This is a genomic window from Klebsiella sp. Q11, assembly GCF_964241505.1.
Classification (GTDB): Bacteria; Pseudomonadota; Gammaproteobacteria; order Enterobacterales; family Enterobacteriaceae; genus Klebsiella; species Klebsiella michiganensis.
The window spans coordinates 1-227010 of record NZ_CAXSXW010000004.1 but is presented as its reverse complement, the minus strand read 5'-3'; the positions used below and the strand labels follow the sequence as shown (position 1 = coordinate 227010).

Here is a 227010-nt window from a genome sequence, read left to right as displayed (position 1 = left end):
ACGCGCGCAGGCGCTGAGCCTGATTGCCACCGGTACCGCGCTGGCAATGGTCTTCGGTATCCCGATTGGCCGTATCGTCGGGCAATACTTTGGCTGGCGCACCACGTTCCTGGTCATCGGCCTCGGTGCGCTGGTTACCATGGTGTGCCTGATCAAGCTGCTGCCTAAGCTGCCGAGCGAGCACTCAGGGTCGCTGAAAAGCCTGCCGGTGCTGTTCCGTCGCCCTGCGCTGCTGAGCATCTATTTACTGACGGTGATTGTGGTGACCGCGCACTATACCGCCTACAGCTACATTGAACCGTTCGTTCAGACGGTCGCCGGCCTGAGCGGCAACTTCGCTACCGTGCTGCTGCTGACCCTGGGCGGCGCGGGCATCGTCGGCAGCATCCTCTTTGGTAAGCTCGGCAACCTGCATGCGTCCGGGTTAATTAACGCGGCGATTGGCCTGCTGCTGGCGTGCCTGCTGCTGCTGCTGCCCGCCTCGCACAACGCCAACCACCTGATGCTGCTGAGCGTCTTCTGGGGCGTGGCGATCATGATTATCGGTCTCGGTATGCAGGTCAAAGTGCTGGCGCTGGCGCCGGACGCGACCGACGTGGCGATGTCGTTATTTTCGGGGATCTTTAATATCGGCATCGGCGCGGGCGCGCTGGTGGGCAGCCAGGTCAGTACCCATCTGTCAATGGCGTCCATTGGCTATGTCGGGGCGATCCCTGCGGTCGTCGCGTTAGTGTGGGCGGTGATGATTTTCCGCCGCTGGCCGGTGTCGCTGGAAGATCAGCAGCCGCATCACTCCTGATCGTGCTGCTAAAAAAACCTGCCGGTCGTGAGATCGGCAGGTTTTTTTACGTCTGGTATCAGGACGGCGATGACCGTCAGGCGTGATAAGTGGAAATAATCTCCAGCACGCCGTTAATAATAAACTGCACGCCCATACAGACCAGCAGGAAGCCCATCAGGCGGGAAATTGCCTCAATGCCGCCCTTCCCGACCAGACGCATGATTGCCCCGGAGCTGCGGAGACAGCCCCACAGGATAATCCCGACCAGGGCAAAAATAATCGGCGGCGCGACCAGTACAACCCAGTCCGGGAAGCTCGCCCCGTGCTTTACCGCAGACGCTGAGCTGATAATCATCGCGATTGTCCCTGGCCCTGCGGTGCTTGGCATCGCCAGCGGAACGAAGGCGATATTCGCCGTCGGTTCATCCTCGAGCTCTTCCGATTTCAGCTTAGCTTCCATCGAGTCATGGGCTTTTTGCTGGGGAAAGAGCATGCGGAAGCCGATAAAGGCGACGATCAGGCCGCCGGCAATACGCAGACCGGGAATCGATATTCCGAAGGTGTTCATCACCACCTGGCCGGCATACCAGGCGACCATCAGGATGGCGAACACATAAACCGAGGCCATCAGCGACTGACGGTTACGCTCGGCGTTGTTCATATTCCCGGCCAGGCCAAGGAACAGCGCCACGGTAGTCAGCGGGTTCGCCAGCGGTAGAATCACTACCAGTCCCAGGCCTATCGCTTTAAAAAGATCCATCATAGTGAATTAAGGTCCTGTCAATATTGGATTATCAAAAAAATGACGCGTGCTGAGTATATCGTCTGTTGCCAGATTGTACCCGTTCTCCTCAGGACGCATTCACCCTTCCTTCAAATCATAAGATAACAACGTGAAATAGAGTGACCTGCCTCACAACAATTCGTTTTAGCAAATCGTGGCATCGGCTAATTCATCAGGTTGACTTATATTTGCCTAGGCAATAATATCTCCCGCAACTAAGTCATTGCCTGGGCAACCATTGTGAAAAGTACAAGCGACCTGTTTAACGAAATGATCCCTCTTGGCCGCTTGATCCAGATGGTTAACCAGAAAAAAGATCGCCTGCTCAACGACTATCTCTCGCCGATGGATATTACTTCCACCCAGTTCCGGGTGCTCTGTTCCATTCGTTGCGAAGTGTGTATTACCCCCGTTGAGCTGAAAACCGTGCTTTCGGTCGACCCAGGCGCAATGACGCGCATGCTCGACCGCCTGGTCTGTAAAGGCTGGATTGAACGGTTACCCAACCCGACTGACAAGCGTGGCGTGCTGGTACAGTTAACGCCAGACGGCGCAGCCCTTTGTGAGCAATGTCATCAGGTTGTGGGTCAGAAATTGCACCAGGAACTAACAAAAAATCTGTCGACGGATGAAGTGGCCACTCTTGAGTGTTTACTCAAAAAAGTTCTGTCGTAATAAGAAGAGGTAAGATGATGTCCAGACGCAATAACGACGCCATCACTATCCATAGTATTTTGTCGTGGATCGAGGATAACCTGGAATCGCCCCTGTCGCTGGAGAAGGTTTCAGAGCGCTCAGGTTACTCCAAGTGGCACCTGCAAAGAATGTTCAAGAAAGAGACCGGTCACTCGCTGGGACAGTATATCCGCAGCCGTAAGCTGACCGAGATCGCGCAGAAGCTGAAGCAGAGCAACGAGCCTATCTTATACCTGGCCGAACGCTATGGTTTTGAATCGCAGCAAACGCTGACGCGAACTTTTAAGAACTATTTCGATGTTCCGCCGCACCAGTATCGTATTACCAACGTGCCGGGCGAGTCGCGCTACCTGCTCCCATTAAATAACTGTTGTTAACCGCCTGCAAAAAGACGTATTGAGGAAATCATGAAACTATTCGCTTCCGCCGCCATCGTGCTATTGGCGCTGGTCTCGAGCCAAAGTTATGCGGAGCAAACCAGCACCCCGGTTCGCCACAACAACCGGGATGCGATGATTATTCCTTCCGAACATAATGATTCGCCTTTTGATTTCAATCACATGGCCTCTGGCAGTGATAAATCAGATGAACTGGGCGTGCCCTATTACAACCAGCAAAGCCTGTAAAATCCCTTTAGCCCCGTGACCGGGGCTTTTTTTTACCCCCGCGCCATGCCCGGACGCACGATCCGCAGGCCAAATACGTTGATATACAGCCCGGCCATAATCAGTACCGCACCCAGCAGCTGCAGGCTATTCAGCGTCTCGCCGAGTAATAGGGCCGCGCTGGCCATCCCGACCACCGGCACCAGCAGCGACAGCGGCGCCACGCGCCAGGTTTCATAGCGGCCGAGCAGCGCCCCCCAAATACCATAGCCGACGATAGTGGCAACAAACGCCAGATAGAGCAGCGACAGGATCGTCAGCAGGTCGATATGCAGCAGGCTTTCCGCCATGACCTGCGGGCCGTCGAGGAACCACGACGCCAGCATAAACGGCAGCACCGGGATCAGCGCGCTCCATACCACCAAAGACATAATCGGCGGCCGGCTCGCATGCGACATGATTTTCTTGTTGAAGATATTACCGCAGGCCCAGCTCAGCGCCGCGGCCAGCGTCAGCATAAAGCCCACCAGCGGGACATGCTGGCCGCCGAGGCTGGCTTCGACCAGCACCAGTACGCCGAAAATCGCCAGCGCGATCCCCGCCAGCTGTTTCCCCTGTAAACGTTCGCCGAAAATAAACGCCCCGAGAATGATGGTGAAAAAGGCCTGCGCCTGCAGCACCAGCGATGCCAGTCCGGCAGGCATGCCGAGGCTAATCGCGCAGAACAAAAACGCAAACTGACCGAAGCTAATCGTCAGGCCGTAGCCCAGCAGCAGGCTCAGCGGAATTTTTGGCCGCGCGACGAAGAGCAGCGCCGGGAAAGCCACCAGCAAAAAGCGCAGTCCGGCGAGCATCAGCGGCGGCATATGATGCAGCCCCACCTTGATCACCACGAAATTCAGCCCCCATACCACCACCACCAGCAATGCCAGCAGCCCGTCTTTACGCGTCATACCCGCCTCGGTTGTTATTGGAATTTTTGCGAACAAAATCAAACTACCGAATAATTCGTCCGCCGCATAGATCATTATTTTCGGTAGGGCGCTGGCGTGCTTTTCATCACCTCCGGGAACTATACAAGCCCCGGTTAGCGTGCTATTTGTGATCGTGACAACAAAAATAACATCACATCAGGCAAGGAAAAAATGATACCGACTCTCAGGCGCTCAACCGCAGCGCTGCTGGCTTCGTCGTTGCTGTTAACCATTGGCCGCGGCGCAACGTTACCTTTTATGACGATCTACCTCACCCGCCAGTACCAGCTGGAGGTGGATAAAATCGGCTATGCGCTGTCGAGCGCGCTGATCGTCGGGGTGCTGTTCAGCATGGGGTTTGGCATTCTCGCCGATAAGTTCGACAAAAAGCGCTATATGACGCTCGCCGTGCTGGCGTTTATTGGCGGCTTTATCGCTATTCCTCTGATCAATAGCGTCGCGCTGGTGGTGTTTTTCTTCGCGCTGATTAACTGCGCTTACTCCGTCTTCTCTACCGTGCTGAAAGCGTGGTTTGCCGACGTGCTGTCGCCGGAAAAGAAGGCGCAGATTTTTTCCCTTAACTACACCTTTCTCAATATTGGCTGGACCGTTGGACCGCCTATCGGCACTCTGCTGGTCATGCACAGTATTAACCTGCCGTTCTGGCTGGCGGCCGGCTGCGCCGCCCTTCCGCTGGTATTTATTCAGCTGTTTGTGCAGCGCACCAGCGCCGCGATTGCTCAGGATAACGCGGTCCAGTGGTCGCCGTCGGTGCTGCTGCGCGATCGCGCTCTGCTGTGGTTTACCCTTTCCGGCCTGCTGGCCTCCTTTGTCGGCGGCTCTTTCGCTTCCTGCATTTCCCAGTATGTGCTGGTGGTAGCGGACAGCGATTTTGCCGAAAAAGTGGTTGCGGTGGTACTGCCGGTTAACGCGGCCGTGGTGGTGGCGCTGCAGTATGCGGTTGGTCGTCGCCTTACCGCCCGCAATATTCGCCCGCTGATGACCTTTGGGACGGTTTGTTTTGTGCTCGGGCTGGGCGGTTTTGTTATTTCCGATAACAGCCTGCTGTTGTGGGGCCTCTCCGCCGCCATTTTTACACTCGGAGAGGTTATCTACGCGCCGGGGGAATATATGCTGATCGATAACATTGCGCCGCCGGGCATGAAAGCCAGCTACTTTTCCGCCCAGTCGCTGGGCTGGCTGGGGGCGGCGTTTAACCCGATGCTGACCGGAACGATTCTGACCCATCTGCCGCACTGGTCGCTGTTTGTGATATTGATGCTGGCGATTATCGCCGCATGGCTGATGATTTTCCGCGGCATGAACGTTCGTCCGTGGAACGGTAGCGCGGTCGCCCGCGCCTGATGCCAGGCGCCGTGCGGCTGTCAGGTTGCTGTCGCGTCCCTGTCGGGTTTCGATCGTGGTGCCCGACAGCCCGCTCGATGATACTCCATCTCAGGTTTTCACCCGGAGATAGAAACAATGAACAGTAGTCATCAGGTTAAACAATTACGTTTGCAGCGCGCCTGGTCGCAGGAGCAGCTTGCCGAACTGGCCGGCGTCAGCGTGCGCACCATTCAGCGCATCGAGAACGGCGACCGCCCCGGCCTCGAGACGCTCAGCGCGCTTGCGGCGGTATTTGAAGTTAACGTCGCCGAGATAAGCGGCGAATCACCGGCGGGCCACGAAGCGTCGCTGGATTTACGTATTGAGGAAGCCAAAGCGCGCGTCGAACGCGAGAGCCGTTTTTACCGTTCATTGACGGTGGCCGTCGTCGTTTGCGTTCTGCTGGCGCTGCTGAACTGGCTGAGCGGCGCAGAGAGCTACTGGTCCGCATGGGTGGCGATCGTCTGGGGAGCGCTGCTGGTGGTTAAAGGGTTGCGTCTGTTTGTTTTTGGCGAATGGATTAATCGCTGGCGTCAGGCGCGCCTGCAGCGGCTGCTGCGCAAATAGCCCTCTGCGCGCTTTTCCCGGGGGCGGCGCAAAGCGCCTTGCCCGGGCTACAGGTCCATAGCCGTCTGCGAGCGGTAGCGCGGACAGATGCGCAGCATCGCCTCCGGGAAACCATATCTAGTGCGGACTATGGCGATCTCCCCGGGGGCGGCGCAAGCGCCTTGCCCGGGCTACGGGTCCATCGCCGTCTGCGAGCGGTAGCCTGGACAGATGCGCAGCATCGCCTCCGGGAGCCATATCCAATGCGGCCTGTGGCGATCTCCCCGGAGGCGGCGCAAAGCGCCTTGCCCGGGCTACGGGCCAGCAGACTGCTGTATACCTGTAGCCCGGCTAAGCGCAGCGCGAGCCGGGGGGAGGCCGCCATCCGGGGCGAGTTAAATGGTGACCATCCCCCGGACGCCTTCGGCTTCCATATCGCCGCCGTTGCCCTGCTGGATAATCGCGCCGCGCGACATCACCAGATAGCGATCCGCCAGACCGGCGGCAAAATCATAAAACTGCTCGACCAGCAGAATCGCCATATCCCCGCGGTTCGCCAGCTGACGAATCACCTCGCCAATCTCCTTAATCACCGACGGCTGAATGCCCTCCGTCGGTTCATCAAGAATCAACAGCTGCGGACGGCTGGCCAGCGCGCGGCCAATGGCCAGCTGCTGCTGTTGCCCGCCGGAAAGATCGCCCCCGCGCCGCTGCTTCATGGTTTTCAGTACCGGAAACAGCTGATAAATCTCTTCCGGTACCGCGCGCGCGTCGCGGGCGGGAAAGCGGGACAGCCCCATCAGCAGATTCTCCTCAACCGTCAGGCGCGGAAAAATCTCCCGCCCCTGGGGCACGTAGGCGATCCCCGACTGCACCCGCTGGTGCGGTTTACGGTGGGTGATATTCTTCTCCTGCCACAGCACCTCGCCGCTGCGCGCCGGGATCAGCCCCATCAGGCACTTCAGCAAGGTGGTTTTCCCCACCCCGTTGCGCCCGAGCAGGCAGGTGATCTCGCCCTGGCGAGCGGCAAAATCCACTCCACGCAGGATATGGCTGCCGCCATAATATTGATGTAGTTGATTAACCTGTAACATCCGCGCTCCTTAGCGTCCGAGATAAACTTCAATCACCTGTTCGTTGGCCTGCACCTCGCGCAGCGACCCCTCCGCCAGCACCTGTCCCTGATGCAGCACCGTCACTCTGTCGGCGATGGTCTCGACAAAGCCCATATCATGTTCGACCACCATCAGCGAATGCTGCCCGGCAAGGGTACGGAACAGCTCGGCGGTATATTCTGTCTCCGCATCGGTCATCCCGGCGGCGGGTTCGTCCAGCAGCAGCAGATGCGGCTCCTGCACCAGCAGCATGCCGATTTCCAGAAACTGCTTTTGCCCGTGCGACAGCAGCCCCGCCGGCCGATAGCGTTCGCCCTCCAGCCGCAGCAGGCGGAGGGTTTCGCTGATTCGGTCGGCCTGCTCGCTGTTCAGGCGCGCCCGCAGGCTGGCCCACACCGATTTATCACCTTTCATTGCCAGTTCGAGATTCTCTGCCACCGTCAGCGCCTCAAAGACGGTCGGTTTCTGAAACTTGCGCCCGATGCCCTGGCGGGCGATGGCGATGGGATCGAGGGTTGTTAAGTCCACCGACTGATCGTAAAGCGCCCTGCCGCTCTGCGGCCGGGTTTTGCCGGTGATGACGTCCATCAGGGTGGTTTTACCGGCGCCGTTCGGCCCAATCACGCAGCGTAGCTCGCCCACGCCAATCTGCAGCGACAGGTTGGTCAACGCCTGAAAACCGTCAAAGTTGACGTTAATCTCTTCCAGCTGCAGTACCGGATCGGTCTGCTCGCGAAAGCGGTCCGTCGGCAGCTGGCGGGTAAATAGCTCTTCATCCAATGGCATCAGCGATCTCCTTTACGCAGCAGGCCGATAACGCCACGCGGTAAAAACAGCGTCACGATAATAAAAATCAGCCCCAGAAAGAGCTGCCAGTACTCCGGCATCGCCACGGTAAAGTAGCTTTTCGCGCCGTTGACCAGCCCCGCGCCGAGCACCGGGCCGATTAAGGTTCCGCGACCGCCGAGCGCCACCCAGATGGCCGCTTCGATAGAGTTGGTCGGCGACATTTCGCTGGGGTTGATGATCCCGACCTGCGGCACGTACAGCGCCCCCGCCAGGCCGCACAGTACGGCTGAAAGGGTCCATACCAGCAGCTTAAAGCCGCGCGGGTCGTAGCCGCAGAACATCAGGCGGTTTTCAGCATCGCGCACCGCCGTCAGCACGCGGCCAAATTTGCTTTGCGCCAGCAAATAGCCAATCCACAGGGTGAGCAACAGCAGCAGTACCGTGGCCATAAACAGCGCCGCCCGCGTGCTGATGGCGGTGACGGAGAAACCGAGCAGCGTGGTAAAGCCGGTAAAACCGTTGTTACCGCCAAAGCCGGTTTCGTTACGGAAAAACAGCAGCATCCCGGCGTAGGTGAGCGCCTGGGTCATAATCGAAAAATAGACGCCTTTGATTTTCGAGCGGAAGGCAAACCAGCCGAAAACCAGCGCCAGCAGGCCGGGCACCAGCACCACCAGTAGCATAGCCCAGGCGAAATGCTGGGTGCCCCACCAGAACCACGGCAGCTCGCTCCACGACAAAAACGACATAAAGGCCGGCAATCCGTCGCCCGCCGCCTGGCGCATCAGGTACATGCCCATGGCGTAGCCGCCGAGGGCAAAAAAGATCCCATGGCCAAGCGAGAGCATCCCGGCATAGCCCCAGACCAAATCCAGCGCCACGGCGACAATGGCGTAGCAGAGGATCTTGCCGGTCAGCGTCAGCAGCCAGGTGGAGACCGCCAGCGGATGCGTGGCGGGCAGCAGCGCCAGAAACGGCATACTCAGCAGGCCCAGCAGTAGCAGCACGCCGAACCAGCGCAGCGGGCGCGGCGCTTTGCGCGCCAGCGTTAAGGTAATAGGTTGGCTCATCAGTCAATAACCCTCCCTTTGAGGGCGAACAGTCCCTGGGGACGTTTCTGGATAAACAGGATAATCAAGACCAGAATCAGGATCTTACCCAGCACGGCTCCCATCTGCGGTTCAAGGATTTTGTTAAAGATGCCAAGACCAAACGCCGCCGCCACGCTGCCCGCCAGCTGACCAACGCCGCCGAGCACCACCACGAGGAAGGAGTCGATAATGTAGCCCTGGCCCAGCTCCGGCCCGACGTTACCGAGCTGCGACAGCGCGACGCCGCCCAGCCCCGCGATCCCCGAACCGAGGCCAAACGCCAGCATATCGACCCGTCCGGTCGGCACGCCGCAGCAGGCCGCCATCGCGCGGTTTTGCGTTACCGCCCGCACGTTCATCCCTAGCCGGGTCTTGTTCAGCGTCAGCCAGGTAAACAGCAGCACCAGCAGCACGAAAACCAGTACCGCCAGACGGTTCCACGGCAGGATGAGATTCGGCAGAACCTGCACGCCGCCGGAGAGCCATGCCGGATTGGCGACCTCAACGTTCTGCGCGCCAAATAGCATCCGTACCAGCTGGATCAGCATCAGGCTGATCCCCCATGTGGCGAGCAGCGTCTCAAGCGGGCGCCCGTACAGATGACGGATCACGGTGCGTTCCAGCGCCATACCGATACCGCCGGTGATCAGGAACGCCACCGGCAGCGCAATCAGCGGATAGAAGGCCAGCCACTGCGGCGCCAGCTGCGCCAGCGCCTGCTGAACCAGCCAGCAGCTGTAGGCGCCAATCATCAGCATCTCGCCGTGGGCCATATTGATCACCCCGAGCAGACCGTAGGTGATGGCCAGACCGAGCGCGGCGAGCAGCAGGACAGAACCGAGGGAGAGGCCCATAAAAGCCTGGCCGAGAAGATCGCCCAGCAGCAGGCGGTGCTGGATTTTACTCAGGCTCTCCTGGGCCGCCGCGCGAATCGCCGGGTCCGGCTCATGCCGGGCATCGGTATACGGCGTCAGCAGCGCCTGAGTTTCCGGGTCACCGGAGTGGCCGAGCAGCTCAATGGCCGCCAGCCGCTGTGCGGGCTGAGGACTGACAAGCTGTAAACGGGCCAGCGCAATTTCCAGCTGCGACTTCACCGCGCCGTCGGTTTCCGCCGTCAGACGCTGCTGTAGCAACCCCGCCATCTCAGGCGTCGCTTCGCGCTGCAGGGTTTTCGCCGCCGCGGCCCTTTCCGTGACGTTGTCACTAACCAGGAGATGCGTCGCCAGCGCGCCTGCCGCCAGGTTACGCAGGCGGTTGGTCAGGCGCACCGGTTTTGTTGGGCCGACGGGCGCCGGAACCGCGCCCAGCGCCAGCAGGCTGTCGCCCTGTTTGCTGAACGCATGACCGCCGCTATCGGATTGCAATGTTTCACTTTTCAGCGCCCGCAGCAGCGGTAAACGCGGCGCTTCGGGCGCGGCGGCCCACTGTTCCAGCAGCTGAGCCTGCTGGCTGCGATTGGCCGCCACAAAATCGTCGGCGTCCGCTGCCTGCGCCCGCCACGGTATCAAGACCATCAGCAGCGCGAAGTAACACATGAGGCGTAATGCGTTCATGGTCGTTCTCCTTTTCGGGGAAATCCGGGCTTCGGGCCCGGAAGACTGAATCATTCACCCCGGCGCGGCGCCGGGGTCTAACGCTTAGTTGCTGACGGTTTTAACCGGGTGATCCGGTTTTTTATCATTCCCGGCAATCCACGGGCTCCACGGCTGGGCGCGTACCGGCTCTTCGGTCTGCCAGACCACGTTAAACTGGCCGTTGCTTTCGATTTCGCCAATCATTACCGGCTTGTGCAGGTGATGGTTGGTGGCATCCATGGTCAGGGTAAAGCCTGACGGCGCCTTGAAGGTTTGGCCGGCCATGGCATCACGCACCTTGTCGACATCGGTCGATCCTGCTTTCGTCACCGCCTGCGCCCACATGTGCAGGCCAACCCAGGTCGCTTCCATCGGGTCATTGGTTACCACGGTATCGGCGTTTGGCAGCTTGTGGGCTTTGGCGTAAGCGCGATAGTCGGCAACAAACTGTTTATTGGTTGGGTTATCGACGGACTCGAAGTAGTTCCACGCCGCGAGGTTGCCCACCAGCGGTTTAGTATCAATCCCGCGCAGCTCCTCCTCGCCCACGGAAAAGGCCACCACCGGCACGTCCGTCGCTTTCAGCCCCTGATTAGCCAGCTCTTTATAGAACGGAACGTTGGAATCACCGTTGATGGTAGAGACCACCGCGGTTTTACCGCCGGCGGAGAACTTCTTGATATTGGCGACGATAGTCTGATAGTCGCTATAGCCGAACGGGGTATAGACCTCTTCGATGTCTTTATCCTGAATGCCTTTGGCGTGCAGGAAAGCGCGGAGAATTTTGTTGGTGGTGCGCGGGTAGACGTAGTCGGTACCGAGCAGGAAGAAGCGTTTCGCCCCGCCGCCGTCTTCGCTCAGCAGGTATTCCACCGCCGGAATCGCCTGCTGGTTTGGCGCCGCGCCGGTGTAGAAGACGTTCGGCGACATCTCTTCGCCTTCATACTGTACCGGGTAGAAGAGCAAACCGTTCAGCTCTTCAAATACCGGCAGAACCGATTTGCGCGATACGGAGGTCCAGCAGCCGAACACCGCCGCCACCTTATCCTGCGTCAGCAGTTGACGCGCTTTTTCGGCGAACAGCGGCCAGTTTGATGCCGGATCCACCACTACCGGTTCCAGTTTTTTACCCAGTACGCCGCCTTTGGCGTTGATGTCATCGATAGCCATCAGGGCGACATCTTTCAGCGGGGTTTCAGAAATCGCCATCGTCCCGGAAAGCGAGTGCATAATGCCGACTTTAATGGTGTCGGCGGCATAAACCTGTAAGGAGAAGCCCATGCTAATAACAGAGGCGGAGAGAGCAAAAGCTTTTAATAGTGTTCGACGCTGCATGTGTGTCACTCCTGAATAGCGCAAAAACAAAAAAATGAATTAACGACTCACCGGAAGTGATAAGGCAAAAACGATGCCAGGTTGTGAAAGCGTCTGAAAGCGCGGCAGAATACGGGGAAAATAAAGGCGGGTGCACAGCGTTGCCTTAAAATAGTGCAACGCTGCGCTATGGAGAGATTACCAGACCTGCGCGGCGATGCCGGTGACCAGGCGGACTTTATCCCACTGCTGGGCTTCGGTCAGAGAGTTACCCTCTTCGGTGGAAGCAAAACCGCACTGCGGGCTGAGGCAAATTTGCGCCAGCGGGACGTACTGCGCCGCCTCCTGCAGACGAGCCTTCACCCCTTCCGGGTTTTCCAGCTCCCCGTTTTTAGTGGTGATCAGGCCCAGTACCACCTGCTGATGGCCGGGGCGAACGTAGCGCAGCGGCGCGAAGTCGCCGGAACGGTCATTGTCATATTCGAGGAAGAACGCGTCGATGTTAACGCCGCCGAACAGCACTTCCGCAACCGGCTCGTAGCCGCCCTCGGAGATCCAGGTCGAGCGGAAGTTACCGCGACACACGTGCAGGCCAACGGTCAGATCCTCAGGCTTCCCTTCCAGGGCCTTATTCAGAACGCGGGCATAAATGCGCGCCAGCTCATCCGGGTCTTCGCCGCGCTCGCGCACCTGCTGTCGCTGCTCATCGGAGCAGAGGTAGGCCCAGACGGTGTCATCAAGCTGTAAATAGCGGCAGCCCGCATCGTAGAAGGCGCGAATGGCATCGCGCCAGGTGGTTGCCAGGTCATCGAAATAGTCGGCGAGATCCGGATACACCGTCGCGTCGATATCTTTCCGGCCGCCGCGGAAGTGCAGCACGCTCGGGCTGGGAATGGTCATCTTCGGCTGAGCGCTGCCGCTGATGCTCTTCAGATAGCGAAAATCTTCCAGCATCGGGTGATCGCCAAAGGCCAGTTTACCGGTGACGCGAACGCCGTGCGCTTTGGTCTGTACCCCGTTGAACTGAATGCCCTTTTCTGAATCGTAGCGCTCAACGCCCTGTAGTCCGTCAAAGAAATCAAAGTGCCACCACGCGCGGCGGAACTCACCGTCGGTGACCACATGCAGCCCGCACTCGCACTGCTGCTGCACCAGATCGCGAATCGCCTCATTTTCTATCTGCCGCAGCTGCTGCGCGTCGATGGTGCCGGCGGCCAGCTGCTGACGGGCCTGTTTGATGGCGTCCGGACGTAAAAAGCTGCCGACAATATCTGCGCGGAACGGGGCCTGATGACGTTGCATGGTGTCTCCTTAGCGGCGGGCAAAGTTAATTACCCACCGTGATAGTTCATTATTTGAATTTATAGACTTCTGGATGGCTATATGTCCAGATACTGGCATGCAGAGGTTTCATCGGCAAACGACAATATTTCATGGCACATGAAATAAATTCACTTTGCGAAAGGCAACCCTTCATCTTCCCAGCCGGTCAGGCCGCCGAGCATCATTTTTACCGGGCGCCCCAGCAGAGCCAGCTTCATGGCGGCGACGTCCGCCCCGTTGCAGTGCGGCCCGGCGCAGTAGACCACAAACAGCGTGTCATCAGGCCACTGCGCCATTCTGGTTTCATCAATTTGTCGGTGCGGTAAATGCAGGGCGCCCGGGAGATGACGACGGGCAAAGGTTTCCTCACTGCCGACGACGTGCAGCAGAACAAAATCCACTTCTCCTTCGCGCATCGCGCTGTAGACATCGGCGCAGTCGGTCTCGAGGCTTAGCTTATGACGAAACCAGGCGGCGGCGTCGGTAGAACTGGCGGGGGCAATAGCGGTTACAACACTCATGGCATCTTCTCCTTGTCTGTGATACCACTACTTTAATTAACCGCCTGCGCGACATCTGCCGAGAACCATGACTGAAAACGCTGAAATCCTGACAATTCCATCCGTGACGTTGTCACGCCACCGGGTTGTTGCCCTCGCCTACGATGGCCTGTGTACCTTTGAATTTGGCGTCGCCGTTGAGATCTTCGGCCTGCCGCGCCCGGAGATGGGCGAACGATGGTATCGCTTTGCCGTGGCCGCCGTCGACGACGGTGAGCTGCGGGCAACCGGCGGAATTCGGCTCATGACCGACGGCGGTATGGCGCTGTTAGGCGAAGCGGACACCATCGTGGTGCCCGGCTGGCGCGGTATTGACTCCCCCGTGCCGCCAGCGCTGTGCGAGGCGCTGGTCGCCGCCCATGCGCGAGGCTGCCGGATAATTTCTATCTGCTCCGGGGTTTTCGTTCTGGCCGCGGCCGGGCTGCTGAACGGCCGCCAGGCGACCACCCACTGGCGCTATACCGACCAGCTGCGGGCGCGGTTTCCGCGCATTGAGGTGATCGATGACGTGCTGTACGTCGGCGCCGAAGGCGTCATGACCTCCGCAGGCAGCGCCGCGGGTATCGATTTATGTTTGCACCTGGTGCGCGAGGACTTTGGCGTCGAAGCGGCGAATCTTGTCGCCCGACGGTTAGTGGTTTCCCCCCATCGCGACGGCGGGCAGGCGCAGCAGATTGTTCGCCCGGTGGCCAAAGCGCGGGAGAGCCAGCGGCTGGGGCAATTATTTGATTTCCTGCACCAGAATCTCGCCGCTGGCCACACCGTGGCCTCGCTGGCGGAAAGAACCGGCATGGGGCAGCGCACGTTTTTACGCCGTTTCGAAGACGCTACCGGCAAAACCCCCGCCCGCTGGCTGCTTGACGAGCGCCTTCAGCGCGCCACGCAGCACTTAGCCCACAGCCGGCTGAGCGTTGAGCAGATTGCCGAGCTTTGCGGTTTCTCAAATGCCAGCACCCTGCGCCATCACTTCCGCCAGCAGTTTGCCCTTAGCCCGTTGCAGTACAGGAAAAGCGCGCTGGCGGGTAAAAAGGGAGAGTGATTCACATGGATAATAGTCACGCCGGGCAATTTGTTAAGCGTTTGTTTAGACTAGTCGGGTTAAGATGTATCCAACAACCGTAAACCCGTTCAATGAGGACAACATAGCGCATAGCAAAACTAATGGAGGTTAATCATGCTGGGAAATATGCATGTATTTATGGCAGTTCTGGGAACCATTCTGTTCTTTGGATTTCTTGCCGCATACCTGAGCCACAAATGGGATGACTGATGAACGACGATAATCCCCATCCGTAAACGCCCCCTGCTGCCGATGCACCAGGGGGCGTTCTGCTTTTGGCTTGCCGATCGATGAACCACCTTATACACGAGAATTTATCGTATCAGTCACCAGGAGAAACTCCGTCCGAACATCCCTCAACAGCCCACTCGATGCCGATCGTTGATAGGCTATGTTATGCTTTGTCATCACGGGCAAGGAGGCAGAATATGCACATCAATACCAAAATGAGGATTGCGGCGCTTTTATACCTTATGGCGGCGTACGCGGTTGCTCTGCCGGGGCTTGCGCTGTTTACAGACCTGGTGATAAACGGTGGCATTATTGATATGTGGAAAGGCGCGTATTCATTTATGGACCTGCTTGCCCGACGTAAAATACTTTATCTGCAGTTTGCCGGGCTGGGCGCTATTCTGGGTTGTGTCTACTGGCTGTTTTTCTTCCGAAAATACCGCCATCACGATCCCCTCGATAAATATTTTAAGTAGCGCCCGAGCGCCCGGCACGACGTACTGATTATGCCCGGTCAGCGAATGATGAAATCTGAGCCAGAAGCATTTCGCATACCTTACATACCATTCGCTGGACATCCGTCAGCTGCGGCGAGGCTTCCAGCCCTTTGCCAGGGTTCTATTTAGCCTGCAGCTCCCGGCGGATAATTTCCGCCCCGGCGCTTAGCGCATTGAGCTTGCCGCTCGCCACTGGACGCGATAGCGGCGCCATGCCGCAGTTGGTTGAAGGATAAAGCTTATCGGCATCCACAAACTGCAGCGCTTTACGTAAGGTCGCGGCGACTTCCTCCGGCGTTTCGATCGCATTGGTCGCCACGTCGATGGCTCCAACCATCACTTTTTTTCCGCGAATCAGTTCAAGCAGATCCATGGGAACACGTGAGTTATGACATTCCAGCGAGATTATATCGATGCTGGATGTTTGCAGCTTAGGAAACGCTTCTTCATATTGTCGCCACTCTGTTCCCAGGGTCTTTTTCCAGTCGGTATTCGCTTTGATGCCGTATCCATAGCAGATATGTACCGCAGTTTCGCATTTTAGCCCTTCAACGGCTCTTTCTAAGGCCGCGATGCCCCAATCATTAACCTCATCAAAAAACACATTAAAGGCTGGCTCATCAAACTGAATAATGTCGACGCCGGCGGCCTCCAGCTCCCTGGCTTCCTGATTAAGTATCTTCGCAAATTCCCAGGCCAGTTTTTCGCGGCTCTTATAGTGATTGTCATAGAGCGTATCAATCATGGTCATGGGACCCGGCAGCGCCCACTTAATCGGCTGGCTGGTGAGCTGACGTAAAAAACGCGCATCTTCGACAAAAACGGGTTTTTGACGCTCGACGGCGCCCACGACGGTCGGAACGCTCGCATCGTAGCGATTACGGATTTTAACGACTTCTCGTTTTTCAAAATCGACGCCGCTGAGGTGCTCAATAAACGTAGTAACAAAGTGCTGACGGGTTTGCTCGCCATCGCTGACGATGTCGATGCCGGCGCGCAGTTGGTCAAATAAGGACAGGCTCAGCGCGTCTTTTTTCCCGGCAATTAACTCTTCATTCTGCAGTTTCCATGGGGACCACAGTTTCTCAGGCTCTGCAAGCCAGGACGGTTTCGGTAAGCTGCCGGCTGTTGAAGTGGGTAATAATTTTGTCATTATCGATAGCCTTATATATGCGATGTCTTAAAGAGCGTAATGAGCAGACCATTGCTGCAGAATATTTTTATACGGTTTAATAAAGTGCTCTTCGGTAAACTTCCCCTGCTCTACCGCCAGCTGGCTGCGCTCTTCACGATCGTAAACAATTTTGGTTAATGAATGGTCCTGATGATGCAGATCGGGCTGATAGCAGAGTCCTGCGGCAGAGTTGGCGTTGTAGATCTCCGGGCGGTATATCTTCTGGAACGTCTCCATCGTGCTGATGGTGCTAATCAGCTCAAGGCTCGTGTAATCGCTCAGCAAATCCCCTGAGAAATAAAAGGCCAAAGGCGCAACGCTGTTTTTCGGCATAAAGTAGCGAACCTTCAGGCCCATTTTGCCAAAATATTGCTCAGTCAACGATGAACCCTCTGGGCGGTATTCGAGCCCCAGGACAGGATGTTGATTTCCGGTCTGGTGATAGGTGTCTTTGCTGGAGACGCTAAGGCAAATAACCGGTGATTTTTTGAAATTGGCCTTGTACTCCGCTGAATTGACGAAATGTTTAAATATGTTGCCGTGCAAATCGCCGAATCCTTCCGGAAGGCTAAAACCTGCGCGTCCTTTATTATGGTCTAACAGCAATACGCTAAAGTCGTAGTCGCGAACGTACGAAGAGAAATTATTGCCAACGATACCCTCAATACGTTCATCGGTCTTTTTATCAATAATGCTGGTTTGCAATATTTCAATCACCGGAAAGGTATCGCCGGTGGCGCTGATATTCATTTCGGCTGAAATAATTTCCAGCACAACGGCATAGCGATCGCCTTTGGGGTTATCCCAGTGCGCCAGCGTATTGAAACGATTGTCAATCATGACTAAGGTATTGCGCAGATTCTCCTGGCGATTTTCCCCTCTTGCTAAATTAGCAAAGTTGGTTGTAATACGCGTATTTTCTGAGGGGTTATAGTTTTCATCAAAGAGAGTGCGTTTAATAGTAAAGGTAAATTGTTGATTCATTGCAGATGTGCATCCTAAGTTCTGAGATAAAAACTGCAGTCCTTTCTGATGGTTGCAGGCTGGCGCAGGCTTCCATAAGCAGTCTTCATCTTCATATTATCTATATCGAATACAGCATGTTATGCCAGAGCCATTAGATGAGTGAAAGCGAGTTAATTTCATTACAACATGAGCCATATTCATGGTCTGGCGTCAGCCCATGCTGTATCTCGTTGAACAGAGCCAGCCGCTCTTGCCAACGAGCTTGTCCTGCCGGTTAAACATCCGCACATTTTTTCCTGTTCGCCTGTATGAGTTGATGCTGAAGCAAGAAACATCAGAGGTCGGCCAGGCTAAACACGACCTCAAGCCTGGCGTCTTTCTTTTCAACAACCGCACTCTTCATGCTCCTTTGCGCTCTGTCGGGCGCGATCGTTGGAGGAAAATGGAAGTGGGACCGGCGCGTTTTCATGCTTTACTTTGGTGATGTCCAAAACCTGACTAACGCTACCGATATTTTTTCTGGCATATTTATGTTCTATGGTTCATTCGGATTATCAACAGCGAATATAGCCATCAACAACCCGCTCTAACTTATTGATTTGAGGGATACAATGAATAATGTCATTCTCAGCATAATTGCTAAAATTTCCGCCATGGATGCCGAAAGTAAGCAGCTTGCTGCCCAGGTCGAGGCGCAGTCTTTGCTCATTAGCGCGCTGATGCTCGCTATCGGCAAAGAAGGCGGGGTCGCGGAATTAGTTAGCAGCGTAACGAAAGCGATAAATTCGGTACTGGAATCATCTGAAGACGTTCTGAAGACGGACGCAGAACTGCTTTTGACCAAGTTTCAGGAACAAATAGCGCTCACGCAGTTGATAAGCACCCACGAAGATGAAATCAGTCATGACAGGCTCGATGATTAACAAGGGTCAGTCTGTTATAGATTGGGAATATGCAGGACTTGCGTTTAGTCATGAGCTTACCGGCCATCAGCAACTATTGGCCGGTTCAGCTTCAGAAAATAGGGATACTCCAGGCGGAATACGCAATGTCTACTCGCCTGCGCTGCTGTTGGAGGCAAACCGCTCGGTACATTAAGGCAAATCAGGCTTCACTTTTCCCCAGGCCAGCGTATGTCACCGACGCCGTTGACTTTCGGCATGGCAAATAAAAAGCCCTGGAAACGTTTAATACCCGCAGATTCGAGCCAACACCACTCCTCTATCCGCTCTATGCCTTCAGCAACCACCGCAATCTCAAGTTCACGGCAGCAGTTGATAATCGATCTTACCACCGCTTGTTTAGGGCCGCTCTGATGGATATCGGTAATAATCTCGCGGTCGATTTTAACTTTATCAGGCTGAATTTTTGTCAACAACGAGAGTCCAGCATAACCGGCGCCAAAGTCATCAATTGCCAGCCCCATACCAGAGACGCGCAGTTTTTTTATCGCGCTGCTGAACTGGCTAAAACCGGAGATCATTTCATCTTCCGTCACCTCCACGATCACCTGTTCAGGTTCAAGACCCTGTTTTTTTATTTCCTGCAACAGGTATTCAATGGCATCAGGAATAACAACCAGAGACATCGGAAGGATATTAATGGATATTTTATGGTCGCCAATATTGATTTCTTTCGCCAGGGCAAAGGCAACTGATTTCGCTTTGAGATCAACTTCATAACGTTGCTCTGGCGGAATCGAGGCAAAGAAATTGGCGGGACTACCGCCGTCTTTATCACGAATAAGCGCTTCAAGCGAAGTGATATTCCCGGCCAACGGTTCGATAATGGGCTGGAAAGCAAACTGACAACATTGACCGGCAAAAAACGATTCTTGCGGCGCATGAAATGCATGTTTACGCGAATGAAGCGACCATTTGTCAGGCCGTAAAAAGGGTGACGGCGCGGCAGCGCTTTTTTGACTGATAAAAGTATGGATAAATTTATAGACGCGCTCTTCGGTGGAAAGATAACCTTTCAGTTGGCTAAGCTGGCGAACCTTTGTCAGGACGTCAGCGGTTTGCAGTTTATTCAGGTCAAAAAACATCATCCCTACGTTTTCAAAGCGCCGGCGCGGCGCGTAATCACGCATCAGCTCGACAACCTGATGGTGGCGATCGTCTTGCTTGATCGTGCTGAATAGCTGCTCAAGCACGCACTCATCCCCCTCAATTATCTGAAGGTAAACATTATCTTTTAAAAGAAGTATGCCCGTAATCCCGCGTGCTGCGTTCTCAGCATTCGCTTTTTCAACCAGCAGTATGAGATCGGTTTCTTGTGTTAAATGCATCTGACTTCTGTAAATCAGAGTTGTCAGCATAATCCCATCCAGATGTTTGCCAGGAGAATGGGACTGTGTAACACAGTTTACCCTTTTAACCCAGCTATCTGTCATAATTAACTGGACCGGCTGTAGCCGACTAAGTTTATCCGATTATTTACGGCAGCAACCGGCAAGGGCCAGCGAAATAATCCTCAGCGGCGCGGGTAATGGCAGTGATTCATTCAGCAGCCATTTAAACCGTTTGGTAAATGCGTTTTTTTAAGCGGTATTTACTAGCCAACAAATCCCTGCTCGCGCATGCGCGCTATCGCCTCTTCGCTGGCGCAGACCATGCCCGTGGTCAGCGTTTCAAAACCAAAGCGGCGATAAAAGCCGACTTTATCCACCACCGAGTAGATGAAGGTTTTGCCGAACGGCCGCAGCCGCTCGCTGACCGATTGCATCAGCTGCTGCCCGTACCCCTTTCCCTGACAGCGCGGGTGCACCGCGACATCCGCCAGATAGCTGCACCAGGTCAGGTCGCTAATCGCCCGGGCAACGGCAATAAGCTGCCCGTTTTCATAGCCAAACCAGCAAAAGGTACTATGGCGAAACGCGCGCTCCACCAGCGCGACGTCCCGCTGATTGAGACCTGCGGCGGCGATAATCTCCGCCACCGTCTGCCAGTCAACCGAGTCCACGTGCTCTTTATCTTTTAATATCATCATGACGTTGCCTTTCACTCGCCTGCTTTGGCTTTCAGCATAGCCGAATGGCGCTAAAAAAAGCGCGCCCTGCCGCCCCCGGTCAACAGCATTTTATGCTGGATAAAAAAGTATAAGCCGGGGAAATTTTCTGACACCGCGGCGTGAAAACAGCGCATTTATGCTTAACAGCGGCGAGTAATCGACCAGGAGGCAGAATTAAATAAAATAACGCCATATTCCAACGGCCGAAAACGGGCAAAAAAAAACCGCCATGTGACTGGCGGTGAATGAATGCTTGCATGGATAGATTGTGTTTTGCATTTTTACGTTCAGGGCATAACCCCCTGAGTACGCTTGTCCGATAAGCTATCACGCGCAACATCAATGAAAGCTAAACGGACCGTTGCTTACAGCTTTTCCACCAGCGCTTTGATCTGCGCGACAAGACCCTCTTTCTCCTCCTGCGTGGCGCCCGCGCAGGGCCAGGTGGATTGGCGGATAATCAGGCGCGTCGGCAGCAGCTCGCGGATCTTCATCTGCGGGGCAGCCATTAGCTGGATGAGCAGCTCAACCGCCCTTTTTCCCAGAACGTTAAAATCCTGGGCGACGGTGGTCAGCGGCGGCTGGAAGTAGAGGCTGTCCGCGGTATCGTCATAACCGGTGACCGAGATCGCCTGGCTGCCGGTGCGATTCAACTGCGCCAGCGCGCTCAGTACCCCGAGCGCCATCTGATCGTTAGCCACCACGATGGCGCTAATGCGCGGATGATGATGCAGGAGCTCAAACGTTTTGTTCCAGCCGCTGGCGGCGCTCCAGTCGCCAAACACCGTCACCGCATTACTGACGCCCAGCCGATGCAGCGCCTCGCGCCAGCTGCTCAATCGCATGCGTGCGGAGACCGAGCTCTCGGGCCCGGCCAGCAGGCCGAACTCCCGGTGCCCGGCGTCCCAGAGATGCCGCACGCACGCGCCGCAGCCGTCGCGATGATCGAAACGCACGCAGCACACGTCGGTCTCCGGCGAAACATCAAGAAACATGCAGGCGATATCGGGGTTTTCCACCACCAGCCGCTCCGCGAGGCTGCTTTCGAGCGGCAAGCTGATAATCGCGCCGCGAATATGCTGGGCGCGAAACTCATTAAGCCGCGCCTGCAGCGACGGATAGTCAACCTGCACCGGCATCGCAATCGAGACCTCAAGCTGATGCAGACCGGCGTAGCTTTTCACCGCCGCGGCGATTTGTGAAGGCGCGTGCAGCGTCAGCGAAGCGGTGATCAGCCCAATCGACGGCGCGGATTTCCCCGCCAGCAGCTGAGCGGAACGGTTCGGTACGTAGCGCAGCGCCTGCATCGCGCGGATGACCTTATCGCGGGTTCGTTCAGACACCACGTCCGGATTATTCAGCACCCGGGAGACCGTCTGCTGAGACACGCCGGCCTCGCGGGCCACATCGTCAAGCGTTGCCAGGCGACGCTGCATAGTACACTCCTTCTGAATTAAAACCTCAATGTCGTCCGCTAACATTTTATGTTTAAAAGACGACAAAAATCAGCTGTTTTTCCAGCTTTTCGTGATCGCCAGTGGGTTTCATTTTCGCCAATATTGCGGCTATAGCGAAAATAACTGATAACAAAATTATATTGTCTAGCGAATGACATTTTTATCACTTATCCGTCAGGAATACGTATGCAACAACACGACTCTCATTCCGCCGCAGCAGCAACGTTCCATCAGATTCTCGCCCGCGAAGACTGGCAGAACCAGACCATTACCCATCTCAACCGTTTACCGGCCCACCCGACTTTCGCCAGCTGGCGCGATACCGACGCGGCGCGGAAAAACCAGCCCTCGGCGTTCCGCCGCCGGCTTGATGGCCAGTGGCAGTTCTCCTGGGCCCGCAGCCCGTTTGACGTGGATGCCCGCTGGCTGGAAGACGATCTGCCGGACAGCCGCAGTACGCCGGTGCCGTCAAACTGGCAAATGGAAGGCTACGACGCTCCGATCTATACCAACGTCCGCTACCCGATCGACACTACGCCGCCGCGCGTACCTGAGGAGAATCCGACCGGCTGCTACTCGCTGACGTTCAGCGTCGATGAGAGCTGGCGAGCCGACGGCCAGACGCAGATTATCTTCGACGGCGTTAATTCGGCTTTTCATCTGTGGTGCAACGGCGAATGGGTCGGTTATTCGCAGGACAGTCGCCTGCCCGCGGCCTTCGATCTCTCACCCTACCTTCAGCCGGGTGATAACCGCATCTGCGTGATGGTGATGCGCTGGAGCGCGGGTACCTGGCTTGAAGACCAGGATATGTGGCGCATGAGCGGCATCTTCCGTTCGGTCTGGCTGCTGAACAAACCGACCCTGCACCTCTGCGACGTTCAGCTCACGCCGCAGCTCGATGCGCTCTATCGGGATGCCGAGCTGCTGGTGAACTTAAGCGTCGCCGCGCCGGTCGCGCTGCTGGAGGCGCTGACGGTGAAGATCGAACTGTGGGATGACGATCGTCTGGTCGCCAGTCACCAGCAGTCGCCGGGTTCGCCGATTATCGATGAGCGCGGAAGCTATGCCGAACGCGCGGCGATTCGTCTGCCGGTAGAGCGACCGGCGCTGTGGAGCGCGGAAACGCCAAACTGCTATCGGGCGGTGGTGTCCCTGTGCCGCGGCGATGAAACGATCGAGGCTGAAGCCTGGGATATCGGCTTTCGCCGGGTTGAAATCAAAAATGGCCTGCTGCTGTTAAACGGCAAACCGCTGCTGATCCGCGGCGTCAACCGTCACGAGCACCATCACCAGCGCGGCCAGGTGGTGACCGAAGAGGATATGGTGCAGGACATCCTGCTGATGAAGCAGAACAACTTTAACGCCGTGCGCTGCTCGCATTATCCAAACACCCCGCGCTGGTATGAGCTGTGCAATCGCTATGGCCTGTACGTCGTTGACGAAGCCAATATTGAAACCCACGGCATGGTGCCGATGAATCGTCTTTCCGACGATCCGGCCTGGCTGCCGGCCTTCAGCGCCCGCGTCAGCCGGATGTTGCAAAGCAATCGCAACCACCCGTCGATTATTATCTGGTCGCTGGGGAACGAATCCGGCGGCGGCGGCAACCATGAAGCGATGTATCACTGGCTGAAGCGCAACGATCCCTCCCGCCCGGTGCAGTACGAGGGTGGAGGCGCCGACAGCACCACCACCGATATTATCTGCCCGATGTACGCCCGCGTTGAGCGCGATCAGCGGATTCCGACGGTGCCGAAATGGGGGATCAAAAAGTGGATCAGTCTGCCGGGCGAGCAGCGCCCGCTGATCCTCTGCGAATACGCCCACGCGATGGGCAACAGCCTCGGCAACTTTGCTGATTACTGGCAGGCCTTCCGCGACTATCCGCGCCTGCAGGGCGGGTTTATCTGGGACTGGGCCGATCAGGCCATCAGCAAAACCTTCGACGACGGCAGCGTCGGCTGGGCCTACGGCGGTGATTTTGGCGATACGCCGAACGATCGCCAGTTCTGTATGAACGGCCTGGTCTTCCCCGACCGCCGCCCGCACCCTTCATTAATTGAAGCGAAACACGCGCAGCAGTACTTCCAGTTTACCCTGCTTGCGCAATCCCCGCTGCGTATCAGCATCAGCAGCGAATATCTGTTCCGCGCCACCGATAACGAAGCGCTGCGCTGGCAGGTCCAGGCCGCCGGAGAAACCTTTGCTGAGGGTCAAGTGAAGCTTGAGCTGAGCCCTGAAGGCCAGGGCGAGCTGACGCTGTGCGATGCCCTGACGCTGCCCGTGGGCGCCGAAGCGGTGTGGCTGACGCTGGAGGTTGTCCAGCCGCAGGCCACCGCCTGGTCCGACGCCGGGCATCGCGTCGCCTGGCAGCAGTTCCCGCTCGCCGCCCCGCTGGCGCTGCGCCGGCCTTCCCCCGTCGGCACGGCGCCAGCGCTGGAGAGCAGCGACGCGGCCTGGACCGTACGCAGCGGCTCGCAGCAATGGACTATCGACCGGGAGAGCGGCCTGCTGACCCACTGGCAGGTAGAGGGTGTGGAACAGCTGCTGACGCCGCTGCGCGACCAGTTTGTGCGCGCCCCGCTGGATAACGATATCGGCGTCAGCGAAGTGGAGCGCATCGACCCCAACGCCTGGGTTGAACGCTGGAAGAGCGCCGGGCTCTACGGCCTCAGCGCCCGCTGCGTACAGTGCGACGCCCAGCGCCTGGCCCATGAAGTGGTTATCGATAGCCGCTGGCACTATCTGCGCGGCGACGAAGTGGTGATTGTCAGCCACTGGCGGGTGACGTTTGATGGCGAAGGCAAGCTGCATCTGGCGGTCAATGGCGAACGCGCCGGCACCCTGCCGCCGCTGCCGCGCATCGGGCTGAATTTCCAGGTTCCGGACCAGCATCAACCGGTTTCCTGGCTCGGCTACGGCCCGCATGAAAACTATCCGGACCGCCGCACCAGCGCCTGTTTCTCCCGCTGGCAGCTGCCGCTGGAAGAGATGACCACACCGTACATTTTCCCGACGGAAAACGGCCTGCGCTGCGATAACAAAGCGCTGGACTGGGGGCGCTGGCACGTCGCGGGCGATTTCCACTTCTCCGTACAGCCCTACAGCACCGAGCAGTTAATGGAGACCGATCACTGGCACAGGATGAAGCCGGAAAACGGCGTCTGGATCGCGCTCGATGCTCAACACATGGGCATCGGCGGCGATGACTCCTGGACACCCAGCGTACTACAGCAATGGCTGCTGCTTGAGACACAATGGCAATATCAGTTAACGATTCATTTCCAATAATAATCGGGGGCGCCAGCCCCCAACCTTACAGGCATAATAATATGGAATATTCACAATGAAACTCTCTGAACTCGCGCCACGAGAACGGCATAATTTTATATATTTCATGCTGTTCTTTTTCTTCTACTATTTCATTATGTCAGCCTACTTCCCCTTTTTCCCAGTGTGGCTGGCGGAAGTAAACCATTTAACCAAAACCGAAACGGGGATTGTCTTCTCCTCCATTTCGCTATTCGCGATAATTTTCCAGCCGGTGTTTGGCCTGATTTCCGATAAGCTCGGCCTGCGCAAACATCTGCTGTGGACGATTACGATTTTATTAATCCTGTTTGCCCCCTTCTTTATTTTTGTTTTCTCTCCGCTGCTGCAGATGAATATCATCGCGGGCGCGCTGGTGGGCGGGATCTATCTGGGGATCGTCTTCTCCAGCGGCTCCGGGGCGGTAGAAGCCTATATTGAACGCGTCAGCCGCGCCAACCGTTTTGAATACGGTAAAGTGCGCGTCTCCGGCTGCGTCGGCTGGGCGCTGTGCGCCTCGATCACCGGCATTCTGTTTAGTATCGACCCCAATATCACCTTCTGGATCGCCTCCGGCTTCGCGCTGATCCTCGGCGTGCTGCTGTGGGTCTCGAAGCCGGAAAGCAGCAATAGCGCCGAGGTTATCGACGCCCTGGGCGTCAACCGTCAGGCTTTCTCCATGCGCACCGCCGCCGAGCTCTTGCGGATGCCGCGCTTCTGGGGCTTTATTATTTATGTCGTTGGCGTCGCCAGCGTCTATGACGTTTTCGACCAGCAGTTCGCCAACTTTTTTAAAGGCTTCTTCGCCAGCCCGCAGCGCGGCACCGAAGTGTTTGGCTTCGTGACCACCGGTGGGGAATTACTCAATGCGCTGATCATGTTCTGCGCGCCGGCAATTATTAACCGAATTGGCGCCAAGAATGCCCTGTTAATTGCCGGGGTAATTATGTCAGTCCGAATTTTAGGCTCCTCTTTCGCGACCTCGGCGGTGGAAGTGATTATATTAAAAATGCTGCATATGTTTGAGATCCCCTTCCTGCTGGTTGGCACCTTTAAATATATCTCGTCGGCATTTAACCCAAAACTTTCGGCGACGCTGTTCCTGATCGGCTTTAATTTATCGAAACAGCTGTCGGGCGTTGTGCTCTCGGCTTGGGTAGGACGGATGTATGATACCGTCGGCTTCCATCAGGCTTATCTGATCCTGGGCTGTATTACCCTGAGCTTTACCGTCATTTCGCTGTTTACCCTGAAAGGCAGCAAAACCCTGCTCCCGGCGGCAGCATAACGCCAGGCCGCCGGAAACCCTCCGGCGGCGCGTCGGCAATACACCGTTAAGACGCCGGGTAAGGCAGTTGCCGCTAGCCGGCGATCCGCGTTTCCCCGTCGCTATTTTCCAGCCCGTAAAGACGCGCTTCCGCCATCGATGAAATCAGCTCAGCCAGCTCGGCGGAGTGGCTGGTTAACCAGATTTGGCTATAGCGGGACGCTTCGACAATCAGCCGGGCCAGCGCCGGGAACATCTGACGATGCAGGCTGTTTTCCGGCTCGTTAATGGCCAGAAATGCCGGAGGGCGCGGGCTTAATAGCGCCACCGCCAGGCACAGGAAGCGCAGCGTGCCGTCGGACATTTCCGCCGCCAGTAAAGGCCGCCAGACGCCGTTACGGCGCATCTTCATCGAGAAACGCGAGTTTTCGTTTTCACAATAAAAGGTACACGCCGGGAACGCTTCGCCGAGGATCTCATGCAGCAGCTCTTCGGCGCCGATTTCCACGATGGTCTGAAAGGCGGCGGCGAGGTTATGCCCATCGCTGTCGAGCACCGGCGAGCGGTAGCCTACCGTCGGGTGTCGCAGCGGTGAGAGTCTGCCAATATTGAATTCGTGATAAAAGCGCCAGTGGCGCATGGTTTCCCTGACCCGCGAGACCTCCGGAAAACGGTGCGGCTCGCCCAGTTGGCCAAAAATCGATTCATTCTCGTAAATGGCGTCGGTAAAGGTACTCTTTTCGCCATTCACATCCACCAGGAACGCCGCCTGGTTTTTACGCTCCAGCACCCGCGATGAAGGACGTCGGGAAAATCCCGCCAGCCAGATCGACTCCTCTTTAACGATCGGATCCAGCTGAAACTGGGTAGGGTAAGGCAGCTTTTCCGGAAAACCCACCTGCAGCTGGTAGTCAAACTCGTCGGTCAGACAGCCAATCTGCAGCCGCCGCGGAAAGCGGTCGGTCGGCGCACCTGGCCCGGACCACATAATGTTTTCCAGCCCGCCCTCATCGCTGATATAGCCGGAAAACTTCCCGTCGGCGCAGGCGGTTAACAGGTGGATGGCTTTATAGATATTGGATTTACCGCAGCCGTTGGGGCCAAAGACGATATTCAGCGCACCGAGTTCCAGCTCAATATCCCTGACCGATCTGAAATTTTTTATCCGGATATGGTTAATCATAGATTCCCGAAACTGATAAAAGCGTTTGGCGCTACTGTATCGGAGGCGAAAGGAAAACAAAACAGGCGCGGACCGGACGACGGCTTGCCGCCCGGCTCCGGCTTAGCTGAAGAGTTTTTTCATGCCGCGGGTCAGCGCGACTCTTTTGAGTTTGTCCGTATCCTCATGGCTCTCGTTGAAAACGCCGAAAAAATAGCGTTCATCGTCAATGGTCTGCGATACGATTCTGTAGCTCAGCGGCTGGCCGGATTTCGCGCCGTACTGCGCAGGCGTCACGGAAATCTCCGTCGCGTTATCGGCAACGCTAACCATCAGGCCGTCGCCCTTCCCTCCAACCAGCATCACCTTAATTAACGGGTGCACCATGTCCCTCCCGGGTTGAGGTCAATGATTAATTTTCGATGGCCGCAGGCTGACAGTTGGCCGTTGCGCCGCCGTGGCCGGACTTGTCTTTGGCGGAGGCCGGCTGCGCGCCCTCTTTACCAACAACGGGCGGTAACGGCACGCCTTCTTTGTCCACCGCAGGCGACGCCTTCTGGCAGGTCGCCGTTTTCGTGGCCTCTGCGCCCCAGACAGGGGTTTGCAGACTCAGGATCGCCACGGGAGCAAGCAGCAACGTGTTCTTCAGTACTTTCTTATAGTTCATACCGGCCTTGAGTAAAAAAATTTCTTTCTTATGCTGAGCTAAGCGCTGATTATTAGGAGTAAAAGCTGACAAATGATGAAGGAAAAAAGAGGAATTGTGAACATCAATAGTTCTTATTTATGAATTGCCGCCTTTCCTGCCCCCGCGCCCGACGGATCTTATATCCAGGAATTACCTTAATCAATTGAAATGACGGCAATCCCCCCATTCTGGCGACGTTTCTTTTCGCCAGAGTGTAGCGCTTTTGTGGCAGAAACAGCGACCTGGTTTATATCCCGGACGTTGTGGAAAATTCCTGGAGTGAGGCTCACCGACGGCTGAGCATTTGTACTTCGCTTGTTAGCCACTAGACTTAAATAAGTCAAACGAAAGGAGACTCCCATGTCATCACAAGAGTATGAAAACGACGCGCAGAATCTGGCGGACAAAGTGAGCAACAAAGTCAATGAATTCGCCGGGGAAGCCCAGCAGCAATTTGGTGATGCGGTTGATTCGCCTAAACATCAGCTAAAAGGCGCGGCCCGTAAGTACGCCGCTCAGGCGTCGGATGCCGTTTCAGAGGTCTCCGAGCGCGTAAGGGAAAATCCGCTGACCGGACTGCTGGCGGCCGGCGCTATCGGGCTGGTGATTGGTTTACTGGCGGGACGGAAATAACCCATTCTAAGGCCCTTCGGGCCTTAATTTTTTGCCTCCGGCGCGCTTATGCTAACGCTGACTCAAATCGCCACGACTTCAGCTACGTCAAACTGAAAAACGTACGGGTCGGACAACAGGTGGAATTGCTCATCATCCGCATAGGTCACTGCGACATGATACGCTTCACCGGCAAAGGCGATGACCGCATCCAGATTGTGCCAGTACGTTGCCAGGAAGAAGTGTTCCCACTCCCCCTGCGTTTCCCGTCTGACAAACGCCCCCGCGTTGCCGCTGATGCCCTGGGAATGCTGTACGCCTGTCGCCTGCAAATGAACCGCAAACGCATCGCCAAACTCAATGGGAACACAACCATGCCAGGTTCTGACAATCATCTCCACACCTCATAAAAAAGCAATAAAGATGCATTTATAGCAAATAAATGGCGATAATAGTGATTTTTTATGCAATTGCTTTATGCGAATCATACCGCCTGGTACATCCCGGACATTTGCAGGTATAATCTCACTCATTATTCAGCGGATTCAGACACGAAGATGACAAAACTCACCTTACAAGAACAAATGCTTAAAGCCGGGTTAGTGACCAGCAAAAAAATGGCCAAAGTTCAGAGAACGGCGAAAAAGTCCCGCGTTCAGGCTCGTGAAGCCAGAGAAGCAGTGGAAGAGAATAAAAAAGCGCAGCTTGAGCGAGATAAGCAGCTTAGCGAGCAGCAAAAGCAGGCGGCGCTCTCGAAAGAGTATAAAGCGCAGGTTAAGCAGCTTATTGAAATGAATAAAATCGATATTTCAAAAGGCAATATTGATTTTAACTTCACGGATAACAACTTCATTAAAAAAATCGCCGTGGATAAACTCACCCAGGCACAGCTGATTAGCGGCCGTCTCGCCATTGCGCGTCTGGCCGGCGATAACGACGGCGAGAGCAAATACGCGATTATCCCGGCGAGCGTCGCCGATAAAATCGCCCAGCGCGACGCCAGCAGCATTGTCTTAAACAGCGCGCTAAGTGCGGAAGAGCAGGACGAAGACGATCCGTATGCTGATTTTAAAGTTCCCGATGATTTGATGTGGTAAGCAATGCGGGCCTGCGCAGACCGGCGATTCAGACCTGGTCTGCGCAGGCGTTGTGCTTTACACTGCGCGCGGCAAAAATTGAGTAGATAAACGATTAACCAGGCGGTAACGGCGATGAACGGAACGATCACAACGTGGTTTAAAGATAAAGGTTTTGGATTTATCAAAGATGAAAACGGCGATAATCGCTATTTTCATGTGATTAAGGTTGCCAACCCTGAACTCATTAAAAAAGATGCAGCAGTCACTTTCGAACCCACCACCAATAGCAAGGGTTTGTCAGCCTATGCGGTAAAAGTCCTGCCGGAAAGCAAATATATCTATATTGCAGGCGAGCGGATTAAGCTTACATCGATCAAATCTTTCCTGGTGTACAGCGAGGAAGAGCCCGCCGATGCCCGCATCGACAAAGAGAATGCGGTCCTTTCCGTAGGCCTGTTGATGGGAAATATCAGGCCAAAATCCGCCGCTAAGCCTGGCGAAATGCGCTCGGTGAAAAAGCTGGCCATTACCACCTTCCAGGGAACCACCCTCATCTTCTCGGAAGATGAGATAGACATTGAGGCCACGGTAAAGCTGCTTAAGGTGTGAAAGCGTATGGCTCAACAAACCGGGCTCTGCGCCCGGTTTAGGAGTGATGACAAATCTGTTTAAACATCTTCCCCGGTTCTTCACCGGGTGGCGGTTGACGCCTTACCCGGCCTGCCAATATCAGAGTCACAACCTGCCGCGCAATTTCTTCGGACTCGTGCAAGCGAAGCGCCGTTAGGTAATTCCAGCCGTTCTGTTCTTTATCCGCAATGGGACGCCGGGCTCTGCGTCCTTTATTAACCAGATAATTTTTCTCCTCCCTCAGCCAATATCCGCCTGCCTCTCGGTTATTCCAGTCGCGCGCGCGTTATGCCCGTAAAAACATGACGCAAAATACGCTAATCCGCATTAGCTGTTAAAAAAGATTATTACTACCCTAAATAATTCGAGTTGCAGGACAAGGCACTCCTGCCTTGAACAGCGCTTACGCTGGCCGCGAAGGGGCGAGGCCGCAGGCAGACATCATATTGAGCCCTGCTGATACCCTATTTTCATTTGCCTTGCGCACGGTGATGAGTAAGGTAAGTCCTAAAATGTTCCCGGCGGTAAACGGTTTGTTGGTTTTGCCCGCAGCGCGAGGCTAAAATTTTGCCGCTATGGTACTGCCTCCATAGCACATTGCTCACCTGCAGCTCTTGCATACGGTTTGCAGGTGAGCAGCCTTATCCGCAGCAAAATTTACTTATTCACATTTTATCCGCTGATTTCTTGATATATCGGCGATCCGTTCCATAATGAAGTCTACGCACATCGCGCCCTTCTTTAGGGGAGGACATAACCGCTTCTGCAGCTAGCCCCCATCCGGCTTGATCATCGACATCTCTCAGTAACAGAGTTTTTGGATGTTATTCAATAGCTTATTCCTGTGAAGTCAGAAACGCGTTTTCTCAAAAAAATCTTGAAATGAGGATTTAAGCCCATGAAATATGTATAGTTACCTTGATATAGAAAAAATCAAAGCCAATCTTGAGTGGATTGTTAATCAATCTTCAGCAAACTCTGAGATGCCCTCAGTTTCCGATCGCAAAACAATCTACAGCCTTCTGGAGCTCATACAGACCTATGACGGACTGCTGGAGTTAATTGTCCAATACGGAATTACCGTAGTCGATAAGGAAATCATCGAAGGCTTGTCGCTTACAGAAGAGTTTATCGCTAAGGTCAAATCGAATGCGAATGCATTTTAACCATGCCCTGGCACCGCGGTTTTCCAGCATCAGTTCACTCTTAACAGCGCGCTCGCGCCACTGGCGATAAAGCGCAGTTAAATCAAAACCCGTGCCGCGAGACAAAATGGCCTCGCGGAAGCGCTGGCCCTGTTCGTGGGTTAAACCGCCCTGCTCAACGCGTCCCGGATAGCTACGCGGTGGAAGTATCAAATCAACGGCATGCATGCCGTTAAATGACGAATAGCGTCTCGCCCTATGATTCAATGGACGCCGCTAAAGATTAGCTTTGGATGCTATATTCATAATGATTTTCTGAATGATTGCCATTAATTAATAAAAACCGTGAATGCAAATTAATAGTGGCATAACAAATCTTGGCATTTAGTGCGATTAAAAATGCTGAAAAACAAACAAATCACCTACACAAAGTACTGATTTGGCTGCGAATTTTTATTAAAAAGTAAATCTGTTCTATCTTTAAACCTATTGCCATTATATTAAATAAGAAATATCCTAATCTCATCAGGCGTTACTTAAATAAAACATCATACGGCGGTCGAAATTTTTCCCGCCGTCTTTTTAAAAATAAGAAAATCATGCTAAAAATCGCCATCATTACCAAAAACATTTATTTAGAAAAGGCCATAGAGGAACTTACCCAAGAAATTTCCAGCACCAAAGGCATAAGCGACCTTTGTTTCCAAAGAAACAACATACAAGATCACCTCACAAAACCAGACATAATTTTTACTGAGATGGAGGTTGGCGAGTATTTATTATGTCAGGAAATGAAAAAATACAAATCAGAGTGTCCAGCGGTGGTAATTTTCACCAAAAAAGAAATAACATTTAATCCTTGCCTGCTGCCTTTATGCGTTCAAAATGCTGTCATTTTATTTCATAAAAACAGCCTTGAAACAATCAAAAAAAACCTGTCTATTCTCTTTGATGAATTTATCGCGGGCGATAAGAAACGTATAACGATAGAGAAGAATCGCTGTTTAAAATGCCCGCATCAATCATTGAGTCGTTCGCAACTAAAAATCATTAATGCCATAAATCTTGGCCTTAACAATAATGAAACAGCAGAAAATCTGGGCATCGATCACAGAACCGTATACTCCCATAAATTGCGAATAATGAAGAAATTCCAGTTAGAAAACAATCAGGAGCTTATCAGATTCTCTTCCATCGTTATGAGAAGAACATCTCTCTATTTTAATTAGAATTTCATACGCTTGCTTTTAAAACTCAACTTTTGCTTTTTTCTGTCTTGAAAATACGAAAACCCAGAAATCAGTGAAACCAGCAATAAAAAAACCGCGAATACCAGAATCAATATATTAGCCATACTCAATCCGTTCAATAAAAGATATGCAAGAGATAAGACAGATGATAGAGTGAAGAACATTCACAGAGCAAGTTCGCTTATTAAATTTAAGAAATCCATGCAACAATGTAAGTAAACTCCTAATATTGCAAGGAAGCTATATTTAATATATTAATATTATTTTTCGCTAAAAAACACTTCATGCCGGGCTTCATGTTTTTAAGCAAAAGTGGCCAGCGCGTCGATGCACGGGATTACCATAACAGGACAAACCATTCCGAGGGCGCTAAATTGGGCGGAGACGTTTTGCAGAGATTTTGGAGAAGGAAAAATTGGATAAAAAACCGGGCGCTGCGCCCGGTCTTCTTCTACTCGTCAAAACGCGCGACTAGCTCAGCCCGCGGTTTTCCAGCATCGGTTCAATCTGCGGATCGTGTCCGCGCCACTGGCGATAAAGTTCAGCTAAATCAGTGCTATTGCCGCGAGACAAAATCGCTTCGCGGAAGCGCTGGCCGTTTTCACGGGTTAAACCACCCTGCTCAACGAACCACTGGTAGCCGTCGTCCGCCAGCATCTGCGTCCACAGATAAGCGTAATAACCCGCGGCGTAGCCGCCGCCGAAAATATGCGAAAAGTAGCTGCTGCGATAGCGCGGCGGCACGGCGGCCAGATCCATATTCTCCGCACGCAGGGACGCGGCTTCAAACGCATCGACATCGTCCGGGAGTTTATCCTCCCTCACGCTATGCCAGTGCATATCCAGCAGCGCCGCTGCGAGCAGTTCGCTCATGTCGTAGCCTTTATTAAACTTCGCCGCGCGGAACATGCTGTCGCGCAGCGCGGCCGGCATGTTTTCCCCGGTTTGATGATGCCGCGCATAGTGGGCAAATACCTGCGGCTCGCTGGCCCAGTGTTCATAAATCTGTGAAGGAAACTCAACAAAATCGCGCGGCGTATTAGTTCCCGACAGACTGGCATACTTCTGGCTGGCAAACAGGCCGTGCAGGGTATGCCCAAATTCGTGAAATAAGGTGATGACCTCATCCCAGGAAAGAAGCGCGCTATGTCCGGCTTTGGGTTTCTGGTAGTTACAGACGTTATAAATTACCGGATGCTGCGCACGCAGGGTGGATTGTTCAACAAATACGCCCATCCACGCCCCGCCGCTTTTGCTGTCCCGCGAGAAGTAGTCGCCGTAGAACAGCGCAATTCCCTCTCCGTTAGCGTCGATAATTTCCCATACCTGCACGTCCGGATGATAAACCGGAATGTCGAATCGCTCGACAAAGCGAATACCGAACAGCTGTGTCGCCGTCCAGAACACGCCGTCGCGCAGGACGCGGTCGAGGGCAAAATAGGGCTTGAGCTGCGCTTCATCGATGGCAAATTTCGCCCTGCGCACCTGCTCGGCGTAATAGAGCCAGTCCCACGCCGCCGCGCGGAAATCACCGCCTTCATTATCAATAACTTGCTGAATATCCGCCAGCTCCTGCTCGGCCCGCGCCTTCGCCGCCGGAGCGATTCGCCGCATAAAGGCAAACGCCTCTGCCGGATCGCCCGCCATCTGATCGGCCATTGACCAGCTGGCGAAGTCATCAGCGCCCAGCAGCTGCGCTTTGCGCGCGCGGAGCTCCGCTAGCCGCAGTACCAGCTCGCGAGTGTCATTCGCATCGCTCTTCTGATTTCGCGTCCAGCCTGCTGCAAACAAATTCTCTCGCGTCTGCCGGTCCTGCAGCGAAAGCAGCGCGGGCTGCTGGGTCGTATTGAGTAAAGGCAGCAGCCAGCGACCACCTAATCCCTTCTCCTGCGCGGCTTCTGCCGCTGCGCTTATTTCATCGTCGCTAAGCCCCGCGAGCTGATGAGCGTAATCCACCACCAGACCGCCAGATTTTACCGCCGCCAGCAGGCGCTGCTGAAACTGGCTTTGCAGCGCTGCCGCTTCGGTATTCAACGCGCGAAGCGCCGCTTTTTGATCGTCCGCAAGCGTGGCTCCCGCAAGGGTAAAGCGTTGCCAGGTCACCTCCAGCAGACGTCGGGATTCGGCGTCAAGGGAGAGCAACTCTCGCCGCTCCCACACCTGCTTCACGCGCTGAAAAAGGGCATCGTTGAGCCAGATATCATTCGCCAGTTCCGCCAGCTCAGCGGAAAACTGCTCATCAAGCGCCTGAATGGCCGGATTGGTCTCCGCGCCCGCCATCGCGAAGAAGACGTTGGTTACCCGAGCCAGCAGCTGGCCGCTCTGCTCCAGGGCTTCCAGCGTGTTGGCAAAATCAGCCGGCTGCGGGTTATTCACGATAGCGGCAATCTCTGCGCGCTGGCGACGAACGCCCTCGTCGAAGGCCGGACGGTAATGACTCACGTCAATCAAATCGAAACGCGGCGCCTGATAAGGCAGCAGACTGACGCTAAAAAAAGGATTGTTCTCCGACATCTTCATCTCCTGAACACGATTATTCTGTAAGATTAGGCAACTCATTGATTGACCGCAATGATTACTCTGTTCACCGCCGCGTTCGGCGGGGAGGTCTGGTGATTTCCATTACCCGTCGCCGGGATCGCGTGCTATGGTATGAAGACACAAAAATCGTTGAGGAACAGTAAGATGATTATCCTGGTTACCGGAGCAACAGCGGGTTTTGGTGAAAGCATAACTCGCCGTTTTATCGCTAACGGTCACAAAGTAATTGCCACCGGGCGTCGCGAAGAACGCCTGAAAACGCTTAAAGATGAGCTGGGCGAGAACCTTTATACCGCCCAGCTGGACGTGCGCAACCGTGCAGCCATTGAAGAGCTGATCGCCGGACTGCCGGCAGACTGGCAGGCGATTGATGTTCTCGTCAATAATGCCGGGCTGGCGCTGGGACTGGAGCCGGCGCATAAAGCCAACATTGAAGACTGGGAAGACATGATTGACACCAATAACAAAGGGCTGGTGTATATGACCCGCGCCGTTCTGCCGGGTATGGTTGAGCGTAATCGCGGCCACGTAATCAATATCGGTTCGGTCGCCGGCGCCTGGCCTTATGCTGGCGGTAACGTCTACGGCGCGACCAAAGCGTTTGTGCGTCAGTTCAGCCTCAATCTTCGTACCGACCTTCACGGTACCGCCCTTCGCGTGACCGATATTGAGCCCGGCCTGGTCGGCGGCACCGAATTCTCTAACGTGCGCTTTAAAGGTGATGACGCTAAAGCCGGGAAAGCTTACGAAAATACTCAGGCTCTGACTCCGGAAGACGTCACCGAAGCGGTCTGGTGGGTCGCAACCCTGCCAAAACACGTCAACATTAATACCCTGGAAATCATGCCGATCAGCCAAAGTTTTGCCGGACTGAACGTGCACCGCCAGGGCTAAGCTCTGTAACCCGGCCCGCGGGCCGGGTCTGGGCTGGAAGACAAAAAACGCGTAAAATAGCGCAAATACCTCATATAAAAGTAATCATCCATGGCCGCAGAAGCACAACTGAATCCGACACAGCCCGTTAATCAGCAAATTTATCGTATCCTGCGTCGGGATATCGTCCATTGTCTGATCCCGCCGGGCACCCCTCTTTCGGAAAAAGAAGTCTCCGTGCGCTTTGACGTTTCCCGGCAACCGGTACGCGAAGCTTTTATAAAACTGGCTGAAAATGGCTTAATTCAGATCCGTCCGCAGCGCGGCAGCTACGTGAATAAAATCTCGCTCTCACAGGTGCGTAACGGCTGTTTTGTCCGCCAGGCCATCGAATGCGCCGTGGTGCGACGCGCCGCCGGAATGGTGAATGATGAACAGCTCTACCAGCTTGAGCAAAATCTCAATCAGCAGCGTACGGCGGTGGAGCGGCAGCAGTTAACGGATTTTTTCCAGCTGGATGACGAATTTCACCAGAAACTCTCGCAAATCGCCGACTGCCAGCTCGCCTGGGATACCGTCGAGAATATTAAAGCCACCATTGACCGGGTGCGCTATATGAGCCTCGATCATGTGACCCCGCCCGATATGATGCTGCGTCAGCACTATGATATTTTCCAGCCGCTGGTCGCCCGCAATCCGGATGCGGTTGAAAAAGCCATGCGCCTGCATCTGCAAGAAATTAGCGAGTCCGTGCTGCTTGTTCGTCAGGAAAACAGCGACTGGTTCAGCGAGGAATAAAACGAGTTGCGGCAGAACAGGTTATCTGCCGCGAGAGATTGACTTACCTGACAACCAGAACCGGTATTTTAGCGTGACGTAAAATCGACTCAGCGTTTGAACCAAGAAGATGAGTGGATATACCCGGCTTGCGGGAACCAATAACGATAACGTCAAAATCCTCATTGCCGCTCACCGCCAGAATTTCATCGCGCACGTTGCCAAAGACCACTCTGGAATGAATCCGCCCGGCGGGAATGGAGAACAGACGGGATATCGTCTTCATCTTTTTCTCCGATTCCTCACGCATATAGGCCTCAAACTTACGTATATCGGCCGCAAAACCGCGTAAAATTGAGCTGCTGCTGTTCGGCAGAACGTTGAGCAGCGTAATCTCCCCTTCATCCGCTGATGCTAAAAACTCAGCATGGCGAACCGCTTTGTCACTTAAATCCATTTCAAAAACGTCTACGGGCAGCAAAATTTTTTTGTACATAGTCCGTTCTCCTTTTTTCTGAGGAAACTTAGTAAGTTAACTCATCATGCCATATTTACTTCACCAGGAGAATGAATAATCATCCAGATAAATATTTAATTCATTAAAATAAACACCAGTTATTTATACTTAACTTTTGTTAGATAAAGTTATGTATATTCAACGATCTGGATCAAAGATTGCGCCTGACGGGAAATATATTTCTGGCGGGAAAAGCGTTCAGGGATAAAGCGTGAGGGCAATGCCGCCGGGACTGGCGGCATGCGGGTGAAATAAATTAGTTTGCCTGAGCCCAGGCCGCTACGGTCGCTTTTGCGCCGTGCTGCTGCAGGGATAAATAAGCGCGAACCACCGCGTTCACGAAACGGCTCTCCTGGGGCAGACTGGCACCGAAAATAGCCTCAATACCCAGCAGCGAGCGCACGCGTTCTTCGCCGTCTGCGCTATTCTGTACGGTTTGCGCAATCACCGGCAGTAAAGGATCGGAGATTTCAATCGCCTGCCCCTGGTCATCCACCCCGCTGACATAGCGCATCCAGGCCGCGACGCCCATTGCCAACAGCGTAAAGTCGCCGCCATGCGCCAGGTGCCAGCGAATCGAATCCAGCATCCGCTGCGGCAGTTTCTGACTGCCGTCCATCGCTATCTGCCAGGTGCGGTGCTTCAGCGCCGGGTTGCTATAGCGCTCGATCAGCAGACCGGCATAGCGTGCCAGATCCACACCCTGCACGTTCAGCGTCGGCGCCTGCTCCTCCAGCATCAGCGCACGCGCGGCGCGACGGTAGTTTTCGTCCTGCATACAGTCATTAATATGCTGGTATCCCGCCAGATAGCCCAGCCAGGCAAGAAACGAGTGGCTGCCGTTCAGCATGCGCAGCTTCATCTCTTCAAAGGGCAGCACGTCCGACACCAGCTCAGCGCCGGCTTTTTCCCACTGCGGACGACCGGCGACAAAGTTGTCTTCAATGACCCACTGACGAAACGGTTCGCAGGCGACGCCGGCCGGGTCGCGAACGCCGGTGAGCTGTTCAATTTTCTCCAGCGTTTCGGCAGTCACCGCCGGTACGATGCGGTCAACCATGGTAGAAGGGAAAGTGACACTGCGCGCAATCCACTCGGCTAATTCGGCATCGACGGCGCGGGCATAGGCGCAGACGACATTACGCATGACGTGACCGTTTTCCGGCATATTGTCGCAGGACATCACGCTGAAGGCCGGCAGACCTGCCGCCTTGCGGCGTGCCAGCGCTTCTACCACCACGCCCGGCGCGGATTTCGGTTGATGCGGGTTTTGCAAATCGGCAACAATCAACGGATGATCTAACTGCAATTCACCGCTGGCCGGCGAGTGGCAGTAGCCTTTTTCGGTAATGGTCAATGACACAATAGCGACCTGAGGCTCGCACATTTTTGCCAGCACGCTTTCCAGACCATCGACCTGGGCATGCATCGCCTCTTTGACCACGCCAACAATGCGGGCGGTCCAGGCATCCGCCGACATTTCGGCGACGGTGTAAAGTAAATCCTGCTGTTGCAGATCGGCGATTTGTTGCTCGCCACCGATCAGGTTCACTTCGGTATAGCCCCAGTCGCTGCCGTGTTCTGTCGCCAGAATATCGGCATATACCGCCTGGTGAGCGCGATGAAATGCGCCAAAGCCCAAATGAACGATGCGTGGAATAAGACGGTTGCGATCGTAAGCTGGCAGCGTGGCGTTCGCTGTTAATAGCATATGTTCCATGGTGGCTCTCATACTTATGATTTCTGGATCCCCACGGTAAGTGGGAACCGGCTGGTGAAATAAACCATCTCATGCAATTGGTATGATATCTTTGACTTTTATCAACTACCATACAAGAAGACGGCGGGTTATACTTTCAGTATTTCTGAGAATAAAAGAGTGAAAATGCCGGGCTAATGGCCCGGCAGAATGTTATTTACGGCGATCATCATTCGGTGCGGAGTTTGTGTTTTTTAAATATATTGCCCGTTCCCCACCGCTTTATTCTGCGGCGCGCAGTCTGCGGCGTCATTCAGCAAGCTCAGATCGCGGTCACGCACTTCAGGCATCAGAATGGCGGAAATTAAGCCAATGATGGAGTAGCACACCAGCATCACAACGATGGGCATCCAGGAACCGGTCATATTGCAGAAAATACCGGCCAGCACCGGGCCAAAGCCTACGGCGACTAATCCCCCCGCCTCTTTTGAAATTGCCATGCGGGTAAAGCGGTTACGTGAGCCGAACATTTCCGCCATGGTGATATTTTCCAACGCAAACAGACCCAATACCGCGATATTATGAATGACGATCAGTGACGCCATGATGGTGCCCGCGCTATAGCTCTTATCCACAATAATCGACAGCATGGGATACGCCAGAATAATGGCTGAAATATTAATGATAATATAGGGTAAGCGACGTCCCACTTTATCTGACAGCCACCCAAGTAATGGGATGGTAATAAAGCCGATAACAGAGCTAATCATTAACGCATCGGTAGGGATAGCTTTATCAAACAGTAATGTTTGAACCAGATAGCCCGCAAGGAAAGTTTGCAACAATCCTGAATTTCCCGCCTGTCCGAAGCGCAGACCCGTCGCCAGCCAGAAGGACTTACTTTTCAGCATGGCGCTAAAGGTACCTTCCTGGGTTGCTATCTCTTTCTGCAGGACGCTGTCTTCGCTCACTTTCTCAAAAACCGGGCTCTCTTTCAGATTGAGACGCAGCCAGATGGCAAAGATCATCACCACTACGCTTGCCAGGAACGGCACACGCCATCCCCACGCGACGAGCTGTTCACGGTCCAGCACGAAGAACATCACCGCCCAGATAGCCGTGGCGCTTAACGTACCGCAGTTGGTGCCCATAGCCACCAGCGAAGAGATAATTCCACGCTTACCTTTCGGCGCATATTCCGCCAGCATGGTACCCGCGCCTGATATTTCAGCCCCGGCACCCAACCCCTGAATAATACGTAAAGTCACAAGCAACACCGGCGCTAAAATACCGACCTGGGCATAGGTTGGCAGCACGCCAATAAGCGTGGTACAGATCCCCATCATGGTGATGGTAATAAACAGAACCTTCTTGCGCCCAATACTGTCGCCCATTTTACCAAAAATAAAGGCGCCGACGATCCGCGCAATATAGCCCGCGCCGTAGGTTCCCATTGCCAGAATCAGCGCCATGGCGGCGGATTGCTCCGGGAAAAAAATCTCATGGAAAACCAGCGCTGCGCCAAGGGAATAGAGTTGGAAATCCATAAACTCCAGTGCCGTGCCTAACCAACCAGATACGGCTGCACGAATGAGATCGGAAGTGGTTCTCTCATTTTTTACGGTAGTCATAATGATTATCTCTAATTGTAGAATACAGAGTCCGCACCTGTTGTTATTGGCTGAAGGTTAATAAAACCTTACAGCAACGTTTCCTGTCATTTTCAAAAAGCTCCAGTGCATCGATAACATGTTGATAAGCAAATTGATGAGTAATCAGCTCCTCCGGGTTAATTAAACCTTGTTCCAGCCACTTTATGACCACCGGGAATTTATTGGCGTTAAGACGCGACGAGAAAATAGAGAGCTCCTTGCCGGTAATACCCTGCTGTGCAACCTGAGAAGGCTCCGTCGAGAATCCCATCAAAACAATTCTCGCCGCCGGAGAAGCCAGGGTGACCGCCTCTTGTAGAATCGAGGGATGACAGGCCGCATCGATAATCAGCGTCGGTAGTACCCCTTCCGCCTTCAGCGTATCCGCCAGAGGCACGACGCTGTTATTAATCACCCAATCCGCGCCGTTACGCTGGGCCATCTCCAGGCGTTCATCAATGCGATCGACCACGATGACCTGCTTAACGCGATACACCCGCTTCAGCACCTGAATGGTCGTCAGGCCCATTGGCCCGGCGCCGTAGACCAGCGCGATATCCTGGTCGGTTGGCGAAACGTGCCCGGTAACGTTGGCCGCGATAGTGAAGGGCTCAATCATCACCGCATGTCTGTCCGTCACGTTGTCCGGAACCTGCCAGGCATTTTTCGCCGGCACCACCGCGTACTCGCTAAAGCCGCCATCCCGATGCACGCCGAGCACCACCAAAGAGGTGCAGACGTTTGGTTTGCCCACCGAGCAAGGATAGCAATGGCCGCAGCTGATGACCGGATCAACGCTGACCCGCTGGCCGATGGCTTTGTCGGTAACCCCTTCTCCGATGGCGTCGATAACGCCAAAAAATTCATGACCAATAACGCGCGGGTATTTGGCAAACGGATTGTGGCCGCGATAAATATGGCTATCGGAACCGCATATCCCCGCCAGCTTAATTTTTACCCGCACCTCGCCCGCGGCAGGCTGCGGGATCGGACGCTCTTCAATCACCAGTTCGTTGGGCTGGCGAATCACGATACTTTTCATTTTGACTTCCTTCTTTACCAGTTCCACAACGTGCCGTCTTCCAGACGCGCTACAGGCAAATAGGCCGGTTCATAGGGGTATTTCGCGGCCAGTTTTTCATCGAACTCAATTCCCAGCCCCGGTTTTTCACCCGGATGCATATAGCCGTTATCAAACGTCCAGCTGTGCGGGAAGACTTCCAGCATCTGTTCGGAATAGCCCATATATTCCTGGACGCCAAAATTCGGCACCCACAGGTCGAAGTGCAGCGCGGCCGCCATGCAGACCGGAGAAAGATCGGACGGCCCGTGTGAACCGGTGCGTACCTGATAAAGCGAGGCAAAATCGGCGATCCGACGCATCCCCGTAATCCCGCCTGCGTGGGTAATGGTGGTGCGGATATAGTCAATCAGCTGCTCTTCGATCAGCTGTTTACAATCCCAGATGCTGTTGAAGACTTCTCCGACGGCAATCGGCGTGACGGTATGCTGACGAATTAAACGGAAACACGCCTGATTCTCCGCCGGTGTCGGATCCTCCATCCAGAACAGGCGGTAATCTTCAATACTCTTGCCAAAACGCGCCGCTTCAATCGGCGTCAGGCGATGATGCATGTCGTGCAGTAGATGCTCGTTAAAGCCAAATTTTTCGCGTACCGCGGCAAACAGCTGTGGCGTAAAATCGAGATACTTCTCGGTAGACCACAGCTGCTCTTCCGGCCACTGGCCTTTGGTTGCCGGCTCGTAGGCCTGCCCTTTACCTTTCGCCATCCCGTAGGTGGTTTTCATCCCCGGCACGCCGCACTGCACGCGAATCGCTTTAAACCCCATCTCTTTGTGGCGCGCGTAGTCATCCAGCACTTCATCGATGGAGTGACCCGTAGTGTGGCAGTAGACCATCACGCCTTCGCGCGAAGCTCCGCCCAGCAGCTGGTAGAGCGGCATGCCTGCGGCTTTCGCCTTGATATCCCAGAGCGCCATATCGATAGCGGAAATCGCCGACATCGTGACCGGACCACGACGCCAGTAGGCACCCTTGTAGAAAAACTGCCAGATATCTTCGATGCGATGCGCGTCGCGGCCAATCAGCTGCGGACAGAGATGATCCCGCAGATAGGACGCAACGGACAGCTCGCGACCGTTTAGCGTCGCGTCACCTAATCCGACGATCCCGTCATCAGTGGTGACTTTAAGGGTGACGAAGTTGCGTCCCGGACAGGTGACGAAAACTTCAGCGGCAACGATCTTCATTTCTCATTCCTTACTTCTGTGCGGTTAGTGGGTAAAAGTAAACCATCAGACCTACTACCATACAAGTATAACGATCGAAAAAGACGCGGCAGATCACAGTATCTCATCGGGGATAAAAGCGGCGTGAACAGAGAAAGCGAGCGAAAAGGCAGGAAGAGATGGGCCGGGACAGCATCACCTGGCCCGGCTCACTCAGTAAAAGAAGGCTATGCGCGTCCCCAGCCGGCCACAATAATCAGCATGCCGCACAGCGCAACCAGCGCGCCGGCCCAATCATAGTGGCTGAGTTTGACGCCATCGATAAAGCGCAGCCACAGCAGCGCAGTACACACGTACACCCCACCGTAAGCGGCATAAACCCGTCCGCTTGCCTCGGGGTGCAGCGTCAGAAGCCAGACAAAAAGCGCCAGCGCCAGGGCCGTCGGCATCAGCAGCCAGGGCGTCGCCCCGCGTTTTAACCAGAGCCAGGGTAAATAGCAGCCAATGATTTCGCACAGGGCGGTAGCAAAGAAAAGCAGCGTGGTTTTTAACATGCAAAGCGTCGTAAGTTGAACAAGCGTTAACGCATTCTACGCAATAATGGCCGTCGTATACTCTGTTTTGTCGGGTATGCCGTCGAAAGGAGATGTAGTAAACTTAATCCAAGGGAATCGCTTAAAGGAAATCGTGATGAACACAACTCTGAACAAACGCTGGTGCCTGACTGCCCTGCTGGCGCTGAGCGCGGTGGTCTTTACCGCATCGTCATTCGCCAAAACGGACACGCTGGTCATCGAATCCGGCGACAGCGCCCAGAGCCGCCAGCAGGCCGCCATGGAAAAAGAGCAGTGGAATGACACCCGCACTTTACGCCAGAAGGTCAACAAGCGCGCCGAAAAAGAGTGGGATAAAGCCGACGTGGCTTTTGACGCCCAGGACAACTGCCAGAAGAGCGCGAACGTCAACGCGTACTGGGAGCCTAACACCCTGCGCTGCCTTGACCGCCGCACCGGTCGCACCATTACCCCGTAATGAATGGCGCCCGCACGGGCGCCACAATCAGCAAAACTTCGCTATAACACACAGGTACTCCCATGACTGACGCTTATCACGTCAAACTCCGCCCGCTTGAACGCGAAGATCTTCGCTTTGTCCACCAGCTCGACAACAACGCCAGCGTTATGCGCTACTGGTTTGAAGAGCCCTATGAAGCCTTTGTTGAGCTTTCCGACCTGTACGACAAACACATTCACGATCAGAGCGAACGCCGCTTTGTCATTGAATGCGATGGCGAAAAGGCCGGACTGGTTGAGCTGGTTGAAATCAACCACGTGCACCGCCGCGCCGAGTTTCAAATCATTATCTCTCCCGATTATCAGGGAAAAGGTCTGGCCACCCGCGCCGCTAAGCTCGCGATGGACTACGGCTTTATGGTGCTCAACCTGTATAAGCTCTATCTCATCGTCGATAAAGAAAATGAAAAAGCGATCCACATCTACCGCAAGCTCGGATTTATGGTGGAAGGCGAGCTGATTCATGAATTCTTTATTAACGGCGAATACCGCAATACCATCCGCATGTGCCTGTTCCAGCACCAGTATCTGGCCGAGCATAAACCGCAGGGCCAGACGCTGCTGAAACCGACGGCTCAGTAATAGTCAATAGTGCTTTTGATGGTGTAGTGGCGGGTTAACGCAGGCTGCACGCTGTCGTCGACAACCTTAAGCTCGCAGCTTACCGGGTTGTCGTGACTGTCGTAATCGCAGGTCTGGCTTACGTTGCCCAGCGCGCGGTCATTGAAGGTGCTCACTGCGGTGTAGTCCATTTTTTTGCGCGGATCGGATGACGGCGTTGAGGCCACCGTAAATTGTTCACCTTTGGCTATGGTGGTTTTGCCCAGCGGATAGCCTTCTCTATCGTAGCGGTACGTCGCTGTACTCTCCTTGCCGCGAGCGGTGACGACAAACCCGTTATCATCGGTTTCCCAGGAGACCCCAGCCGAGGGCATTTCCGCCAGCTGACATTTGCCTTGTAAACGCAGGCGCTTTTCGTGGCTTTGCGCATCCAGGTAGTAGTTAGCGTCCAGTACCAACGCTGCGCCGGTTTTATTCTCCCGATCCTCAAATGCCAGCAGGTCAAAGCACCCTTCGCTGGATAAACGCCCTTTAACCCACTTCACCACCTGATCGTGTTCGTCATACAGCGTCTGGCTAAACGCTTTCACCGGCCCGCGCAGCGGATCGAACTCAAATTCGTTAGAAAAGCTGGCCATTTCCGGGGTGAAGGCCTGCGGCGCGCCCTTTTCATCGCAGGCGCTAAGCGCCCCGACAGCCAGTAACAGCAACAACCGTTTTTTCACGCGCGATTCCTTTTGTGCATAGTACAATCATATTAGCAAATACAATTGTTTACACCACTTCTGCTATGCTTAAGTCTGGATAACGTTAATAAGGAGTTTATGATGAAACTATCACCCTGGCTATGTGCGGCTCTGCTGCTGGGTTCGACAGCTGCTTTCGCGGCGCCGGATTCCTGCGAGCGGGTAAAAAGCGATATTCAGCAGAAAATCATCAACAACGGCGTCCCGGAATCGGGCTTCAGCCTGACGATAGTCCCGAACGACCAGCCCGATCGGCCCGGCGCACAGGTTGTCGGCCACTGCGCCAACGACACCTTTAAAATCATCTATACCCGCGACAGCGGTGCGCAGTAACCTCGCCGAATGTCTGGAGAAGTCTTATCCCTCGGTTGACCAGGGATAAGATCTCTCTACTCCATTTTAAGTATCATTCCTCACTCTCCACGCCGACCTTACGAAGGCGTTGGCATTACGCCATTATAACAAAATCATGGAGTGAGCAATGTCTAACCAGGAACATACCGACGGCCTTACCCGTCGAACGCTAATCAAATCAACCGCCCTTGGCTCGCTGGCTCTCGCCGCCGGCGGTTTATCGCTGCCTTTCAGCCTGAGTCACGCCGCTGCCGCGGTGCAAGACGCCGCTCACGGCGAGGAGCGTATCGTCTGGGGCGCCTGTTCGGTCAACTGCGGCAGCCGCTGCGCCCTGCGTTCACACGTGCGTGACGATGAAGTCGTCTGGGTCGAAACCGACAATACCGGCGCGGATATTTATGGCGATCACCAGGTGCGCGCCTGCCTGCGCGGCCGATCCATCCGCCGCCGCATTAATCATCCCGACCGCCTTAACTATCCCATGAAGCGCGTCGGCAAACGCGGCGAAGGCAAGTTTGTCCGCATTAGCTGGGAGGAGGCGCTGGATACGATCGCCGACAATCTCAAACGCATCGTCAAAGAGTATGGCAACGAAGCGGTTTATATTAACTACTCCTCCGGGATTGTCGGCGGCAATATCACCCGCTCCTCCCCTTACGCCTCGCTGGTCGCGCGTCTGATGAACTGCTACGGCGGTTTTTAAGCCACTACGGTACCTACAGTACCGCGCAGATTTCCTGCGCGATGCCGTATACCTACGGCAGCAACGACGGCAACAGCACCTCCGATATCGAAAACAGCAAGCTGGTGGTGATGTTCGGCAATAACCCGGCGGAAACCCGCATGAGCGGCGGCGGGATCACTTACTATTTAGAACAGGCGCGAGAGCGCTCTAACGCGCGAATGATCGTTATCGACCCGCGCTACACGGACACCGCCGCCGGGCGGGAGGATGAGTGGATCCCGATTCGCCCCGGCACTGACGCCGCGCTGGTGGCGGGCATCGCCTGGGTGCTGATTAATGAAAATCTGGTCGATCAGGCGTTCCTCGATACGTACTGCGTCGGCTACGATGAAAAAACGCTGCCGGCAGATGCCCCGAAGAACGGGCATTACAAAGCGTATATTCTTGGACAGGGCGATGACGGCGTGGCGAAAACGCCGCAATGGGCCTCGCGGATCACCGGCATTCCCGTCGACCGCATCATCAAGCTGGCCAGGGAAATCGGCAGCACCAGGCCGGCTTACATTTGCCAGGGATGGGGTCCGCAGCGCCAGGCTAACGGTGAGCTGACCTCCCGGGCGATCGCCATGCTGCCTATTTTGACCGGCAACGTCGGCATCAACGGCGGCAACAGCGGCGCGCGCGAGTCAACTTACACTATCACCATCGAACGCATGCCGCTGCCGGAAAACCCGGTGAAAACCCAGATCTCCTGCTTTAGCTGGACCGACGCCATCGATCGCGGCGCGGAAATGACCGCCACCCGCGACGGCGTGCGTGGCAAAGAGAAGCTGGACGTACCGATTAAATTCATCTGGAACTACGCCGGCAATACCATCATTAACCAGCACTCCGATATCAATAAGACCCACGAGATCCTGCAGGACGAAAGCAAGTGCGAGACGATCGTGGTTATCGAAAACTTTATGACCTCCTCGGCCAAATACGCCGATATCCTGCTGCCGGATCTGATGACCGTCGAGCAGGAAGACATTATTCCCAACGACTACGCCGGCAATATGGGCTATCTCATCTTTATTCAGCCGGTCACCTCCGCTAAATTCGAGCGCAAACCTATCTACTGGATCCTCAGCGAAGTGGCAAAACGGCTTGGCGAGGATGTCCACCAGAAGTTTACCGAAGGCCGTACCCAGGAGCAGTGGCTGCAGCATTTGTACGCGAAAATGCTGGCGAAAGACCCGGCGCTCCCGAGCTACGATGAACTGAAAAAGATGGGGATTTACAAGCGTAAAGACCCCAACGGTCACTTTGTGGCCTACCGCGACTTCCGCAAAGACCCGGTCGCCAACCCGCTAAAAACCCCGTCGGGTAAAATCGAGATCTACTCCAGCCGTCTGGCGGATATCGCCGCCAAATGGCAGCTGGAAAAAGACGAAACCATCAGTCCATTACCGGTATATGCTTCTACTTTCGAAGGCTGGGACGATCCTCTGCGCGAGAAATTCCCGCTGCAAATGTTCGGCTTCCACTATAAAGCGCGTACCCACTCCAGCTACGGCAACGTGGATGTCCTGCAGGCGGCCTGTCGTCAGGAGGTGTGGCTAAATCCGCTGGACGCCGAAAAGCGCGGGATTAAGAACGGCGATATGGTGCGCGTATTCAACGCCCGCGGCGAGCTGCGCATTCCGGCTAAGGTGACCCCGCGCATCATGCCCGGCGTGTCGGCGATGGGCCAGGGCGCCTGGCATGACGCCAACATGAATGGCGATCGTATCGATCGCGGATCCTGTATTAATACGCTGACGACGCACCGCCCTTCGCCGCTGGCTAAAGGCAATCCGCAGCACACCAATCTGGTCGAAATCGAGAAGGTTTAAGGAGTAAACCATGAGCGCTCAGTATGGATTTTTTATCGACTCCGCCCGCTGCACCGGCTGTAAAACCTGCGAGCTGGCCTGCAAGGATTATAAAAACCTCACGCCTGACGTGAGCTTTCGCCGCATCTACGAATACGCGGGCGGCGACTGGCAGGAGGACAACGGCGTGTGGCAGCAAAACGTCTTCGCCTATTACCTGTCCATCGCCTGCAACCACTGCGAAGACCCGGCCTGCACGAAAGTGTGCCCCAGCGGCGCCATGCACAAGCGCGATGACGGCTTTGTGGTGGTGAACGAAGCGGTGTGCATCGGCTGTCGTTACTGCCACATGGCCTGCCCGTACGGCGCGCCGCAGTACAACGCGGCAAAGGGCCATATGACCAAATGCGACGGCTGCTATGACCGGGTCGCCGAGGGTAAGAAGCCGATTTGCGTCGAGTCCTGCCCGCTGCGGGCGCTCGACTTTGGCCCCATCGAAGAACTGCGCGAAAAGCACGGTCAGCTGGCCGCCGTCGCCCCGCTGCCGTCCGCGCACTTCACCAGGCCGAGTATCGCGATCAAACCGAACGCCAACGCGCGTCCGTGCGGCGATACCACCGGCTATCTGGCCAATCCGAAGGAGGTGTAAAATGGGAAATGGATGGCATGAATGGCCGCTGGTGCTGTTTACGGTGCTGGGGCAAAGCGTTGCAGGGGCGATAATCGTCAGCGGGCTCGGCTGGCTTTCGCTGAATAATAACTCCGAAGCCCGGCAGCGCCTGGTACGCTGCATGTTTTTTATCTGGCTGGTCATGGGGATTGGCTTTCTGGCGTCGATTATCCACCTCGGCTCGCCGCTGCGGGCATTTAACTCTCTTACCCGGGTCGGCGCATCGGCGTTAAGTAATGAAATCGCCAGCGGCGCGCTGTTTTTCGCCGTCGGAGGAGTCTGGTGGCTGCTGATGTTTCTCGGCAAAATGCCGGCAATCCTGGCCAAGGCCTGGCTTCTGCTCACCATGCTGCTCGGCTGCCTGTTCGTCCTGGAGATGACCCTGGTCTATCAAATTAATACCGTGCCGACCTGGTATAATGCCTACACCACCGCCGCCTTCTTCCTGACGATGGTGCTGTGCGGGCCGCTTTTCGCCGCCCTGCTGCTGCGGGTAGCCAACGTGCCTTTTAACGGCACGGTCTTCGCGTCGATGAGCGTCCTCGCGCTGCTGGCAAGCCTGGCCGTGGTCATTTTGCAGAACAGCGAACTGGCGGAGATCCGCAGTTCCGTGCAGCAGGCCAGCGCCCTGCTGCCAAACTACGGCTGGCTACAAATCCTGCGTTTAGCATTTTTGACGCTGGGCCTTGGCTGCTGGATCTGCCCGCTGGCAAGAAAGAAAAACCCGCGCATCGCCAGCCTGCTGCTCGGACTGATACTGGTATTACTCGGCGAGTTTATCGGTCGCGGCCTGTTTTATGGCCTACATATGACCGTCGGTACGGCGATTGCCGGTTAATGAATGGGTGCCGCGGCACCCTCTGCAGTAAGGAATAGATATGATGCAATCGCAAGACCGCGATGCCGTCGTACTCAGCGCCCGTACGCTGGGGGCGTTGTTCTCTTATGCTCCGGGCAGCGAGCAGGCTGCTCCGCTGGTTGCCGCCCTGCGCGAAGGCAGCTGGCAAAGTCAGTGGCCCTGGCCGGTCGCGAACGGCCTGGCGGCGCAGTTCGCTCTCGAAGACGATGAACCGCTGGCGGACGCCTGGCAGCGGCTGTTCATCGGCCCGTGGGCGCTGCCTGCGCCGCCGTGGGGCTCCGTCTGGCTGGATAAAGAAAGCGTGCTGTTTGGCGACTCTACGCTGGCGCTGCGCGAGTGGATGCGGGCTAACGGCATCGGTTTGTCTGAGCAACGCGCTGAACCGGAAGACCACTTCGGTACGCTGCTGCTGCTGGCGGCCTGGCTTTGTGAATCCGGTCAGGATGAGGCATTTAACCAGCTTCTGGCCTGGCATCTTCTCCCGTGGTCGGGCCGTTTTCTGAGCGTGTTTATTGCCGGGGCGGGAAACCCTTTTTATCAGGCTCTTGGTCAGCTGGCGCAAGAAACGCTGGCGCGATGGCAGGCGCGGCTGCCCTGCGCGGTCGCGGATAAGCCGCTCTACCGCTAATGCCCTGACGTTATGCCCGCCCGCCGGGCATAACGCATTTCGTGACAACGTCACCTTTAGTCTCTTTCGCACTTATCGCTTTTGCGTCTATGCTTATTCCCGGTAAAAATAAGCCCCATTTCCCGTTAACCGAATTCGCTGATGCATCGTCTTCACGCTTATCCTGATGTTCAGGTTATGTTTCGCCGCATGGTTATCGCCATGCTGGTCGGCGTCCTCGCCGCGCTCGCGGTTGCCCTGTTTCGCCATGCGATGACCGGTCTGGAAAGCCTGTTTCTGAGCAATGACAGCGGAAGCCTGGTGAACGCCGCCGAGTCGTTGCCACCATGGCGTCGGTTGCTGACGCCCGCGCTTGGCGGCCTTGCGGCTGGCGCCCTGCTCTGGCTCTGGCAGCGCCGCACCCTTGCGCGGCCCCGTGCGCCAACCGACTATATGGAAGCGCTCGAGACCGGCGACGGCGTGTTTGATACGCCAGCCAGCCTGGTAAAATCGCTGGCCTCTCTGCTGGTGGTGACGACCGGCAGCGCCATCGGTCGCGAGGGGGCGATGATCCTGCTGGCGGCGCTGGCCGCATCGCTGTTCGCCCGCCGCTTTACGCCAAAAGAAGAGTGGAAGCTATGGGTAGCCTGCGGCGCCGCCGCCGGGATGGCCAGCGCTTACCACGCTCCGCTGGCCGGGAGCCTGTTTATCGCCGAGATCTTATTCGGTACCCTGATGCTGGCGTCGCTTGGCCCGGTGGTGATTGCCGCGGTGGTGGCCCTGCTGCTGACCAATCTGCTGAACGGCGATTCGGCTCCGCTGTATCACGTTGAATTCCACGAAACCCTGAGCGCGACGCACTATGCGCTGATGCTGGCGACGGCGCTGCTGGCCGGGCTTTGCGGGCCGCTGTTTATCTGGCTGATGAGCTATAGTCACCGGTGCTTTGTCCGGCTGCACCTGTCGCCCCCGTGGCAGCTGGCGCTGGGCGGCCTTATCGTCGGTCTGCTGTCGCTGCTCGCGCCGGCCGTCTGGGGAAATGGCTATAGCGTTGTGCAAAGCTATCTTCTTTCGCCGCCGCTCTTCAGCGCCATGATTGTGGTGTTTGTCTGCAAGCTGCTCGCCGTGCTGGCCAGCAGCGGTTCCGGCGCGCCGGGCGGCGTTTTTACCCCAACGCTGTTTGTTGGGCTGGGGATCGGCATGCTGTTCGCCAGCCTGACCGGGCTATGGCTACCTGATTACCAGGCTATCGCGATAGTGGTTGGCTTAACCGGCATGGCGGCGTTTCTGGCAGCCACCACCCACGCGCCGATTATGTCCACGCTGATGATTTGTGAAATGACCGGACAATACGTTTTACTGCCCGGTTTACTGATTGCCAGCGTACTGGCGTCGGTGCTGTCGCGGACGTTACGCCGGGATTCTATCTACCGCCATCACCTCGCCGAGTATCGATAAGTCGATATACTGGCTCAGTTCACGCTGCTCCGCGCGCGGTAAGTAAGGCAGTTCGCCGATCAGCGGCGCCGGCAGCTTTTTGCTCAGCACCTCGATGATTTCAGCATAATGCGCCAGGCCTGGGTTAATCCGGTTGGCCACCCAGCCGATCAGCGGCAGGCCGTCGTTGGCAATCGCCTGCGCGGTCAGCAGAGCATGATTGATACAGCCTTCCTGAATGCCGACGACCATTAACACCGGCAGCTGTTCCTGCACCACCCATTCCGAAAGCGGACGCAGATCGTTCATCAGGCTGCGCCAGCCGCCGGTACCTTCAACCACCACATGTTCAACCTGGCCGCTGAGGCGCTGGAGACCATCCGACAGCAGCCCGTAGTTGATCGGGCAACTGTGCGCCACGCTGCTTTCATCTTCGCTTAACGCGATGGGATTGACAGCTTCATACGGTAACACCAGCGATGACACGCTCTGTAAGACCAGCGCATCTTTGTTCCGCAGTCCGTCCGGCGTCTCTTTACTGCCCTTCGCCACAGGCTTGTACCCGGCGACGCTTTTGCCGCTGGCAGCCAGTGCCTGCAACAGCGCACGGGAAACCACCGTCTTGCCGACAGCGGTGTCAGTACCTGTTATGAAGAAACGCTTAAACATCACTAACCCCACAGTTATGTTGATGAAATATACGGGAGAGAAATAATCAACTGTGGAAAAAGTCTACGCGATGCTGCCGGAAGCCAGCTTGAGATAGCGCAATTTTTGGTGTGAATATGAAAAAATGTTAACCCTGTAACAGTCGTATCAGCAGCGATCCGTTATAGAGGGCATCCTTTACCAGGGCCGCGCCAGCCATCGTTCCCCGGTTAGAAAACTGGGTGCTTTCCACGGCAATATGTCGGCTATAGGCTGGTAACGATTGTTGTCGAATACAATCAGATATTGCCGGAAACAGAATATCCGCGGCGAGATTGAAGGGAGAGCCGATAAGGATTTTCTGCGGGTTAAAGAGGTTAACCATAATCGCCAGAATCCGTCCAACGTGGTTCCCGACGCCGCTGATAATGTCCCGCGCCAGTAAATCCCCCTGCAGCGCGGCCTGACATAGCCATTCAACGCTCAGCGGCTGCTGATGCAGCATTGAGCTCATCGACTTCGCCATGCGGATCTGCGCCAGTTCCAGCACACTCTCCACGCTGGCAATGGTTTCCAGACAGCCATGGTTACCGCAATAGCAGCGTTTACCATACGGATCGACCTGGGTGTGGCCGATTTCGACCAGACTGCTGCTGCCCGCGTGCAGCAGACGACCGTCGGTGATCACGCCCGCGCCAACGTTATGGTCGATCACCACCTGAATCACATCTCGCGCTCCCCGGGAGGCGCCAAACAGCGATTCGGCCATGGTCCAGGCGCTGATATCGTGCTGAATATAAACCGATACGCCGGTATGATTGGCTAAGATTTCGCCCAGCGGCATGTCTTTAACGTCTTCATAAAACGGCATCCGGTGGATGATACCGTGCTCGGTATCGATGATCCCCGGCATGGTGACGGCGATGGCGGTTAAACGCTCCAGCTTCTTTTGGTGACGAATAAAGAACTGATCAACCTGATCGAGCAGCCGGCTCGCGAAGGGCTGAACGTGCTGTAACGCCAGTTCCAGCTGCTCTTCCACCACCAGCGCGCTGCTTAAATCCCGTAGCGCGAGGTGGATCTCGCCGCGGCTGATGCGGATAGAGAGGTAGTGCCAGGCTTCGGTTTCCACCATCAAGCCAACGGCAGGCCTTCCCCGGCTCCCTGGCTCCTGGATCTCCGTCTCCTGGACCAGATGCGCTTCCAGCATTTCGCGGACGATTTTGGTGATGCTGGCAGGGGCCAGCTGCGCGAAGCGCGAGAGGTCGATGCGCGACACCGGGCCAAGCTGATCAATCAGGCGATAAACCGCGCCCGCGTTGGTCTGCTTAATTTGATCGATATGGCCTGGCTGACTGTCCGCTACCACCGTTGACTCCCTTTATTTTCGCGCTTCGAAATAAACTGATGGCTATGGTGAAGCACTTCAACGGTACTCGTCAAATTTTTGCTTAGCCTTGTGATTTACCGCACATTTTTAGCCGTTATTTGTCCTAAATGTCTCATGTGGCGCTGGCAAGCAGCGATTCACGAAAACGCCGGGCCGCTTGCCCCTGTTCGTGATGCTTCGACCACACCAGCCACATTTCCGACACCGCGTCCTGCTCTTCGATCGGCAGCCAGCACATTTCCAACAGCTGGACCCGCCTGAAGGACGCCGGTAAAATCGACACGCCAAGACCGGCGGCCACCAGGCCGATAATCGTCATTGCCTCCCCCACCTCCTGGGTGATGGCTGGCGTCAGGTCGTAGCGGCGCATCAAGCCCAGAATGTCGTCATACAGCCCGGTACCCACATGGGGATCGAAAAACACGAACGGCTCCCGCGCCAGTTCCCGCAGGCTTACGCGCGGCTGGCTGGCCAGAGGATGATCGCGGGGCACCATCGCCAGCAGCGGTTCGCGCAGCACTCTTTCCCAGGCCAGGGTATCCGGCAGCTGGGTATTACGCATCAGTCCCAGATCCAGCGCGCCCTCGTTCAGCGGCACAATCTGCTCGCGCGTGTTGGTTTCCCGCGTCTGAATATGCACATCGGGATAGCGGCGGCGAAAGGTCGACAGCGTGTCGGAAACCGCCTTGATAAAGGGGGCCGATGAGGTAAAGCCAATGCGCAGCTCGCCGGTTTCGCCGTGGTGAAGCCGAGCCGCGCGCGCGGCAGCATCATCGACCTGCGAAAGGATCTGCCGGCTATCGGCGAGAAACTGCCTCCCGGCTTCGGTCAGGCTGACGCTGCGATTAGTACGAGCAAACAGACGCGCGCCAATTTGCTGTTCAAGGATTTGAATCTGCTGGCTAAGCGGCGGCTGAGAGATATTTAACCGCGCCGCCGCATGGCCAAAATGGAGCTCTTCCGCCACGGCAATAAAATAGCGCAGATGGCGCAGTTCAATATTCATATTTAAAACGTCTTATTTGAGATTATTAATATATTAGACAGAATATTTACATTTTCATACCCTGAATAAGTGGCCATTGCGGTCACTTAACTCTCTGTATATCAGCAAGGATTTTTCCGTGAGTCGTACAACTACCGTTGACACCGCCCCGGCAAACGACGTCAGCGACATCATCGCTCCTCAGCCAAACCAGTTTATCAAACGCGGTACTCCGCAATTTATTCGCGTCACTCTCGCCCTCTTTTCTGCCGGACTGGCGACGTTCGCGCTGCTTTATTGCGTCCAGCCGATCCTCCCGGTGCTCTCCAGTGAATTCGGCGTCTCGCCGGCCAGCAGCAGTATCTCGCTGTCGATTTCCACGGCGATGCTGGCGGTCGGCCTGCTGTTTACCGGTCCGCTGTCCGACGCTATTGGCCGCAAACAGGTGATGGTTACCGCGCTGGTGCTGGCCTCCTGCTGCTCACTGCTGTCGACGATGATGTCCAGCTGGCATGGGATCCTGATGATGCGCGCCCTGATCGGCCTGTCGCTGAGCGGCGTGGCGGCGGTCGGCATGACCTATCTGAGCGAAGAGATTCACCCCAGCGTGGTGGCGTTCTCAATGGGTCTTTATATCAGCGGAAACTCCATTGGCGGCATGAGCGGCCGTCTGCTGACGGGGGTATTTACCGATTTCTTCGGCTGGCGGATAGCGCTGGCGGTCATTAGCGGCTTCGCGCTGGCGGCCGCGCTGATGTTCTGGCGCATCCTGCCGGAATCGCGCCACTTCCGTCCAACCTCGCTGCGGCCAAAATCGCTGCTGATCAACTTCCGCCTGCACTGGCGCGATCGCGGGCTGCCGCTGCTGTTTCTTGAGGGTTTCTTGTTAATGGGGTCATTCGTGACGCTGTTTAACTATATCGGCTACCGCCTGATGCTTTCGCCGTGGTCCCTCAGCCAGGCGGTCGTTGGCCTGCTATCGGTGGCCTATTTGACCGGTACCTGGAGTTCGCCGAAAGCCGGGGCCATGACCGTTCGCTATGGTCGAGGCCCGGTGCTGCTGTTCTCGACTGCGGTGATGCTCGGTGGCCTGCTGCTGACCCTGTTCTCGTCGCTGTGGCTGATTTTTATCGGTATGCTGCTGTTTTCCGCGGGTTTCTTCGCGGCCCACTCGGTGGCCAGCAGCTGGATTGGCCCGCGCGCGCGTCGTGCCCGCGGCCAGGCGTCATCGCTCTATTTATTCAGCTACTATCTGGGTTCCAGCATGGCGGGGACGTTAGGCGGCGTATTCTGGCATAACTACGGCTGGAACGGCGTAGGTGGGTTTATCGCGCTGATGCTGCTGGCGGCGCTGCTCACCGGCGCGTGTTTGCACAAGCGACTGAAATAACGCAGATTAACGTGGCCTGAAACGGGCCACGCTCTTCACCACATCCCCAGTACCGACGACATTCCCAACAGCTCTCTAACGGCATCGACGGAAAGCAGTGCTATAAACAGCCAGGTAAACGGATTCATAATCCACCTCGCATCGGCGGCCTGTGCCTGCATTAAGTTTAGCCGTAGTTCAGAGAAAGCGTCTGCTACTTTACGCACATCTGGATTATTTCGAGCCAAACATAAAATACGCAATCGATTAATCACTACATTATGCTGATGCTTGCGTCCAGCGGGCAAGCCGACGCTGTGGGCAATTTCCCATTAACGTCGGGGTGATTTATGTCGAAAGCGCCCGCATCCCTCGACCCCACCGGCGGATCGCGATAGTGTAGGCCCACGAAAAAGCTTTTGTTCACTTGCCACCGTCAGAGTGTAAACATGACCGAAAATAAAAATTATCATCAGCTTACCCGCACCTTCCAGCGACTCTCCCGCTTCTCGCATCTTTCCGCCATCGCCGGCTGGGATATGTTCGCCATGATGCCGCCCGGGGGCAGCGCGGCCCGCGGCGAAGCGCTGGCCGAGCTTGGCGTTTTGCAGCATCAGATCCTGACCGATAAAAAAGTGGGTGAATGGCTGCAGAATGCGCTTCAGGAAGAGCTAAATGATGTGGAACAGGCCAACCTGCGCGAAATGACCCGCCAGTACGAACAGGCGGCGCTGCTGCCGGAAAGCCTGGTGGAAGCGAAATCGCTGGCAGGTAGCCGCTGCGAGCATGCCTGGCGCAGCCAGCGTCCGGCGAACGACTGGCAGGGTTTTGCCGAGAACCTGCGTGACGTCGTCAAACTGAGTCGCGAAGAGGCGCAGATTCGGGCTGCGGCAAAAGGCGGTTCCCGCTACGACGCGCTGCTGGATATTTTTGAACCCGATATGACCAGCGCCCGTCTTGACGTGCTGTTCGCGGACCTGAAATCCTGGCTTCCTTCGCTACTGGAGAAGGTGGTTGAGAAGCAGGCGCAAACGCCGCTCATCGAACCTCAAGGGCCGTTTCCGATTGCCGACCAGCGCGAGCTGGGGCTGGAAGCGATGCGCGTGCTGGGATTTGATTTTGACGGCGGACGCCTGGATATCAGCGCCCACCCGTTCTGTGGCGGCGTGCCCCAGGACGTCCGTATCACCACGCGCTACAACGAAAACGACCTGCTCAGCGCGCTGTTTGGCGTCATTCACGAAACCGGCCACGCGCGCTATGAACAAAACCTGCCGCGCAACTGGCTCGATCAGCCCATTGCCCTCGCCCGCTCCACGGCGATCCATGAATCGCAAAGCCTGTTTTTCGAGATGCAGCTTGGCCGTAGCGACGCCTTCCTGCAGCGCCTGCTGCCAACGGTACGCCAGTACTTTGGTGAACAGCCGGCCTTTAGCCGCGAAAACTTCATCGCATGGAATCAGCGCGTCAAGCCGGGCTTTATCCGCGTCGACGCTGACGAAGTGAGCTACCCGGCACACGTTATTCTGCGCTACGAAATTGAACGCGCGCTGATTGATGGCGAGATTGAAGTCGAGGATATTCCGGCGCTGTGGGATGAAAAAATGCAGCACTGGCTGGGACTTTCCACCCTCGGCAACTATCGCGACGGCTGTATGCAGGATATCCACTGGACCGACGGCGGTTTTGGCTATTTCCCTTCCTACACGCTTGGCGCGATGTACGCCGCTCAGCTGATGGCCTCCGCCAGACGGGCGCTACCGCAGCTGGAAAGCGATATCGCCAACGGTAACTTCAGCGCCCTGTTTGACTGGCTGCGGCAAAATATCTGGCAGCACGGTAGCCGTTTTACCACCTCGCAGCTGATTCAGCATGCAACCGGAGAAGACCTTAACAGCGACTATTTCCGCCAGCACCTTACCTCGCGTTATCTGTAAATCACCGGCGTCGGGCCGCGTCCGACGCCGTGTCCCATCGTTGTAGCAGCGCGTTGTACATATGGTTACACGCCGATACCAAACACTCACGGAAACCTCGATAAGACAGGCATATAGTTCTTTCAACGGCCCCGCAGTGGGGTTGAAACAAGAAACCTTTTCGAGGATATCAGAATGAAAAAAGTATTAGCTCTGGTCGTTGCCGCTGCAATGGGTCTGTCTTCTGTTGCTTTCGCTGCCGATGCTGCCACCACCACGACTCCGGCGCCGGCTGCTGCAACTCACAGCACCACCGCTAAAGCGACCCACCATAAGAAACACCATACCGCCGCTGCGAAACCAGCTGCTGAGCAGAAAGCGCAGGCTGCGAAAAAGCACAAAAAAGCAGCCGCTAAACCCGCTGCCACCCAGAAAGCGCAGGCCGCTAAAAAGCACAAAAAAGCAGAAGCTAAACCGGCTGCCACCCAGAAAGCTCAGGCCGCTAAGAAACACAAAAAAGCCGCTGCTAAACCGGTAGCTCAGAAAGCACAGGCAGCGAAAAAACACCACAAAACCACCAAACATCATACCGCTAAACCAGCTGCACAACCGGCTGCTTAATCTCCCGGGTTAAGCGATGTGATATGATATCGGCGCTGGCTTCAGCGCCGTTTTTTTCTGGAGAGCACCATGCTGCGGCGCTATCGTTTTGAGCTCATCCTGATCTTGCTGATTATCTGCGCGCTGGTCGCCAGCCGTTTTTTTCTTTACTAAACCTATTGCTGCCACAGGTTGTCGCCGAGACCGTCGTCAAACGTTTGACGTAACGCGCCGTTAGCCAACGACGAACCGCCAGAATATCAAGCGAAAGCACGCTCCGGTCGATACGCACCCACACCGCCGTCAACAGCCCCAGACAGCAGCCGATACCGTCGGCGATATGAATACACTGCGGAAAAAAGAGAATATCGTTGGGGTCGCTTAATGCGGTCGCCAAACCTGCCATCACCCCGCTACGCTTTGTTGCCACCTGCTGCGCAACGGCACCTTCACGCAATATTGCCGGCAGCGTTAGCGCCCGGAAGAGAAAAAGTAAGGGATGAAGATTTTGCTGACGAGAACACCGGCGGCCTGCCCGGGGATTTATCTATCAATCAAACGCCGGAACGGGCGGCGCTGGCCGCAAAACGCGCTCAGCCCGCCGCTTAAACCTGCCTGGTTCCGCCACGATGAGGCCGCGGATTAAAGAACGTGAACCGCCGTCACCAGCAGATAGCCCGTCGCGCCCCAAATCATTGCTGATACCAGCGAAACGTAAACCAATGCGCGAATACCTTGTTTAGACATAAATCCTCCCGTACATCGGGTGTTTGACATTGCAGATATCATCGCCGGGATAACATCTCTGTTTGCTCAACAAGGTGATAGCAATAACAACGTTTTCGGTGAGAAAATGTTTCGCTTTGAAAGTAAGTGATAAACAGGTAAAGAAGTCCGATTTTCCTGTGAAGATATCTCTTTTTTTGCGTGATATTGGCCGTTTTCGCCATTAACTGCCTTGAGAAAAAGCTGAACAGCAAATCCTTTATTCGGCACCCGCCGGTTGTACGTTCGGATACACGATTTATGTTGCTTCCGCTGCCCTTTTCTGCGGAAATAACGCCGCAGGAAAATGGCGTTAACATATTGAATTCACGCCATTCATCCGTAAGCGACTGGCGTTTTTTGCTGATTTCGCCTGCCGCCTGGCTTAATTAAAATTATTCTTAACTTTCATAAACTTAAATCTGCTGCTACTTTCAATATACATAATTATCTCCCCAGAGAGTGATATGCGTAGAGACGTCCTGTTATTACTGTGTTCAATTTCCCTGTTTCCAGCGCTGGTCCAGGCTGACGATGATGGCATGAGTGCAAAAGATATTAAGACGCTGTTTTTTGGTCACGACGACCGAAAACCGGTCAGCAACCCCACGGACGATCCCTGGGATGCGATTGGGCAACTGGAAACCGCCAGCGGTAATCTCTGTACCGCCACGCTTATCGCCCCCAATCTGGCGCTCACCGCCGGGCACTGCCTGCTCACGCCGCCCAAAGGCAAGCCGGATAAACCCGTCGCGCTGCGTTTTATCTCGCGTAAAGGCGGCTGGGTGTACGAAATTCACGGTATTGAAGGCCGCGTAGATCCTTCGCTGGGGAAACGGCTTAAGGCGGACGGCGATGGCTGGATAGTTCCCAGCGCCGCGGCGCCGTGGGATTTTGGCCTTATCGTGCTGCGCTACGCCCCTTCCGGCATTACGCCGGTGCCGATTTTTAGCGGCAGCAAAGCCGATCTGACCGCCGCGCTAAAAACCGCAGAACGAAAAGTGACTCAGTCTGGCTATCCGGAAGATCATCTGGATAATCTCTATACCCACCAGGATTGCGTAGTCACCGGCTGGGCGCAGACATCGGTGCTCTCTCATCAGTGCGATACGCTGCCGGGGGATAGCGGCTCGCCGCTGCTGCTGAAAACCGACGACGGCTGGCAGGTGATTGCGGTGCAGAGTTCGGCGCCTGGACCAAAAGATCGCTGGCGGGCGGACAACCGCGCCATCTCCGTCACCGGCTTTCGCGATAAGCTTGAAGCGCTGGCTGCCCAGTAAGCGGTCAGCCTTGCTGCTGGCGCAGCTGCAATAACGACGCGACGGGCATCGGCTCGCTGAAGAAGAAACCCTGCAATCTGTCGCATCCCGCCCGCCGCAGCAGCGCCAGCTGTTGCTGATTCTCAACGCCCTCCGCCACCACCGTGATGCCTAACGCTCCGGCAATACGGACGGTCCCGCGAACCAGCTCCGCCGCCTGGGTATCCACATCCACCAGCCCGGCCAGGGACTTGTCGATTTTAAGACTGTCGAAGCTGAAGCTGCGTAAATAGCCGATGCTGGAATAGCCGGTGCCAAAATCATCGAGCGCCACCGCGATGCCAAGCGCCCTTAAATTCTCAATAGCCGACTTCGCCCGCTCGGGATTCTCCAGAACGTAGCTCTCCGTGACTTCGAGCTGTAGCCGACGGGCCGGGAAATGACAGCGGCCCAGCACCTGCACCACCCGCGACTCAAACTCCGGATCGCGGAACTGCGCCGGGGAGATATTCACCGACAGCAGCAGATCGTCCAGTGGCTGCAGTTCGCTACAGGCGCGTTCAAGCACAAACTGGCCAAGCGCGTAGATCAAACCGCTACTTTCGGCGATACCGATAAACGCATCCGGCGGCAGCGCCCCCTGAGGACGCCGCGGCCAGCGCAGCAGCGCTTCCACGCCTTCCATAACCAGCGTATCGGCGTTGACGATCGGCTGATACCAGACATCAAACTCTTCGTTCTCCAGTCCCTGACGAATGCCATTTTCGATATTCAGCTGATACTGCCGCGCGTCGCTGAGCGCTTCGTCATACCAGGTCGTGCGCCCTTTGCCGGTTTTTTTCGAGTGGTACATGGCAATATCGGCGCGGCGAAAAAGCTCGGTGCTGGAGCAGCTTGCCGGGAGGCCGCTGGCGATACCGATACTGGCGCTGATATAAATTTTTCGCTCGTTGAGGATAACGGGCGCTTTTAACAGTTCCAGTACCGCCCAGGCAAAAGCCAGCGCCTGATTTACCGCCTGTTCGCCGCTTACCGTCATCGCGAACTCATCGCCGCCCATACGCGCCAGCATCCCTTCAGGCGGAACGCGCTCCCGAAGTTCTTTCGCAACATGAATAATCAGCGCATCGCCAACATCATGGCCGTAGTTATCATTAACATCCTTAAAGCCGTCGAGATCGATAAATACCACGCTTTGCATTTGGTGTTGGGAGGTTTCGCACACCTGGTTAAGGCGTTCGATCAGCGCCCGCCGGTTTGGCAGGCGGCTCAGCCAGTCGGTCATGGCACTGTCGCGCGCCAGCTTTTCGCCGCGCGCCAGCTTGTAAAGCCCGAGGTAGCTGAAGAGAATAAACAGCAGGATCAGCCCAGCCGCCACGGCGGCAATCAGCCGCATACTGTCGGAGGCCGCCCGCGCGGCTTCCGCGCCGGGAAGCCCCGGCTGCCAGCTCAGGTACCCCACGATCTCCCCGCCCTGGGTGCGCAGCGGAATACTGTATTCACCGCCGCCTGGCGTGACGTGCAGGTTGCGAATCTGAAACGTGTCGCCCAGGCGCTCAAGCATTTGCGAGTTGATATGGCGGGTGATCACCAGATAGCGACGCGTATCATCATGCACCTGTAGCCGCCCTGCCGTCGGGCGAATCAGGCCAATACCAATAAACGCAATACCGGCTCGGGTTCGCGTGATACCGGCATAAGCGCTTTTACCGCTGCGCAGCCCGGCGGCATGCTGCGAGATAAGCGAACGAAAACCGTTGCCGAGGAATTGGGTATCCTGCTCGGTAAAGCTCTCACTGCGAAACGATCCCCACAGCACCCGATAGTGCTGGTCGAGTACGAAAGTGCCGTCATAGAGATTATTGATTTTAAAACCCGATCCCCATGAGTTGTAGAGCCATTGCGGATCGAGCCTGTCGGTATAGGTCTGATGCACCGCATCATCCCAGATAGCGTTATCCATCACCAGCGACAGCACGCGGTTCACCGAGGTCTGCACCGCCCCGTCCACCGATAGCACGGAACGATGTTTATCAATTTCGTTTGCTTTCAGGCCGATCAGGTGTTGGGTGAGATAAAGGAGCGAAACAATGGACACGATTAAGCCGATCCCGGCGAGGACAATCATGATGGACAGCGTTCTGGCGGAGGGAATATTGCGCCAGCCTGGCAAATGAATCATGTTCTGCCCTCATATCGGCCGGCAGCAAAATACGCCGAACTGGCTCTTTTTTAAGCGTAATACAGAGAGCAGAATTTGCCGCCCGCATTCACAGGCGGCATCATATCAGGCGAGTTTAATTAACACCATGCCGACCACCAGCAGAAGCAGACCGGCCCAGCCTTTATGATTCAGCCGCTGGCCAAACAGCACCCAGCCGGCGGCAATGGTCGCCGCGATACCGAAACCGCCCCACAGCGCATAGGCCACCGACAGGTCAATTCCTTTGACCGCCTGTGAAAGCGCGCTAAAGGCGCCCAGGACCGCCGCCAGCGACATAATGCCGTAGAATTTACGTCGAAAGCCGTCGGAAAATTTCAGAAAAACGTTGGCCAAAATTTCCAGCGCAATCGCCAGCGCCAGCCAGGCGGCGTGGACCCACTCAAACTGTTGCATGCGCTTTCTCCTTGCCCGGCTTCACCGCTTTCTGCGTCCCCGATTTAATCAAGACAATCCCGGCGACCAGGGTCACCAGACCGGCGATTTTTATCGTCGACAGCGTCTCATCAAACAGCAGGACGCTGAAGATAGTGATCAGTAAAATGCCGATCCCCTCCCAGAGGGCATAGGCCACGCCGAGGGCGATTTTTTTCACCGCGAAAGCCAGAAAAATATAAGAAAGCGCGATCATGACCAGCATTAAAATAAAACCAGTATGGCCGCCGCTTACGCTTGCCCATTTCATCGACAACGTGCCGGTAATTTCAGCAACGATAGCTAAAGCTAATAAAATCCAATAAAACATGATCCCTTCTCCTGCTTGAGAATATAATCCATGGCGGCTTACAGAGAAGTAAACCGGAAAAATTCTGACGTTAAATTAGCCGTGCGCAGCGCGCCAGCTCAGGCAGAGAGAAGAAGACTAAAGCGCCGAGCGCCAGTGCTGCTCGCCGAGAAAGCGGGAGTGAGAGAGGGATACTGCAGGGTGAAAAGAAATATACATCCTGAACTGATTGTCCATAAAATTACAATTATCCGCGGTATTGCTTCTCGTCATTTGCGGATCAAAATTGTCCTCTGTAGTTATACACACGCAAATTTGTACCATAACGCCACATTTAACTCAAAGTCTTTGCAGTTCTTTACCTCTGGTATTTGATTTGGATTAGTTTTTTCCGATCGCAATCACCATTATGATATCGTTCCGGCCATTATTGATTAATTGGTCGTTTTTTTTCATTTTAGCGGACGCGACGCGCTGAGACGCCGACTTTGCCAACGTCTACAATGACTCACATTAGACCCCATTTTTTCTCTCGCAGGGAGCGGTATGGCCAAACCCATCATCACGCTTAACGGCTTAAAAATAGTCATCATGCTCGGCATGCTGGTTATCATCCTGACAGGCATTCGCTTCGCGGCGGATATTATCGTTCCTTTTGTTCTGGCGATCTTTCTGGCGGTGGTGATAAACCCGCTGGTTCAGCTCATGGTGCGCTGCCGGGTACCGCGGGTGCTGGCTATTTCGCTCCTGGTCGGCGTGATTGTCCTGCTGGCCGTTGTGCTGCTGGCCTCGCTCGGCACGTCGCTTAACGAGCTTGCGCGCACCCTGCCGCAGTACCGTAATTATCTCTATGAACCGATGCAGGCCGTTGCGCCCTGGCTACAGCGCCTGGGCTTTACCGTGTCGGTGGTGGAACTGAATAAGTATATTGACCCCAACGCGGTGATGACGCTGGTGACCGGCCTGCTCACCCAGCTTTCCAACGCGATGTCCTCTATCTTCCTGCTGCTGCTGACGGTGGTCTTTATGCTGCTGGAAGTGCCGCAGCTTCCCGCGAAGCTGCAGCAGCTGATGTCGCGGCCGGTGGAGGGAATGGGCGCGATTCAGCGCGCGCTGGATAGCGTCTCCCACTACCTGGTGTTAAAAACCGCCATCAGCCTGGTGACCGGCCTGGTGGTCTGGGGAATGCTGGTGCTGCTGGACGTCCGCTTTGCTTTTATGTGGGGACTGCTGGCCTTTGCGCTCAACTACATTCCCAACATTGGTTCGGTGCTCGCGGCGATCCCGCCGATCCTGCAGGTGCTGGTGTTTGGCGGTCTGTACGAAGCGCTGGTGGTCCTGGCAGGCTATCTGGTGATTAACCTGGTGTTCGGCAATATTCTTGAACCGCGCATTATGGGCCGCGGGCTGGGGCTGTCGACGCTGGTGGTCTTCCTGTCATTGATCTTCTGGGGCTGGCTGCTGGGCCCGGTGGGTATGCTACTCTCGGTACCGTTGACGATTATCGTCAAAATCGCCCTCGAACAGACGGTGGCCGGGCAAAGTATTGCCTTTCTGCTGAGTGATTTGAGTAAAAACTAACGCCATTGCGCACGCTTCCCCGGAGGCGATGCTGACGCATCTGTCCGGGCTACCGGCCCGCAGACGACTCTTAACCTGTAGCCCGGGCAGGCGCTTTGCGCCGCCCCCGGGAGCAGCAGAGCGCGGAGCCGCTGAACTTCCCCGGAGGCGATGCGGCGCATCTGTCCGGGCTACCGGCCCGCAGACGCCCTTAACCCGTAGCCCGGCTAAACGCAGTGCGAGCCGGGAAGCCGCGCCAATGCCTCAACCCGGTACGTCCCCTGCTCGTAGACCAATCATTCGCAATCATTATTGATCGTCATCACATCTCTGCCCCGCCAATCATTACTCTTACGCTAACGATTCGCCATCGGCCTTAATTGATGCCCGCCACCTCGCGACGCACACTTACTTCCACACCAGGACAATCAAAACGATTCGTCGAATCAGGAGGTTAATAATGAGTGCCGAACAAACGACGGGACGCGTCTGGAACCGTCGCCGTACGGAAAAACAGCGGCGACTGACCGAGGCGAAGGTCTCGGGCAAAGTGATCCTCACCGACCAGCTGGTCGCCGTTCTTGAGCAGCTGCTGGCCCCCGGCGACCGGGTGGTGCTGGAAGGCAACAACCAGAAACAGGCTGATTTCCTCTCGCGGATGCTGGCGGAAGTTAACCCGCAAAAAATTCACGACCTGCATATGATTATGCCGAGCGTCGGGCGCAGCGAGCACCTGGACCTCTTCGAAAAAGGTATCGCCCGCAAGCTTGATTTCTCCTTCTCCGGTACCCAAAGCCTGCGTATTTCGCAGCTGCTGGAAGATGGCCTGCTGGAAATCGGCGCTATCCACACCTACATCGAGCTTTACTCTCGCCTGTACGTCGACCTGTCGCCAAACGTCGCGCTGATCGCCGGTTACAAAGCCGACCGCAAGGGCAACCTGTACACCGGGCCGAGCACCGAAGATACCCCGGCGCTGGTGGAAGCCGCCGCGTTCCATGACGGCATCGTTATTGCGCAGGTTAACGAACTGGTCGATGACGAGTGCGATCTGCCGCGCGTGGATATCCCCGGTTCGTGGATTGACTACGTGGTCGTCGCGGATAAACCGTTCTTTATCGAGCCGCTGTTTACCCGCGATCCGCGCCTGATTAAGCAGGAGCATATCCTGATGGCGATGATGGCGATTAAAGGCATCTACGCCGAGCATCAGGTGCAATCCCTGAACCACGGGATCGGCTTTAACACCGCCGCCATCGAACTGCTGCTGCCGACCTACGGCGAACAGCTCGGCCTGAAGGGTAAAATCTGTAAGCACTGGACGCTGAACCCGCACCCCACCCTTATTCCGGCAATTGAAAGCGGTTGGGTCGAGAGCGTGCACTGCTTCGGCGGCGAGCTGGGAATGGAAGAGTACATTCGCGCGCGTCCGGATATCTTCTTCACCGGCGCCGACGGCTCCATGCGCTCCAACCGCGCGTTCTGCCAGCTGGCGGGACAGTATGCGGTGGATATGTTTATCGGCTCGACCTTACAGGTTGACGGCTACGCCAACTCCTCGACGGTGACCCGCGGCCGCCTCTCCGGCTTCGGCGGCGCGCCGAATATGGGCCACGACCCGCACGGTCGCCGCCACGCTACGCCGGCATGGCTCAACATGATTACCGAACCGGATCCGATGCAGCGCGGTAAAAAGCTGGTCGTTCAGATGGTGGAAACCTTCCAGGCGGGCGTGAAGCCGACCTTCGTGGAAAAACTCGACGCCGTTGAGGTTGCCAAAACCTCCGGAATGCCGCTGGCGCCGGTGATGATTTACGGCGATGACGTCACCCACGTGCTGACCGAAGAAGGCATCGCCTATCTCTATCGGGCGGAAAGCCTGGAAGAGCGCCGGGCAATGGTGGCGGCCGTGGCCGGGATCACCGATATCGGGCTCGGCGTTGACGCCAAACGCGTGGCCGCACTGCGCCAAAGCGGCAAAGTCGTCTATCCGGAAGATATCGGTATCCGCCGCAGCGACGCCACCCGCTCTCTGCTCGCCGCCGGCAGCGTAGCCGATCTGGTGGAGTGGTCCGACGGTCTGTACAACCCACCGGCAAAATTCCGGAGCTGGTAATGAAAAAACTCTCTCCCCACGTTGCTGAAACCCGGGCCCGCTGGCTGGCCCAGACCGCCAGCGCCTGCCTGGTTGACGAAGCGCGACTCAGCCCCAAGCCGGGCCTGGTGGATAGCCGCGGCAACGGCGCGCATCAGGACCTGAACCTGGCCCTGATGGAGCGTTCGGCCCACAGCCTGCAGCCGACGTTTCACGCGCTGGCTCAGCAGAGCTGGCGGCGTCCGGCCGACGTTGCCCTGCGCGAAACCGTTGGTCGGCTTGGCCGCGAAGGCGAAGCGCGGATGATGCAGGCGACCGCCGGGGTCAATACCCATCGCGGCGCTATCTGGGCGCTGGGCCTGCTGGTCAGCGCGACGGCGATGCTCGGGGGGGAGGGTCAGGCACAGAGAATTACGGAAACCGCCGCCGCCCTGGCCCGTCTGCCGGACGCCTGCGCGCCAAAGACCTTCAGTAAAGGTCTGCGCGCCAGCCGCCGCTGGCAGGTTCCCGGCGCGCGGGAAGAAGCGCAGCGCGCTTTTCCGCACATCACCACCCTGGCGCTGCCGCAGCTATTGCGCAGCCGGGCCGCGGGGGCCAGCGAGGATCAGGCCCGGCTTGACGCGCTGATGGCGATTATGACCTCGCTTAGCGATACCTGCGTGCTCTCCCGCGCCGGAATGGCGGGCCTTGAGGCGATGCGGCAAGGCGCAGGCGAGGTGCTGGCGGCAGGAGGATGTGCGACAGCCAGGGGGCGCGCCGCGCTGGCGCGTCTCGACGTGCAGATGCTGGCGCAGAACGCCTCGCCGGGTGGCGCGGCGGATCTTCTTGCCGCCACCCTGTTTCTCGACCGGGTTTCCGCTTAACGCATTCAGAGGATGTTATGGAACAGATTAAATTGTCATTCCCTGCCAACCGCGCCCTCAGCGGCAAAGCGCTGGCAGGCGTTGTCGGCTCCGGCGATATGGAAGTGCTCTATACCGCCGGACAGAGCGATACGCTCAACGTCGAAATCACCACCTCCGTGGACAACAGCCAGGCGCGCTGGAACGCGCTGTTCGAACGACTGAGCCTGATTAACGGCCTGCCCGGCGGACAGCTGATCATCCACGATTTCGGCGCCACGCCCGGCGTCGCGCGGATCCGTATTGAACAGGTTTTTGAGGAGGTGGCTCATGCGTAACGATCGCAGCTTTATTGAACTCCGCGCCCGTGAACGCGCCCGCACCCTGCTGGATGACGGCAGCTATCGCGAACTGCTGGATCCCTTTGACGGCATTATGTCCCCGTGGCTCGGCGCGCAGGGCATCGTCCCGCAGTCCGACGACGGTATGGTCGTCGCAAAAGGCACCATTAACGGCCAGCCGGCGGTAGTCATTGCCATCGAAGGTACCTTCCAGGGCGGCAGCATGGGCGAAGTCTCCGGCGCGAAAATGGCCGCCGCCCTTGAGCTGGCGGCGGAAGATAACCGCAACGGCATTCCTACCCAGGCGGTGCTGTGCCTGGAAACCGGCGGCGTGCGCCTGCAGGAAGCCAATCTGGGCCTTGCCGCCATCGCCGATATTCATGCCGCAATAGTAGACCTGCGCCGCTACACCCCGGTAATCGGCATTGTCGCCGGTACCGTCGGCTGCTTCGGCGGGATGTCCATCGCCGCGGCGCTGTGCAGCTACCTGATTGTCACCCGTGAAGCGCGTCTGGGCCTCAACGGACCGCAGGTTATTGAACAGGAAGCGGGGATTGAAGAGTACGACTCCCGCGACCGTCCGTTTATCTGGAGCATGACCGGCGGCGAAATTCGCTACGCCAGCGGGCTGGTGGATGCCCTGGTGGGCGATGGCATCAACGCGGTGAAAAGCGCGATGAACGAAGCCATTGCCAAAGGCGTGCCCGCGCAGCATCGCAGCGACAAATATGAAGATTTCCTGACCCGTTTGACCCATTTCGATACCCGCCAGCAGGCGGATACCGCTCAGATCAAACAGCTATTCGCCCGGGAGGAGAAATAATGAGCCAGTTCACAAACCGCGCCGCGCTGTGGCTAAACCAGCTGGCGCCGAACGCCCCGCTAATGACCGGTCTGTGCCCCTCGGTGCAGGTTGCCGATGCCGATTTTAACGGTGAAACCGCCCGTTTTATCGCCGTGGTACCGGATGCTAATAACCATTATCCACGCGCCGCTCAGGGTGAAGTCGGCCTGCTCGAAGGCTGGACGCTGGCTAAAGTGGTCAACGAAACCATCGACGCCGATGCCAATAACGCGGTGAAGCGCCCGATTATCGCGGTTATCGATGTCCCCAGCCAGGCCTATGGCCGTCGCGAAGAAGCGTTCGGTATTCATCAGGCGCTGGCGGGCGCCGCGGGCGCCTACGCCAAGGCTCGGCTTGCCGGACATCCGGTGATTGGTCTGATCGTCGGCAAAGCGATGTCCGGGGCGTTTCTCGCCCACGGCTATCAGGCCAATCGTCTGATCGCCTTTAACGACGCCGGGGTACTGGTGCATGCGATGGGTAAAGAGTCCGCCGCGCGGATCACCCTGCGCACCGTTGAGGCGCTGGAGAAACTGGCGGCAACCATTCCGCCGATGGCCTATGACGTCAGCAACTACGCGACCCTCGGCCTGCTCTCCGCCCTGCTGGATATCAGTAATCCTGATGCGCCGAGCGCCCATGACCTGACGCTGGTCACCGACACCCTGCGCGACGCCATCGCTGACGCCCGCCGGGATGTCTCGCTGAAGTGCCGCCTTGGCGCGGAGAACCGCCGTAGTTCCCAACAGGTGCGCGATCGCATGCGCGCCAGCTGGTAGTCAGTCCCTAAGTAGAAGAAAACCTGCCGGAAGCGGCCGCCCGGGGCGCCATCGCGCGCCCCGGAAAGAAACCGCTTTTAGAAATTATAACAATCGCGCCAGTACTCTATTTTCATTTACAGGTGATTTATGACTTATGTGATTATTCATGCCCTCGCGCCGATTTTTGTCATCATGCTGCTGGGCTTCTGGGCCGGCAAGGCCAAAATGGTCGATAACAAAAACGTCTCTTTACTCAACATCTTCGTGATGGACTTCGCCCTGCCCGCCACGCTGTTCAGCGCCACGGTGCAAACGCCGTGGAGCGGTATTGTCGCGCAATCGCCGCTGGTGCTGGTGCTGACCGGGGCGATGTGGATTACCTATGCGGCCATCTACTTCCTCGCGACCCGCGTCTTCAAGCGCTCGCCGCAGGATGCCGCCGTGCTGACCCTGACCGTCGCGCTGCCTAACTACGCCGCGCTTGGCCTGCCGATTCTGGGCAGCGTGCTCGGCGAAGGCGCCTCCACCTCCCTCTCCGTCGCCGTTTCCATCGCCTGCGGATCGGTACTGATGACGCCGTTCTGCCTGCTGATTCTGGAACGTGAAAAAGCGCTCGCCGCCGGAGAGAACAGCGGCTCGACGCTGGCAATGCTGCCGGTTCTGATGTGGCGTTCGGTGAAAAAACCGATTGTCTGGGGTCCGCTGCTGGGGGTCGTGCTTTCAGCCATCGGTATCAAAATGCCGGATCTGCTGCTCGCCTCTATCAAACCGCTGGGCCTGGCGGCGACCGCCGCCGCGCTGTTCCTGACCGGGGTGATTCTGTCGGCGCGTAAGCTGCAGCTCAATGCGCTGATTGCCACTTCCACTATTGTCAAACTGCTGGTGCAGCCGTTTATCGCCTGGGGTCTGGTGATGCTGCTGGGGCTGCACGGCTCTATCGCCATTACCGCCATTCTGATGATTGCGCTGGCGGCCGGTTTCTTTGGCGTGGTCTTCGGCAACCGCTTTGGCGTGCAGTCGCCGGATGCGGAAGCGGTGCTGCTGTTAAGCTCGGTTCTGTGTATTCTGTCGCTGCCGCTGTTTATCACCTTAACGTCAGGAATCTAACGATGTCATCAACGCCGCGTCCTCATGATTTAGTCTGGTTGAATAATGCCGCCGCGCTGGAGGCGATTGAGGAGTCCTGGGTCGCGCAGCACTGGCGTATTAGCCTGCCGGTGGTGGTACGACGCGACGTTGATGCTAACGCCCGCATTCCGGTGGGCGTACGGGGTATGAAGCGCGAGCAGCGGGCCGCAGGCTGGGTACAGAGGGAAAATATCGTCCGTACCGTCAGCCCGGAAACCCTCGCCGATCGCCAACAGCTCCTGCGCTCGCCGTTTGTCTCCCAGCCGCCGGTGCAGGCGGCGATATCACTGACCTTACACCCCTGGCCGTGGCGCTGGGGCATTACCGGCAGCACCGGCTACGCGCTGGCCACCGAGATTCCGGTACTTCACGCCGCCAGCGATCTCGATCTGCTGATCCGCGCGCCGCAGCCGATCGCTCGCGAAGCGCTGCTCGCCTGGCAGTCCCGCGTCGCGCAGCTGCCCTGCCGGGCGGATACCCAGGTCGAAACGCCCGCAGGGGCTTTCGCGCTAAATGAGTGGCTGCGCGATGGCCGCGTCCTGCTGAAAACGTCCCGCGGCGCGCGCCTGACCGCTGCGCCGTGGAACAGGGAGGAAGCATGAAAATTCTCTTTACCTTTCCCGGTCAGGGAAACCAGCGGCCGGATATGCTCGCCGCGCTTCCCGACCGCCAGAATATCCTCGCTGAAGCGCGAACCGTGCTCGGCGATGAAGTAGACCATATAGATACCGCCGCCGCGTTAAAACATACCCGTGCGGTGCAGCTGTGCCTGCTGATCGCAGGCACAGCCTGGGCGCGGGAGCTGCAGCGTCAGGGAGTAAATCCGGACATGGTCAGCGGCCTGTCGATAGGGGCTTTCCCGGCGGCGGTGATGGCCGGCGCGCTGGATTTCACCGACGCCCTGCGGCTGGTGGCGCTGCGCGGCGATTTAATGGAGCAGGCGTATCCTCACGGTTACGGGCTGACGGCGATTATGGGCCTGACGCTCGACCGCGTGGAAAAGCTGATTGCCGACAGCGACCTCTATATTGCCAACCTGAACGCGGAAACGCAGATTGTCATTGCCGGACGCGACGACGAGATGGCCCGCGTGGCCCGGCTGGCGCTGGCGGCTGGCGCCGGTAAAGCACAGCGGCTGGCGGTCAGCGTACCTTCCCACTGCGCGCTGCTGGATGAACCGGCGGCTAAGCTGGCAAAAGCGTTCTCTAACGTCACGCTGCAGCGCCCGCGCTGCGCCTATCTGAGCGGTTCCACGGCGCGCGTTTTATGGGACCCGTTAAGCATTGCCGACGATTTGGCGCGGAATATGGCGCGAACCGTGCGCTGGCAGGAAGTGATGATCGCCGCTGACGAACGGGACGCGCGGCTGGCGATCGAGATGCCGCCCGGCGGCGTGCTGACCTGTCTCACCCGCCAGGCGGGCTGGCAGGGGGAGTGTATTGCGCTGGAGCGCAGCGGTATCGACGTTGCCCGTCACCTGGCGAACCGGCTTAACGGCTGAGGCTGCGGGCGTACATCCGCCCTTCTGCCGCCAGCGCCAGCAGGTCGGCGTCGCGCTCGCGATGGTGTGAGTAGACAATGGAGATCAGCTGGCGCATCTGATACGGCTCCGCCAGCTTCAGCAGCTGTACGTCGTTTTCATACACCTTTTTCATTCGTCCTGGCAGCAGCGCAAAGCCTACGCCCGCCTGCACCAGGCTAATCATCGAAAAGATATCGTTAACCCGGGTGACGATTTCAGGCTCGAATCCGGCCACCTGGAAGGCGTCCTGAAATCCGGCATAGGTGGCAAACCCTTCCGCCAGCGAAACAAACTTGCGCCTGGCGTAATCGCGCAGCTCGGCGGGAGCGGTGGTATCCAGCTGTTCCGTCGCCGGGGCGGCGAGGAAGATATCGTCCTCAAACAGCGGGACCACATCAAAAGCCGAATTATTGAATTCACCTTCGTTAGTGGCGATTAGGATCGCATCAAGCGCGTCATCTTCCAGCATATCCAGCAGCATCTGATTGGAGCCCATGGTGAGATCCAGCTCCAGTTCCGGCCGACGCAGCTTCATGCCCATAATAATGCGCGGCACGGTTTCAAGGGTCAGGGAGTAAAGCGTGCCGATGCGCAGCCGGCCCTGCCCGACGCCGGCTACTTTACGCGTCGCTTCCAGGCCGCGGGTCATCAGGCTCATGACGTCCTGGCAGTACTCCAGCAGCGTCCACGCCGCCGGGAGCGGCAGCAGGTTGCGCCCTTTATGAATAAACAGCGGGCAGCCGACGCCCTCTTCCAGCGTATGCAGCGCCCGGTGGACGCTGACGCCGCTCAGCTGCATGGCCTCAGCGGTTCTGGCGATGTTCCCTTTCGCCATAAACATCATAAATACCGACAGCTTGCGGAAGGTGATGTCCTGATTAATATCGTCTTTCATTGCCCTGGGCTCCGCGTTTCGGTCTTCATTAGCATTTTCTTTCGTGATTTCAAGACAGTATAACCACAATTAACGAATGAAGGATTAGCCGGAAGGGGGATATCAGCGCGGGGGAGAGATTAAAGTAATGTCTCGTTTTCGCCGGGGCAGCGAAGAGAGGCCAGTAGGCCCGGTGAGGCGTCAGCCGCCACCGGGCAATGTCAACGACGTGGGCTTACAGCGCCATATCGTGCTGCGGCGACGTTTCCGCCTTAGGCTCTGCCGGTTTGGCGGTCATCACCGGCGCGGTGGCGTTCATCTCAATCACCGGCGGTTTGGTCAGCTGCAGCGCCGCCGCGGTATCATCCCAAACCTGCTGGGTCAGCGCGACGTTGCCGTTCAGCTTCTGGCCGTAGCTCGGGACGATATCGTGAATACGGCGCTGCCATTCCGCTGAATGGAACTGCTCAGGGAACATCTGCTTAAGAACGTTCAGGGTAATCGGCGCGGCGGTAGAAGCACCCGGCGAAGCGCCCAGCAGCGCGGAGAGGGTTTTCTGCTGGTCGACTACCACTTCGGTACCCAGCTTCAGTATGCCGCCCTTCTCTGCATCTTTTTTGATGATCTGCACGCGCTGACCGGCCTGGATCAGCTTCCAGTCCTCTTTACGCGCGCCAGGGTAATACTCTTTCAGCGCCGCAAAACGGTCGTCGTCGCTCAGCATCACCTGGCTGATGAGGTATTTCACCAGATCGAAGTTGTCCAGACCTACGTGGGTCATCGGCAGGACGTTATCGGTGGTGGTGGTGCTCAGCAGGTCGAAGAACGAACCGTTTTTCAGGAATTTCGTCGAGAAGGTGGCGAATGGCCCAAACAGCACCACGCGCTTGCCGTCGAGGAAACGGGCATCAAGATGCGGGACCGACATCGGCGGTGCGCCTACAGAGGCCTGACCGTAAACTTTTTGCTGGTGCGCATTGGTCACCGCCGGGTTTTCGGTCATCAGGAAAGAGCCGCCTACCGGGAAACCCGCATAGTTATCCGCTTCCGGAATACCGGTTTTTTGCAGTAATTTCAGCGCGCCGCCGCCGGCGCCGATAAATACGTATTTCGCATCGATCGCCTGCTCTTCACCGCTATTAACGTTTTTAATCGTCACGTGCCAGGAATTATCGGCATTGCGTTTAAAATCGGTGACTTCAGAAGAGGTCTGCAGCGTGAAGTTATTATTTTTCTTCAGGCTACCGATCAGCTGGCGGGTTATTTCCCCATAGTTAACGTCGGTACCCACCGGTGTCCAGGTTGCCGCAACGCGCTGCTGCGGATCGCGCCCTTCCATCACCAGCGGCGCCCACTGTTTTATTTGCGCGTGATCGGTAGAGAATTTCATCCCCTGGAATAAGGTCGTTTGCTGCAGCGCGGCGTAGCGTTTTTGCAGATAATCAACGTTATCTCCCCAGACGAAACTCATGTGCGGCGTGGAGTTAATAAAAGAGTGCGGATCGTGCAAAATGCCGCGTTTGACCTGCGCCGTCCAGAACTGGCGGGAGATCATAAACTGTTCGTTAATATCCAGCGCTTTGCTGACGTCGATGGTGCCGTCCGGGCGTTCCGGCGTATAGTTCAGCTCCATATTCGCGGAGTGCCCGGTACCGGCGTTGTTCCAGCCGTTAGAGGACTCCAGCGCGACGCCATCCAGCTTCTCAACCATCACCTGTTTCCAGTCCGGCTGTAATTCCTGCAGCCAGGTCCCCAGCGACGCGCTCATAATACCGCCGCCAATCAGCAGGAAATCGGTTTTTTTCGAGGTATCGTCATTTGCGAAGGTCGCCGAGCTGACGAACATCGCTAATGCGGTCATAGATATAATCGTATTTTTAATTGCAGGCATAATAGAAATATCACATAGCACAAGTGTAATAAGAGCGTGCATATTAACGCACTTTTACTTTATTTTAAAATATCATTTACACATCCGCACACATAGCTAATTATTGTTAACCTGGTTTTTTAACTTAAAAAAGTAAAAGCCTCGCCAGCAGCAATAAATACGCCTTGCGATGGCCATTTTCAAACGGGGAATTAAACCCGGGTAAGCGGATGAAGAGTATGGAATAACGATGCTGTTGATGACCAGATTATTTTGCGTTATCCGGCGCGTATTGTGGAAATACGCGCCGTCGGGTTAAGTTCAGGCAACCGTCTGCGCCGCGCGTAGCGCAATCCGCAGATGATCGTTATGCTCTGCCAGCAGCTCGCGCGCCTGCCAGGCATCGAGCCCGCTGAGGAGCATGAGTATTGCCGTCCGGCAGTGCTGATTGCAGCTGGCCAGCGCGGCTTTGGCCTCGCTGCGCGAGCACCCCGTCGCCGCCATCACGATCGCTATCTGCCGCTCGGCCTCGTGCGGCGTATTGGCCTGCAGATCGACGCGCAGGTTTTCATAGACCCGTCCTTCGCGAATCGCCAGCCCGGTGGTCAGCATCGTCAGGATCTGCCGCTGCACGATGCGCGCTTTCGGATTCCCGAAACCCGCCACCGCTTCCGGCCCGGTTTGCGGGGCGATAATGATATCCGCCAGCTGCGCGGCTTCACTGGCGGGCTGCTGCGTCACAACCGCAATCGGCGCCCCCAGCGACCAGGCGTGGCGCATCGCGCCCCAGACCCACGGCGTTTTGCCGCTAACCGTCAGCGCCAGCAGCATATCCTGGTTGCTGAATCGCAGAGCCTCAAGTTCGAAAGCTCCAAGATCGTAATGACTCGCGGCGGTTTCCATCTCCTGCCGCGCGGCGGTCGCTCCTCCGGCGATAAGGGCGACCAGCGAATGTTTTCCCTCCGGGGTAAATTCATTCACCGCCTGTGCGGCGGCTTGACCCGATGCCCCGGCCCCCACAATCACCAGCCGCCCTCCCCGGCTGAGCGTCGCCGTCGCGTTATCCATCAGGCGCGCGATCGCCGGCAAACAGGCCTCAACGGCATCGGCAATCCGCTTATCATCCTTATGCAGCAGCGTCAGCATATCGAGGGTGGCAAGACTATCAATATGGGTGGTTTCAGGGTGGCGTCGTTCCATCATTGAAGCGGTTGGCTTACTGCTCATAAAAACCTCCATTTAAACGCGAAAGAACCTTCCGGGACGAAAGCGCAGGCCTGAGGCAAACCCTTTCATTGACCATGGCTATTAATGGCAGTGTAAGGCTTAAGCGACGCGCTTTACCGCCACCGGAGTCACAGTTTTCATCCCCCTGAAGCCATTCAGCTGCCGATTGGTCGTTATCCAACCAGCGGCGCGTTCGGCGCGCCGCTGGTTGCGAGGCGAGGCCAATGCGCTATTAGCGCAACGTCAGCCCGCCATCCACAACATACTGGCTACCGCTCACGAAGGACGCCGCGTCGGAAAGCAAAAACAGCGCCACATCAGCCGCTTCAGCCGCCGTCCCCTGGCGGCGAAGCGCCAGGCGACTCACCACCGAGGCTTCAAATTCGCGGCGCACCTCGTCGCGCATAAAATGGCGAAATGGGGTGTCAATCGGGCCGGGAACCAGCGCGTTAACGCGGATATTTTTTTCGCCTAACGCCGAGGCCCAGCAGCGGGTTAACGAAATCAGCGCGCCTTTAGTCGCCGAATAGAGGCTCGCCGCCGCGGCCCCCTCATAAGCGGAGGTGGACGCCGTCACCACCACCGAGGCTCCCGCATTAAGCTTCCCGGCGAGCGCCGCCATCTGGAGAACCGGCCCGCGCACGTTGGTCGCCATCATGCGATCAAAGGCCGCGGCATCCACCTGCGACAGCTCCCCAACCGCTGCGTATCCGGCGTTGAGCCAGAGGCCATCAAGCCCGCCGGATGAATCGATCGCCTCGGCCAGCGCCGCGCCGGTCAGCGGATCGCTGGCATCATTGTCAATGACCCGCGCCCGATCCGAGAGCTGCCGGCGAAGAGACGCCAGCCGTCCGGGATCGCGCCCGGTGGCGATCACCCAACCGCCTTCGCTATCGATGCGCTTTGCCCCGGCAAGCCCGATTCCGCTTGTCGCACCGGTGATGAGAACTCTTTTTGCGCTAAATCTCGCCATGGTCATTGCCCCTCTCTGCGTAATCACATTTATCAGGATGGTAACCAGCGAAGAACTGCTTGATAATACCAGTATTATCAATAAGACTGTTTGGGATAATAGCCATAATGCGCGGAAGTGATTTTGCGGAATTAAGAGCCTTCGCGATGGTCGTTGAGCAAGGCAGTTTTACCCGGGCGGCGGCGCATCTCGGCGTCACGACCTCCACCTTAAGCGCAACCATCCGTCGTCTCGAGGAGCGCATCGGCGTACGTTTATTACACCGGACAACGCGCAGCGTCGCGCCGAGCGAGGCCGGCAAGCGTATGATGCAGCGGCTGGCTCCTGCGCTGGCGGCGCTGGAAGACGCGGTTACCGATGCCCGGACGGCCAGCGCGCCCGCGGGCCGCCTGCGCCTCAATGTGTCGCGCATCGCCGCGATTCATTATCTGGCGCCGCTGCTGGGCGGATTTATGCAACGCTATCCCAACGTTGAGCTGGATATTGTTACCGACGATGCTTTAGTCGATATCGTTTCTTCCGGTTTTGACGCCGGAATTCGTCTCGGTGAAAAGCTCCATCAGGATATGGTTGCCGTCAGGCTGAGCGGCGACCTTGAAATGAAAGTCGTCGCCTCGCCGCACTATCTGGCGCAAGCGCCGCAGCCGCGAAAGCCGCAGGATTTGCTGCAGCACCCCTGTCTGACTTATCGCAGGCCCAGCGACGGCAGCGTTTATCGTTGGGAGTTTCAGCGCGACGGCGAACGCTACGAGATTGCGGTCAAAGGGCCGATCGTCGTCGATGAACCGGCCATGCTGACGCCGTTAGCCCTCAAGGGCACCGGTATCGCCTATCAGTTTGCCCATCAGGTCGATCCCTGGCTGGAGACAGGCCAGCTAGTCCAGCTATTGAAAGAGTGGACCCCGGCTTTTCCCGGGTTTTACGTTTACTACCCCAGCCGTAAGCAGATGGCATCGCCGCTGCGGGCGTTTATTGACTATCTGCTGGCCGTCGGCGGCAAATCGCGTCCGCCAGAATTGCCGTCTGGCTGATTTTGCTTTTATTACGCGGCTTTATGTAAACCGCGCATTCAGCGATAATACGCCTCTATCCGTTTTCTCCTGGGGTCGGTATGAATGAATTCGCGCAGCAGCCCGCGCGTAAACGCGCAATGAGCATGAAGCTGAGCACCGCCGTGACCTTAATGATCGGCAGCGTCATCGGTTCAGTACTGATTCTGGTCTATGCCCTGTGGTTTATGCAGATTAGCGGCGCCACCCGCGACGGCGTGAAAGATACGGCGCTGGCGGTGGCGCGGACGCTGGCCGATACCCCGGAAGTCAAGCGCGGCCTGACGCTGCCGCCGGACAGCGGCATTATTCAGCCGCTGGCGCTGGCCGTCACCCGGCGCAATGGCCTGCTGTTTGCCGTCGTCACCAATATGGACGGCATTCGCTACTCGCATCCCAATAGCCAGATTATCGGCAAACCTTTTATCGGCGATGACATCCGGCCCACGCTGGCGGGCAAAGAGAACGTTGCCGTCAACCACGGCGTGCTGGCTCCGGCGCTGCGCGTCTTCACCCCGGTGTTTGACGATAGCCGCCGGCAAATCGGCGTGGTGGCGATTGGCATTTCGCTGAGCAAAGTCGATACGCAGATCGCCGCCAGCCGCTGGGATGTGATTCTGACCGTGCTGTTCAGCGCGCTCGTGTGCGCCGTCGGTACATGGAGCCTGGTTCGCGGCCTGAAGCGCGTCCTGCTGGGCCTTGAGCCGCAGGAGATCTCAACGCAGTTCCAGCAGCGCCAGGCGATGCTGCACTCATTAAAAGAGGGCGTGGTGGCGGTGGATACGGACGGCAAGGTGACGCTGATTAACCCCGCCGCGCGCGACATTCTGTTTAACGGCCCCGGGAACGATATCGCGCAAACGCCGCTGCTGGCGGATTTGCAGGAAGTGCTGCAAACCGGCGAGCCGATTTACGATCGGGAGCTGGGCTGTAACGGTCTGCTGCTGATCAGCAACACGGTCCCCGTCCGCGACGAGGATGACGTGGTCGGCGCCATCAGCACCTTCCGTGACAAAACCGAAGTCAGCCAGCTGCTGCAGCGGCTTGACGGGATGGTGAACTATGTGGACGCCCTGCGTACCACATCCCATGAATTTATGAATAAGCTGCACGTGATCCTCGGCCTGTTGAATATGAAAAGCTACGATAAGCTGGAAGAGTACGTGCTGCAGACCGCCCACACCTATCAGGCGGATATCGGCGAAATCCAGCACCGGATTAAATCACCGGTAGTGGCAGGCTTTTTGATCGGTAAAATTCAGCGCGCTAAGGAGCGGGGTTTTACCCTCACTCTCGCCGAAGAGAGCCTGGTGCCGGACTGCCCGAATGAAAAACAGGTCACCGTACTGGTTACGGTGCTGGGTAATTTAATCGAGAACGCGCTGGATGCCATGAGCGGCCAGGCCGAAGGCGAAGTCGGCCTGCTGCTGCATTACCAGAACGGCTGGTTAAGCGGCGAAGTCAGCGATGATGGTCCCGGTATCCCGGAAGCGTTTATCGATGATATTTTTAATAAAGGCTTCTCCACCAAAGGCGAAAACCGCGGCGTCGGGCTGTTTCTCGCCAGTCAGCAGCTTCGCGAACTGGGCGGATCGCTGGCCGTGGAATCCGAACCCGGCGTATTTACTCAATTTTTTGTTCATCTCCCGTGGGACAGTAAAAGGAAAAGTGCGTGATAAATGTATTAATTGTTGACGATGATGCCATGGTTGCCGAACTGAACCGCCTGTACGTGGGACGGGTCAGCGGCTTCCGCTGCAGCGGCACGGCGTCTACGTTGAGTAAAGCCAGGGAGATGATTAACGACAAGGATCTGGAGATAGACCTGGTGCTGCTGGATGTCTATATGCAGCAGGATAGCGGTCTGGATCTGCTGCCCGCCATTCGCGCGTCCGGACGGGCCATCGACGTGATTATGATTACTTCCGCCGCGGATGCCGCGACGGTTCAAGCCTCGATGCGCTACGGCGTGGTGGACTATCTGATCAAACCCTTCCAGTTTCCACGGTTTGAAGAGGCGCTCACCGCCTGGCGCGAAAAGCGTAAGCTGATGACCGGTCAACCCTATTATGAACAAGCAGATGTCGACCGGCTGCTGCACGGCGGCGTACCGGAAGCCGCTGACGCCCGAAAGTTGCCAAAAGGCCTGACGCCCCAGACGCTGCGCACCCTCTGTCAGTGGATCGATGCCCATCCGGACGTGGAGTTCTCCACCGACGAGCTGGCGGCAGCGGTAAATATATCCCGGGTTTCGTGCCGCAAATACCTGATTTGGCTGGCGCAAATTAATATTTTGTACACCAGTATCCACTACGGCGCCACGGGACGTCCGGTGTACCGCTACCACCTGATAGCGGAGCAGTACGGCCTGCTTAAGCAGTACAGTCAGTAAGCCGGTAGCCGTCATCCAGCAGCTGAAAGCGGAAACGACGCTGTGAAGAGAGGATAACGTCGCGATTTTTAGTGACGAAAATCGCTTCGATATCCTCGCGCTGGCGCAGCGCCGCGCAGCCTTTCTCTACGCCAAGACCGTAGATCAGGGTGGTCCAGATATCGCCGTCCAGCGAGTCGGCGGAAATAATCGTTACGCTCTCCAGCTCGTTATCCAGCGGGTAGCCGCTGCGCGGGTCGAGAATATGGTGCCAGCGTTTGCCGTCCTGCTCGAAGTAGCGTTCGTAAATGCCCGAGGTCACCACCGATTGCCCCGCCACCGCAATGCTGCCAATCAGCGCATCCGCCGCTGAGTACGGTTTTTTCAGCCCGATAGACCATTCGCCCAGGGTATGGACATTGCCGCCGAGATTAATCAGCGCGGCATTCACGCCCTGCTGCCGCAAATAGTCGCGCACCCGGTCGGCGATATAGCCTTTCGCGATGGCCCCAAGATCGATCTCCATTCCCGTCCGCGCAAGGTAGACGCTGCTGGCGGCGTCGTCGAGGATCACATCCTGCGCACGCGTTAACGTCAGGCGAGCGGCAATATCCTGCGGGGCGGGCACGCTCTGGCCCTGAAAACCAACGCGCCACAGCTTCACCAGCGGGCCGATCGCCAGGTTAAACGCGCTGTCCCGCACCATGCTGGCGGCTTTGGCGCATTTAATCAGCGCATACACCGGGCGGCTCACCGCCACCGGATGCCGCCCGGCGGCATGGTTGATATCCATCACCTGGGAGTGCGCGCGGTTAACGGTGAAAAGATCTTCATAGCCTTTAATCAGCTGAAAGACGCGGGAGGCGAGCGGTTCATCGTGAACGTAGAGCTTGAGGAGAATGGGCGAACCCATCAGTACGGCGGAGTAGCTGTAGACGCGGTTGTCGGACATATCGCACTCCTCAGAGAGATAAGAAGCCGGGCCGTCTATTTGCCAGCCCGGCGGGTGTCGCTGACGTTTAACCTCTGGCGCGTTTCGCCGCCTGATGGCCCGCGAGGGTCCCGAAGATAATAATATCGGCCACCGCGTTACCGCCGATGCGGTTACCGCCGTGAATGCCGCCAACCACTTCGCCCGCGGCAAAAGCGCCCGCAATCACCTGATGACCGGCATTCAGCACCGCGGTATCGGTGTTAATGGTCACGCCGCCCATCGTGTGGTGAACCCCCGGAGCGATAAGAATCGCATGGTAAGGGCCTTCATTGATCGGCGCACGCAGCGCGGTGGTACGACCAAAGTCATCGTCATGCTGTTTTTCAACAAAGCCGTTGTAGCGTTCCAGCGTATTGAGAAAAGCATGGTAATCCATCCCCAGTTTCTCCGCCAGCTGACGCGGCGAGCTGGCGCTGGTGACGAAACCTTTAGCGATGTACTCATCGGCGGCTTTGTTTTTCGCCCGGACGTGCTCGTCAAAGACGATATAGGCGAAGTGCTCAGGCAGCGCGATAATCGCGGCGGAAACCTTATCGCGGGTCTCCATTTCGTTGAAGAAGCGGTTGCCCTGCGGGTTCACCAGTATCGCCCCGCCGCCGCGAATCGACTCGGAAATCAGGTACGAGGTTTGCTGCTCGACGGTCGGGTGAATCTGAATTTCACCCATATCCACGGTGCCCGCGCCGATGCGTTCAAGCAGCGCGATACCGCCGCCGGTCGCCCCTTTATGGTTGGTGGTCACAAAGCCCGCCAGATCCGGGCGGTATTTCACCACCATCGCGCTGTTGGCGCTGAAGCCGCCGGTAGCCACCACAATGCTCTTCGTCTGTACCACTACGGATTCGTTTTCATCGGTGAGCAGGCGCACGCCGCTCACCTCATCGTCGGTCATCAGGATCTCTTCCACCGACGTATCCAGCAGGACATCGATACCGCGTTTGGTGATGTTACGCACCAGGCCGCTGATCAGGTAGCCGCCGACCGCCGACCCGTCGCGCGGACGGTGGGTGCGGTCGATGCTCATCCCGCCGGTAGTGGTGATATCGTTAAGCATAATGCCGCGACGCGCCAGCCACTCAATGGCCTCCGGCGCATTCTCCACGAAGCGGCGCAGCAGCTGCGGGTCGTTTTTGTTCTTACCGCCTTTCAGCGTTTCCTGGTAAAACAGCTCTTTGCTGTCTTCAATACCTTTCACGCGCTGGAAGCGGGTCTCTGCGGCGTTCATCCCGGCAGAAGCTTTAATGGTGTTACCGCCGATGGTCGGCATTTTTTCAACGATCAGAACGCTCGCGCCTTCATCGTGCGCCTGAATCGCGGCCGCCAGACCGGCTCCGCCGCTGCCGACCACCACCACATCGTAGCTTTTCGGCGCCGCATCGCCCGCGCCCTCTTCGGCGGCCAGCGCTTTACTGGACTTCAGCATCGCTTTGGAAACCGCCTTTTTCACCGCTTCGCTCTGGCTGGTTGCGCCGGAAATCGCATCCACGTGCGGGGTGTTGGCGCTGAGGATCCGCTCGCGGATCTCTTCAAAGCTGGTGGTGAACTCGACGGTCTGTACCGGGCTTGCCGCCAGTGCGATATCGGCAATGCGGTCGTTTTCCAGGCTGACGTTGATCACCAGCTCGTTAGCGTCGTCCTGAACGGTTTCGACGAACATCCCCGGTTTGAATTTGGCGTCGCCCATGCTCATATCGCGGATCATCGCCTCCACCAGCGAGAAGCGCCACAGCGGTTCCGGGATGTTCAGCGCTTCGCGCTGGGTGCTGTCAATAAACAGCTCCAGATCTTCGCCAGCGGCAATGCGCGCCGTCCAGTCAGGATACGCGATACAGGCGCGGCCCACCGCCATCAGGTCGTAGCCGTGATCCAGACCCTGCTCGGCATCGGCCGCGTTCACTACCCCGCCCACGCCCATCACCGGCACCTGAGCCAGGGTTTCAGAGCGCATGGCGCAATATTTTTCAATCAGCGGCGTGGGATCGGTGGTATCGACAATCGAGGGTCGCAGCGTGGCGCCAACCGAGAAGTGGAGATAGTCGACGCCGCGGGCGGCCAGCTTTTCCAGCAGATACATGGTGTCAGCAAAACGGATTCCGGGGACTTCCATCTCTTCCGGGGAGAACCGGTAGCCGATAATAAAGGCATCGTCGGCGTACTGGCGGGCCATTTTGTGGGTGATGTCCAGTACCGCCAGCGGGAATTTCGCGCGATTATCGCGGCTGCCGCCCCATTCATCGTCGCGCTGGTTAGAGTTTGGCGAATAAAACTGCTGGATCAGATAGGTGTTCGCGCCGTGAATCTCGACACCGTCAAAACCGGCCTGAATGGCGCGACGTACGCCTTCGCCAAACTTCGCGATCATGCCCTCGACTTCAGCGCCGCTCAGCGCGCGGGGGGTTGCTGCGCCATCGCGCGGCGCGGCAATCGCGCTCGGGGCCACCGGCTGGCGTCCGCCGATAAGCTGCGGGTCGACCATCCGGCCGCCGTGGTAGATCTGCAGAATCGCTTTTGACCCTTCCGCCTTGATGGCGGCGGCAATTTTCGCCAGGCCAGCCACTTTTTCATCATTATCGATACCGATGGCGCCGGGGAACGCCAGACCGTAGTCATCAATAAAGCAGCATTCAACGATAATGGTGCCGATACTGCCTGCGCGAGCGCGGTAGTACTCAACCAGTTCGCTGGTCACGGTACCGTCAAAATAACCGGTGCAGGTGGTCATCGGCGCCATTAACAGGCGGTTTTTAAGCTCAGTACCGTTCGGTAAAGTAAAAGGACGCAAAATTCGTGGATGACTGGTCATAATGACGCTCCAGATTTTAAATATTGAAAATTGAGAATTGGGTGACGGAATTGTTTTTGTTTGTATTTGGTAATCCCTTAAGTCATGCCAATAATATAGCGCTTTTTTTAGTTACCAAAATAATTACGTTAATTAAAAAACTATTTAATACCAACAATAACATCGATACCTCCTTTGTATTATTAATTAAATATAATTCGTTCACATAGTGGATATAACCAATAACAAATCTGAAACCATTTTTAACATGCATCGCCAGGAAGATATCAAAATAAAATGATATAATTCAATAAGATAAATACATTATCAGTTCATGAAATCATTCGTGATTTAACATTAAGCCAAATTTCAGACAAATAAACACCTCACTAAACAGGGTTATTCGTAATAATAAAAAAGTGGCTAACAACCCGCTTTTTTTGATCTAAATCAATTGCAACGGCGCATGAAAGCGCAATATATAAATAACCCAATATTTTAATTTAACGCCCAACGAAGCGCGTTAAATAACAGTCAGCGCAATAACCAAAATCGACAATTAATAATTAAAGAAAGTTTTGCAACTAAAGAAATCGAACGGTTAAGCGATGACCAAACCCTATTTTTAACTACTTGCAGATACTCATTATGAAAGAGAAAAAGACAACCATACCGCCTGCCGGTGCAGCAACAAATGCTGCTTATAAACGTCTGCTGATGATGGCGATGCCCATTATCGTTGCCGTCTTACTCTTATTCGTCCCGGTGCCCGACGGCCTTCCCCCTTACGCCTGGCACTACTTTGCCATTTTTGTCGGCGTGATCGTCGGTCTGATCTTCGAACCGCTGCCCGGCGCGGTCATCGGTATTACCGGCGTGGTGGTGATTGCGCTGTGCAGCCAGTGGCTGCTGTTCAGCCCTGAACAGCTGGCCGCGCCAGGGTTCAAGCTTGCCGGCGCCTCCTTTAAATGGGCGGTGAGCGGTTTCGGTAACTCCACCGTCTGGCTTATCTTCGGCGCCTTTATGTTTGCCGCCGGCTACGATAAGACCCAGTTTGGCCGCCGTCTGGCGCTTATTCTGGTGAAGTACCTCGGCCGCCGCAGCCTGACGCTGGGCTACGCCATCACCTTCGCCGACCTGCTGCTGGCGCCGTTTACCCCCTCCAACACCGCGCGCAGCGGGGGGACTATCTACCCGATTATCGCTAACCTGCCGCCGCTGTACGGCTCTAAGCCCAACGACCCGAGCGCGCGCCGTATCGGCTCCTACCTGATGTGGGTGGCCATTACCGCCGCCTGTATCACCAGCTCGATGTTTCTCTCCGCACTGGCGCCGAACCTGCTGGCGCTGGCGCTGGTGAAAAGCATCGTCGGCATTAATATCTCCTGGGGCACCTGGTTTATCGCCTTCCTGCCGCTGGGTATCCTGCTGATTCTGGCAATGCCGCTGCTGGCCTACTGGTTCTACCCGCCGGAAGTGAAAGTCAACGATGAAGTGCCGCTGTGGGCCGCCCGCGAGCTGGAAAAACTAGGCCGCCTGTCGCGCAATGAAATTCTGCTGCTGGTCTTCGTCTGCTTTGCGCTGATGATGTGGATCTTCGCCGCCGAATGGATTGAACCGGCGCTGGCCGCCCTGCTGGTTATCGTGCTGATGCTGTGGACCGGCGTACTTTCGTGGAACGATATCACCAGCAACAAAGCGGCGTGGAATACCTTTGCCTGGTTCGCGACCCTGGTGGCGCTGGCCGACGGCCTCTCCTCCACCGGTTTTATCGCCTGGCTGGGTAAAGAAGGCGGCGCGCTGATGAGCGGCATCTCCCCGGGCGTCGCGACCGTCGTCCTGCTGCTGGCGTTCTATCTGCTGCACTACTTGTTCGCCAGCACCACCGCGCACACCACCGCGCTGCTGCCGGCCATGCTGACTATCGCCTCCACCATTCCGGGGATGAATATGCAGGTGTTCGTACTGCTGATGGTGACCTCGCTCGGCGTGATGGGGATTATCACCCCCTACGGTACCGGCCCCAGCCCAATCTACTACGGCAGCGGCTATCTGCCGACCAAAGACTACTGGCGTCTCGGCACGATTTTCGGCGCCATCTTCCTGGCCGCCCTGCTGCTGATTGGCTATCCGTGGATGTCCATGATGTTCTGATTCATAACCGTCGGGCCGAACCCCGGCGGTTTTACTCTTAGGGAGCAAAGCAATGTCGACTAAACCATTTGTCTATCAGGAAGCCTTTCCGCTAGCAAAAGATAAGACTGAATACTATCTGCTGAGCAAAGAGCACGTGTCCGTGGCTGAATTTGAAGGCCAGGAGATCCTCAAAGTAGACCCTCAGGCCCTCACCCTTCTGGCACAGCAGGCCTTTCACGATGCGGCGTTTATGCTGCGCGTTTCCCACCAAAAACAGGTCGCGCAGATCCTTCTCGACCCTGAAGCCAGCGATAACGATAAGTACGTGGCGCTGCAGTTCCTGCGCAACTCTGAAATCGCGGCTAAAGGCGTGCTGCCCACCTGCCAGGATACCGGCACGGCGATTATTATGGGTAAGAAAGGCCAGCGCGTGTGGACCGGCGGCGGTGATGAAGCGGCCCTCGCCCGCGGCGTCTATAACACCTATACCGAGGATAACCTGCGCTATTCGCAGAACGCCGCGCTGGATATGTACAAAGAGGTCAATACCGGGACTAACCTGCCTGCGCAAATCGACCTCTACAGCGTCGACGGCGACGAATATAAATTTCTCTGTATGGCCAAAGGGGGCGGCTCGGCCAACAAAACCTATCTGTATCAGGAAACCAAAGCGTTAATCACTCCGGCGAAGTTGAAAAACTATCTCGTTGAGAAGATGCGCACGCTCGGTACCGCCGCCTGCCCGCCGTACCATATCGCCTTTGTGATTGGCGGTACCTCGGCAGAAGCGACGCTAAAAACGGTGAAGCTGGCCTCTACCCACTATTACGACGAACTGCCGACCGAAGGCAACGAACACGGCCAGGCCTTCCGCGATATTCAGCTGGAGCAGGAACTGCTGGTGGAGGCGCAAAACCTCGGTCTCGGCGCGCAGTTCGGCGGCAAATACTTCGCCCACGATATCCGCGTCATCCGCCTGCCGCGCCACGGCGCCTCCTGCCCGGTGGGAATGGGCGTCTCCTGCTCGGCGGATCGCAATATCAAAGCCAAGATCAACCGCCAGGGGATCTGGATTGAGAAACTGGAGAGCAACCCGGGTCAGTATATTCCCGAACATCTGCGCCAGCAGGGCGAAGGCAAGGTCGTCAGCATCGATCTTAATCAGCCAATGAGCGAGATTCTGGCCCAGCTTTCCGCCCATCCGGTCTCGACGCGTCTGACGCTCAACGGCACCATTATTGTGGCCCGCGATATCGCCCACGCGAAGCTGAAAGAGCTTATCGATAACGGTGAAGAACTGCCGCAGTACGTCAAAGATCATCCGATCTACTACGCGGGCCCGGCGAAAACCCCGGAAGGCTATGCGTCCGGCTCCCTTGGCCCGACCACCGCAGGCCGCATGGACTCTTACGTCGACCTGCTGCAATCCCACGGCGCAAGCATGGTGATGCTGGCCAAAGGCAACCGCAGCCAGCAGGTCACCGATGCCTGTCACAAGCACGGCGGTTTTTACCTCGGCAGCATCGGCGGCCCGGCGGCGGTGCTGGCGCAGCAGAGCATCAAGAGCCTGGAGTGCGTGGCCTGGCCTGAACTGGGGATGGAAGCCATCTGGAAAATCGAAGTGGAAAACTTCCCGGCGTTTATTCTGGTGGATGACAAAGGCAATGACTTCTTCCAGCAGATCCAGAATAAGCAGTGCGCAGGCTGTTCGCAGCAAAGAGGATGATATTACCCGCCCCTGTCGGCGGGTAACCGTCGAAGGCCGTCGCATGACGGCCTGAGATGTGCGACAAACCTGCCGGGTGGCGGCTAAACAGCATCCAGCTCGTCAAATACCTGCTGCGCCAGATGCATCGTGGCGTTGGCGGCGGGCAGGCCGCAGTAGAGCGCGGAGTGCATAATCAGCTCTTTCAGCTCATCGCGGGTGACGCCGTTATTAAACGCCGCGCGCAGATGCATTTTCAGCTCAGCTTCGCGGTTCAGGGCAATCAGCATGGCGATAGTGATCATGCTGCGGGTATGATGATCGAGCCCCGGCCGGGTCCAGGTCTCTCCCCAGGCGTAGCGGGTAATAAAATCCTGGAACTCTTCATTCAGCGGCGTCAGCTTTTCCAGCGTCTTATCGACGTGAGCATCGCCGAGCACCTTCCGCCGGACCTCCATTCCCCGCTGATACCGCTGTTTATCGTCCATGCTTTTCCCCCTGAACAAAACCCAGCAGCGCCGAGCTGAACGCCCCCGGCGCTTCGATATTCGATAAATGCGAAGCCGCCAGCACGACGACTTCTGAGACCGGGATCTGCTGATGCAGGAAGTTGGCGTCCGCCACCGTTGTGACAGGGTCACTTTCTCCGGCGACGATCAGCACCGGAATCGCGATCTGCGCGACCTCTCCACGCAGATCGGCGGCGGCCAGCGCTTCGCAGCAGGCCTCATAGCCTTCAGCATCGATATGGGTCAGCTGGTGACACAGTGCTTCCACCACTTCCGGCGTCTTCTGGCGAAATGCGTGGGTAAACCAGCGGTCCGCGGCGCCTGCGGCGACCACTTCCATCCCTTCCTGACGCACCGTGCGGGCGCGCGACAGCCAGCCGGCCTGGTCGCCAATACGCGCAGCGGTGTTGGCAACGACCAGCCCCTGAAAACGTTCAGGGGCAAAGCGCCCCAGCCACAGACCGGTCAGGCCACCCATTGAAATCCCGCAGAACCAGGCTTTAGCGATATTAAGATGATCGAGCAGCGCAATCACATCTTCGCCGAGCTGCGCCAGCGTCACTTTACCGTTTTTACGGGTGGCGCCATGGCCGTGGGTATCGTAGCGCAGCACGCGAAAATGCTGCGTTAACGCCTCAAGCTGCGGCTGCCACATCGCCCGGGTAGTGCCCAGCGAGTTAGAGAGAACGATGACCGGCGCGTCTTGCGGCCCGTCTATCTGATAATCAACATTCATAACGTTGCTCCTTATAGCGCGCCACAACCTGGCGCACGAAGAGTGCTGAGCTGCCGGTCGCCGTTGTCGGGTCCAGCAGTTGGGTTAAGCGGCTGGCGGAGAGATGCTCGCTGACCAGCGGATCGGTTTCCAGCACGCTTAACAGCGAACGTGACTCATCCAGCGCCTGCCGACACAGCGCCTCAACCCGGTGATGAGCCTCGGCTTTGCCGACAAACTCCGCCAGCGCCAGGGTGACGGCCTCGGCCATAATCAGGCCATGGGTGATATCGAGGTCGGCGCGCATCTTATGCGGGAAGACCTGCATGTCGCGGACCAGCGCTTCGCTCTGCGCCAGCGCGCCGCCGACGAGGGTTATCAGCTCCGGCAGCGTTTCCCACTCCGCCTGCCAGCCGCCCAGCGCCCGCTCGTGCTGCTGGATCTGCCCGGCATAGAGCGTTGCCACCAGTCCGGGCATACGCTGGGCTGCGGTCAAAATAGCGGCGCAGGAGATGGGATTGCGTTTGTGCGGCATGGTAGACGATCCGCCGCGTCCTTCGGCGACCGGTTCACCCACCTCTGCAACCTCGGTTTGCATCAGCAGAGAAAAATCATTGGCGAATTTACCCAGCGTGCCGCAGACGCCCGCGTACCATGCCCCCACCTCCAGCAGCCGGTCGCGCTGGCTGTGCCACGGCGCGTCCGGAAGCTGCAGGTCGAGAGTTTTCGCCAGCGCGCCGGCGATCCGCGGCGCCTGCGTTTTAAGGGAATCGAGGGTGCCCGCCGCGCCGCCAAACTGCAGCGCCAGCACCCTTGAGCGCATCTCTCGCAGACGCACCTGCCAGCGCAGCAGCGCATCCAGCGTCCCGGCCAGTTTCAGACCGAAGGTGACCGGCAGCGCATGCTGCATCCAGGTACGCCCGGGCATCACCGTATCCTGATAGCGCGCCGCCTGATGGGCTAACGCGTCGAGCAGTTGCTGCAGCAGGGAGTCCGTTTCCGCCAGCGCGCCGCGCAGTTGCAGGATAAAGCCGGTGTCGATAGCATCCTGGCTGGTCGCCCCCCAGTGTACGTAGCGCGCCGCCGCGTCATCCCGTTGTTTAACCCGCGCGGTCAGCTGTTTGACCAGCGGGATCGCCAGATTTCCGGCGCTGGCGGCGGCCTGCCCCAGCGCGGAGAAGTCGATGTGTTCGTGCCGGCAACTCTCAATAATGGGATTAAGCGCCGCCTGCGGCACGAGGCCGCATTCGACCTGAGCGCGAGCCAGCGCGGCTTCAAAATCCAGCATCCCCTGTACCCGCTGCGCATCGCTGAACCAGGCGGTCAGCGGACTGGTGCGCATCATCGGGGTCAACAAACTCATTATGGCTCCTTAAACGCGTTCTATAATCAGCGCGATCCCCTGACCGACGCCGATACACATGGTGCACAGCGCATAGCGCCCGCCGGTACGGCGCAGCTGGTACGCCGCGGTCATTGCCAGACGGCCGCCGGAGGCGCCCAGCGGATGTCCGAGGGCTATCGCGCCGCCGTTAGGGTTGACGTGCGCCGCATCGTCGGGCAGACCCAGATCGCGCGTGACCGCCAGCGCCTGAGCGGCAAAGGCCTCATTCAGTTCAATGACGTCCATCTGCCCAAGCGTTAGCCCGGTTTGCGCCAGCACCTTACGTACCGCCGGCGCCGGGCCAAATCCCATAATACGCGGCGCCACCCCAGCCGTCGCGACGCCCACCACGCGGGCGAGCGGCTGTAAATCATTGGCGGCCAGCGCCTGCTCGCTGGCAAGCAGCAGCGCGCAGGCGCCGTCGTTGACTCCGGAAGCATTACCTGCCGTCACCGTACCGTCGGCGCGCACCACGCCGCGCAGCCTGGCCAGCGCCTCCGCCGTGGTGCTGCGCGGGTGCTCATCGCGGCTAAAGAGTAGCGGTTCGCCCTTACGCTGCGGCACCGAGACGGCAATCAGCTCGTCGGCAAAGCGTCCGGCCTCCTGCGCCGCCGCCGTACGCAGCTGGCTGCGAAGCGCAAACGCATCCTGGTCCTCCCGCGAAATGGCGAAATCGTCCGCCACGTTTTCCGCCGTTTCCGGCATCGAATCCACGCCGTACAGCGCTTTCATCTGCGGGTTAATGAAGCGCCAGCCGATGGTGGTATCTTCCATCCGCATCGTGCGGCTAAAGGCGCTTTCGGCCTTGCCCATCACAAAAGGCGCGCGCGACATGCTCTCCACGCCGCCGGCGATCATCAGCTGAGTTTCGCCGCTTTTAATCGCGCGCGCTGCGATACCGATCGCATCAAGGCTGGAACCGCACAGGCGGTTTACGGTACTGCCCGGTACGCTTTCCGGCAGACCGGCCAGCAGCAGCGCCATGCGCGCAACGTTGCGGTTATCTTCCCCCGCCTGGTTAGCGCAGCCGTAAATCACATCGTCAATACGCGCCGGATCGAGTCCCGGGTTGCGCTCCAGCAACGCTTTCAGCGGCAGCGCCGCCAGATCGTCGGCGCGCAGGGTGGCCAGGGTACCGCCAAAGCGGCCGAACGGCGTCCGCACCGCATCACAGATAAATGCCTGATTCATCATAGGTTCCTTACGCGCTTTCCGCCAGTTGTGCAAAAGTCAGCGCCACCGGCGTGATGCGCTGCAGTTCCTCAAAAGAGAGGCCGTTAAAGATTTCCCGCACCACCGGGCCGCTTTCGCTGATATCGATGACCGCCAGGTCGGTGTAGATACGGCTGACGCAGCCGACGCCGGTCAGCGGATAGGTGCAGTGCTCTACCAGCTTGCACTCCCCGTCGCGGGTCAGGTGATCCATCATCACGAAGACCTGACGAGCGCCAATGGCCAGATCCATCGCTCCGCCGACGGCAGGAATGGCGTCGGGCGCGCCGGTACTCCAGTTCGCCAGATCGCCGCTGGCGGAAACCTGGTAAGCGCCAAGCACGCAGATATCGAGGTGCCCGCCGCGCATCATGGCGAAGGAGTCGCCGTGGTGAAAGTAGCAGCCGCCGTTGAGCAGAGTCACATACTCTTTCCCGGCGTTAATCAGCTCCGGATCCTCTTCCCCCGGCAGCGGTTTCGGCCCCATCCCCAGCAGGCCGTTTTCGCTGTGCAGGAAGATTTCTTTATCGGCAGGAAGATAGTTGGCGATGCGGGTGGGCAAGCCGATCCCCAGATTGACGTAAGCGCCTTCGGGAATATCGCGGGCCACGCGCTGGGCCATCTCATCGCGAGTCAGTTTTTGCATTAAGAGTTCCTCAGGCGCTTTTAGCGGCAATCAGGTTTTCCAGGGAGTAGACGCGCTGCACAAAAATGCCCGGGGTAATGATGCTTTCCGGGTCGAGATCGCCCAAGGGCACCAGCTGCGAAACTTCTACAATGGTGGTTTTCGCGGCGGTCGCCATAATCGGGCCGAAGTTGCGCGCCGCTTTGCGATAAACCAGGTTTCCCCAGCGGTCGCCCTGGTGGGCTTTGATCAACGCGAAGTCGGCCCTGATGGGGTATTCGAGTACGTAATGACGCCCGTCGATTTCGCGGGTCTCTTTCCCCTCCGCCAGCGGCGTACCGTAGCCGGTGGGGGTAAACACCGCGCCGAGGCCAGCGCCTGCCGCCTGGATCCGCGCCGCGAGGTTGCCCTGCGGTACCAGCTCCAGCTCAATTTTGCCGCGGCGATAAAGGTCATCGAAAATCTGCGAATCAACCTGACGTGGGAACGAACAGATCATTTTTCGCACCCGACCGGCCTTCAGCAGCGCCGCCAGTCCGACTTCGCCGTTGCCCGCATTGTTGTTGATAATGGTTAAATCACGGGCCCCCTGTTCTATCAGAGCATCTATCAGGTACGTCGGCTGCCCGGCGGGACCAAAACCGCCAATCATTATGGTCGCCCCGTCGTGGATCCCGGCGATGGCATCACGTAGCGTCGACACGCTTTTATCAATCATCAGGTCGCTCCTGTATGTGCGGTAATCGCACTTTTATTCGTTGTTCGCACAAAATGTGACCCGCTTAACGATGCTGGTCAAGGGCGATAATCGAAATATGGTGCGATAATCGAACATCGTGTATGTTTAACGAAAGAATGTGATCGACGGCAAATACGGAGAAGAAAATGGAGAAGCATCCAGATGATTTACTGACGGGCGATAGCGATCCGTTTAAGGGCGATCCGAACTTTATGGCTTCGCTGGCGCGCGGGCTGGAGGTGATCCAGGCGTTTACTCCGCAGCGCCCGCTGCTCTCAATTTCGCAGATCAGCCAAAAGACCGGTATTCCGCGCGCGGCGGTGCGCCGCTGCCTGTATACGCTGAGCAAACTGGGCTTTGTTTACGCCGAAGATGGTAAAAATTTCCAGCTGCGACCGAAAATTCTGGCGCTGGGCCACGCCTGGCTTGCCTCCACGCCGCTGGCGCGTTCGGCGCAGCCGGTGCTGAAGCATTTAAGCGAAATGCTCAATGAGTCCTGCTCCATCGCCACTCTCGACGGCGACGACATTCTTTATATCGCTCGCGCGTCGAGTTCGCGCATTATGACCATCGATCTCGACATCGGCAGCCGCCTGCCCGCCTGGGCGACCTCCATGGGACGCGTGCTGCTGAGCTATCAGCCGGAGGAGAAGCTGAACGATATGCTGGGCCGGGTCACGATGATTCGCTATACCCCGCAAACCGTTGATTCGGTTGCAAAGCTGCGTACCGAACTTAAGCGCGTGCACCAGCAGGGCTACGCGCTTAACGATCAGGAGCTCGAGATGGGGTTGCGCTCGCTGGCGGTGCCGCTCTTTAACCCTCAGGGGCAGATTCAGGCGGCGCTGAACGTCGGCGTACACGCCGGGCAGGTCTCCACGCACGAGATGCTGGAGCGGGTGTTACCCGAGCTACAGAAAGCAGCCCGGGAACTGACGCTGTTGATGCGCTAGCGGCTATGCTTGGCGTGGCGCTCCCAGTTTTCCTGCTTTGCCTCCGCCGATTTCCGCAGGGCCACGTAGCAGGCGCCGCTGCCGCCGTGGTGCGGTAACGCCGCGCAGAACGCCTGGACTTCCGGGAGTTCCACCAGCCAGCGCGCCAGGTAGCTGCGGATAATATTGGCGTGCGCGTTATCGTCGCGCCCTTTGCCATGCACGATCAGCACATTACGCAGCCCCTCTTTTTGCGCCTGGACCACAAAAGCAAACAGATTCTGTCGGCACTTCTCCACCGGCTGGCGCAGCAGATTGAGGCTTGCCTGCTGGCCGTATTTGCCGCGCCGGAGCTTCTCCAGTACGCCGCTTTGCAGACCTTCCCGCTTAAACTCAAGGGCGGTTGCCAGCGGCACAATATCGAGATAGCCGGTGGTCAGAAAGTTATCCAGCTGCAGGGGATCAATCCGCTGCGCGGCGCGAGTATTGCGCGCGGGGTGCCAGTGAACGTCGTGATTATGTTTCAGAGGCTGAACGTCCTCCATGGCGCCAAGAAATAGGGATTTGTCGTCAAGGTTCATGCGCGCTCCTCCAGCTACTACCGGGTGGTTACTATAGCCGTCTCGCGGCGCCTCCTCAACGCGTTTAGCCACCTCTGCGCGATTATGGAAATAGTTGTCGGCTCTGACGACGAAACAGCGTGATTAATGACGCGGTTAAGGGCGTTTGCCGCGTATCGCGGCGCTGAATCAGAAAATAGGTGGCTTTGGGTAACGCTTCTCGAATGGGGATCATCACCAGCTTATCCGCCATCATCGGGTCGTTGCCAAGTTCGACCGGCAGAATGCTGAGAAAATCGCTTTTCACCACCAGGCTAATGCACGAAGAGAAGGTCTCACAAACGATATCCACCTTTGGCGCCAGTCCGGCCTGGTTAAACATCTCCTGCAGCTGTTTGAAGTAGCTGCCGCGCGGCGTCGGCATCGTCCAGTGGTGATCGAGCAGCTCGGTCAATGAAGTGACGTGTGCCGCCGGGTGACCGGCGCGGGCGAATACCGCGAAGGGTTTCTCAAATAGCTTCTCAAAGCTGAATTCATGATCGTAGGGGCCGGGATAGTAAGTATTGATGGTGAAATCCAGCTCACCCTGGCGCAGTTCATTAATCATCGCCAGCAGCTGTCCTTCCATAATCCGCACCTTCACCAGCGGATGCTGCTGATGAAAGCGGCAAATAACCGAAGGCATCAGCGAACGCGCTACGCTGGCGCCAAGGCCGATATTAATCTGCCCGGCCTGCTCGCCCTGACGTTGCAGCAATTCATCCTGCGCCACCCGCAGCTCTTCCAGGATCAGGCTCGCATGTTGATAAAAGCTTTCGCCATTTTCGGTCAGCGCCACCCCCTGGCTACGACGGACAAACAGCTGCGCGGAGAGCCCCTCTTCCAGCTCTTTAATCGCTTTGGTCAACGCCGGCTGCGAAATCGCCAACGCCCGGCTGGCGCCGCGAATACTTCCTTCGCGCGCGACCTCAACGAAGGCGCGAATGTGGTGAAATTTAATCTGAAATGACATGTTGTGAGCGATAACCAGTGTTTATCAGACAGAAGAAAATGACATCTACTGTAATCGATCGTGCTGTGGCAGGTTAAGGATGAGAGTGCATGAAAGTGATGAGTGATAAGTAAAGGCTATCACTTCGTGAACACCATCACAGTTTTTGCTTATAACGGGAAAGGTTATGCCGCAACTTTATGATTTCATCAACCAGCTGGCGCCAAAAATGACCGAATGGCGTCGCGATTTTCACCTGCATGCGGAATCCGGCTGGCTGGAGTTCCGCACCGCCAGCAAAGTGGCGGAAGTATTAGACGGTCTGGGTTATCAGCTGGCGCTGGGGCGCGACGTTATCGATGCCGATAGCCGTATGGGCCTGCCTGATGAAGAGACCCTGGCACAGGCGTTCCAGCGCGCCCGCGCGCAGGGTGCGCCTGAACGCTGGCTACCGGCGTTTGAGGGCGGCTTCGCCGGAGTGGTGGCGACCCTCGATACCGGGCGGCCGGGGCCGACGCTGGCGTTTCGCGTCGACATGGATGCGCTCGATCTCAACGAGCAGCATGACGATAGTCACCGCCCGCATCGCGATCGTTTTGCCTCCTGCAACGACGGTATGATGCATGCCTGCGGCCACGACGGTCACACCGCAATCGGGCTGGGTCTGGCGCACGTGCTGAAGGAGTATGCCGCGCAGCTCAACGGGACGATCAAGCTGATTTTCCAGCCGGCGGAAGAAGGTACCCGCGGCGCGCGCGCCATGGTCGCGGCGGGCGTACTTGATGAGGTGGATTACTTTACCGCCATTCATATCGGTACCGGCGTCCCTGTCGGCACCGTCGTCTGCGGCGGCGATAACTTTATGGCCACCACCAAATTTGATGTGCAGTTCAGCGGCGTCGCCGCCCACGCTGGCGGTAAACCGGAAGATGGCCGTAACGCGCTACTGGCGGCGGCCCAGGCCGCCCTTGCCCTGCACGCCATCGCGCCGCACAGCGCCGGGGCATCAAGGGTTAACGTCGGCGTCATGCAGGCCGGTACCGGGCGTAACGTGGTTCCCTCCTCCGCGCTATTAAAAGTCGAAACCCGTGGCGAAACGGATGCCATTAACCAGTACGTCTTTGAGCGGGCTAAACAGGCGATCGCCGGCGCGGCGACCATGTATGAAGCCAGTTACCAGCTGCAGCTGATGGGCGCGGCCACCTCCAGCGCCCCGTCGCCGGCGTGGGTGGACTATCTGCGCCAGCAGACGGCCCAGGTCCCCGGCGTTAAACAGGCTGTCGATCGTATCGCTGCCCCGGCGGGTTCAGAGGATGCCACTCTGATGATGGCCCGGGTCCAGGAGCGCGGCGGTCTCGCCTCATACATGATATTCGGCACGGAATTGAGCGCCGGTCATCACAATGAAAAATTCGATTTCGACGAGAACGTGATGACCCTGGCCGTCGAAACGTTAGCACGCGTCGCCCTGAACTTTCCCTGGCAGCGAGGTGTGTAATGGAACACGTTTATCAATTTGTCGATGACGTTATTGAGGGGCGGCGCAACGATTTTTGCGCCATTGCCGATGATATCTGGGACCATCCGGAAACCCGCTTTCAGGAGTTCTGGTCCGCTGCGCGTTTGGCCGATGCGCTGGAAGCGGAAGGCTTTCAATTGACCCGCAATGCCGGCGGGATCCCTAACGCCTTTATCGCCAGCTTCGGCGTGGGCCAACCGGTGATTGCCCTCCTCGGCGAATTTGACGCCCTGGCGGGGCTCAGCCAGCAGGCCCACTGCGCGGAACCCGCGTCTCCGACGCCGGGAGAAAACGGCCACGGGTGCGGGCATAATCTGCTTGGTACGGCGGCGTTCGCCGCCGCGCTCGCCGCCAGGAACTGGCTGGAGCAACAGGGCGGCGCCGGCACGCTTCGCTTCTATGGCTGCCCCGGCGAGGAAGGCGGCTCGGGGAAAACCTTCATGGTCCGCGAGGGGTTATTCGATGACATCGATGCCGCCCTGACCTGGCATCCGGAAGCCTGGGCCGGGATGTTCAGCACCCGCACCCTTGCCAACATTCAGGCGGCGTGGCGGTTTACCGGCACCGCGGCGCACGCGGCAAACTCGCCGCATTTGGGCCGCAGCGCGCTGGATGCCGTGACGCTGATGACCACCGGCAGCAACTTCCTTAACGAACATATTATCGAAAAGGCGCGGGTGCACTACGCCATCACCGATACCGGCGGCGTCTCTCCCAACGTTGTCCAGGCGCAGGCGGAGGTGCTGTATCTCATTCGCGCGCCGGAAATGGCCGACGCGCAGCAAATCTTCGCCCGGATCGAGAAAATCGCCCAGGGCGCGGCGTTGATGACCGAGACCCGCGTCAGCTGTCGCTTCGAAAAAGCCTGTTCCAGCTATCTGCCCAACCGCACGCTGGAAGCGGCGATGTATCAGGCGGTTTGCCATTACGGCACGCCGCCCTGGAGCGCGGAAGAGCGCGCATTCGCCGCCGAAATTCGCGCAACCTTGAGCGCGAACGATATCAATAACAGCCTGAAAAACATTGCCGACACCGGCGGCGAGGACGGGAAAGCGTTCGCCCGCCGCCACCGCGAAACGCGCCTGATCGATGAAGTGGCGCCGTGGGCGGCAACGGACAACATCCTTGCGGGCTCTACCGACGTCGGCGACGTGAGCTGGAAAGCCCCCGTGGCCCAGTGCTTCAGCCCCTGTTTTGCCGTCGGGACGCCGCTGCACTCCTGGCAACTGGTGAGCCAGGGCAGAACCTCCATCGCCCACAAAGGGATGCTGCTGGCGGGGAAAGTGCTGGGCGCGACGGCCATTCGTCTGTTCAGCGACAGGGCGCTACTGACCGCCAGCCAGCAGGAACTGGCGCAGGTCTTAGCCGAAAGGCCCTACCGGTGCCCCATTCCACAGGAGGTCAAGCCTTCGATTTTAAAATAATAAAAGCCCCGTGGATGGAGTACGGCAACGCGGTAATCGCCAAAAAACAACGGCTGACACGCCCAGGGGTAAAGAGACAACCAACACAACAACGACAACTGAGGAACGCCCATGAGTATGTCATCCATACCGTCGCCTTCCCCCACCGGTAAGCTTTATGGCTGGGTTGAAAAAATAGGTAACAAGGTCCCGCATCCGTTTTTACTGTTTATCTATCTGATTGTGGCGTTAATGGTCGCCACCGCCATCCTGTCGGCGCTGAACGTCGGGGTACAGAACCCCACCGACGGCTCGCGAGTGGTGGTGAAAAATTTGCTTAGCATTGAAGGATTGCACTGGTTTTTACCGAACGTCATTAAGAACTTCAGCGGTTTCGCGCCGCTGGGGGCCATTCTGGCTCTGGTGCTGGGGGCCGGTTTTGCGGAACGAGTGGGCCTGCTGCCTTCGCTGATGGTGAAAATGTCATCCCACGTTAGCGCCCGTTACGCCAGCTATATGGTGCTATTTATCGCCTTCTTTAGCCACATCTCTTCCGATGCCGCGCTGGTGATTATGCCGCCGCTGGGCGCCCTGATGTTCCTCGCCGTCGGCCGCCACCCGGTGGCCGGGCTGCTGGCGGCCATCGCCGGCGTCGGCTGCGGCTTCACGGCAAATCTGCTCATCGTCACCACCGACGTCCTGCTCTCTGGCATCAGCACCGAAGCGGCAAAAACCCTTGACGCCTCGCTCCACGTCAGCGTGATTGATAACTGGTATTTTATGGCAACCTCAGTGATCGTTCTCACGCTGGTTGGCGGATTGATTACCGATAAACTGGTGGAACCGCGGTTAGGGCAATGGCAAGGCAACAGCGATGAAACGCTGCAGACGTTGACGACGGAACAGCGCTTCGGCCTGCGCGTGGCCGGCGTGGCCGCGCTGTTATTCGTGGCGGCGATCGCGCTGATGGTCGTGCCGGAAAACGGTATCCTGCGCGATCCCATCAAGCATACCGTGATGCCTTCGCCGTTTATAAAAGGGATCGTCCCGCTCATTATCTTTTTCTTCTTCGTCGTTTCACTGGCCTACGGCATCGCCACCGGCAAAATTCGCCGCCAGGCCGACTTGCCTCAGCTGATGATTGAGCCGATGAAAGAGATGGCAGGTTTTATCGTGATGGTCTTCCCGCTGGCCCAGTTCGTCGCCATGTTCAACTGGAGCAATATGGGGAAATTTATGGCCGTCGGCTTGACGGATCTGCTGGAGAGCGCGGGAATGAACGGCGTACCGGCGTTTGTCGGCCTGGCGCTGCTATCCGCCTTTTTGTGTATGTTTATCGCCAGCGGTTCGGCAATCTGGTCGATTCTGGCGCCGATTTTCGTGCCGATGTTTATGCTGCTGGGCTTTCACCCGGCATTCGCGCAGATTCTGTTTCGCATCGCCGACTCATCGGTGCTGCCGCTGGCGCCGGTATCGCCGTTTGTGCCGCTATTTCTCGGCTTCTTACAGCGCTACCGGCCCGACGCTAAGCTGGGAACCTACTACTCGCTGGTCTTGCCTTATCCATTAATATTCCTTGCCGTCTGGCTACTGCTGCTGGTTGGCTGGTACCTCGTGGGGCTGCCCATCGGACCGGGTATTTATCCGCGATTACCTTAACGTCGCGACAGGCCAGGGAAGGCCACAAAAACGTTAACGCCAGGTCGTGCGGTTACTGATGACTTTATACAGTCCTTCAATCGCCAAAGCGATCAGATGAATTACTAAGCCGCTGATAATCACAATTACAACGCCAGTCATCATATATTGCATATCACCACCTTTGTTGGTAAAAACCCGCGCAGAAACGCCGGGAAATCATGGACTCTAGGAAAGCCAGTCTGTTTATCTGCCGCGCCGGATGGTTGCCGGTGAATTCGCCGCCGGATAAAGGTAGCAAAATCGCCTTGCCAACGCGTCTGCGAGTGAATGTAAAAATAAACATCGCTTTCCTCACCTCATAATTAATAGTCCATGCTGACCCTGTTTGTTGACCTTTTCGGAGTATGGTTTGCCCACATCGCGTCGTGCTATGGTGATGCCCTGCCAAAATAACCTCGCTGAAGGAGGACCGATGCTAACGCTGTTGCAAGATAAAATTGACACCCCGCTGGGGCCGCTGTGGGTGATTTGCGATGAGCAGTTTAACCTGCGGGCCGTTGAGTGGGATCAGCACCGCGACCGCATGGAACAACTGCTGGATGTGCATTATCGCCGTGAAGGCTACCAACGCGTTGATTCGCGTAATCCCGGTAACCTGAGCCGTAAGCTTAGCGATTACTTCGCGGGCGATCTCGCCGTTATCGACACCTTACCTACCGCCACCGGCGGGACGCCGTTTCAGCGGGAAGTCTGGCAAACGCTGCGCACCATCCCCTGCGGCCAGGTCATGCACTACGGTCAGCTCGCGGAGGCGCTGGGACGTCCGGGCGCGGCGCGCGCCGTGGGTGCCGCCAACGGTTCAAATCCTGTCAGTATTGTGGTGCCCTGCCACCGGGTGATCGGGCGTAACGGCACCATGACGGGTTACGCCGGCGGCGTGCAGCGAAAAGAGTGGCTATTGCGTCACGAAGGCTATCTGCTCCTTTGACCGTAAGTGCCTTTTCTGGAATCTTCCGGTAATTTTACAATCCAATATCGCCAGATAACTTATTCATAATCAATGAGATAAAATGGGTAACTGATTTACCCTTTTAATATTACGTGTTTCAGGGGTTCGAGACTTACCTGCTCACCAAAAAGATGTTAAAATTGACCAATATCAATTAAAGCCTGAGCAGACTTATGATCCCGGAAAAGCGAATTATACGACGCATTCAGTCTGGCGGTTGTGCAATCCATTGCCAGGATTGCAGCATTAGCCAGCTTTGCATCCCTTTTACTCTGAACGAGCATGAGCTTGACCAGCTTGATAACATCATCGAGCGGAAAAAGCCTATCCAGAAAGGACAGACCTTGTTCAAAGCCGGTGATGAGCTGAAATCGCTGTATGCAATTCGTTCTGGCACCATTAAAAGCTACACCATCACCGAACAGGGCGATGAGCAGATCACCGGTTTTCATCTGGCCGGCGATTTGGTCGGCTTTGACGCTATCGGCACCGCCCACCACCCGAGCTTTGCCCAGGCGCTGGAAACCTCAATGGTCTGCGAGATTCCGTTTGAAACGCTGGACGACCTCTCCGGTAAGATGCCGAACCTGCGTCAGCAGATGATGCGTCTGATGAGCGGCGAGATCAAAGGCGATCAGGATATGATCCTGCTGCTTTCCAAAAAGAACGCAGAGGAGCGCCTGGCGGCCTTTATCTACAATCTGTCCCGCCGTTTCGCGCAGCGCGGCTTCTCGCCGCGTGAGTTCCGCCTCACCATGACCCGTGGCGATATCGGCAACTATCTGGGCCTGACGGTAGAAACCATCAGCCGCCTGCTGGGACGTTTCCAGAAAAGCGGTATGCTGGCGGTTAAAGGCAAATATATCACCATCGAAAACAGCGACCTGCTGGCGCAGCTTGCTGGCCAGGCCCGCAACGTCGCCTGATAGTCCTCCCGTATCCGGCCGGATCGCGAATTTTTTTCTAATTTGTTGATCTGGCCAGGCTCATCCCCTGTTTCATTTCATCCATATAGGTTATCTTTTTAATACAGACTGTAGTTACAGTTGTAAGGAGACCCTGTATGGCGAAGTATCAGAACATGCTGGTAGTAATCGACCCCAATCAGGACGACCAGCCTGCATTGCGGCGCGCGGTGTATCTGCACCAACGGATTGGTGGCCGCATCAAAGCCTTTTTGCCGATCTATGATTTTTCTTATGAGATGACCACCCTGCTCTCCCCCGACGAACGCACGGCCATGCGCCAGGGCGTCATCGGCCAGCGTACCGCCTGGATCCGCGAGCAGGCAAAATTCTATATAGAGTCCGGCGTGCCCATTGATATTAAAGTGGTGTGGCACAATCGTCCCTTCGAAGCCATTATTCAGGAAATCATCAGCGACAAGCATGATTTAGTGCTGAAGATGGCGCACCAGCACGACAAGCTGGAAGCGGTGATTTTCACCCCAACGGACTGGCACCTGCTGCGTAAATGCCCATGCCCGGTCTGGATGGTCAAAGATCAGCCGTGGCCGGAAGGCGGTAAAGCGCTGGTGGCGGTCAATCTCGCCAGTGAAGAGAACTACCACAACGCGCTCAATGAAAAACTGGTCAGAGAAACCATTGAGCTGGCGGAACAGGTTAACCATACAGAGGTTCACCTGGTGGGCGCCTATCCCGTCACGCCCATCAATATCGCGATTGAGCTCCCTGATTTTGACCCCAGCGTCTATAACGACGCCATTCGCGGTCAGCATCTGCTGGCCATGAAAGCGCTGCGGCAAAAATTCGGTATCGATGAAGGCCGCACCCACGTTGAAAAAGGGTTACCTGAGGAGGTCATTCCCGACCTTTCAGAGCATCTTCAGGCGGGAATCGTGGTACTGGGTACGATTGGTCGAACCGGACTCTCGGCAGCCTTCCTCGGCAATACCGCTGAACAGGTTATTGACCACCTGCGCTGCGACCTGCTGGCTCTGAAGCCGGACCAGTACCAGACGCCGGTTGAGCTGGACGACGAAGAAGACGATTAGTCCGTTGACTTCATTCGTGGTAATAAGACGTCATCCCCCGCCCGCGCGGGGGATTTTTTTGCATCCCATTAACAAAAATAAAGGGCCATTTGGCCCCGATTTCAACAGCTTTGTGGGTAACGAAAACGTTAGTGGATACCTAAGCGCCAGGCGTGATCGATCTCTTCTTTAAGCTCCATGGACGAAAGCGCCATTAAATCGGCGAACTCAAGTTCCAGCAATTTCAGCTTTTTCAGATACTGCGCGGGGGTTAAAGCAGCGGGGTCACGGCGCAGAAATTCGATGGCCAGTTGCGTGGGGGTTAACTCGGTATCCATAACATCCTCAGTTTGGGTGAAAAACAGCCTATTGTAACACCTTCGCCTGATTATTTTATGAGCAAATAACCCCTTCGTTGCCTATATAAAAAAGCCGTCTCAGAAGAGACGGCTTAAGAAGCACAGGTTTTAAACGAGCAGGCCTTACAATGCTTTCAGAATCGCATCGACGCTGGCTTTGGCATCGCCAAACAGCATGTGGGTGTTCTCTTTAAAGAACAGCGGGTTTTGTACGCCAGCGTAGCCGGTGTTCATTGAACGTTTAAATACAATGACGTTCTGCGCTTTCCACACTTCCAGCACCGGCATACCGGCGATCGGGCTGCCCGGATCGTCCTGCGCGGCCGGGTTCACCGTGTCGTTAGCGCCGATGACCAGTACGGTGTCGGTATCGGAGAAATCATCGTTGATCTCATCCATTTCCAGCACGATGTCATACGGGACTTTCGCTTCCGCCAGCAGGACGTTCATATGGCCCGGCAGACGCCCGGCAACCGGATGAATACCGAAACGCACTTTGATTCCGCGCGCGCGCAGTCTCTCAGTGATTTCCGCGACCGGATACTGGGCCTGCGCAACCGCCATGCCGTAGCCCGGGGTGATGATGACCGACTGAGAACCTTTCAGCATCTCAGCGGTTTCTTCGGCGCTGATTTCACGGTGCTCGCCCACTTCTTCATCACCTGTGGACGCCGTGCCGTCAGAACCAAAACCGCCGGCAATCACGCTGAAGAACGAACGGTTCATCGCCTTACACATGATGTAGGACAGAATTGCACCGGAAGAACCTACCAGCGCACCGGTTACGATCAGCAGGTCGTTGCTGAGCATAAAGCCCGCCGCCGCCGCCGCCCAGCCGGAGTAGGAGTTCAGCATTGATACCACGACCGGCATATCCGCGCCGCCGATGGAGGCCACCAGGTGCCAGCCAAACGCCAGGGCAATCACGGTCATCACCAGCAGGCACAGTACCTGCATGCCAATGCTGTCGGTACGCACGAAAACGATCAGCAGCAGGAAAGAAATGACCAGCGCCGCCAGGTTTAGCTTATGACGGTTCGGCAGCATCAGCGGCTTAGAAGACATCTTGCCGCACAGCTTGCCAAACGCCACAACGGAACCCGTAAAGGTCACCGCGCCGATGAAGATACCGAGGAACACTTCGGTCAAATGAATATTGACCAGAATCTGTTCCATACCGGTTTCATGCTGCAGATAGCTGTTAAAGCCAACCAGTACCGCCGCCAGGCCCACGAAGCTGTGCAGAATCGCCACCAGCTCCGGCATCTCGGTCATTTCAACTTTCTTCGCCAGACGAATACCGATCGCGCCGCCGATAACCATCGCCAGCAGGATCCACGCGACGTTGCTGCTATCCGGCCCCAGAATGGTCGCCACCAGCGCAATCGCCATCCCGGCAATGCCGTAGTAGTTCCCCTGTTGGGAGGTTTCGTGTTTGGAAAGCCCCGCCAGGCTAAAAATAAACAGAATCGCGGCAACAATGTATGCAGCTGTAACTAATCCACCAGACATTTGTTACCCCTTATCCTTTGCGGAACATTTTCAGCATGCGCTGAGTGACGGTGAAACCACCAAAAATATTAATGCTGGCGATCAGCACCGCGATAAAGCTCAGGAAGCTGACCCAGCCGCCGTGGCCTATCTGTAACAATGCCCCTACCACGATAATGCCGGAAATCGCGTTAGTGACCGACATCAGCGGCGTATGCAGCGCATGGGAGACGTTCCATACGACGTAGTAACCGACCACGCAGGAGAGCGCGAAAACGGTAAAGTGGCCGAGGAACTCTTTCGGCGCCACGCTTGCCAGCCAGCCAAACAGAATAATCGCCAGCGCCATCAGCGCATACTTGCGCAGCGGCGAGCTCGGTTTCGCCTCTGCTTTTGGCGCTTCAACCTTTTTCGCTGCCGCCTGCGGCTGAGCAGATACCTGAATGGGTGGAGCGGGCCAGGTGATTTCACCCTCGCGAACCACGGTAACGCCGCGGATAACGACATCATCAAAATCGATAACGACATTGCCGTCTTTCTCTTTGCACAGCAGCTTAAGCAGGTTAACCAGGTTGGTGCCATACAGCTGTGAGGACTGCGTCGGCAGACGACCTGGGAGATCGATATAACCAATAATCTTCACGCCGTTGGCGGTGGTAACCACCTGACCCGGCACGGTGTATTCACAGTTGCCGCCGTTTTGCGACGCCAGGTCAACCACCACGCTGCCGGACTTCATGGAGTCAACCATCTCGCGGGTAATCAGCTTGGGCGCCGGTTTACCCGGAATCAGAGCGGTGGTAACGATGATGTCGACATCTTTGGCCTGCGCGGCAAAGAGCGCCATCTCGGCTTTGATAAAGGCTTCAGACATGACTTTGGCATAGCCGTCGCCGCTGCCCGCTTCCTCTTTAAAATCCAGCTCAAGGAACTCGGCGCCCATACTCTGCACCTGTTCTTTCACTTCCGGACGGGTATCAAACGCGCGGACAATTGCGCCGAGGCTGTTAGCCGCACCGATGGCCGCCAGACCGGCAACCCCGGCTCCGATAACCATCACCTTCGCTGGAGGAACCTTACCTGCCGCGGTGATCTGCCCGGTGAAGAAGCGGCCAAACTCGTGGGCGGCTTCAACGATCGCGCGATAGCCGGCGATGTTAGCCATCGAACTTAACGCATCCAGCGACTGAGCGCGCGAAATACGCGGTACTGAATCCATCGCCATCACGTTGATATTACGCGCCGCCAGTTTTTCCATCAGCTGCGGGTTTTGCGCCGGCCAGATGAAGCTGATGAGCGTCGTGCCGGGATTAAGCAGCAGGATCTCTTCGTCATCGGGCGCGTTCACTTTCAGAATGACGTCGGACTGCCAGACGTCATCGCCGCTAACGATCTCCGCTCCAGCCTGAACGAAGGCCTCGTCGTCGAAACTGGCCAGCTTACCTGCGCCGCTTTCTACCGCGACGCTGAACCCGAGTTTCAGCAGCTGCTCCACCGTTTTCGGCGTGGCGGCGGCCCGGGTTTCCAGGGCTAGTCTCTCTTTTGGTACACCAATACGCATAGTTTTCCCTTCCATCGGTTTTTGATGATGGTTTACTTTTCTTACAAACGACCGTCGCGAAGGCGGATGAACGTGCCTTCCAACATATGTCTGAAAAAATAAAACAGTAACAAACTTTTTATAACCTACTGAAAATACCGATTGTGATCTACAGCAATAAAACAGAAATTTTGATTTTATTGGTAAAACGCACGGCTAACCGTGCCAGGCAGCAATATTTACCTTATTTTTATGCCAGCGCCTGATAATCCGCTTGGCAGAGGGGTTAATTCACCATTTATCGCCGTCTTGATCATCGCATTAACATTACGTTAACTTATGAAAGTGATATCGATTATCGATTTTGCTGGTCAAGCGGCTGTTTTTTCAACATATCGAAAAATGTTATATTTCTGCAGTATACGTTTAGGGCGACAACTGAAAATTGACGCAGACAGTCACTCACGATAAATGCAATAATCAAATGTTTTCAGTCAACAACAATACCAGTACATGGTTTGCGCAAGGCAAAGGATTATTTTTATGAAGCTTAAGAACTCACTCCTGGCGTCTGCTCTTCTGGCTACAACCGCGTTGTCTGCCCATGCAGCGACCGAGCTGACTCCGGAGCAGGCGGCAGCGCTGAAGCCCTACGATCGCGTAGTGGTTACCGGCCGTTTTAACGCCATTGGCGACGCAGTGCAGGCCGTTTCCCGTAAAGCGGACAAAGAAGGCGCAGCATCCTTTTATGTTGTCGACACGTCTGATTTTGGCAGCGGCGGCAACCTGCGCGTAACGGCCGATTTTTATAAAGAAAATGCCCCGCAGGCCGACGCGCCGAAAAATCGTGTGATTAACGGCGTAATGGAATTACCGAAGGACCAGGCCGTCGAGCTGGAGCCGTTTGATACCGTCACCGTACAGGGCTTCTACCGCAGCCAGCCGGAAGTTAACGACGCCATCACCAAAGCCGCTAAGGCCAAGGGCGCCGCCTCCTTCTTTATCGTGCGCCAGGTTGATGCCAACCAGGGCGGCAACCAGCGCATCACCGCCTATATCTACAAAGCCGATGCCAAAAAACGCGTTCTGCAAAGCCCGGACGCTATCCCGGCAGATTCAGAAGCCGGTCGCGCTGCGCTGGCTGAAGGCGGAGAAGCCGCGAAGAAAGTGGAGATCCCGGGCGTAGCGACCACCGCAGCGGTCGGTTCCGGCACCGGCGTAGGCCGCTTCTTTGAAACGCAATCATCTAAAGGCGGGCGTTACACCGTCACTCTGCCGGACGGTACCAAAGTCGAGGAAGTGAACAAAATCACCGCCGCGCAGATGGTGCCATACGACAGCATCAAGTTCACCGGTAACTACGGTAACATGACGGAAATCTCCTACCAGACGGCTAAGCGCGCGGCTAAGAAAGGCGCGAAGTACTACCACATTACCCGCCAGTGGCAGGAGCGCGGTGGCAACATCACCATCAGCGCCGACCTGTATAAATAACGGCGTCTGAGCTGAACAAAAAGGCGGCGATCTGCCGCCTTTTTTCTTTTTTTCATTTCTCGCCATTGCATGCATACAAAACACTCCGTAAAATCCCGCGCCTTAGCGCAATCCTCCATTTTTATGCGATTTCGCCAAATAAATATTCTTAGTTTGATGATTGTCACCTCGGGAATGCAATGGAAAAGAAACTGGGCCTTAGCGCCCTGACCGCGCTGGTTCTCAGCTCAATGCTGGGTGCAGGCGTATTCAGCCTGCCGCAAAATATGGCAGCCGTCGCCAGCCCTTCCGCACTGCTTATCGGCTGGGGTATCACCGGCGTGGGGATCCTGTTCCTCGCCTTTGCCATGCTGCTGCTCACCCGCATTCGCCCCGAACTCGACGGCGGTATTTTTACCTACGCCCGGGAAGGCTTTGGCGAGTTGATAGGCTTCTGCTCCGCCTGGGGCTACTGGCTGTGCGCGGTTGTTGCCAATGTCTCTTATCTGGTTATCGTCTTCTCTGCGCTAAGCTTCTTTACCGATACCCCCGAGCTGCGCCTGTTTGGCGACGGCAACACCTGGCAATCCATCGTCGGCGCCTCCGTCCTGCTGTGGATTGTCCATTTCCTGGTGCTGCGCGGTGTACAAACGGCCGCGGGTATCAACCTGGCCGCGACGCTGGCCAAACTGCTGCCCCTCGGCGCGTTTATCGCGCTGGCCGCCATCGCGTTTCGTATGGAGACATTCCGCCTGGATTTCAGCGGCCTGGCGCTGGGCGTACCGGTATGGGAGCAGGTGAAAAACACCATGCTGATCACCCTGTGGGTTTTTATCGGCGTCGAAGGCGCGGTGGTTGTTTCCGCACGCGCGCGTAATAAACAGGATGTTGGCCGCGCGACGCTGCTGGCAGTACTCTCCGCGCTGGCGGTCTATCTGCTGGTGACGCTTCTCTCGTTAGGCGTCGTGCCGCGTAGCGAGCTGGCGGAAATACGCAACCCCTCAATGGCCGGGCTGATGGTCAACATGATGGGCTCATGGGGGGAGATTGTTATTGCCGCCGGGCTGATTATTTCCGTCTGCGGCGCGTATCTGAGCTGGACCATTATGGCGGCGGAGGTGCCCTATCTGGCAGCAACGCATAAAGCCTTCCCGCGCCTGTTTGCCCGGACCAATAAAAACAATGCCCCGTCGGCTTCGCTGTGGCTCACCAACGTCAGCGTACAGGCTTCGCTGGTATTGATTTGGCTTACCGGCTCAGATTACAACACGCTGCTGACCATCGCCTCTGAGATGATCCTGGTGCCCTACTTTCTCGTCGGCGCATTTTTGCTGAAGATTGCTGAGCGCCCGCTACACAAGGCCGTCGGTGTCGGTGCCTGTATTTATGGCTTATGGTTATTATATGCGTCCGGCCCTGTGCATTTATTGTTGTCAGTGATACTTTACGCTCCGGGTCTTCTGGTTTTCCTGTATGCCCGTCGTACACACCAGCACGATCGCCCGCTCAAACGCCGTGACCTGGCATTAATTGGTTTTTTGCTGGTTGCCGCCGTACCGGCAACGTGGATGTTGGTAGGGTAAGCGGTTACCCTGCCGCTGAACTCAAAGGAGATACCCATGGCTGATATCCAGCCTCGTCCAATCCTGATTACCGGCGGGGGCCGTCGTATCGGCCTCGCCCTGGCCCGCCATTTTCTGGCCCGGCAGCAGCCCGTTATTATCAGCTACCGCACCTGGTATCCCGCCATCGACGCGCTGCGTGAAGCGGGCGCCGTTTGTCTGCACGCGGATTTCAGCACTGACGATAGCATTCTGGCGTTCGCCGAAGAGGTGAAGGCGCACGCCGGCAGCGGTCTGCGCGCCATCATCCATAACGCCAGCGGCTGGATGGCGGAAAAGCCCGGGGTGCCGTTAACCACGGTGCTCGCCAGCATGATGCAAATTCACGTCAACGCCCCCTACTTGCTCAACCATGCCCTGGAGAGCCTGCTGCGCGGCCACGGCCATGCGGCCAGCGACATTATCCATATCACCGACTACGTTGTGGAGCGCGGCAGCGACAAACACATTGCCTACGCCGCCAGCAAAGCGGCGCTGGATAATATGAGCCGCTCGTTCGCCCGCAAGCTGGCGCCGGAAATTAAGGTCAATGCTATCGCCCCTTCGCTGATTTTATTTAACGAAGGCGATGACGCGGAATACCGCAAGCAGGCGCTTGATAAATCGCTGATGAAAATCGCGCCGGGTGAAAAAGAGATCAGCGACCTGATCGAATACCTGTTCAGCAGCCGCTACGTGACCGGTCGCTCATTTGCCGTCGACGGCGGCCGCCATCTACGCTAGTGGAAACGGCTCCAGCCGATAATTAACAGCCACGCGCAGAGGCTCCAGCACCCCACTGCGCCTGCCAGAGCGAACGGCAGGCGCATAACGCCGGTGAAATACCATAGCGAGAGCAAATAGATAAAGTACGGAATGATCGACCACATCCCGAATACGATGGTGGTTCGCAGCGCTTCGATCCCCCGCTCACTGGCAACGATATAGTTCGCGATCAGGGCGAAAGTCGGAAAGAGCGGAATCAACCCGGCGATATAGTAGTTCTTCGTTTTAGACAGCACGCCAATCAGGACAACGACCAGCGCGCCGAGCAGCGCTTTTATCAACAACCCCATACCTTTTGCCTTAACATTTAAACAACAAGACCCCGCAGCATAACGGAAGCGCCGACAATTATAAACGCGCAAGAGCGGCCGATACCGTGTAGAAGCAAAAGACCTATTTTTTAGCGGTCTCATCACTGACGCCAGCCCCTATGCCGAATATCCGCAGCTGGTATTAAACGTACGCAAGGATGATATCCCTGGCAAGCGAGCACGTTATTCGAAGACCGTTTTCGCTGCCTTAAAAACCCTTCGGCTAAATACACACATTAAACCGAAAAGAGAATATTTTTTCTGATTGTTGAGTTATACGTATAACATATTATTTTTCGTATTTTTAGATACAAATCAAATTAGCCTATTTTCGGCTCATCTCCCCCTCACGTATTTACACAGATTTTAAAACCTGAAGCGCTTTACTGACGGGCATTTACAAAAAATCCAACTCAATAACTGCACCGCTTCAGTGCAGCTAGTGATCTGCACTAAATGATTCAAATCAATACTAGCGAAATAGCTTAAAAGTTGTTAATTGATATGGTTGATTTTTATCATAAGGGGTTATTTTGAAATTATTCTTTTTGCGCAAATCCTGAATAAGCGCACATAGCCATTTTTTAGCAAAATGGTTAAATAAAACCAATTATTTTGATTTACATCAATATAAAACCGATTTCACAAGGAAGCATACTTTGCCGTTAATAACAGGCACGGTAGTAGATATGATCGTAATTATATGATTTTACAATCTTTCGATCTGTTCCTGATATCCGCAACAGAATTTTATTCTGTTCACAATCCTCAACGCAGCCATTTAGTTCAGCTCATGCCAGTTTTTCGAATCTTTTACTTGTTGCTATTATCATTACTAGTATTAGACACTCATCTGATTGTTATTATTTTATATTAATCAGCATCAGAACCAGTTAAAGGAATCTCCATGTTCGGACCTGCTTCACGCAAAGTAAAAATGGCCATGAACTTCATCAAAATATATTCATCAACGCGAAAATGCTCGTAAATTACCGGAGAGCGTCAAGCATGCAGTGGAATATTGAAAATAGCCTTGTATGTCCTGTAACAGGAACAGGTTTTTCAGTTGCGGCAAGTGCCAAAAATCTGAAATTAATTATTTGGTATAGTGGAGATTATTTTTTGAGCATTGGTTCGGTTATTAACATCACACAAAATGAAGTTTTCATTAATGGTGTACCCGGCGATTTGCAGGTTATTCATGCTTTCCCCTATACGGAAAATTTGTGGTCAACATTTTCAAAGAATATTGAATGCCCCGGTAATCAGAACCCGATGCTGCTCATCTGCAATCGAAGAAGCCTCTGCAAATTCGCCTTGTGCCCCTACGGCGCCAGGCAAAAGAGGCCGCAATAAGGCTTCCCCATCATTCGCGCTAGCGTACCGGTACTTATTTTCCCGGCGGGCATAGGCTGTCCTGACAGTCCGTGCCCACATTGTGCCGCACCCTGTTCCCTGAATGCGCAAAGCTTCTGCTCGTATCTGAATCATTGTCTGGCTCCGCAAAGAATAGTCCTGAACCGCAGCTCCGGGAATCATAGCGAATTTCATGGCTAATATATAGCTCATATTAATGTCCGGATGGTTTACAATGGCGGTAGCGAATGAATAGGCACCTGACTTCAGATGCGGAATGCGCCACCTCAGCCGCGATGCAGGTAAAAAGATTCAAGCGATTAAAAGATGAGTGCAAGCATACACAATATGAATAAAATTGTTTTCGTTGAGGATGATGCCGAGGTCGGCGCACTGATTGCGGCCTACCTTGGCAAACACGATATGGACGTGGTGGTAGAACCGCGCGGCGATCGGGCGGAAGAGGTTATCGCGCGCGAAAAGCCGGACCTGGTGCTGCTGGATATCATGCTGCCGGGTAAAGACGGTATGACGCTGTGCCGCGATTTACGCGGCCAGTGGCAGGGGCCGATCGTATTGCTCACTTCACTGGACAGCGATATGAACCATATTCTCTCACTCGAAATGGGCGCCAGCGATTATATCCTGAAAACCACGCCGCCCGCGGTGCTGTTAGCTCGCCTGCGCCTGCATTTGCGCCAGCATATCGCCGTGCCGGACGGCAGCGTCCCCTCCTCGCTCACCCCGCATAAAGCGATCGCTTTTGGCTCCCTGAGTATCGACCCGGTGAATAGACAGGTGATGCTCGGCGGCGAAAGCGTCGCCTTATCCACAGCGGATTTCGATCTCCTGTGGGAGTTAGCGACCCATGCTGGACAAATTATGGATCGGGACGCGTTATTAAAAAATCTGCGCGGCGTCAGCTACGATGGTATGGACCGCAGCGTCGATGTCGCCATCTCGCGGCTGCGTAAAAAGCTTCTCGATAATGCGACTGAGCCATATCGTATCAAAACGGTACGCAATAAAGGTTACCTGTTCGCCCCGCACGCCTGGGACAATTAATTCAGGCATATGGCGATGGAATAGCTGTTTGTGCGGAGTTAGCCGTCAGAGCCAATTCAACCTCCTGTTGATTATTTTTAAAACAGGTGGGTGAAATTGCTTTTCCCACGCAAAACCCGCGCTTCACCGCGCGGCGCGCCTCACGACTTGCCGGGCGGGTGATACTCTTTTGCAGACAATCAACGGAAAACATTCTACTGTGGAGTGATAGCGCTGGCGCCTGGCCAGTATCGACACCCGTCGTGAGTATAGAGATTCACACCTTCAGTGGGTTGGGATAACCGGAATATCTACTGCACGGGAGCATCTATATGTTGAACGATCTCAGCAGCGATGAAAGCAAAAGACGCGCGGCTATTGACCTGTTAAAAAACGCGGACGAAGGGCGAGACGAAGCGTTAAAAAAATACACTCATCTGGTCTGCCAGTTGCTAAAAATGCCAATGAGTTTTGTGTCAATCCTTGACGATGAAAAGCAGTACATCAAATCCGCTCAGAATATCGCCCCCACGGACACCAGCCTGGGCGGAGCATTTTGCGAACAGACCCTGAAACAGGGTGAGACTTTCCTTTGTCCTGATACGCATCAGCACCCGATCTTTCATCGCGATCGGGCGGTCACAGAAGCGCCATTCATTCGCTTTTATGCAGGATGCCCGCTGAAAACCCGCGATGGAGTGACCGTGGGTACCTTGAGTATCTTAGATACGCAACCCAGGGCACTTTCAGATGAGCAGATCGCTATTTTTAAGGCGCTGGCCGAGCTGATATCGGATTTCTTAGCTTCCTGGCACTCAGTGGGGTATATCGACGTCGTCACGCTTTTACCCAATCGGCAGCGCCTGCTCAAGGACATTGAGGTATCGGCTGAGGGTACTTTCAGGCTGGTCATTATTGACTGCATTGATATGCCATTTGCCTACGAGATGGCCCGCTCATTGGGGATGCTGGCCGTAGAGAATTTGCTTCGTGACATGACCGTCGCGCTGCAGGCACGCCTGCCCATGGCGAGCAAACTTTACGCCGTAGCGGTGGGACGCTTTGCCTTTTTCACCCCGGAACCCATGGCGCTGTCATTGGAGGGTATCGCACTACGTCTTCAGGGAACCCAGGCCAGGATCGGCCCGGACGTTCCCCTGGATTTGAATATTCACATGGGTGATTCCGGTATTTGCGATAGCTCCCTGACGCCAAATGAAATTCTGCGGCGCGCGGTGAGCGCACTGCATGAAGCGATAAGCCAGGGGCACCGTTTTACGACCTATAATGACGCACTGGACATCCGCAAGAAGCGAGATTTCAGCCTGCTGACCGAACTCAGGCAAACGCTGCAGGGAAACCAGGGGTTATATCTGGTCTTTCAGCCAAAAATTTCGCTGACGACGGGAGACGTGACGGGCGCTGAAGCCTTGATAAGATGGAAGCATCCTGTCAATGGCGAAGTGCTGCCGGGTGAATTTATTCCGCTGGTCGAAAAGACTAGCCTGATGCGCGAACTCTCGGCCTGGGTTATCGATCATACTATCGCGCAGCTGAGTGACTGGCGGGATCGGGGGCTTTCTCTTCCCGTCTCAATTAATCTCGCCGCCAGCGATTTTTCTCGACCCGATTTCGCTCGGGAGCTTGAGCAGAAACTGCGGGAGGCGTGTCTTGACCCAGCCCTGCTGGGGGTGGAGTGTCTGGAGACTGAGAAGATGCTTGAAAGTCCGGCCGCGCTGAACGGACTGGACATGCTCAAAAACCGCGGGTTTAAAATTTCTCTGGATGACTTTGGCTCGGGATACAGCAACATTAATTACCTGCGGCAAATCCCGCTGGACATCATCAAACTCGACCGGTCTATTGTGAGGCATATAGTCCATGAGAAAGCCAGCCGCATTATTGTGCACAACGTTATCAGGCTCCTCAAGCAGCTCGATTACGTCGTCCTTGCCGAAGGCGTCGAGGATCTCGAAACGGTTGAGATTTTACGCAGCCTGGGCTGCGATGAGGTTCAGGGATATTTTTTTGCCCGGCCGATGGTCTCCGTTGATTTTGCCGCATGGTATCGCGCCAGAAAGGCAGACCTGGGAAAGCAATCCTGAGACGAACGACTCTTTACAATGTTCTTTCAGTATATGAACCAATCCAGCGATAAAGACGCGCAACGGGCGCTGCACTGAGGAACACGATATGACTATCTTTTACCAATTGACTGCCACCAGCCTGCACGGCCAGCCCATCTCAATGGCTGACTATGCTGGCAAGCTCGTTCTGGTAGTCAATACCGCCAGCCACTGTGGCTTCACGCCACAATATGCAGGGCTGGAAGCGCTCTACGCGAAATACGCTGCTCAGGGGCTGATAGTGCTTGGTTTCCCCTGCAACCAGTTTGGTAAGCAGGAGCCCGGCGGCGTCGATGACATCGAGCAGACCTGTAGGGTCAATTACGGTGTGAGCTTCCCGATGTTCGAGAAAGTGGAGGTCAACGGCGCCGGCGCGCACCCGCTGTTTCGTTACCTGAAAGATGAGTTACCCGGCGTACTGGGCGGGCGGATCAAATGGAACTTCACGAAGTTCTTGATCGGTCGCGACGGCACCCCTCTCACGCGTTTCGCGCCGTTCACTACCCCGGAGAAAATGGAGGCCGCCATCCTTGCCGCACTAAAGATTTAAATCTTTTGCCTCCCTGACCGCTGCCTGTGCGCGAGTGAATGTTCGCTCCGCGCCGGAAGTGCACCTGAAAAATGACGATGGGTTATAAATAAGTCCCGCGCACGCGATACAAATCACTCATTTTTTCAGCCCACCACACGCCAGATATTTCTCTTTTCTGCGAGTTAAGCCATCCATTAAAACAATACCTGCCCGGCAAGATGACCTATTCCCATCGACGAAAGCATCGCCAGGGTGCTCCAGAAAGTAATTCTGCCGATCGCCCTGACAGGAGAGGCTCTGCTGACAATTGAAGATATATAGCCAAGAGCGGCCAGTGAAAAAAGGGAGGAGAGAATAACAAAGAGAAAAACCAGCGTTGCTGGAGAAAGCCATGCAACGACTAAAGGCAACGTTGCGCCAGCGGAAAAACTCAGCGCCGAGAAAACGGCAGCCTGCAGGGGGCGCGCAGAATTGGTCTCCGTCAGTCCCAGTTCCTCGCGGGCATGCGTGTCCAGAGCATCTTTCACCATGAGTTGTTCGGCAACCTTTTGGGCAAGCTCTGGCTCGAGTCCGCGTTGCACATAAAGTAAAGTCAGCTCGCGTACCTCTCCCTGATAATCTGTTTCCAGTTCCCTCTTTTCCTGAGCGAGAGCCGCGTTTTCCGTGTCGGCCTGAGATGAGACGGAAACATATTCCCCCGCTGCCATCGACATCGCCCCCGCGACCAGCCCGGCAATGCCCGCAAGTAAAACCCCGGAAGAGCCCGTATTAGCAGAAGCAACGCCAAGAACAAGACTTGCTGTCGAAACAATACCATCGTTAGCCCCGAGTACAGCAGCCCTCAACCATCCGACGCGTTCAATGCTGTGTCGTTCAAGATGCATGCTTTTATTCTCCTTTAAGTACGCCTGTTCAGCCTGGCGGGATGAGGGTGGAATAAAACGGATTAAAACAGAGAACGCTTCGCACATCGGCGCCGACCGCGGTACATTACATTCTTCTCTGATTTGGCTTCAACCCACACCATCATACTTATGCGTGCCGGATGTTGTCAGCCGCAGCGAACCCTGCTTTCATAGCAAATCAAATGGGCATAAAACGCAACAAGGGTTTTTCACGTAGATTGCGCCTGGATAAATGCCCCCGCAGTGCCCCTGCAGGTAAAAGCAGGAATTTAACCTTTTGATTTTGAGTGAGATTTAATGAAAAAGCTGTTTGTGCAGTTTTACCTCCTGCTGTTCGTCTGCTTCCTGGTCATGACCATGATGGTGGGCCTGGTGTACAAATTCACCGCCGAACGCGCAGGGCGTCAGTCGCTGGACGACCTGATGAAAAGTTCGCTGTATCTGATGCGCAGCGAGCTGCGGGAGATCCCGCCGCGCGACTGGAGCAAAACGCTCAAAGAGCTGGACCTCAATCTCTCTTTCGATCTGCATATCGAGCCCATCAGCAAATTCAAGCTCTCGGAAAACTCGATGCAGCATCTGCGCGCCGGGGATATCGTCGCCCTCGACGATCAGTACACCTTTATCCAGCGGATCCCGCGCAGCCACTACGTGCTCTCCGTCGGTCCTGTGCCGTATCTCTATTTTTTGCATGAGATGCGCCTGCTCGATCTGGCCCTGATGGCTTTTATCGCCATCTCGCTGGCCTTTCCGGTCTTTATCTGGATGCGTCCTCACTGGCAGGAGATGCTGCGTATTGAGACCGCCGCCCAGCGCTTCGGCGACGGACATCTTACTGAACGCATTCATTTCGACAGCATGTCCAGCTTCGCGCGGCTAGGGGTGGCGTTTAATCAGATGGCCGATAACATCAACGCGCTTATCGCCAGCAAAAAACAGCTGATTGATGGCATCGCCCATGAGCTGCGGACCCCGCTGGTGCGCCTGCGCTATCGCCTGGAAATGAGCGAGAACCTCACCGAAGCCGAATCGCAGTCGTTGAACCGCGATATCGGCCAGCTTGAGGCGCTGATTGAAGAACTTCTGACCTACGCCCGGCTTGACCGCCCGCAGAACGAACTGAAGCTAACGACCCCCAATTTCCCGGCGTGGATCCGCGATCACGTTGAAGATATTCAGACGGTTAATCCCCAGCGCGAGATTGCGCTAACCGACGTCGTGGCCGGGAGTTACGGCGCGCTGGATATGCGCTTAATGGAACGGGTGCTGGATAATCTGGTGAATAATGCCCTGCGCTACAGTAACCAGCGTATTCAGATCAGCCTGACGCTGCAGGCTTCGCGCGCGACGCTGCGGGTCGAAGATGATGGCCCCGGAATTGCGCCTGATGAACGTGAGCGAGTGTTCGAGCCTTTCGTACGCCTCGACCCGAGCCGCGATCGCGCGACCGGCGGCTGTGGCCTCGGTTTAGCTATCGTCCACAGCATCGCCCAGGCAATGGCCGGAGAAGTGCATTGCGAAGCGAGTTCGCTGGGCGGGGCCTGTTTTTGCTTTAGCTGGCCGGTCTATCATCAGTTGCCGGATTTTACCTCCGCCTGATACGCCTTTGCGCAAATGCTGAGGCCTGCTATAGTTAAAAAATCGCTAAGTATGTTGTAACTAAGGTGAGGGAATATGGCCAGCTATGACCTTGTTGAACGTCTGAACGACACCTTTCGCCAGCTCGAGCATGAACTACAGGCGCTAAAACACGCCCTGAGCCAGTGCCGCCTGCTGGCCGCCCGCGTCTTTGAGCTGCCGCCGGTGAGTAAAGACGCTGAACACCAGCCGCTGGAGAGCATCAACGTGGTTCAGCACACCGGCAAAACCGCGCTGGAGATGGCGCTCAGGCACTATAGTCATCTGTTTATCCAGCAGCAGTCGGAAACCCGCAGCAGCAAAGCCGCCGTGCGTTTACCCGGCGCGATTTGTCTGCAAACTGACGCCCGGGAACAGGCTGAACTCTTAGACAAAATCACCCATATCAACGCCCTCAAAGCGCGCTTCGAGAAGATTATCACCGTGGATTCCGGCCTGCCTGCCGCCGCGCGGTTTGAGTGGGTCCATCGCCACCTGCCGGGGCTGATTACGCTGAGCGCCTATCGCACGCTAACTCCCCTCCTCGATCCGAGCACCATCCGCTTCGGCTGGGCCAATAAGCACGTGATTAAAAATCTCACCCGCGATCGGGTACTCATGCAGCTGGAAAAAAGCCTTCAGTCGCCCCGGGCGGTTCCGCCGTGGACCCGCGAGCAGTGGCAAAGCAAGCTGGAGCGAGAGTATCAGGATATTGCCGCCCTGCCGCAGCGGGCAAAGCTGAAAATAAAGCGGCCGGTGAAGGTGCAGCCCATCGCCAGGGTCTGGTACAGCGGGGAACAAAAACAGGTGCAATACGCCTGTCCGGGACCGATGATTGCGCTGATATCCGGCACGAAGGGCGTCAGCGTGCCGGACCTCGGTGAACTCCTGAACTATGACGCCGATAACGTGCAGTATCGCTACAAACCGCAGGCGCAGTCGCTCAGGCTACTGATTCCGCGGCTGCACCTGTGGCTGGCTAGCGAGTAGACATACTGCCCACCATCTCTTCCGGGCGCACCCAGCGGTCAAACTCGGCTTCCGTCAGGTAGCCGAGCGCCAGCGCCGACGCTTTCAGGGTTAACCCCTCTTTATGGGCCTTTTTGGCAATTTCCGCCGCTTTGTCATAGCCGATATGGGTATTCAGCGCGGTCACCAGCATCAGCGACTCATTCAACAGTTGGCTGATGCGTTCACGGTTCGGCTCAATGCCTTCCGCGCAGTGCTCGTTAAAGCTCGCCATCCCGTCAGCCAGCAGCCGCACCGATTGCAGGAAGTTGTGGATCACCATCGGGCGATAGACGTTGAGCTCAAAGTTGCCCGATGCGCCGCCGATATTCACCGCGACATCGTTGCCCATCACCTGACAGCACAGCATGGTCAGAGCTTCGCACTGGGTCGGGTTCACCTTACCCGGCATAATCGACGAACCCGGTTCATTTTCCGGGATCGCAATTTCGCCAATCCCGCAGCGCGGGCCGGAGGCCAGCCAGCGCACATCGTTGGCAATTTTCATCAGCGAAGCGGCCAGCCCTTTCAGCGCCCCGTGCGCGTGCACCAGCGCATCAACGGTCGCCAGCGCTTCAAACTTGTTCGGCGCGGTGACAAACGGCTGGCCGCTTAAGGCCGCCAGCTCGGCGGCGACGCGAACCGCATATTCCGGATGGGTATTGAGCCCGGTTCCCACCGCCGTCCCGCCCAGCGCCAGCTCGGCCAGATGCGGCAGGCTATGGTCGAGATGTTTTAAATTGTGCTCCAGCATGGCTACCCAGCCGGAGATCTCCTGACCGAGGGTCAGCGGCGTCGCATCCTGCAGATGGGTGCGGCCAATTTTGACAATATCGCTGAAGGCAACGGCTTTATTGTTCAGGGTCTGCTTCAGCACGTTGAGCTGCGGGATCAGCTTCTCCCGCAGGGCAATCATCGCCGCCACGTGCATCGCCGTCGGGAAGACGTCGTTAGAGCTCTGGCTCTTGTTGACATCATCGTTGGGGTGAATCTTACGCTCCATCCCGCGCGGCCCGCCCAGCAGTTCACTCGCGCGATTGGCCAGTACCTCATTCATATTCATGTTGCTTTGCGTGCCGGAGCCGGTTTGCCAGATAGCCAGCGGAAACTCGTCCGGATGTTTGCCTGCCAGCACTTCGTCCGCGGCCTGAATAATCGCTTGCGCTTTCTCCGCGGCCAGAAGGCCGAGATCGTTATTCACCTTCGCCGCTGCGCGCTTGGTCAGCGCCAGCGCATAAATAAGCTCGGCTGGCATTTTTTCCGTCGAAATACGAAAATGTTCCAGCGAGCGCTGGGTTTGCGCGCCCCATAGCTTGTCGGCAGGCACATCGATGGCGCCCATTGAGTCTTTTTCACTGCGATGCGTTGTCATGACTTTCTCCTTGGATTCAACGTGCTTAATAGCGACAAAGCTCACCTGCTCAAAGGGTAAAGTATGGGTCAGATTTATAAGTTGTTTTGGTGGTTCGTGCCGCTAAGCGGCATAAAAAAACCGCCCCGAAGGGCGGCTGAAATCATTTCACGCAGCGGGCGCACTGCGAGCTCTGGATTTGCTGGAAGAAGTCGTTGCCTTTGTCATCCACGAGGATAAACGCCGGGAAGTCTTCGACTTCAATTTTCCAGATGGCTTCCATCCCCAGTTCAGGATAGGCCACGCACTCGAGGCTGCGGATACTCTGCTGCGCCAGTACCGCCGCCGGGCCGCCGATGCTGCCGAGGTAGAAACCGCCGTGTTTATGACAGGCGTCGGTCACCTGCTGGCTGCGGTTGCCTTTGGCTAACATGATTTTACTCGCCCCGTGCGCCTGCAGCAGGTCGACGTAGGAGTCCATGCGGCCAGCGGTCGTCGGGCCAAGGGAGCCGGACGCGTAGCCGTCGGGCGTTTTTGCCGGGCCCGCGTAGTAGATCGGGTGGTCTTTGACGTACTGCGGCAACGCCTCACCGCTGTCGATAAGCTCTTTCAGCTTCGCGTGGGCGATATCGCGGGCGACGATAATCGTCCCGCTCAGCGACAGGCGGGTCGACACCGGGTACTGCGACAGCAGCGCCAGAATATCGCTCATCGGCTGGTTGAGGTTGACCTTGACCGCCTCGCCCTCGCCGGCCTGACGAAGATGCTCGGGAATATATTTGCCCGGATTGCTCTCCAGTTTCTCAATCCAGATCCCCTGGCGGTTGATCTTGGCTTTGATATTGCGATCCGCCGAGCAGGAGACGCCCATGCCCACCGGGCAGGAGGCGCCGTGGCGCGGCAGGCGCACGACGCGAATATCGTGGGCGAAGTATTTGCCGCCGAACTGCGCGCCGAGACCGAGGTTTTGCGCCTCCACCAGCAGTTCCTGTTCCAGCTGAATATCGCGGAAGGCCTGACCGTGTTCGTTGCCTTCGGTCGGCAGGCCGTCGTAGTACTTGGTTGAGGCCAGCTTAACGGTTTTCAGGGTGGACTCCGCCGAGGTGCCGCCAATGACGAAAGCAATATGGTACGGCGGGCAGGCGGCGGTTCCCAGAGTGCGCATCTTTTCGACGAGATAGTTTTTCAGCTTCGCCGGAGTAATTAACGCTTTGGTTTCCTGGTACAGGTAGGTTTTATTCGCCGAGCCGCCGCCTTTGGCGATGCAGAGGAATTTGTACTCCTCGCCGTCGGTGGCGTAAAGATCGATCTGCGCAGGCAGGTTAGTGCCGGTGTTGACCTCTTTATACATATCCAGCGGCGCGTTCTGCGAATAGCGCAGGTTATCCTGGATATAGGTGTTATAAACGCCCTGCGCCAGCGCGGCTTCATCGCCGCCGCCGGTCCACACGCGCTGGCCTTTTTTGCCGGTAATAATCGCGGTACCGGTATCCTGGCAGGTCGGCAGCACCCCTTTGGCGGCGATATCCGAGTTGCGCAGAAACTGCAGCGCCACGTACTTATCGTTTTCGCTGGCTTCCGGGTCGTTGAGAATATCGGCCACCTGCTGCTGGTGCGCCGGGCGAAGCATAAAGGAGGCGTCGTGGAAAGCGTGTTGTGCCAGTAAAGTTAGCGCCTGAGGTTCAACTTTCAGAACTTCCTGGCCGGCGAATTCGGCGACGGAGACGTAATCACTGCTGAGGAGGTAGTACTCGGTATCGTCCTTTTTCAGTGGAAAAGGATCCTGATATACAAACGGTTTATTCGACATTGTGCTCTCACTTACTGCTTAGCTGATTATATTTCAGGCAGACACTCCATTTGCCCGTGGAAAAGCGAGTCGATCGATTTTACACAATTTTTTAACAAAAACTGAGACAAGGACGACTTTTTCTTCGCGCCGGTTGCTTATCGGTCGATTGCTGGTTTAATAGTGCCATGACTATTAAGTGGAAACAGGGATTGAGAATGCAAAAGCTCATTAACTCAGTGCAAAACTACGCCTGGGGAAGCCATACCGCCTTAACCGAACTTTATGGGATTGCTAACCCGGACAACCTGCCGATGGCGGAGCTGTGGATGGGCGCGCATCCCAAAAGCAGCTCGCAGATTGTGGATAATAGCGGGACGCCGCGCTCTCTGCGCGACGCGATCGAAAGCGATAAAGCAACCCTGCTTGGCGCGAAAGTCGCCGAGCGTTTTGGCGAACTGCCGTTCCTGTTCAAAGTCCTGTGCGCCGCGCAGCCGCTCTCTATCCAGGTGCACCCCAACAAGCAGGCCTCGGAAATCGGTTTTGCCAAAGAGAACGCTGCCGGGATCCCGCTTGATGCCGCCGAACGTAACTACAAAGATCCGAACCACAAGCCGGAGCTGGTTTTCGCCTTAACGCCGTTCCTCGCCATGAACGCCTTCCGCGAGTTTGCCGAAATCGTCACCCTGCTGCAGCCGGTTGCCGATGCGCATCCGGCGATTGCCCAGTTCCTTGCGCAGCCTGACGCCGGGCATCTGAGCCAGCTGTTCGCCAGCCTGCTGAATATGAAAGGCGATGAAAAAGCGCACGCCTTACGGGCGCTGCAGGCGGCGCTGGACAGCGAGCAGGGTGAGCCCTGGCAGACTATCCGCCTGATCGCCGAGTTCTACCCGGACGATAGCGGCCTCTTCTCTCCGCTGCTGCTCAACGTGGTCAAACTGAATCCCGGCGAGGCGATGTTCCTGTTTGCGGAAACCCCGCACGCCTACCTGCAGGGCGTGGCGCTGGAAGTGATGGCCAACTCTGACAACGTGCTTCGCGCGGGCCTGACGCCGAAATATATCGATATTCCGGAACTGGTGGCGAACGTCAAATTTGAGCCAAAACCCGCGGGCCAACTGCTGACCCAGCCGGTAATTCACGGCGCGGAGCTGGACTTCCCCATCCCGGTTGACGATTTTGCCTTCTCGCTGCACGACCTGTCAGCGCAGGCGTCAACCATCGCCCAGCAGAGCGCGGCGATCTTGTTCTGCGTCGAGGGTGAGGCGACGATTGCCAAAGGCGAACAGCGCCTGACGCTGAAGCCGGGTGAATCCGCGTTTATCGGCTGTAATGAATCACCGGTGCAGGTCAGCGGCCGCGGCCGCGTGGCGCGCGTGTTTAATAAGCTCCAGTAAGTTACTGAACTTTTTAGCCACAGTTGCTAGACTTTCACCCATCATGACAACACAACCAGGCGGCCCAATCCGCCTGGTTTCATTTATGGACAAATGCTATGAAAAAATCGCTGGTCGCAGCAGGAGTTATCATTGCGCTGGGCGTCGTCTGGACGGGCGGCGCGTGGTATACGGGGAAGCAGCTGGAAAGCCGCATTGCCGACATGGTGCAGCAGGCTAATGCTCAGCTGCAAAGCAGCGCGCCGCAGGCTGGCGTGGAGCTGACGTATCAGGGCTATCAGCGCGGACTGTTCCGCAGCCATTTACAGCTGGTGCTGAAGCCTGCTGCCGGCAAAGCGCCCCGCTGGCTTGCCGCCGGACAGTCGCTGGTGTTTGATGAAGTCGTCGATCACGGCCCTTTCCCGCTGGCTTCGCTCAAATCCTTTAACCTCGCCCCGGCGATGGCGTCCGTCAAAACCACCCTGACCAATAACGACGCCAGCAAGGCGCTGTTCGACATCGCTAAAGGCGAAACGCCGTTCACCATTGATACCCGTATCGCTTATAGCGGCGACAACACATCCGCTATTGTGCTCAACCCGCTTGATTACGCGAAAGGCGATGAGAAGGTGACCTTCAGCGGCGGACAGTTCCAGCTGGACGCTGACCGCGAAGGGAAAACCCTCAGCCTGAGCGGCGAAGCCGGTAGCGGGCAGATTAACGCGGTTAACGAGTACAACCAGAAAGTTCAGCTCACCTTTAATAACCTGAAAACCGACGGCTCTACCGAAATGGCCAGCTTCAACGAGCGTATCGGTAAACAGGCTATCTCGCTGGACAAGCTGGCGATTGGCGTTGAAGGCAAAGAGCTGGCGCTGTTCGAAGGGATGAAAATTGACGGCAATTCGTCGCTGACTGCCGACGGTAAAGGTATTAACAGCCAGCTGGACTACACGGTCAACAGCCTCAAGCTGCAAAATCAGGATATCGGTAGCGGCCGGCTGACGCTGAAGCTGGACAATATTGATGGCGAAGCCTTCCATCAGTTCAGCCAAAAATACAACGCTGAAGCGCAGGCGCTGATGGCGGATCCGCAGCTGGCGCAGAATCCTGAGCTCTATCAGCAGGCGCTGACGCAGACCTTCTTTAGCGCGCTGCCGATGATGCTGAAAGGCAGCCCGTCTCTGACCATTTCGCCGCTGAGCTGGCGCAATGCGAAGGGGGAAACCACCCTGAATCTTTCGATTCTGCTCAAAGACCCGTCGCTGACCACCACCCCGCCGCAGACGCTGGCGGATGAAGTGGATCGTAGCGTTAAATCGCTCGACGGCAAGCTGGTGATCCCGGTGGATATGGCGACGGCGTTTATGACCCAGATTGCCGGGCTGGAAGGCTATCAGCCCGCCGACGCCGCTAAGCTTGCGGATCAGCAGGTGAAAGGCCTGGCGGCGATGGGGCAGATGTTCCGCATCACCACCATGGAAGATAACGCCATTACCTCAAGTCTGCAGTACGCTGACGGCCAGGTTACGCTGAACGGACAGAAAATGCCGCTGGATGAGTTTGCCGGAATGTTCGGTTTAGCGCTTCCCGCCGTCTCTGAACCCGCAGCGCCGCAGGAAACTCAGCCGCAAGATGACGCGCCGCAAGACGTGGTGCCACCCGCCGCGCCGCAGCAATAAACGGCAAATAGCCCCTGCCCAGGGGCTATTTTCGGGTAATCAGCCGGGGAGAAATAATCTGGTTTCTCGCCGCGCCCTGCCCCTCTTCCATACGCCGTAAAATACACTCCGCGAGGCTTTGTCCCAGCTCCCGGGCGGGCGTCGTCACCCAGGTCAGCGGCAGATCGTCCAGCGCCTCCTCGGGTAACTCCGCAAAGGCCGCCAGCGCGACCCGCTGTTCAAAATAGCTTTCGACGCCAGCTTCGCCGCTCTGGCGCCCGGCGCGCATCAGCCCAAACCACGCCCCGGTGGCAATCACGCTGTTGTAGCACAGCACCGCGCTAATCGTTGGGTTTTGCCGCAGCAGCGCCGCCATCGCCTCTGCCGCCTGCTTCTGGCTCGACTCGCACTCCAACACCCACTCGCTATGAAACGGCAGGCCATACTTCAGCAGGGTGGCGCAGTAGCCGCCTACCCGTTCAGCGCGCGTCAGGGACGAGCTCTGCCCTCCCAGCCAGGCAATGCGCTGATGGCCGCGGCGGATCAGGTGCTCGGTGACAATCTGCGCCGCCTGCATATTATCCGGGCGGATAAGGTCGACATCGTCGAGATAGCTGGCGCGAGAAGCAAACACCAGCGGCATTCCAGCTTGCGCCGCGCGGTCGCGCAGCTCCGCCCCCTGGTCGATCGCCCCGGCAATCACCACGCCATCGACCCCTTGCGCAACTAGCGTATCAAAACGCTGGAGCATTTTTTCACCGCTGTGCCCCCCCTGGGTGAGAAACACCATTCTACCCTGCGACTCAAGCGCGTCGGTCAATCCGGCGGTCATTTCCGCGTAGAAAGGCTTCGATAAGTCGCTGACGATCAGGCCAATAACGCCGCTCTGGCCGCCGCGCAGCGACGCCGCCTGGCGGTTGCGCACGAAGCCCAGCTGTTCAATGGCATGATTGACGCGCTCGCCGGTGGCCGACGAAATACGCCCCTTGCCGCTCAGCACCAGCGATACCGTACTGACCGACACGCCCGCCGCCTGGGCGACATCATTAATGGTGATTTTTTTCGCGATAGCCATAACTGCAGGCCGACTCCCTTTGGCTGTCGATAAAACGTTTTATCAAGATACTCTCTTTATAAACGTTATTATCGCCAGAATATGTGATTTTTATCGCACTAAAATTTGGTAAAACGTTTTATCTTTCCGTGGCGTTACATCCTACCGATAACTTAAAGAACCAGGATTCGTGTTATGACGGCGAAAACAGCAACCAAAATTACCCTGTGGGAGTTTTTCCAGCAGTTAGGGAAAACCTTCATGTTACCCGTGGCGTTGCTCTCCTTTTGCGGGATCATGCTGGGGATCGGCAGCTCTCTGAGCAGCCATGATGTCCTGACGCTCCTGCCGTGGCTGGACGTGCCGCTGCTGCAGGCCGTATTCATCTGGATGGGCAAAGTCGGCTCCTTCGCCTTCAGCTTTCTGCCGGTGATGTTCTGTATCGCCATTCCGCTAGGACTGGCCCGGGAAAACAAAGGCGTCGCCGCGTTTGCCGGTTTTGTCGGCTATGCTGTGATGAATCTGGCGGTTAACTTCTGGCTGACGGCCAAAGGCATTCTGCCGACCACCGATGCCGCCGTCCTCAAAGCGAACAACATCCAGAATATTATCGGCATTCAATCGATCGACACCGGGATCCTCGGCGCGGTGATCGCCGGGATCATCGTCTGGATGCTGCATGAGCGTTTTCACAATATCCGCCTGCCCGACGCGCTGGCCTTTTTTGGCGGCACCCGCTTTGTACCGATTATCACGACCGTGGTTCTCGGCCTGGTCGGTCTGGTCATTCCGCTGATCTGGCCCGTCTTCGCCATGGGGATTAATGCCCTCGGCCACGTCATCAATAGCGCGGGAGATTTCGGACCGATGATTTTCGGTACCGGAGAGCGCCTGCTGCTGCCTTTCGGCCTGCACCATATTCTGGTGGCGCTGATCCGCTTTACCGAGGCGGGGGGAACCATGGACGTTTGCGGCCATAGCGTCAGCGGCGCGCTGACGATTTTCCAGGCCCAGCTCAGTTGCCCAACCACCCACGGCTTCTCCGAAAGCGCGACCCGCTTCCTCTCGCAAGGCAAAATGCCGGCCTTCCTCGGCGGCCTGCCGGGAGCGGCGCTGGCGATGTACCACTGCGCTCGCCCGGAAAACCGCCATAAAATTAAGGGGCTGCTGATTTCCGGCGTTATCGCCTGCGTGGTAGGCGGCACGACCGAGCCGCTGGAATTTTTATTCCTGTTCGTCGCCCCGGTGCTGTACGTTATCCACGCGCTCCTCACCGGACTGGGTTTTACCATGATGGCCATTCTGGGCGTGACTATCGGCAACACCGACGGCAACGTTATCGACTTTGTGGTGTTCGGCATTCTGCACGGTCTGTCAACCAAGTGGTATCTGGTACCGGTGGTCGCGGCCATCTGGTTTGCGGTTTACTACGGTATCTTCCGTTTCGCTATCACCCGCTTTAACCTGAAAACCCCGGGACGCGATATTGAAACCAATAGTGCCTTCGAAAAGGCCGTCACCGGCGTGACCGGAAAATCAGGCTACAACGTCCCGGCGATTCTGGCGGCGCTCGGCGGCGCGGAAAATATCGTTTCGCTCGATAACTGCATTACCCGCCTGCGTCTGTCGGTTAACGACATGAGCAAAGTCGACAGCGCCGCGCTGAAAGCGAATCGCGCCATCGGCGTGGTGCAGCTCAATCAGCACAACCTGCAGGTGGTGATTGGCCCGCAGGTGCAGTCGGTGAAAGATGAAATGGCTGTCCTGATGAATACCGTCGAGGCATAGGCTCCGCCCCCTCCGTGCAGGAGGGGACATGATGAAGGAAGTGCAGATGTTTGATTTTTCAACGCCAGTCGACCGTCACGGCACCTGGTGTACCCAGTGGGATTACGTCGCCGACCGTTTTGGCGCGGCCGACCTGCTGCCCTTTACGATCTCCGACATGGATTTCGCCACCGCTCCCTGCATCATCGATGCCGTCAGCAAACGCCTGGCGCACGGCGTTTTTGGCTACAGCCGCTGGAAAAACGATGAATTCCTCGGCGCGGTGAGCCACTGGTTCGCCAGCCGTTTTCATAGCCCAATCGACCGCGAAGCAATTGTTTACGGGCCGTCGGTTATCTATATGGTGGCGGAGATGATTCGTCAGTGGTCGGCTGTGGGTGACGGTATTGTGGTGCACACTCCGGCCTACGATGCCTTTTATAAAACCATTGAAGGCAACCAGCGGCGCGTTGCGGCGGTTCCGCTCTCCCTCGATAACCATCAGTGGCGCTGCGATATGGCGCAGCTGGAACGGGTACTGGCCGAGCCGCGTAATACCGTGCTGCTGCTGTGCAGTCCGCATAACCCCACCGGCAAGGTATGGACCCGCGAAGAGCTGGAAACCATGGCGCGGCTGTGCGAGAAGCACGGCGTAAAGGTAATTAGCGACGAGATCCACATGGACATGGTGTGGGACGAACACCAGCACACCCCGTGGTGCGAGGTGGCGCGCAGCCCCTGGGCATTGTTCACCTCCGGATCGAAAAGCTTCAACATTCCGGCGTTTACCGGCGCATACGGGCTGATTGACGATCCCGCGGCGCGCGAAAGCTATTTGCACGCGCTTAAGGCCCGCGATGGCCTCTCTTCCCCTTCCGTACCGGCGCTGGTGGCGCATATCGCCGCCTATCGCGAGGGCGCCGCCTGGCTGGATGCCCTGCGCGGCTATCTGCAGGAGAATATGCGCTACATCGCGCGCGAACTGAATCAGGCGTTTCCCGAGCTAAACTGGCAGCCGCCGCAGGCGACTTACCTGGCGTGGATTGACCTGCGCCCGCTGGCGGTGGACGATCGCGCCCTGCAAAAAGCACTTATTGAGGAACAGAAGGTCGCCATTATGCCAGGGGACACCTACGGCGATGAGGGTAAGGGTTTTGTCCGTCTGAATGCCGGCTGCCCACGTGAAAAGCTGGAAAAAGGCGTGCAGGGATTAATTGCCGCCCTGGGCTCGCTGCGCTAACTGTTTTCGCTGGCCACCAACGCGGTAGCGGCCTGTCCGCTACCGCTGACTCTCCGCTCACTCATCCGTCCTCCCGGCACAATAAAACGATATTTTGACGAGACTCAAAAAACGCTATTTCACAAAGGTGTATTTAAATGCCGTTTTTAATTCCCGTCAAAATATTCACCAGGAGGAAAAAATATGAACACCTACGATCGTAACCGTAACGCTATCGCTACCGGCAGCATGGTTATGGTGGCCGACAGCGGCGCGACGGGCGTCATCAAAGCCATCCACGCCGAGGGTAAAACGGCGGAGCAGCTCCGCCGGGCGGACTGCGTGGAAATAGACGGACATCAGGGGTTATATTGCCCGCTAAACCTTATTCGCCTGGGCTTTAATTAATCGCAATACCCGTCATCAATATCTGACCGCGGATCCGCAGGCGTAAAAGGCCACCCAGGCGTGGCCTTTGATATTCTCTTTATCGTTCAATTTGATCCCATCGAGCGTTTTACATTAATAAGCAGCGTATTATCGCCCCTCTTCTACCCGCTACGGGTAATATACCTTCTGAGTTCAGAGGCATCTTCATGACATGGCAACAGTTCAAACAGGCGTGGCTGATTAAATTCTGGTCCCCCGTCCCCGCCGTTATCGCCGCGGGTATTCTCTCAACCTACTACTTCGGCATTACCGGCACCTTCTGGGCCGTCACCGGCGAATTCACCCGCTGGGGTGGGCAATTGCTGCAGCTCGTCGGCGTGCACAGCGAAGAGTGGGGCTACTATAAGCTCATTCATCTCGAGGGCACCCCGCTCACCCGTATCGACGGCATGATGATCATCGGCATGTTTGGCGGCTGTTTCGCCGCCGCGCTGTGGGCGAATAACGTCAAGCTGCGCTTCCCCCGCAGCCGGATCCGCATTCTGCAGGCCGTCGCAGGGGGAATCATCGCCGGTTTCGGCGCCCGTCTGGCTATGGGCTGCAATCTGGCCGCATTTTTTACCGGTATCCCACAGTTTTCCCTGCACGCCTGGTTCTTTGCCATCGCTACCGCTATCGGAACCTGGTTCGGCGCGCGCTTTACCTTACTGCCCATCTTCCGTATTCCGGTAAAAATGCAGAAAGTGTCCCAGGCCTCGCCGCTGACGCAAAAACCTGACCAGGCGCGGCGCCGGTTCCGTCTCGGCATGGTGGTCTTTTTCGCCATGATCGCCTGGGGCCTGCTCACCGCGGCCGATCGGCCGAAGCTCGGCCTGGCGCTGCTGTTTGGCGTCGGATTTGGCCTGCTCATCGAACGGGCGCAGATCTGCTTCACCTCCGCCTTTCGCGATATGTGGATCACCGGACGTACCAATATGGCGAAGGCGATTATTTTCGGCATGGCCGCCAGCGCTATTGGGATCTTCAGCTACGTGCAGCTGGGTATGGAGCCGAAAATCATGTGGGCGGGGCCCAACGCGGTTATCGGCGGCCTGCTGTTTGGCTTTGGCATCGTCCTGGCGGGCGGCTGCGAAACCGGCTGGATGTACCGCGCGGTGGAAGGTCAGGTGCACTACTGGTGGGTCGGGCTGGGCAACGTTATCGGTTCAACGATCCTCGCCTACTACTGGGACGGGCTCTCTCCGGCGCTGGCCACAAGCTGGGATAAAATCAACCTGCTGGCGACCTTCGGGCCATTCGGTGGCCTGCTGGTGACCTATCTCCTGCTGCTGATCGCGCTGATTCTGGTGATTGGCTGGGAAAAACGGTTTTTCCGCCGCCAGTCTCTCGCCCCCTCGACCGTTAAGGAAAGCGCATGAAAACTCTGGTCCCCGATTATCGCCTCGATATGGTTGGCGAACCCTGCCCCTATCCGGCCATCGCCACGCTCGAAGCCATGCCTTCGCTGAAGAAAGGCGAGATTCTGGAAGTGGTCAGCGACTGTCCGCAGTCGATTAACAACATCCCGCTGGATGCCAAAAACCACGGCTATACCGTGCTCGACATTCAGCAGGATGGGCCAACCATCCGCTATTTGATTCAAAAATAGCCAGAAAAAAGCCGGTAGTGGGCTACCGGCTGTCTTCCGCATCACATGCGCTAGCCCGCGCGTCACGGGCCTGAAAACGTCAACGATTACCAGCCCTTAACCGCATCGCCTTTGTAAAGCTGCTCTGCTGCCGCGGCCACCTCATCGCTCTGGTAGGCCTTCACAAGGTTTTTCACCTTTTCGCTGTCTTTATTTTCGATACGACTGGCGAAAATATTCACGTAAGGAGAATCTTTGCTTTCCACGAACAGGCCGTTGCGCGACGGCGACAGCCCGACCTGGCTTGAGAAGGTGGTATTGATAATCGCCATGGTTATCTGCTGGTCGTCCAGCGCGCGGGTGAGCTGCGGCGCTTCAATTTCGACGATTTTCAGCTTTTTCGGGTTGTTAATAATATCCAGCGAGGTGGGCAGCAGACCCACGCCGTCCTTCAGCGTAATCAGCCCCTGCTTTTCTAGCAGCAGCAGAGAGCGGCCGAGGTTAGTTGGATCGTTGGGGACCGCCACCTGCGCGCCATCGGGCAGCTGAGCGATCGACGTGATTTTCTTCGAATAGGCCGCTATCGGATAAACGAACGTGGTGCCAACCTGAACCAGCTTATAGCCGCGCTCCTGGATCTGTTTGTCCAGATAGGGCTTATGCTGGAAAGCGTTAGCATCAAGATCGCCGTTGTTCAGCGCCTCGTTGGGCAGGACGAAATCATTAAACGTCACCACCTCAACGTCGAGATTGTACTTCTCTTTCGCCACTTTTTGCGCCACCGCCCAGACTTCCTGGTCAACGCCTGCGCTTATGCCCACTTTGATGTGGTTGGGGTCCTGCTCGCCAGGTTTGCAGGCGGCCAGCAGCAGCGAGCCTGCGACAACCAGCGGTACCGCGACTTTTTTTAACGTGAAGATCATATTCCCAGAGTCCTTTTTAAAATTGCCTGCCATTCATTGCAGGAAAACCAGCGCCTGAGACTATAGAAAATCTCGGGCGCGAAATTAAATACTGATTGACTATGATTAATAGCGTTTTGCTATGAGCGATTTCGTCATTGCTCCCTTTGAGAGGGCAATCTTTCCTTCCCTCACCGTTTTTCCTTGTATTGTTCGGTAATTTTCTCCGCTTTTAACCATTTATCGTTCTGATGTACAATGACGCGCACTTTAACTAAAAAAAGAGTGCGACCATGATTGATTTAACTTTGCCATTAACCGACATCCATCGCCACCTTGATGGTAATATCCGGGCCCAAACCATTCTCGATCTTGGCCGCCAGTACAACCTCGCCCTTCCGGCAGACACCCTCGACACATTACGTCCTCATGTACAGGTCACCAGCAATGAGCCTGACCTGGTCAGCTTCCTCGCTAAGCTTGACTGGGGCGTAAAGGTGCTGGTCTCGCTGGAAGCCTGCCGCCGCGTCGCTTATGAAAACCTCGAAGATGCCGCTCGCAACGGCCTGCACTACGTTGAACTGCGTTTCTCTCCGCGCTATATGGCGATGACCCACCAGCTGCCGGTCGCGGGCGTGGTCGAAGCGGTGATCGCCGGCGTTAAAGAAGGCAGCCGCGACTTTAACGTTGAGGCCCGCCTGATCGGCATTCTGAGCCGCACCTTTGGCGAAGCGGCCTGCGAAGAGGAGCTTGCGGCCCTGCTCGCCCATCGCGATGGCATCACCGCCCTCGACCTCGCCGGGGATGAGCTCGGCTTCCCGGGAAATCTGTTTATGGATCACTTCAGCCGCGCGCGCGATGCGGGCTGGCGCATCACCGTACATGCGGGCGAAGCCGCTGGCCCGGAAAGCATCTGGCAGGCGATTCGCGAACTGGGCGCCGAGCGTATCGGCCACGGCGTGAAGGCGGTGCAGGATCCGGCGCTGATGGATTATCTCGCCGCGCAGCGAATCGGGATTGAGTCCTGCCTGACCTCTAATATTCAGACCAGCACCGTGCCATCCCTGGCCGAGCATCCGCTGAAAACATTCCTTGAACACGGCGTGCTGGCCTGCATCAATACCGACGACCCTGCCGTTCAGGGCGTCGATATTATCCACGAATACACCGTCGCCGCCCCGGCTGCCGGTTTAAGCCGCGAGCAAATTCGCCAGGCGCAGAGAAACGGTCTGGAGCTCGCCTTTTTAAGCGCCCAGGAAAAAGCGGCGCTGATCCAGCGCGTGCAGCATGCTTGATGTTTCTCCCCCGTGCCAGCACGGGGGGAAGCTCAATCAGCGCCTGGCCAGCGCGTTTCGTCAGGTCGGCCTAATTCAGGCACAGCGTCGCCCGATGCCTGGCCGACTCCAGCCCAAGCTCAATCAGCTCCATAATCTGAATCGCCTGGCTTGCCGGAACCGGGTTAACGCCGATGCCATTAAGCGCATCGCGAATGGCGGCGTAATAGGCCGGATAGTTGCCCGGTAGCGTCAGCCACGACTCCTCGGTGATTTCCTCGCCTTCGGCACGCGTCAGCAGCCCGTCGCGCATATCGTACCCCCAATCCTCCTGCGGCAGGCGCTCGCCGCTTTTCAGCCGTTCTTCCTGCGGATCAAGGCCGTATTTCACATAGCTTCCCCGCGAACCGTGGATGATAAAGCGCGCCGTTTCCGCCGCGGCCACCAGGGTTCCGTGCAGCACCACGCGACGCTGCGGCCAGGCCAACACCGCATGAAAATAGTCTGTGGACTGGGAGCCAGGCCGTAGCTGAGCCAGGTCGACCTGCATACTCACCGGCAGACCGAAGAGATTTACCACCTGGTCCAGCAGATGCGGGGCAAGATCGTACCAGATGCCGCTGCCCGACCCACCTTGCTCGCGCCAGCGTTGCCGTACCTGCGGTCGATAGCGGTCGAAATGCGACTCAAAATAGCCGACTTCACCTAACAGGCCTTCGTTAATCAGCGACTTCACCGTCAGAAAATCGCTGTCCCAGCGGCGGTTATGGAACACGGACAGCAGTCGGCCCTCGCTTTTGGCAATGGCCTCAAGCTCGCGCGCCTGTGACAGTGTCACGGTAAACGGTTTATCCACCACCACATGCTTGCCCGCTTCCAGCGCGGCTTTCGCCAGCGGGAAATGGGTATCGTTGGGCGTGGGGATCACCACCAGATCGATATCGGGGTCGCTAAAGAGCGCCTGCGGCGCGGTCACCACCTTCACCGCAGGCCAGTCGGCCAGCACTTTCGTTTCATCGCTGCTCGAGACCGCGGCCAGCGTCATCCCCGGCGTACCGCTGACCAGCGGCGCATGAAAGGTTTTGCTCGCATAGCCGTACCCGATTAAACCTACCCGGATAGGGTCACTCATTTTTCTGCCCCCTTAACGAAATGTCGCAGCCGCACTAACACCGCGATTCTGAACGCATCTTCGACGCGTTTGCCCCTGCACGGTTGCTCAGCTTTACGCCATTTGCGCAGCTAAGATCATGTAACACTTGCGTTACTTCAGTCGTTGAGTACCATTTCAGTCTGGTTTCACCATTTGCCGTAGAGTTATGGAAAACGTTTTTAACCGTATTGTAGAACTTATTGGCTGGATTGTTTTGGGCGTTTCGGCCCTGCTTTTAGTTATCGCTCATCATATTGATAACTACCAGTCCCCGCCTGCCGTTGATGCTGTTCAGACGAAGCCGCTGTCGAAATAAACAGTGACCCGCTTCGCAACTATGCAACCGGTTTCTGAAACCGGTTGCATAGTTGCATACGCCTTTATTACACTCTCTTTATCAATCGATAAGGAGTTTCTTCATGTCCAAATTCCCGCAACACTTTTTATGGGGCGCCGCGACCGCGGCCTGGCAGGTTGAAGGCGGTCACGATGCCGACGGCAAAGGCCCTTCTATCTGGGATATTTATTCCCACCTTCCGGGCACCACCTATCAGGGGACGACCGGTGACGTCGCCGTTGACCACTACCATCGTTTTCGCGAAGACGTAGCGCTGATGGCGGAAATGGGTTTGCAAAGCTATCGCTTTTCTATTTCCTGGCCCCGCCTGCTGCCTGGCGGCCGCGGTGAAGTGAACGAGGCTGGTGTCCAATTCTACAGCGACCTGATTGACGAACTGCTGGCGCATAACATTGAACCGATGATTACCCTGTACCACTGGGATCTTCCCCAGGCGCTGCAGGATGAAGGCGGCTGGGAGGCGCGCAGTACCGCGGAAGCCTTCGCTGAGTACGCTCGCCTGTGCTATCAACGTTTTGGCTCCCGGGTCAAACTGTGGGCAACCTTTAACGAGACTATCGTCTTTATCGGCCACGGTTACATTAACGGCCTCCATCCTCCTGCGGTGCACGATCCGGCGCGCGCCATTCAGGCCTGCCATCACGTCTTTATCGCCCATGCGCTGGCCGTGAAAGCGTTTCGTGAAATGGGCGTGGCGGGGGAGATAGGGTTTGTCAACGTGCTGCAGCCGCACACCGCATTAACCGACAGTGAGGAAGATAAGCGGGCGACAGAGATGGCGGACGCCATCCATACCCACTGGCTCTACGATCCGGTATTAAAAGGCGGCTATCCCGAAGAGCTACTGCAGCAGACCCGGGCGCTGTGGGGGGTTCCGGTCTTTGAACCGGGAGACGACGCGCTGCTGCGTGACAACCGCTGTGACTTTATCGGCCTGAACTACTATCGCCGTGAAACCGTGTCGGCGCAGCCTCCTGAAGTACCGACCGGCGGCGAGCCGGGCGTGGATGGGCTCTTCCACTTCGTGCGCAACCCGCAAAGCACCTATACCGAATGGGGCTGGGAAATTTGGCCTCAGGGCTTAACCGACGGGATCATGATGATTAAAGCGCGCTACGGTGATATTCCGATCTACATCACCGAAAACGGCCTGGGGGCAATAGACCCGATTATCAATGGCGAAATCGTCGACGACCCGCGGATTGACTATCTCAGTAGCCATATTACCGCGCTGGAAAAAGCGCTGGAACAGGGCGCCGACGTGCGCGGCTACTACCCCTGGTCCTTTATTGATCTTTTGAGCTGGCTGAACGGTTATAAAAAACAATACGGATTCGTTTATGTCGATCACCAGCAAAATCTGGCGCGTAAACGGAAAAAGAGTTTTTTCTGGTACCAAAACGTTATTGCCAGCCGAGGCGAACAGCGTTAATCTTCTCTCCCAGGCGCCTTCCGGCGCCTGATTCAGTTCTGGAATACTCTTAAATTTCTTTTTACCAGGCCGGAAACATCATCTGTTCTTGTCACCGGTATTTACAACCGAAATAATTGCATACAGTTTATCTTAGAAAGGAACTGCCGGTTGAGAACAGGTTTACTCAGTATGGGTATATTCAACTTAATTTATTCCGATTATAAAATGGATACGCAAATGACCGTTCAGGACTACTTATTAAAATTTCGTAAAATCAGTTCGCTGGAAAGTCTGGAAAAACTTTTTGATCACCTTAACTATTCCCTGACCGATAACGAAGAGATCGTCAACATGTATCGCGCGGCCGACCATCGCCGGGCGGAGCTGGTTTCTGGCGGCAAATTGTTCAACATCGGCGAAGTGCCCAAGTCCGTCTGGCGCTACGTGCAATAAAGACTGTCATCATTCACGCCAGTTGCTTATACTTCCGCCCTGCTTTTATTTATAACTGGCGTTGAATTTTGGAGTAATAATGTCTTCTGACTCTGTGGAACGTATTGGCGGATGGCTTCTGGCACCGCTGGCATGGCTCCTGGTAGCCCTGCTTAGCGCCTCATTGTCGCTGCTGTTTTTTGCTGATGCTCTGATGTCTTCCCAGACTTACACATTGCTGAGCGCGATGAGTATCGAACATCTCGCCCTGTGGATCGCCTCCTTAGCGTTTGCGATCGCCATGTGGTACTACACGCTGTGGTTGACCATCGCCTTCTTTAAACGGCGGAAAGGGGTACCGAAGCACTACATTATCTGGCTGCTGATCACGCTTCTACTGGCGGTAAAAGCCTTTGCCTTTTCCCCGATTTCCGACGCGCTCGCGCTGCGCCAGCTGCTTTTCCCTCTCCTCGCCGCAGCGCTGCTTGCGCCCTATTTCAGGCGTTCTCAACGGGTTAAGCGGACCTTTGTGAATCCGTAATAACCACACAGTTAACCTGTTGTCGCCGGTATCGATTTATTCGATAATAGACGGCTTTTTCTATTTCAGGTCGAATGATGGCTGATTATTTACTGCTCTTTGTTGGCACTGTCCTGGTTAACAACTTCGTGCTGGTGAAGTTTCTTGGACTGTGCCCGTTTATGGGGGTTTCCAAAAAGCTGGAAGCCGCTATGGGGATGGGGCTCGCCACCACGTTTGTGATGACGCTGGCCTCTATTTGCGCCTGGTTAATTGATACCTGGATCCTTATCCCGCTGGATCTGGTCTATTTACGTACGCTGGCCTTTATCCTGGTCATCGCCGTGGTGGTGCAGTTTACCGAAATGGTCGTGCGTAAAACCAGCCCGGCGCTGTATCGCCTGCTGGGCATCTTCCTGCCGCTGATCACCACCAACTGCGCGGTGCTCGGCGTGGCGCTGCTCAACATTAACCTTGGGCATAATTTCCTGCAATCGGCGCTGTACGGTTTTGCCGCCGCGGTCGGTTTTTCGCTGGTTATGGTGCTTTTCGCCTCCATTCGCGAGCGACTGGTGGTAGCGGATGTTCCCGCGCCGTTTCGCGGTAACGCGATTGCGCTGGTCACCGCAGGTTTAATGTCCCTTGCTTTTATGGGCTTTAGTGGTTTGGTGAAGTTGTAATGAACGCTGTCTGGATAGCCGTGGTCGCCATTAGCCTGCTGGGGCTAATTTTCGGCTTAATTCTGGGGTACGCCTCCCGCCGCTTTGAGGTGGAAGATGACCCGGTGGTGGAAAAAATTGATGCCCTGCTTCCGCAGAGCCAGTGCGGCCAGTGCGGCTACCCTGGCTGTCGTCCCTACGCTGAAGCGGTGGGGACCCAGGGCGAGAAAATCAACTGCTGCGCCCCCGGCGGCGAAGCGGTGATGCTGAAAATCGCCGAGCTATTGAACGTCGATCCGCAGCCGACAGACGGCGATGCGCAGGAAGCCGAACCGGCGCGAATGCTGGCGGTGATCGACGAGGCGAACTGCATCGGCTGCACAAAATGCATTCAGGCCTGTCCCGTCGATGCCATCGTCGGCGCCACGCGCGCCATGCATACGGTGATGAGCGATCTCTGTACCGGCTGTAATCTTTGCGTCGCGCCCTGTCCGACGCAATGTATTGAACTGCGCCCGGTGGCGCCGACGACAGAAACCTGGAAATGGGATCTTCAGACCATCCCGGTACGCATTATTCCCGTGGAACAACATGTTTAAGTTATTTTCCGCTTTTCGCAAAGATAAAGTCTGGGACTTCAACGGCGGCATCCATCCGCCAGAAATGAAAACCCAGTCCAACGGTACCCCGCTGCGTCAGGTTTCACTGCCGCAGCGTTTTGTCATTCCGCTAAAACAGCATATTGGCGCGGAAGGTGAACTCTGCGTTCAGCCGGGCGATCGCGTCCTGCGCGGCCAGCCGTTAACGCGCGGCTGGGGCAGAATGCTGCCGGTGCACGCCCCGACGTCCGGTACGGTGGCGGCCATTGCCCCCCACTCTACAGCCCACCCTTCCGCGCTGGCGGAAATGAGCGTCATTATTGATGCCGATGGCGAAGACCGCTGGATTGAACGCGATGGCTGGAACGATTACCAGAATAAATCCCGCGAAGCGCTGATTGAGCGTATTCACCAGTTTGGCGTGGCCGGACTGGGCGGCGCGGGTTTCCCGACCGGCACCAAGCTGCGCGGCGGCGGCGACAAAATCGACACACTGATTATCAACGCTGCCGAGTGCGAACCCTATATTACCGCCGACGACCGTCTGATGCAGGATTGCGCGGCGCAGATCGTCGAGGGTATTCGCATCCTTGCCCATATTCTGCAGCCAGCTCAGGTACTGATCGGCATCGAGGATAATAAACCGCAGGCGATTTCGATGCTGCGCGCGGTATTAGCCGACACGCACGGTATTTCCCTGCGCGTGATCCCCACGAAATATCCCTCCGGCGGCGCGAAACAGCTGACGCAGATCCTCACCGGCAAGCAGGTGCCTCACGGCGGACGCTCCTCTGACATCGGCGTGCTGATGCAGAACGTCGGCACCGCCTATGCGGTGAAACGCGCGGTAATCGACGGCGAGCCGCTGACTGAGCGCGTCGTCACCCTGACCGGGGAAGCGATCTCGCGTCCGGGCAACGTCTGGGCGCGCCTCGGCACTCCGGTCAGCCATCTGCTCAACGATGCCGGTTTCTGTCCGAGCGGCGATCCTATGGTAATTATGGGCGGGCCGCTGATGGGCTTCACCCTGCCGTGGCTCGACGTGCCGGTCGTGAAAATCACCAACTGCCTGCTGGCGCCGTCGGCGAGCGAAATGGGCGAGCCGGAAGAGGAAAAAGGCTGCATCCGCTGCAGCGCCTGCGCGGACGCCTGCCCGGCCGATCTTCTGCCGCAGCAGCTTTATTGGTTCAGCAAAGGCCAGCAGCACGACAAAGCCACCAGCCATAACCTGGCGGATTGCATTGAGTGCGGCGCCTGCGCCTGGGTCTGCCCAAGCAATATCCCGCTGGTGCAGTACTTCCGCCAGGAAAAAGCGGAGATTTACGCGCTTGCTCAGGAAGAGAAACGCGCGGCGGAGGCGAAATTACGCTTTGAGGCCCGTCAGGCGCGTCTTGAGCGCGATAAAGCCGCGCGTCTGGAACGGCATAAGCAGGCCGCGGTCCAGCCCGCGGCGAAAGATCAGGACGCGATTAACGCCGCCCTTGCCCGGGTACGGGAAAAGCAGCGTGACGCGGCGCAGCCAATTATCGTGCTCTCCGGCGCCAAACCGGATAACAGCGAAGCCATTGCCGCCCGCGAAGCCCGCAAGGCCGAGGCCCGGGCGCGCAAAGCGCAGCAACAGGCACAAAGCAACGTCGCCGGGCCGTCATCCGACGCCGCCGTTGACCCGCGCAAGGCCGCCGTCGAGGCCGCCATCGCCCGAGCCAAAGCGCGCAAAGTCGAACAGCAGGCGGTTCCTGCGGAAGACGCCGCAGTAGAGCAGCCTGCCGCTGTTGACCCGCGCAAAGCCGCCGTCGAGGCCGCCATCGCCCGGGCCAAAGCGCGTAAAGCCCAACAGCAGGCCGCTCCGGCGGAAGACGCCGCAGCGGAGCAGCCTGCCGCTGTTGACCCGCGCAAAGCCGCCGTTGAGGCCGCCATCGCCCGAGCCAAAGCGCGCAAAGTCGAACAGCAGGCCACTCCGGCAGAAGACGCCCCAGCGGAGCAGCCCGCCGCCGTTGACCCGCGCAAGGCCGCCGTCGAGGCCGCCATCGCCCGGGCTAAAGCGCGTAAAGCAGAACAACAGCAACAAGCAGTTCCCCCGTCGGCAGCCAATGATGACGCCCGCAAAGCGGCAGTCGCTGAAGCAATCGCCCGCGTTCAGGCCCGGAAAGCATCCCGGCAGGCAGTTAACGAGGATTAAATGGTTTTCAGAATCGCAAGTTCCCCTTATACCCACAATCAGCGCCAGACTTCGCGGATTATGCTGCTGGTGCTGCTCGCCGCCGTGCCCGGCATCGCGGTTCAGACCTGGTTTTTCGGCTGGGGTACCGTGCTGCAAATTATCCTTGCCGCCATCACGGCGTGGGGAGCCGAAGCGGCCATCCTTAAACTGCGCAAACAAAATATTCCCGCGATCCTCGCCGATAACTCCGCGCTGCTGACCGGCCTGCTGCTGGCCATTAGTATTCCGCCTTTTGCTCCCTGGTGGATGGTGGTGCTGGGGACCGCGTTCGCGGTGATCATCGCTAAACAGCTCTACGGTGGTCTGGGTCATAATCCTTTTAACCCGGCGATGATCGGCTATGTCGTACTGCTCATCTCCTTCCCGGTCCAGATGACTTCGTGGCTCCCGCCGCATGAGATAGCCGCCAATGTTCCCGGATTTAGCGACGCGCTGCGGATGATTTTCACTGGCCATACGGCGAGCGGTGGAGACATGAACAGCCTGCGAATGGGCATTGACGGTATCAGCCAGGCCACGCCGCTGGATACCTTCAAAACCTCGCTTCATGCCGGTCACGCGGTTGAAGAGATTCTCCAGTATCCTGTCTACGGCGGCGCGCTCGCCGGCCTCGGCTGGCAGTGGGTTAACGTGGCGTATCTGGCGGGTGGTCTGTTCCTGTTATGGCAGAAAGCTATTCGCTGGCATATTCCGGTCAGTTTTCTGCTGAGCCTTGCCGTTTGCGCTACCCTCGGATGGCTGTTCTCCCCGGAAAGCCTCGCCTCGCCGCAGATTCATCTGCTGTCCGGCGCCACCATGCTGGGCGCGTTCTTTATTCTGACGGATCCGGTAACCGCCTCCACCACCAATCGCGGACGCCTGATCTTCGGCGCGCTGGCGGGGTTACTGGTATGGCTAATTCGCAGCTTTGGCGGCTATCCGGATGGCGTGGCCTTTGCCGTTCTGCTGGCCAATATTACCGTTCCCTTGATCGATTACTATACGCGCCCGCGCGCGTACGGCCACCGCTGAGGACCCGAACATGTTACAAAGCATGCGTAAACACGGCATCACGCTGGCCCTCTTTGCGGCGGGGTCTACCGGGCTGACGGCCGCGATTAACGAGCTGACCAAAAGCACCATTGAAGACCAGGCTGCCCAGCAGCAAAAAGCCTTATTTGACCAGGTTATGCCGGCTAATCTTTATAACAACGACTTGCTGAAAAGCTGTTATCAAGTTACCGCCCCGGCGCTGGGAAAAGGCCAGCACAAGGTTTGGATCGCTCAGGATGGCGAAAAACCGGTGGCTGCGGTGATGGAAGCCACCGCTCCGGACGGCTATTCCGGGGCCATTCAGCTGCTGGTGGCCGCCGATTTTAAAGGTACCGTGCTGGGTACCCGCGTCACCGAACATCATGAGACGCCGGGGCTGGGCGATAAAATCGAACTCAGAATTTCCGACTGGATCACCCTCTTTGCCGGTAAAGTGATTCATGGGCAAAACGACAGCCACTGGGCCGTGAAAAAAGACGGCGGCGAGTTCGACCAGTTTACCGGGGCCACCATTACCCCGCGCGCGGTGGTCAATGCCGTGAAGCGCGCCGGCCTGTACGCACAAACGCTGCCCGCGCAGATTTCCGCATTCACTCCCTGTGGAGACTAAATCATGAGCGAAGTAAAAGACGTTATTGTTCAGGGGTTGTGGAAAAACAACTCCGCGCTGGTTCAACTGCTGGGGATGTGTCCCCTACTCGCCGTGACCTCGACCGCCACCAACGCCCTTGGCCTTGGGCTGGCGACGACGCTGGTGCTCACCCTGACGAACCTGACCATTTCCAGCCTGCGCCGCTGGACGCCGGCGGAAATCCGTATTCCGATTTACGTCATGATCATCGCTTCGGTGGTGAGCGTCGTGCAGATGCTGATCAACGCCTACGCGTTCGGCCTCTATCAGTCTCTGGGGATCTTTATCCCGCTGATTGTCACCAACTGTATCGTGGTTGGGCGCGCTGAGGCCTTTGCCGCGAAAAAAGGCCCGGCGCTGTCGGCGCTGGATGGTTTTTCCATCGGCATGGGGGCCACCTGTGCGATGTTTGTGCTCGGCTCAATGCGGGAAATTCTCGGCAACGGTACCCTGTTTGACGGTGCCGATAGCCTGCTCGGCAGCTGGGCTAAAGTTCTGCGCATTGAAGTATTTCATACCGATACGCCGTTTCTGCTGGCGATGCTGCCGCCGGGGGCATTTATTGGCCTCGGCATGATGTTGGCGGTAAAATACCTTATCGATGAACGTAGCAAACAGCGCAAAGCTAAAGCGGTACAAGCCGATGTCGTTGCGCCGTCTGATGTGACGGGAAAAGCCTGGAATGAATAAGAGTAAACGCCTGGAGATCCTCACCAGGCTCAGGGATAACAACCCGCACCCCACCACGGAGCTGAATTTTCACTCGCCGTTTGAATTATTGATCGCCGTCCTGCTCTCGGCGCAGGCCACCGACGTCAGCGTCAACAAAGCGACGGCAAAACTCTACCCGGTCGCCAACACGCCGGCGGCCATGCTGGCGCTGGGCGTTGAGGGCGTGAAGTCGTATATCAAGACTATTGGCCTGTTTAACAGCAAAGCAGAAAACGTCATCAAGACCTGTCGTATCCTGCTTGAGCAGCACAATGGTGAAGTGCCGGAAGATCGGGCGGCCCTTGAGGCGCTTCCCGGCGTGGGACGCAAAACGGCAAACGTGGTGCTGAATACCGCCTTCGGCTGGCCGACAATCGCCGTCGATACGCATATCTTCCGCGTTTGCAATCGGACACAATTCGCGCCCGGTAAGAACGTTGAACAGGTCGAAGAAAAGCTGTTAAAGGTGGTTCCAGCGGAATTTAAAGTCGACTGCCATCACTGGTTAATCCTGCACGGCCGTTATACCTGTATTGCCCGCAAACCGCGCTGCGGCTCCTGCCTGATAGAAGACCTTTGCGAGTACAAAGAGAAGGTCGATCTCTGAACACGCATCGCGTCATTATCCATCAGGGTGATGACGCTGCTTTTCCCCCGCCTTCATCGACATTCACGCCATCATTTTCGCGCTGTTGCGGGTGATTATGCGGTTATATAATCATCGGCCAGCTTATTCATTTTTTTTAGAGGCAAAATTTCTATGCATTTGTGATCGAGATCACCTGGTCAATTTATTGTTGATTTAATGTTAACGCTTTTGCGTGCAAACCTGCTGATTCAAATACCCTTAAGTTAAATACCAACACAATAACCCATCAATTTTTAGGATTATGGGCTATATCACTGGATACAAGCGCATACAGCCGAACATATCGCCATTATGCGAAAAACTTCGGATCCCAACAGATAAAAACTCTCCCTTTGGCTAAACCTTGAAATTTAACTCTGAATAACATTTGAGTAGACGGTGTATTATGCCACATGGAATATGTGTAACAGATTATTGCAAAGCTATTGCCTGAAGGGGCAGGATAGTGAACATTACCTGCCGTTTTCCCTCCAGAATAACTATAAAGGCGGCGGTCTGAGAAGATTGCGCCCCGAACACCCCCCGTTAATATGGGATGTAAAAAAAGAGGTATTTGTGTCGACTGCAAACAATAAACCAACAGAAAGCGTAAGTTTAAACGCTTTCAAACAACCACGTTCGTTCTATCTCATCTTCTCTATTGAGCTGTGGGAACGTTTTGGTTTCTACGGCCTGCAAGGGATCATGGCCGTTTACCTGGTTAAACAGCTGGGTATGTCAGAAGCGGACTCTATTACTCTGTTCTCCTCCTTTAGCGCGCTGGTCTACGGTCTGGTGGCGATTGGCGGCTGGCTGGGCGACAAGGTGCTTGGCACTAAGCGCGTCATCATGCTCGGCGCAATCGTTCTGGCTATCGGCTACGGCCTGGTAGCGTGGTCCGGGCACGATGCGAGCATCGTGTATATGGGTATGGCGACGATTGCCGTCGGTAACGGCCTGTTTAAGGCTAACCCCTCTTCCCTGCTCTCAACCTGCTATGAAAAGAACGACCCGCGTCTGGACGGTGCATTTACCATGTACTATATGTCCGTCAACATCGGTTCCTTCTTCTCTATGCTGGCCACGCCGTGGCTGGCGGCGAAGTTTGGCTGGAGCGTCGCTTTCGCCCTGAGCTTTGTCGGTCTGGTGATCACCATCGTCAATTTCGCTTTCTGCCAGCGCTGGGTTAAACAGTACGGCTCGAAGCCTGACTTCGCCCCGCTGCAGGTAGGTAAGCTGCTGGCGACTATCGTTGGCGTGGTGGTTCTCATCGCGATTGCAACCTGGCTGCTGCACAACCAGGGTATTGCACGTATGGCGCTGGGCGTGGTTGCGCTGGGCATCATCGTTATTTTCGCTAAAGAAGCCTTCGCGATGCAGGGCGCGGCCCGTCGCAAAATGATCGTCGCTTTCATCCTGATGCTGCAGGCGATTATCTTCTTCGTTCTGTACAGCCAGATGCCAACCTCCCTCAACTTCTTTGCGATTCGCAACGTTGAACACTCTCTGCTGGGCATCGCTTTCGAGCCTGAGCAGTACCAGGCGCTGAACCCTTTCTGGATCATTATCGGTAGCCCGATTCTGGCCGCCATTTATAACAAGATGGGCGATACCCTGCCGATGCCGATGAAGTTTGCTATTGGTATGGTCCTGTGCTCCGGCGCCTTCCTTGTCCTGCCGCTGGGCGCTAAGTTCGCCAGCGATGCGGGCATCGTAAACGTCAGCTGGCTGGTGATCAGCTACGGCCTGCAGAGTATCGGTGAACTGATGATTTCCGGTCTGGGTCTGGCGATGGTGGCACAGCTGGTTCCGCAGCGCCTGATGGGCTTCATTATGGGTAGCTGGTTCCTGACTACCGCTGGCGCCAACCTGATCGGCGGCTACGTGGCGAACATGATGGCGGTGCCGGATAACGTGACTGACCCGCTGATGTCGCTGGAAGTTTACGGTCGCGTGTTCCTGCATATCGGTGTCGCCACCGGCATTATCGCCATCCTGATGCTCATGACGGCGCCGAAGCTGAACCGTATGACCCAGGACGACGATAAAACGGCAAAAGCCAGCGATACCGCTACGGCTTAAGCTCCCCGGGAAAACCCATAAATTTAAACCGCTAACGCGCTGTTAGCGGTTTTTTTTTACCCCTGGGCGGACTAACATACAGGAAACCGCAGCCACGAGGAGTTACCGATGAAACTGTTCTACAAATCCGGCGCTTGTTCTCTTGCTTCGCATATCGCGCTACGCGAAAGCGGGCTGGACTTCACCCTGCAGGGCGTTGACGTGATGAAAAAACGTCTCGAAAACGGGGATGATTATCTGCAGATCAACCCGAAGGGTCAGGTACCGGCGCTGCTGCTGGACGATGATGTGCTGCTGACGGAAGGCGTGGCCATTATGCAATATATCGCCGATCGCGTGCCGGACCGCCAGCTGCTGGCGCCGGTGGGAAGCATTGCCCGCTATCAGACGCTGGAGTGGCTAAACTACGTGGCGACGGAGCTGCATAAAGGTTTTACCCCGCTGTTTCGCCCGGATACGCCGGAGGATTACAAACCTGTCGCTCGCGCGCTGCTGGACAAAAAAATGCAGTACGTGAACGAATGCCTGGAAGATAAAGAGTGGATTAACGGGCACCGTTTCACTATCGCCGATGGCTACCTGTTTACCGTGCTGCGCTGGGCGTACGCCGTGAAGCTGGATATGGAAGGCTATAGCAATATTGCAGCCTGGATGAAGCGCGTTGCCGCGCGGCCTGCGGTAGCCGCCGCCCTCGAGGCTGAAGGGCTGAAGTGAAGCCGATGCTTGCCCGATGCAGGTCGGGCAAGTTGTTCTCACGCCTCTTAAAGCTGCGTGGCGCTGAAGTAGTGCTCCGGCTGCGCGATGCGATCCTGAGCCGCCACAACCTGTAGCTCATACTCCTGCATATTTTTTGTCGCCAGCATGATTTCATACACCGCGGCGGTCACGTGCTCCAGCGCATCGCGCAGTCCCGCGCCCTGCAGCAGCTTAACCAGCAGCAGCCCGCTGGTGACATCGCCGACGCCCACCGGCTGGCGCATGCCAAAATCCACCAGCGGACGGCTGATATGCCAGGCTTCCTGCGCGGTGACCAGCAGCATTTCAAAACGATCCATACTCAGCCCGGCCCGCGAAAGATGCTTCACCAGCACCACTTCCGGCCCCTGTGCAATCAGCTCGCGCGCGGCCAGCACCGCTTCGTTAACGTTCGCCACCGGATGCCCGCAGAGGATCTCCAGCTCAACCAGGTTTGGCGCAATAATATCGCTCGCCGGCAGCGCATAGCGTACATGAAACTCCGCGACGCCGGGCGCTACGATACAGCCCTTTTCAGGGTGCCCCATGACCGGATCGCAGAAATATTTCGCGGCCGGATTGGCGCTTTTCACCTGACGCACGATGCCAAGAATATGTTCGCCCTGTTCCGCCGATCCCAGGTATCCGCTTAATACCGCGTCACAGCGCTGCAGCTGGTTAATATCGGCAATCCCCTGAACAATTTCCGTCAGATGCGCTGGCGGCATCACGCAGCCGGTCCACTTTCCGTATTGGGTATGGTTGGAGAATTGTACGGTATTAAGCGGCCAGACGTTGGCGCCAAGGCGGCGCATCGGAAATTCAGCGGCGCTGTTGCCCGCATGGCCAAACACAACGTGGGACTGGATGGCGAGGATATTCTTCATCTTGATTACCTGAGAGCAAAAAATAAGGGGCGCGGTTTCCCACGCCCCTGCCTTTACGCAATTACTTCCAGCAGACCAGACAGTAATTTTTCTTACCGCGACGCAGTAAGGTGTAGCGACCAAAGAGACGGTCGGCATCAACAAATACGTATTCCGGGTCGGACTGTTTTTCGCCGTTGATGGTCACCGCATTGGATGCGATGGTTTTACGCGCCTGACCGCGGGACGGCTGCAGTTCAGAATCCACCAGCGCCTGCATCAGATCGGCGCCTTTATCCATTTCGATCATCGGCACGCCATCCTGCGCCAGCTGTTCGAAATCGGCTTCGCTCAAATCGCTCAGGTTACCGTTGAACAGGCTCTCGGTAATGCGTTTTGCCGCCACCAGACCTTCTTCACCGTGCACCAGGCGGGTCACCTGTTCGGCCAGCACATACTGGGCGCGCGGTGCTTTACCGCTGTTTTTGTCTTCTTCTTCCAGGGCATTGATTTCAGCCATGTCCATAAAAGTGAAGAACTTCAGGAAGCGATAAACGTCGGCATCCGCGGTGTTGATCCAGAACTGGTAGAACTTGTACGGACTGGTTTTCTTCGGATCCAGCCACACTGCGCCGCCTTCGGTTTTACCGAATTTCGTGCCGTCCGCCTTGGTGATCAGCGGAACGGTCAGGCCAAAGACCTGGTTCTGGTGCAGACGACGGGTCAGGTCGATACCGGAGGTAATGTTGCCCCACTGGTCAGAACCGCCGATTTGCAGCGCCACGCCGTGCAGCTTGTTCAGGCAGGCAAAGTCGTAACCCTGCAGCAGGTTGTAGGAGAACTCGGTAAAAGAGATGCCCTGGTCGTCGCGGTTCAGACGCTGCTTCACCGCTTCTTTGTTAATCATCTGGTTTACCGAGAAGTGCTTGCCGATATCACGCAGGAAAGTCAGCACGTTCATGCTGCCAAACCAGTCGTAGTTGTTGGCGGCAATGGCAGAATTTTCACCGCAATCAAAGTCGAGGAAAGGCGCGACCTGTTTACGAATTTTATCTACCCACTCCTGCACGGTATCTTCAGTGTTCAGTTTACGCTCCGCGGCTTTAAAGCTCGGGTCGCCAATCAGACCGGTCGCGCCGCCCACCAGGGCAACCGGTTTATGGCCGGCCATCTGGAAGCGTTTCAGGCATAACAATGGAACAAGATGCCCCAAATGCAAGCTGTCAGCGGTGGGATCGAAGCCGCAATAGAGCGCGATCGGGCCTTGCGCCAGTCGCTCTGCTAACGCTTCTTCGTCCGTCACCTGGGCTATCAGCCCCCGCTCCTGCAATTGTTTAATCAAGTTACTGCTTGCCATCAAATTCTCCATCTATAAAACGACTGCACCTCTGCCGGTACACGACTTTTCGCCAGACGCGAAAAAAATATCTACGCAAAATTATTCAAGCTGCGTCGCCGCGGCAAGCATGTGAAAGCCCAGGGAACTTACTCAGGTAAGCGACAGAGCCAGGCAGGCGCAGCTAACAAAGATGCAGCTTGAAAAATGAAGCGTATAGAATAAAGCGCCGGGCCACGATGCACCAGCGCTTAACACAACATTTTTGCGTCCTTTATGGCGCCAGTCGGTCGATTTGCCAGCCGCCGTTTTGCCGCTGGTAGAGAAAACGATCGTGCAGACGATGCTCGCCGCCCTGCCAGAACTCCATCTGTTCGATACTGACGCGGAATCCGCCCCAGAAGCTCGGCAGCGGCACTTCGCCCTGCTGGAATTTTTGCTTAAGCTCCAGGAACTTACTCTCAAGGATGCCGCGCGCCGAGATACGGCTTGACTGCTGCGACACCCATGCGCCAATCTGACTATCGCGCGGACGGCTATGGAAATATTTCACCACTTCCAGCGTTGAAAGACGTTCCGCTTTACCGATAACCATCACCTGACGCTCCAGCATATGCCATGGGAAAAGCAGGCTGATGCGGGGATTTTTTTCAATCTGATGGGCTTTGCGGCTGCCGAGGTTGGTATAGAACACCAGGCCTTTCTCATCGTAGTGCTTGAGCAACACGATGCGCTGGTAAGGCTGCGAGTTTTCATCGACGGTCGCGACAACCATCGCCGTTGGGTCAGCGAGCTTTGCGTCACAGGCCTGACGCAGCCAGCGCTCAAAGAGTGCCAGAGGTTCGGCGGGAAGATCGTGGCGGCGCAGGCCACCACGGGTATACTCACGGCGCAGGTGCGCGATTTGCTGCAATTCGTCGTTATCAGACATGGCAATTGAGAAAATAATCAAAGGGTAGCGTTATTGTGCGCCCCCATGGCTGAAATCTCAACGTTTGGCGGTTTGCAGCTGACAGTTTTCCAGCACGATACGGTCCCGTTTATAGACGGTGGCGCTATCGCCCTTCGACCAGAAAACGTAAACGCCATCGGTATAGCGCGCGCCAGAGGCGGAGAGCCCCTGCTGTAAATTGAGCTGCTGATTATCGTAAATAAAGCTGACCTGCTGGCGAGTATGATTGAGATGGACGGTCAACGGTTTCTGGTCACACTGATACTCGAGGGTGTCCGTATTCATCCGCTCGACAAACTGGTTGTAGTAGCTACAGCCCGCCAGCATAAAAGGTACAGCAAGAATAAGAATTTTTTTCATCAATTTGCCTTCGACTTTCCCGGTCCGGGAAGGCATAACGCCCTCCCTCAACGCTGTCCAGTTTACGAAGAAACCGGCGCGGGTGATTTCAGTTAACTCTGATTTTGCGGCGGATTGGCCGGAAAAATCGCGCCAAGCACGGAAGCTTGCGACGCGCCGGTCACGGAAGGGAGATTGCCGGGTAGTCCGGCAAGCGTCCGCCACGCCAGCCATGCGAAAGCCAGCGCCTCCATATCATCACCGCTGATCCCCGCCTCATCGGTCGTCGATACCTCGGTTCCCGGCAGCAGCGCCGCCAGACGGGCCATCAGAAGCGGATTGCGCGCCCCGCCGCCGCATACCAGCAGACGTTCACATCCCCCGCTGAGCAGCACCTGTTCACTGATGCTGACGGCGGTCAGCTCCGCAAGGGTCGCCTGAACGTCCTGGGCGCGAAGCCCCGGATAACGCGCCAGATGCTGCGACAGCCAGCCGTAGTTAAAGTATTCACGACCGGTGCTCTTTGGCGCCGGCAGCGCAAACCACGGATCGCTTAGCATATCCTGCAGCAACGGCAGCACAATTTTACCCTCGCTGGCCCACTGCGCATCTTTATCGAAGGGTTTACCACACTGACGCCAGACCCACGCATCCATCAGCATGTTGCCCGGGCCGGTATCGTAGCCGCGCACCGGCAGACCTGGCGCCAGCAAAGATAGGTTGGCGATCCCGCCAATATTGAGAACCATTCGACGCTCAACCGGGTGCGCCAGCAGCGCGTGATGGAACGCCGGGACCAGCGGCGCGCCCTGCCCGCCGAGCGCCATATCGCGACGGCGAAAATCCCCGACCACCGTCACGCCGGTATGCGCGGCAATCTGGTTATTGTCGCCAATCTGCAGAGTATGCGGCGCGTCGCCCGTAGGCTCATGCCAAACCGTTTGGCCATGGCAGCCGATAGCGATGATGTCCGCCGCCTTAAGCTTTTCCTGAGCCATCAATGCCAGAACCGCATCGGCAAATAGCCGTCCCAGGCGCGTATCGAGACGCCCCAGCTGCGAAAGAGTCAGCTGCTGCCCCTGGCAGATGGCCAGGATATCTTCTTTAATCGCGATGGGGATGGGATAGGTCAGGCTGGCCTGCTGGGCAACCAGATTTTCATTAATTGCTGCGAGAACAACATCAACACCATCAAGGCTGGTGCCGGACATAACGCCGATAAAGCGGCCTGATTTCATACGCTTTCCTTCATTCCATGACTCTCGTATATCCCCACACTCCATCATAAACGAGGGGGCAAAGCTACGCTGCTATAATACTTTTTAACAATACAAGCAGCGCTGCCGGTTCTTAGGGTAAAGAACTTGTGTTTAGTTTAGGTTGAGACGACTCTGATTATTATTTTTTGTATAGTCGTTGCATCTGCTATGCCAGCAGACGCTTAAATGCCATATAATTGGCTACAAGGAAGTTCAACAGAACGCTTCTTGGTGAACAGGAGATTCATAAATGATTTTACGTGTTTTGGCTGTCTCGATGATTGGTTTTACGCTTGCAGGCTGCGTCAGCAGCAGCGGCCTGTCCGGCGATGTTTACTCCGCATCCGAAGCCAAACAGGTCCAGAGCGTGACCTACGGCACCATTGTGCATACCCGCGCGGTGCAGATTCAGGGCGGAGATGACAGCAACGCCATCGGCGCCATCGGCGGCGCGGTGCTCGGCGGCTTCCTCGGTAACACCATTGGCGGCGGCACGGGTCGCTCCCTGGCAACGGCGGCAGGCGCTGTCGCCGGCGGCGTAGCCGGACAGGGCGTACAGGGCGCGATGAACAAAACCCAGGGCGTTGAGCTGGAAATCCGCAAAGATGACGGTAACACCATCATGGTAGTGCAAAAGCAAGGCAGCACGCCGTTCTCCGTCGGCCAGCGCGTAGCCATTGCCGGCAGCGGCAGCCAGGTGACGGTCTCCCCGCGCTAAATCTTCTCTCTGCGGCCCGGACGGGCCGCTTATTGATATAAAATACGTATTATTTTCCCAGCGTAAATAAATAATTAATATATATTTATATTTTTCTATTATACACACACTAATTTGCGCCCGCGCAATATTCTGCCCGCCACCATCACGTATTCTCCAGTCAGTATTATTTAAAAGCATTCACGACTATCTTGTCGTTTTACCTTCGCATTTTTCAGGGATGTTGACTATGCGCGTTAATATAAAAAGCTTACCCTATCGGATATTTATTTACGCTATCGCGTGCAGTCTTTCTATTGCTGTGGTTAATTTTATTACCACCTCATTAATTCATCGTATCTCTACAACATCATCCATGCTTTTCCCCGTACTGACTATTTCACTGATGGGCTTTCATATTATGATTGCCTGCTTTATGGGCATGAAATATCTGTGTGATAAAAATCAGCTGTACCTGGCCCCGATAGCCTTCGCGTTTACCTGCTCGGCCCTGCTGATGCTGGGAACGATAGGCAGCTATCCCGACTGGCTGGTCTGTGCTCAGGGGCGCGAGATCAATCAAAATGACGCGCTGATTTTTTATTTTTTCCGCAACGTGATGATGGCTGTTTTATTTATAACCTCAATTATTTTATATCGCATCCGACATATTACCGGCCACTCAAGAAAAATTCACGGTGCGGTGCTCAGTAGTTGTTTTATTTTTATCACCGCAACGCTCATATTATCGTGGGTTCATTCAAGCAACTCGCCGTTGCTAAGCATTGAATTCATTGACAATCTAACCTACACCTTTACGCCACTATGGCATAATCGAATTGGCTGGCTATTAATTATCATATGGTCATTAACGCTGATTTTACTGATCGGCCTGACTCGGCTGCGTAATATATTCTGGTACAGCGGCGCTTTTTTTTGTACAGCCTATATCTTTACGCTGCTGGTGCTGCTCTCCACGGTTAGCGGTAACGCTCACTCGTGGAATCAGGCGCGACTTTTTGAAACGCTGAGCACCCTGTTTCTGATTTTAATTCTGCTTGGTGACGTTTTTATACTCTATCGTGAATCAAACGAAAGATACGTCCGCTCTTACCAGAACTCGATTCGCGATCCCCTGACCCGGCTGTATAACCGCAGCTATTTCTATGACACCCTGACCCAGCGGTTGTCGAAGGCTTCCGCTTCACAGCCGCTGTCGGTCATCGTCTGCGACCTCGATCGCTTTAAGCGCATCAACGACACCTACGGTCACGTGCAGGGAGATAAGGTGATTCAGTTTGCTGCCAGCGTGTTGCAGAACAACGTGCGCCAGGAGGACATTGCCGCGCGTATCGGCGGGGAAGAGTTTGCCGTGCTGCTGGTGAATATCGGCGCCAACGAAGCGCTGGCAATCGCCGAACGTATCCGCCTGTCGGTCAGCGAGAAGCAGGAGGGATTACCGGAGAGAATGACCATCAGTATGGGCGTGTTCACCACGCAGGATGCGCACGTTTCGGCAGAAGAGTGCGTTAAGCGCGCGGATACCGCGATGTATGAAGCGAAAAACAGCGGGCGTAACCGCGTAGTGGTCTGGCGTGAATAAATAAAAAAGAGGCCTTGAGAGTCCTCAAGGCCTCGCTAAGGTCAATCTTTTGCCTGGAGATCGAGAATATTGTGTTCAAGTTTACGAATCAAATTAAGCAGCGTTTCCACCTCTTCCTTAGATACGCCGGCCAGAATCTCATCACGCGTTTTGCCGATAACCTCTTCCATTTCGTTGATCAGAGGCTCGGCTTTTTCGGTAAGCTTGATACGTTTTGCCCGCCGATCGTTAGCACAGGTCTGGCGAGAAATAAGCCCTTTCTCCTCCAGCTGGTCGAGTGTGCGAACCAGCGACGGCTGCTCAATACCAATGGCTTTCGCCAGCTGAATCTGCGACTGTTCAGGCGGCAGCTGGTGAATGTTATGCAGCGTGACCCAGTGCGTCTGCGTTAACTCCAGAGGTTTCAGGCGATGGTCGATTAGCGCGCGCCAGACGCGCACCAAACGTGCCAGATCAGAACCAAGTGGCGATTCCAATTTCATCTCCTTATAATTAGCTTGCTAAGTTATTATACTGATTTTAGAATAGTGTGCAGCATTTAAATTACCAAAACAAATGAATTACCCGATTCACTAAAATCAGAACAATGATTTACAATGTGAATAATCGCATAACCTGAACATTCTTCCTGCAACGGCAAAGGATTTTTGCTTGTGAAACTGAGTCTTAACACTGCCGGATTGTCGCTCCAGGACCTGGTGTTCGGCGCTTCTGTCTATTTCCCTCCCGTGTTTAAAGCCGTTTTGCTGGGCTTTTTTATCTGGTTGATTATCCACCGCCAGCTGCGGGACTGGATGTATGCAGGCGAGATTTGGCATCCCCTGCTAATGGACCTCTCCTTCTTTGCGCTCTCCGTCTGTCTGGCGCTGGTTTTACTGACTATCTGGTAATGTTCATTACATGAAGAAACTAAAATACTTATCCACGCTGCTGGTCGCCGCGCTGGCTATTATTGCCGCCTGGCTGGTCTGGAATTACTACACGCAATCCCCGTGGACCCGCGACGGCAAGGTCCGCGCCGAGCAGGTTGGCGTCACACCCCAGGTTTCCGGCAGCATCCTGCAGCTCAACGTGCGCGACAACCAGCTGGTTAAAGCGGGAGACGTGCTGTTCAGAATCGATGACACGCCTTATAAAATCGCCCTGCTCAACGCCCGGGCGCAGCTTGCTAAAGCCAAAGCGGAAGTCGCCCGCGCGCAGGCAGAACAGAAAAAAGCCGCCAGCGATGCCAGCCGTCGGCGTCATCTATCACAGAACTTTATCTCGGCAGAAGATTTAGAAAACGCCAATACCGCGCTGAATACCGCCACGACCAACCTCGAAGCCGCTAAGGCCGTGGTTGGCGTGGCTCAGGCCACCCTCGATCACGCCCAATGGCAGCTCACGCAGACGGAAATAAAAGCGCCGGTCGACGGTTGGGTCACCAATCTCTCAACCCGGGTTGGCGACTACGCCGCCGTTGGCCACCCGGTTTTCGCCCTCGTGGATAGCCGCTCCTTCTACGTGGTGGGTTATTTTGAAGAAACGAAACTGCGCAATATCCGTCCCGGCGACAGCGCGCAGATCATTCTTTATAGCAGCAAGCAGAAGTTACAGGGTCACGTAAGCAGCATCGGACGCGCCATCGTCGACCAGAGCGTGGAGAGCGGCGGCGATCTGGTGGCGAACATTAAACCGAATATTCCGTGGGTCCGACTTGCCCAGCGCGTACCGGTGCGTATTGAGTTTGATCATTTGCCGCCGGATACCATCCTGGTCTCCGGTACCACCTGCACCGTAGCCATCGGCGCGCAATAATGAAGCTGCAGGCTCTGACGTGGCGCTCGCTCCCGTGGATTAAGGCCAGCCGTCCGCAGTGGCGCTATGCCTTGCGTAACGGGATTGCCATGTGCCTGGCGCTGAGCGTCGCCTACTGGCTGAATCTTGACGAACCCTACTGGGCGATGACCTCCGCCGCGGTGGTCAGCTTTCCCACCGTCGGCGGGGTGATCAGCAAAAGCTTCGGGCGTATTGCCGGCAGCCTGCTCGGCGCCTGCGCGGCGCTGCTGCTGGCCGGGCATACCCTCAACGATCCGTGGCTGTTTCTGTTCAGCATTTCGGCGTGGATAGCCCTCTGCACGTGGGCCTGCGCGATGTTTACCAATAACGTCGCCTACGCTTTCCAGCTTGCGGGCTACACCTGCGCGATTATCGCCTTCCCGGTTATCAATATCACCGACGCGAACGAACTGTGGACCATCGCCCAGTCGCGCGTCTGCGAAGTCATCGTCGGTATTTTGTGCGGCGGGCTGATGATGATGATCTTACCGAGCACCTCCGATGGCGCTACGCTGCTGACGGCGCTGAAAAACATGCATGCGCGCCTGCTGGAACACGCCAGCCTGCTGTGGGTGCCGGAAACGACCGATGCCATTCGCACCGCGCACGAGAGCGTGATCGGGCAAATCCTGACCATGAATCTGCTGCGCATTCAGGCTTTCTGGAGCCACTATCGCTTTCGTCGGCAAAACCCGCTGCTGAACTACCTGCTGCATCAACAGCTGCGAATGACCAGCGTGATTTCGAGCCTGCGGCGAATGCTGCTCAACTGGCCCACCGCGCCCGCCCGCACCCGCGAGATACTGGAGTCGTTGCTCAACGAGTTATCTCATGCCAACGCCGACGCCCTGAGCGTTGCCCGCATCATCGCTCCGCTGGCGCCCCCCGCGGACGCTGACTACCGGCATATCGCCTTCTGGAAGCGTCTGCGCTACTTCTGTCGTCTTTATCTGGAGAGCAGCCGCTGGCTCAGGCGCATCGAAAACGCCAGCGCGATAACCGAATTTAACGTACCTTCCGCGCCAGCGCTGGCTCGCCATACCGATCAGGCCGAAGCCTTATGGAACGGCGTACGCACCTTTTGCGCGCTGGTGATGGTCGGCGCCTGGGGAATTAGCACCCAATGGCAGGCCTGCGCCGCAGCCCTGACCCTGGCGGCGATCTGCTGCGTGCTCTATTCGGTCTCTCCTTCGCCGTTTAAGTCACTAACGCTGCTGATGCGTACCCTGATCCTGCTTTCACTCTTTAGCTTTGTGGTGAAGTTTGGCCTGATGGTGCAGATAACCGATTTATGGCAGTTCTTGCTGTTTCTGTTTCCCCTGCTGACCACCATGCAGCTGCTGAAACTCCAGATGCCTAAGCTCGCCGGACTGTGGGGGCAGCTGATTGTATTTATGGGGTCGTTTATTTCGGTGACCAACCCGCCGGTCTACGACTACGCATCGTTTCTTAACGATAATCTGGGCAAAATCATCGGCGTCGGCCTTGCCTGGCTGGCGTTCGCCATCATCAGCCCGGGTTCAGACGCGCGTAAAAGCCGCCGTCATATCCGTGCGTTACGGCGTCACTTTGTCGACCAGCTAAGCCGCCGCCCGCAGCATAGCGAGCATGAATTTGAATCGCTGGTTTATCACCACATCAGCCAGCTCAGCAATAGCCAGGATGCGCTGGCGCGCCGCTGGCTGCTGCGCTGGGGCGTGGTTTTGCTCAACTGTTCCCACGTGGTGTGGCAGCTTCGCGAGTGGGAAACCCGTTCCGACCCGCTATCGCAGGTGCGCGATTTATGCATCAGCCTGCTGCGGGATGTGATGAGCGAGCGCGGGGTACAGCAGCGGCCACTCGCCTCGACGCTGCAGGAGCTGCAGCGCATCTGCGACGCGCTTAATCACCACCACCAGCCGGCAGCCAAAGAGCTGGCGGCGGTTATCTGGCGACTGTGGTGCGCGCTGTCGCAGCTGGAACAGGCGCCCATTGCCGGCACCTTAACGGAAAGAACTACTTAATCACGCCGCAGGCGAACCGCTCGCCGCCGCCGCCAAGGGGCTGCGGGCTATCGGACATATTGTCGCCCCCCACGTGAATCATCAGCGCCTTCCCTTTAACCTCATCCAGCGTTTTTAAGCGCGGCGCGACCACCGGCTGGGTTGCTTTACCGTCGTTATTGACCACCAGGAACGGCAGATCGCCGAGGTGACCGGCGCCGTCGGGACCTTCATGCTTACCGGTTTTTTGCGGATCGTAGTGCCCGCCTGCTGCGCCAGCGGCGACGGCTTTACCCTCTTTAATCGCGGGCTGGCAGCTGCCGTTGGCGTGGATATGGAAGCCGTGCTCGCCGGGAGGCAGCGCCTTCAGGTCTGGCGTAAATTCCAGGCCTTTCGCGGTTTCGCTGATTTTAACGCTACCGATAGCCTGACCGACGCTCTGGCTGGTGACAAGATTGATATCGACGCTTTCACTGGCCGCCTGCGCGCCTGCGCACGCGGCCAGGGTAAGTATGGCGAGAATACATCGTTGCATAACACCTCCTTAATGGCTCTGTCGCTACTAAGTGTAGGCCATTGCGGAGGTGATGGGGTTTACGGAACGTCGTAACCTAACGCCGCTTTGCGGATACGGAACCACTGCTGGCGGGACATCTTCAGCTTTTCGGCCACCACCGCGGAACGCACGCGCTCTATTTTCCCTGAGCCAATAATCGGCAACGGCTGCGACGGCAGGCGCAGGATCCAGGCATACACCACCTGCTCAATGCTCTCCGCATTCAGCTCCTGAGCAACGCGCGCCAGCTCATCGCGCAGCGGCTGGAAGCTGTCGTCGTTAAACAAACGACCGCCGCCGAGGCAGGACCAGGCCATCGGGCGAATACGCAGCTGCTGAAGCTGATCCAGCGTACCGTCAAGCAGCAGCGGCTGATGAACCGGAGAAATTTCCACCTGGTTGGTCGCCAGGGTAAACGGCAGGCGCGACTGCAGCAGGGTAAACTGGGCGGGGGTAAAGTTCGATACGCCGAAGTGACGAACCTTGCCGCTATGGTGAAGGGCCAGGAAGGCTTCCGCCACTTCATCCGCATCCATCAGCGGGTCCGGACGATGAATCAGCAGCAGGTCAATATGGTCGGTGGCAAGGTTACGCAGCGACTGCTCCGCGCTGAGAACAATATGGTCGCGGTCGGTAATATAGTGGCCGATGGTGTTTTCCGCCCGCGCTTTCGTGGCAATCCCGCACTTGGTGACAATTTCCATCCTGCTGCGCAGATGCGGCGCCAGCTTTAGCGCTTCGCCAAACGCCGCCTCGCAGCGATAGTCACCGTAAATATCGGCATGATCGATGGTGGTAATGCCCAGATCCAGGTGTTGCTCAACAAAGCCCACCAGCGCCTGAGCGGACATATTCCAGTCCATCAGACGCCAGTAGCCCATCACAAAACGAGAGAATTCCGGCCCCTGCGGAGCCATAGCAATACGCTGAACCATAACAGCTTCCTCAATAAAAAAGTGCCCTGAGTATACGCAATTTTAGGCTTAAAACAGTGAGGGTTGCTGCGGTTCTTCCGCACTATCCTGCTTAGCTGCGCGTAATTTGCGCAGTAGCCGCTGACGGCACAGACGCAAAACATCCTGCTTTTGCGCATCGCTCATTTTCTGCCAGTTGAAACGCTCGTCGCGGCTACGCATACACCCCCGACAGTAGCCGCGTTCATCAGACTGACAAATCCCCCGGCACGGACTCTGTACCGGGAAGAATTCCAGTTGTTCAGCCACTTCGCCTCTCCTGCCGCTCATCTCTTTCTTTATTGAAGACGTTTCATCCGCTGTACGCAAATTTTGTTCATCAGCCTCTGCGCCAGGCGGCATTTTTAATTATGACTTGCATTAGACCAATCGGTCTATTACAGTGAGCGCCATGAACAAGCACAGTGAATGTAACACCCGCGAACATATCCTGGCCACCGGCGAGCAGCTCTGCATGCATCGGGGGTTTACCGGTATGGGTCTGAGCGAACTGCTGAAAACAGCGGAGGTGCCGAAAGGCTCTTTCTATCACTACTTTCGCTCTAAAGAAGCCTTTGGCGTTGCGCTGCTCGACCATCACTACGCCGGATATCTTCAGCGCCTGGTCGATCATTTTGACCACGGCGAGGGGAACTATCGCGATCGCCTCCTGGCCTACTATCAGCATACGCTGACGCAGTTTTGCCAGCAGGGCATCATCAGCGGCTGTCTGACGGTGAAGCTGTCGGCAGAAGTCTGCGATCTGTCGGAAGATATGCGCACCGCGATGGATAAAGGCGCCAGCCAGATCATCGTTCTCCTCGGCGATGCGCTGGAGAAAGGCCGTCAGGAGGGCAGCCTTGCGTTTGACGGCGACGCCTTAACGCTTTCGCAGGTGCTTTACTCCCTGTGGCTGGGGGCGAATCTGCAGGCTAAAATTACGCGTAGCGCAACGCCGCTGGAAAGCGCCCTTGCCCACGCCAAACGTATTATTGCTGCGCCTGCCGTTTAACAGGCGTTTTTATTTACCCCGTTTCAAGACGACCGGTCTACTCAGGAGTCATTATGTCAGAATCAAAGTTGTTTACCCCGTTGAAAGTGGGTGCGGTAACCGTACCGAATCGCGTGTTTATGGCTCCGCTGACGCGTCTGCGCAGCATTGAACCGGGCGATATTCCTACCCCGCTGATGGGCGAATACTACCGCCAGCGCGCCAGCTCAGGCCTGATTATTTCCGAAGCTACACAGATCTCCGCTCAGGCTAAAGGCTACGCGGGCGCACCGGGCCTGCACAGCCCGGAGCAGATTGCCGCATGGAAAAAAATCACCGCCGGCGTACACGCGGAAAACGGGCGTATTGCCGTTCAGCTGTGGCACACCGGGCGCATTTCGCACAGCAGCATCCAGCCGGGTGGCGCCGCGCCGGTTGCGCCATCGGCCATTAGCGCGGGCACCCGTACCTCGCTGCGTGATGAAAACGGCCACGCTATTCGCGTAGACACCTCGATGCCGCGCGCGCTCGAAACCGCCGAGATCCCGGGGATCGTTGATGATTTCCGCCAGGCGGTAGGCAACGCCCGCGATGCCGGCTTTGACCTTGTCGAACTGCACTCCGCGCATGGCTACCTGCTGCACCAGTTCCTTTCCCCTTCTTCCAACCATCGTACTGACCAGTACGGCGGCAGCGTGGAAAATCGCGCTCGCCTGGTGCTGGAAGTGGTTGATGCGGCGAGTAAAGAGTGGAGCGCCGACCGTATCGGGATTCGCGTCTCGCCTATCGGCAGCTTCCAGAACGTCGATAATGGCCCGAATGAAGAAGCCGACGCGCTCTATCTCATCGAAGCGCTGGCCAAACGCGGTATTGCTTACCTGCATATGTCAGAGCCGGACTGGGCTGGCGGCCAACCGTACAGCGATGAATTCCGTCAGAAAGTCCGCGACCGCTTCCCGGGCGCTATTATCGGCGCTGGCGCCTACACGGTGGAAAAGGCAAACGATCTGATCGGTAAAGGCCTGATCGATGCCGTGGCCTTCGGTCGCGACTATATTGCCAACCCGGATCTGGTCGCGCGCCTGCAGAAGAAGGCCGCGCTGAACCCGCAGCGTCCGGAAAGCTTCTACGGCGGCGGCGCGGAAGGTTATACCGATTACCCTACCCTGTAATCCCTCCATTGATAGCGGCGGGTTATCGCCGCTATACTCAACACTCTGATGTATCAAAATAAACTGCATAGGGGACATTATGCGCTTACTTCACACCATGCTGCGCGTTAGCGACCTGCAACGTTCTATTGAGTTTTACACCAACGTGCTGGGCATGAAACTGCTGCGCACCAGCGAAAACACTGAGTATAAATACTCGCTGGCATTCGTGGGTTACGGCGAAGAGAGCGATACCGCCGTGATTGAGCTGACCTATAACTGGGGCGTTGATAAGTACGATCTCGGCAGCGCTTATGGCCATATCGCGCTCAGCGTTGAAAACGCGGCAGAAGCCTGCGAGCGTATCCGCCAGAACGGCGGCAACGTGACGCGTGAAGCCGGCCCGGTCAAAGGCGGCACCACCGTCATCGCCTTCGTCGAAGATCCGGATGGCTATAAAATTGAACTGATTGAAGAGAAAGACGCCGGAAAAGGCCTCGGCAACTAATCGGCTGCGGGCACCCGCGGTGCCTGCTGTTTTATCCCCTTCCTGCTGCAAGCCGCGGCAAAATTTGCCATAATGCGCGCTACTTTTTTCCAGCTAAGAGAATCTGATGTCCGAGAACGTTCAACTTAATGGTCTGTGCGACCGTTTTCGCGGTTTTTATCCTGTGGTAATCGATGTTGAAACCGCCGGGTTTAATGCCAAAACCGACGCCCTGCTGGAGATCGCCGCTATTACGTTGAAAATGGATGAGGAAGGCTGGCTGATGCCGGACGAAACGCTGCATTTTCATGTTGAGCCTTTTGAAGGCGCCAACCTGCAGCCCGAAGCGCTGGCTTTTAACGGTATTAACCCTAACGATCCCGAGCGCGGCGCGGTGAGCGAATATGATGCGCTGCACGCGATTTTTAAAATGGTCCGCAAGGGAATGAAAGAGAGCGACTGCAGCCGCGCGATTATGGTCGCGCATAATGCCACGTTCGATCACAGCTTTACCATGGCGGCGGCAGAGCGGGCTGGCCTGAAACGTAACCCCTTCCATCCGTTCGTGACCTTCGATACCGCGGCTCTGAGCGGCCTGGCGCTGGGTCAAACGGTGCTGTCGAAAGCCTGTATTGCCGCGGGAATGGCATTTGATGGTACGCAGGCACACTCGGCGCTTTATGATACCCAGCAAACCGCCCAGCTGTTCTGCGAAATCGTCAACCGCTGGAAGCGCCTTGGCGGCTGGCCATTACCCATGGCCGAAGAGTAAGCGATAAAAAAAGCGACTTCACCGGAAGTCGCTTTTTTATTGGCAGCCGAATTACTCTGCTTTCGGTTCGTCAGTCTTGTACTTCGCGGCCGTTTCTTTGATCAGCTGCTGCAGTTCACCGCGCTGATACATTTCAATCACGATGTCACAGCCGCCGACCAGTTCACCGTCAACCCACAGCTGCGGGAAGGTCGGCCAGTTAGCGTATTTCGGCAGCTCTGCGCGGATGTCCGGATTTTGCAGGATATCGACGTAGGCAAAACGTTCGCCACAGGCGGAGAGCGCCTGAACGGCCTGAGCGGAGAAACCGCAGCTTGGCAGCTTCGGCGACCCTTTCATGTACAGCAGGATCGGGTTTTCAGCGATTTGACGTTGGATTTTTTCTAAAGTCGTGCTCATTGTCGTGCTTCCTTAAACTTCTTTACGGCAGTAATTTGTCATTGTAGCGCCCTGGGCGCAGGACCGATAATAACATTTTTTTCACTTGCCACATTTTATCTTCTGTCGGCATAAGTTGCCTTAAAAATATCATTTTATTGCTATACGCGGCAACGCATTGCGCGTTTTTCATGCGCGGGTACCGCTGACGGAAGCATTTTTTTGCAAATGTTAACCAAACGAGACGTTAGATACAAAAGAGTAGTAACTCTCCACGATTTTATGCTTTAGAATCGATGCGGTTTGTCATTCATCGTCAGGCATCTGTATATGTCTGTAATTTAATCAGGGGATTGCTCAGTGGCGCGTCTTAACAAAATCGCGATTTCGCTCTGTGCATTACTTTTCACATCTATTTCACTTACGCCGCTGGCGCATGCTTCCGGGCATACGCACGCTTCGGCCACGCCAAAAGCGCATCCGGCCAAGGGCACGACCGCAGAGCGTAAGAAAAAAGCAGCCAGTTCTAAAAGTAAAACCACCGCCAAAACCCCCAGCAAGAAAACGTCGACCGCCAGCCGCAGCAAATCAACCGCGTCACGCCAGACTGCCAGCGCCACAAAAAAATGCGTTCTGCGCAAAGGCTATAAAAAACTGTGCGCCAGTTCGACAAGGTCGATAGCGGAAAGCAAGATGGCAACCGCAAGCGTGCAGAAAAAGTGCGTGGTGCGTAAAGGCTATAAAACCCGCTGCAAACCGGTTGCCGACGAGCCGCAGCTGACCATCGCCGACGCGCATAAAGCTCGGGTACAAAAGGCGCAAAGCACCGCCATGTCCAAGCTGATGGATCAGATTGGCAAACCCTATCGCTGGGGCGGCACCTCTCCGCGTACCGGGTTTGATTGTAGCGGTCTGGTCTATTATGCCTATAAGGACCTGGTTAAAATTCACATTCCGCGCACCGCCAATGAGATGTATCACCTGCGCGACGCCCGTCCTGTGGATCGCGGTGAGCTGCAAAGCGGGGATCTCGTCTTCTTCCGCACCCGCGGGCGCGGCACTGCCGATCACGTCGGGGTTTACGTTGGCAACGGCAAATTTATCCAGTCTCCGCGTACCGGCCGCGACATTCAGATCACCTCATTAAGCGACGATTACTGGGTACGCCACTACGTGGGCGCGCGTCGCGTCATGACGCCGAAAACCATTCGCTAATTGTGCCTTGTCGCTGCGGCGGCAGGGTAACTCTCTCTTTTGCCACATCTTTTAATTTGCTACTATTATTACCCTGCGTAATACATGGTTATTACGCAGGCAAACTATAAAAAGGAGAGTAGCAATGTCGTTCGAATTACCTGCATTACCATATGCAAAAGACGCCCTGGCGCCGCACATTTCCGCAGAAACCCTGGAATACCACTACGGTAAACACCACCAGGCCTACGTCACCAACCTGAATAACCTGATCAAAGGCACCCCGTTTGAAGGCAAAACCCTGGAAGAGATCGTGCGTTCTTCCGATGGCGGCGTTTTTAACAACGCCGCTCAGGTCTGGAACCACACCTTCTACTGGAACTGCCTCGCGCCGAACGCCGGCGGCGAACCGCAAGGCGAACTGGCGGCGGCTATCGCTAAGTCCTTCGGCAGCTTCGCTGATTTCAAAGCCAAATTCACCGACGCAGCGGTAAAAAACTTCGGCGCAGGCTGGACCTGGCTGGTGAAAAACGCCGACGGTAGCCTGGCTATTGTCTCCACCAGCAACGCCGGTACGCCGCTGACCAGCGACGCGACTCCGCTGCTGACCGTGGATGTCTGGGAACACGCTTATTACATCGACTACCGTAACGCCCGTCCGAACTATCTGGAGCACTTCTGGGCGCTGGTAAACTGGAAGTTTGTTGCTGCTAATCTGGCTGCATAAAAGCAAACCGCAGAAGCCTTGCAGCTTCTGCGGTTATTGTATGACTTCACGCAATATTAACGGTTGGCGAACGCCTCTTCCGGCTGCGCCCGGCCGCTGAACAGCACCAGCAGTAGCGCCACGCCTGCGATAATCGCCCCCATCACCGGGACAAAGGCATAGCCCAGGCCGCCAGAGATGACCGCGCCGCCCGCCGCCGCGCCCAGCGCGTTTCCGAGGTTAAAAGCCCCAATATTGACCGATGATGACAGCCCCGGCGCTTCGTGGGCGACGCGCATCACGCGCATCTGCAAAGGCGGCACCACCGCAAAGGTCGCCGCGCCCCAGACCACCATACTGATTGCCGCGCCCATCTGCGATTGCGCCAGCAGCGGGATCGCCAGCATGATAACCATCAGCAGCAGCAGAAAGCCCTTCAGCGTCCCGCTAACGGAACGGTCGGCAAACTTACCGCCAAGGTAGTTACCCAGCGAGAAGCCGACGCCAATCAGCACCAGCATGGCGGTCACAAACAGCGGAGAGGCGTGGGTGATGGTATGCAAAACGGGAGAAATATAGGTATAAAGCGTGAACATCGCCCCTGCCCCCAGTACCGTCGTCAGCAGCGCCGACAGCACCTGCGGACGCATCAGCACGGAAAGCTCCTGCTTGACGTCAGGGCGCTCGCCGGCGCTGCCCTTCGGTAGAGAAAACCACAGACCGATAATCGCAATCACGCCCAGCCCCGCCGTGGCAAGAAACGACATCCGCCAGCCGATGGTTTCGCCCAGCCAGGTCGCCGCGGGAACGCCGCCGATATTCGCTATCGTCAGCCCCATAAACATCGTCGCCACGGCGCTGGCCTGTTTGTGTTTTGGCACAACGCTCGCCGCCACCACTGAACCCAGGCCGAAGAAGGCGCCGTGGTTAAGGCTGGTAATAATGCGCGACAGCAGCAGCGTGGTGTAATCCGGAGCAATGGAAGAGAGTACGTTACCGAGGGTAAAAATCGCCATCAGAAAGATCAGCGCATTTCTGCGCGCGCGGTGGGAGAGCAGCAGAGTCATCAGCGGCGCGCCGACCATCACGCCGATGGCATAGGCGCTAATCAGCATTCCCGCCGCCGGAATCGAAACGTCCACGCCTTTAGCGATAACCGGTAATAGCCCCATCGGGGAGAACTCGGTTGTGCCGATACCAAAGGCACCGATCGCCAGCGCGAGCAGGGGAAAATTGATTTTCATGCAGGGACTCCATCAGGCCGCCTTCCGCGACGGCATCTCATCAGAAGTCAAAAGCATGACATCAATCACAGAAAAACAAAAGTGAACGAAATGGCAAAAGATTTTTGCGAAAATGATAATAATGGCGGAGAGAAAGGGAGAGCGGCCCCTCCCTTATCGCATAATTAGTGCAGTACTGCAGTCAAACCTGCGGCAACAATCAAACCAAGAACAATAATCGTCGTCGTCAGCGAAAACTTTAAATTTGTATCCATCAATTTTCCCCCTGATTATCCCCACATGAAAAGTGAGCTTGCTCATTTTTACACAGAATAGCGTAAAAATCTTCCGAGATTTAGAGTGATGCACATTTTTGCTCTTCCCCTTTGCCCCAAGATCGGACAAAATCCCACGCTAATTTGAAAGCGTATCGGCCATTGACCCCTTCCTGTCGTTCTGTGTCGTTTTCCCGACGTGATGCCATGCTCAATTTTGGCGCCAGGGTGTGTACAGGCAAACGTTTACGTACCGATAAACAGACGATCAGGTCAAGGTCTGGAGTGAGAAGTAATGGCAACTATTAAAGATGTAGCGAAGCGCGCAAACGTTTCCACTACAACAGTGTCACATGTGATTAACAAAACCCGATTCGTTGCGGAAGAGACGCGCAATGCGGTGTGGGCGGCAATAAAAGAACTGCATTACTCCCCCAGCGCCGTTGCCCGCAGCCTGAAGGTCAATCACACCAAATCTATTGGTCTGCTGGCAACCAGCAGCGAAGCGGCCTATTTCGCTGAGATTATCGAAGCCGTCGAGAAGAGCTGCTTCCAGAAGGGCTACACCCTGATCCTCGGCAACGCGTGGAACGACCCTGAGAAACAGCGCGCCTATCTGTCAATGATGGCGCAGAAACGCGTAGACGGCCTGCTGGTGATGTGCTCCGAGTATCCGGAGTCGGTGTTAAGCATGCTGGAAGAGTATCGTCATATTCCGATGGTAGTGATGGACTGGGGCGAGGCAAAAGCCGACTTCACCGACTCGGTTGTCGATAACGCCTTTGAAGGCGGCTATATCGCCGGGCGCTACCTTATTGAACGCGGGCATCGCGATATCGGCGTGATCCCCGGCCCGCTGGAGCGTAACACCGGCGCAGGCCGGCTGGCAGGTTTTATGAAAGCGATGGAAGAGGCGCAGATTAGCGTTCCGGAAAACTGGATTGTGCAGGGCGATTTTGAGCCGGAATCCGGCTACCGCGCCATGCAGCAGATTCTCGGCCAGCACCCTCGCCCAACGGCCATCTTCTGCGGCGGGGATATTATGGCGATGGGCGCCATCTGCGCGGCGGATGAAATGGGTCTGCGCGTGCCGCAGGATATTTCGCTGATCGGTTATGATAACGTGCGCAACGCCCGCTACTTTAGCCCGGCGCTGACCACCATTCATCAGCCTAAAGACTCTCTTGGCGAAGCGGCGTTTAACATGCTGCTGGACCGCATCGTTAATAAGCGTGAAATCTCGCAGTCGATTGAAGTCCACCCTCGCCTGGTCGAGCGCCGTTCCGTGGCCGATGGCCCGTTTGTTGATTATCGCCGTTAACCTTTCCCGCGGCGTCGGTCATTCCGGCGCCCGCAGCCACTCCCGGTTTAGCGTTTCGCTATCGCCAAGGTAATCCAGCAGCCATAGCAGCGCCGGCGAGGCATCGCTTTGCTGCCACGTCAGGCAGCATGCGGCGTCCGGGAAGGGGTTCTCCAGCTCCAGCGCCGTCCATGCGCCGCTATCAAGCCACGGGCGCGCTAAATGCCCGGGTACCATACCGACGCACAGTCCGGCGGAGAGACAGGTTTCTGAGGCATCCCAGTCCGGCACCACCACCCTCTTCTGGTTATCCAGCAGCCAGGTGGTCCGCTTCGGCAGCGAGCGCGAGGTATCCTCCCTGACCAGCGACGGCCAGTTGCGCAGGACGTCATCGCTCAGAGGCCCGGCCATTTTGGCCAGCGGATGGTGGCTCGCGACGACGCAGTCCCAGCTCAGCATTCCCATATCGCGAAAGGCGTAGCGGCCCCCTACCGGAATTGAGCGCGTCGCGCCGATGGCCAGCTCCACGCGACCGTCGGCGAGCGCATCCCAGACGCCGTTGAACACCTCCTGAAAAACAATCAGTTCGACGTCATCAAAATGACGATAGAAATCAACGATCATCTGCCGCATGCGCGTGGGTTTAACGATATTATCCACCGCAATAGAGAGCTGCCCGCGCCAGCCGTTGGCTATCTGCTGGCACTGCTGGCGGGTGATCTGCATTTTTTTGATAACAGAGCGCCCCTCCTGTAAAAACCAGACGCCGGCCGGCGTTAATTCCACATCACGATGACGGCGTTCGAACAGCGGTACCGCCAGCCACTCCTCCAGCTGACGCACGGTATAGCTGACGGCCGAGGGTACGCGGTGCAGTTCCTGCGCTGCGGCGCTAAAGCTGCCGTTACGGGCGACAGCATCGACAACTTCAAGCGAGTATTCGGACCACATTTTCTGCCTGCAAAATTTTTGAATTCACCTGACAAATATTAGCGTTTCACAAGCCTTAATGCACTCCCTACACTCTGCGCCATCGTACCTGCAACAATAAAAAGAGAAGATGATGCAACAACCTGGGAAAGGATTTTTAGTCTGGCTGGCAGGACTCAGCGTACTGGGCTTTCTGGCGACCGATATGTATCTTCCGGCTTTCGCCGCCATGCAACAAGATTTGAACACTTCTGCGGCCTCCGTCAGCGCCAGCCTGAGCCTGTTCCTGGCAGGCTTTGCGCTGGGCCAGCTTTTCTGGGGGCCCCTTTCCGATCGCTATGGCCGCAAGCCGGTGCTGTTGAGCGGGCTGGCGATTTTTGCTATCGGCTGTCTGGGGATGCTGTGGGTTCGCGATGCCAACCTGATGCTCGCGCTGCGATTTATTCAGGCCCTGGGGGTTTGCGCCGCCGCGGTGACCTGGCAGGCGATGGTCACCGATTATTATCCAGCGCAAAGAACCAACCGGATTTTCGCCGCCATTATGCCGCTGGTCGGTTTATCGCCCGCGCTGGCGCCGCTGCTCGGCAGCTGGCTGCTGGTCCATTTTGAATGGCAGGCTATTTTTGCCGTGCTGTTCGCGATTACCCTGCTGCTGATGCTGCCCGCCCTGCGCCTGAAGCCAGCGAATAAACCGGTTGCCAGCGCCCAGCAGAAGCTCACGTTTCTCACCCTGCTGCGCTCGCGCGAATATAGCGGTAACGTGCTCATCTACGCCGCCTGTTCCGCCAGCTTTTTTGCCTGGCTGACGGGGTCGCCGTTTATTCTTCATGAGATGGGCTATGGCCCGACCGTTATCGGCCTGAGCTACGTTCCGCAAACTATCGCGTTTCTGGTGGGCGGTTATGGCTGCCGCGCGGCGCTGCAAAAATGGCAGGGCCAGCAAATTCTGCCCTGGCTGTTGGCGATTTTCGCCCTCAGCGTCGCCGCCACCTGGCTGGTAGGCCTGCGGGAAAACGCCACGCTCGTTGGTTTGATGATTCCGTTCTGCGCCATGGCGGTGGTGAATGGCGGTATTTACCCTATCGTCGTCGCGCAGGCCCTGAAGCCATTCCCGCAGGCGACCGGCCGCGCCGCTGCGCTGCAAAACACCCTGCAGCTTGGCCTCTGTTTCCTTACCAGCCTGCTGGTCTCGACGCTGATTGCCACCCCGCTGCAAACGACCACCAGCGTGATGCTGGTCTCCATCGTGCTGGCCGGGATGGGCTACCGCATGCAGCACAAAGCCGCGCATCTGGCAACAAAATCGTCACATGCTTAAGGTAATGTACTGATAGTGATAAGATCCAGTAATTAGCTTGCTAAGATATTTTTGTTGAAAGCCTGTTTTTAGCGGCCTATACTGGATCCGGCGTCACATAAATAGAAAACTAATTGATTTTAACGGGAGCAGGATGCATCCCGTTTCACCATGGAAGGCCTTTCGGCAAGGGTTATCTCCCTTCCTCTGTTCTACGTCGGATAGCAGCCTCACGGATTATCCGTGAGATTTCTCACAAAGCCAAAAAAGCGTCTACGCTGTTTTAAGGTTCTGATCACTTGGGCGTGATGGAGAAGCTATGAGTTCATCGTGTATAGAAGAAGTAAGTGTACCAAATGATGACTGGTACCGAATTGCAGCTGAATTATTAGGCCGTGCGGGCATTGAAATTAATGGTCCTGCTCCCTCCGACCTGCGAATTAAAAACCCTCTCTTTTTTAAGCGCGTTTTACAGGAAGGGTCGCTGGGGTTAGGCGAGAGCTATATGGACGGCTGGTGGGATTGTGAGCGGCTGGATATATTTTTCCATAAAGTTTTACGCGCCGGTCTGGAAAATCAGCTTCCCCATCATTTCAAAGATACCTTGCGTATCGCCAGCGCACGCTTATTCAATCTGCAAAGCAAAAAGCGGTCCTGGATTGTCGGTAAAGAGCATTACGATTTAGGTAACGATCTCTTCAGCCGCATGCTTGACCCTTATATGCAGTACTCTTGCGCTTACTGGAAAGACGCGCAGACTCTCGATGACGCGCAGCAGGCAAAATTAGATCTGATCTGCCGTAAACTTGAGCTTGAGCCAGGGATGCGGGTGCTGGATATCGGCTGCGGCTGGGGCGGGCTGGCTTACTACATGGCCAAACATTACCAGGTCAGCGTGGTTGGCGTGACCATCTCGGCAGAGCAGCAGAAAATGGCGCAGCAGCGCTGCGCGGACCTCGACGTCACCATTCTGCTCCAGGACTATCGCGACCTGCACGAAAGCTTCGATCGTATTGTTTCCGTCGGCATGTTCGAACATGTCGGGCCTAAAAATTACGCCACCTATTTTGATGTGGTCGATCGTAATCTGAAACCCGACGGTCGTTTCCTGCTGCATACCATCGGTTCGAAAAAAACCGATCATAGCGTTGACCCGTGGATTAACAAATATATCTTCCCTAACGGCTGCCTGCCGTCGGTGCGCCATATTGCCGAAGCCAGCGAATCGCATTTCGTTATGGAAGACTGGCATAATTTTGGTGCCGACTACGACACGACGCTGATGGCCTGGTATGAGCGCTTCCTCGCCAGCTGGCCGGAAATCGCCGACAACTACTCGGAACGCTTCAAACGTATGTTTAGCTATTATCTGAATGCCTGCGCTGGCGCTTTCCGCGCGCGCGATATTCAGCTCTGGCAGGTGGTTTTTTCTCGCGGGGCCGAACACGGCCTGCGCGTGGCCCGCTAAAAATATCCCCCGCATCGGCGGGGGTATTTTTTACTCGGCCGCCGTTTTCAGTGCCGCCTCTTTCGCCGCCAGCACGCGCTCGACGGTATCGATGACCGCCTGAGTCTGCGGATCGATTTCAATATTCACCCGATCGCCCAGCTTTTTCACCCCAAGCGTGGTGCGCTGCAGCGTTTCCGGAATTAAATGAACGCAAAAGCGGGTTGGCGTCACTTCACCGACGGTGAGGCTAATCCCATCTACGCCGATATAGCCTTTATAGAGGATATATTTCATCAACGTCGGGTCCTGAACCTTAAACCAGATCTGGCGGTTATTTTCCGAGGTGAGAATTTTCACTACTTCCGCGGTGGTCATAATATGGCCGGACATCAGGTGACCGCCAATTTCATCGCTGAATTTCGCCGCGCGCTCAACGTTAACGCTGTCGCCCTCGCCAACCTCGCCCAGATTAGTTATACGCAGGGTCTCTTTCATCAGGTCAAAACTCACTCGCGCGCCGTCTATATGGGTGACGGTCAAGCAGCAGCCGTTGTGCGCTACGGAAGCCCCGGTTTCGAGCCCCGCCAGCATATGCTCAGGCAGCTCCACGACGTGGGTGCGAAAGTTAGGTTTTTCATCGATCGCCACCACTTTGGCGGTCCCCTGCACAATACCGGTAAACATATTTTGCTCCTGTATAAATTCGTGACGGTATCAGTACCGTTTTAGGCTATGACGAACAATAACAGGTGGCAAAACAGGTTGCCAGCGCACAACGTGCAGTGGAATTTTTTCACTGGCTAAATGGCTAATCCTCGCTACAATAGTCTGGCAAATCCCTCTGCTTTTCTTCTTGCTGCCACATATGGCGGCTTTTTTAGTCCTCCAATAACAACAATATAAAGGTGTTTACGTGCAGAAGTATTTTATTGAAGCGCGTCAGTTATTATCACTGGCTATACCCGTTATACTCGCCCAGGTGGCGCAAACCGCCATGGGCTTTGTCGATACCGTTATGGCGGGTGGCTATAGCGCCACCGACATGGCGGCCGTCGCCATCGGTACCTCTATCTGGCTACCGGCGATCCTCTTTGGCCACGGCCTGCTGCTGGCCCTGACGCCCGTTATTGCCCAACTGAATGGTTCCGGCCGTCGCGAGCGTATTGCTCACCAGGTACGCCAGGGGTTCTGGCTGGCTGGCTTCGTCTCCCTCCTGGTGATGGTCGTGCTGTGGAACGCCGGTTACATTATCAGCTCAATGCATAACATCGACCCGGCGATGGCAGAGAAGGCGGTCGGCTACCTGCGGGCGCTGCTGTGGGGCGCGCCCGGCTATCTGTTCTTTCAGGTCGCTCGCAACCAGTGTGAAGGCCTGGCGAAAACCAAGCCGGGTATGGTAATGGGATTTATCGGTCTGCTGGTCAACATTCCGGTGAACTACATTTTTATCTACGGCCACTTTGGTATGCCGGAGCTCGGCGGTATCGGCTGCGGCGTGGCGACGGCATCGGTTTACTGGGTCATGTTTTTCAGCATGCTCTTCTGGGTGCGCCGCGCGCGTTCGATGCGCGATATTCATTACACAGAGCGCTTCAGTAAACCTGATTTCGCCGTCATCCAGCGTCTGGTACAGCTGGGCCTGCCGATTGCGCTGGCGCTGTTTTTCGAAGTGACCCTCTTCGCCGTCGTGGCGCTGCTGGTTTCGCCGTTGGGGATCGTTGACGTCGCCGGGCATCAGATAGCCCTCAACTTCAGCTCGCTGATGTTCGTCTTGCCGCTCTCGCTGGCGGCAGCGGTGACCATTCGCGTCGGTTTCCGTCTCGGGCAGGGTTCCACGCTGGAGGCCCAGACCTCGGCCAGAACCGGCGTCGGCGTCGGGGTGTGCATGGCCGTTTTCACGGCGGTTTTCACCATCCTGATGCGCAAGCAAATCGCGCTGCTGTATAACGATAATCCCGAGGTGGTTACCCTCGCGTCCCAGCTGATGCTGCTGGCGGCGATCTACCAGATTTCCGACTCCATTCAGGTGATCGGCAGCGGGATTCTGCGCGGCTACAAAGACACGCGTTCCATCTTCTTTATCACCTTTACCGCCTACTGGGTATTGGGACTGCCGAGCGGCTACCTGCTGGCGCTGACCGATATCGTGGTACCGCGCATGGGCCCCGCCGGGTTCTGGTGCGGCTTTATTATTGGCCTCACCTCCGCCGCCGTAATGATGATGCTGCGCATGCGTTTCCTGCAGCGTCAGCCTTCCAGCGTCATTTTACAACGCGCGGCGCGCTAGCCCGTCGCGGAAGCGAAGTCGCTATCCAACGGCGCTGATTCAGCGCCGTTTTCTCAAGCTGGTGAAGAAATATTCTTTTGCATCAGTAAAATATAACCAATATGGATAAAACTTCTGCGATCGTGAGAAATCTGGAAGAAAAGTGACGTTTGCCTCTTGCCACAACCCCTCCCTCCCGCTAATATGCGTCCCCGTTGCCACTGCAACATTGCGTTCATAGCTCAGTTGGTTAGAGCACCACCTTGACATGGTGGGGGTCGTTGGTTCGAGTCCAATTGAACGCACCATAATGCGTTTATAGCTCAGTTGGTTAGAGCACCACCTTGACATGGTGGGGGTCGTTGGTTCGAGTCCAATTAAACGCACCATAATGCGTCCGTAGCTCAGTTGGTTAGAGCACCACCTTGACATGGTGGGGGTCGGTGGTTCGAGTCCACTCGGACGCACCATTTCACAGCCTCGTGATCTGGTGCCTTTTATCTCCCGCATTGAAATATCCGAAAATTACTTTCAGCGCTGGCAATACGCTATTTTCTGATTTTTCCCGGTCGTGTCCTTAATATCTTTCACCATTCCGACAACTTATTTCCCGCGCTTATGTAAATTGACGTAAAGCCCTGCGCCGCGTCTACGCTGCATTTATTAACGCAGCGGCCCCGCCGATATTCCCTCGCGAATAAAAATCTTTCGTTAGATCATAACCCGTTATGCTGACATTCATTAAAAACAAGCGAAACGGTAACGGCAGTGCAATTCAGAGTATTTCAAAAAATATCACCACAAACCGGTTTGACTGTTCAAAAATAACGACTAAATTTAATTTCTGAACGACAACGGATACGTACCTATAGCGTATCTTCCTGACATAAACTCAACAACAGAGGTATGAAAATATGGCAGAACATCGTGGTGGTTCCGGTAATTTCGCTGAAGACCGTGATAAAGCATCTGAAGCAGGACGTAAAGGCGGTCAGCACAGCGGTGGTAACTTTAAAAACGATCCGCAGCGCGCATCTGAGGCCGGTAAAAAAGGCGGCCAAAATAGCCATGGCGGCGGGCGTAAATCTGATAATTCCTGATATTAATCGCCTCATTCTCTTGTAACTAAAAGAGTAACCTGCGAGTCTGCGGACTCGCAGTTATTCTCCGTGTATAAAGGTAATTAATATGAATATGAAGAGCATAGAAGACGTTTTTATTCATCTTTTATCGGATACGTATAGCGCAGAAAAACAATTAACCCGCGGCCTGGCGAAACTCGCCAGAGCGGCGTCCAGCGAACAGCTTAGCGCCGCGTTCAAAGCCCACCTGGAGGAGACTCAGGGGCAAATTGAACGTATCGATCAAATTGTCGAACAAGAGCCTGATATCAAAATCAAACGGATGAAATGCGTGGCGATGGAGGGGCTAATTGAAGAAGCTAACGAAGTTATTGAGAGCACGGAGAAAAATGAAGTGCGGGATGCGGCGTTAATTGCCGCTGCGCAAAAGGTTGAACATTATGAAATTGCCAGCTACGGCACTCTCGCCACTTTAGCAGAACAGCTTGGCTATAAAAAAGCGGTTAAACTTTTAGCGGAAACGTTAGAAGAAGAAAAATCAACCGACCTTAAATTAACTGACCTGGCGGTCGGCAATATTAATAAAGACGCCCAAAATAAATAGCCAGATGGTAAACCAATATTAAGGAGTTGATTATGAATTATCTTGAACATTATCACGACTGGCTACGCGATGCGCATGCAATGGAAAAACAGGCAGAATCTATGCTGGAATCCATGGCGAGCCGCATCGATAATTATCCTGACCTGCGCAGCAGAATTCAACAGCACGTAACTGAAACCAAACGCCAAATTACGGTACTGGAGGAGATTCTGGATCGTAATAATATATCACGCTCGGTGCTGAAGGATTCCATGAGCAAAATGGCCGCGTTGGGCCAATCCATTGGCGGGATGTTCCCTTCCGATGAAATCGTTAAAGGGTCAATTAGCGGTTATGTATTTGAGCAGTTTGAAATTGCCTGTTATACCTCCCTGCTTGCCGCCGCGAATAAAGCCGGCGACACCGCCTCAATCCCCGCCATCGAATCGATTCTGGCAGAAGAGCGGGCCATGGCCGACTGGCTGCTGAAACATATTCCGCAAACGACGGAAGAGTTCCTTCTGCGCTCTGAAGCCGAAGGCGTTGAAGCGAAAAAATAAGCAATAAGGATAAGAGCCTATGTTCCGACACGTTAAGCAGCTTCAGTATACCGTAAGGGTCGCCGAGCCGAATCCGGGACTGGCGAACCTCCTTCTGGAACAATTCGGCGGGCCCCAGGGCGAACTGGCCGCCGCATGCCGGTATTTTACTCAGGGCCTGAGCGATGACGATCCGGGCCGTAAAGATATGCTGATGGACATAGCCACCGAAGAGCTGAGCCACCTTGAAATTATCGGCTCGCTGGTTGGCATGCTCAATAAAGGGGCCAAAGGCGCCCTGGCGGAAGGCGTGGAAAACGAAGCCGACCTGTACCGCTCGCTTACCGCTAACGGTAACGACAGCCATATCACCTCTTTGCTATATGGCGCAGGCACGCCGCTGACCAACTCCGCCGGGGTGCCCTGGACCGCCGCCTATATTGATACGATTGGTGAGCCAACCGCGGATTTACGCTCCAACGTAGCGGCCGAGGCGCGAGCCAAAATCATCTATGAGCGCCTGATCAACGTCACTGATGATCCCGGAGTCAAGGATGCGCTGGCCTTTCTGATGACCCGGGAAGCCGCTCATCAGCTCTCTTTCGAAAAAGCGCTCCAGTCCATCAGAAACAACTATCCGCCGGGGAAATTACCGCCCGTCAATGAATACGCCAGCACCTACTACAATATGTCAGAGGGCGACGACATTCGCGGTAGCTGGAATAGCGATCGGCACTTTGAGTATGTGGCGAATCCCCAGCCTGCAGTTGACGGCGGAGACGGAGGCGTCAGCGTCAAGCTAAGTGCCGAGCAGCAGGCGCTGGTTAAAGCCATGGCGGAACGAACCCAATCCGACCCGGATGGCGATCCTCTTACCGGCGCAGAGCTCGGCGCAGGCAAGAAGAAGCCCTAATCCTCAATAACCTGCTGTTAATCACTTCCCCCTGCTCAATTCGGGGGGTTGTTCTGTGATGGGGTCCGGAATATGTTTGAACTCGACGCGTTTAATCTGGCTCGGCTGCAGTTCGCATTTACCGTCTCTTTTCATATCCTTTTTCCGGCGATTACCATCGGACTGGCCAGCTATCTGGTGGTGCTGGAGGGGATGTGGCTGCGGACAAAAGATGACGTCTGGCGCTCATTGTATAATTTCTGGCTGAAAATTTTTGCCGTTAATTTCGGGATGGGCGTGGTTTCAGGCCTGGTCATGGCTTATCAATTCGGCACCAACTGGAGCGGTTTCTCACAGTTTGCCGGTAGCATTACCGGCCCCCTGCTGCTTTACGAAGTGCTCACCGCCTTTTTTCTCGAAGCCGGTTTCTTAGGCGTTATGCTCTTTGGCTGGAACAAAGTTCCTCCCGGTCTGCACTTCTTCACCACCTGCATGGTGGCGCTGGGCACGCTGATGTCAACCTTCTGGATCCTCGCATCAAATAGCTGGATGCAGACGCCGCAGGGTTTTACCATTGAAAACGGTCATGTCATTCCCCAGGACTGGCTGGCGATTATCTTTAACCCTTCTTTCCCCTATCGTCTGTCCCATATGGCGATTGCCGCTTTTCTCAGCAGCGCGATGTTCGTCGGCGCCTCCGCCGCCTGGCATCTTCTGCGGGGCAATGATACGCCGGCCATACGTAAAATGTTTTCCATGGCGATGTGGATGGCCCTGCTGGTCGCGCCGGTTCAGGCTATCGTTGGCGATATGCACGGGCTCAACACGCTTGAACATCAGCCGGCAAAAATCGCTGCCATAGAAGGCCACTGGGAGAACAAACCCGGAGAAGCCACCCCGCTGCTGCTGTTTGGCGTGCCCGATATGGATGAAGAGCGCACCAAATACGGGCTGGAAATCCCTGCGCTTGGCAGCCTGATCCTCACCCATAGCCTGAACAAGCAGGTCCCGGCGCTGAAAGATTTTCCGCCGCAGAATCGGCCAAACTCCCTTATCGTCTTCTGGTCTTTCCGCATCATGGTCGGCATGGGCGTGTTGATGATTACCCTCGGCGTATGGAGCCTGTGGCTTCGCTACCGGCAGCGTCTTTTTCACTCCCGCGCCTTTCAGTGGTTTGCGCTGGCGATGGGGCCGGCGGGGCTGCTGGCGCTGCTGGCCGGCTGGATCACGACCGAAGCGGGACGCCAGCCCTGGGTCATCTATGGTTTATTACGCACCCGGGATGCGGTCTCTCTCCACAGCACAGCGCAAATGATCGTCAGCCTGCTGGTCTTTTTCGTGGTGTACTGTTCGGTGTTTGGCGTAGGTTATTACTACATTATCCGGCTGATTCAGAAAGGGCCTCAGCCCGTCAGCGAATTGACATCGACAACCTCCGGTACGCCGGCTCGCCCCCTTTCCGCCGCAGAGGCCGTGCCTGAAGAGGAGACTCGCTAATGGGCATCGATATCCCCGTTATCTGGTTTGTCATCATAGTGTTTGCCACGCTGATGTATATCGTTATGGACGGCTTCGATCTCGGCATCGGAATCGTCTTCAGCTTTGTGCCCAACGCCAACGAGCGCGACGTGATGATGAACAGCGTCGCCCCGGTTTGGGACGGCAATGAGACATGGCTTGTGCTGGGCGGCGCGGGGCTATTCGGCGCCTTTCCGCTGGCGTACGCCGTCATCACCGATGCGCTAACGATTCCGCTCACCGCCATGTTAATTGGACTGATCTTTCGCGGCGTCGCCTTCGAATTTCGTTTTAAGGCCACCCCCTCTCATCAAAAATTCTGGGATTACTCATTTGTGGGCGGCTCGTTGTTGGCCACCTTTAGCCAGGGGATAGTCGTGGGCGCGGTCATCAGCGGCTTTGAGGTTGCCGACCGCAGGTTCATCGGCTCAGCGCTGGACTGGCTGACGCCCTTTAGCCTGTTCTGCGGCTTAGGGCTGGTGGTGGCTTATACGCTCCTCGGCACCACCTGGCTTATCATGAAAAGCGAAGGCGCGCTGCAGCAGCGCATGCGTGAGCTGACCCGCCACACGCTTCTGGCACTGATGGCGGTCATCGCCGTGGTCAGCGTCTGGACGCCGCTGGGCTGGCCGTCCGTTGCTCAACGCTGGTTTACCCTGCCTAATTTCTACTGGTTTGTGCCCGTTCCCATTCTGGTACTCGTCTTTAGCCTGTGGATCTGGCGCCTGAGCGCTCATCCCGCGAGCCACGCCCGCCCTTTCCTCCTGACGCTTGGGCTTATTTTTCTCGGCTTCAGCGGCCTGGGCATCAGTCTGTGGCCCAATATCATCCCTCCGCATATCACGCTGTGGGAAGCCTCCGCGCCGCCGGCCAGCCAGCTATTTATGCTGGTAGGAACCCTGCTTATCATTCCGGTGATTTTGGTTTACACCGCATGGAGCTACTACGTATTCCGCGGCAAAGTTTCCGGAAATGAAGGCTATCACTGAGGTGGGCTATGGCTGACTGGCATACGCGGGCCATTATCTATCAGATTGATTCAGCGCTGTTTTACGATCTTAACGGCGATGGCTGCGGCGATATCGCCGGGATCGCGGCGAAGCTGCGCTATATTCGCCGGCTGGGCGCGACGGTGATCTGGATAACGCCCTTCTACCTGACGCCGTTTCTGGATGAGGGTTACGATGTCAGCGACCATCTGCAGGTCGATCCGCGATTTGGTCAACTGGCTGATATCATTGCTTTTATCGAGCAGGCCCGCGAATTAGGCATGCAGGTTATTATTGAATTGCTGATCCAGCATACCTCCGACGCTCACCCCTGGTTTCAACAAGCGCGGCGCAGCCGTCGCTCGCCGTTCCGCGACTATTATCTGTGGGCAGATAGCGATGATGACGATACGCCGCCCATGTTTCCCGGCGTCGAAGAGAGCATCTGGTCGTGGGATGACGAAGCCGGGCAATATTTTCGCCATATGTTTTACCGCCATGAACCCGATCTCAATCTGGCCTCTCCCGCGGTGATCAAAGAGGTCGAAAACATCGTTATCTTTTGGCTGAAGCTGGGGGTTTCCGGCTTTCGTCTGGATGCCGCCTCGCATTTGACGAAACAGGCCGGACGCGGCGAGGAGAAACGCGGGCTATGGCTCCTGGAACATCTGCGTCGGCTGGTTGAACGACATAATCCGCAGGCCATACTGCTCGGCGAAGTCGACGTTGAGGTGGCGCAGTATCGCGACTATTTTGGCGATAATAACCGACTTAATATGGTACTTAACTTCTGGCTGAACAAATATTTTTACGTCAGCCTCGCCAGCCAGAGCGCCCGCCCGCTGATCGACGCCATCAAGAAAATGGTGGTGCCTCCTGACGCCTGCTGCTTCGCAAACTGGCTGCGCAACCACGATGAACTGGATCTTGAAGGGATCGGTAATAAGAACAAGCGGACCGTGCTGGATGCCTTCGCGCCGGATAAGGAGATGAACGTTTATCAGCGCGGTATTCGCCGTCGGCTGGCGCCCATGCTGAACGGCGACCGGCGGCGGCTGGCGTTCTGCCATGCCGTGCTTTTTTCGCTGCCTGGCGTACCGATCATGCGCTACGGGGATGAGATCGGCATGGGTGACGACCTGGCGCTGGAAGAGCGCTACGCGGTGCGTACGCCGATGCAGTGGGCCGGTTCAGCGGGCGGCGGCTTCTCCGCAGCCGATCCGCAGACGTTTGTGGCACCCATGATCGACCGGGGACCGTTTCGCTATCAGAAAGTCAACGTCGCGGATTCCCTGCTGCACCGCCATTCTCTCCTGCACCGTATTATTGATATCGCCAATACGCGGTCAGAATTTCCGGAAATCGCCGTTGCGCCTTTCCGCATCATTAGCACCGATCGGCAGGCGATTCTCGGGATCTGCTACGATGACCACGAGCGCAGCGTTATCGCCTTTCTTAATTTCAGTGATAAACCGCTGCGTTTTACCGCGAAAGGGATCTATGCGGCGGTGTGGACGCCCTGCCTGGCCGACAAAACCTACGCGGACGCGCTCACTCCCGGTAAGCACGCTAAGCTGGAGATTAGCGCATATGGCTATCGATGGTTCTGGACCAACAGTAGCGCGCTGCGTTAGCGTTTTTTACGCGAGATGAACCATTTTGCTAAAAGTACCCCCGCCGCTGCCGCGCCGCCCAGCAGCGCTTTTCCCGGCACGCCGGAAGTGATGGCGGTTGCGCGATATTTCGCCTCAGAGGAAAAACGCCCGTGCGTTTTATGCAATCCGCTGACCGGCTGTTCGAGATAGTCCTGACGGTCGTCGGCATTCAAGCGCCGGGTCATTTGCCCTTCCCACGCTTTTTTGACCATCAGCCGGTCAAGGAAGCCCGGGAAAAGAAATTGCCCAATAATGGACTGAATCGTGCTGCTCCCTACCCAGAGTTCGCGTACGGGCCGGCGCGCGACGTTGAAGATAGCCTGGGCGGCCACTTCCGGCTGAAATACGGGCGGCACCGGGCGCATCGCCCAGGCAAACTTATTGCGCGCCCACTCGAACTGCGGCGTATTCAGCCCCGGCATCTGTACCATCGCAATACTCACGCCGCTATTCTCATGCATCAGCTCCGTACGTACCGCATCGGTAAAACCCCGAATCGCGGCCTTTGCCCCGCAGTAGGCGGACTGTAGCGGAATGGAGCGATAGGCGAGCGCGGAGCCAACCTGGATAATCACTCCGCGATCGCGGGGCGTCATCAGCGCCAGCGCGGCGCGAGTCCCGTTGACGTAGCCGAGGTAGGTGACCTCGGTTACCCGTCTAAATTCGTCGTGGGTCATCGCTCTGAAAGGCGCCAGCACCGCACACATCGCGTTATTGACCCATACCTCGATAGCTCCGAGCCGATTTTCGATTTCGCCGGCGGCGGTCAAGAGCGCATCGGCATTTGCCACATCGGCCTGCACGGTATGCACCCGAACGCCGCAACGAAGGAGCTCCTGCTTCGTCGCCTCAAGGCTTCGGCCATCGCGGGCAATAATGCCGACATCATAGCCTGCCCGCGCAAAGCGCAGGGCCGTTGCTTTACCGACTCCCGCAGTACCGCCAGTGATCGCCATGACTGCCATATAAACCTCCGCAATAAAAGCGTTATGCGCTCTGCCAGCCGGGCAGTTTCTCGATGAGCATCGCCAGTGAATAGCGTACGGCTTTCTCCACAACATCCTGGCACTCGCCGGAAAACAGCGTTTTATGCGCGTCGATACTGCCGCGAAAGTTCCACGCGAACCAGACGGTCCCCGCAGGGGTCCCGTCATCGCCGCCGTCCGGCCCCGCATATCCGCTAATGGCGATACTGATATCCGCCCCGGAACGCTCCAGCGCGCCGGTGGACATCTCTTCAACGGTCTGCCGACTGACGGCGCTATATTTTTCCAGCGTTGAGGCGTTGACGTCGAGAAGCTGCTGTTTCGCCCGATCGCTAAAAGTGATTAAACCAATATCGTAGAATGCGGCTGTATCCGCTTCCGCGCACAGCGCTGCCGCCAGGCTACCGCCGGTGCAGGATTCCGCGGTGGTTAAGCGTAAACGACGGTCAATCAGCGCGCTGGCGACCTGTTTAGTCAGCTCACCGGTGGTTTTCGCCTGGTTATAAGGGTTATTTGACATAAAAAGACCTTTTTAACTCTCAGCAGGAATAATAGAAATGTGGCCATTCCGTTCCAGTATGGCATATTTGATTTTACTTAATTCCGTAATACCCTGATTCTGCCGCGCGGCGACCAGAATATCATCACAGGAGACGTCCACTTTTTTCAGCTTGTCAATTAACGGCACGCCATTTTCGACTAAAATCACCGGGCAACCATCAAGCGCTGACTCTGCGCCAGCGGAATATTTCTTCATTAATCCGAAAAGCATATCCACGACCACCAGCGTCATAATCGTCAGCATTGCGCCGGTCACCGAAAAATCGTTCCCCAGCAGCGCCTGCTGGGTAGCCTCGCTGATAATAAGTAATAAAATCAGATCAAAGCTGGTCATTTGTAATAGCGCCCGGCGGCCGGCGATTTTAAACACCACCAGCAAAATTAAATATATCGCTAACGCACGCAAGACCATCTCCATCGCATCCTCCTAAGGATAAATAAATTGCCAGAAGCGGATTTCGGTTTCGCCGTTTAGCTGCAAAGAGTGGTTCAACTTACCTGGGCGGGTGGGCGTAACGTAGAGCCATATAGAAAAATTATTCATGCTTTTCAGATCATTATAGACCAGAAAGAGCCGGTCGTTCTGACTGTACATCCTGTCTGGCCGGGGCCAGATACTGCCAGGTTCAAAAGAAGAGGTAAAATCACCGCCAAGGCTAAAAATATATTTATCCGCGACCCGCGGATGGGCGGTAATCTTTAGCCTGAATTCAGTTTGCAAACGACCGAAGCGGTCATAGGCCACCGTCAAATTGCGCTGCGCAGTTGTTTTTTCGGCAGTGCTAAAATATCCTCCAGAAAAGAGTCCCAAAAGGGCTGCCAGTATGATCGCCAATAATATTCCGAGGCCTATCTGGCGGGCAGCGCATTCAAAATTAAGAAAAAATTCGTTCTCTTTAATCCCGGGCAGCCTCTCTTTTTCACTTGCCATTTTTCACCTCACCGTTGCGCTTATTATCGGGGCGCCAGTTTAAGAAATAGCAACCCGGCTTAATATGTCAAGTTCGACGCGCCAAGCCGGATTAATAGCAAAACGGGACATCTCGCTTGTTATTCGTTGAGCATCTCCCCCGCATCCATCCGGAGGAAGATGTTTCCATTTAGCGCGGCGGGTGCACGGATGTTGTCTCGAGCTTAGGCCGTTGACCGCGACAACATCCGTACCGCTCAGCAGGCGTGTCGTTAACTTTATTGTGAGTCAGGTCATGTTTTATAAAAATGAGGTTGACCCGGCTCCTGCGCGAAAATATTTTATGCCCATGTGATATCGATTTCATAAAAACCATGGCAACCATAAAAGACGTCGCTGTAAAAGCCGGCCTGTCGGTCACGACGGTATCCCGCTTCCTGAACAATCATCCTTATATCTCTGAAGATAAAAAGGAAAAAATCCTCGCGGCCATGAAAGAGCTGGATTACGAGCCGAGCACCGTCGCACAGCAGATGCGCGGGGTGAAAACCCACCGGATTGGCGTGCTTATCTCAAGGATAACCAACCCTTTTTTTGCCAGCCTGGTCGACGCCCTTGAAGTTACGGCACGAAAAAACGGCTATTCGGTGCTGATCGTCCAGAACCACAATAGCGCGGGCGAAGAAGAAAACTGTCTCGATCTGCTGAAGAAAAAAATCATCGACGGGCTGATCTTATGCGCCGTTGAGAGTGACAAAGACGTCATTGAGCAATATCAGAAATATGGCCCTATCCTGCTGTGCAACACCAGCATAGATAATACCACTTTGCCCGTCGTCAGAATGAACGATGAACTGGCAACCTATAACGCCGTCAGCTGGCTGCTTAACAAAGGGTATAAAAAAATCGCCTACTCCACCGGTGGCGCATTCCAGCAAAAGGGCCACGGCAGCAGAAGGAACCGCGGCTTTATTGCCGCTATGCAAGACGGACAGCAGGCGGTTAACGAGCGGTTTATTTTTCGTCATGTCCACACCTGGCGCGACGGGCAGCGCCTGGCTGAGCAAATTCTGCAGATGACGAAAAGCGAACGTCCCGATGCGATTTTCGCCGGCAGCGATGAGGTCGCCTGCGGCCTGATTTCCGCGCTATCGGCCCACGGCGTCAGCGTTCCCGGCGAACTGGCGGTCATGGGCTTTGATAACCTTCCCGTGGCGGAGATGGTGCATATTCCGCTCACTACCGTTAGCCAGCCCATTGAGCAGCTGGGCCGCATCTCTGTAGAACGCCTGCTGTCCCTGATCAACCACACGCAGTATCGCTATGACGAGGAAGACCTGAAATCGGAACTGGTTATCAGAGCCTCGGCGTAATTTTTTTTCACTCAATATGGTATCGATTTCATACTCAGGAGAAATGATGAATCAATCACAACAAAGCGCATGGTGGAAAGAATCGGTTATTTATCAGGTGTACCCAAAAAGCTTCTATGACAGCAATAACGATGGCGTTGGCGATATCCCGGGTATTATCGCTAAACTGCCGTATCTGAAAACGCTGGGCATCACCCTGATTTGGGTCTCGCCGTTCTACCGCTCGCCGGGAGCAGATAACGGCTACGATATCGCGGACTACTATGCGGTGAATCCCGATTTAGGCCAGATGCAGGACGTTGATAACCTGATTAAACAGGCTGGCGAGCTGGGCATTGAGGTAATGGTCGACCTGGTGGTTAACCATACCAGCGATGAACACCCCTGGTTTCAGGCCGCGCTGGCCGACCCTCAATCGAAATATCGTGATTATTACATCTTTAAACCCGCCGCGGCGGGCGGCGCGCCCAATAACTGGCGATCGATTTTTGGCGGCAGCGCGTGGGAAAAAGTCGCTGGCGAGGAGTGCTACTATCTGCACGTTTTTCATAAAAAGCAGCCGGATCTCAACTGGGAAAACCCGCAGTTGCGCGAGGAAATCTACGCCATGATTAACTGGTGGCTGGATAAAGGCATCGCCGGTTTTCGCATCGATGCAATTACCTTTATTAAAAAAGATCAGGACTACGCCTCTCTGCCCGCAGACGGTATTGATGGTCTGGCATCGATTAAAGCGAAATCGCGCAACCGTCCGGGCATCGAGCGCTTTCTCCATGAGCTAAAAGAGCGCACTTTCCGTCGTCACCGCTGCGTAACCGTGGGCGAAGCGCCGGGCGTGCCTCTGGAAGAGTACGACAGCTATATTGGGCCAGACGGCTACTTTAATATGATTTTCGATTTTCACGCCGCCGATATTGATGTCGAAAACGGTTCTGAATGGTTTAAGCAGCGCGACTGGAACGTTCGCGAATTCAGGGAGGCGCTATTTGCCAGCCAACGGACCTTTTGCCAGGCCGGCTGGGGAACGACGTTTATTGAAAACCACGACCAGCCCCGCGCGCTGTCCAAGCTTATCCGCGACGCGGATTATCAAAATGACATCGGTGCCAAAGCGCTGGCCGCGATGTACTTCTTTATGGCCGGAACGCCGTTTATTTATCAGGGCCAGGAGCTGGGGATGAAAAATTTCCGCCGACAATCGATCGCGGAATTTGACGATATTTCCAGTATTGATAACTACCACCGCGCCCTGGCGGAAGGTTTCTCTGAACAGCAGGCGTTAGGCTTTATCAACCAGCGCTCGCGGGACAATTCGCGAACGCCCTTTCCGTGGTCAGATAGCGCCAACGGCGGATTTAACCGGGGCGCGCGGCCCTGGCTGGCGTTTTCCGCAGCCGACTTCAGCGTCAACGCGCAAAGCCAGATAAACGATGCGGATTCAGTATTCGCGTTTTACCAGAAGATGATCGCCTTGCGAAATAAGCACTATCCGCAAACGCTGATCTATGGTTCATTCGCCGCCATAGAAGACGTTGACGATCGCATCATTGCCTACGAACGGAGAACGGCGACCGCGCGTTTTATCTCGATAACCAATTTAAGCGCACAGCCTCTGCCCTTTACGCTCCCGGCGGGTGAGATTGTCCTCAATAATTATGCCAACGCTGAGACTCCCCTGAAACCCTATCAAACCCTTCTCGTTAAGGAATGAGTCAAATATGAACAACTATAAAAATATCGCCGTTGAGATCGTGAATATCATCGGCAAGGGAAATATTGCCTCAGCCACCCACTGCGCCACCCGTTTACGTTTGCAGGTAAAAGATCGACAGAAAATTGATGACGATAAAATCCGCAATATTAGCGAAGTCAAAGGCGTATTTTTTAATGCTGGCCAGTATCAGATAATCCTCGGAACCGGGATCGTCAATAAGGTTTACCAGGCGTTTGTTAACGAATTCCAGGTGGCCGAAATCAGCAAGGATGAAATGACGAAGCAGAGTACGGGCCGGTTACAGCGGGGAATTCGCAATTTATCGGACGTGTTTGTGCCGATTGTCCCGGTACTCGGGGCCACCGGCCTGTTTCTCGGCCTGAAGGGGGTCATTTTTAACGATACCGTCCAGGCGTGGTTTGGCGGCAGCGTTCATCAGGTTCCGGTGGCGCTGCAAACGCTGACCACGGTGCTTTGCGACACCGCTTTCGCCTTTCTGGCGGCGTTTATTTGCTGGTCGGCGTTTAAGAAATTTGGCGGTACGCCAATAATCGGCTTCTTAATCGGCCTGATGCTGGTCTCCCCCGCGCTGCCGAACGCCTATGACGTGGCGTACGGCAACAGCAGCCCGATTTATGTATTGGGTTTTATTCCTCTGGTCGGCTATCAGGGGTCTATTCTGACCGCCCTGGTCACCGGCATTATCGGCGCTAAGCTGGAAATTTTTTTCCGCCGGGTGATGCCCAACTCGATGGATCTGATTTTTACGCCGTTTATCGTCATCCTGATTGCGGTGGCCATCGCTTTACTGGTTTTAGGGCCGCTGGTGCATGCATTTGAACATTATGCCGTGATGGCTATTCAGCAATTTCTGACGTTGCCTGCGGGTATTGGCGGTCTGTTAATCGGCTTCATCTATCCCATTGCCGTGATGACCGGGATGCATCATATGTTTATTATGATTGAAACCTCGCTGATTGCCGGTACCGGGTTTAATCCATTAATTACGGTGTGCGCGATGTACGGTTTTGCCAACGCCGCCGTATGTCTGGCTATTTCACTAAAGGCGAAAAATATCGCGTTTAAAACCGCCGGGATTTCCGCGACCATTACTCAGCTATTAGGCGTTTCGGAACCGGCTTTATTCGGTATCGTGATGCAATCCGGGCTACGGGCGATAATGGTGATGCTCACCAGCTCGGCGCTGGGCGGCATGGTGCTGTCGCTATTGTCGATAAAAGCGAACTCATACGGTCTGGCGGTCCTGCTGTCGCCGCTGATGTATCTCTACGATCGCTATCAGTTTGTTACCTATATTACCGTCGGACTCGCGGTCTTTATTTTTGCCTTTATTATCACGTTCATTTTTGTCAAAACCGATAAAGCGACCAAAGAGGCCTGAAAAAAATAAAGCCCAACTATTAATTTAACACCCCAATAAACATCCCATTTTAATGGCACAGTAACCTGTGCTCTGCGCCCGCGCGTCCAGAGCACAGCTACCCCTGTACAGGTATTAATGATGAAAGCCTATATGCTTACGCTCTGCGCGCTGGCTTTGCCAGCATCCGCCGCTGCGGCGGATACGACCCTGAATGAAATTAACGCCCGACTCGAAAGGCTTGAGGCCGAATTAAAACAGTCGCGCATCCAATTACAGGATGCGACGCGAAAAATAGACGCTGCGGAAAAAAGAGCGGCCAGCGCCGAAAAAAACGCGGCGCGCGCGCAAGAAAGATTACAGTTTGTCGAACAGCAAACCGAGCAAGACCTGGCGCGAATAAAAAGTAAACCGTCGCAGCCTCTTATCGCACAAGAGAAGGATCGGGAGATTAAATTCGGCGGCTACGCGCGCAGCGGAATATTGACCAGCAAAGGCACCACCAGCACCGTAGGCCCCTCTCTGACGCCTGCGGGCAGTACCGGCGGCAGCGTCGGGCGCCTGGGCAATGAATCAGATACCTACGTAACCGCCGATATCAACTACCGGCGAAAATATGATAATAACAGCCAGCTGCGTTATTACATGAAAATCGCCGAGTGGGATAAAACGTATAATACCGACAGTTCATTCAACGGTCAGATGAACGTACGGCAGGCGTTTGTCGAAATGAGCGATATGCCTTCGTTTAGCGGCGCATTTAAACAGGCCACGCTGTGGGCCGGCAAGCGTGAAGACCGGGATAACTTTGATATTCACTGGCTTGATTCCGATATGATGAATTTAATCGGTACCGGCGCCGGTATTTATGACGTGAACTTGTGGGGCGATATCAAAACCAATCTCGCCGTATACGGGCGTAATTTCAACGATATCGATACGATGGACAACGTTGACTATAACAACATGACCGGCGCGGATAACACCTATATTCAAAACTACACCTTCTCGCTGAATAACCGGCTGGACAGCTGGCAGTGGATGCTCAACGGGTTATACTCGCAGGACAACGATAAACGCATTAACGATGGCCTGGCGTCGGATAAAGCGGCCTCGCAGGGGTTCAACACCATGCTGGCGTACCATGGCGACAGCTTCTACGGCCTACGTCCCGGCAGTACCAAAACGGCCCTGCTTTATGGCCGCGCGCTGGGAGCGGAGGTTCGCGGCCCGGGCTCCGACGGCTATCTGATAAACCCGGCATGGACCGTCAAGTTTGCCTCTTACGGGACAACGTCCCTCACCGACAGGCTGAGCTTCGCGCCGCTGATCGTCGCCCAAAGCAGCAATAGCCGCTATATCGATTCAGACCATTACGACTGGGTGACCCTGAACGCGAGAATAATTCAGCAGATTAATCAGAACTTCGCCCTGCAGTACGAAACCAGCTATCAGTATATGGATATCGATCCGAAAGGCTTTAATGGCAACAGAGCTGCCAGCGGCAGCTATTACAAGCTGACGTTTGCTCCTACTTTCAAGATGCAGAACGTGACGGACTTCTTTGAACGCCCGGAAATCCGCTTTTTTGCCACCTGGATGCGCTGGGACAAATCGCTGGATGACTACTCCTCGACGGACACCTTCGGCAGTGCCGGATACCATAGCGCGGGGACGCTATTCTTCGGCGCCCAGCTCGAAACCTGGTTCTGAAAGCCTGCCTCTTTGACTAACCCCGAGGAAGAGGCGCGCCAGCAATTGGCCCTCTTCCTCATTTTGAACCACAATTATTGGGCCAGATTTCCGTTACCCGGAAATGATCTATCGTGGAGCTTTTCAACTGGCGGAAGGCCACCGACAACAAATGTGATAACAACAACGGCGGGTCAGTCATTATGAAGAAAATTGCCATTATCGGCGCAGGTCCAACCGGAATTTATACCCTGTTCTCATTACTCAAACAGGGCGAGCCGCTGGACGTCTCAATTTACGAGCAGGCCGAGGAAGCGGGCGTGGGCATGCCCTACAGCGATGAAGAGAATTCGCGCATGATGCTGGCCAATATCGCCAGCATTGAAATCCCCCCCATTCAGAGCACCTATCTCGACTGGCTGAAAGCCCAGAGCCGGACCCGCCTTGCGCGCTATGGCGTGGATTACGACGCTTTGCACGATCGTCAATTTTTACCGCGCATCCTGCTGGGTGAATACTTTCGCGACCAGTTTCTTGCGCTGGTCGGAGAGGCCAGGGAGCAGGGTTTTCGCATCCGGGTCAATGAGTCCTGCCGGGTCAGCGACCTGCAGGCGACCGAAGAAGGGGTCAGACTGTGGGTTGAGGATGAGCCGGTCGCCGAAGCCTTTGACCTCGCGGTGATCGCCACCGGACACGTCTGGCCCGATGAAGAAGAGTCGACCCGCACCTGGTTTCCCAGCCCGTGGTCTGGCCTCATGGAGGCCAGCATTCCCCCTTGCCGGGTGGGCATTATGGGCACCTCGCTAAGCGGAATTGACGCCGCGATGGCCGTCGCCGTCCAGCACGGTCGGTTTATCGGGTCCGACGATGACGCCCTCGCCTTCAGGCTGGACGAGGCAAGCGAGGCGCTAAGCATCGCGCTGATGTCGCGCTCCGGCATTCTGCCGGAAGCGGATTTTTACTGTCCTATTCCCTGGGAGCCGCTGAGCATCGTCAGCGAAAGCGCGATGGAGCAAGCCATCGCCGCGGGCAGCGACGGTCTGCTCGATCGCGTCTTTGAGCTGGTGGCGCAGGAAATCACGCTTGCCGACCCCCTATGGAGCGAAAATATCGCCCTTCACAGCCTTAACGCCGACAGCTTCAGCGAGGCGTGGTTTGCTAAACGCCAGCAGCATAATCCGTTCCACTGGGCGCTGGATAACCTTGAAGAGGTTGAGCGCAACAAACGCGCGCGATATACGGTTCCCTGGCGCTACGCGATCCTGCGGCTGCATGAAGCCGTTCAGGCGATGGTGCCTCACCTAAATGACCATGACCGGGAGCGTTTCAAAAATGGTCTTGCGCGGGTCTTTATCGACTGCTATGCCGCCATTCCTTCAGAGTCTATCCGCCGGCTGCTGGCGCTGCGCGAAGCGGGCGTCATCAGTATTCTCGCCTTAGGGCATGACTATGAGATGGCGGTAGAGCAGGAAAAAACGGTGATTACCAGCGAACAAAATCGCTATACGTTTGATGTATTTATTGATGCCAGAGGGCAAAAGCCGCTGAAAAATAAAGATCTTCCCTTCCCGCATTTAAGGGAGCAGCTGCTGGCGACCGGAGAAGAGATTCCTGAGGTCGGAGACGACTATACGTTGCGGGAACCGCCCGAAGTACGCGGGCGCATCGCGTTCGCCGCCATTCCCTGGCTGATGCACGACCAGCCTTTCGTTCAGGGTATCACCGCCTGCGCGGAGATCGGCGCGGCGATAGCGAAAGCGATATCCCAGCCGGCAAGCCGCTCGCGCAGGCGTTTATCCCCGCTCGATCTTTAGGAAAGAAAAATAGCCGCCCGTTGACGGGCGGCTATTTTTAACGCTTTTCAGGCTGGGGATGCCAGGGATCTTTTTTATGATCTTCGCTGTCGTCTCTTTTACGCGGCACTTCCCCCTGCTCGCGCGGGTCCTCTTTCGACGGATGACGGCCCCGCTTATCCGGGTCGGCTGGATGCTGTACGGACATCAATTCCTCCTGCTTGAGCGGTTATTTCTGGATCCGGTCCACCCGCACTACCGGCGGCGTCATTTTTTTATCGAGGCTGCCGTTGATGCTGATCATCTGATCGGGCTTCACTTCGCGGCCATCAAAAACCGCGGCGGGGATAATCACTGCGATGGTGTCGGTTTTATCGCGAAAGCTATAGCGGTCGTTACCGTGCTGCTCGATAAGATTGCCGCGTAATGAGATGGTTGCCCCATCGTGCATTTCCAGGGCCTGGCGCACGGTCATAATTCGTCCGTCCTCCGTCCCGCGGTAGCCATCGTCAATTTTATGCGGCGGCGGCGGAGCGGCATCTTTTTTAAATCCCCCGTCGTCCGCGGCATAAACGCCCTGAGCCATCAGCGCACAGAAAATAACGGGCAGTAATTTTTTCATCAACCATACCTCCGGCATATTTTTGTCTTGTCTTAATAAGTCTGGTTGCTGATGTTCATTTTCACAAGTTCCGTACCTGATGAGTCGCCCGGGAAATATTTTTAACGACTTCACCGCCCGCGTAAATATGCGCGCCGGACAGCATTAAAAAGGCGCTAAATATACCGTCAGGCTTGCGATAGAATAATCCTAAAATGCCAAACGCCGCTGGTGCCTCTCATTTTGAAAAGTTTCCCGGCAATCAGTAAATTACCGATGGGAGAGGAATCAAAGCGCCAAAATTATAACAGCGAAGCCGTTCAATTATTCTTCAATATTCCACGGCAGGCTGACCAGGCAACTACGCTTACTCTTTTAACACGAGGAGGTCAGTATGAGCGACAACGCTAACAATACCGCGAAGTATCCCCGTCCCCCCTTTGTTGACCAGCCGCAATCGCCTCCGGGTCTTGCCGAAGAGATGAAGCCGCAGCCGGATCACGGTGAGCTGAGCTATGTCGGTTCCGGTCGGCTCGCCGGTAAACGCGCCCTGATTACCGGCGGCGATTCCGGGATTGGGCGCGCGGTCGCGATCGCCTTCGCCCGCGAAGGCGCCGATGTGGCGATAAACTATCTGCCGGAAGAGGAGTCCGATGCGGAAACCGTGATTGCCCTGATTCAGGCCGAAGGACGTACAGCCGTCGCGATTCCGGGAGATGTGCGCGACGAATCCTTCTGCGAAACCCTGGTGGAACAGGCCGCCAGCGAACTCGGCGGGCTGGATATTCTGGTCAATAACGCCGGACGCCAGCAATATTGCGAATCACTGGAAGAACTCACTACCGCCGACTTTGACGCCACCTTCAAAACCAACGTTTATGCGGCCTTCTGGATCACCAAAGCCGCCCTGCGACATCTTAAAGAACACAGCGTGATTATTAATACTTCATCCGTCCAGGCCTTTAAGCCGAGCCCCATCCTGCTGGACTACGCGCAAACCAAAGCCTGCCTGGTGGCGTTCACGAAATCGCTGGCCAAACAGCTGGGGCCGAAGGGTATCCGGGTAAACGCGGTCGCCCCCGGTCCCTACTGGACGGTGCTGCAGTCAAGCGGCGGCCAGCCGGATGAGAAGGTGCGTCAGTTCGGCGCCGATACGCCGCTGGGGCGTCCCGGGCAGCCGGTAGAGATTGCGCCGCTGTACGTTACCCTTGCCTCTGATGCCTGCTCCTTCACCTCCGGCCAGGTATGGTGCTCCGACGGCGGCGACGGCGTGCTGTAAATCCCGCGCGGCGGCGCGCCTCTCAGCGGTGCGCCGTCGTCTTAAGACAGGCGAGGTATTTCTGCGCTGAGTCCAGAACGATCTGCCGGGCATTTTTGGGGACGTTCTGCCCCTTAAAGGCGCCGTACAGCGCCCCGAAAGGCGTATCGCCCAGACGTTCAACGATCTTCTCCACGCTCGCGGCCGCCAACGGCAGCAAATTGGGATAGCTCCACATAAACGAAACGGCGCGCGCCCCCGGCGTCACCTGGATAATATCGCCCGCCAGCATAATACCGTCATCTTTCGCCCAGTGCAGAACGGTTCCTCCGGCGAAATGGCCGCCCAGGCGCAGCAGCCGCACCGCCGGGAGGATCTCCAGCACATCTCCTTCCCATAGCGTGATGGCCGGGCTATCGCGCATAATCCATTCGCGATCGCTGGCGTGGAGATATATTCGCGCATTAAAGGCGTCGGCCCAGTCCTGCATCGTGGTGTAGTAATGAGGATGGGAGATGGCGATCGCGTTTATCCCGCCCAGGGCGGTAATCAGCGTTTTGCTGGCGGCATCAAGATTGGCGATGCAGTCCCAGAGAATATTCCCCTGCGGCGTGAGCAGCAGAAACGCGCGCTGATCGATTGCAAATTTCGGTACCGTCCTGACGCTCAACAGCCGATCGTTATGCTGCTGCCACGTATTCGTATGCGTCTCGGTCAGATCGTCTGGCTTGATCCAGACCTGCCCGCTGGCCGGGACGTACTGGCGTTCATCCTCACAGATACGACAATGGTTCAGGGTGTTGCCGCGATCGTCATAAGACGTCCCGCAGGTTGCGCACAGCTTAATCATCACTTCTCCTTAAGAAATCATTCAGGAAGCCGTAATGAGTATGGCAGACAGGAAATTTATGGCAGGAGGTGAGCATCTCAGGGCTTCCGTGCCCTGAAAGAGAAGTTTATTCGAAATAAACGTCAGGGTTTTCCGACAGCGACACAAAGGTTTTGCTGTTTTTATCCAGCGCGCGAATGTCACCGCTTTCAATATCGTAGAACCAGCCGTGCAGACGCAACGTGCTATCCCGCAGACCCACGGCAACCGACGGGTGGGTTTTAATATTGTTCAGCTGGGCGATAACGTTTTCCTGCACCATACCGTTGACTTTATCGGTCTCGTTGGCCCAGGTTTTCTTCTCCACGACGGCTTTCGCCGCATCGGAGTAGCGCAGCCAGTGGGACACGGCAGGCATGGGGTCCAGGCACTGGCAGGTGGCGATGGCTTTCATCGCGCCGCAGTTGGAGTGGCCGCAAATGACGATATCGGTCACGCCCAGGGCCACGACGGCATACTCGATCGTCGCGGAAACCCCGCCCGGCTCAGGACCGAAAGAGGGCACGATATTCCCGGCGTTACGGATCACAAACAGCTGGCCCGGCTCCTGCTGGGTCACCAGCTCCGGCACCAGGCGGCTATCGGAACAAGAGATAAACAGCGCTTTAGGATTTTGGCTGGAGGCCAGGCTGCGGAAGAGCTCTTTACGTTGCGGGAAAATCTCTTTCTGGAAGTTGAGGAAGCCCTCAATGATATGTTGCATAGCAGTGTCTCTTTTCTCTGTTTTAATGACGATATGACAAAGATCACATTTAGCCAGTTTATCACCGACGCGCGAAATGGGAATCGTTATTCGAACAGGCGATGAAACATCGCGCCGTAAAGTCGGGTGACAGCACGCTAAAGATTGTTTATTTTTTGACGGTGAAACAATCATGAGCGGGAGCCGGATGCGACTTTAGCGCTCAACATCAACCAGGAGCGTTTATGTTTTTATCCAGCCTGATGGCCATTGCCGCCGTACTCATTATGGGCGTGATCAGCCCCGGCCCAAGCTTTATTTACGTGGCCCGCAACGCCGTTGCGCGCTCAAGGATGCATGGTCTGGTCACCGCGCTGGGAACCGGGACGGGGGCGGCTATCTTTTCGATTATGGCCATGATGGGGCTGCAAAAAGTGCTGACCGCGGTGCCGGAAATGTTTATTGGCCTGAAGGTCGCGGGCGGCCTCTATCTGCTCTGGCTGGGGTATAAAATCTACCGCGGCGCGGCGCAGCCGATGGATTTTGCGGCAGGCGGCATGGCGGCGGAACATTCCCTGCTGAAAACCTTCCGCGATGGCCTCTATACCCAGCTCAGCAACCCAAAAACGGCGCTGGTGTTCGCCTCTATTTTTACCGCCCTGCTGCCGGAGCGCATCCCGCTGGCCTTTTACTATATCGTGCCGCTGATGAGCTTCCTGATTGACGTCAGCTGGTATTCGCTGGTGGCCCTGGCGCTCTCTTCCGCGCGACCGCGCAGCGTCTATCTGCGCATGAAGCGTAAGATCGATATCGTCACCGCCACCGTGCTGGGCGCGCTCGGCCTGCGCCTGATTGCCACTTCGCTGTCAAAGTAGGCCAGCAAACCGTTTAAACGGTATAAATACGAATATCGTGTTCGCTAAACGCGTCGCGATATTCGCGACTGATATTCTCCTCGACCACCAGCACGTCAATGGCGCTGCTTTCGACCACCACAAAGCGCGCCACCGCAGGGATTTTGTCCGAGGTCAGGCCGACGATGATTTCGCTGCACTGTTTTATCACCGCTTTTTTAAATTCACAGTCGGCGTAGTCAAAGCCCGTCAGACCGGACTCAGGCGCCATGGCGCAGCCGCCGATAAATCCCTGATCGAAGAGCATGCCCTGAATCTGCGCCACGGCGGAGGCGCCCACGCAGCCGCCGCTGGCCCGCTGGATCTGACCGCCAAGCATCACCACGTCATACAGCGGTTTTTTGAGCAGTACGGCAGCGATCTCGGGAGAATTCGTGACCACCGTTAACGCCAGCTCCGCCGGCAGCGCTTCCGCCATCGCCAGGTTGGTGGTGCCGGTATCGATAAAAATGCAGCCGCCGGGCTTCACCAGCTTTGCGCACTTCTGCGCGATCCTGCTTTTTGTCGCCGTATTTTTTTCTTTGCGCTCGCTATAGTCCCCCGCCTCCGGCAGGGTCATCACCGCGCCGCCGTAGACCTTTTTACAGTACCCTTCGCGGCTAAGTTCATGTAAATCACGGCGAATAGTATGCTCGGAGACGTTAAGGCGGCTGGCGAGTTCGGCGCAAACCACCCTGCCGTTCTCCTGCAGGATCTGGCAAATAAGCGCTTGTCGTTGTTTAGGAAAAGCAGCATAATCGAGCACAAATAACTCCTGATAAAATCTTTATCGAGCAACAAAGTGCATGATCGTGCATTCAGACCCTGACTGTCAATACACCCTATAAAGAGGTTTGCTATGAAAATTGCCCACATCGCCCTATGGACCCGCCAGCTTGAGCAACAGGCCCGCTTTTGGGTGGCCTTCTTCGACGGCGAGATTAATGAGAAGTACTGCAGCCAAACCAACCCGGGCTTTGAGTCCTTTTTTGTCAAGATTGGCGACGGCATTGCCATTGAGCTGATGACCAAGCCGGGGCTTGTCGCGCAGACGGCGGATAACAACCACACCGGCTGGGTACACCTGGCGATTACCGTTGGCGGCGCTGAAAAGGTGGATACGCTGGCAAACCGCGCCGCCGCGCAGGGGATTCTGGTCTCGCCGCCGCGGACCACCGGCGATGGCTATTATGAAGCGGTGATTAAAGACCCCGATGGCAACCTGATTGAAATCGTCGCATAGTATCAGGCACTGACTCAACAGGAGACGCCCGTGGCCAACTATCGCGTAATCGACAAACAAAACTGGCCGCGAAAAGATCATTTTGATTTTTATCGCGGTTTTGCCAACCCCAGCTTTAATCTCTGCGTTCCTGTCGAGGCGCAGCGGCTATATGAGTGCGCGAAAGATCGCGGCGTCTCGTTTTTCCAGCTGGCGCTCTACGCCCTGGTTCGCGCGGCGAACGGGGTGCCGCAGCTGAAACAGCGGCTGCTGGGCGACGATATTATCGAATATGGCCAGCTGGCGGTAATGACGCCGGTGATGACCGCCCAGGAAGGCTTTCGCCAGGTCTGGTGCGACAACGCCGCCGATTTTGCCGCCTTCAGCCATGCCGCCACGCCGAACATTGAAGCGGCGAAACATACCGCGCCGGCGCCGCTTATCGTCAACGGCGAGAATTTCTTCTGCGCCAGCTGCCTGCCGTGGCTGCATTTCAGCGCCATCACCCACGCGGAGTATTACGTCGGCGCGGCGGTGCCCGCCCTCACCTGGGGCAAGCTGAAAAACGGCATCATCCCGGTGGCGGGAAAATTCAATCACGCCTTTGTTGACGGCCTGCACGCCAGCCGCTTCTTTGCCCGAGTCGAAGAGGGTTTCGCCGAGCCGGAGACCCTCTGGCAGGCAGAATAAATATCGTCCCTGTCATTCCCCTGCCCCGGCCTTTTCCGGGGCGGCTTCCCCTCCCTGCGCTGCTGCAAATCCAACACTCGGGTTGCCTCAGGTTGCAATTGCAGCAGCCCGCGCACTTTTCACAAAATCTATCTCACTGATTAATAAACATTAAAAATGAAATGCGTTTTGGCATAGCCTTTGCTTTAGCTGTCATATAACCCACAGGAATTATTAACTATTTAGATAGTTATTTTTTGCATATACCGTTTATTGAACCGTGAGATGTGACTATGCCCGACGAAAAATCCCCCCTTCGCTATACCCGCCAGACGCCAAAGGCATACGTTATCCGCAGCGATGACGAAGCGATCGCCATCGCCCATGAGATCGCGGCGGTACTGCAGCCCGACGCGGCGCAACGCGATCGCAGCGGCAGCGTCCCGCCGGAGATTATCGATACCTACTCCAACAGCGGCCTGTGGGGGATTACCGTCCCGCGGCAGTGGGGCGGCGCCGAGGTTTCTGCCGCGACGCTGGCTCAGGTGATTGCGATTATTTCCGCCGCCGACCCGTCGCTGGGGCAAATCCCGCAGAACCACTACTGCCTGCTGGAGGATATTCGTCTGCAGGGCAGCGAAGCGCAGCAGGCCTTTTTCTTCGCTCAGGTGCTGAAAGGCTATCGCTTCGCCAATGCCCTTTCTGAGACCGGCGGTAAGACGGTGCTTGATATCCGCACCCGCCTGGAGGCCAGCGATCGCGGTCTGCGCATCACCGGTCGTAAAGGATACTGCACCGGATCTCTCTACGCTCACTGGATCGGCATTCTGGCGCTGGATGCGGAGAATAACGCGCAGCTGGCGTTTGTTCCGCGCGAATCTGCAGGGCTGACGGTCATCGACGATTGGGCCTGCCTCGGCCAGCGCACCACCGCCAGCGGGACGGTCCTGGCGGAGGATCTGGCCGTCGAGCCTTTCCACCTGTTCCCGACGTGGAAATCCTACGCGATGCCAACCCTTGCCGGACCGTTTGCCCAGCTCACCACAGCCGCCATCGATCTGGGGATCGCCCGCGCGGCGCTTAGCGATACGGTAAGCTTTGTCAGCGAATTCGCCCGGCCGTGGATTGATGCCGGCGTTGAGCGCGCCAGCGAAGATCCGCTGACTATCTATCAGATAGGCCAGCTTGACAGCCGCCTGGCGGCCGCCGACGCGCTGCTGGAGCGGGCCGGGAAGGTGCTCGACCGGTATAAATACGATCTGAGCGAGGATAACGTCGCCCAGGCGTCTATCGCCGTGGCGCGCGCCAAGGTCTTTACCACCGAAGCGGCGCTGGAAGCCGCCAGCCGCCTGTTTGAGCTTAGCGGCACTCGCTCGACCAGCATCGCCCTCAATCTTGATCGCCACTGGCGCAACGGGCGCGTCCACACCCTGCACGACCCGGTGCGCTGGAAATATCAGCTGCTGGGCAACTGGGTGCTCAACGGCATTCGTCCGCAACGCCATGACTGGAACTGAGATGAACCGCGCGCTGGCTTTTTTCGCGAGTATCGACTGGGGCGACGTGGCGCAGGCCAGCGTCGATACCTTGACCATGCTGGGCTGGTCGCTGGGCTTTACCGTGCTGATTGGCCTGCCGCTGGGGATTGTGCTCTATCTCAGCGGCCAGCCTCGCCTGCTTCACGCGCCGCGCCTCTATCGCCTGCTGTCGCTGGGGGTCAACATCCTGCGATCGCTGCCGTTTATCATTTTATTGATCGTGATGATCCCGGTGACGACGCTGATTACCGGCACTTCGCTCGGCGTTGAAGGCACCATCCCGCCGCTGGTTGTCGGCTGCGCGCCCTTCTTTGCCCGGCTGGTCGAGACCGCGCTGCGCGAGGTGGAGCACGGCCTGGTGGAGGCCAGCTGGTCGATGGGCGGCAACACCTGGCAGCTTATCTGGCACACCCTACTGCCGGAGTCGCGCGCCGGGCTGATTGCCGCCGTGACCGTGACCGCGATTTTACTGGTGGATTACACCTCGATGGCCGGGGTCATCGGCGGCGGCGGGCTGGGCGACCTGGCCATCCGCTTTGGCTATCAGCGCTTCCAGACGGACATCATGGCGATTACCGTTCTGCTGCTGATTGCGCTGGTGCAGATAGTACAAATGAGCGGCGATCGTCTGGTGAAGGCGATGAGCCGCAAATAACAATAGCTTCAGGAATAAGACAATGAAAAAAACAATCCTCGCAGCGGGGCTTCTGGCCCTTTTCTCCCTGTCCGCCAGCGCCAATGAGACGCTGACCGTAGGCGCAACGCCGGTCCCCCATGCCGAAATTCTCGAGTTCGTGAAGCCCGAGCTGGCGAAACAGGGGGTCGATCTGAAAATTAAAGTCTTTAACGACTTTATCCAGCCTAACCAGCAGCTGGCGGAGAAAAATCTCGACGCCAACTACTACCAGTACCGCCCTTTCCTTGATAACTACAATCAGACCCGCCATACCCATCTGCTTCCGGTGGTCGGCGTGCATATTGAACCCTTTGGCGCTTATTCGAGTAAATATAAAACGCTCAAAGAGGTACCGGATGGTGCCACCGTTGCCATTCCGAACGATCCGGTGAATACCGGTCGCGCGCTGGTGATGCTCAGCAATGCCGGGCTGATTACCCTGAAAAACCCGCAGGATCCGCAGTCGGCGACCAAAGATATCACCGCTAATCCGCACCATTTTAAAATTCGCGAGCTGGAAGGCGCAATGCTGGCGCGGGCGGTGAATCAGGTCGATCTGGCGTTTATCTTCGCCAACTATGCGCTGGAGGCCGGAATTGATACCGACAAGGCGCTGCTGGTGGAAAAAGGCAGCGATCTGTACGTCGAGTATCTGGTGGCGCGTCCCGACAACATCAACGATCCCGGCATTCAGAAGCTGGCGAAAGCCCTGAACTCAGACCGCGTGCGCAGCTTTATTCTCACCCGCTATAAAGGCAAAATTTTGCCCGGTTTTTAATCGCCGGATGTTCATCGGCAGCCTGCGGGCTGCCGCTTAATTTCGTTAACAGAGCCGCTATCGTGACGCAAAAACCCAACGCCACAACGCATATTCAGCTAAGCCAGATAAGTAAAGCCTACCCCAACGGCGTGCAGGCGCTGCGGGATATTAATCTGCAGATCGCGCAGGGAGAAATCTTCGGCATTATCGGGCGCAGCGGCGCCGGAAAATCAACCCTGCTGCGCCTGTTCAACCGCCTGGAAAATGCCGATAGCGGTGAAATTATCATTCACGGCGAGCATACGCGGCACTACTCCCGCAGCCAGCTGCGCGACCTGCGCCGCCGGGTCGCGATGATCTTCCAGCACTTTAATTTGATGGCCACCAAAACGGTGGCACAGAACGTTGAGCTGCCGCTGAAAATGGCCGGGGTACCGCGGGCGGAGCGGCGGCGACGGGTCGATGAGATCCTGGAGCTGGTCGGCCTCAGCGCCCTGCGCGACAGCTGGCCGGCTAAGCTTTCCGGGGGACAAAAGCAGCGTACCGGCATCGCCCGCGCGCTGGTTACGCAGCCGGAGATCCTGCTGTGCGACGAAGCCACCTCGGCCCTCGACCCGGAAAATACCCTTGCGGTGCTGAAACTGCTCAAAGAGATTAATCAGCGCCTCGGTCTGACCATCGTACTGATCACCCATGAGATGGACGTCATTCGCACCCTCTGCGACCGGGTCGCGGTGCTTGAGCGCGGAGAAATTATCGAACAGGGGGAGGTGTGGCGAGTATTTGGCCATCCCCGGCACGAAGTCACCCAAAGCCTGCTCGGCACGCTGCACCATGACCGCCCGGACGAGCGTCCGCCGCTGAGCGGAAATCAGCAGCTGGTCACGCTGCATTTTGACGGCAGCAGCGGACATGAACCCAACTTACAGCATATCGCCGCCCTGCTGGGCGACGATGCTCACCTGCTTTACGGCAGCTGCGAGCAGATTCAGGGACGGGTGATTGGCCAGCTGCGGGTACGCCTGGCGACACCGCTGGCAAATCAGCGCTTAGCGCAGCATGCCGGCTGGGTAGCAGACCGCCTGACCTTCTCCGGCGAACCGACAGCAGAGGATGCTGGCGCTTAGCGCAAAAATGACAGATTAATGCTGAATTATTGCTAATGCTAAATCGCTATAAGCCATAGCTTTTCGGTGTTAGACAGTGCGCGGTGCGCCTCTTATCTTTCGTCATGATTTGTAAATATTTTACGCAATTCTTTGATGAGGGAGCACTTTTGTCCAGACTACTGCACGGGTTAAAAACCAAACAGACGCGGTTCGCGCTTGCTCTGAAAATCGCGTTGCTCGGCGGCGCGGTGGCATTTTCTTCGGTCGCCATCGCCGACGACATTTTAAAAGAAGGGATCACCCCGGCCAGCGATGCCAGCCAGATCCCCGCGGCCGCGAAGCTGCGCAAAGATACCGTCGTGGCCGGCATCTCCGAGCCGCAGGGCATTTTTAACCCCTACTTCTTCGTCAACGGCTGGGATGAGAACGTCACCAACGTGATTTTCGCTCGCCTGATCGACTGGGACATCCACGGCAATCTGGTGCCGGGCCTCGCCGAAAGCTGGACAGTGAGTCCGGATAACAAGGTCTACACCATCAAGCTGCGCCCCAACCTGACCTTTAGCGACGGTTCGCCGCTGACCGCCGACGATGTCGCCTTTACCCTTACCGTGCTGCTGGATCCGAAATACGACGGCGATACTGATATCACGCTCGCCAATATTGCCGGCGGCGCGGAGTACAAAGCGGCGAAAGCCGATAGCGTCAGCGGTCTGAAAGTGCTTGACCCCTTAACGCTGCAGGTGACCACCACCCAGCCGGGCGCGACGACGCTGGCAAAAATTGGCGGCCCGGTACTCTCCAAAGCCTATTACGGCAAAGGCTACCAGCGCGGCAACCTCGACTATCTGCGCACCCTGCACGGCAAACCGCTGGGCAACGGTCCCTACGTTTACGACAAATACATCCCCGGCCAGGAGATTCGTTTCCACGCCAACAGCCATTTTTATCGCGGTACGCCGCCCACCCCGCGCTTTATCTATCGCGTGACCAACCCGTCAACCAACTTCCAGCTCTTCCAGACGGGCGAAACCGACTACGACGCCTTTACCTCGCGTCCTGACGATATCGAACAGCTGAAAATGCTCGGCTTTGCCAACATCAACCTTTACGGCTCCAGCGACTACAGCCAGGTGGAATTTAACGTCCGCCGCCCGGCGCTGAAGGACGTGAAGGTACGCCAGGCGCTGATTTACGGCCTCGACCGCCAGAAGCTGATTGATGTGGTCTACCAGGGCTACGGCAAGGTGGCGATTGAGCCTATCGCGCCGATCTCCTGGGCCTGGAACGCCGACGGGGTGAACCCGTATCACTATGACCCGGCGCAGGCGAAAAAGCTGCTTGACGAAGCCGGCTGGAAACCGGGGCCGGACGGTATCCGCGTAAAAGAGGGCAAGCGCCTGGAGTTAACGCTGCTGGTGAGCAAGAAAGTGCTCAACGATGCGCTGATCCCCATCGCCAAAGAGAACTGGCAGCAGATTGGCGTCCTGTTAAAACCGCAGGTCGTCGATTTCAACGCCCTGATGGCGCAGCGTAAGTCGGGTAATTACGATCTGGCGTCGTTCAGCACCAGCACCCTTAACGACCCGCATGATGGCGTGTGGGATTTTTACAGCGCGGAAGCGAAAGAGTCCGGCTATAACAACCCGCAGGTCGATAAGCTGATTACCGAAGGTAACTCAGTGCTCGACGTCGAGAAACGTAAGCCTATCTACCACCAGCTGTATCAGGTACTGGCGCAGGACCCGCCGGTGATCCTTCTCGGCTACCGTGAAATTCTCTCGGCGAGCAGCGCCCGGGTCACCGGCTTCAAACCGGATATCTACAACGGCCTGACCGGCAGCCTGCCGGATGTCAAAATCGTTAAGTAAATCCCCGGCCGCCGGGATGACCGGCGGCTGACGTGAGAATGTCATGAGAAATTTCATCCTGAGACGGCTGCTGCAAACGCTGCCGATGCTGCTGCTGGCCTCCTTGATTATCTTTATGCTATTTGCCAAAACGCCGGGCGATTTTATCGACGGCAATATCACCCTCACCGCCGCCCGCGCCGCCGAACTGAAAGCCATTTACGGCCTGGATCAGCCGCTGCTCACCCGCTATATCCACTGGCTCGGCCAGCTGCTGCGCGGCGATCTCGGGTTTTCGCTGCAGTACCAGATCCCGGTCAGCCAGCTGCTCAACCAGTACATCTGGAACTCCTTCCTGCTGGCCAGCGTGGCGCTGGTATTTTACTGGGGAATTGGCCTGACGGTGGGCGTGGTCTCAGCGCTGAAGCCCAATTCTGCGTTCGATCATCTGGTGAGCGTCGCGGTGTTCGCCGCCATGTCGTTCCCGACCTTTTTTCTCTGTCTGCTGCTCATCAAGTGGTTCGCCGTCGACCTGCACTGGCTACCGGTGGGCGGCATGACCAATACCGGCAGCGACGACAGCGGCTGGGAGTATGTGCTGCAGGTCGCCGCCCATCTGGTGCTGCCGGTACTGGCGCTGGTGATGCTCCAGGCGGGCAGCCTGACCCGCTATTTTCGCGCCAGCATGCTCGACGTGGTGAAAATGGATTTTGTCCGCACCGCCCGCGCGAAAGGGCTGCGCGAACGCGCGGTTATCCTCAAGCACGCCCTGCGTAACGCCCTGCTGCCGATCATCACCCTGCTCGGCTTCGAGCTGCCGGGGCTGTTCTCCGGGGCGATCATTACCGAAAAAGTGTTTAACTGGCCGGGGGCCGGGCATATTCATATCGATTCGCTGGCCGCCCGCGACTACCCGGTGTTAATGGGCTTTACCCTGTTTCTGGCGGTACTGACCATTCTTGGCAACCTGATTGCCGATGTGCTTTACGCGTGGGTCGACCCGCGCATTCGCGTGAGGTCCTGATGCTCAGCTCTCTGTTTTCTGCTAACCGACGCCTGCGCAAGGCGGAAATCCCGGCGCTGGCGCAGGTGACCCCATCCCCCTGGCGTCAGGCCTGGCAGGCGCTGCGCCGCAATCGCCTGGCGATGCTGTGCCTGCTGCTGCTGGTCGTAATGGCCCTCTGGTGCATACTGGGGCCGCTGTGGTCGCCGTGGAAAGACGATGCCACCGACGCGCTGATGATTAACAGGCCGCCCGGCGCAGAACACTGGCTGGGTACCGACTTTCTCGGTCGCGATATTTACACCCGCCTGCTGCTGGCCGGGCGCATTTCGCTGATTATCGGCCTGCTGACCATGCTGCTGTCGGTCACTCTTGGCTATCTGCTCGGCGCGCTGTCGGGCTACGCCGGCGGCCTGACCGATAAACTTATTATGCGTTTTGCCGATCTGGTGATGACTATCCCCGGCCTGCCGCTGCTGATTGTCGCGGGCGCGATGCTCTCGGAGCTCGATTTCTCACCGGACTCACGCATCTATATGGTGGTAATTATGCTGAGCCTGCTGGAGTGGCCGAAGCTGGCGCGCCTGGTACGCGGGCAGTGCCTCTCCCTGCGCGAGCGCGACTTTATGCTGGCGACCCAGGTGCTGGGACTGTCGGCGCGACGCCGTCTGTTTGGTCATCTGCTGCCGAATACGGTACCGATTCTGGTGGTCATGGCGACCATGGCGGTGGCGAACGCTATCCTCAGCGAGTCGGCGCTCAGCTACCTCGGGCTTGGCGTGGTACCGCCGACGCCGTCGTGGGGCAATATGATGGACGCCGCCAACAGCCTGATCGACTTTCAGCGCCGGCCCTGGCTGTGGATGCCGCCGGGGATCGCCATTTTTATCACCGTCATCGCCATCAACGTGCTGGGCGACGGCCTGCGCGACGCCATGGACCCTAAAATGAAACAGAGGCTGAAATGAGTCGCGCATTAATCACCTTTAATCAGCTTTCGGTCTCTTTTGCCGCCGACAAAAACCGGGTACGCGCGGTACAGGATGTGTCGTTCACTATTCGCGCCGGGCAGACCGTTGGCGTGGTCGGCGAATCCGGCTGCGGCAAAAGCGTCACCGCCATGTCGTTAATGGGCCTGCTGCCACCGCAGGCGGCGCGCATTGACGGCGGGGAAATTCTTTTTGAGGGCCAGGACCTGCTGCGGCTGAAAAACGCCCGTATGGCCGACCTGCGCGGCAATCAGCTGGCGATGATTTTTCAGGAGCCGATGACCGCCCTGAATCCGGTACTCACCGTCGGCGAGCAGCTCTGCGAACCGCTGATTCGCCACCGCGGCGAGCCGCCGAAGGCCGCATGGCGGCACGCTACCCAGCGCCTGACGGATGTCGGGCTGGCGCGCGCGGATAGCCTGATGGCCAGCTATCCGCATCAGCTTTCCGGCGGCATGCTGCAGCGGGTGATGATTGCCATGGCGCTGAGCTGCCAGCCGAAGCTGCTGATTGCCGATGAGCCGACAACCGCCCTGGACGTCACCGTGCAGGCGCAGATCCTGCGCCTGCTGCGCGACCAGGCGCGGGCCAACCGGATGGCGATGATGCTGATTACCCACGATCTCGGGGTTATCGCGCAGATGGCCGAGCACGTTGTGGTGATGTACGCCGGGCGTATCGTCGAGCAGGGCGCGACCGCCGCGATTCTGCGTCACCCGCAGCATCCCTATACCCAGGGGCTGATTGCCTCGCGGCCGGTGCCGGGGGCCCGGCGCCGACGCCTCTATTCAATCCCCGGCCAGGTGCCGGACCTCGCCGCCCTTCCCGCCGGATGTGCCTTCGCCGAGCGCTGCGCAAAAGCCACCGCGCGCTGCCGACAGAGCATTCCGCCGCTGTCAGGGCAAGACCGGCAGGCCGCCTGCTTTTACAGTGAACTTTCGGAGTCCGTGACATGAGTCATGAATACGTGATTGAAGTGGATGGGCTGAAAAAACACTTCCCGCTGCGCGATGGGCTGTTCGGTCAGCAGACCGGCGTACTGCGGGCGGTGGATAGCGTGAGCTTTAAGATTCGCCGGGGAACGATTTTTGGTCTGGTGGGCGAATCCGGCAGCGGGAAAACCACCGTTGGCCGTACGCTACTGGGGCTGTATGAGAAGACCGCCGGCAGCGTCAAGTTTCGCGGTCAGGAACTTGCCGAACTGCCGCCGCGGGCAATGCGCGCGCTGCGGCCTAAAATCCAGCTGGTATTTCAGGACCCCTACAGTTCGTTAAACCCGCGCATTCGCATCGGCGACGCCATTGGCGAGGCGATGCTGGAGCACAAGCTCTGTCGCCGGGCGGAGCTGTATGACAAAACCCTTGAGGTGATGCGCATCTGCGGGCTGGCGCCGCAGCATTACAACCGCTTCCCGCACGAGTTTTCCGGCGGCCAGCGTCAGCGCATCGGCATTGCCCGGGCGCTGATCTTAAACCCGGATTTTATTATTGCCGATGAGCCGATTTCGGCCCTCGATGTGTCGATTCAGGCGCAGATTATTAATCTGTTTTCCGATCTGCGCGACGATCATGGGGTGACGTTTTTGTTTATCTCCCACGATCTCGGGGTGGTAGAACATCTCTGCGATGACGTGGCGGTGATGTATCTCGGGCAACTGGTGGAGACCGCCAGCCGCGATGCGCTATTCAGCCGGCCTTTGCATCCCTACACCCGGGCGCTGCTGGCGGCGGTACCGACCCTCGATCCGGACAGCGAGCCGGTCGCGGTGGTACAAGGTGAAATTCCCGACCCGTCCCGGCCGCCTTCCGGCTGTCGCTTTTCCTCCCGCTGCCCGCAGGCCAGCGACCGCTGCCGTCGCGATATTCCACTATTAAGGGAGGTCGCCGACGGCCACCACGTCGCCTGTCACGCGGTTTAGCGCCGGCCAGCCTTCGGACCATAAAAAAACCGCCCACAGGGGGCGGTTACTTGCGCAAGAGCGAAACGGCTGCGGCTACTCTTCCAGCGCGAAGGCAATAATATCATCGCCCACGTCCGGCGAGTGGCTGGCGCCCCCGGCGGAGATCACCACGTACTCTTTACCGCTTTTCGGTGATTTATAGATCAGCGGCGCCGCCACTGCCCCAACCGGCAGACGAGCGCGCCACAGCTCTTTACCGGTGGCGGAATCCAGCGCGCGCAGGTAGTTATCCTGAGTTCCCGCGAAGAACACCAGTCCGGAAGCGGTTGACGTCGGGCCGCCCAGCGTCGGCATACCCAGCGGGATATGCATGTGCGTTTTCAGCCCCAGCGGACCGGTATCCTCCACCGACCCCATCGGCACCTGCCACAACAGCTGGCGAGTGTTGAGGTCAATGGCGCTCATGGTGCCAAACGGCGGGGTATTACAGGGAACGCCCAGCGCCGACTGCAAAATATCGATCCGCACGCCGCCGTATGGCCCGGCAATTTGCGGCCGCACGGTTCCCATAAAGCCGGGCACCTCGTCGGTGGAGACTTTATATTTCGCCATATCCTCTTTGCGCACCAGCGACATTCTCAACGGCATCCGCATATCGTTGACGAACAGCGTTCCTGTGCGCTCATCGATAGTAATACCGCCCCAGTTCATGCCCCCCAGCAGGCTTGGCCACTCAATGTACGGCTTCTCTGACGGCGGCGTGTACATGCCAAGATAAGTCGACGCTTTGAAATCGATACGGCACATCAGCTGATCGAACGGCGTCACGCCCCACATCGATTTCTCGGTGAGCGGCTCGACGCCCAGCTGCGGCATGCCGGTGGAGAACGGCTGGGTGGCGGAGAGATGCTCGCCTTCCGCACCATCATGGGCGACAGGCTGCTCTTCCACGCGGGTCACCGGCTTACCGGTACGCCGGTCGAGTACGTAAATCTGCCCGGTTTTGGTGGTCTGGATCAGAACCGGAACCTCTTCGCCCCGCTCGTTTTTCATATGGAACAGTACCGGCTGCGACGGCAGGTCATAGTCCCAGATATCATGATGCACGGTCTGGAAGACCCACTTCGTCTCGCCGGTGCTGGCGTCCACCGCCACCACGGAAGATCCGTATTTCTCTTTGGCCGCGTTGCGATCGCCGCCCCAGTAGTCCGGCGGACCGTTACCGGTCGGCAGATAAATCAGGTTCAGCTCTTTGTCAAAGCCCGGCACCGTCCAGACGTTCGGCGTTTCGAGGGTATAGACGCGACCTTTTACCGGGTCGGTAACGTTTTCCGGCTGGCCGACGTCCCACGCCCACACCACGTTTCCGTTACGTACGTCAAACGCGCGTACCACCCCGGACGGCTCGCCGTGCACGATATCGCGCACCCAGCCGCCGAGCACCGCAATATGCCCCATAATCACCGGCGTTGAGGTCGGGTGGTAGCGTTTGCTGTTTTCGGTATTGTCCATACCCTGTTTCAGATCGACGCTACCGTGATCGCCGAAGTCATCGCACAGTTCGCCGGTTTTGGCGTTCAGGGCGATCAAACGGGCGTCGACGGTAGACACCAGGATACGCTGCGGGCACTGCTGCAGCGCCAGGCTGGCCTTCTCTTCTGCGCTCAGCGAATCATCGCTTTGTACATCGTAATAGCCGACCCCGCGACAGGTGACGTGTTCGGCGGTACTTGCGTGCGGGTCAAAACGCCAGCGCGCTTTCCCGGTATCCGCATCCAGCGCCGTAACCACGTTCAGCGGCGTACAGGAGTACAGCGTGTCGCCAATTTGCAGCGGGGTATTTTCATCGACGCCAATCCCGGCGCCGGTTAGCCGGCGGCCGGTGTGATACGTCCAGGCGACTTTCAGGTTTTTGACGTTTTGCGGCGTGATCTCATCGTACGGCGCAAAACGGGTGCCGGAGGCATCGCGGCCGAAGAACGCCCAGTTATCGCTTTTGGCAGCCAGGGTCGGCGTGCTGTCGTCGCTCGCTTTCACCACGCCGTGATGAATACCGCCGTGCGGGTAGAAGGCGGAAACCAGCGTCGCCAGCAGCAGGAGGAAAATCGCCGAGGCGCTCCAGTTGGCGTAGCGTCTGCGCGCAGGCGGGATCGGCAGCGTCGCCGCCAGCCACAGCGCCAGCATCAGCATCAGCGCGGGAACGACCAGCCGGGGGATCAGGCCCCAATAGCTGAGCTGCACTTCATACAGCGCCCAGCAAAGGGTCAACAGGAAAGTCAGAATGGCAAAAGGCAGGACATAGCGGCTGCGGACAAGATAGCCGACGGCGATAAGCAGATAAGCGAGACCGGCTAACAGATACCAGGCGCTGCCGCCGAGAGAGAGGAGTTTGCCCCCCCAGATAGTGAAAAAGAGTCCAGTGCCAAAGCTCAGTAATGCAAAAAGTACCCGGTAAACGGTAAAGAACAGGCCCCTACCGCTACCTTGTTGTTCGTCCATATTTCATCCCATACGACGTCAGTCGAAAAAACCAAAACATCTCATATAAACAGCGCGTTATCAGACCAATAAAAGCGCATAGCGCATATCATGTTGGTTGGACGCTCTCGGACAGAGCGAAGAACGTAAGGAATTATATGTATTTGTAAAAATAATGTAAAACTATCAGGCATTAAATGTTTAAAATTTTTTAATTTATAAAAGTAAGTTGAACGAATGATGGGTTATAACGAAAGCCGCAAAGCCCGCGTTGCATCCGCTGTTAAGCGCGTTTCGATCCAGGCGAATCAGTCCGATCCGTCTTGCTATCCTCCCCCCGCTGTTTAATCATACCCGGCGCGTTCATTTGACCGCTTACATCGGGCGAAGCCATTCGCCTTGACACCTGAAGGGGAAAATTTCATGGCTGTTCAGGAGATTAAACATGAATAAACGAAAATATCTCACCGAAACGGAGATAAAAAAAATCATCAACGAGGCGTATAAGGGAGCGAACCCGGAGAGGGATCGTTGTTTAATCTGGATGTGCTTCATTCACGGCTGCCGCGTCAGCGAAATTCGCCACTGGCGGCTATCTGATCTTGACCTGCATAACCACTCTATTTACGTCAAACGGCTTAAAAATGGCTTTTCCACAACGCATCCTCTCTTTTCCAGCGAGATGACGTTTATTCGTGAATGGCTGTCGGTGCGTAAAAACTATCGCAACAGCGACAGTGACTGGCTATTTCTTTCGCAAAAAGGAACGCCGCTATCGCGTCAGCGGATCCACGTATTGATTAGCCACTATAGCCAAAGTGCGGGTTTAAGGATTGCGGCCCATCCGCATATGCTGCGCCACGCCTGCGGTTTTTCGCTGGCCGATAAGGGCATGGATACCCGGCTAATTCAGGATTATCTCGGTCACAGAAATATTCAGCATACGGTGCTTTATACTGCGAGCAATGCTGCAAGATTTAAAAATATATGGTGACGCGATAACCAATATATTTCTTACTTGACATAATGTATCAGATTGTCACTAACATAATAAATCGCCAATAACCTGTCAACCCGTAAGGTTTTTCGCATCTCTAAAAATTAAAAACATTAATTATCAATAAATTAGAAACTAACGCCCATTTTCCAGCAAACCCTGACCTCAGCCGTCCCCCTCCGAAACGCCAGATTATTTACCATACATTCCTGAATTTATGGTTTTTAATATTGCAAAAATCGCCATCCTTGGCATCTACATCTAAAAAATCAACAAACAAAATAGATAAAACTAAACATGACACTTTGATACAAAATGTCTTCTGCAGAAATAAACCTCAGCGTCACTGAATCTATTTCAGCACGACATCTGGCTATCAGATTAATAAAGGCTCATGAGAAATTTATTTCTGTGAGGCTATTACCTTTCTATATTGCCTATAAGGACTACCTTATGAACAAGAGTCTTATTGCTGTTGGTCTGTTAGCCGGTGTCATGTCCGCCTCCGTATTCGCGGATGATGGCCGTATTAATTTTTACGGCTCCATCACCGATAGCGCCTGTACCGTGATCAATAATATGACCAACCCGCTGTCGGTTATGATGGGGAATGTCTCCAGCAAGGCCTTCACCGGCGCGGGCTCCACGGCCTCGGCGACTAAATTTATTATTGAGCTGAAAGATTGCCCGAAATCCGCTAAGTCGGCCACGGTAAAATTCGACGGCACGGCGGATAGCAGCGTCGGCACTATTCTGGCGCTCACCCAAGAGCCTGGCGTGGCACAGGGCGTCGGGATCCAGTTAATGGATAATAAAAACGTCGTCGTTCCATTATATACCGCCTCGTCCGCTTACCCGCTGCAGCCGGGCGGAAATAGACTCGCTTTCGTCGCCCGCTATTATGCGACCTCAAGCACCGTAAACGCAGGGTTCGCTAACTCTACCAGCACATTTACCCTCAATTACAACTAACGGATATTTCGTCAGCGTATTTCTTTTGCGCTGGCGTTATTTCCGCGGACCGGCAGCGGCCGGTCCGTCCCTTTTCGTATTTGTGGAGTCAATAGCTATCATGCATAAAGGATATAGAATATTTCCCCTTCTCCTCCTGGTGCTGGCGAACGAATTAGCGGCGGCGGCAGAAAGCGGCGGCGTCACTATTGGCGGCACGCGACTGATTTTTGATGGAAGCAAAAAAGAGGCCTCTTTAAGCGTCAGCAATTCGGATACCGGCCCTTATCTGATCCAGTCGTGGGTGGAGCCGCACAATAACGATCCGGCCAGGCCGCCGTTTATTATTACCCCGCCGCTGTTCCGCCTCGACGGCAATCAGCAAAACCTGCTGCGGATCGTCAATACCGGCGGTCAGCTCCCCACCGATCGCGAGTCGCTTTATTGGCTAAACGTCAAAGCTATTCCGACAAATACCGCCCCGGAAGATGCGAATACGTTGCAAATCGCCGTAAGAACGCGCCTCAAGCTTATTTATCGCCCCAACACGCTGAAGGGTATCCCGGAAGAGGTGACCCATAAGCTGAAATGGCGCCTGACGGGCAGCAGGCTAACGGTATCGAATCCGACGCCGTTTTACATGAATTTCAACGAGGTCAGGGTGGGCAATCATCCCATTACCGAAGCCACCTTTGTCGCCCCCATGAGCTCAGCCACGTTTGCCACACCCGGCAAGGTGACCGGCCTGGTGTCATGGAAAATCATTAGCGACTTTGGCGGCGTGGGAAAAAGCCACACGCAGGTTCGCTAACCCGCCGCTGCCGACGGTTTGCGCTGCGGCGATTTGCCGTCAGCTAAGGAGCATTTCAGGATGAACAAAAGAACCTCAAGCGACTCGCCCTTGAATTTAGCTTACCTTATCGCCACCCAGATTGTCCTGATCGTGGGGATAAGCCCCTCAGCTAACGCCAGGGAACGGTTCAACCCCGCCCATCTGGAAACCGGCGCAGGCGGTCTGGCCACCACCGATCTCTCCGCCTTCGAGGAGCATGGCGGGCAGCAGCCCGGACGCTACAGGGTGGATATTTATGTCAATGACAGCAAGGTGGATACCCGGGACGTTGAGTTCCGCATACAGCAAAACGCGCAGGGACAGAACACATTACAGCCCTGCCTGTCCCTGAACGATTTGGCCTCATGGGGCGTCATGATCCAGCGTTATCCGACGTTAGGCCAGCCCGATGCCAGCTGCGCAAGGCTGGCGGCGATTCCTCAGGCCAGCGCCGACTTTCGTTTCTCGCACCAGCAGCTGCTGTTAAGTTTCCCCCAATCCTCCCTTACCAACGCCGCGCGCGGCTGGGTCGATCCGGCGCGGTGGGATGACGGCATTCCGGCGGCTCTGGTCAATTACAGCGTCAGCGGCGCCAACAACCGGGACAAAAAAGGCGGCGGCGGCGGCGGAAACGCGCAGTACATTAATTTACGCCCCGGTCTTAATATCGGTCCCTGGCGATTGCGTAATTACACCACCTGGAACCGCAACAGCCAGAACGGTGAAAGCGGCACCTCAACAAAATGGGATACCGTTTATACCTACGCCCAGCGCGATATACGCTCGCTGAAGAGCCGACTGACGCTGGGCGATAGCACCACGCCTTCCGATATTTTCGACAGTATTCCGTTTCGCGGCGGCCAGCTGGCGTCTGACGACGATATGCTGCCGGAGAGCCTGCGCGGCTATGCCCCCGTAGTGCGGGGGATCGCCCGTACCCATGCCCAGGTCACGATCCGACAAAACGGATACATCATTTATCAGACCTACGTTTCGCCCGGCAGCTTCGAAATCACCGATATGTACCCCACCGGCGGTTCCGGGGATCTGTACGTCACCATCAAAGAGTCTGACGGCAGCGAACAATTCCTCGTGGTGCCCTACGCCTCGGTCCCGGTGCTGCAGCGCGAAGGCCGGTTAAAATACGCCATGACCACCGGCGTTTACCGCGCCTATGACAACGGCATCGATAAAGCCCCGCTGGCCGCCGGCACGGCGATTTATGGCCTTCCCGCCGGCTACACCGTATACGGCGGCGGCCAGTTCAGTAACAGATACCAGGCGTTAGCGTTGGGCATAGGTAAAAACCTGGGCTCCATTGGCGCCCTATCCACCGATATCACCCAGGCCTGGTCGCAGCAAAAAAATCGACCGCGAGAAGAAGGCCAATCCTGGCGTATTCGCTACAGCAAAAACCTGGTGCAGACCGGGACTAACTTCACCTTCGCGGGCTATCGCTATGCCACCAGCGGCTACTGGGATATGCAGGACGTTCTTAATACCTGGCGCGATGGGCGGCGCTACGTGATGCCGGAACGCAGGCGCAACCGCGCCGAGTTAACCGTCAGCCAGAACCTGTTTCAGATACCAGGCAACCTCGCGCTTAGCGCCATCGTGGAAGACTATTGGGATACAAACAAGCGCATGGAGTCATATAGCGCGAGCTACAACGGTTCGTATAAAGGCATCAGTTTCGGTCTGAGCTACAGCTATAACATTCACTCTGCGGAACGCTACGGCCAGCGCTCCGGGCGCATCTACGACCGCGATGGGCTGTTTGCGCTCACCATGAGCATTCCTCTGGAGAAATTATTCGGCGGCCATCCCACCTACGTCAGCTACATGATGAATACCAGTAAGCAGGGGAATACCACCAATAATCTGAGCCTGGGCGGTACCTTATTGGCCGATAACAATCTGAGCTGGAGCGTCATGCAGGGCTATGGTTCTCAGGGCCAGGGAAGCAATAGCGGGATTAATGCCGACTGGCGCGCCTCTTACGCCGAGACCCTCGTCGGCTACGCCCGCGATCGCTACAGCGAACGCGTTAACTATGGTTTGCAGGGCGGGATCGTGGCGCATCGCAACGGCCTCACCTTTAGCCAGCCCCTCGGCGAAACGATGGCGCTGATCGCCGCGCCCGGCGCACAAAACGTAGCGGTGCTTGGGCAGTCAGGCGTCAAAACCGATCGCTTCGGCTACACCGTCGTCCCCTACCTCAGCCCCTATCGCAAAAACGATCTCACGCTGAATACCGAAACCCTGGCCGATGATGCCGAACTGGCGCTGGCAACGCAGACGGTCATCCCCACGCGCGGCGCGCTGGTGAAGGCCAGCTATGAAACCAGCCTCGGTAAACGGGTCCTGATGACCCTGAGAAAACGCAACGGCGCGTCGGTACCGTTCGGCGCAACGGTTATCGATCCCGCCTCCCCGACGCCAAAAAGCTTCATCGTAGGCGATGGAGGACAGGTTTATCTGACGGGGCTAAAAGACGCGGGTCAGCTGGAGGTTAGCTGGAGTCACGACCCTGATGGCCGGTGCAGAGTGAATTACAGCCTGACGCAAAGCGCCAGCGGGATCATCAACCTTAATGCACAGTGTTTATAGCAGGAGCATGACGATATGAAACGAGTCAACGTCCCCCTTATGCTGGTTACTCTGATCGCCAGCGCTGCCCACGCGGAGAACAACTATTGTCCCAGTTCTCCGCCCACGCCGTTTACCCAGCAGCTCGCGCAGATCGCGGTATCGCGGGCGCTGCCGGTAGGCAGCGATATTCCCGGCACGCAGCGGGTCTTCACCTTTAACGGAAACTGCAAAGGCCGCAGCGGTTGGGCGGATGTCACCCCGGGGCACCCCATTATCGCCTGCTATTACGGCAGCGGCGAAGAAGTCGCGGGTTTTCCGGGGGTCTATGAAACCGGCGTCGAAGGCATCGGTATTGCGCTACAAAATAGCGCTGGCCAAAGGGTGAGTGGTATCGGCAGCGATTGCGATACGCGCGCGCAGGCGCTGGGGTATATCTCCCGCGACGCCAGCATGACCTTTGGATATACGGTCACACTAACGCTGGTAAAAACGGGGGATACGGCAACGAGCGGTACTCTCGATGTCGCGCAAACCAAATTTGGCATGGGGGTCTATGATACCGGTCTGGGCATCGGCAGCCAGGGGCAGCAAAACTATATCGGCTATGCCGGAGATATTGTTTATAAAGCGGTAAGCTGCACCGTCCCCTCGACGTTAACTGTCAACATGGGATCTGTTCCGGTGGGCCAATTCTCTGGTCCGGGCAGCACCAGCGACGAAAAAAAGCTGTCAATTCCGGTGCGATGCGACGATAAGGTCGCCGTGAATACGTCAATAAGCAGTCAAAATTATCTCTCCCCGACGCTCGGCGTAGTGGCCTTAAGCAATGAAATCGGCGTAGCCCAGGGGGTCGGCGTTCAGGTGCTTTATAACGGCTCGCCCGTCCAGTTCGATCGTTTTTTCCCGGTCGGCACCATCCCTGAGGCTGGCGCATCGATAACCCTGCCGCTCACCTTTCGCTATTACCAGAACACGCCGGAGATTCATCCCGGCCACGCCAACGCGGTGGCCACCTTAACGATGATGTACAACTGAGTTTATCCCGCTCTCGTTTCTCACTGCTTACTTAAGGAGTCGATAATGAGAATTATCGCCAGCCCGGCCGTCATAACGTTATTTACGGCGATTTCGTCGTCATTACCCGCTTATGCTGCGGATGTCACTCTTTATATCAACGGCGATATTGTTGCGTCTTCCTGCACCGTCGAAAACAACGGTATTTATAATATCGATCTCGGACAAAATATTCCCAGCCGCCGGCTTAGCGCGGCCAACTCTTACTCCGAGTGGAAAGAATTTTACGTCACGCTGAGCCACTGCCCTGTAGGAACATCAAGCGTTACCGCTCACTTTACAGGCCCTGTCGACGGAGCTGACCCTGATTTATATGCCAACGTGAGCAGCCCGGACAGTTCACGCAATGTCGCGATAGAACTTCAGCGTATAACCGGTTCAATTAATGCAGGCAGCGGAAAATCTATTGCCGTCGATGTCGATAATAACCGTCAGGCCATATTCGATATGCGCGCGCGCATATTTAGCGTCGCAGGTGACGCCACCGCGGGTCATATCAGCGCGATGGTCGTTATGAACTTTACCTATAACTAAAGGGTATCTGGCTCTTATCGAGCCAGATACTCCGGCTTCAGAGGGTAATCGAGCTAAAGCGCGCCGGATTGCTCGCCGTATACAAGACGGTATGCTGGATATTGCGATGGCCGAGATAATCCTGAATCAAACGTGTATCAACGCCCTCTTCCGCAAGCGCATAACCGCAGGCGTGGCGCAGCATATGCGGGTGTACCGGAACGGCAATGCCGGCCTGCACGCCATAATTTCGCATCATAACGTGAATGTGCTGTCGGGAAAGCGGAGTGCCTTTTCGCGACAGGAACAGCCAGGGAAGATCGGCGTTTAAACAGCTCGTGCGCTTAACCAGCCACTGGCTTAACGCCAGCTGTTCACGGGGCTGAAGAGGATGAATGGTTGAAAAGCCATTTTTTAAACGCCGAATGGCGATCCGCTGGCTGGATAAATCAATATCGCTCACTTTTAAAAAACGTAATTCACTTACGCGCAGTCCGTGAATAAAACACATGAGGAGCATGCAATAATCACGCAGCGAGCCATCCTGCTGCTGCGAAGCAGCAATTAATGCCTGCACCTCTTTTTTACTTAAATATTTTCGTTTTTTCATAGCCAACCTGACGGTTTCTTCAATGGAGCCCCTGTGATTCGGCTCCTGTATTGACTCTGCTCATGGCTACTGGCAATCCACTGTCGAGCAATCCTTGATAACTGCAAGTCCTGAACACTGTTAATAGTCATAAACGCTACCGCCCAATAATATCAAATATCAGGAATAGCCCAAATATCACATCGATAAAATTAAAACCAAATAGATTTCGCTGTTATGTAAATAAGGAGGTTTATAAGCTTATGCTATTAATATTTATCTTAAGTCTGATGAGGCGGCAAGTTTTTTTAAGTCTATGTGTAGACTCATTGGGGGTTTATTCGCCCCCTCAGCGTCATCGATAATGTTTTGGCTACAGTTTGCTGTTTTTTGGGAGTTCTCTTTTTTATAAGGAAATCATAAGCATGGAAACAATCCCTCGTGTGCAACATGACACAGATCTGCTCCGGACCATCACCAAACCCATAGACGACATTGATAAACTCATTCGCTGCCTGGCACCCAAATGTAACCAAATGTTAATGAATGGGAGACGAAACATCGGCATAGTAAAAGAAAACCAGCATCAATGCTTGGTTTTGTTCCGTGGCACGATGTCTTTATATCGCAACAACGATGGACTCATCATCAACTCCGAAACGAGTCCATTCATCTTTGGCATGAATAGTCAGCTACGTTATTCTCGGCATATTTACCTGCGCACCCAGGAAACATCTTCTATTGGCCTGATATCAATTAACGAGGCGCATAAGATCATCGCCGAACAGCAATTATGGGAAAATGTCTCACGACTTCTGGAATATTCGTCGGCCAAAGTCTACGCCCACTGCTTTAAGGTTTCTAAATTTTCCTGTTATGAAATCATCGTTCATCAGCTTATAGAATTAAATAATGAACCGGAAGCGATCAAAAATAAAATCACCGCCGCCAATTATATTCTGTCGAGAACCTTCTTGTCGCGCAGTGGGGTCATGAGAACCCTGGCCAAATTAAAACAGCTGGGCGCTATTCAGCTCCATCGAGGGATTCTGGTGACGATGAATCAACTGCCTCCCAGCCTAAAGCTTAGTGAATAACGTCTTTCGCCGAGCGGCCACCGCGATGAAGGCGCCGGCCGCATTCAGCTTGCGTTGACTCCGCCATTGCCGGTGGGCAGCCCCCTGCCCACCGGCAAATGCGAAACGAGGATAATCAGCAGTGACGATCCACGCTAATGTCGCGTAGCGCGGCGGCCATATCCAGCTGGGCCAGCTCTTTCAAGCCTTCTCGCTTGATAAACTGGCTCCGGTGCTTGCTTTTAACCTCTTCCAGGCTTTTCTTTATCTCGTTCGCCGGTAATTTATACCAGCCGCGACGATGCTTCTCACCGCCAATTTCCAGCCAAAGCTCAGAATAGCTGGTTTTTACTCTGTCGCTTTTAACATGGTAATGGCTGTCGATCGCATAGATCTCCTTGATATTGAAATGCGACAAAAAACCGTACAGCAGCGTGATAATTAAGTTCTTAGGTCGGATGCCGTAAAGCTCCTTGGTCAGCGCTTTCACTTCTTCATTATCAATGTCTTTCCCACCCTGGATGCCGCCAATCCAGGCCCGGCCATCTTCGGTGCAGGAAAAACAGATACTGTAGACGCGTTTATCACCCAGGAACATTAATAGCATCAGCTCCCCCTCCTCCTGAAAAGGCGATGCCAGCAGCTTCACATCAATGCAGGTACCGTTTTTCAGTGGAATAGTGATTAGCGAACGACCAAATGCTTTCATATCGTACAGCTGCGGCAACGCCTCGGGAAGAAAGGTTTTCTCTATAAAATTCAAAGCGCCATGAGCAATATTGAGCTTCGCTCTTTTTGACATCTTTTTATTTAAATAGGCCTTAAAGGGTTTATCTTCAAAGTTAACCAGCCCCTCGGTTGCTCCTGTTAGTTTTGCGCAAGCGTAATTTTCACATAACGTCTGATATTCCTTATATTTTCCTCCGATTAAAGATATTTCTCTGCATTTCCGCAATACCTTTTTATAGTTGAGTTTAACGTGACAAATAAATTTATTAGTTTTCCGCCATTCTTTGATAGCGGCTACTGCTGTTGTCGAGACCATTGACCATAATCCATAGATACATCCATAAGCCGGTCAATATTAGCATATTTTATACAAGTCAATGTCTAACCCAGCGCTCGTTGTCGATTCGTTTAATAAATAATTTGATCGCGACTATAATAATCACCGGCAGGTTATAAAACATGCTTTCAACTATTATTATTAGTAGGATCCCGACCCGCGCTCGCTCCCGACAGCACGCAATAACACACCCGCACTTATCGCTATGTGCTACACGGGTTCACACCGGGTGCATCCCCCCGGCGTTTTGCCTATGCTTGCTCACGGTCAAAACTGAACTTAAGTGGGTAACGCATGGAAATTGATCTCGATAACCTCGTCTTTAGCGGGCTGGAAGAAGCGCAAGAGCGCAACGCTGAGCGCCTTGAAGAGGCCGATAAAAAAGCGCAGGCCGTTGTTGCCGACGATGACTGCGGCGACGCCTGTAAGATCTAACGACGAAACCGGCTGCCCTGCCGGTTTTTTTTACCTGCCTCTCCCCCAGGGGATGCCCGCGGCCAGCGACATCACCGTGGCAATCAGAAAGATAAAGCCGATCGCGAAACCGGATGGAATAACGCCGGAGGTAATGGAGGCAATATACTGCCCGGTGTTCAGTTCCGCTGAAATATGCCCCATCAGGAAAGCCAGGATCATGATTAAACTAATTTTAACTATGCTGGCTTAGCCGATATAAACTTCTTTGAAAAGTTCTCAACGTTCAGAATACCGCGCGCGGAACCAGATAAAAGAGATTTGCGTCCTTCAATCACTATTAAAATGTATATCAGACAAGGAAGAAAATTTTGCCTATTTTCACTCTATTCAGGGAAAAAACGAGAAAACTGTTCTCTACACGCCAAAATCAATAATCATTAAGCAATTGATATAAAATAACTTTATTTTAAAGGGTGATGTTAATCACAAAAGGTAGAGGAAAAATCTTCTCCTGCACGCTTCCGCTGGATCTTTTTTTCGTCCTGCCGCTCACAGCCTGAGCCACCGCTGCGAAGAATGAGTTAGAGCTATTTTCTTTAGAATGCTGTATGGTCATACGCTCTTAAATCAGGAAATATCATATGTCAGAACGCAAAGACGCTAAAACTCGCCGTAATTATCTGGTTAAATGCTCCTGCCCTAACTGCTCCCAGGATTCAGAACACAGCTTCAGCCGAGTCCAAAAAGGTGCGCAACTCATTTGTCCCTACTGCCATAAACTCTTTCAGTCCTCATCACGTCCCGCTGCATAATTTTCTCTTGCCAGATGCCGATTGCCGCGCGTGGTTGAGCAATAATCAGCCAGCGCCGATCTCTTTTGGCGAAAAAAAGCCCGCCAGCGCGGGTTTTATTTTGATTTGAATAGACTTCCCGCGCGCTTACTGTATAGTCGTGCCGGTTTTCATATTTAAAAGGTATTTCGTTGTTCCAAAAAATGACAGGTATTGTCAAAGCATTTGATAATAAAACAGGCAAAGGCCTGATAATCCCCTCCGATGGTCGCAAAGACGTTCAGGTTCATATTTCCGCATTATCGCCCGGCGAACCCACCACAATCAGCCCGGGAATCCGCGTTGAATTTCGTCGCGTTAACGGACTGCGAGGGCCAACCGCCGCCAATGTCTATCTTTCGTAAACACCGGCTCCAGGCGCTACCGAGCGGATTAAAACATGGCCAGAAAACGCTTCACCGTGCGCGAGCGCTCGTAGCGTCGCCAGGCGATAGCAATATCGGTTTTTAGCGGCGTGCCCGACAAAGGGTGATAGCTGACGTTAGGTAGCGTGATGCAGGTCATGGACTGCGGCACCAGCGCAAACCCGAATCCGGCCTCCACCATGCTTAACGACGATGATATTTGCGATGACTGATACGTTCGTTGCATATCAATACCGGCGCGCAGATAGCTGTTATACACCAGCTCATACAGCCCCGGAGCCACTTCCCGCGGGAAAAGAATCGGCGCCACGTCCGTTAACTGCTCCAGCGTCAGCTCGCTGTGGGACGACAGCGGATGCGAACGCGCCAGCGCAATCACCATCGGCTCCTGGTCGATAATTCGCAGGTTGAACGCTTTACTGCTTTCACAGGGCAGGCGCACAAAAGCGATATCCAGCTCCGCTTCGCCAAGCGCCCCCATCAGCGTCGCCATATTGCCCTCGACCTGATGTAACGTGACTCCCGGGTGACTGTGCTGAAACTGCTGGAGCAGGCTAAAGATCTGCGGATGAAAGGCATCAGAACTGGTAATGCCCAGCGAGAGTCGGCCGTTCAACCCGCGGGCGATCCCCTTGGTCTTTTCCAGCGCCGCGTCGCTTAATGCCAGGATCTGGCAGGCATCCTCATAGAAAGACTCCCCCGCTTCCGTCAGCTCGACGCCGCGGGTTAAACGGCGGAAAAGCGGCGTGCCAATTTCCCGTTCAAGTCTCTGTATTTGCTGGCTTAATGGCGGCTGGGAGATGCCAAGTTCTTTTGCCGCTTTAGTGAAGTGTCGCGCCTCAGCGACGGCGACGAAGTAGCGCAGATAACGAAGTTCCATATCGAAAACGTCTCAAAAAATCATAGATTCTATATTGGAACTGTGAGCTGAATCGCGTCAACATTTATTTAACCTTTCTGATATTCGTTGAACGAGGAAGCGGGTAATGAACCATTCTGCTGAATGCTCTTGCGAAGAGAGCCTGTGTGAAACTCTACGAGGATTTTCCGCGCAACATCCCGATAGCGTCATCTACCAGACTTCTCTGATGAGCGCGCTGTTGAGCGGCGTTTATGAGGGCAATACCACCATCGCCGATTTGCTCACCCACGGCGATTTCGGCCTGGGCACCTTTAATGAACTGGACGGCGAGCTGATCGCGTTTAGCAGCGAGGTTTACCAGCTGCGCGCCGACGGCAGCGCCCGCAAAGCCCGCATGGAGCAGCGTACGCCCTTCGCGGTGATGACCTGGTTTCAGCCGCAGTACCGCAAAACGTTTGATAAACCGGTCAGCCGCGAACAGCTGCACGACATTATCGACCGGCAAATCCCCTCCGATAATCTGTTCTGCGCCCTGCGTATCAACGGCCATTTTCGCCACGCCCATACCCGCACCGTACCGCGCCAGACGCCGCCCTACCGGGCGATGACCGACGTGCTCGACGACCAGCCCGTTTTCCGCTTCAACCAGCGCGAAGGGGTACTGGTGGGGTTTCGCACGCCGCAGCATATGCAGGGCATTAACGTTGCCGGCTACCACGAACACTTCATCACCGATGACCGCCAGGGCGGCGGCCATCTGCTCGATTATCAGCTCGACCACGGCGTGCTGACCTTTGGTGAGATCCACAAATTGATGATTGACCTTCCTGCCGATAGCGCCTTCCTGCAGGCGGATCTGCATCCTGACAATCTTGATGCCGCCATTCGCTCAGTCGAAAACTAAGGAGATTCTCGTGGATAATCAACATCAACCGCGCCAGTGGGCGCACGGCGCCGACCTTATCGTCAGCCAGCTTGAGGCGCAGGGCGTACAACAGGTGTTCGGCATTCCAGGGGCCAAAATCGATAAAGTCTTCGATTCGCTGCTGGACTCCTCCATTCGCATTATTCCGGTACGCCACGAAGCCAACGCCGCGTTTATGGCCGCCGCGGTTGGCCGCATCACCGGGAAAGCGGGCGTCGCGCTGGTCACGTCCGGCCCCGGCTGCTCCAACCTGATTACCGGCATGGCCACCGCAAACAGCGAAGGCGACCCGGTGGTGGCGCTGGGCGGTGCGGTAAAACGCGCCGACAAGGCCAAACAGGTGCACCAGAGTATGGATACGGTGGCGATGTTTAGTCCGGTAACCAAATACTCGGTGGAAGTCACCGCCGCGGAAGCGCTGGCGGAAGTGGTTTCCAACGCGTTTCGCGCCGCCGAGCAGGGACGTCCCGGCAGCGCCTTCGTCAGCCTGCCGCAGGACGTGGTCGACGGGCCGGTCCACGCCAGGGTTCTGCCCGCCAGCGATGCGCCGCAGACCGGTGCGGCGCCGGACGAAGCCATTGAGCGAGTCGCGAAGATGATTGCCGGCGCTAAAAATCCAATATTCCTGCTCGGCCTGATGGCCAGCCAGGCGGAAAACAGCGCGGCGCTGCGTGAATTGCTGAAAAAAAGCCATATCCCGGTTACCAGCACCTATCAGGCCGCCGGCGCGGTGAATCAGGACCACTTTACCCGCTTCGCCGGGCGGGTTGGGCTGTTCAATAACCAGGCGGGGGATCGACTCCTGCATCTCGCCGACCTGGTCATCTGCATCGGCTATAGCCCGGTGGAGTACGAACCGGCCATGTGGAATAACGGCAACGCCACGCTGGTGCATATCGACGTGCTGCCGGCTTACGAAGAGCGCAACTATACCCCGGACATCGAGCTGGTCGGCAATATTGCCGCCACTCTAAACAAACTCTCTCAGCGTATCGACCACCAGCTGGTGCTGTCGCCGCAGGCCGCCGAGATCCTGGTTGACCGCCAGCATCAGCGGGAGCTGCTCGACCGCCGCGGCGCACAGCTGAACCAGTTTGCCCTTCATCCGCTGCGCATCGTTCGCGCCATGCAGGACATCGTCAACAGCGACGTAACGCTGACCGTCGATATGGGGAGCTTTCATATCTGGATCGCCCGCTATCTCTACAGCTTCCGCGCCCGTCAGGTCATGATTTCCAACGGCCAGCAGACCATGGGGGTGGCGCTGCCGTGGGCGATTGGCGCCTGGCTGGTGAACCCGCAGCGCAAAGTGGTTTCGGTTTCCGGCGACGGCGGCTTCCTGCAATCCAGTATGGAGCTGGAGACCGCCGTACGGCTAAAAGCTAACGTCCTGCATATCATCTGGGTCGATAACGGCTACAACATGGTGGCGATTCAGGAAGAGAAAAAATACCAGCGGCTCTCCGGCGTTGAGTTCGGTCCGGTGGACTTTAAAGCCTACGCCGAAGCCTTCGGCGCCAAAGGGTTTGCGGTAGAGAGCGCTGCCGCCCTTGAGCCGACGCTGCGGGCGGCGATGGACGTCGACGGCCCCGCCGTGGTCGCCATCCCCGTTGATTACAGCGACAACCCGCTGCTGATGGGCCAGCTTCATCTCAGTCAAATACTTTGAGTTACTACAGAAGGAATCCAGCAATGAAAAAAGTCGCACTCGTGACCGGCGCGGGCCAGGGCATCGGGAAAGCTATCGCCCTTCGCCTGGTTAAAGATGGTTTTGCCGTGGCTATCGCCGATTACAATGACGCCACCGCACAGGCGGTCGCCGATGAAATTAACCGCGGCGGCGGTCAGGCGCTGGCGGTGAAGGTGGATGTCTCTAAACGCGACCAGGTTTTTGCCGCCGTAGAACAGGCGCGGAAGGGCCTGGGCGGTTTTGACGTGATTGTGAACAACGCCGGGGTGGCCCCCTCCACGCCTATCGAAGAGATTCGCGAGGACGTGATCGATAAAGTCTACAATATCAACGTCAAAGGCGTTATCTGGGGTATCCAGGCCGCGGTAGAGGCGTTTAAAAAAGAGGGCCACGGCGGCAAAATCATCAACGCCTGCTCCCAGGCGGGCCACGTGGGTAACCCGGAACTGGCGGTCTATAGCTCAAGTAAGTTTGCCGTGCGCGGCCTGACGCAAACCGCCGCCCGCGATCTGGCGCATCTGGGAATTACCGTTAACGGCTACTGCCCGGGGATCGTTAAAACCCCAATGTGGGCGGAAATCGACCGTCAGGTTTCCGAAGCGGCGGGTAAACCGCTGGGCTACGGGACCCAGGAGTTCGCCAAACGCATTACCCTTGGACGGCTTTCCGAGCCGGAAGACGTCGCGGCCTGCGTCTCTTATCTCGCCGGTCCGGACTCCAACTATATGACCGGCCAATCGCTGCTGATCGATGGCGGCATGGTATTTAGCTAATAATAAATAAGCTCTGACATGGTTTGCCCCGGCTTCAGCGCCGGGGCTTTTTTATCTCACCCTTTAGGGAAGATCCACAGGTCGCTGACGGGCAAGGCCAGATGGCAGCGCTCGGCATCGCGCAGCGCGCTGCCGTAGGCGCGAATGGCGAAATCATCGCCCTCGGTGCGAAACAGGTACTCCCAGCGGTCGCCGAGATACATACTGGTCAGCAGCGGCAGTGCCAGCATATTCTCCTCAGGCGCTGAGGCGATGCGCAGGCGTTCAACGCGGATCACCGCCGTCGCCTCTTCCCCCACCTTGACCCCCTCCCCGAC

Annotated in this window: 222 protein-coding genes, 3 tRNA genes and 3 pseudogenes (1 of these 228 only partly in view); 139 read left to right on the top strand and 89 right to left on the bottom strand. The window is 56.2% G+C overall.

The features are described 5' to 3' along the window. Positions 1–799: the 3' portion of a sugar transporter gene (locus ACESQ2_RS08235; RefSeq protein WP_025105754.1), read on the top strand. It extends 401 nt beyond the left edge of the window; 799 of the gene's 1200 nt are visible here — the last part of the coding sequence; the start codon falls outside the window, past its left edge; its stop codon occupies positions 797–799. Between the two features lie 76 nt (positions 800–875). Here ACESQ2_RS08235 and ACESQ2_RS08230 read toward each other — a convergent pair whose 3' ends face one another. Next, entirely contained in the window at positions 876–1544 is a 669-nt protein-coding gene (locus ACESQ2_RS08230; RefSeq protein ID WP_373170289.1) for a MarC family NAAT transporter, read from the bottom strand. 261 nt (positions 1545–1805) lie between these two features. Here ACESQ2_RS08230 and marR point away from each other — a divergent pair, with 261 nt between their 5' ends. From marR to marB, 3 genes are read left to right on the top strand one after another with little or no spacing between them, the layout of a single operon-like run. Further along, the gene (gene marR / locus ACESQ2_RS08225) at positions 1806–2240 is read left to right on the top strand and encodes a multiple antibiotic resistance transcriptional regulator MarR (RefSeq protein WP_004102349.1); all 435 of its coding nucleotides are present in this window, start codon (positions 1806–1808) and stop codon (positions 2238–2240) included. A gap of 17 nt (positions 2241–2257) precedes the next feature. Then, positions 2258–2638, top strand: coding sequence for an MDR efflux pump AcrAB transcriptional activator MarA (gene marA, locus ACESQ2_RS08220; protein WP_004102351.1), 381 nt, complete (start codon positions 2258–2260; stop codon positions 2636–2638). A 30-nt stretch (positions 2639–2668) separates the two neighbouring features. Beyond that, positions 2669–2887, top strand: a complete 219-nt coding sequence (gene marB / locus ACESQ2_RS08215; protein ID WP_004851184.1) for a multiple antibiotic resistance protein MarB — start codon at positions 2669–2671, stop codon at positions 2885–2887. Between the two features lie 32 nt (positions 2888–2919). Here the strand turns inward: marB and eamA are convergent, their stop codons facing one another. Further along, positions 2920–3819 carry an O-acetylserine/cysteine exporter gene (gene eamA, locus ACESQ2_RS08210; protein ID WP_046878025.1) on the bottom strand — a complete coding sequence of 300 codons (900 nt, stop codon included), beginning with the start codon at positions 3817–3819 and terminating at the stop codon, positions 2920–2922. 192 nt (positions 3820–4011) lie between these two features. On the opposite strand from eamA, the gene ydeE reads away from it, so the two are divergent. Together ydeE and ACESQ2_RS08200 are read left to right on the top strand one after the other, a co-directional pair. Beyond that, positions 4012–5205, top strand: coding sequence for an efflux MFS transporter YdeE (ydeE, locus tag ACESQ2_RS08205; protein ID WP_373170288.1), 1194 nt, complete (start codon positions 4012–4014; stop codon positions 5203–5205). Positions 5206–5322: 117 nt separating this feature from the next. Continuing rightward, on the top strand, positions 5323–5793 hold the full coding sequence (locus ACESQ2_RS08200) for a helix-turn-helix domain-containing protein (protein WP_009654748.1): 471 nt from the start codon (positions 5323–5325) through the stop codon (positions 5791–5793). A gap of 374 nt (positions 5794–6167) precedes the next feature. On the opposite strand, the gene urtE is transcribed toward ACESQ2_RS08200, so the two are convergent. The 7 genes from urtE to ACESQ2_RS08165 all read right to left on the bottom strand — a co-directional run bounded on the left by urtE (position 6168) and on the right by ACESQ2_RS08165 (position 13499). Next, on the bottom strand, positions 6168–6866 hold the full coding sequence (gene urtE, locus ACESQ2_RS08195) for an urea ABC transporter ATP-binding subunit UrtE (protein WP_014229495.1): 699 nt from the start codon (positions 6864–6866) through the stop codon (positions 6168–6170). A 9-nt stretch (positions 6867–6875) separates the two neighbouring features. After that, a complete protein-coding gene (gene urtD, locus ACESQ2_RS08190) occupies positions 6876–7673 on the bottom strand; it encodes an urea ABC transporter ATP-binding protein UrtD (protein ID WP_025105756.1) in 798 nt (265 codons plus the stop codon). Next, complete coding sequence (gene urtC / locus ACESQ2_RS08185) at positions 7673–8746, bottom strand: urea ABC transporter permease subunit UrtC (protein WP_014229497.1); 1074 nt, start codon at positions 8744–8746, stop codon at positions 7673–7675. Before urtC ends, urtD begins: the two co-directional genes overlap by 1 nt. Beyond that, on the bottom strand, positions 8746–10320 hold the full coding sequence (urtB, locus tag ACESQ2_RS08180; RefSeq protein ID WP_014229498.1) for an urea ABC transporter permease subunit UrtB: 1575 nt from the start codon (positions 10318–10320) through the stop codon (positions 8746–8748). The genes urtC and urtB overlap by 1 nt, the downstream gene beginning before the upstream one ends. 84 nt (positions 10321–10404) lie before the next feature. Beyond that, positions 10405–11676, bottom strand: coding sequence for an urea ABC transporter substrate-binding protein (gene urtA / locus ACESQ2_RS08175; protein WP_014229499.1), 1272 nt, complete (start codon positions 11674–11676; stop codon positions 10405–10407). Between the two features lie 177 nt (positions 11677–11853). Further along, complete coding sequence (locus ACESQ2_RS08170) at positions 11854–12957, bottom strand: cobalamin-independent methionine synthase II family protein (protein ID WP_046876491.1); 1104 nt, start codon at positions 12955–12957, stop codon at positions 11854–11856. 149 nt (positions 12958–13106) lie between these two features. After that, the gene (locus ACESQ2_RS08165) at positions 13107–13499 is read right to left on the bottom strand and encodes a rhodanese-like domain-containing protein (RefSeq protein WP_004851202.1); all 393 of its coding nucleotides are present in this window, start codon (positions 13497–13499) and stop codon (positions 13107–13109) included. 67 nt (positions 13500–13566) lie between these two features. Here ACESQ2_RS08165 and ftrA point away from each other — a divergent pair, with 67 nt between their 5' ends. From ftrA to ACESQ2_RS08150, 3 genes are all read left to right on the top strand, one after another. Next, positions 13567–14577, top strand: a complete 1011-nt coding sequence (gene ftrA / locus ACESQ2_RS08160) for a transcriptional regulator FtrA (protein WP_032719183.1) — start codon at positions 13567–13569, stop codon at positions 14575–14577. A gap of 135 nt (positions 14578–14712) precedes the next feature. Then, the gene (gene mgtS / locus ACESQ2_RS08155) at positions 14713–14808 is read left to right on the top strand and encodes a protein MgtS (RefSeq protein WP_004102377.1); all 96 of its coding nucleotides are present in this window, start codon (positions 14713–14715) and stop codon (positions 14806–14808) included. A gap of 218 nt (positions 14809–15026) precedes the next feature. After that, on the top strand, positions 15027–15305 hold the full coding sequence (locus ACESQ2_RS08150; protein ID WP_014838599.1) for a hypothetical protein: 279 nt from the start codon (positions 15027–15029) through the stop codon (positions 15303–15305). Positions 15306–15447: 142 nt separating this feature from the next. Here the strand turns inward: ACESQ2_RS08150 and ACESQ2_RS08145 are convergent, their stop codons facing one another. Then, positions 15448–16479, bottom strand: a complete 1032-nt coding sequence (locus tag ACESQ2_RS08145; RefSeq protein WP_032694476.1) for a methionine synthase — start codon at positions 16477–16479, stop codon at positions 15448–15450. A gap of 27 nt (positions 16480–16506) precedes the next feature. Continuing rightward, complete coding sequence (locus tag ACESQ2_RS08140; RefSeq protein WP_046876489.1) at positions 16507–17484, bottom strand: DUF1852 domain-containing protein; 978 nt, start codon at positions 17482–17484, stop codon at positions 16507–16509. A 181-nt stretch (positions 17485–17665) separates the two neighbouring features. Between ACESQ2_RS08140 and ACESQ2_RS08135 the strand changes: the two genes are divergently transcribed. Beyond that, the gene (locus ACESQ2_RS08135) at positions 17666–17950 is read left to right on the top strand and encodes a hypothetical protein (protein ID WP_224259960.1); all 285 of its coding nucleotides are present in this window, start codon (positions 17666–17668) and stop codon (positions 17948–17950) included. Between the two features lie 127 nt (positions 17951–18077). Next, positions 18078–18389, top strand: coding sequence for an anti-adapter protein IraP (gene iraP / locus ACESQ2_RS08130; protein WP_004851215.1), 312 nt, complete (start codon positions 18078–18080; stop codon positions 18387–18389). A 188-nt stretch (positions 18390–18577) separates the two neighbouring features. Here iraP and ACESQ2_RS08125 read toward each other — a convergent pair whose 3' ends face one another. The 3 genes from ACESQ2_RS08125 to ACESQ2_RS08115 form a co-directional block, all read right to left on the bottom strand. Continuing rightward, a complete protein-coding gene (locus ACESQ2_RS08125; RefSeq protein WP_373170287.1) occupies positions 18578–19786 on the bottom strand; it encodes a diguanylate phosphodiesterase in 1209 nt (402 codons plus the stop codon). Positions 19787–20022: 236 nt separating this feature from the next. Beyond that, positions 20023–20457: a GNAT family N-acetyltransferase gene (locus ACESQ2_RS08120; RefSeq protein WP_064377314.1), complete on the bottom strand. Its 435-nt coding sequence runs from the start codon at positions 20455–20457 to the stop codon at positions 20023–20025. A gap of 386 nt (positions 20458–20843) precedes the next feature. After that, positions 20844–21914, bottom strand: coding sequence for a LacI family DNA-binding transcriptional regulator (locus ACESQ2_RS08115; protein WP_025105766.1), 1071 nt, complete (start codon positions 21912–21914; stop codon positions 20844–20846). A gap of 207 nt (positions 21915–22121) precedes the next feature. Here ACESQ2_RS08115 and ACESQ2_RS08110 point away from each other — a divergent pair, with 207 nt between their 5' ends. Both ACESQ2_RS08110 and ACESQ2_RS08105 read left to right on the top strand, forming a co-directional pair. Next, positions 22122–25229, top strand: coding sequence for a beta-galactosidase (locus ACESQ2_RS08110; RefSeq protein ID WP_373170286.1), 3108 nt, complete (start codon positions 22122–22124; stop codon positions 25227–25229). 55 nt (positions 25230–25284) lie between these two features. Further along, complete coding sequence (locus tag ACESQ2_RS08105) at positions 25285–26535, top strand: MFS transporter (protein WP_025105768.1); 1251 nt, start codon at positions 25285–25287, stop codon at positions 26533–26535. Between the two features lie 73 nt (positions 26536–26608). Here the strand turns inward: ACESQ2_RS08105 and ACESQ2_RS08100 are convergent, their stop codons facing one another. The 3 genes from ACESQ2_RS08100 to ACESQ2_RS08090 all read right to left on the bottom strand — a co-directional run bounded on the left by ACESQ2_RS08100 (position 26609) and on the right by ACESQ2_RS08090 (position 28343). Beyond that, positions 26609–27697, bottom strand: coding sequence for an AAA family ATPase (locus ACESQ2_RS08100; RefSeq protein WP_014838607.1), 1089 nt, complete (start codon positions 27695–27697; stop codon positions 26609–26611). Positions 27698–27799: 102 nt separating this feature from the next. Further along, on the bottom strand, positions 27800–28060 hold the full coding sequence (locus tag ACESQ2_RS08095) for a hypothetical protein (RefSeq protein WP_014229513.1): 261 nt from the start codon (positions 28058–28060) through the stop codon (positions 27800–27802). 28 nt (positions 28061–28088) lie between these two features. Continuing rightward, the gene (locus ACESQ2_RS08090) at positions 28089–28343 is read right to left on the bottom strand and encodes a hypothetical protein (RefSeq protein ID WP_032694471.1); all 255 of its coding nucleotides are present in this window, start codon (positions 28341–28343) and stop codon (positions 28089–28091) included. A 381-nt stretch (positions 28344–28724) separates the two neighbouring features. Between ACESQ2_RS08090 and ACESQ2_RS08085 the strand changes: the two genes are divergently transcribed. After that, the gene (locus tag ACESQ2_RS08085; RefSeq protein ID WP_004851233.1) at positions 28725–28997 is read left to right on the top strand and encodes a YqjD family protein; all 273 of its coding nucleotides are present in this window, start codon (positions 28725–28727) and stop codon (positions 28995–28997) included. A 62-nt stretch (positions 28998–29059) separates the two neighbouring features. Here the strand turns inward: ACESQ2_RS08085 and ACESQ2_RS08080 are convergent, their stop codons facing one another. Further along, positions 29060–29371: a hypothetical protein gene (locus ACESQ2_RS08080; RefSeq protein ID WP_201208687.1), complete on the bottom strand. Its 312-nt coding sequence runs from the start codon at positions 29369–29371 to the stop codon at positions 29060–29062. A 162-nt stretch (positions 29372–29533) separates the two neighbouring features. On the opposite strand from ACESQ2_RS08080, the gene ACESQ2_RS08075 reads away from it, so the two are divergent. The 4 genes from ACESQ2_RS08075 (at position 29534) to ACESQ2_RS08060 (ending at position 33059) form a co-directional block, all read left to right on the top strand. Then, complete coding sequence (locus tag ACESQ2_RS08075) at positions 29534–30073, top strand: DUF2058 domain-containing protein (RefSeq protein WP_025105772.1); 540 nt, start codon at positions 29534–29536, stop codon at positions 30071–30073. 114 nt (positions 30074–30187) lie between these two features. Further along, on the top strand, positions 30188–30664 hold the full coding sequence (locus tag ACESQ2_RS08070; protein ID WP_064377305.1) for a cold-shock protein: 477 nt from the start codon (positions 30188–30190) through the stop codon (positions 30662–30664). Positions 30665–31590: 926 nt separating this feature from the next. Beyond that, complete coding sequence (locus ACESQ2_RS08065; protein ID WP_025105773.1) at positions 31591–31851, top strand: hypothetical protein; 261 nt, start codon at positions 31591–31593, stop codon at positions 31849–31851. 578 nt (positions 31852–32429) lie between these two features. After that, positions 32430–33059 carry a helix-turn-helix transcriptional regulator gene (locus tag ACESQ2_RS08060; protein ID WP_227634412.1) on the top strand — a complete coding sequence of 210 codons (630 nt, stop codon included), beginning with the start codon at positions 32430–32432 and terminating at the stop codon, positions 33057–33059. Here ACESQ2_RS08060 and ACESQ2_RS08055 read toward each other — a convergent pair. Both ACESQ2_RS08055 and dcp read right to left on the bottom strand, forming a co-directional pair. Further along, positions 33056–33184, bottom strand: coding sequence for a small membrane protein (locus ACESQ2_RS08055; RefSeq protein WP_141749723.1), 129 nt, complete (start codon positions 33182–33184; stop codon positions 33056–33058). The genes ACESQ2_RS08060 and ACESQ2_RS08055 overlap by 4 nt on opposite strands. A gap of 367 nt (positions 33185–33551) precedes the next feature. Next, positions 33552–35594, bottom strand: a complete 2043-nt coding sequence (dcp, locus tag ACESQ2_RS08050) for a peptidyl-dipeptidase Dcp (RefSeq protein ID WP_373170285.1) — start codon at positions 35592–35594, stop codon at positions 33552–33554. Between the two features lie 171 nt (positions 35595–35765). Here dcp and ydfG point away from each other — a divergent pair, with 171 nt between their 5' ends. Both ydfG and ACESQ2_RS08040 read left to right on the top strand, forming a co-directional pair. Further along, complete coding sequence (gene ydfG, locus ACESQ2_RS08045) at positions 35766–36515, top strand: bifunctional NADP-dependent 3-hydroxy acid dehydrogenase/3-hydroxypropionate dehydrogenase YdfG (protein ID WP_373170284.1); 750 nt, start codon at positions 35766–35768, stop codon at positions 36513–36515. Positions 36516–36605: 90 nt separating this feature from the next. After that, positions 36606–37292, top strand: a complete 687-nt coding sequence (locus ACESQ2_RS08040; protein ID WP_004851246.1) for a GntR family transcriptional regulator — start codon at positions 36606–36608, stop codon at positions 37290–37292. A 43-nt stretch (positions 37293–37335) separates the two neighbouring features. Here ACESQ2_RS08040 and ACESQ2_RS08035 read toward each other — a convergent pair whose 3' ends face one another. The 6 genes from ACESQ2_RS08035 to ACESQ2_RS08010 form a co-directional block, all read right to left on the bottom strand. Further along, a complete protein-coding gene (locus ACESQ2_RS08035; protein ID WP_004851249.1) occupies positions 37336–37767 on the bottom strand; it encodes a universal stress protein in 432 nt (143 codons plus the stop codon). 277 nt (positions 37768–38044) lie between these two features. Beyond that, a complete protein-coding gene (locus ACESQ2_RS08030; protein WP_049071541.1) occupies positions 38045–39508 on the bottom strand; it encodes a mannitol dehydrogenase family protein in 1464 nt (487 codons plus the stop codon). 233 nt (positions 39509–39741) lie between these two features. Then, positions 39742–41118: an MFS transporter gene (locus ACESQ2_RS08025; protein WP_065365981.1), complete on the bottom strand. Its 1377-nt coding sequence runs from the start codon at positions 41116–41118 to the stop codon at positions 39742–39744. 43 nt (positions 41119–41161) lie between these two features. After that, positions 41162–42181 (bottom strand): Zn-dependent oxidoreductase, encoded by a 1020-nt coding sequence (locus tag ACESQ2_RS08020; protein WP_025105779.1) that lies wholly within the window; start codon positions 42179–42181, stop codon positions 41162–41164. A 14-nt stretch (positions 42182–42195) separates the two neighbouring features. Next, complete coding sequence (gene rspA, locus ACESQ2_RS08015) at positions 42196–43410, bottom strand: starvation-sensing protein RspA (protein ID WP_004851257.1); 1215 nt, start codon at positions 43408–43410, stop codon at positions 42196–42198. Positions 43411–43616: 206 nt separating this feature from the next. Further along, entirely contained in the window at positions 43617–43943 is a 327-nt protein-coding gene (locus ACESQ2_RS08010) for a YnfA family protein (protein WP_004851258.1), read from the bottom strand. 136 nt (positions 43944–44079) lie between these two features. Between ACESQ2_RS08010 and ACESQ2_RS08005 the strand changes: the two genes are divergently transcribed. Together ACESQ2_RS08005 and speG are read left to right on the top strand one after the other, a co-directional pair. Next, a complete protein-coding gene (locus ACESQ2_RS08005) occupies positions 44080–44421 on the top strand; it encodes a DUF1283 family protein (protein ID WP_049071527.1) in 342 nt (113 codons plus the stop codon). A gap of 62 nt (positions 44422–44483) precedes the next feature. Continuing rightward, positions 44484–45044 carry a spermidine N1-acetyltransferase gene (gene speG / locus ACESQ2_RS08000; RefSeq protein WP_004102449.1) on the top strand — a complete coding sequence of 187 codons (561 nt, stop codon included), beginning with the start codon at positions 44484–44486 and terminating at the stop codon, positions 45042–45044. Here the strand turns inward: speG and ACESQ2_RS07995 are convergent. Continuing rightward, the gene (locus ACESQ2_RS07995; protein WP_014229527.1) at positions 45038–45748 is read right to left on the bottom strand and encodes a YnfC family lipoprotein; all 711 of its coding nucleotides are present in this window, start codon (positions 45746–45748) and stop codon (positions 45038–45040) included. The two genes, speG and ACESQ2_RS07995, sit on opposite strands and share 7 nt — an antisense overlap. 102 nt (positions 45749–45850) lie before the next feature. Between ACESQ2_RS07995 and ACESQ2_RS07990 the strand changes: the two genes are divergently transcribed. The 6 genes and pseudogenes from ACESQ2_RS07990 to clcB all read left to right on the top strand — a co-directional run bounded on the left by ACESQ2_RS07990 (position 45851) and on the right by clcB (position 52258). Beyond that, positions 45851–46102, top strand: coding sequence for a DUF1161 domain-containing protein (locus tag ACESQ2_RS07990; RefSeq protein WP_014838619.1), 252 nt, complete (start codon positions 45851–45853; stop codon positions 46100–46102). A gap of 148 nt (positions 46103–46250) precedes the next feature. After that, positions 46251–48685: pseudogene (ynfE, locus tag ACESQ2_RS07985) on the top strand (selenate/tellurate reductase subunit YnfE). 10 nt (positions 48686–48695) lie between these two features. Beyond that, on the top strand, positions 48696–49313 hold the full coding sequence (locus ACESQ2_RS07980; protein ID WP_014229529.1) for a DMSO/selenate family reductase complex B subunit: 618 nt from the start codon (positions 48696–48698) through the stop codon (positions 49311–49313). Between the two features lies 1 nt (position 49314). Beyond that, positions 49315–50172 (top strand): DmsC/YnfH family molybdoenzyme membrane anchor subunit, encoded by an 858-nt coding sequence (locus ACESQ2_RS07975; RefSeq protein ID WP_373170283.1) that lies wholly within the window; start codon positions 49315–49317, stop codon positions 50170–50172. A 40-nt stretch (positions 50173–50212) separates the two neighbouring features. Beyond that, on the top strand, positions 50213–50821 hold the full coding sequence (dmsD, locus tag ACESQ2_RS07970) for a Tat proofreading chaperone DmsD (protein WP_046876604.1): 609 nt from the start codon (positions 50213–50215) through the stop codon (positions 50819–50821). Between the two features lie 141 nt (positions 50822–50962). Next, entirely contained in the window at positions 50963–52258 is a 1296-nt protein-coding gene (gene clcB, locus ACESQ2_RS07965; RefSeq protein ID WP_046876603.1) for a voltage-gated ClC-type chloride channel ClcB, read from the top strand. On the opposite strand, the gene bioD is transcribed toward clcB, so the two are convergent. The 3 genes from bioD to ACESQ2_RS07950 form a co-directional block, all read right to left on the bottom strand. Further along, positions 52211–52906: a dethiobiotin synthase gene (gene bioD, locus ACESQ2_RS07960; protein WP_004851267.1), complete on the bottom strand. Its 696-nt coding sequence runs from the start codon at positions 52904–52906 to the stop codon at positions 52211–52213. The two genes, clcB and bioD, sit on opposite strands and share 48 nt — an antisense overlap. Positions 52907–53033: 127 nt before the next feature. Then, positions 53034–54254, bottom strand: a complete 1221-nt coding sequence (mlc, locus tag ACESQ2_RS07955) for a sugar metabolism global transcriptional regulator Mlc (protein WP_014229533.1) — start codon at positions 54252–54254, stop codon at positions 53034–53036. 133 nt (positions 54255–54387) lie between these two features. After that, complete coding sequence (locus ACESQ2_RS07950; protein WP_014229534.1) at positions 54388–55281, bottom strand: LysR family transcriptional regulator; 894 nt, start codon at positions 55279–55281, stop codon at positions 54388–54390. A 118-nt stretch (positions 55282–55399) separates the two neighbouring features. Here ACESQ2_RS07950 and ACESQ2_RS07945 point away from each other — a divergent pair, with 118 nt between their 5' ends. Then, on the top strand, positions 55400–56650 hold the full coding sequence (locus tag ACESQ2_RS07945) for an MFS transporter (RefSeq protein WP_014229535.1): 1251 nt from the start codon (positions 55400–55402) through the stop codon (positions 56648–56650). A 35-nt stretch (positions 56651–56685) separates the two neighbouring features. On the opposite strand, the gene ACESQ2_RS07940 is transcribed toward ACESQ2_RS07945, so the two are convergent. Continuing rightward, positions 56686–56778: a hypothetical protein gene (locus ACESQ2_RS07940; protein WP_004851273.1), complete on the bottom strand. Its 93-nt coding sequence runs from the start codon at positions 56776–56778 to the stop codon at positions 56686–56688. A 300-nt stretch (positions 56779–57078) separates the two neighbouring features. On the opposite strand from ACESQ2_RS07940, the gene ACESQ2_RS07935 reads away from it, so the two are divergent. Continuing rightward, positions 57079–58566, top strand: coding sequence for a carboxypeptidase M32 (locus ACESQ2_RS07935; protein ID WP_046876601.1), 1488 nt, complete (start codon positions 57079–57081; stop codon positions 58564–58566). Positions 58567–58740: 174 nt separating this feature from the next. Then, a complete protein-coding gene (gene asr / locus ACESQ2_RS07930; RefSeq protein WP_009654716.1) occupies positions 58741–59166 on the top strand; it encodes an acid resistance repetitive basic protein Asr in 426 nt (141 codons plus the stop codon). Positions 59167–59278: 112 nt separating this feature from the next. On the opposite strand, the gene ACESQ2_RS07925 is transcribed toward asr, so the two are convergent. Continuing rightward, on the bottom strand, positions 59279–59575 hold the full coding sequence (locus ACESQ2_RS07925; protein ID WP_177951964.1) for a hypothetical protein: 297 nt from the start codon (positions 59573–59575) through the stop codon (positions 59279–59281). 802 nt (positions 59576–60377) lie between these two features. Here ACESQ2_RS07925 and ACESQ2_RS07920 point away from each other — a divergent pair. Then, positions 60378–61190, top strand: a complete 813-nt coding sequence (locus ACESQ2_RS07920) for a serine protease (RefSeq protein WP_014229539.1) — start codon at positions 60378–60380, stop codon at positions 61188–61190. Positions 61191–61194: 4 nt separating this feature from the next. Here the strand turns inward: ACESQ2_RS07920 and ACESQ2_RS07915 are convergent, their stop codons facing one another. The 3 genes from ACESQ2_RS07915 to mdtJ form a co-directional block, all read right to left on the bottom strand. Continuing rightward, positions 61195–63351 carry a putative bifunctional diguanylate cyclase/phosphodiesterase gene (locus ACESQ2_RS07915; RefSeq protein ID WP_373170282.1) on the bottom strand — a complete coding sequence of 719 codons (2157 nt, stop codon included), beginning with the start codon at positions 63349–63351 and terminating at the stop codon, positions 61195–61197. Positions 63352–63456: 105 nt separating this feature from the next. Next, a complete protein-coding gene (gene mdtI, locus ACESQ2_RS07910; protein WP_004851284.1) occupies positions 63457–63786 on the bottom strand; it encodes a multidrug/spermidine efflux SMR transporter subunit MdtI in 330 nt (109 codons plus the stop codon). After that, on the bottom strand, positions 63773–64135 hold the full coding sequence (gene mdtJ, locus ACESQ2_RS07905; protein WP_004851286.1) for a multidrug/spermidine efflux SMR transporter subunit MdtJ: 363 nt from the start codon (positions 64133–64135) through the stop codon (positions 63773–63775). The genes mdtI and mdtJ overlap by 14 nt, the downstream gene beginning before the upstream one ends. 525 nt (positions 64136–64660) lie before the next feature. On the opposite strand from mdtJ, the gene ACESQ2_RS07900 reads away from it, so the two are divergent. The 9 genes from ACESQ2_RS07900 to mdcH all read left to right on the top strand — a co-directional run bounded on the left by ACESQ2_RS07900 (position 64661) and on the right by mdcH (position 73186). After that, the gene (locus tag ACESQ2_RS07900; RefSeq protein WP_046876599.1) at positions 64661–65695 is read left to right on the top strand and encodes an AI-2E family transporter; all 1035 of its coding nucleotides are present in this window, start codon (positions 64661–64663) and stop codon (positions 65693–65695) included. A 439-nt stretch (positions 65696–66134) separates the two neighbouring features. Next, complete coding sequence (gene mdcA / locus ACESQ2_RS07895) at positions 66135–67790, top strand: malonate decarboxylase subunit alpha (RefSeq protein WP_345911293.1); 1656 nt, start codon at positions 66135–66137, stop codon at positions 67788–67790. Next, positions 67790–68632: a triphosphoribosyl-dephospho-CoA synthase gene (locus ACESQ2_RS07890; protein WP_014838630.1), complete on the top strand. Its 843-nt coding sequence runs from the start codon at positions 67790–67792 to the stop codon at positions 68630–68632. Before mdcA ends, ACESQ2_RS07890 begins: the two co-directional genes overlap by 1 nt. Positions 68633–68649: 17 nt before the next feature. After that, positions 68650–68949, top strand: coding sequence for a malonate decarboxylase acyl carrier protein (gene mdcC / locus ACESQ2_RS07885; RefSeq protein ID WP_004102520.1), 300 nt, complete (start codon positions 68650–68652; stop codon positions 68947–68949). Next, entirely contained in the window at positions 68942–69775 is an 834-nt protein-coding gene (locus ACESQ2_RS07880; RefSeq protein WP_004851300.1) for a biotin-independent malonate decarboxylase subunit beta, read from the top strand. Before mdcC ends, ACESQ2_RS07880 begins: the two co-directional genes overlap by 8 nt. Further along, positions 69775–70575 carry a biotin-independent malonate decarboxylase subunit gamma gene (mdcE, locus tag ACESQ2_RS07875; RefSeq protein WP_038424578.1) on the top strand — a complete coding sequence of 267 codons (801 nt, stop codon included), beginning with the start codon at positions 69775–69777 and terminating at the stop codon, positions 70573–70575. The genes ACESQ2_RS07880 and mdcE overlap by 1 nt, the downstream gene beginning before the upstream one ends. Before the next feature lie 129 nt (positions 70576–70704). After that, positions 70705–71664, top strand: coding sequence for an AEC family transporter (locus tag ACESQ2_RS07870; protein WP_004851304.1), 960 nt, complete (start codon positions 70705–70707; stop codon positions 71662–71664). 2 nt (positions 71665–71666) lie between these two features. Next, positions 71667–72287, top strand: a complete 621-nt coding sequence (locus ACESQ2_RS07865; protein ID WP_196546129.1) for a malonate decarboxylase holo-ACP synthase — start codon at positions 71667–71669, stop codon at positions 72285–72287. Beyond that, positions 72284–73186, top strand: a complete 903-nt coding sequence (gene mdcH / locus ACESQ2_RS07860) for a malonate decarboxylase subunit epsilon (protein ID WP_373170281.1) — start codon at positions 72284–72286, stop codon at positions 73184–73186. The genes ACESQ2_RS07865 and mdcH overlap by 4 nt, the downstream gene beginning before the upstream one ends. Here the strand turns inward: mdcH and ACESQ2_RS07855 are convergent. From ACESQ2_RS07855 to ACESQ2_RS07840, 4 genes are all read right to left on the bottom strand, one after another. Next, the gene (locus ACESQ2_RS07855; protein ID WP_004135593.1) at positions 73176–74102 is read right to left on the bottom strand and encodes a LysR substrate-binding domain-containing protein; all 927 of its coding nucleotides are present in this window, start codon (positions 74100–74102) and stop codon (positions 73176–73178) included. The genes mdcH and ACESQ2_RS07855 overlap by 11 nt on opposite strands. A 214-nt stretch (positions 74103–74316) precedes the next feature. Next, positions 74317–75972, bottom strand: a complete 1656-nt coding sequence (mqo, locus tag ACESQ2_RS07850) for a malate dehydrogenase (quinone) (protein WP_009654732.1) — start codon at positions 75970–75972, stop codon at positions 74317–74319. 300 nt (positions 75973–76272) lie between these two features. Continuing rightward, on the bottom strand, positions 76273–77178 hold the full coding sequence (locus tag ACESQ2_RS07845; RefSeq protein WP_286116164.1) for an N-acetylmuramic acid 6-phosphate etherase: 906 nt from the start codon (positions 77176–77178) through the stop codon (positions 76273–76275). 232 nt (positions 77179–77410) lie between these two features. Then, positions 77411–78151: an SDR family oxidoreductase gene (locus tag ACESQ2_RS07840; RefSeq protein ID WP_038424582.1), complete on the bottom strand. Its 741-nt coding sequence runs from the start codon at positions 78149–78151 to the stop codon at positions 77411–77413. 107 nt (positions 78152–78258) lie between these two features. Here ACESQ2_RS07840 and ACESQ2_RS07835 point away from each other — a divergent pair, with 107 nt between their 5' ends. The 3 genes from ACESQ2_RS07835 (at position 78259) to dcuR (ending at position 81592) form a co-directional block, all read left to right on the top strand. Next, entirely contained in the window at positions 78259–79182 is a 924-nt protein-coding gene (locus ACESQ2_RS07835; protein WP_032694459.1) for a LysR family transcriptional regulator, read from the top strand. Positions 79183–79262: 80 nt separating this feature from the next. Next, positions 79263–80876, top strand: a complete 1614-nt coding sequence (locus ACESQ2_RS07830; RefSeq protein ID WP_004851318.1) for a sensor histidine kinase — start codon at positions 79263–79265, stop codon at positions 80874–80876. Continuing rightward, the gene (dcuR, locus tag ACESQ2_RS07825; protein WP_004851320.1) at positions 80873–81592 is read left to right on the top strand and encodes a two-component system response regulator DcuR; all 720 of its coding nucleotides are present in this window, start codon (positions 80873–80875) and stop codon (positions 81590–81592) included. Before ACESQ2_RS07830 ends, dcuR begins: the two co-directional genes overlap by 4 nt. Here dcuR and ACESQ2_RS07820 read toward each other — a convergent pair. Together ACESQ2_RS07820 and ACESQ2_RS07815 are read right to left on the bottom strand one after the other, a co-directional pair. Continuing rightward, positions 81573–82523 (bottom strand): FAD:protein FMN transferase, encoded by a 951-nt coding sequence (locus tag ACESQ2_RS07820; RefSeq protein WP_046876595.1) that lies wholly within the window; start codon positions 82521–82523, stop codon positions 81573–81575. The genes dcuR and ACESQ2_RS07820 overlap by 20 nt on opposite strands. A 67-nt stretch (positions 82524–82590) precedes the next feature. Beyond that, the gene (locus ACESQ2_RS07815; RefSeq protein ID WP_373170280.1) at positions 82591–85368 is read right to left on the bottom strand and encodes a flavocytochrome c; all 2778 of its coding nucleotides are present in this window, start codon (positions 85366–85368) and stop codon (positions 82591–82593) included. A 627-nt stretch (positions 85369–85995) separates the two neighbouring features. Between ACESQ2_RS07815 and ACESQ2_RS07810 the strand changes: the two genes are divergently transcribed. Beyond that, on the top strand, positions 85996–87501 hold the full coding sequence (locus ACESQ2_RS07810; protein ID WP_004851326.1) for an anion permease: 1506 nt from the start codon (positions 85996–85998) through the stop codon (positions 87499–87501). A 52-nt stretch (positions 87502–87553) separates the two neighbouring features. Then, entirely contained in the window at positions 87554–89209 is a 1656-nt protein-coding gene (gene fumA / locus ACESQ2_RS07805) for a class I fumarate hydratase FumA (protein WP_049071512.1), read from the top strand. An 83-nt stretch (positions 89210–89292) separates the two neighbouring features. Here fumA (ACESQ2_RS07805) and pcaC read toward each other — a convergent pair whose 3' ends face one another. The 6 genes from pcaC to ACESQ2_RS07775 are packed head-to-tail and all read right to left on the bottom strand — an operon-like array spanning position 89293 to position 94351. After that, positions 89293–89676, bottom strand: a complete 384-nt coding sequence (gene pcaC, locus ACESQ2_RS07800) for a 4-carboxymuconolactone decarboxylase (protein WP_014229553.1) — start codon at positions 89674–89676, stop codon at positions 89293–89295. Then, complete coding sequence (pcaD, locus tag ACESQ2_RS07795; protein ID WP_373170279.1) at positions 89666–90433, bottom strand: 3-oxoadipate enol-lactonase; 768 nt, start codon at positions 90431–90433, stop codon at positions 89666–89668. Before pcaD ends, pcaC begins: the two co-directional genes overlap by 11 nt. Next, positions 90423–91775, bottom strand: a complete 1353-nt coding sequence (locus ACESQ2_RS07790) for a 3-carboxy-cis,cis-muconate cycloisomerase (protein WP_049071508.1) — start codon at positions 91773–91775, stop codon at positions 90423–90425. Before ACESQ2_RS07790 ends, pcaD begins: the two co-directional genes overlap by 11 nt. Before the next feature lie 9 nt (positions 91776–91784). Further along, positions 91785–92987: a 3-oxoadipyl-CoA thiolase gene (pcaF, locus tag ACESQ2_RS07785; RefSeq protein ID WP_004851337.1), complete on the bottom strand. Its 1203-nt coding sequence runs from the start codon at positions 92985–92987 to the stop codon at positions 91785–91787. 10 nt (positions 92988–92997) lie between these two features. Beyond that, positions 92998–93654 (bottom strand): 3-oxoacid CoA-transferase subunit B, encoded by a 657-nt coding sequence (locus ACESQ2_RS07780; RefSeq protein ID WP_014229557.1) that lies wholly within the window; start codon positions 93652–93654, stop codon positions 92998–93000. 10 nt (positions 93655–93664) lie between these two features. Further along, entirely contained in the window at positions 93665–94351 is a 687-nt protein-coding gene (locus ACESQ2_RS07775) for a 3-oxoacid CoA-transferase subunit A (RefSeq protein WP_038424589.1), read from the bottom strand. A 167-nt stretch (positions 94352–94518) separates the two neighbouring features. Between ACESQ2_RS07775 and ACESQ2_RS07770 the strand changes: the two genes are divergently transcribed. Beyond that, complete coding sequence (locus ACESQ2_RS07770) at positions 94519–95325, top strand: IclR family transcriptional regulator C-terminal domain-containing protein (protein ID WP_004851343.1); 807 nt, start codon at positions 94519–94521, stop codon at positions 95323–95325. Here the strand turns inward: ACESQ2_RS07770 and smrA are convergent. Both smrA and ACESQ2_RS07760 read right to left on the bottom strand, forming a co-directional pair. Beyond that, entirely contained in the window at positions 95322–95885 is a 564-nt protein-coding gene (gene smrA / locus ACESQ2_RS07765) for a DNA endonuclease SmrA (protein ID WP_004851345.1), read from the bottom strand. The two genes, ACESQ2_RS07770 and smrA, sit on opposite strands and share 4 nt — an antisense overlap. An 82-nt stretch (positions 95886–95967) precedes the next feature. After that, on the bottom strand, positions 95968–96876 hold the full coding sequence (locus tag ACESQ2_RS07760) for a LysR family transcriptional regulator (protein ID WP_014229560.1): 909 nt from the start codon (positions 96874–96876) through the stop codon (positions 95968–95970). 166 nt (positions 96877–97042) lie between these two features. On the opposite strand from ACESQ2_RS07760, the gene ACESQ2_RS07755 reads away from it, so the two are divergent. From ACESQ2_RS07755 to uspE, 6 genes are all read left to right on the top strand, one after another. Beyond that, complete coding sequence (locus ACESQ2_RS07755) at positions 97043–98353, top strand: M20 family metallo-hydrolase (protein ID WP_373170278.1); 1311 nt, start codon at positions 97043–97045, stop codon at positions 98351–98353. Further along, positions 98353–99798, top strand: coding sequence for a M20 family metallopeptidase (locus ACESQ2_RS07750; RefSeq protein WP_373170277.1), 1446 nt, complete (start codon positions 98353–98355; stop codon positions 99796–99798). The genes ACESQ2_RS07755 and ACESQ2_RS07750 overlap by 1 nt, the downstream gene beginning before the upstream one ends. Positions 99799–99909: 111 nt before the next feature. Beyond that, on the top strand, positions 99910–101436 hold the full coding sequence (abgT, locus tag ACESQ2_RS07745; RefSeq protein WP_373170276.1) for a p-aminobenzoyl-glutamate transporter: 1527 nt from the start codon (positions 99910–99912) through the stop codon (positions 101434–101436). A gap of 454 nt (positions 101437–101890) precedes the next feature. Further along, positions 101891–102406, top strand: a complete 516-nt coding sequence (gene ogt / locus ACESQ2_RS07740) for a methylated-DNA--[protein]-cysteine S-methyltransferase (protein ID WP_014229564.1) — start codon at positions 101891–101893, stop codon at positions 102404–102406. A 194-nt stretch (positions 102407–102600) separates the two neighbouring features. Further along, entirely contained in the window at positions 102601–103353 is a 753-nt protein-coding gene (gene fnr, locus ACESQ2_RS07735; protein ID WP_004851364.1) for a fumarate/nitrate reduction transcriptional regulator Fnr, read from the top strand. 137 nt (positions 103354–103490) lie between these two features. Continuing rightward, positions 103491–104441 carry a universal stress protein UspE gene (uspE, locus tag ACESQ2_RS07730; RefSeq protein ID WP_004851366.1) on the top strand — a complete coding sequence of 317 codons (951 nt, stop codon included), beginning with the start codon at positions 103491–103493 and terminating at the stop codon, positions 104439–104441. 128 nt (positions 104442–104569) lie between these two features. Here uspE and ACESQ2_RS07725 read toward each other — a convergent pair whose 3' ends face one another. From ACESQ2_RS07725 to pntA, 3 genes are all read right to left on the bottom strand, one after another. Beyond that, positions 104570–104758, bottom strand: a complete 189-nt coding sequence (locus ACESQ2_RS07725) for a YdiH family protein (protein WP_004102581.1) — start codon at positions 104756–104758, stop codon at positions 104570–104572. 144 nt (positions 104759–104902) lie between these two features. Then, positions 104903–106291, bottom strand: a complete 1389-nt coding sequence (gene pntB, locus ACESQ2_RS07720) for a Re/Si-specific NAD(P)(+) transhydrogenase subunit beta (protein WP_004851370.1) — start codon at positions 106289–106291, stop codon at positions 104903–104905. Between the two features lie 10 nt (positions 106292–106301). Further along, positions 106302–107831 carry a Re/Si-specific NAD(P)(+) transhydrogenase subunit alpha gene (gene pntA, locus ACESQ2_RS07715; RefSeq protein ID WP_373170275.1) on the bottom strand — a complete coding sequence of 510 codons (1530 nt, stop codon included), beginning with the start codon at positions 107829–107831 and terminating at the stop codon, positions 106302–106304. Positions 107832–108353: 522 nt separating this feature from the next. Between pntA and ydgH the strand changes: the two genes are divergently transcribed. The 3 genes from ydgH to folM all read left to right on the top strand — a co-directional run bounded on the left by ydgH (position 108354) and on the right by folM (position 111628). Further along, positions 108354–109304, top strand: a complete 951-nt coding sequence (gene ydgH, locus ACESQ2_RS07710; RefSeq protein WP_014229567.1) for a DUF1471 family protein YdgH — start codon at positions 108354–108356, stop codon at positions 109302–109304. A 179-nt stretch (positions 109305–109483) separates the two neighbouring features. Further along, on the top strand, positions 109484–110866 hold the full coding sequence (locus tag ACESQ2_RS07705; RefSeq protein ID WP_014229568.1) for an amino acid permease: 1383 nt from the start codon (positions 109484–109486) through the stop codon (positions 110864–110866). A 36-nt stretch (positions 110867–110902) separates the two neighbouring features. Continuing rightward, entirely contained in the window at positions 110903–111628 is a 726-nt protein-coding gene (gene folM, locus ACESQ2_RS07700) for a dihydromonapterin reductase (RefSeq protein ID WP_014838648.1), read from the top strand. On the opposite strand, the gene ACESQ2_RS07695 is transcribed toward folM, so the two are convergent. Further along, complete coding sequence (locus tag ACESQ2_RS07695; RefSeq protein WP_014229570.1) at positions 111625–111960, bottom strand: GlpM family protein; 336 nt, start codon at positions 111958–111960, stop codon at positions 111625–111627. The genes folM and ACESQ2_RS07695 overlap by 4 nt on opposite strands. A 1029-nt stretch (positions 111961–112989) precedes the next feature. On the opposite strand from ACESQ2_RS07695, the gene iraM reads away from it, so the two are divergent. From iraM to ACESQ2_RS07675, 4 genes are all read left to right on the top strand, one after another. Then, on the top strand, positions 112990–113337 hold the full coding sequence (iraM, locus tag ACESQ2_RS07690; protein ID WP_014229571.1) for an anti-adapter protein IraM: 348 nt from the start codon (positions 112990–112992) through the stop codon (positions 113335–113337). Between the two features lie 348 nt (positions 113338–113685). Beyond that, positions 113686–114402: a two-component system response regulator RstA gene (gene rstA / locus ACESQ2_RS07685; RefSeq protein WP_004851385.1), complete on the top strand. Its 717-nt coding sequence runs from the start codon at positions 113686–113688 to the stop codon at positions 114400–114402. Positions 114403–114713: 311 nt separating this feature from the next. Beyond that, positions 114714–116486 (top strand): EAL domain-containing protein, encoded by a 1773-nt coding sequence (locus tag ACESQ2_RS07680; RefSeq protein WP_373170274.1) that lies wholly within the window; start codon positions 114714–114716, stop codon positions 116484–116486. 88 nt (positions 116487–116574) lie between these two features. Beyond that, the gene (locus ACESQ2_RS07675) at positions 116575–117057 is read left to right on the top strand and encodes a glutathione peroxidase (protein ID WP_224259942.1); all 483 of its coding nucleotides are present in this window, start codon (positions 116575–116577) and stop codon (positions 117055–117057) included. A gap of 176 nt (positions 117058–117233) precedes the next feature. Here ACESQ2_RS07675 and ACESQ2_RS07670 read toward each other — a convergent pair whose 3' ends face one another. Continuing rightward, complete coding sequence (locus tag ACESQ2_RS07670; RefSeq protein ID WP_224259941.1) at positions 117234–117923, bottom strand: VIT family protein; 690 nt, start codon at positions 117921–117923, stop codon at positions 117234–117236. Positions 117924–118241: 318 nt separating this feature from the next. Between ACESQ2_RS07670 and rstB the strand changes: the two genes are divergently transcribed. Then, on the top strand, positions 118242–119543 hold the full coding sequence (gene rstB / locus ACESQ2_RS07665) for a two-component system sensor histidine kinase RstB (RefSeq protein WP_345911298.1): 1302 nt from the start codon (positions 118242–118244) through the stop codon (positions 119541–119543). Between the two features lie 75 nt (positions 119544–119618). Further along, positions 119619–120551 carry a DNA replication terminus site-binding protein gene (gene tus / locus ACESQ2_RS07660; protein WP_014229577.1) on the top strand — a complete coding sequence of 311 codons (933 nt, stop codon included), beginning with the start codon at positions 119619–119621 and terminating at the stop codon, positions 120549–120551. On the opposite strand, the gene fumC is transcribed toward tus, so the two are convergent. Together fumC and fumA (ACESQ2_RS07650) are read right to left on the bottom strand one after the other, a co-directional pair. Then, positions 120541–121941, bottom strand: a complete 1401-nt coding sequence (gene fumC / locus ACESQ2_RS07655; protein WP_004851399.1) for a class II fumarate hydratase — start codon at positions 121939–121941, stop codon at positions 120541–120543. The genes tus and fumC overlap by 11 nt on opposite strands. Before the next feature lie 142 nt (positions 121942–122083). Further along, positions 122084–123730, bottom strand: a complete 1647-nt coding sequence (gene fumA, locus ACESQ2_RS07650; protein ID WP_014229578.1) for a class I fumarate hydratase FumA — start codon at positions 123728–123730, stop codon at positions 122084–122086. A gap of 197 nt (positions 123731–123927) precedes the next feature. Here fumA (ACESQ2_RS07650) and manA point away from each other — a divergent pair, with 197 nt between their 5' ends. After that, a complete protein-coding gene (gene manA / locus ACESQ2_RS07645; protein WP_014229579.1) occupies positions 123928–125106 on the top strand; it encodes a mannose-6-phosphate isomerase in 1179 nt (392 codons plus the stop codon). A 98-nt stretch (positions 125107–125204) separates the two neighbouring features. Further along, the gene (locus ACESQ2_RS07640) at positions 125205–126767 is read left to right on the top strand and encodes a YdgA family protein (protein WP_014838654.1); all 1563 of its coding nucleotides are present in this window, start codon (positions 125205–125207) and stop codon (positions 126765–126767) included. A 25-nt stretch (positions 126768–126792) separates the two neighbouring features. Here the strand turns inward: ACESQ2_RS07640 and ACESQ2_RS07635 are convergent, their stop codons facing one another. Further along, complete coding sequence (locus tag ACESQ2_RS07635) at positions 126793–127821, bottom strand: Mal regulon transcriptional regulator MalI (protein WP_004851407.1); 1029 nt, start codon at positions 127819–127821, stop codon at positions 126793–126795. A 174-nt stretch (positions 127822–127995) separates the two neighbouring features. Between ACESQ2_RS07635 and malX the strand changes: the two genes are divergently transcribed. The 5 genes from malX to yedF all read left to right on the top strand — a co-directional run bounded on the left by malX (position 127996) and on the right by yedF (position 132824). Next, the gene (gene malX, locus ACESQ2_RS07630) at positions 127996–129588 is read left to right on the top strand and encodes a maltose/glucose-specific PTS transporter subunit IIBC (protein ID WP_004119586.1); all 1593 of its coding nucleotides are present in this window, start codon (positions 127996–127998) and stop codon (positions 129586–129588) included. A gap of 46 nt (positions 129589–129634) precedes the next feature. Continuing rightward, positions 129635–130807 carry a MalY/PatB family protein gene (locus ACESQ2_RS07625; RefSeq protein WP_046876647.1) on the top strand — a complete coding sequence of 391 codons (1173 nt, stop codon included), beginning with the start codon at positions 129635–129637 and terminating at the stop codon, positions 130805–130807. Between the two features lie 183 nt (positions 130808–130990). Beyond that, positions 130991–131194: a putative selenium delivery protein YdfZ gene (ydfZ, locus tag ACESQ2_RS07620; RefSeq protein WP_004851411.1), complete on the top strand. Its 204-nt coding sequence runs from the start codon at positions 130991–130993 to the stop codon at positions 131192–131194. A gap of 188 nt (positions 131195–131382) precedes the next feature. Then, positions 131383–132594 carry a selenium metabolism membrane protein YedE/FdhT gene (gene yedE, locus ACESQ2_RS07615; RefSeq protein WP_025105821.1) on the top strand — a complete coding sequence of 404 codons (1212 nt, stop codon included), beginning with the start codon at positions 131383–131385 and terminating at the stop codon, positions 132592–132594. Next, positions 132591–132824, top strand: coding sequence for a sulfurtransferase-like selenium metabolism protein YedF (gene yedF, locus ACESQ2_RS07610; protein WP_004102619.1), 234 nt, complete (start codon positions 132591–132593; stop codon positions 132822–132824). Before yedE ends, yedF begins: the two co-directional genes overlap by 4 nt. An 86-nt stretch (positions 132825–132910) precedes the next feature. On the opposite strand, the gene metQ is transcribed toward yedF, so the two are convergent. Further along, complete coding sequence (metQ, locus tag ACESQ2_RS07605; RefSeq protein WP_373170273.1) at positions 132911–133726, bottom strand: methionine ABC transporter substrate-binding lipoprotein MetQ; 816 nt, start codon at positions 133724–133726, stop codon at positions 132911–132913. Between the two features lie 272 nt (positions 133727–133998). Between metQ and add the strand changes: the two genes are divergently transcribed. Then, positions 133999–135000, top strand: a complete 1002-nt coding sequence (gene add / locus ACESQ2_RS07600; protein WP_373170272.1) for an adenosine deaminase — start codon at positions 133999–134001, stop codon at positions 134998–135000. Between the two features lie 70 nt (positions 135001–135070). Here add and ACESQ2_RS07595 read toward each other — a convergent pair whose 3' ends face one another. Continuing rightward, positions 135071–136111, bottom strand: a complete 1041-nt coding sequence (locus ACESQ2_RS07595) for an oxidoreductase (protein ID WP_046876579.1) — start codon at positions 136109–136111, stop codon at positions 135071–135073. A 187-nt stretch (positions 136112–136298) separates the two neighbouring features. Between ACESQ2_RS07595 and blr the strand changes: the two genes are divergently transcribed. From blr to gstA, 13 genes are all read left to right on the top strand, one after another. Next, positions 136299–136448, top strand: coding sequence for a division septum protein Blr (gene blr, locus ACESQ2_RS07590; protein ID WP_014229585.1), 150 nt, complete (start codon positions 136299–136301; stop codon positions 136446–136448). Positions 136449–136551: 103 nt separating this feature from the next. Beyond that, a complete protein-coding gene (locus ACESQ2_RS07585) occupies positions 136552–137922 on the top strand; it encodes a GH1 family beta-glucosidase (protein ID WP_373170271.1) in 1371 nt (456 codons plus the stop codon). 219 nt (positions 137923–138141) lie between these two features. Continuing rightward, entirely contained in the window at positions 138142–138357 is a 216-nt protein-coding gene (ydgT, locus tag ACESQ2_RS07580) for a transcription modulator YdgT (protein WP_004134363.1), read from the top strand. Positions 138358–138436: 79 nt separating this feature from the next. Beyond that, a complete protein-coding gene (locus ACESQ2_RS07575) occupies positions 138437–138877 on the top strand; it encodes a DUF2569 domain-containing protein (RefSeq protein WP_004851426.1) in 441 nt (146 codons plus the stop codon). Between the two features lie 77 nt (positions 138878–138954). Further along, a complete protein-coding gene (gene rsxA / locus ACESQ2_RS07570) occupies positions 138955–139536 on the top strand; it encodes an electron transport complex subunit RsxA (RefSeq protein ID WP_004102633.1) in 582 nt (193 codons plus the stop codon). Next, entirely contained in the window at positions 139536–140114 is a 579-nt protein-coding gene (rsxB, locus tag ACESQ2_RS07565) for an electron transport complex subunit RsxB (RefSeq protein WP_025105826.1), read from the top strand. The genes rsxA and rsxB overlap by 1 nt, the downstream gene beginning before the upstream one ends. Further along, positions 140107–142293: an electron transport complex subunit RsxC gene (gene rsxC, locus ACESQ2_RS07560; RefSeq protein WP_373170270.1), complete on the top strand. Its 2187-nt coding sequence runs from the start codon at positions 140107–140109 to the stop codon at positions 142291–142293. Before rsxB ends, rsxC begins: the two co-directional genes overlap by 8 nt. Then, positions 142294–143346: an electron transport complex subunit RsxD gene (gene rsxD / locus ACESQ2_RS07555; protein ID WP_014229590.1), complete on the top strand. Its 1053-nt coding sequence runs from the start codon at positions 142294–142296 to the stop codon at positions 143344–143346. Between the two features lie 10 nt (positions 143347–143356). Continuing rightward, positions 143357–143977: an electron transport complex subunit RsxG gene (gene rsxG, locus ACESQ2_RS07550; protein ID WP_046878476.1), complete on the top strand. Its 621-nt coding sequence runs from the start codon at positions 143357–143359 to the stop codon at positions 143975–143977. Between the two features lie 3 nt (positions 143978–143980). Beyond that, positions 143981–144688 (top strand): electron transport complex subunit E, encoded by a 708-nt coding sequence (locus tag ACESQ2_RS07545; RefSeq protein WP_004851436.1) that lies wholly within the window; start codon positions 143981–143983, stop codon positions 144686–144688. Continuing rightward, a complete protein-coding gene (gene nth, locus ACESQ2_RS07540) occupies positions 144681–145316 on the top strand; it encodes an endonuclease III (protein ID WP_004851438.1) in 636 nt (211 codons plus the stop codon). Before ACESQ2_RS07545 ends, nth begins: the two co-directional genes overlap by 8 nt. 597 nt (positions 145317–145913) lie before the next feature. Beyond that, on the top strand, positions 145914–147419 hold the full coding sequence (dtpA, locus tag ACESQ2_RS07535) for a dipeptide/tripeptide permease DtpA (protein WP_014229591.1): 1506 nt from the start codon (positions 145914–145916) through the stop codon (positions 147417–147419). A 108-nt stretch (positions 147420–147527) separates the two neighbouring features. Beyond that, the gene (gene gstA / locus ACESQ2_RS07530; RefSeq protein WP_004851441.1) at positions 147528–148133 is read left to right on the top strand and encodes a glutathione transferase GstA; all 606 of its coding nucleotides are present in this window, start codon (positions 147528–147530) and stop codon (positions 148131–148133) included. A 47-nt stretch (positions 148134–148180) separates the two neighbouring features. Here gstA and pdxY read toward each other — a convergent pair whose 3' ends face one another. The 5 genes from pdxY to anmK form a co-directional block, all read right to left on the bottom strand. Then, entirely contained in the window at positions 148181–149041 is an 861-nt protein-coding gene (gene pdxY, locus ACESQ2_RS07525) for a pyridoxal kinase PdxY (RefSeq protein ID WP_009654806.1), read from the bottom strand. Positions 149042–149102: 61 nt separating this feature from the next. Further along, complete coding sequence (gene tyrS / locus ACESQ2_RS07520) at positions 149103–150377, bottom strand: tyrosine--tRNA ligase (RefSeq protein ID WP_004851444.1); 1275 nt, start codon at positions 150375–150377, stop codon at positions 149103–149105. A 253-nt stretch (positions 150378–150630) separates the two neighbouring features. Continuing rightward, the gene (gene pdxH, locus ACESQ2_RS07515; RefSeq protein ID WP_004851446.1) at positions 150631–151287 is read right to left on the bottom strand and encodes a pyridoxamine 5'-phosphate oxidase; all 657 of its coding nucleotides are present in this window, start codon (positions 151285–151287) and stop codon (positions 150631–150633) included. A gap of 57 nt (positions 151288–151344) precedes the next feature. Next, positions 151345–151668, bottom strand: coding sequence for a C-type lysozyme inhibitor (mliC, locus tag ACESQ2_RS07510; protein ID WP_014229593.1), 324 nt, complete (start codon positions 151666–151668; stop codon positions 151345–151347). A 92-nt stretch (positions 151669–151760) separates the two neighbouring features. Further along, on the bottom strand, positions 151761–152885 hold the full coding sequence (gene anmK, locus ACESQ2_RS07505) for an anhydro-N-acetylmuramic acid kinase (protein WP_196546652.1): 1125 nt from the start codon (positions 152883–152885) through the stop codon (positions 151761–151763). Between the two features lie 271 nt (positions 152886–153156). On the opposite strand from anmK, the gene slyB reads away from it, so the two are divergent. After that, positions 153157–153624: an outer membrane lipoprotein SlyB gene (slyB, locus tag ACESQ2_RS07500; protein ID WP_004851450.1), complete on the top strand. Its 468-nt coding sequence runs from the start codon at positions 153157–153159 to the stop codon at positions 153622–153624. 229 nt (positions 153625–153853) lie between these two features. Further along, positions 153854–155206 (top strand): GGDEF domain-containing protein, encoded by a 1353-nt coding sequence (locus tag ACESQ2_RS07495; protein ID WP_046878477.1) that lies wholly within the window; start codon positions 153854–153856, stop codon positions 155204–155206. A 41-nt stretch (positions 155207–155247) separates the two neighbouring features. On the opposite strand, the gene slyA is transcribed toward ACESQ2_RS07495, so the two are convergent. Continuing rightward, entirely contained in the window at positions 155248–155688 is a 441-nt protein-coding gene (slyA, locus tag ACESQ2_RS07490; RefSeq protein WP_016810099.1) for a transcriptional regulator SlyA, read from the bottom strand. 171 nt (positions 155689–155859) lie between these two features. On the opposite strand from slyA, the gene ACESQ2_RS07485 reads away from it, so the two are divergent. From ACESQ2_RS07485 to ACESQ2_RS07475, 3 genes are read left to right on the top strand one after another with little or no spacing between them, the layout of a single operon-like run. Then, entirely contained in the window at positions 155860–156096 is a 237-nt protein-coding gene (locus ACESQ2_RS07485; RefSeq protein WP_004851455.1) for a DUF1656 domain-containing protein, read from the top strand. 10 nt (positions 156097–156106) lie between these two features. Further along, a complete protein-coding gene (locus tag ACESQ2_RS07480; protein WP_014229597.1) occupies positions 156107–157003 on the top strand; it encodes an HlyD family secretion protein in 897 nt (298 codons plus the stop codon). Continuing rightward, complete coding sequence (locus tag ACESQ2_RS07475; RefSeq protein WP_025105834.1) at positions 157003–159027, top strand: FUSC family protein; 2025 nt, start codon at positions 157003–157005, stop codon at positions 159025–159027. The genes ACESQ2_RS07480 and ACESQ2_RS07475 overlap by 1 nt, the downstream gene beginning before the upstream one ends. On the opposite strand, the gene sodC is transcribed toward ACESQ2_RS07475, so the two are convergent. From sodC to ACESQ2_RS07460, 3 genes are read right to left on the bottom strand one after another with little or no spacing between them, the layout of a single operon-like run. After that, complete coding sequence (sodC, locus tag ACESQ2_RS07470) at positions 159020–159541, bottom strand: superoxide dismutase [Cu-Zn] SodC (protein ID WP_004119475.1); 522 nt, start codon at positions 159539–159541, stop codon at positions 159020–159022. The two genes, ACESQ2_RS07475 and sodC, sit on opposite strands and share 8 nt — an antisense overlap. 59 nt (positions 159542–159600) lie before the next feature. Further along, entirely contained in the window at positions 159601–160497 is an 897-nt protein-coding gene (locus tag ACESQ2_RS07465; protein ID WP_009654772.1) for an aldo/keto reductase family oxidoreductase, read from the bottom strand. A gap of 48 nt (positions 160498–160545) precedes the next feature. Further along, positions 160546–160806: a DUF1289 domain-containing protein gene (locus ACESQ2_RS07460; RefSeq protein ID WP_162140793.1), complete on the bottom strand. Its 261-nt coding sequence runs from the start codon at positions 160804–160806 to the stop codon at positions 160546–160548. Positions 160807–160927: 121 nt separating this feature from the next. Here ACESQ2_RS07460 and ACESQ2_RS07455 point away from each other — a divergent pair, with 121 nt between their 5' ends. The 4 genes from ACESQ2_RS07455 (at position 160928) to rnt (ending at position 163916) form a co-directional block, all read left to right on the top strand. Further along, entirely contained in the window at positions 160928–161527 is a 600-nt protein-coding gene (locus ACESQ2_RS07455; protein WP_014229601.1) for a TetR/AcrR family transcriptional regulator, read from the top strand. A 53-nt stretch (positions 161528–161580) separates the two neighbouring features. Further along, positions 161581–162678, top strand: a complete 1098-nt coding sequence (locus tag ACESQ2_RS07450; protein WP_004851469.1) for an alkene reductase — start codon at positions 161581–161583, stop codon at positions 162676–162678. 79 nt (positions 162679–162757) lie between these two features. Next, positions 162758–163165, top strand: coding sequence for a lactoylglutathione lyase (gloA, locus tag ACESQ2_RS07445; RefSeq protein ID WP_046878481.1), 408 nt, complete (start codon positions 162758–162760; stop codon positions 163163–163165). 106 nt (positions 163166–163271) lie between these two features. Continuing rightward, entirely contained in the window at positions 163272–163916 is a 645-nt protein-coding gene (gene rnt, locus ACESQ2_RS07440) for a ribonuclease T (protein ID WP_004851472.1), read from the top strand. Positions 163917–163967: 51 nt separating this feature from the next. Here rnt and grxD read toward each other — a convergent pair whose 3' ends face one another. Beyond that, positions 163968–164315: a monothiol glutaredoxin 4 gene (gene grxD / locus ACESQ2_RS07435; protein ID WP_004102692.1), complete on the bottom strand. Its 348-nt coding sequence runs from the start codon at positions 164313–164315 to the stop codon at positions 163968–163970. A 339-nt stretch (positions 164316–164654) separates the two neighbouring features. Here grxD and ACESQ2_RS07430 point away from each other — a divergent pair, with 339 nt between their 5' ends. Together ACESQ2_RS07430 and sodB are read left to right on the top strand one after the other, a co-directional pair. Continuing rightward, complete coding sequence (locus ACESQ2_RS07430; protein ID WP_014229604.1) at positions 164655–165509, top strand: C40 family peptidase; 855 nt, start codon at positions 164655–164657, stop codon at positions 165507–165509. 124 nt (positions 165510–165633) lie between these two features. After that, positions 165634–166215, top strand: coding sequence for a superoxide dismutase [Fe] (gene sodB / locus ACESQ2_RS07425; protein ID WP_004851476.1), 582 nt, complete (start codon positions 165634–165636; stop codon positions 166213–166215). A gap of 56 nt (positions 166216–166271) precedes the next feature. Here sodB and ACESQ2_RS07420 read toward each other — a convergent pair whose 3' ends face one another. Both ACESQ2_RS07420 and ACESQ2_RS07415 read right to left on the bottom strand, forming a co-directional pair. Next, positions 166272–167438 (bottom strand): MFS transporter, encoded by a 1167-nt coding sequence (locus ACESQ2_RS07420; RefSeq protein WP_049082852.1) that lies wholly within the window; start codon positions 167436–167438, stop codon positions 166272–166274. Between the two features lie 164 nt (positions 167439–167602). Beyond that, positions 167603–167692, bottom strand: a complete 90-nt coding sequence (locus ACESQ2_RS07415) for a YnhF family membrane protein (RefSeq protein ID WP_049082851.1) — start codon at positions 167690–167692, stop codon at positions 167603–167605. Between the two features lie 295 nt (positions 167693–167987). Between ACESQ2_RS07415 and purR the strand changes: the two genes are divergently transcribed. Beyond that, positions 167988–169013 carry an HTH-type transcriptional repressor PurR gene (gene purR / locus ACESQ2_RS07410; RefSeq protein ID WP_004851481.1) on the top strand — a complete coding sequence of 342 codons (1026 nt, stop codon included), beginning with the start codon at positions 167988–167990 and terminating at the stop codon, positions 169011–169013. A gap of 18 nt (positions 169014–169031) precedes the next feature. Here the strand turns inward: purR and punR are convergent, their stop codons facing one another. Continuing rightward, positions 169032–169943 (bottom strand): DNA-binding transcriptional activator PunR, encoded by a 912-nt coding sequence (punR, locus tag ACESQ2_RS07405; protein ID WP_004851483.1) that lies wholly within the window; start codon positions 169941–169943, stop codon positions 169032–169034. A 112-nt stretch (positions 169944–170055) separates the two neighbouring features. Here punR and punC point away from each other — a divergent pair, with 112 nt between their 5' ends. Both punC and cfa read left to right on the top strand, forming a co-directional pair. Continuing rightward, a complete protein-coding gene (punC, locus tag ACESQ2_RS07400; RefSeq protein ID WP_025105838.1) occupies positions 170056–171240 on the top strand; it encodes a purine nucleoside transporter PunC in 1185 nt (394 codons plus the stop codon). Positions 171241–171538: 298 nt separating this feature from the next. Continuing rightward, a complete protein-coding gene (cfa, locus tag ACESQ2_RS07395) occupies positions 171539–172687 on the top strand; it encodes a cyclopropane fatty acyl phospholipid synthase (RefSeq protein ID WP_014838673.1) in 1149 nt (382 codons plus the stop codon). A gap of 30 nt (positions 172688–172717) precedes the next feature. On the opposite strand, the gene ACESQ2_RS07390 is transcribed toward cfa, so the two are convergent. Continuing rightward, positions 172718–173353 carry a riboflavin synthase gene (locus tag ACESQ2_RS07390; RefSeq protein WP_004851490.1) on the bottom strand — a complete coding sequence of 212 codons (636 nt, stop codon included), beginning with the start codon at positions 173351–173353 and terminating at the stop codon, positions 172718–172720. Between the two features lie 229 nt (positions 173354–173582). Between ACESQ2_RS07390 and mdtK the strand changes: the two genes are divergently transcribed. From mdtK to ACESQ2_RS07335, 11 genes are all read left to right on the top strand, one after another. Continuing rightward, positions 173583–174956 carry an MdtK family multidrug efflux MATE transporter gene (gene mdtK / locus ACESQ2_RS07385; protein ID WP_348852321.1) on the top strand — a complete coding sequence of 458 codons (1374 nt, stop codon included), beginning with the start codon at positions 173583–173585 and terminating at the stop codon, positions 174954–174956. Positions 174957–175166: 210 nt separating this feature from the next. Continuing rightward, positions 175167–175243, top strand: a tRNA-Val gene (locus tag ACESQ2_RS07380). A gap of 4 nt (positions 175244–175247) precedes the next feature. Then, positions 175248–175324: transfer RNA gene (locus ACESQ2_RS07375), tRNA-Val, on the top strand. Positions 175325–175328: 4 nt separating this feature from the next. After that, positions 175329–175405 (top strand) — tRNA-Val (locus tag ACESQ2_RS07370). A gap of 444 nt (positions 175406–175849) precedes the next feature. After that, positions 175850–176035 carry a general stress protein gene (locus tag ACESQ2_RS07365; RefSeq protein WP_004136767.1) on the top strand — a complete coding sequence of 62 codons (186 nt, stop codon included), beginning with the start codon at positions 175850–175852 and terminating at the stop codon, positions 176033–176035. A gap of 88 nt (positions 176036–176123) precedes the next feature. After that, on the top strand, positions 176124–176621 hold the full coding sequence (locus ACESQ2_RS07360; protein WP_014229611.1) for a ferritin-like domain-containing protein: 498 nt from the start codon (positions 176124–176126) through the stop codon (positions 176619–176621). Positions 176622–176653: 32 nt separating this feature from the next. Then, positions 176654–177160 carry a ferritin-like domain-containing protein gene (locus tag ACESQ2_RS07355; RefSeq protein ID WP_009653688.1) on the top strand — a complete coding sequence of 169 codons (507 nt, stop codon included), beginning with the start codon at positions 176654–176656 and terminating at the stop codon, positions 177158–177160. Positions 177161–177179: 19 nt separating this feature from the next. After that, entirely contained in the window at positions 177180–178052 is an 873-nt protein-coding gene (locus ACESQ2_RS07350) for a manganese catalase family protein (protein ID WP_014229612.1), read from the top strand. A 72-nt stretch (positions 178053–178124) separates the two neighbouring features. Next, a complete protein-coding gene (locus tag ACESQ2_RS07345) occupies positions 178125–179528 on the top strand; it encodes a cytochrome ubiquinol oxidase subunit I (protein WP_049070108.1) in 1404 nt (467 codons plus the stop codon). Then, the gene (gene cydB / locus ACESQ2_RS07340) at positions 179528–180538 is read left to right on the top strand and encodes a cytochrome d ubiquinol oxidase subunit II (protein WP_046878487.1); all 1011 of its coding nucleotides are present in this window, start codon (positions 179528–179530) and stop codon (positions 180536–180538) included. Before ACESQ2_RS07345 ends, cydB begins: the two co-directional genes overlap by 1 nt. A gap of 8 nt (positions 180539–180546) precedes the next feature. Further along, complete coding sequence (locus ACESQ2_RS07335; protein WP_224259933.1) at positions 180547–182172, top strand: alpha-amylase family protein; 1626 nt, start codon at positions 180547–180549, stop codon at positions 182170–182172. Here ACESQ2_RS07335 and ACESQ2_RS07330 read toward each other — a convergent pair. The 4 genes from ACESQ2_RS07330 to ACESQ2_RS07315 are packed head-to-tail and all read right to left on the bottom strand — an operon-like array spanning position 182169 to position 184671. Next, positions 182169–183158 (bottom strand): SDR family oxidoreductase, encoded by a 990-nt coding sequence (locus tag ACESQ2_RS07330; RefSeq protein WP_014229616.1) that lies wholly within the window; start codon positions 183156–183158, stop codon positions 182169–182171. The genes ACESQ2_RS07335 and ACESQ2_RS07330 overlap by 4 nt on opposite strands. Before the next feature lie 22 nt (positions 183159–183180). Then, the gene (locus ACESQ2_RS07325) at positions 183181–183699 is read right to left on the bottom strand and encodes a 2-oxo-tetronate isomerase (RefSeq protein WP_049070105.1); all 519 of its coding nucleotides are present in this window, start codon (positions 183697–183699) and stop codon (positions 183181–183183) included. A gap of 12 nt (positions 183700–183711) precedes the next feature. Continuing rightward, positions 183712–184158: a DUF421 domain-containing protein gene (locus ACESQ2_RS07320; RefSeq protein WP_025105847.1), complete on the bottom strand. Its 447-nt coding sequence runs from the start codon at positions 184156–184158 to the stop codon at positions 183712–183714. A gap of 9 nt (positions 184159–184167) precedes the next feature. Beyond that, positions 184168–184671, bottom strand: a complete 504-nt coding sequence (locus ACESQ2_RS07315) for a hypothetical protein (RefSeq protein WP_049070104.1) — start codon at positions 184669–184671, stop codon at positions 184168–184170. A gap of 353 nt (positions 184672–185024) precedes the next feature. Between ACESQ2_RS07315 and ACESQ2_RS07310 the strand changes: the two genes are divergently transcribed. The 5 genes from ACESQ2_RS07310 to ACESQ2_RS07290 all read left to right on the top strand — a co-directional run bounded on the left by ACESQ2_RS07310 (position 185025) and on the right by ACESQ2_RS07290 (position 192624). Beyond that, positions 185025–186023 (top strand): LacI family DNA-binding transcriptional regulator, encoded by a 999-nt coding sequence (locus ACESQ2_RS07310; protein ID WP_004851570.1) that lies wholly within the window; start codon positions 185025–185027, stop codon positions 186021–186023. A 43-nt stretch (positions 186024–186066) separates the two neighbouring features. Then, positions 186067–187734, top strand: a complete 1668-nt coding sequence (locus ACESQ2_RS07305) for an alpha-glucosidase (RefSeq protein ID WP_239659188.1) — start codon at positions 186067–186069, stop codon at positions 187732–187734. Between the two features lie 7 nt (positions 187735–187741). Beyond that, entirely contained in the window at positions 187742–189139 is a 1398-nt protein-coding gene (locus ACESQ2_RS07300; protein ID WP_049070102.1) for a PTS transporter subunit EIIC, read from the top strand. 117 nt (positions 189140–189256) lie between these two features. Next, positions 189257–190831 (top strand): carbohydrate porin, encoded by a 1575-nt coding sequence (locus ACESQ2_RS07295; RefSeq protein WP_049070101.1) that lies wholly within the window; start codon positions 189257–189259, stop codon positions 190829–190831. A gap of 182 nt (positions 190832–191013) precedes the next feature. Next, positions 191014–192624, top strand: coding sequence for an FAD-NAD(P)-binding protein (locus tag ACESQ2_RS07290; protein WP_032719255.1), 1611 nt, complete (start codon positions 191014–191016; stop codon positions 192622–192624). A gap of 37 nt (positions 192625–192661) precedes the next feature. On the opposite strand, the gene ACESQ2_RS07285 is transcribed toward ACESQ2_RS07290, so the two are convergent. Together ACESQ2_RS07285 and ACESQ2_RS07280 are read right to left on the bottom strand one after the other, a co-directional pair. Beyond that, positions 192662–192811, bottom strand: coding sequence for a hypothetical protein (locus ACESQ2_RS07285; protein ID WP_004851580.1), 150 nt, complete (start codon positions 192809–192811; stop codon positions 192662–192664). A 21-nt stretch (positions 192812–192832) separates the two neighbouring features. Continuing rightward, positions 192833–193225 (bottom strand): YdeI family stress tolerance OB fold protein, encoded by a 393-nt coding sequence (locus ACESQ2_RS07280; RefSeq protein ID WP_025105854.1) that lies wholly within the window; start codon positions 193223–193225, stop codon positions 192833–192835. Positions 193226–193598: 373 nt separating this feature from the next. On the opposite strand from ACESQ2_RS07280, the gene ACESQ2_RS07275 reads away from it, so the two are divergent. After that, complete coding sequence (locus tag ACESQ2_RS07275) at positions 193599–194483, top strand: SDR family oxidoreductase (RefSeq protein WP_064377232.1); 885 nt, start codon at positions 193599–193601, stop codon at positions 194481–194483. Between the two features lie 22 nt (positions 194484–194505). Here the strand turns inward: ACESQ2_RS07275 and ACESQ2_RS07270 are convergent, their stop codons facing one another. Then, the gene (locus ACESQ2_RS07270) at positions 194506–195312 is read right to left on the bottom strand and encodes an MBL fold metallo-hydrolase (RefSeq protein WP_286116115.1); all 807 of its coding nucleotides are present in this window, start codon (positions 195310–195312) and stop codon (positions 194506–194508) included. 106 nt (positions 195313–195418) lie between these two features. Continuing rightward, positions 195419–196054 carry a carbonic anhydrase gene (locus ACESQ2_RS07265; protein ID WP_004119381.1) on the bottom strand — a complete coding sequence of 212 codons (636 nt, stop codon included), beginning with the start codon at positions 196052–196054 and terminating at the stop codon, positions 195419–195421. Between the two features lie 224 nt (positions 196055–196278). Between ACESQ2_RS07265 and ACESQ2_RS07260 the strand changes: the two genes are divergently transcribed. Then, complete coding sequence (locus ACESQ2_RS07260) at positions 196279–196908, top strand: LysE family translocator (RefSeq protein ID WP_160740434.1); 630 nt, start codon at positions 196279–196281, stop codon at positions 196906–196908. Positions 196909–196921: 13 nt separating this feature from the next. Here ACESQ2_RS07260 and ACESQ2_RS07255 read toward each other — a convergent pair whose 3' ends face one another. Beyond that, positions 196922–197692 carry a DeoR/GlpR family DNA-binding transcription regulator gene (locus tag ACESQ2_RS07255; protein WP_004851588.1) on the bottom strand — a complete coding sequence of 257 codons (771 nt, stop codon included), beginning with the start codon at positions 197690–197692 and terminating at the stop codon, positions 196922–196924. Positions 197693–197785: 93 nt separating this feature from the next. Between ACESQ2_RS07255 and ACESQ2_RS07250 the strand changes: the two genes are divergently transcribed. The 11 genes from ACESQ2_RS07250 (at position 197786) to ACESQ2_RS07200 (ending at position 208660) form a co-directional block, all read left to right on the top strand. Beyond that, on the top strand, positions 197786–198169 hold the full coding sequence (locus ACESQ2_RS07250) for a VOC family protein (protein WP_025105857.1): 384 nt from the start codon (positions 197786–197788) through the stop codon (positions 198167–198169). Positions 198170–198199: 30 nt separating this feature from the next. Continuing rightward, positions 198200–198838, top strand: a complete 639-nt coding sequence (locus tag ACESQ2_RS07245; protein WP_046878495.1) for a CatA-like O-acetyltransferase, family 1 — start codon at positions 198200–198202, stop codon at positions 198836–198838. A 272-nt stretch (positions 198839–199110) separates the two neighbouring features. Continuing rightward, on the top strand, positions 199111–200334 hold the full coding sequence (locus ACESQ2_RS07240) for an SfnB family sulfur acquisition oxidoreductase (RefSeq protein WP_224259930.1): 1224 nt from the start codon (positions 199111–199113) through the stop codon (positions 200332–200334). 1 nt (position 200335) lies between these two features. Next, positions 200336–201010: a methionine ABC transporter permease gene (locus ACESQ2_RS07235; protein WP_373170269.1), complete on the top strand. Its 675-nt coding sequence runs from the start codon at positions 200336–200338 to the stop codon at positions 201008–201010. A 22-nt stretch (positions 201011–201032) separates the two neighbouring features. After that, positions 201033–201809: a MetQ/NlpA family ABC transporter substrate-binding protein gene (locus tag ACESQ2_RS07230; protein WP_046878498.1), complete on the top strand. Its 777-nt coding sequence runs from the start codon at positions 201033–201035 to the stop codon at positions 201807–201809. Between the two features lie 62 nt (positions 201810–201871). Further along, the gene (locus ACESQ2_RS07225) at positions 201872–202918 is read left to right on the top strand and encodes a methionine ABC transporter ATP-binding protein (RefSeq protein WP_373170268.1); all 1047 of its coding nucleotides are present in this window, start codon (positions 201872–201874) and stop codon (positions 202916–202918) included. Between the two features lie 149 nt (positions 202919–203067). After that, complete coding sequence (locus ACESQ2_RS07220) at positions 203068–204771, top strand: ABC transporter substrate-binding protein (protein ID WP_373170267.1); 1704 nt, start codon at positions 203068–203070, stop codon at positions 204769–204771. Between the two features lie 43 nt (positions 204772–204814). Beyond that, positions 204815–205774, top strand: a complete 960-nt coding sequence (locus ACESQ2_RS07215) for an ABC transporter permease (protein WP_224259928.1) — start codon at positions 204815–204817, stop codon at positions 205772–205774. Continuing rightward, positions 205774–206721: an oligopeptide ABC transporter permease gene (gene opp4C / locus ACESQ2_RS07210; protein WP_004851599.1), complete on the top strand. Its 948-nt coding sequence runs from the start codon at positions 205774–205776 to the stop codon at positions 206719–206721. The genes ACESQ2_RS07215 and opp4C overlap by 1 nt, the downstream gene beginning before the upstream one ends. Next, positions 206718–207698, top strand: a complete 981-nt coding sequence (locus ACESQ2_RS07205; protein ID WP_048262246.1) for an ABC transporter ATP-binding protein — start codon at positions 206718–206720, stop codon at positions 207696–207698. The genes opp4C and ACESQ2_RS07205 overlap by 4 nt, the downstream gene beginning before the upstream one ends. After that, positions 207695–208660, top strand: coding sequence for an oligopeptide/dipeptide ABC transporter ATP-binding protein (locus tag ACESQ2_RS07200; RefSeq protein WP_345911318.1), 966 nt, complete (start codon positions 207695–207697; stop codon positions 208658–208660). Before ACESQ2_RS07205 ends, ACESQ2_RS07200 begins: the two co-directional genes overlap by 4 nt. Positions 208661–208735: 75 nt before the next feature. Here ACESQ2_RS07200 and ACESQ2_RS07195 read toward each other — a convergent pair whose 3' ends face one another. Beyond that, a complete protein-coding gene (locus ACESQ2_RS07195) occupies positions 208736–211141 on the bottom strand; it encodes a membrane-bound PQQ-dependent dehydrogenase, glucose/quinate/shikimate family (RefSeq protein WP_049070091.1) in 2406 nt (801 codons plus the stop codon). 424 nt (positions 211142–211565) lie between these two features. Here ACESQ2_RS07195 and ACESQ2_RS07190 point away from each other — a divergent pair, with 424 nt between their 5' ends. The 6 genes from ACESQ2_RS07190 (at position 211566) to ACESQ2_RS07165 (ending at position 218100) form a co-directional block, all read left to right on the top strand. Next, positions 211566–212114 carry a tyrosine-type DNA invertase gene (locus tag ACESQ2_RS07190; protein WP_032749775.1) on the top strand — a complete coding sequence of 183 codons (549 nt, stop codon included), beginning with the start codon at positions 211566–211568 and terminating at the stop codon, positions 212112–212114. 456 nt (positions 212115–212570) lie between these two features. After that, positions 212571–213089: a fimbrial protein gene (locus tag ACESQ2_RS07185; RefSeq protein ID WP_046878505.1), complete on the top strand. Its 519-nt coding sequence runs from the start codon at positions 212571–212573 to the stop codon at positions 213087–213089. A gap of 100 nt (positions 213090–213189) precedes the next feature. Then, complete coding sequence (locus tag ACESQ2_RS07180; protein WP_046878506.1) at positions 213190–213879, top strand: molecular chaperone; 690 nt, start codon at positions 213190–213192, stop codon at positions 213877–213879. Positions 213880–213939: 60 nt separating this feature from the next. Further along, positions 213940–216510 (top strand): fimbria/pilus outer membrane usher protein, encoded by a 2571-nt coding sequence (locus ACESQ2_RS07175; protein WP_373170266.1) that lies wholly within the window; start codon positions 213940–213942, stop codon positions 216508–216510. 15 nt (positions 216511–216525) lie between these two features. Continuing rightward, a complete protein-coding gene (locus ACESQ2_RS07170) occupies positions 216526–217527 on the top strand; it encodes a fimbrial protein (protein WP_373170265.1) in 1002 nt (333 codons plus the stop codon). Between the two features lie 45 nt (positions 217528–217572). Then, complete coding sequence (locus tag ACESQ2_RS07165; protein ID WP_025105874.1) at positions 217573–218100, top strand: fimbrial protein; 528 nt, start codon at positions 217573–217575, stop codon at positions 218098–218100. Between the two features lie 37 nt (positions 218101–218137). On the opposite strand, the gene ACESQ2_RS07160 is transcribed toward ACESQ2_RS07165, so the two are convergent. Beyond that, complete coding sequence (locus ACESQ2_RS07160) at positions 218138–218689, bottom strand: tyrosine-type DNA invertase (protein WP_004851620.1); 552 nt, start codon at positions 218687–218689, stop codon at positions 218138–218140. 404 nt (positions 218690–219093) lie between these two features. Here ACESQ2_RS07160 and ACESQ2_RS07155 point away from each other — a divergent pair, with 404 nt between their 5' ends. Beyond that, on the top strand, positions 219094–219765 hold the full coding sequence (locus tag ACESQ2_RS07155) for a helix-turn-helix domain-containing protein (protein WP_046878510.1): 672 nt from the start codon (positions 219094–219096) through the stop codon (positions 219763–219765). A 115-nt stretch (positions 219766–219880) separates the two neighbouring features. Here ACESQ2_RS07155 and ACESQ2_RS07150 read toward each other — a convergent pair whose 3' ends face one another. Then, positions 219881–220789, bottom strand: coding sequence for a DUF535 family protein (locus tag ACESQ2_RS07150; RefSeq protein WP_025105876.1), 909 nt, complete (start codon positions 220787–220789; stop codon positions 219881–219883). 315 nt (positions 220790–221104) lie between these two features. On the opposite strand from ACESQ2_RS07150, the gene ACESQ2_RS07145 reads away from it, so the two are divergent. Continuing rightward, a complete protein-coding gene (locus tag ACESQ2_RS07145; protein WP_004851627.1) occupies positions 221105–221245 on the top strand; it encodes a hypothetical protein in 141 nt (46 codons plus the stop codon). 42 nt (positions 221246–221287) lie between these two features. Here the strand turns inward: ACESQ2_RS07145 and ACESQ2_RS07140 are convergent. Further along, positions 221288–221551: pseudogene (locus ACESQ2_RS07140) on the bottom strand (Na+/H+ antiporter NhaC family protein); the annotation flags it as partial. A 317-nt stretch (positions 221552–221868) separates the two neighbouring features. Here ACESQ2_RS07140 and ACESQ2_RS07135 point away from each other — a divergent pair. Next, entirely contained in the window at positions 221869–222039 is a 171-nt protein-coding gene (locus ACESQ2_RS07135) for a YnfU family zinc-binding protein (RefSeq protein WP_213220741.1), read from the top strand. On the opposite strand, the gene ACESQ2_RS07130 is transcribed toward ACESQ2_RS07135, so the two are convergent. Beyond that, complete coding sequence (locus ACESQ2_RS07130; protein WP_373170314.1) at positions 221984–222262, bottom strand: hypothetical protein; 279 nt, start codon at positions 222260–222262, stop codon at positions 221984–221986. The two genes, ACESQ2_RS07135 and ACESQ2_RS07130, sit on opposite strands and share 56 nt — an antisense overlap. On the opposite strand from ACESQ2_RS07130, the gene cspF reads away from it, so the two are divergent. After that, positions 222210–222422 carry a cold shock-like protein CspF gene (cspF, locus tag ACESQ2_RS07125; protein ID WP_004136705.1) on the top strand — a complete coding sequence of 71 codons (213 nt, stop codon included), beginning with the start codon at positions 222210–222212 and terminating at the stop codon, positions 222420–222422. The genes ACESQ2_RS07130 and cspF overlap by 53 nt on opposite strands. A gap of 28 nt (positions 222423–222450) precedes the next feature. Here cspF and ACESQ2_RS07120 read toward each other — a convergent pair whose 3' ends face one another. After that, positions 222451–223323 carry a LysR family transcriptional regulator gene (locus ACESQ2_RS07120; RefSeq protein WP_014229640.1) on the bottom strand — a complete coding sequence of 291 codons (873 nt, stop codon included), beginning with the start codon at positions 223321–223323 and terminating at the stop codon, positions 222451–222453. A gap of 106 nt (positions 223324–223429) precedes the next feature. On the opposite strand from ACESQ2_RS07120, the gene budA reads away from it, so the two are divergent. Genes budA through ACESQ2_RS07105 form a run of 3 tightly spaced genes read left to right on the top strand, consistent with a single transcriptional unit; the run spans position 223430 to position 226693 of the window. Then, positions 223430–224209 (top strand): acetolactate decarboxylase, encoded by a 780-nt coding sequence (gene budA, locus ACESQ2_RS07115; protein ID WP_004851637.1) that lies wholly within the window; start codon positions 223430–223432, stop codon positions 224207–224209. Between the two features lie 10 nt (positions 224210–224219). Next, on the top strand, positions 224220–225899 hold the full coding sequence (alsS, locus tag ACESQ2_RS07110; RefSeq protein WP_014838692.1) for an acetolactate synthase AlsS: 1680 nt from the start codon (positions 224220–224222) through the stop codon (positions 225897–225899). 23 nt (positions 225900–225922) lie between these two features. Further along, positions 225923–226693: a (S)-acetoin forming diacetyl reductase gene (locus tag ACESQ2_RS07105; RefSeq protein WP_014838693.1), complete on the top strand. Its 771-nt coding sequence runs from the start codon at positions 225923–225925 to the stop codon at positions 226691–226693. A gap of 56 nt (positions 226694–226749) precedes the next feature. On the opposite strand, the pseudogene ACESQ2_RS07100 reads toward ACESQ2_RS07105, so the two are convergent. Next, a pseudogene (locus tag ACESQ2_RS07100) lies at positions 226750–227010 on the bottom strand (ABC transporter ATP-binding protein); the annotation flags it as partial.

Coding starts and splice junctions, on each gene's coding strand:
- ACESQ2_RS07815 (WP_373170280.1), bottom strand. CDS start 85,368: ATGACCAGTCATCCACGAATTTTGCGTCCTTTTACTTTACCGAACGGT.
- sodC (WP_004119475.1), bottom strand. CDS start 159,541: ATGCAACGATGTATTCTCGCCATACTTACCCTGGCCGCGTGCGCAGGC.
- ACESQ2_RS07240 (WP_224259930.1), top strand. CDS start 199,111: ATGCCCGACGAAAAATCCCCCCTTCGCTATACCCGCCAGACGCCAAAG.
- mqo (WP_009654732.1), bottom strand. CDS start 75,972: ATGCCTGCAATTAAAAATACGATTATATCTATGACCGCATTAGCGATG.
- ACESQ2_RS07880 (WP_004851300.1), top strand. CDS start 68,942: ATGCGTAACGATCGCAGCTTTATTGAACTCCGCGCCCGTGAACGCGCC.
- rstB (WP_345911298.1), top strand. CDS start 118,242: ATGAAAAAGCTGTTTGTGCAGTTTTACCTCCTGCTGTTCGTCTGCTTC.
- ACESQ2_RS08230 (WP_373170289.1), bottom strand. CDS start 1,544: ATGATGGATCTTTTTAAAGCGATAGGCCTGGGACTGGTAGTGATTCTA.
- urtE (WP_014229495.1), bottom strand. CDS start 6,866: ATGTTACAGGTTAATCAACTACATCAATATTATGGCGGCAGCCATATC.
- ACESQ2_RS07950 (WP_014229534.1), bottom strand. CDS start 55,281: ATGAATATTGAACTGCGCCATCTGCGCTATTTTATTGCCGTGGCGGAA.
- pdxY (WP_009654806.1), bottom strand. CDS start 149,041: ATGAAGAATATCCTCGCCATCCAGTCCCACGTTGTGTTTGGCCATGCG.
- ACESQ2_RS07750 (WP_373170277.1), top strand. CDS start 98,353: ATGGAACACGTTTATCAATTTGTCGATGACGTTATTGAGGGGCGGCGC.
- ACESQ2_RS08020 (WP_025105779.1), bottom strand. CDS start 42,181: ATGAAAAGTATCGTGATTCGCCAGCCCAACGAACTGGTGATTGAAGAG.
- asr (WP_009654716.1), top strand. CDS start 58,741: ATGAAAAAAGTATTAGCTCTGGTCGTTGCCGCTGCAATGGGTCTGTCT.
- budA (WP_004851637.1), top strand. CDS start 223,430: ATGAACCATTCTGCTGAATGCTCTTGCGAAGAGAGCCTGTGTGAAACT.
- ACESQ2_RS07865 (WP_196546129.1), top strand. CDS start 71,667: ATGTCATCAACGCCGCGTCCTCATGATTTAGTCTGGTTGAATAATGCC.
- fumC (WP_004851399.1), bottom strand. CDS start 121,941: ATGACAACGCATCGCAGTGAAAAAGACTCAATGGGCGCCATCGATGTG.
- ACESQ2_RS07870 (WP_004851304.1), top strand. CDS start 70,705: ATGACTTATGTGATTATTCATGCCCTCGCGCCGATTTTTGTCATCATG.
- ACESQ2_RS07275 (WP_064377232.1), top strand. CDS start 193,599: ATGAGCGACAACGCTAACAATACCGCGAAGTATCCCCGTCCCCCCTTT.
- ACESQ2_RS07320 (WP_025105847.1), bottom strand. CDS start 184,158: ATGGAGATGGTCTTGCGTGCGTTAGCGATATATTTAATTTTGCTGGTG.
- ACESQ2_RS08100 (WP_014838607.1), bottom strand. CDS start 27,697: ATGATTAACCATATCCGGATAAAAAATTTCAGATCGGTCAGGGATATT.
- urtC (WP_014229497.1), bottom strand. CDS start 8,746: ATGAGCCAACCTATTACCTTAACGCTGGCGCGCAAAGCGCCGCGCCCG.
- ACESQ2_RS07450 (WP_004851469.1), top strand. CDS start 161,581: ATGTCAGAATCAAAGTTGTTTACCCCGTTGAAAGTGGGTGCGGTAACC.
- ACESQ2_RS07150 (WP_025105876.1), bottom strand. CDS start 220,789: ATGGTCTCGACAACAGCAGTAGCCGCTATCAAAGAATGGCGGAAAACT.
- gloA (WP_046878481.1), top strand. CDS start 162,758: ATGCGCTTACTTCACACCATGCTGCGCGTTAGCGACCTGCAACGTTCT.
- ACESQ2_RS08170 (WP_046876491.1), bottom strand. CDS start 12,957: ATGCAACGTCATCAGGCCCCGTTCCGCGCAGATATTGTCGGCAGCTTT.
- ACESQ2_RS07755 (WP_373170278.1), top strand. CDS start 97,043: ATGCCGCAACTTTATGATTTCATCAACCAGCTGGCGCCAAAAATGACC.
- ACESQ2_RS07265 (WP_004119381.1), bottom strand. CDS start 196,054: ATGCAACATATCATTGAGGGCTTCCTCAACTTCCAGAAAGAGATTTTC.
- mdtI (WP_004851284.1), bottom strand. CDS start 63,786: ATGCAACAGTTTGAGTGGGTCCACGCCGCCTGGCTGGCGCTGGCGATT.
- ACESQ2_RS07670 (WP_224259941.1), bottom strand. CDS start 117,923: ATGCATCTTGAACGACACAGCATTGAACGCGTCGGATGGTTGAGGGCT.
- ACESQ2_RS07770 (WP_004851343.1), top strand. CDS start 94,519: ATGGAGAAGCATCCAGATGATTTACTGACGGGCGATAGCGATCCGTTT.
- fumA (WP_014229578.1), bottom strand. CDS start 123,730: ATGTCGAATAAACCGTTTGTATATCAGGATCCTTTTCCACTGAAAAAG.
- rsxC (WP_373170270.1), top strand. CDS start 140,107: ATGTTTAAGTTATTTTCCGCTTTTCGCAAAGATAAAGTCTGGGACTTC.
- yedE (WP_025105821.1), top strand. CDS start 131,383: ATGACATGGCAACAGTTCAAACAGGCGTGGCTGATTAAATTCTGGTCC.
- bioD (WP_004851267.1), bottom strand. CDS start 52,906: ATGTTTAAGCGTTTCTTCATAACAGGTACTGACACCGCTGTCGGCAAG.
- ACESQ2_RS07300 (WP_049070102.1), top strand. CDS start 187,742: ATGAACAACTATAAAAATATCGCCGTTGAGATCGTGAATATCATCGGC.
- ACESQ2_RS07335 (WP_224259933.1), top strand. CDS start 180,547: ATGGCTGACTGGCATACGCGGGCCATTATCTATCAGATTGATTCAGCG.
- mdcH (WP_373170281.1), top strand. CDS start 72,284: ATGAAAATTCTCTTTACCTTTCCCGGTCAGGGAAACCAGCGGCCGGAT.
- ACESQ2_RS07890 (WP_014838630.1), top strand. CDS start 67,790: ATGAAAAAACTCTCTCCCCACGTTGCTGAAACCCGGGCCCGCTGGCTG.
- clcB (WP_046876603.1), top strand. CDS start 50,963: ATGCATCGTCTTCACGCTTATCCTGATGTTCAGGTTATGTTTCGCCGC.
- rsxB (WP_025105826.1), top strand. CDS start 139,536: ATGAACGCTGTCTGGATAGCCGTGGTCGCCATTAGCCTGCTGGGGCTA.
- sodB (WP_004851476.1), top strand. CDS start 165,634: ATGTCGTTCGAATTACCTGCATTACCATATGCAAAAGACGCCCTGGCG.
- ACESQ2_RS08150 (WP_014838599.1), top strand. CDS start 15,027: ATGCACATCAATACCAAAATGAGGATTGCGGCGCTTTTATACCTTATG.
- ACESQ2_RS07270 (WP_286116115.1), bottom strand. CDS start 195,312: ATGATTAAGCTGTGCGCAACCTGCGGGACGTCTTATGACGATCGCGGC.
- ACESQ2_RS07760 (WP_014229560.1), bottom strand. CDS start 96,876: ATGTCATTTCAGATTAAATTTCACCACATTCGCGCCTTCGTTGAGGTC.
- ACESQ2_RS07290 (WP_032719255.1), top strand. CDS start 191,014: ATGAAGAAAATTGCCATTATCGGCGCAGGTCCAACCGGAATTTATACC.
- add (WP_373170272.1), top strand. CDS start 133,999: ATGATTGATTTAACTTTGCCATTAACCGACATCCATCGCCACCTTGAT.
- ACESQ2_RS07330 (WP_014229616.1), bottom strand. CDS start 183,158: ATGGCAGTCATGGCGATCACTGGCGGTACTGCGGGAGTCGGTAAAGCA.
- pntA (WP_373170275.1), bottom strand. CDS start 107,831: ATGCGTATTGGTGTACCAAAAGAGAGACTAGCCCTGGAAACCCGGGCC.
- ACESQ2_RS08060 (WP_227634412.1), top strand. CDS start 32,430: ATGCTAAAAATCGCCATCATTACCAAAAACATTTATTTAGAAAAGGCC.
- anmK (WP_196546652.1), bottom strand. CDS start 152,885: ATGAAATCAGGCCGCTTTATCGGCGTTATGTCCGGCACCAGCCTTGAT.
- ACESQ2_RS07165 (WP_025105874.1), top strand. CDS start 217,573: ATGAGAATTATCGCCAGCCCGGCCGTCATAACGTTATTTACGGCGATT.
- ACESQ2_RS07465 (WP_009654772.1), bottom strand. CDS start 160,497: ATGGTTCAGCGTATTGCTATGGCTCCGCAGGGGCCGGAATTCTCTCGT.
- ACESQ2_RS07790 (WP_049071508.1), bottom strand. CDS start 91,775: ATGAGTTTGTTGACCCCGATGATGCGCACCAGTCCGCTGACCGCCTGG.
- ACESQ2_RS07170 (WP_373170265.1), top strand. CDS start 216,526: ATGAAACGAGTCAACGTCCCCCTTATGCTGGTTACTCTGATCGCCAGC.
- ACESQ2_RS07585 (WP_373170271.1), top strand. CDS start 136,552: ATGTCCAAATTCCCGCAACACTTTTTATGGGGCGCCGCGACCGCGGCC.
- mdcA (WP_345911293.1), top strand. CDS start 66,135: ATGAGTGCCGAACAAACGACGGGACGCGTCTGGAACCGTCGCCGTACG.
- ogt (WP_014229564.1), top strand. CDS start 101,891: ATGCTAACGCTGTTGCAAGATAAAATTGACACCCCGCTGGGGCCGCTG.
- ACESQ2_RS07830 (WP_004851318.1), top strand. CDS start 79,263: ATGAATGAATTCGCGCAGCAGCCCGCGCGTAAACGCGCAATGAGCATG.
- ACESQ2_RS08145 (WP_032694476.1), bottom strand. CDS start 16,479: ATGACAAAATTATTACCCACTTCAACAGCCGGCAGCTTACCGAAACCG.
- dcp (WP_373170285.1), bottom strand. CDS start 35,594: ATGTCGGAGAACAATCCTTTTTTTAGCGTCAGTCTGCTGCCTTATCAG.
- ACESQ2_RS08135 (WP_224259960.1), top strand. CDS start 17,666: ATGGTCTGGCGTCAGCCCATGCTGTATCTCGTTGAACAGAGCCAGCCG.
- ACESQ2_RS08125 (WP_373170287.1), bottom strand. CDS start 19,786: ATGCTGACAACTCTGATTTACAGAAGTCAGATGCATTTAACACAAGAA.
- ftrA (WP_032719183.1), top strand. CDS start 13,567: ATGACTGAAAACGCTGAAATCCTGACAATTCCATCCGTGACGTTGTCA.
- ACESQ2_RS08025 (WP_065365981.1), bottom strand. CDS start 41,118: ATGACTACCGTAAAAAATGAGAGAACCACTTCCGATCTCATTCGTGCA.
- ACESQ2_RS07455 (WP_014229601.1), top strand. CDS start 160,928: ATGAACAAGCACAGTGAATGTAACACCCGCGAACATATCCTGGCCACC.
- ACESQ2_RS07355 (WP_009653688.1), top strand. CDS start 176,654: ATGAATTATCTTGAACATTATCACGACTGGCTACGCGATGCGCATGCA.
- ACESQ2_RS08010 (WP_004851258.1), bottom strand. CDS start 43,943: ATGTTAAAAACCACGCTGCTTTTCTTTGCTACCGCCCTGTGCGAAATC.
- ydfG (WP_373170284.1), top strand. CDS start 35,766: ATGATTATCCTGGTTACCGGAGCAACAGCGGGTTTTGGTGAAAGCATA.
- rsxD (WP_014229590.1), top strand. CDS start 142,294: ATGGTTTTCAGAATCGCAAGTTCCCCTTATACCCACAATCAGCGCCAG.
- ACESQ2_RS07145 (WP_004851627.1), top strand. CDS start 221,105: ATGGAAATTGATCTCGATAACCTCGTCTTTAGCGGGCTGGAAGAAGCG.
- ACESQ2_RS07695 (WP_014229570.1), bottom strand. CDS start 111,960: ATGGGGTTGTTGATAAAAGCGCTGCTCGGCGCGCTGGTCGTTGTCCTG.
- blr (WP_014229585.1), top strand. CDS start 136,299: ATGGAAAACGTTTTTAACCGTATTGTAGAACTTATTGGCTGGATTGTT.
- yedF (WP_004102619.1), top strand. CDS start 132,591: ATGAAAACTCTGGTCCCCGATTATCGCCTCGATATGGTTGGCGAACCC.
- ACESQ2_RS08030 (WP_049071541.1), bottom strand. CDS start 39,508: ATGGAACATATGCTATTAACAGCGAACGCCACGCTGCCAGCTTACGAT.
- fumA (WP_049071512.1), top strand. CDS start 87,554: ATGTCGACTAAACCATTTGTCTATCAGGAAGCCTTTCCGCTAGCAAAA.
- ACESQ2_RS07180 (WP_046878506.1), top strand. CDS start 213,190: ATGCATAAAGGATATAGAATATTTCCCCTTCTCCTCCTGGTGCTGGCG.
- ydgT (WP_004134363.1), top strand. CDS start 138,142: ATGACCGTTCAGGACTACTTATTAAAATTTCGTAAAATCAGTTCGCTG.
- ACESQ2_RS08140 (WP_046876489.1), bottom strand. CDS start 17,484: ATGAATCAACAATTTACCTTTACTATTAAACGCACTCTCTTTGATGAA.
- ACESQ2_RS07855 (WP_004135593.1), bottom strand. CDS start 74,102: ATGAAAGACGATATTAATCAGGACATCACCTTCCGCAAGCTGTCGGTA.
- tyrS (WP_004851444.1), bottom strand. CDS start 150,377: ATGGCAAGCAGTAACTTGATTAAACAATTGCAGGAGCGGGGGCTGATA.
- ACESQ2_RS07195 (WP_049070091.1), bottom strand. CDS start 211,141: ATGGACGAACAACAAGGTAGCGGTAGGGGCCTGTTCTTTACCGTTTAC.
- ACESQ2_RS07120 (WP_014229640.1), bottom strand. CDS start 223,323: ATGGAACTTCGTTATCTGCGCTACTTCGTCGCCGTCGCTGAGGCGCGA.
- ACESQ2_RS07595 (WP_046876579.1), bottom strand. CDS start 136,111: ATGAGTGACCCTATCCGGGTAGGTTTAATCGGGTACGGCTATGCGAGC.
- ACESQ2_RS07390 (WP_004851490.1), bottom strand. CDS start 173,353: ATGTTTACCGGTATTGTGCAGGGGACCGCCAAAGTGGTGGCGATCGAT.
- rstA (WP_004851385.1), top strand. CDS start 113,686: ATGAATAAAATTGTTTTCGTTGAGGATGATGCCGAGGTCGGCGCACTG.
- rsxA (WP_004102633.1), top strand. CDS start 138,955: ATGGCTGATTATTTACTGCTCTTTGTTGGCACTGTCCTGGTTAACAAC.
- ACESQ2_RS07310 (WP_004851570.1), top strand. CDS start 185,025: ATGGCAACCATAAAAGACGTCGCTGTAAAAGCCGGCCTGTCGGTCACG.
- malX (WP_004119586.1), top strand. CDS start 127,996: ATGACGGCGAAAACAGCAACCAAAATTACCCTGTGGGAGTTTTTCCAG.
- eamA (WP_046878025.1), bottom strand. CDS start 3,819: ATGACGCGTAAAGACGGGCTGCTGGCATTGCTGGTGGTGGTGGTATGG.
- ACESQ2_RS07325 (WP_049070105.1), bottom strand. CDS start 183,699: ATGTCAAATAACCCTTATAACCAGGCGAAAACCACCGGTGAGCTGACT.
- ACESQ2_RS07345 (WP_049070108.1), top strand. CDS start 178,125: ATGTTTGAACTCGACGCGTTTAATCTGGCTCGGCTGCAGTTCGCATTT.
- ACESQ2_RS07840 (WP_038424582.1), bottom strand. CDS start 78,151: ATGGCGAGATTTAGCGCAAAAAGAGTTCTCATCACCGGTGCGACAAGC.
- nth (WP_004851438.1), top strand. CDS start 144,681: ATGAATAAGAGTAAACGCCTGGAGATCCTCACCAGGCTCAGGGATAAC.
- ACESQ2_RS07780 (WP_014229557.1), bottom strand. CDS start 93,654: ATGCAAAAACTGACTCGCGATGAGATGGCCCAGCGCGTGGCCCGCGAT.
- ACESQ2_RS08070 (WP_064377305.1), top strand. CDS start 30,188: ATGAACGGAACGATCACAACGTGGTTTAAAGATAAAGGTTTTGGATTT.
- ACESQ2_RS07940 (WP_004851273.1), bottom strand. CDS start 56,778: ATGAATCCGTTTACCTGGCTGTTTATAGCACTGCTTTCCGTCGATGCC.
- slyA (WP_016810099.1), bottom strand. CDS start 155,688: ATGAAATTGGAATCGCCACTTGGTTCTGATCTGGCACGTTTGGTGCGC.
- pcaF (WP_004851337.1), bottom strand. CDS start 92,987: ATGAATCAGGCATTTATCTGTGATGCGGTGCGGACGCCGTTCGGCCGC.
- cydB (WP_046878487.1), top strand. CDS start 179,528: ATGGGCATCGATATCCCCGTTATCTGGTTTGTCATCATAGTGTTTGCC.
- ACESQ2_RS07295 (WP_049070101.1), top strand. CDS start 189,257: ATGATGAAAGCCTATATGCTTACGCTCTGCGCGCTGGCTTTGCCAGCA.
- ACESQ2_RS07680 (WP_373170274.1), top strand. CDS start 114,714: ATGTTGAACGATCTCAGCAGCGATGAAAGCAAAAGACGCGCGGCTATT.
- ACESQ2_RS07305 (WP_239659188.1), top strand. CDS start 186,067: ATGATGAATCAATCACAACAAAGCGCATGGTGGAAAGAATCGGTTATT.
- ACESQ2_RS07175 (WP_373170266.1), top strand. CDS start 213,940: ATGAACAAAAGAACCTCAAGCGACTCGCCCTTGAATTTAGCTTACCTT.
- pntB (WP_004851370.1), bottom strand. CDS start 106,291: ATGTCTGGTGGATTAGTTACAGCTGCATACATTGTTGCCGCGATTCTG.
- ydgH (WP_014229567.1), top strand. CDS start 108,354: ATGAAGCTTAAGAACTCACTCCTGGCGTCTGCTCTTCTGGCTACAACC.
- ACESQ2_RS07135 (WP_213220741.1), top strand. CDS start 221,869: ATGTCAGAACGCAAAGACGCTAAAACTCGCCGTAATTATCTGGTTAAA.
- ACESQ2_RS07625 (WP_046876647.1), top strand. CDS start 129,635: ATGTTTGATTTTTCAACGCCAGTCGACCGTCACGGCACCTGGTGTACC.
- iraM (WP_014229571.1), top strand. CDS start 112,990: ATGCAGTGGAATATTGAAAATAGCCTTGTATGTCCTGTAACAGGAACA.
- ACESQ2_RS07545 (WP_004851436.1), top strand. CDS start 143,981: ATGAGCGAAGTAAAAGACGTTATTGTTCAGGGGTTGTGGAAAAACAAC.
- ACESQ2_RS07820 (WP_046876595.1), bottom strand. CDS start 82,523: ATGTCCGACAACCGCGTCTACAGCTACTCCGCCGTACTGATGGGTTCG.
- mdtJ (WP_004851286.1), bottom strand. CDS start 64,135: ATGTTTTATTGGATTTTATTAGCTTTAGCTATCGTTGCTGAAATTACC.
- ydeE (WP_373170288.1), top strand. CDS start 4,012: ATGATACCGACTCTCAGGCGCTCAACCGCAGCGCTGCTGGCTTCGTCG.
- ACESQ2_RS07845 (WP_286116164.1), bottom strand. CDS start 77,178: ATGAGCAGTAAGCCAACCGCTTCAATGATGGAACGACGCCACCCTGAA.
- ACESQ2_RS07810 (WP_004851326.1), top strand. CDS start 85,996: ATGAAAGAGAAAAAGACAACCATACCGCCTGCCGGTGCAGCAACAAAT.
- tus (WP_014229577.1), top strand. CDS start 119,619: ATGGCCAGCTATGACCTTGTTGAACGTCTGAACGACACCTTTCGCCAG.
- ACESQ2_RS08080 (WP_201208687.1), bottom strand. CDS start 29,371: ATGATTGTCAGAACCTGGCATGGTTGTGTTCCCATTGAGTTTGGCGAT.
- pcaC (WP_014229553.1), bottom strand. CDS start 89,676: ATGGACGATAAACAGCGGTATCAGCGGGGAATGGAGGTCCGGCGGAAG.
- folM (WP_014838648.1), top strand. CDS start 110,903: ATGGCTGATATCCAGCCTCGTCCAATCCTGATTACCGGCGGGGGCCGT.
- ACESQ2_RS07475 (WP_025105834.1), top strand. CDS start 157,003: ATGAAGCTGCAGGCTCTGACGTGGCGCTCGCTCCCGTGGATTAAGGCC.
- ACESQ2_RS07315 (WP_049070104.1), bottom strand. CDS start 184,671: ATGGCAAGTGAAAAAGAGAGGCTGCCCGGGATTAAAGAGAACGAATTT.
- ACESQ2_RS07200 (WP_345911318.1), top strand. CDS start 207,695: ATGAGTCATGAATACGTGATTGAAGTGGATGGGCTGAAAAAACACTTC.
- ACESQ2_RS08055 (WP_141749723.1), bottom strand. CDS start 33,184: ATGGCTAATATATTGATTCTGGTATTCGCGGTTTTTTTATTGCTGGTT.
- ACESQ2_RS07480 (WP_014229597.1), top strand. CDS start 156,107: ATGAAGAAACTAAAATACTTATCCACGCTGCTGGTCGCCGCGCTGGCT.
- ACESQ2_RS08115 (WP_025105766.1), bottom strand. CDS start 21,914: ATGCAGCGTCGCCTGGCAACGCTTGACGATGTGGCCCGCGAGGCCGGC.
- ACESQ2_RS08040 (WP_004851246.1), top strand. CDS start 36,606: ATGGCCGCAGAAGCACAACTGAATCCGACACAGCCCGTTAATCAGCAA.
- ACESQ2_RS07420 (WP_049082852.1), bottom strand. CDS start 167,438: ATGAAAATCAATTTTCCCCTGCTCGCGCTGGCGATCGGTGCCTTTGGT.
- ACESQ2_RS07105 (WP_014838693.1), top strand. CDS start 225,923: ATGAAAAAAGTCGCACTCGTGACCGGCGCGGGCCAGGGCATCGGGAAA.
- gstA (WP_004851441.1), top strand. CDS start 147,528: ATGAAACTGTTCTACAAATCCGGCGCTTGTTCTCTTGCTTCGCATATC.
- abgT (WP_373170276.1), top strand. CDS start 99,910: ATGAGTATGTCATCCATACCGTCGCCTTCCCCCACCGGTAAGCTTTAT.
- ACESQ2_RS07725 (WP_004102581.1), bottom strand. CDS start 104,758: ATGGATACCGAGTTAACCCCCACGCAACTGGCCATCGAATTTCTGCGC.
- ACESQ2_RS07160 (WP_004851620.1), bottom strand. CDS start 218,689: ATGAAAAAACGAAAATATTTAAGTAAAAAAGAGGTGCAGGCATTAATT.
- ACESQ2_RS07675 (WP_224259942.1), top strand. CDS start 116,575: ATGACTATCTTTTACCAATTGACTGCCACCAGCCTGCACGGCCAGCCC.
- rnt (WP_004851472.1), top strand. CDS start 163,272: ATGTCCGAGAACGTTCAACTTAATGGTCTGTGCGACCGTTTTCGCGGT.
- ydfZ (WP_004851411.1), top strand. CDS start 130,991: ATGAACACCTACGATCGTAACCGTAACGCTATCGCTACCGGCAGCATG.
- urtD (WP_025105756.1), bottom strand. CDS start 7,673: ATGCCATTGGATGAAGAGCTATTTACCCGCCAGCTGCCGACGGACCGC.
- ACESQ2_RS08085 (WP_004851233.1), top strand. CDS start 28,725: ATGTCATCACAAGAGTATGAAAACGACGCGCAGAATCTGGCGGACAAA.
- fnr (WP_004851364.1), top strand. CDS start 102,601: ATGATCCCGGAAAAGCGAATTATACGACGCATTCAGTCTGGCGGTTGT.
- ACESQ2_RS07230 (WP_046878498.1), top strand. CDS start 201,033: ATGAAAAAAACAATCCTCGCAGCGGGGCTTCTGGCCCTTTTCTCCCTG.
- speG (WP_004102449.1), top strand. CDS start 44,484: ATGACTGACGCTTATCACGTCAAACTCCGCCCGCTTGAACGCGAAGAT.
- marB (WP_004851184.1), top strand. CDS start 2,669: ATGAAACTATTCGCTTCCGCCGCCATCGTGCTATTGGCGCTGGTCTCG.
- ACESQ2_RS07920 (WP_014229539.1), top strand. CDS start 60,378: ATGCGTAGAGACGTCCTGTTATTACTGTGTTCAATTTCCCTGTTTCCA.
- ACESQ2_RS07280 (WP_025105854.1), bottom strand. CDS start 193,225: ATGAAAAAATTACTGCCCGTTATTTTCTGTGCGCTGATGGCTCAGGGC.
- ACESQ2_RS08005 (WP_049071527.1), top strand. CDS start 44,080: ATGAACACAACTCTGAACAAACGCTGGTGCCTGACTGCCCTGCTGGCG.
- mliC (WP_014229593.1), bottom strand. CDS start 151,668: ATGAAAAAAATTCTTATTCTTGCTGTACCTTTTATGCTGGCGGGCTGT.
- ACESQ2_RS07835 (WP_032694459.1), top strand. CDS start 78,259: ATGCGCGGAAGTGATTTTGCGGAATTAAGAGCCTTCGCGATGGTCGTT.
- ACESQ2_RS08075 (WP_025105772.1), top strand. CDS start 29,534: ATGACAAAACTCACCTTACAAGAACAAATGCTTAAAGCCGGGTTAGTG.
- ACESQ2_RS08120 (WP_064377314.1), bottom strand. CDS start 20,457: ATGATGATATTAAAAGATAAAGAGCACGTGGACTCGGTTGACTGGCAG.
- ACESQ2_RS07350 (WP_014229612.1), top strand. CDS start 177,180: ATGTTCCGACACGTTAAGCAGCTTCAGTATACCGTAAGGGTCGCCGAG.
- manA (WP_014229579.1), top strand. CDS start 123,928: ATGCAAAAGCTCATTAACTCAGTGCAAAACTACGCCTGGGGAAGCCAT.
- ACESQ2_RS08105 (WP_025105768.1), top strand. CDS start 25,285: ATGAAACTCTCTGAACTCGCGCCACGAGAACGGCATAATTTTATATAT.
- ACESQ2_RS08110 (WP_373170286.1), top strand. CDS start 22,122: ATGCAACAACACGACTCTCATTCCGCCGCAGCAGCAACGTTCCATCAG.
- mdcE (WP_038424578.1), top strand. CDS start 69,775: ATGAGCCAGTTCACAAACCGCGCCGCGCTGTGGCTAAACCAGCTGGCG.
- ACESQ2_RS08035 (WP_004851249.1), bottom strand. CDS start 37,767: ATGTACAAAAAAATTTTGCTGCCCGTAGACGTTTTTGAAATGGATTTA.
- ACESQ2_RS07935 (WP_046876601.1), top strand. CDS start 57,079: ATGACCGAAAATAAAAATTATCATCAGCTTACCCGCACCTTCCAGCGA.
- dmsD (WP_046876604.1), top strand. CDS start 50,213: ATGATGCAATCGCAAGACCGCGATGCCGTCGTACTCAGCGCCCGTACG.
- ACESQ2_RS08165 (WP_004851202.1), bottom strand. CDS start 13,499: ATGAGTGTTGTAACCGCTATTGCCCCCGCCAGTTCTACCGACGCCGCC.
- smrA (WP_004851345.1), bottom strand. CDS start 95,885: ATGAACCTTGACGACAAATCCCTATTTCTTGGCGCCATGGAGGACGTT.
- ACESQ2_RS07635 (WP_004851407.1), bottom strand. CDS start 127,821: ATGGCTATCGCGAAAAAAATCACCATTAATGATGTCGCCCAGGCGGCG.
- pdxH (WP_004851446.1), bottom strand. CDS start 151,287: ATGTCTGATAACGACGAATTGCAGCAAATCGCGCACCTGCGCCGTGAG.
- ACESQ2_RS07575 (WP_004851426.1), top strand. CDS start 138,437: ATGTCTTCTGACTCTGTGGAACGTATTGGCGGATGGCTTCTGGCACCG.
- iraP (WP_004851215.1), top strand. CDS start 18,078: ATGAATAATGTCATTCTCAGCATAATTGCTAAAATTTCCGCCATGGAT.
- mgtS (WP_004102377.1), top strand. CDS start 14,713: ATGCTGGGAAATATGCATGTATTTATGGCAGTTCTGGGAACCATTCTG.
- grxD (WP_004102692.1), bottom strand. CDS start 164,315: ATGAGCACGACTTTAGAAAAAATCCAACGTCAAATCGCTGAAAACCCG.
- ACESQ2_RS08090 (WP_032694471.1), bottom strand. CDS start 28,343: ATGAACTATAAGAAAGTACTGAAGAACACGTTGCTGCTTGCTCCCGTG.
- metQ (WP_373170273.1), bottom strand. CDS start 133,726: ATGATCTTCACGTTAAAAAAAGTCGCGGTACCGCTGGTTGTCGCAGGC.
- urtA (WP_014229499.1), bottom strand. CDS start 11,676: ATGCAGCGTCGAACACTATTAAAAGCTTTTGCTCTCTCCGCCTCTGTT.
- ACESQ2_RS07215 (WP_224259928.1), top strand. CDS start 204,815: ATGAGAAATTTCATCCTGAGACGGCTGCTGCAAACGCTGCCGATGCTG.
- ACESQ2_RS07915 (WP_373170282.1), bottom strand. CDS start 63,351: ATGATTCATTTGCCAGGCTGGCGCAATATTCCCTCCGCCAGAACGCTG.
- ACESQ2_RS07495 (WP_046878477.1), top strand. CDS start 153,854: ATGCGCGTTAATATAAAAAGCTTACCCTATCGGATATTTATTTACGCT.
- punC (WP_025105838.1), top strand. CDS start 170,056: ATGCAACAACCTGGGAAAGGATTTTTAGTCTGGCTGGCAGGACTCAGC.
- urtB (WP_014229498.1), bottom strand. CDS start 10,320: ATGAACGCATTACGCCTCATGTGTTACTTCGCGCTGCTGATGGTCTTG.
- ACESQ2_RS08065 (WP_025105773.1), top strand. CDS start 31,591: ATGTATAGTTACCTTGATATAGAAAAAATCAAAGCCAATCTTGAGTGG.
- ACESQ2_RS07360 (WP_014229611.1), top strand. CDS start 176,124: ATGAATATGAAGAGCATAGAAGACGTTTTTATTCATCTTTTATCGGAT.
- ACESQ2_RS07975 (WP_373170283.1), top strand. CDS start 49,315: ATGGGAAATGGATGGCATGAATGGCCGCTGGTGCTGTTTACGGTGCTG.
- ACESQ2_RS08200 (WP_009654748.1), top strand. CDS start 5,323: ATGAACAGTAGTCATCAGGTTAAACAATTACGTTTGCAGCGCGCCTGG.
- ACESQ2_RS07235 (WP_373170269.1), top strand. CDS start 200,336: ATGAACCGCGCGCTGGCTTTTTTCGCGAGTATCGACTGGGGCGACGTG.
- mdcC (WP_004102520.1), top strand. CDS start 68,650: ATGGAACAGATTAAATTGTCATTCCCTGCCAACCGCGCCCTCAGCGGC.
- rspA (WP_004851257.1), bottom strand. CDS start 43,410: ATGAAGATCGTTGCCGCTGAAGTTTTCGTCACCTGTCCGGGACGCAAC.
- ACESQ2_RS07260 (WP_160740434.1), top strand. CDS start 196,279: ATGTTTTTATCCAGCCTGATGGCCATTGCCGCCGTACTCATTATGGGC.
- punR (WP_004851483.1), bottom strand. CDS start 169,943: ATGTGGTCCGAATACTCGCTTGAAGTTGTCGATGCTGTCGCCCGTAAC.
- ACESQ2_RS07990 (WP_014838619.1), top strand. CDS start 45,851: ATGAAACTATCACCCTGGCTATGTGCGGCTCTGCTGCTGGGTTCGACA.
- ACESQ2_RS07640 (WP_014838654.1), top strand. CDS start 125,205: ATGAAAAAATCGCTGGTCGCAGCAGGAGTTATCATTGCGCTGGGCGTC.
- ACESQ2_RS07705 (WP_014229568.1), top strand. CDS start 109,484: ATGGAAAAGAAACTGGGCCTTAGCGCCCTGACCGCGCTGGTTCTCAGC.
- ACESQ2_RS07775 (WP_038424589.1), bottom strand. CDS start 94,351: ATGATTGATAAAAGCGTGTCGACGCTACGTGATGCCATCGCCGGGATC.
- ACESQ2_RS07185 (WP_046878505.1), top strand. CDS start 212,571: ATGAACAAGAGTCTTATTGCTGTTGGTCTGTTAGCCGGTGTCATGTCC.
- ACESQ2_RS07980 (WP_014229529.1), top strand. CDS start 48,696: ATGAGCGCTCAGTATGGATTTTTTATCGACTCCGCCCGCTGCACCGGC.
- ACESQ2_RS07285 (WP_004851580.1), bottom strand. CDS start 192,811: ATGTCCGTACAGCATCCAGCCGACCCGGATAAGCGGGGCCGTCATCCG.
- ACESQ2_RS07190 (WP_032749775.1), top strand. CDS start 211,566: ATGAATAAACGAAAATATCTCACCGAAACGGAGATAAAAAAAATCATC.
- slyB (WP_004851450.1), top strand. CDS start 153,157: ATGATTTTACGTGTTTTGGCTGTCTCGATGATTGGTTTTACGCTTGCA.
- ACESQ2_RS07250 (WP_025105857.1), top strand. CDS start 197,786: ATGAAAATTGCCCACATCGCCCTATGGACCCGCCAGCTTGAGCAACAG.
- rsxG (WP_046878476.1), top strand. CDS start 143,357: ATGTTACAAAGCATGCGTAAACACGGCATCACGCTGGCCCTCTTTGCG.
- ACESQ2_RS07155 (WP_046878510.1), top strand. CDS start 219,094: ATGGAAACAATCCCTCGTGTGCAACATGACACAGATCTGCTCCGGACC.
- opp4C (WP_004851599.1), top strand. CDS start 205,774: ATGCTCAGCTCTCTGTTTTCTGCTAACCGACGCCTGCGCAAGGCGGAA.
- ACESQ2_RS07460 (WP_162140793.1), bottom strand. CDS start 160,806: ATGAGCGGCAGGAGAGGCGAAGTGGCTGAACAACTGGAATTCTTCCCG.
- cfa (WP_014838673.1), top strand. CDS start 171,539: ATGAGTTCATCGTGTATAGAAGAAGTAAGTGTACCAAATGATGACTGG.
- ACESQ2_RS07415 (WP_049082851.1), bottom strand. CDS start 167,692: ATGGATACAAATTTAAAGTTTTCGCTGACGACGACGATTATTGTTCTT.
- ACESQ2_RS07900 (WP_046876599.1), top strand. CDS start 64,661: ATGGCCAAACCCATCATCACGCTTAACGGCTTAAAAATAGTCATCATG.
- pcaD (WP_373170279.1), bottom strand. CDS start 90,433: ATGAATGTTGATTATCAGATAGACGGGCCGCAAGACGCGCCGGTCATC.
- uspE (WP_004851366.1), top strand. CDS start 103,491: ATGGCGAAGTATCAGAACATGCTGGTAGTAATCGACCCCAATCAGGAC.
- ACESQ2_RS07365 (WP_004136767.1), top strand. CDS start 175,850: ATGGCAGAACATCGTGGTGGTTCCGGTAATTTCGCTGAAGACCGTGAT.
- ACESQ2_RS07205 (WP_048262246.1), top strand. CDS start 206,718: ATGAGTCGCGCATTAATCACCTTTAATCAGCTTTCGGTCTCTTTTGCC.
- purR (WP_004851481.1), top strand. CDS start 167,988: ATGGCAACTATTAAAGATGTAGCGAAGCGCGCAAACGTTTCCACTACA.
- marA (WP_004102351.1), top strand. CDS start 2,258: ATGTCCAGACGCAATAACGACGCCATCACTATCCATAGTATTTTGTCG.